Below are 229,675 nucleotides of genomic sequence, written 5' to 3'. Positions count from 1 at the left end.
GGGACGACCGGACGTACGGCGGTCCGCGCCGCCGGTACGGGCGCTCGCACCCGCCCTCCCGGGCGCAGTGCCGACCCTCCCCGCGAAGTGGCGTCCCTCCCAGTCCACTTGATCGATTCCGTGGCGAGATGCGTGCGTGAAGTGCAGGCAGTGTGGACGACGTCGACGACGGCGCTCCCACCACTGAAACGGTCAACTCCACCTACGACAGCGCCGACCGGCTGATCGCCCCCGGCACGGTCTACGACGCCTTCGGCCGCACCACCGCACAGGCCGGCGGCGCCCAGAACGCCTACTACGCCAACGACCTCGCCCGCCAGATCACCGCCAACTCCCGGCGGACGACCTGGAACCTCCTGGACGCGGCCGCGCGGCTGGCCTCCTGGACCACGGAGGAGCAGGCGGAGGACGACACCTGGAGCACCTCCGTCACCAGGACCAACCACTACGGGGCCGAGGGCGACAGCCCGGACTGGACCGCGACGGCCGACGGCACCATCAGCCGCAGCGTCGAAGACCTCGCCGGCAACCTGATCGCCACCACCGGCAAGACCGGCGACGTCGTCCTCCAATTGGCCGACCCGCACGGCGACATCGCCACGCAGCTGCCCCTCACCGACGACGCCACCCCGGTGGTCAACGCCTACGACGAGTACGGCACTCTCCTGCCCGGCACCGACGCCACCCGCTACGGCTGGCTCGGCGGCAAGCAGCGCTCCACGGAGACCCCCAGCGGCGTCACGCTGACGGGAGTCCGCCTCTGCGACGCGGCCACCGGACGCTTCCTGTCCGTGGACCCGATCGCGGGTGGCAACGCCAACGCCTACGAGTACTGCAACGCGGATCCCGTCAACTGCTACGACCTCGACGGCAAATGGAGCTGGAGGAAGTCCTGGCGCAAGACCAAGAGTTTCGTCAAGCGGCACCGGGTGGGACTGGCGGCCGGTGCGGCCGGAGTGGCCTGCGGCGTCTTCTCCTTCGGAACCGCGGCGGCGGTGTGCGCCGTGGTCGCGGGAGGAATAGCCGGAGGCGTGGCCAAGAAGGCGTTCAACCGCAAGGCGTCCTGGGGCAGTGTGGGCCGGGCCGCGATCTACGGAGCGGGGGTCGGCGGCGCGGGCGGCGCGAGCGGTTCGGGCGCGCGGGCCGGCTTCGTCGGATATGCCGCCAAGCGGTGGCCCGGTAGCGGTACACGTCGCTATGTGCGCAATTCCCATCGTAAGAGCTGGTGGCGCAGGTAGCGTGTAGAGGCCGACCGGTTCGAGGGGGGGGCGGCCTTCGTCGGTCCCCCTCGTCAGAGAGAAAGCTGATGATGAGGGACCAAGTGGAGAAGAACTCTCGCGCGTTCTTCGGTGCCGGGCTCGTCGTGCTGATCCTGGGCGTCGTGGCAGGTTTCCTATGGGGCGCCTTCGACGCCGCACGTCTCTTCTTCTGCTCCTCGGTGATCCTGGCCGTGTCCTGGGTGCTCGGCTCCATGAGCCACCGGAAACAGACGTCAGGGGCGGGCGAGGTCACGGAATCCGCCGAGTAGCGCCGGAGCCTCACCCCTGCCGTCGCTGACCGACGGCCCGCGGACGCGGACGTGCCTACCTGCTCGCATGTCAGGTAGGCATGTCGTCGTCAAGAGCTGCTGTTGTCGGGAGCTGTGCGGACCCGGAAGATCACGCCCGTCACCGGTCAGGTGCGGTAGGCGTAGTACGCCGCGTTCGGGTACGACGCGATGAGGCTGGCCACCGACCTGTTGTAGGTGTTGGTGGAGTGGTACGTGAGGTACGGCACGCCCTGCTGGGTGCGGTTCGTGACGATCATGGAGTGGTCCTTGGACCCGTCCTTGTCGAAGTCCAGCTGGAGCACGTCGCCGACGTCCATCTGGTAGACGTTGGCGAGACTGGTGGCCCGCTGGGACGACAGGGCGAACCAGGAGAACTCGTTGACGCCGATGAAGGAGTACGACTGGATCTCGGAGTTGCCGAACCACTTCTGGTAATCGTTCGTGTAACCGGGGACGTGCTTCCAGCCGCCCGCCTTCAGCGCCTGGCTGACGAAGTTGGTGCAGTCGCCACCGGCACCGGCGCCGTCGAAGCTGGGGTACTCCGGGTTGTACTTGCTCCAGTACGTGGTGGCGTAGGCCGCCATCGCCTGGTAGTCGTACCCGGAGGCGGTGAAGTTCTTCGGTTTGGCCGGCGCGGGCGTCGTGATGGCCGAACGGGTCGCCGAGGGCAGGTCGGCGGCGGCGGCCGTGGCCTGGGCGGGCACGGACGGCTCGGCGACCTGGTTGACCGCGAGGTAGCCGTCGTCGGTGTCCTGGACACCGGTGAGCTGCCAGTCGCCCTTGTGGCCGGCCTTGAAGGTCAGTTCGTGGTGCGCCTGGAACCCGGTGGTCCTGGGCTCGGCGCGCTTCGCCTTCGCGTAGGACAGCGTCGTGGTCTCCGTGACGGCGACCGTGGCGTGCCGGCCCTTCACCCGCGTGGCGTCCAGCGTGACCTTGGTGGTGGCTCCGCTGTACTTCTCGCCGAGCTCGGCCAGCCGGGACTTGCGGGTGGTCAGTTCGTCGAGGGTCGAACTCTCCTCGCGCGACTGCGTCCCGGACAGCCTCACCTTTCCGGTGAAGCCGGACGTACGCTGCTCGGTCCGCTTCTTGTGCCCGTCGCGGGCACCGCTCACCAGGGCCTGGGTACGGTCGGCGAAGACCGCGTCGGCCAGCTGCTGGAACGTCGCCCTGGTCGCCGTATCCACCGTCGGGTCGTCGACCACGGCCGCTCCGGCGCTCCAGCTGGGCAGCGCGAGACCGGCGACGACCGAGGCCGCCGCCACCGTGACTATGCCGACACGGTTCCGCTTACGGCTCATTCTTCTCGATTTCAATGATGTCCCCTTCTACGCCGGTACACAGACCGGGCGTTCGCATCTTCGCATGAGATGCCCGGAAGTTGTGAAGGGATGCACACAACTGGAACCGGTCCGTTTCCGGGCTCACTTGACCACCGTGGACCAGTCGGGCGACTGCGCCGGATCCAGGCCGCGCATACGCTGCAGGGTCTCGGGCTTCTGCACGTCGAGCCAGTCGGCCAGCTCCTTGAAGGACACGCACTTGACGCCCTTCTTGCCGCAGATGTTCTCGATCACCTGGTCGACGGCCTTCATATAGATGCCGCCGTTCCAGTCCTCGAAGTGGTTGCCGATGAACAGGGGTGCCCGGCTGCCGTAGTAGACGCGGTTGAAGCCCGACATGTAAGAGGCGACGGTCTCCTGCTCCCAGTCCGCGTACTTGGCCGGATCGCCCTCGACCTCGCCTTCGGACTGGTTGTAGAGGAAGTTGAAGTCCATCGACAGGCTCTGGTACTTGCCGCCGGGGTAGGGAAGCATCTGCAGCGGAAAGTCCCAGATGCCGTCCTTCTTGGACGGCCATATCTGGAAGTCGCCGGGCGAACTCGCGTCGTAGCGCCAGCCGTAGCTCTTCATGGCCTTCAGCAGATTCGGCTGGCCCTCCAGACAGGGGGCGCGGCCACCAGCGACCTCCTTGCGGATGTCGAAGGGCAGGGCGGGGAGGTCCTGGTAGCCGGTGTTGGTCTTCCACTTCTCCACGAAGTCGTAGAACTGATCGATCTCGCTCTTCCACTCCGGCACACTCCAGTCGCCGCCGCCCTTGGCTCCGCAGAAGTGGCCGTTGAAGTGGGTGCCGATCTCGTTGCCGGCCTGGTGGGCCGCGGCGAGCTGGGTGAGGGTCGTGCGGATGTGCTCGTCCGTGGGGTAGCTGATCGCGGCCGAGCCCGGCGGATGCTGAGGAGGCAGGTAGAGGTCCTTCTTGGCCTTGGGCAGCAGATAGATGCCCGTGAGGAAGAAGGTCATGTGGGCGTCGTACTCCTTGGCCAGCTCCCGGTAGTGGGAGAAGAGCCGGTCGTCGCCCTCCAGCGCTCCGTCCCAGGAGAAGACGACGAACTGCGGTGGTTTCTCGCCCGGTTTGAGCGGTACCGCACGCAGCTGGTCCTTCTGCGGGCCGGTGTAGGAGGTCGACCCGTCCCCGAGCACCTTGACCGTGCCGTCCCAGGCGGGTTCCTTCCTGGACTTCGTCGAACTCCGCTCGACCGATCTGTCCTGGCTGCCGGAGGCGGCGGAGGCGTCACCGCCGTTCTGGCCCAGCACCAGGTAGCCCGCCACGACCGAGCAGACGACGAGGAGCGACGCCGCGAGGATCAGGTAACGGGGACGGACGACGCGGCGGGGTGCGCGCGCCTTGCGGCGGCGACCGGGAGTCGGCTTCATGCGGGCTCAAATCTGCGAGGAAGGTTCCAGTCCGGGGGGTGGCGGGCGGTGCTCCGTCGGTCAGCCCAGTGGGCTCATGGCGCCCGCCCAAATGTCGTACGGAACGCTGTCGGTGTCCGATTCCGCGAGCCCCTTCAGCGGCAGTGGTTCGAGGCTCTTGGCCAGATCCATCCGGTAGACGACGACGGCCGTCGACACGTCGCGGGCGGTGCCGACGTACCAGGCCGCGGTGGAGTCGGCGGTGCTGCCGGCCTTGCCGGACACCGCGGCCCCGGCGGGAGCGGCGTCCGGGTGGGCCGACCGGAAGGAGTCGGTGAGCGCCCGCGTCACCTCCTCGGCGACCTTGGCGTCGACGGCACGCCGCTTGTCCGGGACGGTCAGCCGCGCGGTCGAGCCGTTCCGGGTGACACGGCTCACGGAGTACGGCTCGGTGTGCTGCCCGGCGGCGGCGAACGTGGCGTAGCCACTGGCCATGCGGATCGCGCTCGGCGTGGAACTGCCCAGGGACAGGGCGGGTATCTGCGGTCCCATGCTGGAGGGCAGCAGCCCGGCGGCCTGGGCCGTCTGCTTCACCTTGTCCAGGCCCGTGTCCATGCCCAGCTGCATGAACGGTGTGTTCACCGACTCGGCGAGCGCCTCGCGCAGTGTCAGCCGGCCCCACGACTTCCGGTCGTCGTTGTGGGCGGCGACCTTCTTGCCGCCGCGATCCCAGTAGGGGCCCTCCGGCGTACTGACGGGCACACCGTCGTCGCCGTTGTACACGGACTGCGGGGTGACCTGTTCGCGGGGCGCGTCGCGCTGCTTGACGACGCCGTGCTCCAGACCGGCCGCGTACACGAACGGCAGGAAGGCAGAACCGGCCGGTACGGTTGTGGCGTTGGACTCGTTGTAGCCCTGCTTGCGGTGGTCCGGTCCGCCGTAGACGGCGAGGATCCGGCCGTCGGTGGCCACCGACGCGGCGCCGTAGTGGGCGGTGGACGCCGCCTTCGGGTCGCTGCGCAGGGCCTTTTTGCGCTCTTCGGCGACCACGTCGTCGAGCGCCGCCTCCCGTGCGTGGTCGAAGGTCGTGTAGATCTGATAGCCGCCCAGGTCGAAGTCCCTGGCCGAGATCTGTCCGGCCTTCTTGGCGTACTGGGAGGCGAGTTCCACCAGGTAGTCGCTCTGCTGACCGGTGTCGTAGAGGGGGTTCTGCTTGAGTGGCTCGGGGAAGGTCCGGTATCCGGCCCGCTCGGACGCCGACAGCTTGCCGAACTTGACCATCCGGTCGAGGATCCAGCTCCAGCGTTCCTCGGCGCGTTTGTGGTTGGCGGCGCTCAACGTCGGGTCGTACAGGCCGGCGCCCTTGAGCAGCGAGGCGAGGACGGCGGCCTGGCTCGCGTCGAGTTCGCTGACGTCCTTGCCGTAATAGGCCTGCGCGGCCCGCTGGATCCCGTACGTTCCGCGCCCGAACCAGCTGGTGTTGAGGTATCCCTCCAGAATCGTGTCCTTGCTCATCCGGTTGTCGAGCTTGAGGGCGATCATCGCCTCGTCGAACTTCCGGCCGACGGTCCGGCTCTGGTTGAGATAGACGTTCTTCACGTACTGCTGGGTGATGGTCGAGCCACCCTGGGTGTCGCCCTTGCCGACCGTCCGCCACAGGGCGCGGGTCAGACCCTTGGGGGAGACACCGGGGTCGCTGTAGAAGCTCTCGTTCTCGGCCGCCAGCACGGCCCAGCGGACGTCCTCGGGTATGTCCTTCAGGGGCATCGCCTGCCGCTGCACCCAGCCGGTGCGCGCCATGGGTGTGCCGTCGGACCAGAAGTACACGTTGTCCTGCTGGGTGGCGTACGTGTTCAGGTCATGAGGTATGTCCGTGGTGGCGTAGGCGACGGTCAGGAACATGCCGCTCAGGGTGATGGCGACCGACGCGCCGCCCAGCCACTGCCGGCCGGAGGGCAGCCACCGGCGCCACCCGGTGTGGCCCGGCCGCGGATAGCGGGGCCTGAGCCGACGGGCGTACGGCGCCACCCGGGCGGCGAGGGAGGTCCGCAGCGCGCCGGCGCGGGTGAGGGGAGACGGCGGTCGCGCGGCTCTGCGCCGGTCGGCCCGGCCGCTGGACCGCTTCGGCCTCAGGATGCGCAGCGCCATGGTCTGGTCGACGGGCCCGGTCTGCTCGCCGGACGCGGGCGGCTCTACGGCCCTGGACCGGCCGACGGGCGGGGGCTGTTCGACGGGCGGGAGCTGGCCGACCTTGAGCTGCATCGTGCGTTCCGGGTCCATGGACGCGGCCGGCCGGTCGGCGTCCGTCCCGGTCACGGGGGGTTTCCGGGAGGTGGTCCGTCGGCTGTCCGGTGGTCCGTGGTCTTCTTCCGGACTGTCCGGTCCCCGCCCTGGCTCTGTCACTCCGTCTCCCCTTCGCACGACGTGTGGCTCAGACGGGTTGACACAGTTGCCGTAGTCACGACCGCCGCCCCCTATCCCCCAGCCGCCCCCGCGGTCTTCGCGAATATACAAAACTATCAGCGATCTTTTCGAAATCTCCGCATGAAGGAAGGGCGAAAAGAGCAAATCCGGTCACAATTGCTCGCCGTCGCTTCCGGTGGCGTGTGACCGGGTGGCTCGGTCGCCCCCTGTGGGGGAGGCGCCCTCTGTGCCGGGGCGGCTCCCCTGGCCGGGGCCTGGCGGGCCGAATGCCGAATTCGTCCCTCGCGACGCGCGATCACCGATGGGAAATGATGTGAAGAGCGCCGAATTCTCCGTTGGCGAGAGAGTCGGTCATCGTTCGGAGGTGGGGAACGTGGGCGAGGTGGTGGCGGTCCGTGTGTCCCGATGGCCCTTCAGACACTGGATATATGACGTCCAGTGGCGCCGCGGTGTGCTCCCGGTCCCGATGCGTGAAGGACTGTGGCGCGTTCGAGGAGGCAAGGGGAGCCGGACGGGCGAGGCGGATTCCTGAGCGGGCCACCGCGTGAAGAGGTCGCGGCCACAGCGCCCGTGTGGTGGCCGCCGCCGCCCTCATCATGGTCGGCGTATTCGCGGGCTTCACCCTCACCGACGACATCATCCTCAAAACCGTCGGGTTCGCCCTCGCCGTCGGCGTCCTCCTCGACGCCTTCCTGGTGCGCATGCTCCTCGTTCCCGCCGCCATGCTCATCATCGGCCGGCGCGTCTGGTGGATGCCCCCCGGGATGAACGGGCTCGTGCCCACCCTGGACATCGAGGGCGAGGCCCTCGCCACACGCCTCGCCACACGCCTCGCCTCACGCGCACCGACCGACCAGGGCTTCGGCGACCGCCGGACTGACGAACGAGGGCATCGTGCTTCACAAGACCACGTAAGGCGTCCGGCCTGCTGGCCGCGTGGCCAACTGCCGGACGGCTCTCGCAAGTTGTCCTGCTGACGGCGCGGGCCGCAGAGTCGGTTCACGGATGCGAACGTGAGTATGGATACTCATGTGACGGATGCCAGGTGACGGCATTGTTCAGGTCGTCAGCCAGACAATCACCGCACCGGGCATACCGGCATTTCCAGGAGACCCAACATGGCCAAGGCCTCGCGTTCGCTGCCGCAGACCCTCCGCCACTACCTGGCGAACCCGCTGGCTCTGGGCTACCTGGGCGTCGTACTCGCGGTGTGTCTGTGGGTCGCTGCGGATGCCTTCTACGCCTCCTCCTCTGGAGACGCCGGCTTCGCCGGAGTGTGGGCCGTCCTGGTGACCGCCCCCACCTCGCTGCTGTTCCCCTTCACCGGCCCCGTGGGCCTGATAGCGATCCCGATCGGTGCCATCGTTCAGGCCCTCGCGCTCGGTGCCCTGTACCGCTACGTCACCGAGCGGCGCGCCCACGGCACCGAGAACGGCGTCAGCGGCGCCTGAACCCCGCACCTTCCCCCAGTGCTGTCCAACGACTTCGTGGAGGCGGTCGGCAGGCCAGGCCGCCCGCGCCGGGAGGGCCGCTGACGTCGGCCGAGCGCTCGATCCCCGCCAGGGCCCAGGCCGTGCGTTTCCCCAGCTCGGAGCGTGGAAATGGGAGCGACGGCCGGGGTCGCCACCCCCCACAGGAGAGACCCCGGTCGTCGTCCGCCGGAGCCGCAACACGGCCCCGTACTCAACACAGCGCCGCGGACGCGTTTTCTGTCACACCCGAGGGGCCGGAAGAGGCCACGGAGGATGTTGCAGAGTGCACAGGACATGGACGCGGACCCGGGAAAGCCGTAGCGTTCGCAGGGCGCGGGGGGCGCGCGGCGGTGACCGGCCGCGATTTCAGGACAGCTTGGCGGGACAGGTTGTGAGAGTGCTGGGGGACGACGCGGAGCTGACCGCGGCGGTGCTCGCGGCACAGGACGGGGACGAGAACGCGTTCCGGACTGTGTACCGCGCGGTGCACCCGCGGCTGTTGGGCTACCTACGGACACTCGTCGGTGAGCCGGACGCCGAGGACGTGGCCTCCGAGGCATGGCTCCAGATCGCCCGCGACCTCGACCGCTTCACCGGCGACGCCGACCGCTTCCGGGGCTGGACCGCGCGGATAGCCCGTAACCGAGCCCTCGACCACATCCGGATGCGCGGCAGACGCCCGGCCGTCGGCGCGGACGAGACGGAACTCGCCTCGAAGGCCGCCGGGTCCGACACCGCCGACGAGGCCATGGAGGCGCTCGACACCGGCCGGACGATGGCGCTCATCGCCCGGCTGCCGCAGGACCAGGCCGAGGCCGTGGTGCTGCGGGTCGTGGTCGGACTCGACGCGAAGAGCGCCGCCGAGACGCTGGGCAAGCGGCCGGGCGCCGTGCGGACCGCCGCGCACCGGGGCCTCAAGCGGCTGGCGGAGCTGCTGGCCGCGGGCGACGAGGACCCCGACGGGGCGCGGGGCGGAACGAGCGGCGGAGACACCGGCAGTGGCGGTACGGACGCCCCGCTGAACCCGGCGGCGGACCGCGCCGGCGCTGCTCCGGCGCGCCCCGGACGCGCGGGCCCGGGGCTCGGTGCCGTACCTCCGCAGCGCAGCGTACGGTCTGTTTCCACGGCGCCGGCGGGTGTGACGCATTCGCGGCTGCGGACGCAGAGGGACATGTGATGGCCGACGAACGTGACGCGTGGCTCGACAAACACGCGGCGGAAAGACTGCTGCGCGGGGAGCCCGTCGCGGCCTCTGACGACGATGTCATGGCCCGGTCGGAGCTGCTCGGCAGAGCCCTGCGGGACATGAACGCCGTTACGTACGCGAACGGTACGGAACTGCCCGGCGAAGAGGCCGCCCTGGCCGCCTTCCGGCAGGCGCGCGCGACGGCCGGCCGCCCGCTGGGCCCGAGCACCGGCGAACTGCCCGGCACGGTACGGATCACCCGCGTGCCCCGCGCCCCGCGCCCCGTGCGCGCCGGCCGCCCCGCCCGCCCCGTGCGCGGCAGGCTGGTGGCGGCGGTGGCCGGCTGCGCGCTCGGCGGGATGGCCGTCGCCGCGGCGGCCGGAGTGCTGCCCTCGCTGTTCGACGGCGAGACCCTGCGGGCCCCCGCGAACTCCGTCTCGGCGGGGGCCTCCCAGGGGCCCGTCCCGTCCGGGGAGTCCGGCGGCACGGCCGTGGTCGTACCGCCGGACACCTCGCGTCGGAGCGGTACGGGAGAGCCCTCGGCCCCGGTGTCGTCGGCGGCGGGCGTCACCGGCAACGGCGGCCGTACGAGCAAGAGCGAGGCGGCCCCCGGGGCCACGGGCGACAGCGGGACGGCCGGAGGCGGCGAGGACGGGAAGGCCGCCGAGGCCGGCCCCGACCTGGCGATCGGACCGGACGGCGAGCACCGGGGCCGGCCGGGCCCCGGCGCCGACGCCGAGTCGACGCGCTGGTACGCCAGGACCGCCGCCGCCTGCCGCGACTACACGAGCGGTGACATCGACACGCGGCGCCGAAAGGCGCTGGAGTCGGCGGCCGAGGGCCCGGCGGGCGCCGAGCGGTACTGCGCCGATCTGCTCAAGGAGGCCGGAACCGGCCCCTTCAGGGGCGGCGGGGACCGGAACGGCCCGCGTGACGGAGACGGGGACGGCGGCGACGGATCGGGCGGCGGCGGCAACGGAGGCGGGGACGGGGACGGCGGCGGGGACGGGGACGGCGGCGGATCGGGCGGCGGAGCCGGATCCCCGGGCGTCCACCTGTCCCCGCACCCGGTCATGTCGGGTTCCCCGAAGCCGACCCCCACGTCCACGGCGCCCGCGAGCGGTCCGCCGTCCCGGAGCCCGGTCCCCTCGGTGACCCCGATCTCCTCGGCCCCCGCGACCGCCCCCGCGACCGCTCCCGCAACCGCCCCCGCGACGTCGCCCGTGCCCTACGCCGACGGCGCACCGTCCGCCGTACCTTCCTGACCTGCCGGTTCTCCTCGCTCCGTAATCAGGTGTGACGTTTCTTCCGGACATGGCGCAGTACAGAGTGAGCCGACTGGTCATCGGCCGCGCAATGAGCCGAGGTTCCCCCCGTACCTTCGGCTCGGCGCATCTGGCGCGGGCGGGACACGTTCCCCCGGTCCCGCCCGCGCCGCTCTACTCGCTCCTGAACCGGCACCGCTTTCGCGGATGTGGTCCGGCTGGTGGGGGCTGTTCCATTGATGGCCGCCGCAGTCACCAGTAGATGACTACTTTGTCGCCCGTCCTGACCTCGTCGAAGAGCGCGGCGACCTTCTTCTCGTCCCGGACGTTGACGCACCCGTGCGAGGCGCCCTCGTACCCCCGCGCCGCGAAGTCCGACGAATAGTGCACCGCCTGGCCGCCGCTGAAGAACATGGCGTACGGCATGGGGGAGTCGTACAGCGTCGAGACATGGTCCCGGGACTTCCACCCCACCGAGAAGACGCCCTCCCGGGTCGGCGTGTACTCCGAGCCGAAGCGCACGTCCATCGCCGACTTCACCTCGCCGTTCACCATCCACGCGAGCGTGCTGCTCTTCTTGCTGATGCACATCACCCGCCCCTTAAGACAGCGGGGATCGGGCTTGGCGACCGGCTTCTCGGTCGGCGGGCGCAGCTCGTCGCGGGTCGGCTGCTCCGTCATGCCGAGGAGGCGCTGCCAGGTGACGGTGTCGGTCGTACCGGTACGGGGAAGCCCGCGCTTGCCCTGGAAGGACGACACGGCGGAGGCGGTGACGCTGCCGTAGTAGCCGGTGGGGGACCGGTCGAAGTGGCCGATCTGCCGCAACCTGGCCTGAAGTTCCCGTACTTGGTCGCTCTGAACGCCCACCGCCATCAGCGTCGCGGGCTTCGGCGCGCTCGGGCTCGGGCGCGGAGCCGGCGGCGGGGCCGAGGTCCGGGGCGGCGTCGGGGCGGGCGCGGACGAGTACGTCCGGCCGGCGGCGGGCGAGGACGGCGTGGCCACCGGCTCCGGGGAGGAGGTGGCCGGGTCGGGCGCGGGACCGATGCTCACCCCCAGGGGGCTGACGCCGCCGGGCTTGGCGTCCGGCGGAGAACCGTCGACGCCCGGCTGAACGGTGCAGCCGACACTCACCGCCAGTACGGCGGTGGCGGTGAGTCCTCTGCACAGGGCGGATGTCCTGGGCATTTCGTCCCCCTCTTTTTCTTCCGTCTTCTTCTTCCGTGTCGCACGGCGTGCGCTGTCCGGCCTCCCCTGCCTGGCCGGCAGGTGAATTCTGGCGGGCGGTCCCGGGAAAGAGAAGCGGTTCCCGGGACGAGGGGCGGATATCGGCAACTCCTGATCCTCGTGAAGGTTCGCTGCTATGACGCCCCGGTACGAAGCCCGCACGGCAGCCGCTGACGGGTTCATGTGATCAGCTGTCCGATGGTCGGACGCGCCGCACGGCCGTGCCGGGACGTATGCCACACTCCGGCACATGCTGGGTGTCACTGATATGCCGACCTATCTGATCGGCCTCGCTCTGATCGTTCTGCTGCCGGGCCCGAACTCGCTCTATGTGCTCTCGGTCGCGGCCCGGCGCGGGATACGCGCCGGTTACGGCGCCGCCGCCGGTGTCTGGTGCGGCGACACGGTCCTGATGGTCCTCTCGGCCGCGGGCGTCGCCTCGCTGCTCCAGGGCAACGCGCTGCTGTTCGGCATCGTCAAGTACGCGGGCGCCGGCTATCTGACCTGGATGGCGATCGGGATGATGCGCGCGGCGTGGTCGCTGTGGCGGGAGCGCGACGGGCGCGAGCAGACGGCCGGAACCGCGGCCGGTGCCGGGCCCGGCACCGGCGCGACCGCCGCCCGGGAAGCGGTCGAACGGCCGTACCGCCGGGCCCTGGTGATAAGCCTCTGCAACCCGAAGGCGATCCTCTTCTTCATCTCGTTCTTCGTGCAGTTCGTGGACCCCGGCTACGCGCACCCGGCGCTGTCCTTCGTCGTGCTGGGCCTCCTGGCCAACCTCGCCAGCGCCCTCTACCTCTCCGCGCTGATCTTCGGCGGCACCCGCCTGGCCGCCGCCTTCCGCCGCCGCAAGCGCCTCTCGGCGGGCATGACGACGGCGGCGGGCGCCCTCTTCCTCGGCTTCGCGGTCAAGCTGTCGGTGAGCAGCGTCTAGGGCGGACCGCTCATCAACGCGTTCCCGCCGATTCGCCGACACCGGCACGCTGTCCCATCTCGTCGACACCGGCGCCAACGGGCTGCCGGCTGGTGTGTCGTGGGCCACTCGGGTCAGGGTCCTCCCTAGGATCTCGTGCGTGACAAATACCCGTTTACCTCGACTTCGTTCACGCGGCGCCCTGGCCGCAGGCGTCCTCGCCGCCACCACGGCCCTCCTGGGATTCCAGACGGCGCCCACCCAGGCACGCGCCCCCGAGCGGGTCCCCGTCCAACTCCTGGCCCTCAACGACCTGCACGGCAACCTCGAACCCGTGGACGGCGCGGCGGGCCGCATCACCCACCGCGGTACGACCCTTCAGGCGGGCGGCCTGGCGCAGATGGCGACGCTGCTGGACGAGGCCCGCGCCGGACAGACGAACACCCTGACCGTGGCCGGCGGTGACATGATCGGCGGCTCCCCGCTGCTGTCGGCGATCTTCCACGACGAGCCGACCGTCGCGGCCCTCGACGAACTCGGTGTCGTCGCCTCCTCCGTCGGCAACCACGAGTTCGACGAGGGCCCGCAGGAGCTGCGGCGCGTCATCGAGGGCGGCTGTCACGCGCAGGACGGGTGTGCCCCGGACGCGCCGTACGCCGGAGCCGGGTTCGCCTATCTCGGCGGCAATGTGACCGCGCGCGGCAGCGACACCCCGCTGCTTCGCCCCTACAAGGTCGAGACCCTCCCCACCGGACAGAAGATCGGCTTCATCGGGGTGGTGACCAAGAACGCCCCCACCGTCATCAACGCGTCGATGGTCAGGGAGCTGGAGTTCCACGACGAACTCCCGGCCATCGAGAAGTACTCGAAGGAGCTGACCAAGCAGGGCGTCAGGGCCCAGGTCCTGCTGATCCACGAGGGCGAGACCGTCAACGGCACCGCGGGCGCCGACTGCGACGAGGGCGGACCCGGCGCCAAGCTCAACGGCCGGATCAAGGAGATCTCCCAGAAGGCCCCGACCGCCATCGGCCTCGTCGTCAGCGGCCACTCGCACGACTCGTACGAGTGCGCGGTCCTGGACCCGGCCAACAAGCGCCGCGTGGTCACCCAGGCGGACTCCTTCGGCCGGTCCTTCACCGATCTGCGCTTCGACCTGAACGCCCGGGGCGAGATCCTGCGCAGCACGGTACGGGCCCAGCACCGCGCCGTCCCCGTCGCCACCACCCAGCAGCCGGCCATGTCGAAGCTCATCGGCACCTGGCGCGGCCGGTCGGAGGAGCAGGCCAACCGGGTCGTCGGCCATATCGCCGGTGACCTGCCGGGCCGCGGTTCCACCGACCCCGAGACCCCGCTCGGCAGCCTCATCACCGATGCCCAGGCCGCGGCGGGCCGCGGCTACGGCGCCGACTTCGCGCTGACCAATCCGGGCAGCATGCGGGCCGACATCATTTACCGGGACGGGGGCGTGGTCACCTACGCGGACGCCTACCGCGTCCAGCCCTTCGCGAACGCCCTGTGGGTGCTGCCCATCACCGGGCAGCAGCTCGTCACCGCGCTCAAGCAGCAGCTCGGCGGCGCCAACGAGGCGAGCCCGCGCTTCCTGCAACTGTCAAAGGAACTCAGCTACTCCGTCGACATGAGCAGGAGCGGCGCCGACCGGCTGCTCGTGGACACGATCCGGCTGAAGGGCCGGCCCCTCGACCCGGCGGCCACGTACAAGGTCACGGTCAACGACTTCCTCGCCAACGGCGGGAACGACTTCGACGTCTTCGGGGAGATCGCCACCCGCGAGGGCGGCGACATCACCGACCTCGACGCGCTCGTCACGTACCTGGAGGAGACCACCTCGGCCGGGAACCCGGCCCCGGTGCCGGCGCAGGGCCGGATCACCTTCGTCACGCCGTAACACCGTCACGCCGGCAGCACGTCGCCACACCGGCACGTCGTCACCACGCAGGGGCCGGGAGCCGCACACGCGGCACCCGGCCCCTGTCGGCTACTCCTTGTCCCGGTGCGGCCTCAGTACGCTGTCGGGCCCCGGTGACATGATCGTCTCGTGGCCCTCCGCCGTCCGTACCCGGAACGGCGGCGTCCCCTCCGGGCCCAGTACCTCGACGATCTCCACTTCCCGGTCGTGTTCGCCGACCACCCGGCCGTGCGTGACGAGACGGTCGCCCTTGTTCGCCTTCATGTCCGGCTCCTCCATCGACTCTGATGCTGGTGACGGAGAGTGTACGTACGGAAGTGTCTTGTTACCTTCCGTGGTTGGTGGTGTCGGGTGAGCGGACTCCGACCGACCGCAGCCACTCCCGCAGGCCCGTCGCGTCCTCGCCCGCCCAGCCCACGTAGCCGTCCGGCCGGATCAGGAAGAGACCCTTGCCGTACGGGTCGTACGCCCCGGCCTCGCGCACCCGTACCAACTCCTCGTCCAGCGGCGGGACGTCCGCGTCCGTGGCCACCGCCAGCAGGGTGAAGTGCGGGCCGCGCAGGGCGTCGAAGATCGTGGTGCCGTCCGGGAGGGGGCCCTCGGGGGCGCGGTCGCCCGCGGTCAGGGCGCCGGCCGCGCCCGTGGACAGCGGGCCGTGCCGGTAGTTCAGCCCCAGCTGGCGGGTGGCCGCGCCCCGGCGGGCCTCGCCGCGGTGGACGCGGGTCGAGAGGCCGAGCATCTCCGCCGCGACGGGCCGCCGCTCCGCCTCGTACGAGTCGAGCAGCGCGGGAGCCGCGCCGTGCCGCAGTACCTGGCCGAGCTTCCAGCCCAGGTTGTACGCGTCCTGGACGCTCGTGTTCAGCCCCTGGCCGCCCGCGGGGGAGTGGACGTGGGCCGCGTCGCCCGCGAGGAAGATCCGGCCGTCGCGGAACCGGTCGGCGAGCGCCGCGCGCGGCCGGAAGTCCGAGGACCAGCGCACCTCGGTGACGTCGTCCGCCGTGAGGTGGGTGAGGGCAGCGAGGAGCGCCCGCACGCCCTCGGGTGTGGTGTCCGGCTCCGCTCCGTCCTTGAGCCGGGCCACCAGCTGGAAGTCCGGGGTCCCCGGCAGCGGGCACAGACTCGCGAGCGAGCCGTCGTCGGCCGGGAAGATGTGCCAGTTCAGCCGGTCCAGCGCGGGGACGCGCACATCCGCGACCAGCATCGGCGCCGGGTCGACCGACTCGCCCTTCATGGCGATGCCGAGCAGCCGGCGCACCGTGCTGCGGCCCCCGTCGGCGGCCACGGCGTACCGCGCGCGGAACGCCGTGGGACCGGAGCCCGCCGCCGTGCCCTCGTCCGCCGTGCCCTCGTCCGCGCCGGTGTCCGTGCCCGCGACCGCCGCCGTGCCCGCGCCCGCGCCCGTCGTCAGCTCCGCCGTCACGCCGTCGGCGTCCTGCGCGAGGCCGCTGAGCGCCGTACCGAAGGTGACGCTCCCGCCCAGCTCCCGCAGCCGCGCGTACAGGATTTCCTGCATGCGCCACTGCGGCAGCAGCCAGGGGCCGGTGTACGGCTCGGCCACCGTCGGCTCCTGCTCGTCGAACATCCGGTGTTCGCCCCGCCGTACGCCGTCCTTCCAGATCATGCCGACCGGCGCCGGGCCGCCGCGCGCGTGGACCTCCCCGATGACGCCGAGATCGTCCAGCACCTCCTGGGTGCGCGGCTGGACGCCCTTGCCGCGCGAGCCGGGGAAGAGCCCGTCCGCCCGCTCCACCACCTGTACGGAGACCCCGCGCCGGAGCAGATCGCAGGCGAGCGCCAGGCCGGTCGGGCCCGCGCCCACGATCAGGACGTCGGAGTTCTCCCGGAGATTTTCCTTAACGTCGTTAAGTTGCATGGTTTCGAGCCTGCGCTTATCGCTGTTAAGTTGTCAAGGTGACCACCACACGACTGGACCGCGGGCTGGTCGCCCGCACCGCACTCGACGTACTGAACGAGGTCGGTCTCGACGGGCTGTCCCTGCGCGCCATCGCCGGCCGGCTGGACGTCAAGGCGCCCGCCCTCTACTGGCACTTCAAGGACAAGCAGGCGCTGCTCGACGAGATGGCGACCGAGATCCTCCGGCGCGTGACGGCCGCGGCGCCCGCCCCCGACCCCGACTGGCGCGTCGGGCTCGCGCACAGCATGCGCGCGCTCCGCGCCGAGCTGCTGCGCTACCGCGACGGCGCCAAGGTCTACAGCGGCACGCACTTCACGGACACCGCCTACGGCGCCTCCATGGACGCCTACCTGCGCACCTTCACCGACGCCGGGTTCACCACGCGCGCCGCCGCCCGCGCCTGGTTCACCGCGTACAGCTACACCATCGGGTACGTCACCGAGGAGCAGGCGATGGGGCCCGACCCGGCGGATCCCCCGGCGAATCTCCCGGTCGATCTCTCAGCAGATCCCGAGGCGGCGCGCTCTGGGGCGTACGACCTCGCCGCGCGCGCCGAACGGCTCGCGGCGTATCCCCTGGCGGCGGCGGCCGGGGAGGAGCTGTTCCTGGAACGCGAGGCGGGCTTCGAGGCGGGGCTCGCCGCCGTCGTCGCCGGAATCGGCCACACGCTCGCTCCAGGTGCTCCAGGTGCTCCAGGTGCTCCAGGTGTTCCCGGTGCTTCCGGGGCCTGAGCGGGCGCGTTTGCCCGCCCGATGAATCGGGTTCACCTCCAAGTCGTCTGCCTTTACTAGCGTTTTGCCCCCCGCCTACCGTCCGCGGGGCAGACGCTTGGAGAAGCATGACAATGGGCCGCAATCGATGGCCGGTGCCGCTCAACGGGGACAGCCCGGCCCTATCGCCCCAGTCCGGCGTGCCGGAGGTCCGGATCGATCCCGCCGGGCTCGACGCCTGCGTCCGCGCCTGCGCGGCACACAGCGGAAAGCTGGTCGGGAGCCTCGGCCGCCGGCGGATCGAGCTGGCCGAGAAGCTGCGGCAGCTGCTCGCCGTGCACGCCGTCACCGAGCGGCCCGCGGCGCCCGCGCGCACCGCCACCACCCTGCTGCGGCGCTCCGCCGGCCCCCGCTCCGCCGTGGACGGCGAGCTGCTCGACGCGCTGCTCGCGGTCGGCAACAAGGCGCTGGACTGCGGTTACGACGACGAGCTGAAGCTCGCCCTGCTCATCACCGACACCGTGCTGACGCACCGCAAGGGCTCCCGGGCCGGCTGGCGGCTGCGCGCCAGGACGCTGGAGGCGCTCGGCGACGAGTCCGGCACGATCGACGCCTACGACCGCTACCTCGCGCTCACCGACGACGACGGGTTCGGCGTCTCGTCGAAGAACGCCGGACTGCGCGTCGGCCGCGAGCGCGGCCGGCAGCTGCTGGCGCTGCTGGAGCGCGAGACCCCGCTCGCCGCGCGGTACGCCGGGGGACCGGCCACCGACGTCTGGGCCGAGGGCCTGGCGCTGCACGACCTCGGTGACACGGCCGGCGCCGAACCCCGGCTGGTCGGCGCGCTGCTGGCCATGGCCCGGGACACCGCCACCGCGCTGCCGGACCTCCAGGAGGCCATCGGCCACTACCTGGACCTGCGGATCGCGGCGCGCTCCGGCGACGCCTCCGAGCTGCGCGAACTCGTCGGCCTCTACGCCGAGCAGCGCAGGAACCGGATGCGCGGCCCCGTCCCCGACCCGACGTTCGGCGGCGTCGAATGGCTCACCCTCGGCGAGTTCCGCAACCAGATCGCCGGGAAGTCGATCTGTCTGATCGCCAACTCCCAGAGCGTGGGGAGCGGTTCGCTGGGGCCCGAGATCGACGCGTACGACCTGGTGGTCCGCTTCAACTCGTACCGCATCGACGCCCCGGCCACCGGCCGCCGCACCGACATCCACGCCTCCATCCACAAGCACGGCTTCAACTGGGACCAGCGCGTCACCACCCGGTTGGTCTTCGGCGGGCTCTCGGGCGACTGGAAGTACTCCCTGCGCAACCGGCTGGTGCCCGGGGCGCAGAAGTACCTGGGGGACGAGTCGCTGCGCTGGCCGCTGCGGAACATCGGCCAGATCGGCGCGTCCGTCTGGCCGTCCATCCCCACCAGCGGGTTCAACATGCTCTGGCTGCTGGACTTCCTGGATGTCAGCCCGACCCTCGACCTGATCGGCTTCGACTTCTACGAGAGCGGCGCCTACCGCCTCCAGGAGGCGATGAAGATGCCCATCACCTCCGTGCACGAATACACCAGCGAGAAGGCGTGGGTCATGGAACGCGCCCAGAGCGTGACCGACACGAGGATCTCACTGCGATGACCGTTGACACCCTGCCCGTTCATGCCGGAGCCGACGCCGCCCGGCCGTCCGCCGGTGCCTCCGCCCACGCGCTCACCGGCAAGCGGCGCATCGCCTTCGCCAGCTTCGTCGACGAGAACTACCTGCCCGGTTTCCTGGCCCTGCTGCGCAGCCTCGCCCTCTCCAACCCGAAGGTGTGCGAGGACTTCCTCGTCTTCCACGACGGTCTGCGGCCCGCCTCGGTGGCCCGGATACGCGCCCTGCACCCGCGCGTCGAGCTGCGCCGCGTCGACGCGGCGCGCTACGACACGTACGCCAAGGGCGACCAGGACAACTACCTGGTGCGCAAGGCGTACTTCATCCTCGACGTGTTCCGGATCCGCGACTACGACACCGTGATCACGCTCGACACCGACATGGTGGTCCTCGGCGATCTGGGCGAGCTGCTGAGGCTGCGCGAGGGGCTCGCCGCCGTACCGCAGTTCTTCTACGGTCAGCACAAGCTCAACAGCGGACTCCTGGTCATCCAGCGCGAGTATCTGACCGACGCGTTCTGCGCGCGGATCGACGCCACGGGCCGCTCCGGCGACTACGAGCTGGACAAGCACGACCAGGGCATCCTCAACGCCGTCCTCGACGGCGACTTCCGCCAGCTCGACAGCCGCTTCAACTTCGTCAAGCGGCGGCTCTCCGGTGATCTGCCCGTACCCGAGGACACCGCGATCCTGCACTTCACCGGGCGGCACAAGCCGTGGCTCGGCGGGGAGGCCGGGTACGGGCAGGCCGAGGAGCGCTGGCGCGAGTACGAGCTGTCCGACGCCGAGTTCCACGCCGCCTACCTGGCGCGGTCCGGGAGCGCCCACCACGATCTGCTCGTGCACTACGGCACCCCGCACGTCCGGCGCACCGGCGACGTGGACACCGCCCGCCGGGTGGCGCTCGCGCACATCGGCGCGGGCGAGTTCCAGGAGGCCGTCGACCTCCTCGGGTCGGTGCGGATCCCGGTCGACTCGGCGTGGCCGCACGAGGTGTACGGGCACGCGCTGATGAGCGTCTCCCGGTACGACGAGGCCGAGGCCCAGCTGCTGCTGGCCGCCGCCGCCCCCAACCGCGCCGCCACCGCCTTCTCCCGGCTCGCGCAGATCGCCTGGATCCACGGCGACGACACCGCCGCGCACGACTACGCGACGGACGGCCTCGCCGTCGACCCCACCCACCGCGCCAACCGGCTGATGCGGCTGCGCACCCAGGGCGCCACCGGCGGCGGAGTGCCGGGGCAGCGCGAGGGCTCGGCCGACGAGCAACTCGCCCATGTGGCCTTCTACATGCCCCAGCAGGGCAACGCGGGCGACAAGCTGCTGCCCGAGTCCGTACGGCTGACCTTCGGCCCCGACACCGGGCCGCGCCGCTGGCACTCCGTCCACGCGCACCGGCTGTTCGACGACGCCGCGCTGGAGCGCGTCAACGCCCGGCGCGGGCTCGTCATCGGCGGGGGCGGACTGTTCATCCCCGACACCGCGCCCAACGGCAACAGCGCCTGGCAGTGGAACGTCCCCGACGAGACGCTGAACCGGATCGACGTGCCCGTCATGGTCTACGCCGTCGGCTTCAACGCCTTCGACGGCCAGTCCTACCGGCGCGAGCGGTTCGACTCCAGCCTGCGTCAACTCGTCGAGCGGGCCTCCTTCTTCGGGCTGCGCAACCATGGCTCGATCGAGAAGGTCCGGGCGCTGCTGCCCGCCGGACTCCACGACAAGGTCCGCTTCCAGCCCTGCCCCACCACCGTCACCCGGCACCTGGTCGAGGGCTGGACCGACCCGGCGGAGCGCGCGGACACCGTCCTGGTCAACGCCGCGTACGACCGGGCCGGGCTGCGCTTCGGCCACGACTACGCGCACTTCCTGGCCGAGATGGCGAAGGCGGTGCGGGCGCTCGGCGCGCACGCCGAGGTCAAGTGCGCCGCGCACTCGCTGGACGACGAGAAGATCGCCTTCGACCTGCGGCGCGAGCACGGCATCTCGCTCCCGGTGATCCCGATGTACGACTTCGACAACGACGCGATCAGGGACACCTACGCCCGTACGAAGCTGGTCATCGGGATGCGCGGACACGCGGGCATGATCCCGTTCGGCTGCGGGACGCCGATCATCAGCCTGATCTCGCACCCGAAGATGGCGTACTTCCTGTCCGACATCGAACGCCCGGAGTGGGGCGTCTCCGTCCACGAGAAGGACCTCGGCGCGGTGCTCACCGAGCGCGCGGTGGGGCTGCTGGCCGACCACGCCGCGTCCGTCGCCGATGTGCACGGCCGGCAGCAGGAGCTGTGGAAGATCACCGAGGCGAACGCGGCGGACCTGCGGGTGATCCTGGGCTCGCCCGTCCGCTGACGGAGTCGCGCGGCAGGGCGGAAGGCGGAAGGGGGTGGACCGCGGCGCGGTCCACCCCCCTTCGAGCCACACGGGCTCTCAGGCGCCGGTCAGCGCGGACCGACCCGCAGCACCACCCGGCGCAGCTTGCGCGCCCGCCGCACCATCCGCCGAGCCGTCGCGTTGCGCGGGATGCCGGACAACTGCCCCGGCATCCCGCCGGGCAGCCCCAGCGTGGTGAGCCTGCGCCGCTTGAAGTAGCGCCGCACCCGCTCGTCCGGCAGCGCGGCGAGATACCCCTCGGCGGCCGCGCGCAGCCCGGGGTTGAGCTGCGGCTGCATCGCGAAGCCCACCGCCGTGACCAGCTGCCCGATCCGGGGATCCGGCACGTGGGACTCCCCGTCCGCCGGCGACGCGTCGTCCGGCGACGCCTGCTTCAGCGACGCGTTGTCCAGCGGTGGCAGCAGCGCGTCCACGATCGTCACCGGTACCCGGTTGCTGTTCTGGTACGGGGTCAGCCGCTCCAGCAGCAGTTCGGTCCCGGTGCGGCGCACCGGGATGCCGTAGAACGCCGACGCCGTGAACAGCGCCGTCGAGAAGCAGCCGATCACCAGCGCCGGCCTCAGCCGCCGGTAGAGCACCTCGGCGAGCACCGGCGTGTCCAGGACGGTCAGTTCGGCGCCGAGCCGCTCCGCCTCCTCCTCCAGCCGCGCCCACCGGACGGCGGGCGCCGCCGGATGCGGCTTGAACACCACCCGCGTGTGCCCGAGCGCGACCGCGCCCCGCACCATCCGCAGGTGCAGCTCCTCCTCCTCGTGCTCGGTCAGGATGGACAGCGCGGAGAGGTACTGGCCGAGCAGCAGCGCCGGGGGTACGGACGGAGCCGCGATCGCGATCCCGCTCGCGGCGTCGGAGAGCTGGTCCAGGACCCGGGTGAACGCCCGCGTGGGGATCACCTCGGGCCGTACCCCGAACTCGGCGAGCAGCAGCGGATCGAGACCCGGTACGAGATCGAGGTGCAGCACCCGGCGCACCCGCTCGCCGACCAGCGGATCGATCTTGGAGCGGGTGGGCCCGTAGCTCATCAGCCCGTCCGCGTACACCTCGACCGGCGCGCCGGTGAAGATCTGCGCGATCGCCAGCGCCGGGTTGACCTGGATCGACTCGACGATCAGCTCGACCCGGGCGTCGCCGAGGTGCCAGGCGAGCCGCAGATGGCGCTCCCAGAGCGGGATGTCGTCGGGCCTGGGCGACCAGGAACCCGGGTGGTACGGCTCGATCGTCTCGTTCCACGACACCAGGTCGTCGAACCGGCCGCGCAGCCGCTCGAACCCCGGCATCCCGTCGACGGGCGGGGTCAGTTCGGGTGTCCCGGTGTTGTTGCAGACGACCAGGACCCGCCGGTCGGCCGGGCCGAGGAGCCCGGCGTCGAGCGCGGCGGCGAGGGTGGCCGCCCCGTAGAGGGTGGAGACGCAGAGGATCTGCGTGGTGGAGCGCGCGGACCCGGCCGGCGCGTCCGGCGCTTCGGAGGACCCCATCAGGCCGCCGCCCTTCCGGCGGACGGCATCCGCCGGCGCAGTCGTCGCAGTTGGTCCGAGCGGTCCAGGTCCATCGAGTCCAGCGCTTCCTTCAGGAGATCCTGCGGCAGCCGCTTCAGCGCGGCGGCGCTCATGGCGCGCAACTGCCGTGCGACGGACGGCTCGAACCGGTCCCTCGCGGCCAGGTGGTGGGCGATGATCGCGCAGTACGTACGTACCGCCTTCGGCAGCAGACGGTCCGCTTCCGCGTCCTTCGACGTCTCCTCGATGATCTGGTCGAAGGCCCGGATGAAGTCCAGCTGGCGCACATCGCCGATCTGGGTGAGGGACGAGGCGACGCCCCGCCGGTAGAACACCCCGAGCAGACCGACCACGCCGAACGTCTCCGCCTCGCGGTGCAGCCGCCAGATCCACGGCCGGTCCTCGGCGGTCCGCAGACCGTCCGTGAAGTGCACCAGACCCCGGTCGACCAGCCGCCGGTGGTAGACGCCCGCCCAGGCGTACGCGTAGTCGACGGAGGTGGACCGCTCGGCGGGCAGGATCGCGTCCCGGGGCCGCAGCACCTCGTCGCGCCTGCCGACCGGGACGCGGTGGACCGTACGGGCCCTGGCGGTGAACTGGACATGATCGGTACGGACGAAGTCGCAGCCCAGCCCCTCGATGGAGGCGACCAGTCGCGCGTAGTACCCGGGGGCCGCCCAGTCGTCGCCGTCGAGGAAGGTGACGTACTCGCCGCGCGCCGCGTCCAGGCCCGTGTTGCGCGCGGTGGCCAGACCGCCGTTGTGCTCGTGTCTCAGCAGGACCGCACCCGGAAGGTCGCGCACGGCCCGGTCGAGGATGTCCGGGGTGGAGTCGGTCGAACAATCGTCGACCAGCAGGAATTCGAAGTCCTCGCGGCTGTTGGCGCGCAGACTTCTCAGGGTTTCGAGGGCATATGTCTGCACGTTGTAGAACGGCACGACAACAGAGAGCTTGACCACCCCGGCGACGTTAGGCGCCGGCCCGTCCCGCGGCCCGACATCCGGGCACCGGCCAGGTGAACGAAGAGTGGCGGAATGATGAATCCACCCGTTCCCCTTTCCGCGCGCTTCTCCTCCCTGCCCCCGGCGCGTCGCTTTTCATCCGCTTTCCGGGCCGCGACGCCATTCGTAGATGTGCTGTTAACCCTTTATTGCGGTTGAGTTGGGCCGACAAACGGAATCGCTTTCTAACGTCCGTGTCGTGTCCTCACGTACCAGCCAAGCTGTCCGGGTCGCCGTGCTCGCCGACTCCGACACCCGGTGGAAATGGGGCGCGCTCACCGCGCGCCGTATCGCCCCCGGTGGCCGCCCCGCCGAGCTGAGCGGCTTCCTGCTGCGCGGACGGGCCACGCCCACCGCCCGGCAGCTGGACGAGGTCGGCGCGACGTCGGCCGACGACGCGCCGCGGGAGGTGACCGGGGTCGCGTTCCTGCGGGAGCTGCGCGAGGAGCCGTACGACGTCGTCGTGCTGGCCCTGGTCGGCGGCGCCGTTCAGGCCCTGCTGCACGGCATCGCCGCGCTGGACCTCGCCCGCAGGCCCGTCGTCGTCACCGGCTATGTCGGGGTCGTCTACGAGAAGCTCTCGGACGGGCTGCTGCTGCGGCACGGCGCCGACCTGGTCCTCGCCAACTCCCGCCACGACGCGCAGCGGTTCCGCGCCGTGTACGAGGGAGTGGGCGCCGACGCCGCCTCGGTCACCGAAGCCGCGCTGCCCTTCCTCGGCGGCGAGCGCTACGTCCCCGAGACCGGCCGCGACACGCTCGTCTTCGCCGCCCAGCCGTCCGTGCCGGTCACCCGCGCCGACCGCGCGTATCTGCTGCGGCGCCTGGTCGAGCACGCCCGGCTGCACCCGCGCCGCGAGGTCCTGCTCAAGCTGCGCTCCAAGCCCGGCGAACACACCACGCACGTCGAGGAGTTCCCCTACCAGCGCCTCGCGGAGAAGCTCCCCGGCGGCCTGCCGCCCAACTTCCGCCTGGTGTACGGGAACATGGGCGAGGTCCTGGACCGTACGGACCTGCTGGTGACCGTCTCCTCGACGGCGGCCCTGGAATCCCTGCACCGGTCCATTCCGACCGCCGTCCTCACCGACTTCGGGATCCGCGAGCCGCTCGGCAACCACCACTTCATCGGCTCGGGCTGCCTGGCCTCCTGGGACCAGCTCGACGGCGGCGGACGCCCGGGCGCCGACCCCGTCTGGGCCGACCGGCAGGGCGTCGCCGCGGACGGCTCGTACGCCTCGGCCTTCGACGAGGCCCGCGCACGGCTCACGAAGCTGGTCGACACCGGCGCGCTCCCGGACATCAGCCCGTACTACACGGCGACGACCGCGCCCGGATACCTGCCGGGCCTGCTGGCCCGCTACCACCTGGCGGCGGACGGCACCCCGCTGCCGTCGTCCCGTACCGCGCGGGCCGAGACCGGCGGAGTGCGGCGCGTGGTGCGCGAGGCGGTACGCGGCGCGGCGCGCGGCGCCTACCGGCACGGCGTGCAGCGCGTGGCCCCGGTCATCCGCCGGATGGGCGAGCTGTGACCCGCCCCCGGACCGGCGGCCCCGGCACCGACCGCCCCGACGCCTGCCGCCCCGGCACCGACCGCGCCGGGACCGACCGCCCGGCATCCACTCATCAAGGAGAACTGATGACCGTCCTCGCGGTGATCCCCGCACGCGGCGGATCCAAGGGCGTCCCCGCCAAGAACCTCGCTCCCGTCGGCGGTGTCCCGCTGGTCGTCCGCGCGGTCCGCGCCTGCCTCGCGGCCCGCCGCGTCACCGATGTCGTCGTCTCCACCGACGACGCGGCCATCGCCGAGGCCGCCCGCGCCGCCGGCGCCGAGGTCGTGCTGCGCCCCGCCGCCATCGCGGGCGACACCGCGACCAGCGAGGCCGCCGTACTGCACGCGATGGACGCCCACGAGGCGATGCGCGGCGCGGTCGCCGAGGTCGTCCTGCTGGTCCAGGCCACCAGCCCCTTCCTCGCCGCCGACGACATCGACGGCGTCGTACGCGCCGTCACCGACGACGGCGCCGACACCGCCCTGACCGTCGCCCCCACCCACGGCTTCCTGTGGCGCCGCGACGGCGAGGGCAGCCCCGAGCACGTCGGCGACGCCTCGCTCCTGCTCGGCGGCTACGGCGTCAACCACGACCGGGCCAACCGCCCGCGCCGCCAGGACCGGCCCCAGGAGTACCTGGAGACCGGCGCCGCCTACGCGATGCGCGCCGGCGGATTCCGCGCCGCCAAGCACCGCTTCTTCGGCCGCACCGCGCTCGTCGAGACCGACGCCTCACGCGTCCTGGAGATCGACGACCCGCACGACCTGGCCCGCGCGCGGGCCCTGGCGCCGCTGCTCGAACCGCCGGTGCTCCCGGCCTACGACGACATCGACGCCGTCGTCCTCGACTTCGACGGGACCCAGACCGACGACAAGGTCCTCATCGACGCGGACGGCCGTGAAATCGTCGCCGTCCACCGGGGCGACGGCCTCGGCACCGCCGCGCTGCGCCGCTCCGGGCTCAAGCTGCTCATCCTCTCCACCGAGCGCAACCCGGTCGTCGCCGCCCGCGCCCGCAAACTCGACGTGCCGGTACTCCACGGCATCGACCGCAAGGACCTCGCACTGAAGCAGTGGTGCGACGAGCACGGGATCGCGCCCGAACGGGTGCTGTACGTCGGCAACGACGTCAACGATCTCCCGTGCTTCGGCCTCGTCGGCTGGCCGGTGGCCGTCGCGAGCGCCCATGACGCCGTACGCGCCGAAGCGCGTGCCGTCACCACGACACCCGGTGGGGAAGGGGCGATCCGCGAGATCGCCGGCTGGCTCCTGGGCCCGGCCCTCCAGCCCCCTCACCGCACGCCTCACCAGACCCCCCACCAGTCCCCTCACGACACCCTCACGTAAGGACCGACCCTTCATGAGCACCAACGCCACCTCCCGCCTGCGCACGCTCGGCACGCGGACCGCGGGCCCCGGCCGTCCTGTCTACGTGACGGGTGAGATCGGCATCAACCACAACGGCGAGCTGGACAACGCCCTCGCCCTGATCGACGTCGCCGCCGAGGCCGGCTGCGACGCGGTCAAGTTCCAGAAGCGCACCCCGGAGATCTGCACCCCGCGCGACCAGTGGGACATCGAGCGCGACACCCCCTGGGGCCGGATGACGTACATCGACTACCGTCACCGCGTCGAGTTCGGCGAGGACGAGTACCGCTCCATCGACGAGCACTGCCGCAAGCGCGGCATCGACTGGTTCGCCTCCCCGTGGGACACCGAGGCCGTCGCCTTCCTGGAGAAGTTCGACGTCCCCGCCCACAAGGTCGCCTCCGCCTCGCTCACCGACGACGAGCTGCTGCGCTCCCTGCGCGCGACCGGCCGCACCGTCATCCTCTCCACGGGCATGTCCACGCCGAAGCAGATCCGGCACGCCGTCGAGGTCCTGGGCAGCGACAACATCCTGCTCTGCCACGCCACTTCGACGTACCCGGCCAAGGCCGAGGAGCTGAACCTGCGCGTGATCAACACGCTCCAGGCCGAGTACCCGAACGTCCCGATCGGCTACAGCGGCCACGAGACCGGCCTCCAGACCACCCTCGCCGCCGTCGCCCTCGGCGCCGCGTTCGTCGAGCGCCACATCACCCTCGACCGCGCCATGTGGGGCTCCGACCAGGCCGCCTCCGTCGAGCCGCAGGGCCTCACGCGCCTCGTCCGCGACATCCGCACCATCGAGGCGTCCCTCGGTGACGGCGTCAAGAAGGTGTACGAGTCGGAGCTGGGCCCGATGAAGAAGCTCCGCCGCGTCGCGGGCGTCGTCGCCGAGTCCGCCGAGCCGGTGGCGGTCTGACGTCATGATGCTGACCGGTGCCCGCGGGGACGCCACCCCGCACCCCCGTGTGATCACTCCTGCGATCGCCTTCGTGGAGAGCCCGGTCCAGCTGCTCAATGTGCTGGAGTGGGCGAACGCGAGCGAGACGGGTCACGCCGAACTGACCCTCGTCGTCCTGTCGCCCACCGACCCCATGTCGCGCGGCCAGCTCCGCCGGATGGCCGAGCTGGCCCGCGACGCGGGATTCGCCGTGCGCTGGCAGGAGGCGCGCGGCGGCGCCGGCGCGCCGCTGAAGACGGTGCGCCAGCTCGCCCCGCTGCTGCGCGGGGCGGACCGGATCGTCATCGGCGATCCGTTCTCCCGCTACGTCCAGCTGCTGCTGACCCTGGTCGGCGGCAAGGAGCTGACCGTCGTCGACGACGGCACGGCGACCATGGAGTTCGTCGGCCAGCTCGCCCGCGGCGAGCGGCTGGTGCGCTGGCACCGGCGCGGCGGCGGCCGCTCGCCCCGGGAGCTGGTCCTCGCGCCCGTCACGGCGGTCGCGAGGCGCAGGCTGACGCCGTCGGCGGCCCGTACGGTCGAGGTCTTCACCTCGATGCCCGTCGAGGAGGTACCGGACGGCATCACGGTCCGCGCCAACCGCTTCGCGTGGACCCGCGCCACCTTCGGCCCGCCGCGGATCTCTGCGAGCGCCGACATGGTCGGTACGTCGCTGGTCGAGACCGGCGTCGTGGACGCCGACCAGTACACGGCGGCGGTCACCACCCTCGCCCGCACCCACGGCGCCACCCGGTACTTCGCCCACCGCAGGGAGAACCCCGACAAGCTGCACCGCCTGCACGCCGCCACCGGCCTGGAGATCGTCCGCCCCGACCTGCCCCTGGAACTGATCGCCAGGCGCGGCCCGATCGGCTCCACGATCCTGAGCTTCCCCTCCACCGTGGTCCACACCCTGCCGCTCGCCCTGGTGGGCACGGGCGTACGGGTCGCGGTCTGCGACATAGCCCCGGAGTGGCTGAAGGAAACGGCGTCCCCGCGCGCCCAGGGCTTCCTCTCCGGCGTCACCGGCACGGCCCGCGACGTCCACCGCCTCCCGAGACTGCCGTCGCCGGCGTGACGTGGGGGCCGCGTGAGGGGCCCGGGGCCTCCGGGTCACTCACCCTGTTCAACCGTTCGGACCCCGACCATCCGGAGGCCGGGAAGGTCGCGGACGGTTGCGCGCTGCTCGTCGTCGCGCCCCTTGCCCTGACCGAGGTGCACCAGGTCGCCACCATCCGCGCGGGCCGTACCGCTGCTGACGGAATCCTCCGCTCGCTGACGACGCGCACGCGCCAGACGCGGTTGGTCATGGCCCGGATCACTCCGGAGCTGCTCGACGCGGCCCTGGCCGTGCGTGCTCGCTACGACTCCCTGGAGCTCTATCTCGTCGATTTCCGTGAACGTGGCCCTTGCCGCCGAGTACGGGACGGACGCCGTGTTCACGCGGGACATCCGTGACTTCCGGGCCGTCAGGCCACTGGGCGGCAGGTTCACCCACTTCCGTGTCCTGCCGGACGATCTCTGAGCCGGGAAAATGGAGCGGTATACCCGCTGTGTCTGGGGGTCATGCATGCCCGCTCCGGATTTCTTCCCCTGACTGGCTGAAATTTTGTTGATCCATAGGTGGTTGATCACTGAAGGGGCCTACTCTTCAACAGGTGAGCCAGCTGATGTCCCGTGAGTCCGAAACCGACCGCTCCAGCGACGAGGCGTCTCCCGTGACGCCCTCCGCCGTACTGCCCGGCGCGCTGCCTCCGGAGCTGCGCGCCGAGCTGATCGCCTTCCGCCGGGACATGCACATGCATCCCGAGCTGGGCAATCAGGAGTTCCGCACCACCGCCGCGATCAAGAGCCGGCTGGAGCGGGCCGGGCTGGAGCCGCGCGTCCTCAACACCGGGACCGGGCTCTTCTGCGACATCGGCGTCCGCCGGACCTCCGGCGCCGACGCCGGGGAGCCGGATCCGGCCTCGGGGACCGCCCGGCCCATGCTGGCGCTGCGCGCCGACATCGACGCGCTGCCCATCCCGGACACCAAGACCGGCGTCCCGTACCGCTCCACCGTGCCCGACCGGGCGCACGCCTGCGGACACGACGTCCACACCACCGCCGTGCTCGGCGCCGGGCTCGTGCTGGCCGATCTGGACCGGCGCGGGCTGCTGCCCAACCCCGTACGGCTGATCTTCCAGCCCGCCGAGGAAGTGCTGCCGGGCGGCGCCGCCGACGCCATCAAATCCGGGGTGCTGGACGGCGTCGGCTCCATCATCGCCGTGCACTGCGACCCCCGGGTCGACGCCGGCAGCATCGGGCTGCGCCCCGGGCCGATCACCTCCGCCTGCGACCGGCTGGAGATCACCCTGGACGGGCCCGGCGGCCACACCGCGCGCCCGCATCTGACCACCGACCTGGTCACCGCCGTCGCCAAGGTGGCCACCGAGGTGCCCGCGCTGCTCGCCCGCCGGGTCGACGCCCGCTCCGGGCTGGCGGTCACCTGGGGCCGTATCGAGGCGGGCCACGCCTGCAACGTCATCCCGCAGCACGCCGAACTCTCCGGCACCGTCCGCTGCCTCGATCTGCCCGCCTGGCGCGACGCGCCCGACCTGGTGCACGCCGCCATCGACGAGATCGCCGCGCTCCACCACGCCAAGACCCAGATCGACTACGTCCGGGGCGTCCCGCCGGTCGTCAACGACCCGGACGTCACCGAGCTGCTGCGCTCCGCGCAGACCGCGCGGCGCGGGTCGTATGCAATCGAGGACACCGAGCAGAGCCTCGGCGGCGAGGACTTCTCCTGGTACCTGGAACAGGTGCCGGGAGCCATGGCCCGCCTCGGCGTGCGCAAGCCCGGCAGCCAGGAGCGCTATGACCTGCATCGTGGCGATTTCGATGTGGACGAGCGGGCGATCGAGGTCGGCGTGGAACTTTTCACCGCCGCCGCGTTGATCGATGGCAACCGTTTGTAATCGGCCAGGACACCTCGCGTTCGCGACGATCCGATAACGGCTTCCGTACAGGTCTTTAACTGACATCTACGCGCGTTACGATCGCCGCGAAACCAGCGCCGGAAGAGGCGCTTCGGTCAGGTTGAAGGAGCCTCTCTTGCGCCGGATCACCAGGATAGTCACCGTGAGCGCCACGACGGCCGCGCTCGCGCTGGCTGCCACCGCGTGTGGCAACAAATCGTCTTCGGACACGGCCTCGGGGGACTCCGCGGGAGCCAAGGCGGCCATCGCGTACGACGTCGGCGGCCGTGGCGACCAGTCGTTCAACGACGCCGCGTACGCGGGCCTGGAGAAGGCCCAGAAGGACCTGAAGATCAAGGGCAGCGCCGCCGAGCCCTCGGACGGCGAGGCGGACGCCGACAAGATCCAGCGGCTGACCGAGCTGGCCCGCGCCGGCAACAACCCGGTGATCGGTGTCGGCTTCGCCTACGCGCCCGCGATCAAGAAGGTCGCGGCGAAGTTCCCGAAGACGACCTTCGGCATCATCGACGACGCCTCGGTGACCGACAAGAACATCGCCAACATGGTGTTCAACGAGGAGCAGGGCTCCTACCTCGCCGGTGTCGCCGCCGCCAAGGTCTCCAAGAGCAAGACGGTCGGCTTCATCGGCGGTGTCGAGACCCCGCTGATCAAGAAGTTCGAGGCGGGCTTCGAGCAGGGCGTCGCGGACACCGACCCGAAGGTCAAGGTGCTCTCCCAGTACCTGACCCAGCCGCCGAACTTCGACGGCTTCTCCAAGCCCGACCTGGGCAAGGCCGCCGCGCAGGGCCAGCTCGACAAGAAGGCCGACGTCATCTACTCCGCCGCCGGTCTCGCGGGCTCCGGCTCCATCGAGGCCGCCGCCAAGGCCGGCAAGTGGGCCATCGGCGTCGACTCCGACCAGTACAACCAGAAGGGCCTGACCGAGTACAAGGACCAGATCCTGACCTCGGTCACCAAGGACGTCGCGGACTCCGTGTACAACCTGATCAAGTCGGTCCAGGACGGCAAGCCGCAGTCCGGTGAGATCCGCTACGGCCTGGACAAGGACGGCGTCGGCCTGGCCGACTCCAACCCGGCCTTCACCAAGATGACCGACGTGATCAGCGCGGTCGACAAGGCGAAGCAGGAAATCATCGACGGCAAGATCACCGTCAAGACCACCCCGTAACCGGTAGGCGGGGCAGCGCACCGTAACCCCTGAGCGCCGGACCGGCTGGAACCAGCCCGGTCCGGCGCTCACGGGAACCGCGTCCCGGCCGCCCGGCCGTGGCCCGGTGCATCGGAGCCCTTCCCCTCCCACCTTTACGATTCGGCAGCGCTACGCGTGTAGACGGCCCTCCGGCGCGATAGCTTCACCCCGCCCTGCCACTCACCCCGTCTCCACTCCTTTCCCGCCAAGGAGAGTGCGTCATCAACGCGTCCAGCAGTCCGACCAGCAGCCCTCCCGCACCCCCCGCGGTGGAACTGCGCGGCATCACCAAGCGCTTCCCCGGAGTCGTCGCCAACCACGACATCGACATCACCATCCACAAGGGCACGGTCCACGCCCTCGTCGGTGAGAACGGCGCGGGCAAGTCGACCCTGATGAAGATCCTCTACGGCATGCAGAAGCCGGACGAGGGAACCATCGCCATCGACGGCGCCGACGCCCACTTCGCCAGCCCCGCCGACGCGATCGGCCGCGGCATCGGCATGGTGCACCAGCACTTCATGCTCGCCGACAACTTCACCGTCCTGGAGAACGTCGTCCTCGGCGGCGAGCAGTTGTACGGCATCGGCGCGAAGGCCCGCAGGAAGATCAAGGAGATCTCCGACGCGTACGGCCTCGGCGTCCGCCCCGACGCCCTCGTCGAGGACCTCGGAGTCGCCGACCGCCAGCGCGTGGAGATCCTCAAGGTCCTCTACCGGGGCGCCCGCATCCTGATCCTCGACGAGCCCACCGCCGTCCTGGTCCCGCAGGAGGTCGAGGCGCTCTTCGACAACCTCCGCGAACTCAAGGCCGAGGGCCTCACCGTCATCTTCATCTCGCACAAGCTGGGCGAGGTCCTCTCGGTCGCCGACGACATCACCGTCATCCGCCGGGGCACGACCGTGGGCACCGCCGACCCCGCGCACACCACCCCCAAGCAGCTCGCCGAGCTGATGGTGGGCAGCGAACTCCCCTCGCCCGAGACCCGCGAGTCGACCGTCACCGACCTCCCCATGCTCACCGTCGAGGGGCTGCGGCTCACCGCCACCGACCCCGACGGCGTCGTGCGCGAGGTGCTGGACGGCATCACGTTCACCATCCACCAGGGCGAGGTCCTGGGCATCGCCGGCGTCGAGGGCAACGGCCAGACCGAGCTGATCGAGGCGCTGATGGGGATGCGCGACCCCGACGGCGGGGTGATCACCCTCGACAGCGCCGACATCTCGCACGCGCCCACCCGCAAGCGCCGCGAGGACGGCATCGGCTACATCCCCGAGGACCGGCACCGGCACGGCCTGCTGCTGGAGGCGCCCCTCTGGGAGAACCGCATCCTCGGCCACGTCACCGAGAAGCCCAACAGCCGCGGCGGACTGCTCGACCCGCGCGCCGCCCGCGCCGACACCGTACGGATCGTGCGCGAATACGACGTCCGTACGCCCGGCATCGAGGTCACCGCGGCCTCCCTGTCCGGCGGCAACCAGCAGAAGCTGATCGTCGGCCGCGAGATGAGCCACAGCCCCAAGCTGCTCATCGCCGCGCACCCGACCCGCGGCGTGGACGTCGGCGCCCAGGCCCAGATCTGGGACCAGATCCGCGAGGCCCGCCGCGAAGGACTCGCCGTCCTGCTGATCTCCGCCGACCTGGACGAGCTGATCGGGCTCTCCGACACCCTGCGGGTCATCTACCGCGGCCGGCTCGTCGCCGACGCGGACCCCGCCACCATCACTCCGGAGGAACTGGGCTCGGCGATGACCGGCGCCGCCACCGGTCATCTGGACGCGGCCCCGGCGGCAGACGCCGCGGACGCCGCAGAGGCATCCCCGGAGGACGACGCCCGATGAAGAAATTCGACAAGGACCGGCTGATCCTGGCCCTCGCGGGCCCGGTGCTCGCGCTGGTGGTCGCCATAGCCCTCACCACGGTGGTGCTGCTCGTCTCGGGCCGGAACCCGATCGAGCCGTACCAGATCATGTTCGACTCCGCCTCGTACGTCGACGTACAGGTGCTGATCATCAACCAGGCCGGCACGTACTACCTGGCCGCCCTCGCGGTCGCCGTCGGCTTCCGGATGAACCTCTTCAACATCGGTGTCGACGGCCAGTACCGGCTCGCCGCGATGATGGCCGCGCTCGTCGGCGCCAGCGTCGACCTGCCGGGGCCGCTCCAGATCGCGCTGATCGTGATCGTCGCGATGCTGGTCGGCGCCCTCTGGTCGGGCATCGCCGGGATCCTCAAGACCAGCCGGGGGGTGAGCGAGGTCGTCTCCACGATCATGCTCAACTCGATCGCCACCAGCCTGGTCGCCTGGCTCATCCTGCCCAAGAACTTCGGCGTCCAGCCGGCCGGCTCCAACAACCTGACCACCGGCGAGATCCCGGAGTCCGGCTGGTTCCCCGGACTGTCCCTGGGCCCGGAGGCCGGTGAGATCTACGGCTTCACCTTCGTCGCCGCCGCCTGCGGCCTCATCTACTGGTTCGTCCTCGGCCGCACCCGCTTCGGCTTCGACCTGCGCGCCACCGGCGCCAGCGAGAGCGCCGCGCAGGCGTCCGGCGTCGACGCCAAGAAGATGATCCTCACCTCGATGCTGATCTCCGGCGCCGTCGCCGGTCTCGCCGGGATGCCGACACTCCTCGGCGACTCCCACACGTACAGCCTCGACTTCCCGACCGGTATCGGCTTCACCGGCATCACCATCGCCCTGCTCGGCCGGAACAACCCGCTCGGCATCGCGTTCAGCGCCCTGCTGATCGCCTTCCTGGACAAGGCGTCCGCCTCCCTCGACCAGCACGGGTACGAGAAGGAGATCGCCACGATCATGCAGGGCCTGATCGTGATCTCGGTCGTCGTCAGCTACGAACTCGTCCGCCGTTACGGGCTCCGCCGCCAGCAGCAGAAGGTCGGCGAGGAACTCGCCGCCGGAGGCGCCCTCAAGACCGAGAAGGAGGAGGCCGCGCTGTGAGTACGAGCACGAGCACCGTCTCTGCCACGAGCGCCGCCCCCAAGAAGGGCGGCGGCCGCCGCACACTCTCCCTGCCCGTCATCCTGCTGATCGTCGCCGGGGCCCTGGCCCTCGTGTCGCTCGTCCGGCTGATCAGCGGCGCCGAGGACATCACCTCGGTCGGCCAGGTCGCCGGCGCGCTGGAACTGGCCGTACCGATCGGCCTCGCCGGACTCGGCGGCCTGTGGGCCGAGCGCGCGGGCGTCGTCAACATCGGCCTCGAAGGCATGATGATCCTCGGCACCTGGTTCGGCGCCTGGGCCGGCTTCCAATGGGGCCCCTGGGCCGGAGTCCTCTTCGGAATACTCGGCGGCTGCCTCGGCGGACTGCTGCACGCCGTCATCACCGTCACCTTCGGCGTGAACCACATCGTCTCCGGTGTGGCCATCAACATCCTCGCCGTCGGCGTCACCCGCTACCTGTCCAACTTCGCCTTCGACGGCGTGGACGGCGGCTCCTCCAAGCAGTCGCCGCGCATCGACCCGATCACCGACATCACCGTCCCGGGACTCGCCGACTGGATGCAGGACCTCCAGCAACGGCACTGGTTCCTGATCTCCGACATCGCCGGAGTCGTCGGCGGCCTGGTGACCAACCTGTCGCTGCTGACCGTCGTCGCGCTGCTGCTCATCCCCGCCACCTGGTGGATCCTGTGGCGCACGGCGTTCGGGCTGCGGCTGCGCTCCTGCGGCGAGAACCCGGTCGCCGCCGAGTCCCTCGGCGTCAACGTGTACAAGTACAAGTACATCGCCGTCACCGTCTCCGGCGGCCTGGCCGGACTCGCCGGCGCGTTCCTCGCGATCGTCGCCACCGGCATCTACCAGGAGGGCCAGACCGGCGGACGCGGCTACATCGGCCTCGCCGCCATGATCTTCGGCAACTGGATGCCGGGCGGCATGGCCCTCGGCGCCGGACTCTTCGGCTTCACCGACAGCCTCAAGCTGCGCGGCGGCGCGGAGAACGTCCACGCGATGCTGCTCCTGCTCGCGATCCTGCTCGTCCTGGTCGTGGCCTGGCAGCTCTACAAGAAGAAGTACACGGCCGCGCTGATCTCCGGTGCGGTGTCGGCACTGCTCTTCGTCTGGTACGCCTTGACCGACCAGGTGCCCAGCCAGTTCGTGGACGCGGCCCCCTACGTCACGACGCTCCTGGTCCTCGCGCTCTCCGCGCAACGGCTGCGCATGCCGAAGGCGGACGGCATGCCGTACCGGAAGGGGCAAGGCAAATGACCGGACCCGCGCCCACACCACCGGCGCCCGCGCCCGACATCGACTGGGCGGCCCTGCGCACGGCCGCGCGGCACGCCATGGCCCGCGCGTACGCCCCGTACTCGAAGTACCCGGTCGGCGTCGCCGCGCTGGTGGACGACGGCCGTACCGTCACCGGCTGCAACGTCGAGAACGCGTCGTACGGGATCGGGCTGTGCGCCGAATGCGGCCTGGTCTCCGCCCTGCAACTGAGCGGTGGCGGCCGGCTCACCCACTTCACCTGCGTCGACGGCGCGGGCGAGGTGCTGGTGCCGTGCGGGCGCTGCCGGCAGCTGCTGTACGAGTTCGGCGGCCCCGAACTGATCCTGGAGACCCCGGACGGGCTCCGAACGCTGAACGAGATGCTGCCGCAGGCCTTCGGGCCCGGGCACCTCAACTGAGACCGGGGCCCACCCGCCGAGGCGGGCCCTCACCCGACCAGGTCCCGGTGGCGCCGCGATCCGGCTCCACCGGGACCGCTGTATTACCCCGCACACGTACGTTCGTTGTTGGAAAGGAACGCCATGGACGTCATCTCCGTCATCCGCACCAAGCGCGACCGGGGCGAGCTGAGCCCGGAGCAGATCGACTGGGTGATCGACGCCTACACGCGCGGCGAGGTCGCCGCCGAGCAGATGTCGGCGCTCGCGATGGCGATCCTCCTCAACGGCATGAACCGCACGGAGATCGCCCGCTGGACCGCCGCCATGATCGCCTCCGGCGAGCGCATGGACTTCTCCGGGCTGTCGCGCCCCACGGCCGACAAGCACTCCACCGGCGGAGTCGGCGACAAGATCACCCTGCCGCTCGCCCCGCTGGTCGCCGCGTGCGGCGCGGCCGTACCGCAGCTCAGCGGCCGGGGGCTCGGCCACACCGGCGGGACGCTCGACAAGCTGGAGTCCATCCCCGGCTGGCGGGCGCTGCTCTCCAACGAGGAGATGCGACACGTCCTGGACACCACCGGCGCGGTCATCTGCGCGGCGGGCGACGGGCTGGCCCCGGCGGACAAGAAGCTGTACGCGCTGCGCGATGTCACCGGCACGGTCGAGGCCATCCCGCTGATCGCCTCCTCGATCATGTCGAAGAAGATCGCCGAGGGCACGGGCTCGCTGGTCCTGGACGTCAAGGTCGGCTCCGGCGCCTTCATGAAGACCATCGAGGACGCCCGCGAACTGGCCTCCACGATGGTCGGCCTGGGCACCGACCACGGTGTGAGGACGGTCGCGCTGCTCACCGACATGGCCACCCCGCTCGGCCTGACGGCCGGCAACGCCCTTGAGGTCCGCGAGTCGGTCGAGGTCCTCGCGGGCGGCGGCCCGGCCGACGTCGTCGAGCTGACCCTCGCCCTCGCCCGCGAGATGCTCGACGCGGCGGGCCTGCGCGACGCCGACCCGGCGAAGGCGCTGGCGGACGGCTCCGCGATGGACGTCTGGCGCCGCATGATCGCGGCCCAGGGCGGCGACCCGGACGCGGCCCTTCCGGTCGCCCGCGAGCGGCAGATCATCACGGCCCCCGCCTCCGGCGTCCTCACCCGCCTCGACGCGTACGGAGTAGGCGTGGCCGCCTGGCGCCTCGGCGCGGGCCGCGCCCGCAAGGAGGACCCGGTCCAGGCGGGCGCCGGCGTCGAGATCCACGCGAAGCCCGGCGACACGGTCACGGCGGGCCAGCCCCTCCTGACCCTGCACACGGACACCCCGGAGAAGTTCGCCTACGCGACGGAGGCCCTGGCGGGCACGTACGACATCGGCGCGGCGGGTACGGCGTACGAGGCCACGCCGGTGGTGCGGGAACGTATCGCCTGACGCGGGGCTGACCTGCTCGGATACCCATTCGGGTGAACGGGATCGGTGGACGGCCACCGGTCCCGTTCGGCATGCTGGGATCGGTGACACAACGAAGGAGACCGCCATGAGCGCACTCACTGTCGGACACGAGCCCGAGCAGGGCTGGGACGACCTTGTCCATACCTGGAAGGGGATGGACGCACGCGAGGGCCGCAAGGTGGAGATCATCGAGGGGATCATCACCGTGTCACCGTCGCCGTCCTGGGACCACAATTCCACCGCTTCCATGGTTCACCGCCGCCTGCTGGCGGTAATCCCGGAGGAGTGGCACATCTTCCACACGCAAGAAGCGGCGGTACCTGGTCGTAAGGGCCTCTACATCCCCGACCTGATGGTGGCTGCGGAGGTGGACCGGCCCGCGCCCGGGGAGCTGTTCCCCGCGAGTCGGGCGAAGCTGGTCGTCGAGATCACCTCACGCGGCAACGCCAACCACGACCGCATCGCCAAGGCGCGCGGCTACGCCCAGGCAGGCGTCCCGCTCTATCTGCTGCTGGACCCGTGGGTGTCGGATTCCCCGACCGCCACGCTCTACGGCGAGCCCGAGGCCGGTACGTACCGCATGCTTGAGACGGTCGAGTACGGGGGCAAGCTCACCCTCCCCGCCCCCTTCGACCTGGCCATCGACACCGCCGAGTTCCCCGTCAGCTGACCGCCCGCCCCGCCAGCAGCCCCGGCAGCTCGCGCATGTCCTCGAAGACCACCGTGCCCGGCCCGGCCAGCCGGTGCGCGGCGGTCAGGCCGCCCGCGTAGCCGAAGACGCGCATGCCCGCCGCGCGGGCCGCCGTCACGCCGTACGGGCTGTCCTCCACGACCACGCAGCGCGCCGGGGCCACGCCCATCGTGCGGGCGGCGTGCAGGAAGACGTCGGGTGCGGGCTTGCCCCGGTCGACGTCCTCGGCGCTGAAGATGTGGCCGTCGGCGAAGTGGTGCAGGAGACCGGTGGTCCGCAGATTCCGCCGGAGCGAGTGGTGGCCGCAGTTCGAGGCGATGCAGAACGGCAGGTCCAGGGCTTCCAGCGCGTCGGCGGCGCCGTCGATGGCGGTCAGCTCGGTCTCGAACGCCCGCTGGTAGAGATGGTCGTACGGCTTGTTCCAGCCCGGCTCCAGCGGCCGCCCGAGCCGCTCCTCCAGGGCCCTGTCGTAGATCTCGGCCGAGGATCCGACGAAGGTCTCGATCATTTCCTCTTCGGTGAAGTGACAGCCCAGCTCCGCGAAGACCTGCGTGTCCACCCGGAGACACAGCCGCTCGCTGTCCACCAGCACACCGTCGCAGTCGAAGATCACCAGTTCGACAGGTTCGTGGGTCATGCTCCGCAGCGTACGGGCCGTGCCCGCGCGGGTGCGATGAGTTCCGGCGGCTCGACCGGTCTCCTCCACGTGGATGACACGAAACCGATCGTTCTCGTGGTCGCCGGGCACATCACCCCGGCCGATGTGCCCCGCCTCGACGAGGAGTTGCGCGCCGGGCTGCCGGAGACCGCCGCCGAGGTGGTCTGTGACGTCGGCGGTCTCGTCCGGCCCACCCTGGCGGCCGTCGAGGTCCTGGCCCGGCTCCAGCTCACGGCCCGCAGGCGCGGCTGCCGGCTCGGGCTGCGCGGGGCAGGGCCGGAACTGCGGCTGCTGCTCGACCTGGTGGGGCTGGAAGCCCTGGCCCGGAAGTGAGGGCCAGGGCCGGGGCCACCCGCCCTACGCGTTCTCCAGCGTCGCCGGCAGATCGAACAGCGGGAACCAGCGGTCCGTGTCCAGGAAGCAGTTCATCGCCGAGATCCTGCCGTTCTCGATCTCGATGATCTGGAGCGCCCACGGCGCGAACCCGTCGCCCGACTCCGACGGCTTGTAGTGCGCGAAGGCCGGCGTCCCGTTGGCGACCGTCGGCACGAGCCGCGAGCCCCGGCAGCCGGCGCCGATGGTGAGCATGAAGCCGGTGATGTCGTCGTGGCCCTGGAGCCACAGATCGAACGGCGGCATCGTGAACTTCGCGTCGTCGTGGAGCAGCGCCGTCAGCGCCTTCATGTCGTACCCCTCGAAGGCCGCGACATAGCGCTCCAGCAGCCGCTGGTGCTCCTCGTCGAGCGGGTCGGCCGTCACCGTCCCGGCCGGCTCGGACTCGGCGATCGTCGCGCGGGCCCGCTGGAGGGCGCTGTTGACGGAGGCGACCGTCGTCTCCAGCAGCTCGGCGACCTCGCTCGCCTTCCAGGACAGCACCTCGCGCAGGATCAGCACCGCCCGCTGCTTCGGCGGCAGATGCTGGAGCGCCGCGACGAACGCCAGCCGGATCGTCTCGCGCGAGACGGCCGCCTCCGCCGGGTCCGTCACCGACGGCAGCACCCGGCCGTCAGGCACCGGCTCCAGCCAGGTGTTCTCCGGAAGCGCGGTGAGCTGCGCCTGCGCGACGGGCGTCGGCCCCGTCAGATCCATCGGACGGGCCCTGCGGTTGCCCGCGTTGAGCATGTCCAGGCAGACGTTGGTCGCGATGCGGTAGAGCCACGAGCGCAGCGAGGAGCGGCCCTCGAACTTGTCGAAGCTCTTCCAGGCCCGCACCATCGTGTCCTGGACGGCGTCCTCGGCCTCGAACGGGGAACCCAGCATCCGGTAGCAGTAACCGGTCAGCTCCGTACGGTGCTTCTCCAGCCGGGAATCCAGATCGGGCGCCGGTCCCGAGCCCTGTTCCGAGCCCGGTGCCGTTCCCGCCGCCGAATCCCGCGCCGATGCCACTTCACTCATCGCGTCACCCCAGTAGCCCCCGTGAAACCAGTACGGGTCCAGTCTCTCGGAAGCCGGCGCCCGGCGCAGACGATCGGCGGGTTCGGCTCAGGTTCCGGGCTTGCGTCCGTAGACGTAGACGTCGTCGCCGTTCTTCAGCATCGCCCAGTACTTCGCGGCGACGGTCTTGGTCATGTTCACGCAGCCGTGCGAGCCCGGCGGGTTCCACATGCTCAGATTCGCCGAGTGGAACGCCTGGCCGCCGTCGAAGAACTGGCTGTACGGCATGGGCACGTCGTAGATCGTCGACACATGGTCCTTGTGCCGCCAGTAGATCTTCGTCAGCCCGGTCCTGGTCGCGTACCCCTTGCGCCCGGTCCGCACGGGCACCGGCCCGTACGCCAGCTTCTTGCCGTCCTGGATCCAGCTCAGCTGCCGCGTGAGGTCGACGCAGGCGATCCGCCCCTTGTTCGTCGGGCACTTGCCCGCCTTGTTGGGGTTCTTGCCCGCCGCCTTCTGCTTGTTCATCAGGTCCATCACGCCCCAGGTGACCGGACCCGCGTAGCCGATGGCCGGGGTGATGCCGTGCTTCGACTGGAAGGCCCTGGTGGCCTTGCAGTCGGCCGTGGACTGCTTCCCGTCCACCGGCCGGCCGAGGAACTTCTCGACCTGCTTCTGGTACGGGCCCTTGCTCGCCGTACAGGAGGCCGCCTGCGCGGGCGCGGCGCCCACGACCGTCACGGCCAAGGGCACCACCAGCGCCACGATGCCGGCGGCCACGGTCCCTCCGCGGGATATGTGTCCCATCCGCCCCGTCCCCCTCCGTAGATGTACGGGTCGTTGTGCGGGGGTAGACGGCCGGGACCACCGCACAGTTGCACGGGCGCGGTGGTTTATTTCGGCCCGGGACCGGGACCTGGCTCTTCCGTGCGAGGGAGGTACGGGGGCGGGGCTTGGGACGGGGCCTGGGACGGGCCGGGAACGGCTCAAACGGCCGCCGCCGCGGCCCCCTTGCGCGCCGTCCGGGCGCAGCGCGACCCGTACAGCGTGATCGAGACGACCCCGAGGACAGCCGCCAGCCCCAGCAGCACCGTCCCGCCCCAGCCCGCCGCGTGGAAGGCGACCGCGCCGAGCGTGCCGCCCGCGCTGCTGCCCAGGTAGTACGCGGACTGGTAGAGCGCCGACGCCTGCGCGCGGCCCGACTTGGCCGTACGGCTCACCGACGACGAGGCGACCGAGTGGCCCGCGAAGAAGCCCGCCGTGATCAGCACCAGGCCGAGCAGCACCGCCGCCAGCGTGCCGGAGAGCGACAGCAGCAGCCCGGCGGCCGTCGTGCTCACGGCCAGATACAGCGCGCCGCGCCGCCCCAGCCGCTCGACCAGCCGGCCGGCCGCGGCGGAGGAGACCGTACCGACCAGATAGATCAGGAAGACCGAGCCGATGATCCCCTGCGGCAGGTGGAAGGGCGCCGCCACCAGCCGGTAGCCGATCACGGTGTAGACCGCGCCGAACACCACCATGAACAGCCCGCCGATCGCGTACAGCCGGCGCAGCAGCGGATCGGCCAGATGCCCGCCGACCGTCCCCGCCAGCGCGCGCGGGCTCAGCGAACGAGGGGTGAAGTTACGGGCCTTGGGGAGCATGAGGCGGAAGACCACCGCGCACGCCACCGCCAGCAGCCCGACCGCGCCCAGCGCCGCGCGCCAGCCCCACGCCTGGGCGACCCAGCCGGCGAGGACCCGGCCGCTCATCCCGCCGACGCTGTTGCCCGCGACGAACAGCCCGATCGCGGCGACCAGCGCCTTCGGCCGGACCTCCTCCGCGAGATACGCCATCGCCGACGCGGGCAGCCCGGCCAGCGCAGCGCCCTGGAGCGCGCGCAGCGCCACCAGCACCTCGATGTTCGGCGCGAACGGCACCAGCAGCCCGACCGCCACCGCCACCGCCAGCGAGACCGTCATCATCGTGCGCCGGCCGAACCGCTCGGACAGCGCGCTCAGCGGCAGGACGAACAGCGCCAGCGCGCCGGTCGCCGCCGACACCGTCCAGCTGGCCCGGCCCGCCGTCACGCCGAAGCCGGCGGAGATCGCGGGCAGCAGGGCCTGGGTGGAGTACAGCAGCGCGAAGGTCGCGACCCCGGCGGCGAACAGGGCGAAGCTCATCCGGCGGTAGCCGGGGCCACCGGGGACCAGCTGCTCGGGTGCGGAGCCGGTGGGAGCGGTGGCGGTGGGAGCGGACGGCGCGGCGGAGGCACCCGGGGTGGCGGGCGCCTCGGTACTGACTGAAGGCATGGTTCGAAGGTAAACAGCCGCTCTTCATGCGTCCAATGCACGGAATGGCGATAATCGTTCCCATGGTGCATGAGCAAAGCTCACAGCGGCGTCTGTCATGGAACAGCAACGAACACGACATGGATCACACCGGGCGCGGGGACCAGGCGGCCCCCGCCGCCGCGCTCGACGCCGAGTCCTGGCCCGCCCTCCTCGCGCCCCGGCTCGCGTACTTCGCCGGGGTGGCCCGCCACGAGCACGTGACCCGCGCCGCCCGGGACACCGGCGTCCCGCAGTCCACGCTCTCCCGGGCCATGGTCCGGCTCGAACAGGACCTGGGCGTCGCCCTGTTCGCCCGCAAGGGCCGTACGGTCTCGCTGACCCCCGCGGGCCGGACGTTCCTCGGCTCGGTGGAACGGGCCCTCGCCGAGGTCGAGCGCGCCGCCGAGTCCGTACGGGCCGACGCCGACCCGGCGTCCGGCAAGGTCGCCTTCGGGTTTCTGCACACCATGGGCTCGGAGACCGTACCCGGACTGATCAGGGCGTTCCGCGCCGACCATCCCCGGGTGCGGTTCCAGCTCGTGCAGAACTACGGCGAGGCGATGATCGAGCGGCTGCGCGCGGGCGAACTCGACCTCTGTCTCACCTCGCCCGTGCCGGACGCCCCCGACCTGGTCGCCCGCAGACTGGACGAGCAGCGGCTGCGGCTCGTCGTCCCCGACGACCACCGGCTCGCCGGCCGCCGCCGGGTGCGCCTCGCTGAGGCCGCCGACGAAACGTTCGTCACCCTCGAACCGGGGTACGGGCTGCGCCGGATCACCGACGACCTCTGCGCCGAGGCGGGGTTCCGGCCGCGCGTCGCCTTCGAGGGCGAGGAGGCCGAGACGCTGCGCGGCCTGGTCGCCGCGGGGCTGGGCGTCGCGCTGCTGCCGCCGCCGGCCGTGGCCCGCCCCGGGGTGGTCGAGCTGACGGTCACGGCGCCGCGCGCGGTGCGCGAGATCGGCGTCGCCTGGCTCGACGGCCACCCGGACACCCCGCCGGTGGCGGCCTTCAAGCGCTTCCTGCTCTCCCGCAAGGGCCAACTCCTGCCGGACTGACCGGGAAACCGGGGCTGCCGGGGATCGGGGACGGGGCGCACCCGCCGAGGGCTCAGTGCCGTAGCGACCGCCCGAACCCCGCGGCCAGCGGCATCCGCAGCCCCAGCGGCGGCGGCGCAGCCAGCGCGTCGGCGACCGGCCGGGAGTAGGCGCGCGACAGCAGCGCGCCCAGCACGAAGTCCGAGGCCAGCGCGAGGACTTCGGCGTGGTGCTGGCGCAGCGCGTGGCCGTCGGAGTGGACCTCGAAGCGGCAGGTGTCGCGGTTCGCCTTCTTGGCGCGCTCGGCCAGCCGGTAGGAGAGTTCGGGGTCGGTGCGGGCGTCGTCGGTGCCGTGCACGATGAGGACCTGACGCCCCACCAGCTGCCGTACGGGTTCGGGCTCTTGACTCGTACCGCCGCCGGTACCGCCGGAGCCGCTCGCGCTCCCCGCGCCGCCCGGCTCCCCGGCCGCCTCCGGCTCGCGGTCCCCGCCCCGCTCCCGTTCCGACTCCGGCAGCCAGGGCGCCATCGCCAGTACGGAGTTGACGGCCTGGTGCCCCGCGGCGCGCAGCGCGGCCCGGCCGCCCATGCCGTGGCCCGCCAGGCACACCGGCACGTCCCCGTACCGCCGTACGACCTCCCGCGCCGCCCACTCGGCGTCCGCCGCGAGCGAGGCGTCCGCGCCGTTCCAGCCGCGCGTGCCGTAGCGCACCGGGTGCACCAGCAGCCCCTCCGCCGCCCCGGCCCGCGCCAGTGAGCGGGCGAGCGGCAGCATCCGCAGCGCGGCGAGGCGCGAAGGACCCCTGGTGGAGACGGGTTCACCGGTGGGCAGCACCAGCACCACACCCGCCACCGCGGCCCCCTCCGCGAGCGGCAGTACGGCCCGCCCGAGCCTCGCCCCCGGCTCCTCGTGACGCGCGTGTGCTTCCCCGTCCCGGCCTGCCGTATGACCCCCCGGCCCGGGAACCGCCTGCTGTCCCATGGCAGAACAGTCTCAGAAGGACAGGTGTACGCCACCCGTCCGCGCGGTCACTGTTACGTATCGCCCAGACGTACTCTACGCGCGTAGGCGGAGAGGCGTTAGAGTGCTTGGATGACGAGCCAGACGTACCGTCCGCCCACCGCCGACCAGATCCGCCGCGCCCCCAAGGTCCTTCTCCACGACCATCTGGACGGCGGACTGCGCCCCGGCACGATCATCGATCTCGCCCGCGAGGCCTGCTACGGGGCCCTGCCCGAGCAGGAGTCCGACAAGCTCGGTCTCTGGTTCCGCGAGGCGGCCGACTCCGGCTCGCTGGAGCGTTATCTGGAGACCTTCGCCCACACCTGCGCCGTCATGCAGACCCGCGACGCGCTCGTCCGGGTCGCCGCCGAGTGCGCCGAGGACCTCGCCGAGGACGGGGTGGTCTACGCGGAGGTGCGCTACGCCCCCGAGCAGCACCTGGAGGCGGGCCTCACCCTCGAAGAGGTCGTCGAGGCCGTCAACGAGGGCTTCCGCGAGGGCGAGCGGCGCGCCCGCGAGAGCGGCCACCGGATCAGGGTCGGCGCGCTGCTCACCGCCATGCGCCACGCGGCCCGCGCGCTGGAGATCGCCGAACTCGCCAACCGCTACCGCGACACGGGCGTCGTCGGCTTCGACATCGCGGGCGCCGAGGCGGGCTTCCCGCCCACCCGCCACCTCGACGCGTTCGAGTACCTGAAGCGGGAGAACAACCACTTCACCATCCACGCCGGCGAGGCGTTCGGGCTGCCGTCGATCTGGCAGGCGCTCCAGTGGTGCGGCGCCGACCGGCTGGGTCACGGGGTGCGGATCATCGACGACATCGAGGTCGCCGAGGACGGCTCGGTGAAGCTGGGCCGGCTCGCCGCGTACGTACGGGACAAGCGCGTTCCGCTGGAGCTGTGCCCCAGCTCCAACCTCCAGACCGGAGCCGCCGCCTCGTACGCCGAGCACCCCATCGGGCTGCTCCGCACGCTCCACTTCCGCGCCACTGTAAATACCGATAACAGGCTTATGTCCGGTACGAGCATGAGCCGGGAATTCGAGCTGTTGGTCGACGCATTCGATTACACGCTCGATGACATGCAGTGGTTCACAGTCAATGCGATGAAATCAGCTTTCATTCCTTTCGATGAAAGACTGGCCATGATCAATGATGTCATCAAGCCCGGATACGCCGAGCTGAAATCCGAATGGCTGTTCAGGCAGTCGGCTGTGACCAGCGGATCTACCAGCTGAATACGTCCATCGTATAAATCGGGGAACGGCCCGGGACACGCGTGTCCCGGCCACTTCCGGGTGATTGCGGGCAGCGCGTCCGTCTGGCTAACTTGCGGAGCTGCCCATATTCCGCCTTCCCCAAGGACGAAACCCCAGATGAAGCAGTCCGCCGTCAAGACCATCGGTGCCGCCGCCCTCGGCGCCGCCTTCGCCGCCACCGCCGCGGGCAGCGCCTCCGCCGCGCCGGCCCTCCCCGACACCGGTGCGGCCCTGGACACCCTCGGTGTCGTCACGCAGACCCTGCCGCTGGAGACGGTCGCGGAGAAGCTCCCGGCGCCCACCTCCGAGGTCGTCACCACGGGCCGCTCCGTGCTCAACGGCGTGCAGAAGACCACCCAGGCCGCCCAGAAGGGCGGCGCCGCCAAGGCCGACCCCGTCTCGGGGCTGCTCGGCGGCCTGCCCATCAACGGCCTGGCCAAGGGCGGCAACGGCCTCAACGGGCTGCCGCTCGGCTGACCGAGCCGGCGCCCCGCACACGCGCGGTGGGGCGGCGGAACCCTCTTCGGGGTCTCCGCCGCCCCACCGCGCGTGCGTGTGCGCGCCCGTACCGGCATCTACGGCGTTACGGGCGCGCACACGTCCAGGGGGCGATCCACGAGCGCTGTCACCGGGGCCAGCAGGGCTGCCAGAGCTGCTAGGGCCGCCGGGGCACCGGGACCGCCGGGGCTACCAGGCGGTCGAGGCCGCCTTCTCACCCGGCAGCAGCAGCCACAGCGCCAGATAGACCAGGAACTGCGGCCCCGGCAGCAGACACGAGACCACGAAGATCACGCGCATCGTGTTGGCCGAGGTACCGAAGCGCCGTGCCAGCGCCGCGCACACCCCGCCGAGCATGCGTCCCTCACGGGGGCGGACCAGTCCGGGCATGGTGGGCTCCTTCGCGAGACCGTCGCGGGAGCCTCTCTTGCGTGCTCCCGACATCTCCCATGGTGGAGCGGGGACGGGCACAGAACATCGCTCTACGGGGCGATACCGACCCTGGGAATCGTCGGGGTCGCCCCCTGAGGGACGTCCTCCCGGGACACCGCGCGCGACACGCTCCGCGACTTCTCGCGCGCCCCCTCGCACAGGGCCTCCCGCGACACCCGCCCCCGGGGCCCGCTCCGCCCGGCGCCGCGCTTCAGACGGCGCGCGCCCCGAGCCGTACGGGGCCGGGTGCCGCGCCGGAGCCTGGCCCGGCCCGCCGGCACCACCGCCAGATGGGCCAGCGCCACGCCGACCGTGTTCAGCAGGAGCGAGTCCACGTCGACCACCCGGCCGGGCACCGCGGTCTGCAACAGCTCGATCCCGAGCGAGACCAGCGCACCGGCCGTGACCGTGCGGGCCAGGGAGGCCCAGCAGGAGACGGCGAGCCGGCCGTCCACCATCGGCAGCAGCACCCCGAGCGGCGCCAGCAGCACCAGTCCGCCGCCGATCCGGTGCAGGGCCTCCAGCGGGCCCAGCTCCAGGCTCGCTCTGATGCCCGCGAACGGCGTCAGATTGGCCGCGCTCACCCACATGACGTCCAGCGGACGGAGCGTCAGCCACCCCACCAGCAGCAGATGCATGAGGAGGAGGATGAATCCCGCCCTGCGGAAGCGGATGACGGCACTGCCGTCAGGACCTTGACGCACGATCCCAAAGACGCGGCGTCCGGCGGGAACGGTTCCGCCGGTGGCGGAAGAAGGGGTTCATGAGACGGGTGTCACCCGAACGGCGGCAACGGCCCGCCCCCGCGCACCCGCCCGGAGGACGACCGTCACCGCTGTACGGGCGTCACGACGCCGTCGGGGCAGGGGCCGGAGCGGTGGTCGGCACGTCGGCGTCCGGATGCGTCTTCGTCTCCTGGCCGCACGCGTAACCGCGCGCCGGATAGGCACCGGGACCGCCCAGCACCACGTTGCCGTCCGAGGACCCGTTCTCCGCGAGCGTGCACACGATCTGGGCGAGCGCCACCGTCGGCAGATCCTCCGGCTGGCGGTTGATCCGCAGCGTCCCGGCGGGGTCACCCTTACGGGCCCCGGAGACCACCAGCGGTCCCCGTACGGAGGTGGTGAAGCCCGCCTCCCGCTCGGCGGCCGACGGCTGCGCCTGAAGCTCGTCCAGCAGCGCCTGGGCGAGCTGCCTCCGTGAGTCGTCCGACCCGCCCGTGGGGATCCGGGCCGCGCGCTCCACCGATGCCAGACCGGAGGAGCACACCAGATAGACCCGCGCGGGGACGCCGGACTCGGCCTGCGTGACGACGTTCTCGCCGGAGACCTCGCACGGCATACGCGAGGGCGCCGCCCCGGCGTCCACCGGTATCGAGGTGGTCCTGATCCCGCACGCCGTGACGAGCGCGGCGAACGCCAGCACACCGGTGAGGCGTACGAGGCGGCCGAGGCGTACGCGACGCACCGAGCGCCGCACCGGGCCCCCGGTCCCCGCCGGGCGCGCGGCGGCCGGCCCGTCCGCACCCCGGAGCCGGCGTCTGCCCGTGCCTGCGCGCGTCACGACGCGTCGCCTCCCTCTCGCCGCTCCGAGCGCCGGCCGGGCTCCCCGCCCGTCGGTCCGTCCCTCCGCGTGTCCGGGTCCCGCTCGGGGTCCTCGCCACCGTCGCGCGGCAGCCGCAGCACGAACATCGCTCCGCCGTCCGGCACGTTCGCCGCCGTGATGTCCCCGCCGTGGATGTGCGCGTTCTCCATCGCGATCGACAGGCCGAGCCCGCTGCCCTCGGACCGGGGCCGCGACGCGCTCGCCTTGTAGAAACGGTCGAAGACGTGCGGCAGCACCTCCTCGGGGATGCCGGGGCCGTGGTCCCGTACCTCCACGACCAGCGTGTCGCCCTCCGTGCGCACCGCCACCCGCACCGGCGATCCGCCGTGCTTGAGCGCGTTGCCGATCAGATTCGCCATGATCACATCGAGCCGGCGCGGATCGAGCCGCGCCATGATGCCGCGCTCGGCGTCCAGATCCACCGCGTCCAGCCAGGCCCGCGCGTCGATGCACGCCGTCAGCTGGTCGGCCACGTCCACATCGTCCAGCACCAGCCGCGCCGTCCCCGCGTCGAAGCGGGTGACCTCCATCAGGTTCTCCACCAGGACGTTCAGCCGCCGGGTCTCGCTCACCACCAGGGTCACCGCGGGCGCGATCATCGGATCCAGGCTGTCCGCCTCGTCCTCCAGCACCTCGGTGACAGCCGTCAGCGCGGTCAGCGGGGTACGCAGCTCGTGCGACATGTCGGCGACGAAGCGGCGGCTGGACTCCTCCCGCGCGCTCATGTCCGCGACCTTCTTCTGGAGCGACTCGGCGGCGCTGTTGAACGTCCGTGACAGATCGGCCAGTTCGTCCGTCCCCGACACCCGCAGCCGGGTCTCGAACTGCCCCTCACCGAGCTGCCGCGCCGCCTCGCCCAGCCGCTGCACGGGCCGCAGCACGGTCGTCGCGGCCGCCTGGGCGAGCAGGGCCGAGCCGATCAGCGCGACGGCCGTGGCGATCCCCAGCGACCAGGCCAGCGAGTTCAGATCCGCGCGCTCCTGATCGAGGGACTTGAACAGATACCCCGTCGGCCCGCCGCCTATGATCCGGGTACCGGCCACCAGATAAGGGGTGTCGCCGCGCTCGGTGCGCTGCCAGAACACGTGGTACTGGTACTTGTTGGCCGAGGTGACCCGCTGCCGGTCGTTCACCGCGTTCTGGAGCGACTTCGGTACGTCGTCCAGGGTGAACGTGTCCGGATCGGAGGCGGCCACGATCGGCTTTCCGCGGTCCCGCTCCCCGAGCAGCAGCACGCTGTAGCCGGCGTTGTCGCCCGTCATCTGAGCGGCGGTGGTCCGCAGATCGGTCTGGTTCGGCCGCAACGGCAGCTCCGCGGCGCGGTTCTGCATCTCCTGCTTGAAGTCCTTGAGGGTCGCTTCCTGCGTACGCGTCAGTACGGCCTCACGGTTGAGCCAGTACGCGATCCCCGAAGCCGAGACGGCCGCGGTCAGCGCGACGGCGCCGAAGACGACCACCAGCCGCAGCCGCAGACTCGACCAGCGCAGCCCGGCGAGCACCGCCCGCTTCGCGGCACCGGTCCCGCCGCCCGCTCCCGCGTCCGCGCCGCCGTCTCCCATACCCTCGTCCCTGCTCGACCGGGTCCGCTCCGGCCCGTCCCCCGAGGTCGTATCCGTCACGAAGGCGCGTCCAGTCGGTAACCCACTCCGCGGACGGTACGGATCAGCGTCGGCGAGGACGGCACGTCCTCGACCTTCGCGCGCAGCCGCTGCACACACGCGTCCACCAGCCGTGAGTCGCCCAGATAGTCGTGCTCCCACACCAGCCGCAGCAACTGCTGCCGCGACAGCGCCTGGCCGGGACGCCGGCTCAGCTCCAGCAGCAGCCGCAGCTCGGTCGGGGTGAGCTGCATGTCCTCACCGTTCTTGGTGACCGTCATCGCGGACCGGTCGATCACCACGCTGCCGAACGTCGCGGAATCGGTGGACTCCCGCTCGCCGCGCCGCAGCACCGCGCGGATCCTGGCGTCCAGCACCCGGCCCTGCACGGGCTTCACCACATAGTCGTCGGCGCCCGACTCCAGACCGACCACCACGTCGATGTCGTCGCTGCGCGCCGTCAGCAGAATGATCGGCAGCTGGTCGGTCCGCCGGATCCGCCGGCACACCTCGAAGCCGTCGATCCCGGGCAGCATCACATCCAGCACGATCAGATCGGGCCGCTGCTCCCGCAGGAGTTTCAGGCCGTCCTCTCCCGTCGCCGCGGTGGCCACTCGGTGGCCCTGGCGTGACAGCGAGAGTTCGAGGGCCGTGCGGATGGCGTCGTCGTCCTCGATCAGCAACAGGAAAGGCACGAGGAGCATTCTGTCTCATGGGGGACCGTAGTTCGACTGCTGGAGCGCTCCCACCCATTCCCGCACCTCTTCCCCACGGAACGCGGTCCGCTGTGACAGGGCTGTGACAGTCGAAGGACAGGGTCATGAAACTGCCCCGGCAAGCTCATGGGCACAAGGAACGAAGCAACTCCAACCGACGGGGGGCGCGGGATGAACGCACTGCACGGCACGACCACGAGCGCGGCAGTGGTCACGCGTCTGCACGACGTCACGAGGAGCGGCGAGAAGTCCGGTGCCGTGAACGGACGGGGGTGCGTTCGCGGCACCGGGCGTCAGCACAAGCCGCCGTACATGACGGTCGTTGACGCCACCGCACTTCCCCAGTCACCGCGTGTGGCCGGCGGGGGAGCCGCGTACGGGGAGGTCTCGGGGGAGCGGACGCTCCGGACGGACATGGCGGACACGGGGGAAACGGGGGACGCCGAAGCGGCGTTCACCGCCTACGTCCAGGAGCGCCGCGCCTCCCTGTACGCGACGGCCTACCACCTGACCGGTGACCGTTTCGAGGCCGAGGACCTGCTCCAGAGCGCCCTGTTCTCCACCTACCGGGCGTGGGACAGGATCAGCGACAAGGCGGCGGTCGGGGGCTACCTCCGCCGCACGATGACCAATCTGCACATCAGCGCCTGGCGCAGGCGCAAGCTCAACGAGTATCCGACGGAGGAGCTGCCGGAGACGGCGGGCGACACCGACGCGATGCGCGGCACGGAACTGCGCGCGGTGCTCTGGCAGGCGCTCGCCCGCATTCCGGAACTCCAGCGCACGATGCTGGTACTGCGCTACTACGAGGGCCGCACCGATCCGGAGATCGCGGACATCCTCGACATCAGTGTCGGCACGGTGAAGTCGAGCATCTGGCGGTCGCTCCGCCGGCTGCGCGAGGACGAGGTCCTCAGCTTCGGCCGTGACGAGGAGGAGTCCTTCGGCGAGTTGGTCGCCTGAAGGGCGGTACAGGGGGCCCGACATCTCTGGGGGAGGCGTCGGGAGTACGGGGGAGAACAGAGAGAGGGGAACTCGGGGACCCGAGGGGAAACGGGGAACCGAGGAGCACGGGGGAACAGGGGAGCACGGGGGAACAGGGGAACACGGGGGAACACGGGGGAACACGGAAAAAGAGGCGGGACCGCACAGGCCGGGGGGCTTGTAGGGTCCCGCTTTTCGTGTGTCTCGCCGCGTCCCGCGCGTCCCGTCAGCCGCGTACGGTACGGGCGGCGCCGCTCGGGGACCGCTCCGTGCGCTGCCGCACGCACGGGCCCGCCGCCGCGGCGGTGATACGGCCCAGGGCTTCGGCCTTGTCGCACGGATACGCCCCGAGTGCCGTCTGCCGGTCGACGATCGCGCGCTCCGCCCGCATCAGCCGCCACCCGCGCCGCAGCAGGAACGGCACCGACTTGCGGCCCTCGCGCAGATCGCGCGTCAGCCGCCGCCGGAAGGTGGTCGAGGGACGGCCGCGCAGACAGATCGCGTCGGCCAGCACCCCCAGCTCCTGGCAGCGCGCCACGATGTCGGCGGCGAAGATGCCCTCCGCGAGGAACAGCGGGGTGCGGTCGATGTCGAGCGCCTCGGTGTCCACCCGTGAACTGGTCGCGATGGAGTAGACCGGAACGGTCGTGCTCCCCGTACGGCACAGCTCCACGACCGCCGCGACGGCGGCGTCCGCGTCCCAGGACCCGGCGGAGTCCCAGTCGATGTCCGTACTGTCCGGCACCAGCGGCAGCGTCGGGTCGTCGCCCTCTTTGTAGAAGTCGTCGAGGCGTAGTACGGGCAGGCCGGTACGCGCGGCGAGGGACGACTTTCCGGAACCGGAGGGGCCCGCGAGCAGGACGACACGGGTCGGAATGGTGGGAGCGGTCACGGGACACCAGTGTGCGGCATGCGAGAGGCAAGTGAACCCCCGGGGAACCTTTGGGCGGAATCCGCGGACCGGCTTCATCCGGTTTGGCGGGTTTGGTGGTACCGCACTCCCGCTTCAACTACGCTGCGTGTCATTCCGATTACGCACTCCACGGCCCAACGCTCCGGCCAGGCAGGAAATCCCATGGCACGTCACGCAGCTCCCACCTCCCCGCGCCGCACTCTGCTGCGCGCCGGTCTGACCATCACCGCGGCGGGCGCGGCCCTGGGCCTCGGCACGGCGGCGGCCCAGGCGGCTGCCCCGGCCGCGCCGCTGCCCCTGTCGGGCACGGACAAGCCGCTCCTCGACACGGCGGAACTCCCGATCGCCGGCCAGGCCGTCGGCACGGCCCTCGGCTACTCCACGGCCGGCGCCCTCGGCCCGGTCAAGAGCCTCCAGCTGGACCCCCTGGCGGGTACGGGCAGCGATCCGCTCGACAACGCCCTGGGCACCCAGATCGCCGACTTCAAGCCGATCTCCACGGCGGCGGTCACCGGCCCGGTGACGGACGGCGGCGCGCTGAAGGACCTGCCGCTGGTGGGGGACGTGGTGGGGCTGCTGCCGGGGTGAGCGTGGCAGGCGGTGCGGTGATGCTCTCCCGGGACACCTGCCGCGGGCCGGGCCCGCACTTCGGGGCCGGGCCCGGGGCGGGGCCCGGAGTGCGGCACTTCCGCATTCGGGGCAGTGCGAAAGCCCCGCCGCCCCTCTTGTGAGGGCCGGCGGGGCTGACTGCCGGTAGCCGACTGCCGGTGGCCGCCTGTCAGTACGCCGAGCCCGACGCTCCCAGGCTGCCCGTCGGGTGCCAGACCGTCTTGGTCTCCAGGAAGGCCGTCAGCCGCTGGGTGCCCTGGTCGGCCGTCCAGTCCTCGGGCTTCGGGCGCCGTACCCGCTTGAGGTTGTCGGCCGCCGCGATCTCCAGCTCCTTGGCGAGGGACTCGTCCGCGCCGGTGAGGTCGATCCCGTTGACGTCCTGGTGCGCGGCGAGGGGCGCCGCGATCTCGGCCGTCCTGCCGGACAGGATGTTGACGACGCCGCCCGGCAGGTCGGAGGTGGCCAGCACCTCGCCCAGGGAGAGCGCCGGCAGCGGGTGCCGCTCGCTCGCGACGACGACCGCCGTATTGCCCGTGGCGATCACCGGGGCGATCACCGAGACCAGCCCCAGGAGGGACGAGTCCTGCGGCGCGAGCACCGTGACGACACCGGCCGGCTCGGGGGTGGAGAGGTTGAAGAACGGCCCCGCGACGGGGTTCGCGCCGCCCGCGATCTGGGCGATCTTGTCCGTCCAGCCCGCGTACCAGACCCAGCGGTCGATCGCCGCGTCGACCACGGCCGCCGCCTTCGGCTTGGACAGGCCCTCGGCGTCCGCGACCTCCCGTACGAACTGGCTCCGGCGGCCCTCCAGCATCTCGGCGACGCGGTAGAGGACCTGGCCCCGGTTGTACGCGGTCGCGCCCGACCAGCCGCCGAACGCCTTGCGGGCCGCGACGACCGCGTCACGGGCGTCCTTGCGGGAGGACAGGGGGGCGTTGGCCAGCCAGCCGCCCTTGCCCGCCGCGGCAGCGGCTGATGTACCTGTCGTCACTTCGTACACCCGGCCGCTCTCGCTGCGGGGGAACTTGCCCCCGACGTACAGCTTGTAGGTCTTGAGGACGTTCAGACGGTCAGACATCGAGGTATGCCTCCAGGCCGTGACGGCCGCCTTCGCGGCCGTAGCCCGATTCCTTGTAGCCGCCGAAGGGCGAGGTCGGGTCGAACTTGTTGAACGTGTTGGCCCAGACGACGCCCGCCCGGAGCTTGTTCGCGACCGCGAGGATCCGCGAGCCCTTCTCCGTCCAGATGCCCGCCGACAGGCCGTACTGCGTGTTGTTGGCCTTCGCGACGGCCTCGTCCGGTGTGCGGAACGTCAGCACGGACAGCACGGGGCCGAAGATCTCGTCGCGCGCGATGGTGTGCGCCTGGGTGACGTTGGTGAAGACCGTCGGGGCGAACCAGTAGCCGGACGACGGCAGCTCGCACGCGGGCGACCAGCGCTCCGCGCCCTCCGCCTCGCCCGCGTCGGCCAGCGTCTTGATACGGGCCAGCTGCTCGGCGGAGTTGATCGCGCCCAGGTCCGTGTTCTTGTCCAGCGGGTCCCCGACCCGCAGTGTCGTCAGCCTGCGCTTCAGCGCGTCCAGCACCTCGTCGTGGACCGACTCCTGCACCAGCAGCCGGGAGCCCGCGCAGCAGACCTGGCCCTGGTTGAAGAAGATGCCGGTGACGATGCCCTCGACGGCCTGGTCGACGGGCGCGTCGTCGAAGACGATGTTCGCGCCCTTGCCGCCCAGCTCCAGGGTGGCCCGCTTCCCCGTCCCCGCGATCTGCCGCGCGATGGCCTTGCCCACGGCGGTGGAGCCGGTGAAGGCGACCTTGTCGATGCCCGGGTGGCCGACGAGCGCCGCGCCCGTCGAACCGTCACCCGTGACGATGTTGACGACGCCCCTGGGCAGCCCCGCCTGGCGGCAGATGTCCGCGAAGAACAGCGCGGAGAGCGGTGTCGTCTCGGCGGGCTTCAGGACGACCGTGTTGCCGGTGGCGAGCGCCGGGGCGATCTTCCAGGCGAGCATGAGGAGCGGGAAGTTCCACGGGATGACCTGGCCGGCGACCCCGAGCGGGCGCGGGTTGTTCCCATAGCCCGCGTGGTCGAGCTTGTCCGCCCAGCCCGCGTAGTAGAAGAAGTGCGCCGCGACGAGCGGGAGGTCCGCGTCGCGGGTCTCCTTGATCGGCTTGCCGTTGTCGAGCGTCTCCAGGACGGCCAGCTCGCGCGAGCGCTCCTGGATGATCCGGGCGATCCGGAACAGGTACTTCGCGCGCTCGGCGCCGGGCAGCACCGACCACTTCTCGAACGCCTTGCGGGCGGCCTTCACGGCCCGGTCGATGTCGTCCTCACCGCCCTGGGCGACCTCGGACAGCACCTCTTCGGTGGACGGGCTGATGCTCTTGAAGACCCTGCCGTCGGCCGCCTCGGCGAACTCGCCGTCGATGAACAGGCCGTAGCTCGGGGCGATGTCGACGACCGAGCGGGACTCGGGCGCGGGCGCGTAGGCGAACGGGTTCGCGGACGCGGTCTCGGGTGCGTTCTTGGATGCCATCTCTGCCTCAGTCCACCGTGACGTAATCGGGGCCGGAGTACCGGCCGGTGCTGAGCTTCTGACGCTGCATCAGCAGGTCGTTCAGCAGGCTGGAAGCGCCGAAGCGGAACCAGTGGTTGTCCAGCCAGTCCGCGCCCGCGGTCTCGTTGACCAGCACCAGGAACTTGATCGCGTCCTTGGTCGAGCGGATGCCGCCGGCCGGCTTCACACCGATCTGCACGCCGGTCTGCTGCCGGAAGTCGCGCACGGCCTCCAGCATGAGCAGCGTGTTGGCCGGGGTCGCGTTCACCCCGACCTTGCCGGTCGACGTCTTGATGAAGTCGGCCCCGGCGATCATGCCCAGCCAGGAGGCGCGGCGGATGTTGTCGTACGTGGACAGCTCGCCGGTCTCGAAGATGACCTTGAGACGGGCGGTCCCCGCGGCCTCCTTCACGGCGCGGATCTCCTCGTACACCTTGAGGTAGTGGCCCGCGAGGAAGGCGCCCCGATCGATGACCATGTCGATCTCGTCGGCCCCCGCCGCCACGGCGTCCCGGGTGTCGGCGAGCTTCACGCCCAGCGCGGCACGGCCCGCCGGGAACGCGGTCGCGACGGAGGCGACCTTCACTCCGGAGCCCGCCAGCGCGGCGACCGCGGTCCCGGCCATGTCCGGATAGACACAGACGGCGGCGGTGGCCGGGGTCGTGCGGTCGGTGGGATCGGGACGCACGGCCTTCGCGGAGAGCGCCCGGACCTTGCCGGCGGTGTCCGCGCCTTCCAGCGTCGTCAGGTCGATCATGGAGATGGCCAGATCGATGGCGTACGCCTTGGCCGTGGTCTTGATCGAGCGCGTGCCGAGCGACGCCGCGCGCGCCTCCAGGCCGACGGCGTCGACGCCGGGCAGCCCGTGCAGGAAACGGCGCAATGTGCTGTCGGACGCGGTCACGTCGGCGAATACGGGGGTGATGGTGGGCATGGTCACCAGAGGAGCATATCTACGCGCGTAGCGGCCTGTACAGGGGTGTGCGGTCACGGATGGGGTTCGGGAGGGGCCGGGCTCGGGTGGTGGCGGGGCCGCCGTCCTGCCGGGCGCCGTGGAGCGTTGTCGGAGGCGTACGGCAGAATCGAACCCATGACGAGTCCTGAGCCGCCCACCGAGCCGACCTACGCCGACCGCGTCTACCGGTCGGCCGGCGGGATCATGGGCGGTGGTCTGCTGCTCGTGATCGTCCTCTGGCTCGGCGGCGACGCGCTCTTCCGCGGCACCGGCCGCACGCCGTGGCTGGCGCTGGCCGGGCTGCTCTTCACCGTGCCGCTGATCATCGCCTTCACCCTGCGCCCGGCGGTCTTCGCGAGCGACGACCAGCTGCGCATCCGCAACCCGTTCCGGCTGATCACCCTGCCCTGGGCCGCCGTCTCGACCGTGCGCGCGCAGTTCTCCTGCGAGGCGCTCACCGAGGACGGCCGTAAGTTCCAGCTGTGGGCGGTCCCGGTCTCCCTGCGCCAGCGCAAGCGGGCGAACAGGCGCGGCGGCGCGGGCGATCCGCGCGGCGCGGAGAGCGGCTCCCGGACGGCGGACCAGCCCCGCCTCGCCGAGGCGGACCGCACCGTGGCCGAGCTGCGCGACCTGGCCGAGCGCTCGGCCGACCGCCCCGGCGCGCAGGGCGAGCCGGTGGTGCGCTGGGCGTACGAGGTGATGGCGCCGTCGGCGGCGGGCCTCGTCGTCCTGATCGTGCTGCTCCTGACCACGGGCTGAGGCGCCGGGCCGGGGCGCCGGGTCGACTGAGGCGCCGCCCGGCGCCTCAGATGCCCGCGGCCTCCGCCAGGTCCCGCTTCAGGGCCGTCAGCAGCTCCGCGCCACGCGCACGCGCCGCCGCGAGGGCCGTCGCGTCCTCGACCGGGACCACGACCTCCAGGTAGCACTTCAGCTTGGGCTCGGTGCCGCTGGGGCGCACGATCACGCGGGCCCGGTACGCGCCGTCCAGGTGGTAGCGCAGGCCGTCCGTCGGCGGGAGCGCCTCCGTTCCCCTGTTCAGATCCTCGGCCGAGGCGACGCGCAGGCCCGCCAGCGTGGTCGGCTGCCGCTCGCGCAGGCGGCGCATCGCGTCCGCGATCAGGGACAGGTCCTTGACCCGGACCGAGAGCTGGCCGGTGGCGTGCAGGCCGTGGGTGACGGCGAGGTCGTCCAGGAGGTCCGTCAGGGTCCGGCCCCGCTCCTTCAGCTCCGAGGCCAGCTCGGCCACCAGCAGCGCCGCCGTGATGCCGTCCTTGTCGCGCACGCCCTCGGGGTCGACGCAGTAGCCGAGGGCCTCCTCGTACCCGTACCGCAGCCCCTCGACGCGGGCGATCCACTTGAAGCCGGTCAGGGTCTCCTCGTACCCGAGTCCGGCCGCGCCGGCGATCCGGCCGAGGAGCGAGGACGAGACGATCGACTCGGCGAAGACGCCCGTCGCGCCCCTGGAGACCAGATGCGCGGCCAGCAGCGCGCCCACCTCGTCGCCGGTGAGCATCCGCCAGCCGGCCTCGGAACCGGCGTCGGGGACGGCCACCGCGCAGCGGTCCGCGTCCGGGTCGTTGGCGATGACCAGGTCGGGGTCCACGCGGCGGGCGGTCGCGAAGGCCAGGTCCATCGCGCCCGGCTCCTCCGGATTGGGGAAGGCGACCGTCGGGAACGCGGGATCGGGCTCGGCCTGCTCCGGTACGGGTACGGGCGCGGGGAACCCGGCGCGCGCGAAGGCGGCGAGGAGCGTCTGCGTACCGACGCCGTGCAGCGCGGTGTGCACGATCCGGGCGGTCCGCGCGGAGCCGGGGGTCAGCGCGGCGTCCGTACGGGCCAGATACGCGGCCGGCACGTCGTCCCCGAGGATCTCCCAGCCGTCGTCGGGGCGCGGCACCGTCTCCAGCGCGCCCACCGCCGCGATTTCGGCCGCGATGCCGGCGTCGGCGGGCGGCACGATCTGGGAGCCGTCGCCGAGATAGACCTTGTAGCCGTTGTCCCGGGGCGGGTTGTGGCTCGCGGTGACCTCCACACCGGCCACCGCGCCGAGGTGGCGTACGGCGAAGGCCAGCACCGGCGTCGGCAGCGGGCCCGGGAGCACGGCGGCGCGCAGGCCGGCGCCGGTCACCACGGCGGCGGTGTCCCGGGCGAAGTCCGCCGACTTGTAACGGGCGTCGTAGCCGATCACGACCAGTCCTTCGCCGTCCCCCCGAGCCCGGAGATACGCGGCGAGACCCGCGGCGGCCCGGATGACGACGGCGCGGTTCATCCGCATCGGCCCGGCGCCCAGTTCGCCGCGCAGTCCCGCCGTACCGAACTGGAGCGTGCCCGAGAACCGGTCGGCGAGGGCGTCCAGGTCCCCGGCGTCGATGAGCGCGCCGAGTTCCGCGCGGGTCTCGGCGTCGGGGTCCTCGGCCTGCCAGGCCCTGGCCCGTGCGATGAGGTCCGGCTGTGCCGTCGTCACGTCCTGCTGCACGATGGAGATACCTCCTTGCGGAGGGTCGCTCTCCGCGTGGGTTGCTCGGTTGGTGATGGTCGCCGGGATGGCAGGGGCGGTTGCCGTACCTGTACCCGTACGGGGGTGCGCGGACCGCTCGGATCAGACGCGTTCCAGCACCCGGGCCAGCAGCGAGCCCATCTGGGTCGCCGAGTCGCGGCCGGCCTGGAGGACCTCCTCGTGGTTGAGGGGCTCTCCCGAGATGCCCGCAGCGAGGTTCGTCACCAGCGAGATGCCGAGCACCTCGGCGCCCGCCTCGCGGGCCGCGATGGCCTCCAGCACGGTGGACATGCCGACCAGGTCGCCGCCCATCGCGCGGACCATGTTGATCTCGGCGGGGGTCTCGTAGTGCGGGCCGGGGAACTGGACGTACACCCCCTCTTCGAGGGCCGGGTCGATCTCCTTGCACAGCGTGCGCAGCCGGGGCGAGTAGAGGTCCGTGAGGTCCACGAAGTTCGCGCCGACGATCGGGGAGACGGCCGTCAGGTTGATGTGGTCGCTGATCAGCACGGGCTGGCCGGGGCGCATGCCCTCGCGCAGCCCGCCGCAGCCGTTGGTCAGCACGATGGTCTTGCAGCCGGCGGCGACGGCGGTACGGACGCCGTGCGCGACGGCGGCCACACCGCGGCCCTCGTAGTAGTGCGTACGGCCCAGGAAGACCAGGGCGCGCTTCTCGGCGATCTTGTACGAGCGGATCCTGCCGCCGTGACCGGCGACGGCCGGGGGTGGGAAGCCCGGCAGTTCGGTCACCGGGAAGTCAGCCTCGGGCTCGCCGAGGGCTTCTGAGGCGGGCGCCCAGCCGGAGCCCATCACCAGCGCGATGTCGTGTGTCTCGGCACCGGTCAGCTCGCGCAGTCGCGTGGCGGCGGCCTCGGCGGCGGCGAGAGGGTCGGCAGGTCCTTCGGCGTTGGCCGGGATAACAGATGCGTTCACGCGGATGAGGGTAACCGGTCCAGCCCTACGCGCGTAGATGATGGGCTGAATGGTCTGGACATCGTTGCGTTGTCGTTTCCGACGGGGAACGGCCGCGTAGGGGATGAAAGGGGACGGAAAGGGTGGCCGTCGGCCTTTCGTGCCGCTCGCGCCGCTCATGCCGTACGCGCTGGTCGTGCCGTGAGCGCCGCTGGTCAGCAGGGGCGCTTGCGCAGTTCCATCACGTAGTCGTGCGGGGCGCCGGCCGATTCCGCCGCGTCGGCCAGCTCGCCGAGGTAGCGGGCGGAGGGGAGGCCGCCCTCGTACCCGTTCAGGACGTACAGCCAGGTCGGCTCCTCGCCGTCCAGGGTGTGCACCCGCACCCGCATGCGGCGGTATATGTCGAGGCCGACGCCCTCCCAGCGGTCCATGGAGTCCTCGTCCATGGGGGCGATGTCGTACAGCGCGACGAACACCTGGGAACGCGGCGCCTCCACGATCGTGACCAGCGCTCCCTCCCAGCCCATCTGCTCGCCACCGAAGGTGAGCCGCCAGCCGTTGAGCCAGCCGGTGCCGCGCAACGGAGAGTGCGGGGCGCGGCGGGACATCAGCCGCGCGTCGAGGTTGCCGGCGTACGCGGCGTAGAGCGACATGGGATCGAGGGTACGGGAGGTACGGGCGTGACCGCCGATGCGCCCGCCGGGCCGACCGCAACGGAGGTCGGCCCGGACGTCCGTGCGGTCGGGGTGGCGGACCGGGGGCGGAAGCGGGCGGGCGGGCGGGCGGCGAACCGGGCGCCGAACCGGGCGGGGAGCGGCCCCGGCGGGCGGCGCGACCGGGGGCGGGCAGGTCAGGCGGCCGGTGCCCGGATGGAGGGCCCCGGGGAGAAGCTACTTGGCGCGTGCGGGACAATGGAGTACGTACTGCATCCCCCGGGGGACTTCCCCGGAACCCCGGCCGGGGTGGCAGACGGGCCGGGTTGACAACGCGAGGCGGACTTTTTCGTGACCCGGATCGTGATCATCGGCGGCGGACCCGGCGGCTACGAGGCGGCCCTGGTGGGCGCCCAGCTCGGCGCGGAGGTGACCGTCGTCGACTGCGACGGGCTCGGCGGCGCCTCGGTGCTCACCGACTGCGTACCGTCGAAGACCCTCATCGCGACGGCCGAGGTGATGACCACCTTCGACTCCTCGTACGAGGAACTGGGCATCATCGTCGCGGACGACACGCCTTCGGAGAAGGCCGCCCGCGTCGTCGGCGTCGACCTCGGCAAGGTCAACCGACGGGTCAAGCGCCTCGCGCTCGCCCAGTCCCACGACATCACCGCGTCCGTCACCCGGGCCGGCGCCCGGGTGCTGCGCGGCCGTGGCCGCCTCGACGGGCGGCAGGCCATGGACGGCTCGCGCCAGGTGATCGTGACCGCCGCCGACGGCAGCGAGGAGGCGCTCACCGCCGACGCCGTGCTGATCGCCACCGGCGGCCACCCGCGCGAGATCCCGGACGCGCAGCCGGACGGCGAGCGCATCCTGAACTGGACGCAGGTGTACGACCTGGACGAGCTGCCGGAAGAGCTGATCGTGGTCGGCTCCGGGGTCACCGGCGCCGAGTTCGCCGGCGCGTACCAGGCGCTGGGCTCCCGGGTCACGCTCGTCTCCTCCCGCGACCGGGTGCTGCCCGGTGAGGACCCGGACGCCGCCGCCGTCCTGGAGGACGTCTTCCGGCGCCGGGGCATGAACGTGATGTCCCGCTCCCGGGCCGAGGCGGCCAAGCGGGTGGGCGACCGCGTCGAGGTCACCCTCTCCGACGGCCGGACCATCTCGGGCACGCACTGCCTGATGGCGGTCGGCGCGATCCCCAACACGGCCGGCATGGGCCTGGAGGAGGCCGGAGTCCTCGTCAAGGACTCGGGCCACATCAAGACCGACCGGGTCTCCCGTACCTCCGCCCCCGGCGTCTACGCGGCGGGCGACGTCACGGGCGTCTTCGCGCTCGCCTCGGTCGCCGCGATGCAGGGCCGGATCGCGATGTACCACTTCCTGGGCGACGCGGTGGCTCCGCTCAACCTCAAGACCGTCTCGGCGAACGTCTTCACCGACCCGGAGATCGCCACCGTCGGTTACAGCCAGGCGGACGTCGACAGCGGCAGGATCGACGCCCGGGTCGTCAAGCTCCCGCTGCTGCGCAACCCGCGCGCCAAGATGCAGGGCATCCGGGACGGCTTCGTCAAGATCTTCGCCCGTCCCGGTACGGGAATCGTGGTCGGCGGCGTGGTCGTCGCACCGCGTGCGAGCGAGCTGATCCACCCCATCTCGCTCGCCGTCGACAACAACCTGACGGTCGAGCAGATCGCCAAGGCGTTCACGGTGTACCCGTCGCTGTCGGGTTCGATCGCCGAGGTGGCGCGGCAGCTGCACACCCGGAAGTCGACGGACGAGATCTGACAGTGCGGTGATCGCGGTCGTGGTCGTGGTCGCTGTCGCGACCGGCGGCCGCGTGTTCCGTCGGCTCGCGCCCGTTTCGGGCCCGTCCCCTGCCCGTTCCCGGGGTGAAAGCCCTTTCTTTCCGGGCGCGTTCGAGCGGATCGGATCGCTTCATACCATCCTGGGCGCTCGTCCGCGTACAACTTCTGTTATTCGCCGCAAACTGCTGAAAGCAGACGGTCATTGGGGTTACTGTCAGTTTCGTGTTCGCTGCAGAACGTCGCCAATTGATCCTCGAAATGGTGCGAGCCAACGGGGCCGTATCGCTCCGTGAGCTTGCCCGTGTCGTCCAGACCTCCGAAGTGACCGTACGGCGGGACGTGCGGGCGCTGGAGGCAGAAGGACTCCTCGACCGCCGGCACGGCGGTGCGGTACTGCCGGGTGGATTCACGCGAGAGTCCGGCTTCCCGCAAAAGTCCCATCTCGCAACGGCGGAGAAGACCGCCATCGCCGACCTCGCCGCGAGCTTCGTCGAAGAGGGCGAGGCCGTGGTCGTCGGCGCCGGTACGACCACGCAGGAGCTGGCCCGCCGGCTCGCGCGGATCCCGGGGCTGACCGTCGTCACCAACTCCCTGCTGGTCGCCCAGGCGCTGGCGCACGCCAACCGCGTCGAGGTCGTCATGACCGGCGGGACGCTGCGCGGCTCCAACTACGCGCTGGTCGGCAGCGGGGCGGAGCAGTCCCTCCAGGGCCTGCGGGTCACCCGCGCGTTCCTCTCGGGGAGCGGGCTGACGGCCGAACGGGGCCTGTCCACCTCCAACATGCTCTCGGCGAGCGTCGACCGGGCGCTGGTGCAGGCGGCGGCGGAGGTCGTCGTGCTCGCCGACCACACGAAGCTCGGCACCGACACGATGTTCCAGACCGTGCCGACGGATCTGATCAGCCGTCTCGTGACCGACGAGCCGCCGGCGCACGACGAACGCGCCGCGACGGAGCTTCAGGCGCTGGCCGACCAGGGCGTGCGGGTATCGGTGGCGGGCGCGGTGGCCGGCGTGGCCGGCGGAGCCGGCGGTGTGGGGGGCGCGGGCTCCCTCGGCACGGACGCGGTGCCGCCGGGATCCCGGGCCCGCCGCGATGTGCCGCTGCCGGGGCAGCGCCGTACGCACGCGCCGGGACCGGGATCCGGGCCGGGCGGCGCGCCCGGGGGCGGCCCCGGCGCAGGCCCCGGCTTGCGCAGCGCGCCGCCGCTGACGCAGCAGGAGCCGGGGGAGCGGGCGCGGGTGGCGGACTTACGGCGCCGCTGAGGCGGTGCGGGGGCCGGGGCACTCCGGAGGCGCATGTCCGGACGGCATGCTGTGCTTTTCCGGGGGACACCCCCGGCCCTCCGTACGCCGCGTGCGGGTCTGTTCTTCGGGTGCGGGCTGTCGAGCGGCACACATCACGCTTTATTGTCCGAACGCGCACCTCCTGCGACCCCGGCCCCCTCCCGCCGGTGGGGCCCGACGTACCGACACCCCGGGCCGGGCCCGGCGGGTCTGTGCGGGCGGGGAAGGGGGGCCCGCAGGGGGTGCGTCCGGGACAATAAAGCGTGATTTGTGGCGCACGTGGCCCGTAACGAAACCACCGGCCCGCACGCGCCGTAAATCATGCCGTCCCGGATGTGCCCCCGGAGGGACACCCGGCGACCACCCGCACACGACCACCGGCGCCCGCCAAAACGGACCCCGCCGTCACCCTCAGGCCTTCAGGCCCGTCAGCGTCAGTTTCAGGAGGCGGGGCGCCAAGTCCGGGTCCGTCGGGGACTGTTCCGCCGCCAGGGCGATCGCGTTGGTGAGCTGCATCAGGTCGTCGATGGAGACGCCCGCGCGTACGTGGCCGGACTCCTGCGCGCGGGCGAGCAGCCGCGCGCCCGCCTCGCGGAGCGGGACGCTGCACTGGGTGAGCGCCGAACTGGTGTCGTGGGAGGCGGACATGAGCGCGCCCGATACGCCCCGGTACTCACCCGCATGGGTGATGATGGCGCCCAGCCATTCGACCAGCGCACCGCACGGTTCGGCCGCCTCGGCCAGTTCCCGGGAACGTTCCAGCAGCGAAGCAAGCGCTTCCTGGAAGACGGCGTTCATGAGGGCGAGCCGGTTGGGGAAGTGGCGGTACAGCGTGCCGATGCCGACGCCGGCCCGGCGGGCGATGTCTTCGAGGGACGCGTCCGTGCCGTGTTCGGCGAAGCTCCGACGGGCCTGGGAGAGCAGCCGGTCGTAGTTGCGGCGGGCGTCGGCGCGCTTGGGCCGGGGGGTGGCCGGTGCGGTACTGCTCGCCATGGCTCGGTCCTCTCTGCTCCGCGTGGTGGGTGGCGTCAAGGATGCCACCCACCGGCCGCGCGAAGGCCCCGTCCGGCGGACCGGGCGGGGCCTTCGAAGTGGCGCGTACGTGCCGGACGCCGCCGGGACGTCAGTCCTTGATCTCGCAGATGGTGGCGCCCGACGTGAGCGAGGCACCCACCTCGGCGGCGAGGGCCTTGACCGTGCCGGAGCGGTGGGCGTTGAGGGGCTGCTCCATCTTCATGGCTTCGAGGACGACGATGAGGTCGCCCTCCTTGACCTCCTGGCCCTCCTCGACCGCGACCTTCACGATCGTGCCCTGCATGGGCGAGGCCAGGGTGTCGCCGGAGGCCGCCGAGGAGGACTTCTTCGCGGCGCGGCGCTTGGGCTTGGCGCCGGCGGCGAGGCCGGTGCGGGCCAGGGACATGCCGAGGCTGACCGGGAGGGAGACTTCGAGGCGCTTGCCGCCGACCTCGACCACGATGGTCTCGCGGCCGGACTCGTCCTCGTCCGCGTCGCCGGGGACGGTGAAGGGCGGGACGTCGTTGACGAACTCGGTCTCGATCCAGCGGGTGTGGATCGTGAACGGGTCGGAGGTGAAGGCGGGGTCGACGACGACCTTGCGGTGGAAGGGGATGGCCGTGGCCATGCCCTCGACCGTGAACTCGTCCAGGGCGCGGGACGCCCGCTGGAGGGCCTGTTCGCGGGTGGCGCCGGTGACGATCAGCTTGGCCAGCAGGGAGTCCCAGGCCGGGCCGATCACGGAGCCGGACTCGACGCCCGCGTCGAGGCGGACGCCGGGGCCGGACGGCGGGGCGAAGGTGGTGACCGTACCGGGGGCGGGCAGGAAGCCGCGGCCCGGGTCCTCGCCGTTGATGCGGAACTCGAAGGAGTGGCCGCGCACGACGGGGTCGCCGTATCCCAGCTCCTCGCCGTCGGCGATCCGGAACATCTCGCGCACCAGGTCGAGGCCGGTGACCTCTTCGGTGACCGGGTGTTCCACCTGGAGACGGGTGTTGACCTCCAGGAAGGAGATGGTGCCGTCGGTGCCGACGAGGAACTCGACGGTGCCGGCGCCGACGTAGCCCGCCTCGCGCAGGATCGCCTTCGAGGCGGCGTACAGCTCGGCGTTCTGCTCCGCGGAGAGGAACGGCGCTGGGGCCTCCTCGACCAGCTTCTGGTGGCGGCGCTGGAGGGAGCAGTCGCGGGTGGAGACGACCACGACATTGCCGTGGGAGTCGGCCAGGCACTGCGTCTCGACGTGCCGGGGCTTGTCGAGGTAGCGCTCCACGAAGCACTCGCCGCGCCCGAACGCGGCGACGGCCTCGCGGACGGCCGAGTCGTACAGCTCCGGGACCTCTTCGAGGGTACGGGCGACCTTCAGGCCGCGTCCGCCGCCGCCGAAGGCGGCCTTGATGGCGATCGGCAGGCCGTGCTCCCGGGCGAAGGCGACGACCTCGTCGGCGCCCGAGACCGGGTCGGGCGTGCCGGCCACCAGCGGGGCCCCGGCGCGCTGGGCGATGTGCCGGGCGGCGACCTTGTCGCCCAGGTCGCGGATGGCCTGCGGCGGCGGGCCGATCCAGGTCAGGTCCGCGTCCAGAACGGCCTGGGCGAATTCGGCGTTCTCGGACAGGAAGCCGTAGCCGGGGTGGATCGCGTCCGCCCCCGAGTCCTTGGCCGCCTGGAGCACCTTGGCCATGTCCAGATAGCTGGCTGCCGGGGTGTCACCGCCCAGGGCGAACGCCTCGTCCGCCGCGCGGACATGCAGGGCATCCCGGTCGGGTTCGGCGTAGACGGCTACGCTCATGATCCCGGCGTCCCGGCAGGCACGGGCAACGCGGACAGCGATTTCGCCACGGTTGGCGATGAGCACCTTGCGCACGATGGCTCCCTCCTTGAAACAAGCTGAGTTTAGGGACTGCCGACACGCCCTTTGGGCTCGTCCCTCATGGTGACTTCGACCGCATGGAGCGCGATGAGAGCCGCGCTCGCATCGTGAAATCCCTTGTGACACCACGGTACGCCGGGATCCTCCGTCGCACAGTAGCGCTCGAATGTGCTCCAGCTCTCTGTCCGAGTGCCCCTCGCCCGATCACGAATCTTTGTGGAGTCCCTACGAATGGCGGAATGATTCTTTGCCCCGCCCCCGGCCCTTGTCGCGCCGTTTACCGATGAGTAGCGTGCCCGATGTCGTTCGTACTGGGAGTAACAGGGGAAGTGGGTGGGCGCCGTGGGGCGCAGACCGCTGGCATGGGTGGCCGCGATCGTGCTGCTGCTGGAGGGGGTTGGCGCGGTCTTCGTCAACGGGGTGCTGGCCACCGTCGCCGGTAATCAGCGCATGTCGCTGGCGGGTCTCGACCCCGACGCCATGGTCGTCGGTACGTGGGTGACGGGCGGCGTCCTCGGTCTCTACCTCGCCCTGTGCGCCGGGCTTCTGGTGCGTACGGCGCTGAGGGACCGGGCCCCGGGCCTCTTCGGCCGGATCCTGCTCATCACCTGCGCGGTCGCCCACGGCGTGCTGGCCGCGCTGGCGGTGGGGCTGGTGGGGTGGGACGCCTTCGCGTTCATGATGGTCGTGGCGGGGCTGCTGGTGCTGATACTGCTCGGGTACGGGAGCGAGCCCGGCCGGCGGCCCGCCGCGCCGGCCTGAGCCCAAGCCGCCACGCGGTGAGGGGGGTTCAGACCCACAGGTCGGTGATGGCGACGCCGTGCTCCCCGAGGAGCCTGCGCAGCAGCGGCAGCGACAGGCCGATGACGTTGCCGTGGTCGCCCTCGATGGAGTCCACGAAGGGCGCCGAGCGGCCGTCCAGGGTGAAGGCGCCCGCGACGTTGAGCGGTTCGCCGGAGGCGACGTACGCGGCGATCTCGGCGTCCGTCGGCTCGCCGAAGTGGACGGTGGTCGAGGCGGTCTCGCCCGCGCCGCGGCCGGTGGTGGTGTCGATCACGCAGTGGCCGGTGCGCAGGACGCCCGTACGCCCGCGCATCGACTTCCAGCGGGCGGTGGCCTCCTCGGCGTCGGCGGGCTTGCCGAGCGCCTCGCCGTCGAGTTCGAGCACGGAGTCGCAGCCGATGACGAGGGCGCCCGCGGTCTCGGGGCGCGCGGCCACGGCGGCGGCCTTGGCCTCGGCGAGCACGAGGGCGAGTGCGGAGGGGGTGGCGGCGCTCAGCGCGTCCTCGTCGACCCCGCTGACGATCACCTCGGGGGCGAGCCCGGCGTGTTCGAGCAGGCCCAGACGGGCGGGGGAGGCGGAGGCGAGGACGAGGCGGCGGCGCTGATCGGTCATGCGGGCCATCGTAGGTCGCGGCGCCGCGACCGCGCCGGGCGCCCGTACCCGCGGGACCCGTGGCTGCCGCGGCGCGGTGGGCCCTGGCGGGAACCCCTAGGGGAAGCCGAGCATGATCATCGCCAGGATCACGGCGAGGGCCAGCAGCACGCCGACGCGCCGCATCATGAACTGCGCGTCGCGCATGTCCTTGGGGGGCTCGTCTTCCGGGTCGGACCACAACATGTCATCGATCCTCCGGCCGAGGGGCCGTCGGCGCCTGAGTACGTGTACTCATCCCGTACCCGCCGTCGCGAACGGACGCCGGCGCTGGCGGCCGGGGAAACCGCCGGTGCGGCGCGGCGAGACGGACTGGAGGCGGACGACGGCGTCGAGGCCGCCGCCCGGCGCGGGCAGCAGCAGCGCCTCGCCGCCACTGGCCAGGGTCAGCCGCTGCACGAGGGCGAGGCCGAGGCCGGTGCCGCCCTTCGGCGCGTCGGGGGCGCGCCAGAAGCGGTCGAAGGCGCGGCCGCGCTGCTCGGCGGTCATGCCGGGGCCCTGGTCGATGACGCGCAGTTCGGTGACCGCGGCGCGCGTCTCCCGGAGGACGGTCACACAGCTGCCCGGCGGCGAGACCCGCAGGGAGTTGGAGAGCAGGTTGTCCAGGATCTGTTCGACCGCGCCGGGGACGGCGAGGGCGGTGCCCACCGGGTCGCCGACGAGGAGGAGACGCACGCCGTGCCGCGCGTACAGGTCGTGCCAGGCGAGGACGCGTTCCTCCGCGAGCCGGTCCAGGCCGGTCTGTTCCGGGGTGAGCGCGCTCTCCTCCATCCTGGCCAGGGCGAGCAGGCCCTCGACCATCCGGGCCAGCCGGTCGGTCTCGGTCATCGCCGCGTTCAGATGGGGGCGCAGATGGGGCGGGACGTCGATCTCCAGGTTGTCCAGCCGTAGCCGCAGCGCCGCGAGCGGGGTCTTGAGCTGGTGGGACGCCTCGCCGGCGAACGCGCTCTGGGCGGCGAGGAGCTGCTCCAGCAGGGCGCCCGTACGGTTGAACGTGGCGGCCAGGCTGCGTACTTCGGGCGGCCCCGCGGTGACGGAGGCGGGCGTGGTGAGCCGGCCGCCCGCCAGGGTGTGGGCGGCGCGTTCCAGCGCGAGGATGGGGTGGCCGATCCAGCGGGCCAGCGCGAAGGCCACGGTCGCGACGGCGACGAGCACCCCGAGCCCGGCGAGGGCGAGCCCCAGCCACGTCCGGTGGACGTCGCTCGCGACGGCGTCGGTGGGGACGCTGAGGCGCACGGCGCCCTGGAGGGTGCCGTCGTGCTGGACCGGGACGGCGACGGAGAGCCAGCTGACGCCCCCGATGCCGGAGCCGCGTACGTCGGATCCGTCGCCGCCGAGCAGCGCGGCCGAGATCTCCGCCCGCTGGTCCAGCCCCGCCCGTTCGTCGGGGCTGAGCGGATGCGAGGAGACGATGAGTTTCCCGGTGCCGTCGACGACCAGGATCTCGCCGCCGACGCGGTCGGCGCAGGCCGTGATCTGGGCGGTGAGTTCGTCGGGCCGCCCGTAGGCGAGGGAGAGCGCGGCGAAGTCGGCCACCGATTCGGCCTCCTGGTGGGCCGCGTTGGTGGCGCGGTCCCGTTCGGCGCGGCTGTAGACGTAGCCGAGCGGCAGCTCCAGGCAGATCAGCACGAGGGTGGCCAGGGTCAGATAGCTGAACAGCAGCCGGCGCGTCATCGGGACACGGAGGGGGAGGCGCCGGTGCGGACGGCGAGCCGCAGGCCCACGCCGCGCAGCGTCTGGATCCACGCCGGGTCGCCGAGCTTGCGCCGCAGGGTGGCGACATGGACGTCGAGGGTCTTGGTGGGGCCGTGGAAGTGCGGGTCCCAGACCCGGTCCAGGATCTGCTGGCGGGAGTAGACCGCCCCGGGGTCCTCGGTGAGCAGGGCCAGCAGGTCGAATTCCTTGGGGGTGAGGGCGACCGGCCGCTCGCCGATCCAGACCTGCCGGGTGCGGCGGTCGACGATCAGCGCGCCGGGCAGCGGAGGCGCCGCCTCCGGCGCGGGAGCGGGTGGAGGCGTGGGCACGGGCGGGTCCTGCCAGGCAGGCTGCTCCGGGTACGTCGGCGGCGCGTGTGCCGGAGTCGGGGGCGCCGGGGTCATGGGGACGGGGTACGGGAAGGCCCCGGCTCCCACCGGGCCGTGGGTGACCTCCACGCCGAGGGGGCCGGGCACACCGCCGAGGCCGCCCGCGGCCCCCGGGCCGCCGCCCGCCCAGGCGCCGCTGCGCCGGGTCACGGCGCGGATCCGGGCGATCAGCTCCCGGATGCTGAAGGGCTTCGCCAGGTAGTCGTCGGCGCCCAGCTCCAGCCCCAGCACCCGGTCGGCCTCCGTGCCGCGGGCCGTGAGCATGATCACCGGTACGGCCGAGAGCTGCCGGATGCCCCGGCAGACGTCGATGCCGTCCATGTCCGGCAGCCCCAGGTCGAGCAGCACGATGTCGCCGTACGGACCGTGCAGCCCGGCCGCTCCCGTGGTCACATGACGCACCGTCAGGCCGTAGCGGCCGAGACCCTCGACCAGGGGGTCGGCGATGGTCTCGTCGTCCTCGATGAGCAGAGCCCGAAGCGTCATCAATTTCCGTTTCTCCGCGTATCAGGGCAACACGAATTCCCGGAATTCCGGTATCCGGGACGCACACCGTACATTGAATGGGGGGAGGGCATCCGGTTTTCCCGGCATTGGGAGCCAGGTCACAGCGGTTCGTCGAATTCTTGCTGCGGCTTAGCGTTCTTCTAACCTTCTTCTTGCCTGCCGCTCCCTACGGTATTGAGGCAGGTAGATGGGTACGACCACCCGCTGGGGAGGCACCATGAAGGCTCTGCTCGAACGCGCCCGCTCGTTCCGGCGCCGCGTAGATTTCGAAAGCGACAGCTACCGGAAACTCGCCGACGGACAATTCCCGGAGGCGCTCTTCGTGGCCTGTTCGGATTCCCGTGTCATACCCGCATTGATCACCGGCGCGCGCCCCGGAGAGGTCTTCGAAATGCGCAACGCGGGCAATATCGTGCCGCCGCACCGGGCCCAGCTGGTCTCCGGTGAGGCCGCCACCATCGAGTACGCACTGGAGGTGCTCGACGTTCAGGACATCGTCGTCTGCGGCCACTCGCACTGCGGCGCGATGGGCGCGCTCGCCTCCGGTCAGGACCTCTCCGCCCTGCCCGGCGTGGGCGCCTGGCTGGAGGTCGCGCGGCCCGGGCTCGCCTCCGTACTGGACCGGGAGGCCGCACCCGACCGCGACCGCGACCCCGACCCGGACGGGCGGGACGCGCGGGCGCTCGTCACCGAGCTGGCGCAGCTCAACGTACGGGCGCAGCTCGCGGCCCTGCGCGAGTACCCGGCGGCCCGGCGGCGGCTGGCGGAGGGCCGGCTGCGGCTGCACGGCTGGTACTACGAGGTGGACACCGGCGAGCTGTGGGAGCTGGACCGGAGCGGCAACGACTTTCTGGTGCACGCGTGCTGAGCCCGGGGCAGGGCCGGGACCACGGGTACTGGCAGAACCAGGGCCAGGGGCAGAACCAGGGCCAGGGACAGGGCCAGGGACATCGTCAGGGCCAGGACCCGGGGTACGGCGACGAGTTCGGCCCGCCGGGCTACGTCGGCCTCGGGCACGTCGGCGAGGGACATCCGGGCCCCGTCGGCGGCGGCCGCCACCGGGCCCGGGGCGCCGGGCGCGGACCGGGCCGCACGCATCCGGCACATCCGCCGCAGGCCGCCCCGGCCGCGCCTGCTTTCGGGGGAGCGCCGTCGTACGACACCTACGGCGCGCCCCCGCGCCCCTTGTGGCCGCCGCCCCCGGCCCGACCGCCCGGCGGCGGCCCGCCGCCCGGGCCCGCCGCTCCGCGCAAGCCCGCCGCCGCGCGGAAGACCGGCCTCGCCACCGAGATCACCGCCTCCTTCGTGGTCTTCCTCGTCGCCCTTCCCCTCTGCATCGGGGTGGCCGTGGCCTCGGGCACCCCGCCCGAGCTGGGCATCATCTCCGGGGTCGTCGGCGGTCTGGTCGTCGGTATGGCCCGCGGCTCCACGCTCCAGGTCAGCGGCCCCGCGGCCGGTCTCGCCGCGCTGGTCGCCGAGGCGGTGCTGGAGTTCGGGCTCGCCACGCTCGGGGTGATCGTGCTGATGTCCGGGCTGCTCCAGATCGGACTCGGGCTGATCAAGCTCGGCCGGATGTTCCAGGCGATCTCCATCGCGGTGGTGCAGGGGATGCTGGCGGGGATCGGGCTGCCCCTGATGTTCAGCCAGATCTATCCGATGGCCGACGCCAAGGCCGTCGGCAAGCCGATCGAGAACATGCTCGGCGTCCCCGAGCTGATCGGAGGCACCCTCGCCGATCCGCAGAAGGCCGTCGCCGCCGCGCTCGGCACGGCCACCGTCGTGCTGAGCTTCCTGTGGAAGAAGGTGCCGGGACCGGCCAGGAAGGTGCCGGCCGCGCTGGTGGCGGTGGCCGGCGGGATGGCGGTGGCCGCGCTGCCCGGTGTGGAGATCACCACCCTGCGGGTCGGCAACCTGCTGGCCTCCGTACAGGTGCCGGGACCCGCGCAGTTCGCCGCGCTCGCCAACGGCGCGGTGCTGACCACGGTGCTCACCTTCACCGTCATCGCCTCGGCGGAGAGCCTGTTCACCGCCGCGGCCGTGGACCGTATGCACAACGGCGAGCGCACCCGCTACAACTCCGAACTCATCGCCCAGGGAGCCGGGAACACCCTCTGCGGCCTCCTCGGCGCGCTGCCGATGACCGCCGTCGTCGCGCGCAGCTCCGCCAATGTCCAGGCGGGCGCCAAGACCCGGCTCTCCCGGACCCTGCACGGCCTGTGGCTGCTCGCCTTCGCACTGCTGCTGCCGAACGTGCTCGCGCTCATCCCGATCTCCGTGCTGGCCGGAGTGCTCGTCCACAGCGGCTGGAAGCTGTTCGCGCCGGGCGAGTTCCCGAAGATGTGGCGCCAGGACCGGGGCGAGTTCGCGGTGATGACCCTCACCACGGTCGTGATCGTCGCCACCGCCCTGCTCGAAGGGGTGCTGGTCGGCCTGGCGGCGGGCATCGTGCTGGCGGCGCTGCGGATGTCGCAGACGTCCGTACGCACCGAGGTCGACGGGGACACGGCCAAGCTGGTCATGACCGGCAACGTCACCTTCCTGCGGCTGCCGAAGCTCATCGACGCGCTGGAGGCGGTCGCCGCCGCCGGGATGCCGAGGATCCGGCTCGACCTGACCGGGGTGACGCACTGGGACCACGCCTGCCGCAGCCAGGTGGACGAGTTCGTCGCGCAGCGGCGCGCCTCGGGGGAGGTACGGGTGGAACTCCTCCGCCCGAACACCGCGAACGCCCCGGCCCCGCCGTCCGCGCCGCCGTCCGCGCCGGGGCCCACGGCGGAGTGGTTCTACCTCGACCCGACGCCGCCGGCCGACGGTCTGCCGGGCGGGCCGCCGGACGGATCACTGGCCGGCCCGGCCGGGGCCTACGAGGCGCGGACCCGCGTCCGGTGACGCGCGTCCGGTGAGCCGCCGGGCCGTGGGGCACGGACTACCCGGGCCAGTACGTACGGGCCCACGCGCGCGGTCCCGGGCTCGGCAGGCCGCGCCGGGCGATGCGGGCCGGGGCTGACCACGGGGCCGCCGGCTCCGGCGGCCCGGCGGGCGCGTCCGCCGCCGCCGCGCGGGCCGCCCTGACCACGGCCAGGGCGGCGGCCAGTTCCTCGGGGGTCGGGTTGCCCCGTACGACCTTGATCATGAGCTGCTCCTTTCCGGGGGCCTGCCCGTCCAGGTCCGGACAGGTCCTAGAGGGGGATGTTGCCGTGCTTCTTCGGAGGAAGGCTTTCCCGCTTCGTCCGCAGCTGACGCAGCCCCCGCACCACGTGGGCCCGGGTGTCCGACGGCATGATCACCGCGTCGACGTAGCCGCGCTCGGCCGCCACGTACGGGTTGAGCAGGGTGTCCTCGTACTCCTGGATCAGCTCGGCGCGCGTGGTCTCCCGCTCCGCGTCGTCCCCGGCGGCGGCGATCGTGCGGCGGTGCAGGATGTTCACCGCGCCCTGCGCCCCCATCACGGCGATCTGGGCCGTCGGCCAGGCCAGGTTGAGGTCCGCGCCCAGGTGCTTGGAGCCCATCACGTCGTAGGCGCCGCCGAACGCCTTGCGGGTGATCACCGTGATCAGTGGGACCGTGGCCTCGGCGTACGCGTAGATCAGCTTGGCGCCGCGCCGGATGATCCCGCCGTACTCCTGGTCCACCCCCGGCAGGAAGCCCGGCACGTCCACGAAGGTCAGCACCGGCACGTTGAAGGCGTCGCAGGTGCGGACGAACCGCGCGGCCTTCTCCGAGGCGTCGATGTCCAGACAGCCGGCGAACTGCATCGGCTGATTGGCGACGATCCCCACCGGGAAGCCCTCGACCCGGCCGAAGCCGGTGAGGATGTTCGGCGCGAACAGCGCCTGCGTCTCCAGGAATTCGCCGTCGTCCAGGACATGCTCGATCGCCGTGTGCATGTCGTACGGCTGGTTCGCGGAGTCCGGGATCAGCGTGTCCAGCTCCCGGTCCTCGGCGCTCGGCGCGAGGTCGGCCTCCTCGGGGAAGGCGGGCGGCTCGGAGAGGTTGTTCGAAGGCAGGTAGGAGAGCAGCGACTTGACGTACTCGACGGCGTCCTTCTCGTCGCCCGCCATGTGATGCGCCACGCCCGACGTCGTGTTGTGCGTGCGCGCTCCGCCCAGCTCCTCGAAGCCCACGTCCTCGCCCGTCACCGTCTTGATGACATCGGGACCCGTGATGAACATGTGCGAGGTCTGATCGACCATCACCGTGAAGTCGGTGATCGCGGGGGAGTACACCGCGCCGCCCGCGCACGGGCCGACGATCAGGCTGATCTGCGGGACGACGCCCGAGGCGTGCACGTTGCGGCGGAAGATCTCCGCGAAGAGACCGAGCGCGGCCACGCCCTCCTGGATCCGCGCGCCCCCGCCGTCGTTGATCCCGACGATCGGACAGCCGGTCTTCAGCGCGAAGTCCATGACCTTGACGATCTTCTCGCCGTAGACCTCGCCCAGCGAGCCGCCGAAGATGGTGAAGTCCTGTGAGTACACACAGACCGGCCGGCCGTCGACGGTGCCGTAACCGGTGACGACACCGTCCCCGTACGGCCGGTTCCGCTCGATGCCGAAATTGGTGGAGCGGTGCCGCGCGAACTCGTCCAGTTCGACGAAGGAGCCCTCGTCGAGCAGCAGATCGACCCGCTCGCGGGCGGTCAGTTTGCCCTTGGCGTGCTGCTTCTCCACGGCGCGCGCGGAGCCGGCGTGCGTGGCCTCCTCGACGCGGCGCCGGAGATCCGCGATCTTCCCGGCGGTGGTGTGCGGTGCGGCTGCTTCGGCTGAGGCCGAGGCTGAGGTTGCGGTTCCGTGTGTGCTTTCCGGCTCGGACATCGGGATGCGGCTCCCTGCGGGGTCACGGATGCGGGTGCGGTAGATCGGAGTGCGGCGGTGGGTCGGGTGCGGGCGGATCGGGGTGCGGGGACGGTTGCGGGCGCGGATGCTACTGATCCGTAGGGTATCTGCGCGGATACCGATCGGCAGTGCGGTGTTTCCCACACTTAGGGTGGCTTGCATGATGGAGCCCGATGCCCCCGCCGGCCGCTGGTCCGACCTCGAACGCCCCCCGCTGAACGCGCGCGCGCTGCGCCGCGGGCTCGTGGTGCCGGGCGGGCTGTGGACCTCGCTCGACGTGGTCACCGCGACCGGATCCACCAACTCCGATCTCGCGGCGCTCGCCGCCGGGGACGGGGCCGAGGGCACGGTACTCGTCGCCGAGGAGCAGACCGCGGGGCGCGGCCGGCTCGACCGGCGGTGGTCGGCCCCGGCGCGCTCCGGGATCTTCTTCTCCGTACTCCTGCGGCCGGGCCCGGACGTCCCGGTCGAGCGCCTCGGCTGGCTGCCGCTGCTCACCGGTGTCGCCGTCGCGACCGCTCTGGCGCGCGCCGCCGGGGTGGACACGGCCCTCAAGTGGCCCAACGACCTGCTCGTCACCGTGGACGGCGAGGAGCGCAAGGCCGGCGGGATCCTCGCCGAACGGGCCGGGGACGACGCGGTGGTGGTGGGCGTCGGCGTCAATGTCTCGCTGCGCGCCGACGAACTGCCCGTACCCACCGCCGGTTCGCTCGGCCTCGCCGACGCGGTCTCCCTCGACCGCGACACCCTGCTGCGGGCGGTGCTCCGCTCGCTGGAGCGGTGGTACGGCGAGTGGCGCGCCGCGGGCGGCGACCCGGCGCTGTCCGGGCTCCAGGAGGCGTACGCGGCGGGGTGCGCGACGCTCGGGCGGACGGTACGGGCGGAGCTGCCCGGGGACCGCGCGCTGACCGGCGAGGCGGTCGCGGTCGACGGGGACGGCCGGCTGATCCTGCGGACGGCGGACGGGACGCGCCACCCGGTGGGCGCGGGCGACGTCGTGCATGTGCGGGGCGCGGGCTGAGGGCGGTGACCGCGCACGGACCGGGGACGGTGACCGCGCACGGACCGGGGACGGTGACCGCGCACGGACCGGGGGCGGTGACCGGAGCGGGGCGCTCCGGTGGCCGGGGGCGCGGCCGCGCGTACGCCCGTACCGCTGACCGGGACGGACGGGCGATACGTGAGCCAGCGCACATCTGCCGTATCGTTGAGGCGGTCCACGACAGATCGGTAGGGCAGTGCGCAGGGAACGGGCAGGAGGCGGCTGGTGACCGTCGATGATTCGGCTTCCGGCGAGGACGCGTCGCCGCCGCCGGACCCCTCGGTTCACCCGAGCCCGCACCACATCGTCGACCACACGGCCGAGCCGACCGACGACCCGCTGGCCATCCGGCTCGAACAGCTGATCCTCGGGGCCGAGCGCCGCTACACGCCCTTCCAGGCCGCCCGTACGGCCGGTGTCTCGATGGACCTGGCGTCCCGCTTCTGGCGGGCGATGGGCTTCGCCGACGTCGGCCAGGCCAGGGCGTTCACCGAGGCCGACGTGCTGGCGCTGCGGCGGCTGTCCGGTCTGGTGGAGGCGGGGCTGCTGAGCGAGCCGATGGCGATCCAGGTGGCCAGGTCGACCGGCCAGACCACCGCCCGGCTGGCGGAGTGGCAGATCGATTCCTTCCTCTCCGGGCTCATCGAGCCGCCCGAGCCGGGGATGACGCGTACCGAGGTCACCTATCCGCTGGTGGAGCTGCTCCTGCCGGAGCTGGAGGAGTTCCTCGTCTACGTGTGGCGGCGCCAGCTCGCCGCCGCCACCGGACGGGTCGTCCAGGCGGCGGACGACGACGAGATGGTCGACCGCAGGCTCGCCGTCGGCTTCGCCGATCTCGTCGGCTTCACCCGGCTGACCCGCCGGCTGGAGGAGGAGGAGCTGGGCGAGCTGGTCGAGGCGTTCGAGACGACCTGCGCCGACCTCGTCGCCGCGCACGGCGGCCGGCTCATCAAGACCCTCGGCGACGAGGTGCTGTACGCGGCGGACGACGCCGGTACGGCGGCGGAGATCGCGCTGCGGCTGATAGAGACCATGACGCACGACGAGACGATGCCGGCGCTGCGCGTCGGTATCGCGTTCGGCACGGTCACCACGCGCATGGGCGACGTCTTCGGCACGACGGTGAACCTCGCGAGCCGGCTGACGTCGATAGCCCCCAAGGACACGGTCCTGGTCGACGGCGCGTTCGCCGAGGAGCTGATCCGCACCGGCGACGTTCCGGCCTCGGAGTCGCAGGCCGCCGAGGCCGCGGCGCAGGCCGAGAAGGAGGGCGCGGCGCCGCCCCCGTACCGCTTCGGTCTCCAGCCGATGTGGCAGCGGCCGGTGCGCGGACTCGGTGTGGTCGAGCCATGGCTCCTGGGGCGGCGCACCGCATAGGATCCCTCCCGGTGAACCGTCGTTAACCACGTCAACCGGGAGGGTGCGGTCATGACCGAGGCCGAGCAGCGGTTCGGGGAGTACGTCGTCGTACGGCGGCACGGCGCGGGCGGCCGGGTCGCTGAGCTGGTCCTCGACCGGCCCAAGGCGATGAACGCGGTGTCCTCGGAGATGGCCCGTTCCATCGCCGCCGCGTGCGCGGAGCTGGCGGCGGACCGGGAGGCGCGGGTGGCGGTGCTGACCTCCACCCACGCGCGGGCCTTCTGCGTCGGCGCGGACCTCAAGGAGCGGAACTCCCTCAGCGACGCCGAGCTGGTGCGCCAGCGGCCGGTCGCGCGCGGCGCGTACGCCGGGGTGCTGGAGCTGCCGATGCCCACGATCGCCGCCGTGCACGGCTACGCGCTGGGCGGCGGCTACGAGCTGGCGCTCGCCTGCGACCTGATCGTGGCCGACCCCACGGCCGTGGTCGGGCTGCCCGAGGTGTCGGTCGGCGTGATTCCCGGCGGTGGCGGTACGCAGCTGCTGCCGCGCCGGGTCGGGGCCGCGCGCGCCGCCGAACTGGTCTTCACCGCGCGGCGCGTGGCGGCGGCCGAGGCGGCCGGTCTCGGCCTGGTCGATCTGCTGGTGGCCGAGGGGGACGACCGCGACGAGGCGCTCGCGCTGGCGGGGCGTATCGCCGCGAACTCGCCCGTCGGCCTGCGCGCCGCCAAGCGCGCGCTGCGGCTCGGGCACGGCCTGGACCTGCGGGCCGGTCTGGAGGTGGAGGACGCGGCGTGGTGGTCCGTCGCCTTCTCGGGCGACCGCGCCGAGGGCGTCGCGGCGTTCAACGAGAAGCGCTCGCCGGAGTGGCCGGGCGAGTAGGGCCGGTTCCGGGTCGCCCCTGAGCCCCGTCGCCACCCCTTGAATCGTCACCCGTTGAACCAACTCACGGTGACCGTCGTTCGCTCCAAGTGATCAAATCACCCCAAACCGTCTTAAGGTGGAGTGATGGGAGTGGATGGGCGACTGCGCGCCATAGTGGCACTTTCCCAGGCGATGGCCGCGGCTCCGGCCGCGCGCGACGCCTGGCTGGCGGCGGCGCTGGGGGCGTGCGAGGCGCTCGGGGGGAGTTTCGCGGCGCTGTCGCTGTGGGAGCGGGACCTCGGGCGGCTCAAGGTGCTGGTGAACGCGGGGGAGCGGGTCGAGGACGAGGAGGAGTTCCCCGAGGACGAGTCGTACCCCGTGCATCAGTTCCCCGAGATCGCCGAGTTCCTGCACGAGCGGTGGACGGGCGGCGGCGGGGCGCACGCGTGGGTGGAGACGGCGGACGCCGGTCCCGTCGGCGGCGGGGCGGGCACGGGGGCCGCGCCCGGCTACTGCCACCAGCGCGTCGCCGCGCTGCGGCGGCGCGGCCGGGGCTGCTGCGTGGTCGCCCCGATCGTGCTGCACGGGCGGGCCTGGGGCGAGCTGTACGTGGCCCGGCCGCGCGGCGCCCCGCTGTTCGACGCGGACGACGCGGACTTCGCCACCGTCATCGCGTCGGTCGTCGCGGCCGGGATCGCCCAGACGGAGCGGCTCGAAGAGGTCCGCAGGCTCGCCTTCACCGACCCGCTGACCGGGCTGGCGAACCGGCGCGCCGTCGATGCGCGGCTGGACGAGGCGATCGGCAGCCACCGGGACGAAGGGGCGGTCGTCAGCCTGGTCGTCTGCGACCTCAACGGCCTCAAGAAGGTCAACGACACCCATGGGCACGCTGTCGGCGACCGGCTGCTGGAACGATTCGGCTCGCTCCTGTCGGTCTGCGGCGCGCGACTGCCGGGCGCGCTGGCGGCCCGCCTCGGCGGCGACGAGTTCTGTCTGCTGACGGTCGGCCCCGAGGCGGACGAGGTGATCGCGGTGGCCGGTGAACTCTGTCTGCGCGCCGCCGAACTGGAGCTGGGCGAGGGGGTGGCGTGCGGGATCGCGTCCACCGGCGACCCGATCGGCGAGGTCCGCTCGGCCCGCCGGCTGTTCCGGCTGGCGGACGCGGCGCAGTACCGCGCGAAGGCCGCCCGGTCGCGGGAGCCGGTGGTGGCGGGCCGCGACGGCGCGGTGATCAGGCTGGCGGACGCGCCCGCGCCGCCGTCGGGCGACCGGCGCCGCTTCCGCGACGCGCCGCCGCCCGCGCCGCCCTCCCCGCCGCCGTCCCCGTCCGCTCCGTAGCGCTCGCCCGAGCGGTGACTTCTCCGGCTAGTGACACTTGGCGATACAGTCCGTACGCTCCTGAATATGGATATGCATACAGTCGTGGTGGGGACGTCGGGGACGACGGCCGAGGACGTCATCGCCGTGGCCCGGGGGCAGGCCCGGGTGGAGCTCTCCGCCGAGGCCCTCGCCGCGCTCGCCGCCGCGCGTGAGGTCGTCGAGGCGCTGGCGGCCAAGCCGGAGCCGGTGTACGGCGTCTCCACCGGGTTCGGCGCTCTCGCCACCCGGCACATCGGCCCCGATCTGCGGGGGCGGCTCCAGCGCAACATCGTGCGGTCGCACGCCGCCGGGATGGGGCCGCGGGTGGAGCGCGAGGTGGTGCGGGCGCTGATGTTCCTGCGCCTCAAGACCCTGGCGTCGGGGCACACCGGGGTACGGCCCGGCGTCGCGCGGACCATGGCGGACGTCCTGAACGCAGGGATCACCCCGGTCGTCCACGAGTTCGGCTCGCTCGGCTGCTCCGGGGACCTCGCGCCGCTCTCGCACTGCGCGCTGACCCTCATGGGCGAGGGCGACGCCGAGGGGCCCGACGGCGTGACCGCGCCCGCCGGCGAGCTGCTCGCCGCGCACGGCATCGAGCCGGTGGAGCTGCGCGAGAAGGAGGGCCTGGCCCTGCTCAACGGCACGGACGGCATGCTCGGCATGCTGGTCATGGCCCTCGCCGACCTGCACCGGCTCTACACCTCCGCCGACATCACCGCCGCGCTCACCCTGGAGGCCCTGCTCGGCACGGACAAGGTCCTGGCGCCCGAGCTGCACGCGATCCGGCCGCACCCCGGCCAGGGCGCCAGCGCCGACAACATGCTGCGGGTGCTCGCCGGGTCCGGGCTGACCGGCCACTTCCAGGCCGACGCCGCGCCCCGGGTGCAGGACGCGTACTCGGTGCGCTGCGCCCCGCAGGTCGCGGGCGCGGGCCGGGACACGCTGGCGTACGCCCGGCTCGTGGCCGACCGGGAGCTGGCCTCGGCGGTCGACAACCCGGTGGTGCTGGCCGACGGCCGGGTGGAGTCCAACGGCAACTTCCACGGCGCCCCGGTGGCGTACGTCCTGGACTTCCTCGCCATCGTCGCAGCCGACCTCGGATCCATCGCCGAGCGCCGTACCGACCGGCTGCTGGACAAGAACCGCTCGCACGGGCTGCCGCCGTTCCTCGCGGACGACGCCGGTGTGGACTCGGGCCTGATGATCGCCCAGTACACCCAGGCCGCGCTGGTCAGCGAGATGAAGCGGCTCGCCGCCCCGGCCTCGGTCGACTCGATCCCGTCCTCCGCGATGCAGGAGGACCATGTCTCGATGGGCTGGTCCGCCGCGCGCAAGCTCCGCACCACCGTCGACAACCTGACCCGTATCGTCGCCGTCGAGCTGTACGCGGCGACGCGCGCGATCGAGCTGCGCGAGGGGCTGACGCCCGCGCCCGCCTCCCGGGCGGTCATCGACGCGCTGCGCGCCACGGGCGTGGCGGGGCCGGGGCCCGACCGGTTCCTGGCCCCCGACCTCGCGGGGGCGGACGCCTTCGTGCGGACCGGAGCGCTGGTCGCGGCCGTGGAGCCGGTCACCGGACCGCTCGCGTAGGGCCCCGGCCGCCCGGAGCCGCGGCTCCGGGCGGCCGGGCGCTCGGGTCGTACGGCCGCTCAGACCGTACGGCCGCCCCTGCGCACCGAGTACGCGACGAAGCCGGCGCCGATGCCCAGACAGACCGTCCCGCCGACGACGTACGGCGTGGTGTCCACGCTGCCCGTGTCGGCGAGGAGCGGCTCGTCCCGGCTCGCGCCGTCGGCGGCGCCGGGTGTTCCGGACTCCTCGTAGCTTTCGAGGGTGAGTCTGCGCTGACCCTCCGTGTGCTGCTGACCCTGCGCCGCTGGTGCGGACTGCTCCTGCCCGCCGGTCCGCCCGCTCGTGTCGCTCGTGGCTTTCGCGGAAGGCACGAACCACAGCGCGCAGAGCAGGGTTCCGGCGGCGGTCGCCGTCAGCAGCGGCCGGCGTGCGACGGACACGTGATCGATCCCCTTTGGACAACGCCGAATTGGCTGAGTGCGCTGATGCTAGTGAAAGCAGCGGGTCGTGGGAAAGTCACGGGGGTCAGGAGCCATACGCTCCGTCGTATGAGCACTTCAGAGACATCACGGTATGTACGGCTGCGCGTGGAATTGGTGCTGGAGGTGGCCGACGCCGAGCGGCTGAGCGCCGCCGCCCTCGACCGCGTGGCCGCCGACGAGACCCTTCCCGACGACGAGCGGGCGCATGCCAGGGCGGCGGTACGGGACGACGGGGCGGAGGCCCTCGCGTATCTGGTGGAGCCGCTCGACCTGGTCAAGGAGGTTCCCGGGATCGATCTCGCCCAGGCGTCCTGGACCAGCGAGCTGATCGACTACGACCCCGACGCGGTGGAGTGGGACCTCGACGACGACGGTGACGACGAGGACGGCGACGGCGACGGCGGCGACGAGACCGGAATCGACGGATCCGCGCAGGTCACAGCCGTGGCCGACGGCGGCGGGGTGGGTGCTGGTCGGGGGTAGCGCCCCGGCATGACACTCTGGTAGGACCGACCCGACCGGTACCTGTGCCGGTCGGTTCGAGCCCCGGACCGCGGCAGCCGACGGGCCGGGGCCCGCCCGTGCCCTCGCGATATTCCGTACGGCATTCCCCGGGGCGAGTGGTGTTCACCACACAATCGGTTGATGTGGAACCGGACGAACCGCCACGGGTGTTCTTAAAGGTTATCGGCAGGGTAAGCGGCGATGATGGAGAAGCGTGTGATGACGGACAGCAAGCGGCGCAAGAGCCTGATGGCCGCGTCCGCAGTGCTCGGTGGCGTTCTGGTGCTCTCGGCGTGCAGTGACGGCGGCGACAAGGCGAGCGCCGGCAGCTCGTCGTCCTCGCAGGCGCAGGCCGACGCGGCCGCCGCCAAGCAGACGTCCGAGGCCCAGATAGCCATCGCGCCGAAGAACGGCGCGACCAACGTCGGGATCAACAACGACGCCAAGGTCACCGTCACCAAGGGCACCCTCACCGAGGTGAAGATGACCACCGCCGACGGCACCGCCGTCAAGGGCACCCTCTCCGACGACGCGAAGAGCTGGCAGCCCGACGCCCAGCTCGAACGCTCCACCGTCTACAAGATCGCCGCCACGGCGAAGGACGCCAAGAACCTCAAGGCGTTCGCGAACTCGTCCTTCACCACGGTCTCGCCCGAGAACAGCTTCATCGGGAACTTCACCCCCGAGGACGGCTCCACGGTCGGCGTCGGCATGCCGGTCTCGATCAACTTCAACAAGGCGATCACCGACAAGAAGGCCGTCGAGGACGGCATCACCGTCACCTCCAGCAGCGGCCAGGAAGTCGTCGGCCACTGGTTCAACGGCCAGCGCCTCGACCTGCGCCCCGACCAGTACTGGCAGGCCGGCTCCACGGTCACCCTCAAGCTCGCCCTGGACGGCGTCGAGGGCGCCAAGGGCGTCTTCGGCGTCCAGGAGAAGACGGTCACCTTCAAGATAGGCCGCGCCCAGGTCAGCACGGTGGACGCCAAGGCCCACACCATGACCGTCACCCGGGACGGCAAGACGGTCAAGACCATCCCGATCTCCGCCGGTTCCCCCGAGAACACGACCTACAACGGCCAGATGGTGATCTCCGAGAAGTTCAAGGAGACCCGGATGAACGGCGCGACGGTCGGCTTCACGGACAGCGACGGCAAGGGCGAGTACGACATCAAGGACGTCCCGCACGCCATGCGGCTGTCGAACTCCGGCACCTTCCTGCACGGCAACTACTGGGGCGCCAAGTCCATCTTCGGTTCCGTCAACACCAGCCACGGCTGTGTGGGCCTCTCGGACACCAAGGGTGCCAACGACCCCAACACCCCCGCCGCGTGGTTCTACAACAGCTCGATGGTCGGTGACGTCGTCATCGTCAAGAACTCCGACGACAAGACCATCCAGCCGGACAACGGCCTCAACGGCTGGAACCTGAGCTGGGCCGACTGGAAGGCCGGCTCGGAAGCCTGACACCCGCGGAACGTAACGTCCGGCGGCGGCACCCCTCGCGGTGCCGCCGCCGTTCGCGTTCTCATCCAGCTCTCACCCCGGCCTTAACTCCTCATCACAACGGGCGCCTAATTTCACGCCCATGTTCTTCACCTATCTCAGGCGCGAGCTGCGCCGTCGCAGAAAGGCGGCGCTCGTCGTCGCCTCGGGGCTCGCCCTGGGAATCGCCCTCGTCATCATCGTCAGCTCGGTCTCCTCCGGCATGAGCCGGGCCCAGGACAAGGTCCTCCAGTCGCTGTACGGCCTCGGCACCGACCTGACCGTCACCAAGGCCGCGACCCCGCCCGGTGAAGGCGGTACGACGGGCCGGCCCCGCTTCGAGTTCGACGCCAAGGGCGACGACGACTCCGACGCCGAGCAGAGCAGCGACCGCGTCATGGTCCAGGGCTTCCAGACCCTGGCCTCCTCCACCGTCACCGAGGTCGCCGGCCAGGACGGCGTCTCCGACGCCGTCGGCGGACTGAGCCTGACCGTCCTCAAGGTCGACGGCGAGTTCAAGCGCGGCGAGTTCACCCAGGACGAGGGCGGGCAGCAGGGCGGCGGCCGGGGCGGCGCGCCCGGCGGCTCCGGCGGTACGGGCGGCTCCGGCGGCGAAGTCCGGGGCGGCGGAGCCTCGTTCGACGTCAACTCGTACACCGTCTACGGCACGGACGTCACCGCGCCCGCCCTCGGCCCGCTGACCTCCTCCAAGCTCACCAAGGGCCGTACGTTCAAGACCACCGAGACCGACGCGGCGGTCGCGGTCGTCGACAGCGCGTACGCCAAGGAGAAGAACCTCGCGGTCGGCAAGACCGTGACCATCTCCAAGACGAAGTTCACCCTCATCGGGATCGCCACCGCCGACAGCGGTGACGCGGCGGCCAACCTCTACATCCCGCTCAAGAAGGCCCAGACGCTGGCCGACTCCAAGAACAAGGTCACCACCGTCTACGTCAAGGCCGCCGACTCGCAGCGGATCGACAGCGTCAAGGCCACCATCCAGAAGAACATCTCGGGCACCACCGTCACCACCTCGGCCGATCTCGCCGACACCGTCTCCGGCTCCCTGTCCACCGCGTCCAACCTCGCCGCGAACGTGGGCAAGTGGCTCTCCATCGCCGTACTCGTCGCGGCCTTCCTGGTGGCGGGGCTGCTCACCTCCTCGGCGGTCAGCCGCCGGGTACGGGAGTTCGGCACGCTCAAGGCGCTCGGCTGGACGAGCGGCCGGGTCACCCGGCAGGTCGTCGGCGAGGCGCTCGTCAACGGGCTGCTCGGCGGGGTGCTCGGGATCGCGCTCGGCCTCGGCGGCGCGTATCTCGTCACGGCCGTCAGCCCGACCCTCACCGCGCAGCTCGGCTCCTCCGGAGGAGGCGGCGGTGGCGGTGGCTTCGGCGGTGGCGGCGGCCCCATGGGCGGCGGTGGCGCCGGCCGGCAGAGCGCGGCCAAGGCCCTCGACATCGCCCTCACCGCGCCCGTCTCGCTCACCACGATCGGCGTCGCCGTCGCGCTCGCCGTGGCCGGTGGCCTGATCGCGGGCGGCTTCGGCGGCTGGCGGGCCTCGCGGCTGCGCCCGGCGGACGCGCTGCGCCGCGTCGAGTGAACGCACGGGCCCACGTCGTCCCGTACAGCCTTTCGCACCATAGGAGTTGAACCGTGTACCAGCTCAGAGGCGTCACCAAGCGCTACACGCGCGGCAAGAAGACCGTCGACGCCCTCGCCGGGGTCGACCTGACCATCGAGGACGGCGGCCGGCTCGTCATCCAGGGGCCCACCGGCGGCGGCAAGTCCACCCTTCTCCAGATGCTCGGCGGACTCGACCGGCCGACCAGCGGCACCATCGAGTTCGACGGGGTGAACCTCGCCGACCTGCCCGAGGCGAAGCTCACCAAGGTACGGGCGGAGTCCATCGGCTTCGTCTTCCAGAGCTTCAACCTCATCCCCACGCTGACCGCTCAGGAGAACGTCGAGACCGCGCTCGTACCCCTCGGCCTCAAGGGCGCCGCCCGGCGCGAACAGGCCGAGCGGGCGCTGGAGTCCGTCGGCCTCGGCGAACGGGCCGGGCATCTGCCGAGCGAACTGTCCGGCGGTCAGCAGCAGCGCGTGGCGATCGCCCGCGCGCTGGTCAAGCGGCCGAAGGTACTGCTCGCCGACGAACCCACCGGAAACCTTGACGAGTCGACACGCGACGACATCATGGAACTGCTGGAAGGACTCTGGAAAGAGCACGGTCTGACCTTCATCATGGTCACGCACGACAGCTCGATAGCCCGGCGCGCGCCCCGGCTCGCGACCATCCGCAAGGGCCGGGTCACGATCACCGAGAACGCCGCCGCCTAGGTCCTGTCCGGGGCCGGTCCAGGACCGGCCCCGGACAGGACCCGGACCCCCAAGTCTGGACGTCCCCGCAACCCGGGGGCGTCACCCCTCTCGTACGCGTAGGTTCGAAGCCATGCTGATCACTCTGGGAAGCCCGCCCTCGGCCGCCGAGACAGCCGCCTGGCACACGGTGGTCGTCGCCGCGCACGACCTGGACCTGCCCGCTTCCGTTCCCGAGCCCAGCACCACGGAGACGGCGGGCAAACTGCGGGTGCACCCGATCGGCGGCCGGACCGTGCACCTGGCGACGACGGCGCCCGACGGGTCGTACGAGGGGGTCGCCTCGCTGCTGCTCTTCACCGAGGCGGAGAACCGTCATACGGCTTTCCTCAACGCCCTGGTGGTCCGGCCCGACGCCCGGCGGCACGGCGTCGGCGCCGCGCTCTGGTCGGCGGTACGGGCCGAACTCGCCTCCGCCGGGCGGGGATCGGTCTCGACGGTGCTCGAAGTCGGCGGCGCGGGAGAGGCGTTCGTGGACAGCCTCGGCTTCACGAACGTGCTGCCGCTCGGCTGGTACGTACAGCGGGTACGGCGGACGCTGGAGGAGATACCGTCGCCGGTGCTCCCCGCCGGTCTGCGCTTCGCGGACTGGACGGGGGTCGTCCCCGACGCGTACGCCGCGTCGTTCGCCCTGGCCCACGACGCGATGCGCGACGCGCCGGCCGGAGCGCTGGACGAGCGGGCCCGCCGCTGGGACGCCGAGCGGGTACGGGCCGCCGCGCGCGTGGTCGAGGAGCGGGGCGGGGTCATCCACACCTCGGCGGTGCTCGACGCCGGGCGGGGCGACGCGGTCGTGGCGTACACCGAGGTGGTCCTCGCCGACCCGGCCGACACCCGCGCGCTCCAGTACGACACGGTGGTCGTCCCGGGCAGCAGGGGGCTTGGGCTGGGGCACGCGGTCAAGCGCCATCTGCTGGACGCCCTGTGCGCGGTGCGCCCCGGCGTACGGGAGATCACCACCACCGTCGCCGACGACAACACCGCGATGCTCGCGGTGAACGAGTCGCTGGGCTACCGGCGCGAGCGCTCGGCGGGCGTCTTCCAGACGAAACTGTAGGGGCCGTTTCCCCGTTCTCGCCGGACCTGGTCGGCGGACTGAGGGGGCCAGCCGCACCGGACCTGGGGCAGCCGCACCGGACCGGGGTCAGCCGCAGCCGTTGTCGCGCGGCAGCCGGTACGCCGAGCCCAGCCGGTAGTCGCCCGGCGCGGTGACCGTCAGCCGCGTCCAGTCGCCCGCGCGCTCCACGCACGCGCCCGGGGCCCTGAGCCACGGCGAGTACGCGATCCGTACGGTCACGGAACCGGCCGCCTCCACGCGTACGGTCAGCTCCGCGCCGTCGGAGCGCACGACGGTGGCGGGCGGCGAGACCAGCGGGACCGCGTCCCGTACCCGGTAGACCGTCCACCAGCGGTCCCCCCACACCCGCTCCAGCCACGCGGGGCCGTCCTCGACGAGCGCGGCCTCGGCGGCGGCGGGACTGTCGGGCTTCGCGTGCGGCACCACGACGAGACCGACCGCCCAGCGGTCCAGCCAGGCGCGGTAGACGGCCGGGTCGAGGACGGCGGTGCCGCCGTGGCCGTCGTAGAAGAGGCGCCCGCGCACCACGTCGAGCTGCCGGTTCCAGCCGCGCGCCATATTGACGTGCGGGGAGAGGACGTCCGCCTCCCGGTGGTTGCGGGCGGGCACCACCTCCACCCGGGTGCGGTCGGCGCCCAGCCGGTCCAGGGCGGCGGCCACCCCGTCGGTGTGCGCGGCCCAGGCGGGCACGGTGGTGGACACCACGAGGTCGTCCTCCGTCTTGCTGAGGAGCCAGTACGTGTTGACGGTGACGGCGACGGCGAGGAGGAGGGCGGGCAGGGCGTGCGCGCGTACCTGTGTGCCGCGGAACGCTGTCCTCCGGAACGTGCGCCTTCGCCACACCGTCCTCCGGAACGCGGTGCGCGGGCCGCTGGCCAGCAGCGCGGCGAGCAGCACCGGTGGCCCCGCGAGCCCCACCAGCCGCTCCACGTTCGTGCCGATCGGCGAGGAGACGAGGAAGGTCAGCACCACCCCGAGCGCGTACACCGCCGCGCCGTACCGCACCACCCGCCACGCGCGCGGCGCCGCGCACCACAGCACCGCGCAGGTCACCAGCGGCATCGACAGCTTGGCCGGACTCATCGGCTGCTCGCCCTGGAACGGGAAGAGCAGCGTCGTCGCCACGACCACCAGCGCGGGCGGCACGATCAGCGAGGCCCCCGTCACCCAGCGCCGGTCGAGCGCGTACGCCGTGCCCGCCACGACGAGGAACAGCCCGGCGACCGGGCTGGCCAGGGTGGCGAGCCCGGCGAGGACCACGGTGAGGATCACGGCCAGGGCCCCGCGCCCCACGCGGAGCAGAGCGAACAGCCCGATGGCGGCCCCCAGCGCGAACGTCGTCCGCCCCGAGGCCACATTGCACCAGAGGGCCACCGCTCCCAGCAGCGCGGGCCACTGGGGCCGCCGTATCCCGGACCGTACGAACAGGGCGCTCATGGCCCAGGTCCCGGCGAGCCCCGCCGCGACCGACACCGTTCTGACGCCCAGGAACGCCATCAACGGCGGCGCCAGCACGCTGTAGTTGGCGGTGTGCGTACCGCCGTACCAGGAGAGGTTGTACGCCGAGCCCGGATGGCGCGCCATGAACCCGGCCCACGCGAACTGCGCCGCGAGATCACCGCCGCCGGTCGCGAGCAGCACGACCCACAGGGCGTAGAGCGGGACGGCGGCGGCGGTCGCCAGCAGCGGCACCCGCCATGCCTGCCGCCGGGGTCCCCGCGTCCCGGCGGTCCCGGCCGCCTCGGCGCTCTGCGCTGCCCCGCCTGTCTCCGCCGCCTCACGGTCCACCACGTCGGCGGCCCGCGTCCGCCCGGCCACGCCCTCGCTGATCCACACGCGGGTCAGCCTACGGGGACGCGTCGGCGGCGCGGGCCGCTGTGGTGGACCGGGCCGGGAGGAAGGGGCGTTACGGGTTGCCGACCAGCTGGACGGGGCCCTTCAGGGCGTTCGGGGTGCAGCCGGGGCCCGACAGGGTCAGCCGTTCCTTCGTACCGACCACGGAGAGCGGTCCCGTGAGCGCGGTGCCGCAGATCTGGACCGTACGGGCGCCGACCGCCTGGACCGGCCCGGTGATCTCGGCGCCCTTCGCGACCAGGCTCGCGCCCGCGCCGACCACGACGGGGCCGGTCAGCTTCGTACCGTTCAGGCAGGTGACGCCGGAGGAGACGACCAGCGGTCCCGTGTGCCTGCCGGTCACCGTCTTCGTGCAGGCGGGGGCGGCGGGGACCCGGGCGCGGAAGTCGAGGGCGTACGCGAGCTTGCCGGGCTTGGCGTCGGAGATCGGGGCGCTGAGCTTCCCGAACTCGCCGCCGGTCGCCTTCTTGCCGTTGTTCCACTCCTTCATCCGGCCGAGTTCGTCGGCGGTGCGGCCGTCGGCGACGACCGTGTCGCCGGGCGTGGCCGACATCGTCTCGGAGGCGGTGCGGATCGCGGAGAGGTACGAGGCGGGGGCGGACAGGTCGTACGCGCCGAGGTCGACGCGCTCACGCAGCCAGGTGCCCCACTGGAACTCCAGGAACTCGGCCGCGTCGGAGGGCGCCTGGTAGCCGATGTCGCGGGTGAAGTAGACGAGGCTGCGGTAGCGGTCGTCGTGGAAGTGGGCGAGGCCGAGGTGCTGCGGAAGCTGGTCGGTGGTGATGGGGCGGTTGTTCTCGTCGCGCAGCCAGACCCGCTTCTTCTCCCGCATGGTCTGCCAGAACGCGGCGCTGGACAGCCCGCTCAGGTTGTCCACGACGCGCAGCCTGATGTGGGTCTTCGGGCCGCCGTCGGGCGTCTCCAGGAAGGAGGTCAGGGTGTGGTGTCCGTCGGTGAGGTAGAGGACTCCGCCGGGGCCGACGACGACCGTCTTCATCGCGGCGCGGGTCTCGTCCGTCTCCTTGCCGACGGGGACGGCGCAGGTGAAGCTCGACGCGTCGGAGAGCTTGGCGCCGGGCTTGACGGTGGCTGCCTTCTCCTGGCCGTTGGTCTCGCACCAGTCGTCGAAGCGCTTGTTGAGGTCGCCGTTCGCCTCGTCCTTGGTGGAGGTGTAGCGGCCGAGCTTGTAGTAGATCTGGTCGAAGCCGATGGCGGGCTGGGTGGGGCGCAGCTGGTCGAGGGTGACATCGAGCAGGTCGCCGGCCTTGGCGCGGGAGGCGGCGGGCGCCTGGGCCGTCGCGGTCGTCGCGGTCGTCGCGACGGCCGGGGTGGCCGGGGTGGCCGCTCCGGCCGTGCCGCTGTTCGCGAGCACACATCCCAGCGCCAGCGCGCCCACGGCGAGGCCCGCCACCGGGCGGCGCGCGCGCCGGGGCCGGTGGCGGAGGTGCTGCGTACGGGCTGAGGCGGGCATACGGTCTCCACGGGGTGGCGGGGGCGGGAGCGCTGCGTGGGGGCATGGGGCGTGGGGCGCGCTGGGTGTCGCGTACATCCACTCATCCGTACCCGTCCCGGGCGGTGGCCACGGGTCGTCGGGTGGGTGGCGGCGGGGTGAACGACCGGCGGTCGGGCGGCTGTCGCGCCGCTGGGGCGGTCACTGACCTGAGCGGGCGCCCTCCTCCGGCGGTGCGGGGAGGACCGGGGGGAGGACCGGGGGCAGGGGGAGGGTCAGGGGTACGGAGTTCGTGTACGTGACCCGGCCGAAGGACGCCACCTTGGCCAGCGCCCACCACGCGCCCGGCGGGCCCCAGGTGCCGTACGGGCTGATCAGGTGCGCGCCCCGCCGCGTGCCTCGCAGGCGGCGGGGCTGGTCAGCAGCGGCGTGAGACGGCCGGGGGCGGTCCGGGTCGGCCGGGCGTCCAGGCCGAGTGCGGACGCGGGGTCCACGGGCGTGAACGGGACGGCGTCCTCCAGCAGTTGCCCCTGGGCGTCGCGGATACGGGCCGCCACGGCGTACGCACCGGGCGCGGTGGCCTCCTCCTGGCGGACGCGGATCTCACCTCGATGGTGATCTTCCTCGCCGGTCCCAAACAGCTGCCCAAGGACGTGTACGAGGCCGCGGGAGTCGACGGTGCCGGGCCGTTCACCCGGTTCCGCCGGATCGCCCTGCCGCTGACGCCGATCGTCTTCTTCAACGTCATCCTTCAGACCGTCGGTTCGGTCCAGACGCTCACCCCCGCCCATGTCGTCAGCAACGGCAGCGGCGGCCCGATCGGGTCGACCATGCTCTGCTCGGCGCTGATGGACGAGCGGCAGCCGGATCCGGAGCTGACACTCACGGAGACGACGCTTACGGCGCCGACGCAGGCGCCGTGGCCGGGGCCGGCGCCGGAGTCGGCCCCGGAGTCGGCCGGAGCCGATGGATCCGCTCCAGGCGGCCGTTGAGCAGATCGTCGTGGTGGAGGGCGAAGTCCCCGTTGGGCAGAGGGATCCCGTCGAAGTGCGAGCCCATCACGGTGCGGGGAAGGAACTGCCGCAATTCATGCCCCATCCCCGCCGGATAGTCGACGGGCGCTCCCCACCCGTCCGGGGCCTCGTCCGTCCCGTACAGCACGAAGTGGTCCGTGGGGACAACGGCGGCGAGGTCGGGCGCCCCGCCGGTGTGGCAGTCGAGGGCCGGCAGGATCAGCAGGTCGGGGGAGAGCGGCGAGTACCACATCAGCAGCGGCTTGGCGCGCGCCGCCTCGGCGTTGTCGAAGCAGCACACCGCGAGGGAGTGCCCAGGGTAGTGGGCGGCGTAGAACTCCAGCAGCTCCGGATCGAGCCTCGGCCGCTTGCGCGGGGGCACCTGATCGAGGGCGGCGGGCAGGAGAGTGGGATCGTCGGCGAGCAGCACGGTGTAGATGTCGTGCTCGAACACCTCGACCTGCGGCTCGTCGTCCGCCCCCATCCAGTCCATGGCGCCGACAGGGGCCACGGCCACGGGCCACGCGGCGTCGACCATCCGGCTGAGCACATCGTCCGCGTGCCCCACCGGGAGGAAGTTCCCCTTCCTCATGCGCCGACGTGCGGGCAGATGCAGGAGCATGGCGTTGCCGTGGGCGTCGCCGGCGAGGTTGACGGCGGTGTTCTGGTACCCGAGGACATGGACCAGCCCATGCGTGGGATGCCGTAGGCGACCTGCGTAGAGAGTGGTCCCCGAGAACGCGGCCCGGTCCATGGAAATGCACATGGCCTCAAGGTAGTTGACGCCGCTCGCCGTGCCCCGGCCGTGCCCCGGCCCGCCTCGTCGCCGGTCAGGCGGCCACGCCGTCCTGCTCGGAGGACAGCCAACTCCGGATGTCCCGGGGGCAACCCGCACCACCCGAGCGCTGCCCCGCAGGGGACGTGGCGGCCGCCAGCCGGGGGGCGGCTGGCCGCGCGTTCCTCCGGCCCGCGCTCACCTCACAGCCAGTCATGCTCCGGAGCCGCCGCCCGCAGCACCTCGCTCGCGCCCTCCAGCACCGGCTCGCCGTGCGGCACGCACAGCGCTTCCCACCTCCAGCGAGGCCAGCCGCCGGAAGGAGGCGACGGCCTGCTGCCTGTCCACGGTGAACGGGCCGAGGCCCCCGGCGTTCCCCGTTCTCCGGTCAGCCCTCGCTCGGCTCCGGCGCCGGGGCGATGCCCGTCGGGCAGGAGCGGCCCCAGTTGGTCTCCGAGGGGGCGTCCAGGTCGACGCCTGTGCCGCCGATGCCGCAGTAGCCGTCCGGGTTCTTGTCCAGGTACTGCTGGTGGTACGGCTCCGCCGGGTAGAAGGTGCGGCCTTCGGCCGGGAGGATCTCCGTGGTGATCTGCTGGTATCCGGCGGCGGTCAGGACCTGCTGGTACGCGTCGCGGGAGGCCGTGGCGGCCTCCGCGTGGGCGGGGGTGTGCGGGTAGAGGGTGGAGCGGTACTGGGTGCCGACGTCGTTGCCCTGGCGGAAGCCCTGGGTGGGGTTGTGGGACTCCCAGAAGACCTTCAGGAGATCGGCGTACGAGACGATCTCGGGGTCGTAGACCACCCGGACCGCCTCCGTGTGCCCGGTCAGGCCCGAGCAGACCTCCTCGTACGTCGGGTTCGGCGTGAAGCCGCCCTGGTAGCCGACCAGGGTCGTCCAGACGCCCTTCGTCTGCCAGAACTTGCGCTCCGCGCCCCAGAAACAGCCCAGGCCGAAGTCCGCGACCTCCAGCCCGCGCGGGTACGGGCCCGTCAGGGGGTTGCCCAGGACCGTGTGGGGCGCGTCCACCGTGAACTCGGGTTCCGGCCGGCCGCGCAGCGCCTGCTCGGGCGTGGGCAGCTCGGGGGTGCGGCGGGACAGGAACATGGTCGGCTCTCCTCGGCTGTGGTGACTGCCCGTACAACGCGGAAGCGGCCCGCGGCATTCCGCCGCCGCGCCGGGGTGCCGCTGTCAGCGCGACAGCGTCGCCGGGCTGCCGCCGTTCGACTCGTATCCGGCGACCGCCAGCGCCCGGTACACCGCGTACTCCGCCGCCGGGTCGCCGTTCAGCGTCCAGGGCAGCGCCCCGACGTGGCCGTCGATCCGTACGAGCTGGTTCATCGCGTCCGACCAGCGCTCGCACCGTACGAGGAAGAGCACCAGCAGATGTCGTACGTGCGAGAGCATCGGGTCGTCCTGGCGGGCGGAGTGGACCGCGTAGAGGGCGCCGTCCACCGCCTTCGTGACCACCGCGCTCTGGTAGAAGCCGCGTACGAGATTGACCTCGGGCAGATGCTCGTGCACCGCGAACAGCGGCAGCGCGGCGAGCAGCGACCCCTGCGGGGCGCGCGCGGCGGCCGTGGTGGCGAACTCGTCCGCCTCCTTGCGCGAGCCGTGCCACTTCTCGCACCAGTAGTGCAGCGCCGCCAGATGCGCGCCCATGTGCGCCGGCGCACGGTCGATGATCTTCGCCCAGAGCTGGTCGAACTGCTCGGGCGAGTAGCCGAGCCCGCGCGCCACCGCCAGCTCCGTGATGTACGGCACCGGATCGCCCGGTGCGAACAGACCGGCCTGGGCGCAGACCGTACGGGCCTCCTCCAGGATGATCCGGAAGTCGTCGCTCCCGGCGGCCGACGACCGCCACGCCTGCTGCACCAGGAACTCCGCGTGCACCGCGGCCCCGCCCGGGTCCTTCGGCGCCTCCGAACGCCACGCCCGCAGCCACGCGCCCCCGATGCCCGGCTTCTGCCGCAGCTCCAGCGAGGCCGCCCCGGCGAACGCCTGGACGCGCTGCCAGCGCACCTCGCCCTCCTTGTCCGTACCGGCGAGCAGCTGCGCGGCGGCCCGCCAGTCCTGGGTGCGCTGGACGACATCGAGCACGTCGAGGAGGTCCTGGTCCGGCCCCGGCAGCCGGATGTCCAGCTCCTCCTGCCGGACGAATCCGTAGGCGGCGGGGTCGGCGGCGTCGGGCGATCCGGGCGCGACCTGGCGGATGCCGCCACCGCGGCGCCTCACGAACGTGACGATGACCGCGCTCAGCATGCACATCGCGATCAGGAACCAGAGAATCTCCATGCGTCCCATTGTCCCGGACGCCGGGGAACTCCTTCCTCCCGGACAGCTGCCCGGCGTCTCACCGCCGCAGGGACGCCACCGGACCGCCGCCGGACCGCTCTGCGCGAGTACGGACACGGCACAGGTCCTTCCGGCACTACGCTCGTCATCCATGAGCCACCAGCACACCAGCGAGCAGCACCACTTCGAGACCCTCGCCATCCACGCGGGCAATACCGCGGACCCCCTCACCGGCGCGGTCGTCCCCCCGATCTACCAGGTGTCCACCTACAAGCAGGACGGTGTCGGCGGCCTGCGCGGCGGATACGAGTACAGCCGCAGCGCCAACCCCACCCGTACCGCTCTGGAGGAGAACCTCGCGGCCCTGGAGGGCGGCCGGCGCGGACTGGCCTTCGCCTCCGGGCTTGCCGCCGAGGACTGCCTGCTGCGTACGCTGCTGGCCCCCGGCGACCACGTCGTGATCCCGAACGACGCGTACGGCGGCACGTTCCGCCTCTTCGCCAAGGTCATCTCCCGCTGGGGCGTGGACTTCTCGGTCGCCGACACCTCCGACCCGGCGGCGGTACGGGCCGCGCTCACGCCGCGCACGAAGATCATCTGGGTCGAGACGCCGTCCAACCCGCTCCTCGGCATCACGGACATCGCCGCCCTCTCCGGGATCGCGCGCTCCGCCGGGGTGCGGCTCGTGGTCGACAACACCTTCGCCAGCCCCTACCTCCAGCAGCCGCTGGCACTGGGCGCCGATGTCGTCGTGCACTCCACCACGAAGTACATGGGCGGTCACTCGGACGTCGTCGGCGGCGCGCTGATCACCGGCGACGCCGAACTGGCGGAGGAACTCGCCTACCACCAGAACGCGATGGGCGCGGTCGCCGGGCCGTTCGACGCCTGGCTGGTGCTGCGCGGCATCAAGACCCTGGCCGTACGGATGGACCGGCACAGCGAGAACGCGACGCGCCTCGCCGAGATGCTCACCCGCCACCCCCGGGTCTCCCAGGTCCTCTACCCGGGCCTGCCCGAGCACCCGGGCCACGAGGTCGCGGCCAAGCAGATGAAGGCGTTCGGCGGGATGATCTCCTTCCGGGTCGCGGACGGCGAGGAGGCGGCGGTCGCGGTCTGCGACCGCACGAAGCTCTTCACGCTGGGCGAGTCCCTGGGCGGCGTCGAGTCCCTGATCGAGCACCCCGGCCGCATGACCCACGCCTCGGCGGCGGGCTCGCCGCTGGAGGTGCCCGCCGATCTGGTGCGGCTGTCGGTCGGCATCGAGTCGGGCGACGACCTGATGGCGGACCTGAAGCAGGCGCTGGGATAGCGGGTACCGGGAGAGCAGGGGGCTGCCGGCGGGAAGGCGGCGGCGATTCCCCACGTACGGTCCCGTATCCGTACGGCCCACGTACCGCCCGCCCGTCCGCTACCACCCCTCCAGCGGTGGCGTCGTCTCGGCGGGCGGTACGTACCAGGGATGTGCCGTCCACGCCCAGACGGTGAACACCAGCACGGCGGCGACGAGCACGGCCCAGAGCAGCCCGTGCGCCGCGCGGCGCAGCCGCAGGAGGCGCGCGCCGCGCCCGGCGGCCCGGGAGACGAGACCGGCGGGCACCTCGGGCCGTTCGCGGTCCAGGATCCGCCGTACCTCGTCCTCCTTGCGAGGGGAGCGGCCCGGGATGTTCCCGCTACTCATGGGCCGCTCGCGGCGGCCGGTGGACCGGTCGCCGGCGGGGCGTCCCGGCCTCGTGCGTCCCCTGTCCCCGACCGGCCCCCTTCCTGCGCATCGTCGTCACCGCCCGTGCGCACAGGACGCGTACCCGCTCGTCCGGAAGGCCGATCAGGGCCGCGGTCTGTTCGGCGGTGAGCCCCTCGTACAGACGCAGTACGAGCACCAGACGCTCCTGCGGGCCGAGCACCGCGAGCACTCCGTCGGCGGGCCGCCCGCTCAGCCGCCGCACGTGGACGCGCCACGCCTCGCGGATGAAGCACTGGGCCAGCGCCTGGCGGGCCCGGTCGTACGGGTCGTCGCCGCGGCGCGGATCCCACTCCACGTACGTACGTGCCAGGGCGGCGATCAGCAGCCGCTGGGCGCGGGGCGCGGCGACGGGCGGTTCGGCCGTCAGCAGCGCGGCGGCGTGCAGCAGCCGGCCGGCCGCGCCCGCGGCGAACGCCTCGAACTCCCGGGCACGACGGCGATCCAGGGCCGCCCGCCGCTCTCGCACGATCTCATCTGAGGCCCGCGACGGGCCGTGGTCAAGAGGGCGTCGGTGTACCGCGCCCGCCGTCCCTCCGCCGTCCCTCAGCCGGTGCCCGCCGCGCGGCTGTGCTCCTCGGCGCCGCCGGTGTCCTGGTCCGCGGCCGGGATCCTGGCCGCGCGGGCCGCCAGCGCCCCGTTGAACCGGGTGAGCAGAGCCGTGAAGGAGTCCCGTTCCTCTTCCGTCCAGCCGTCCGTGACCTGCGCCATCAGCTCGCGCCGCGACGAACGCACCTCCTCCAGCCTGGCCAGCCCGCGCGCCGACAGCTGGAGGACGACCGCGCGCCCGTCCTCCGGGTGCGAGGTGCGCTTGACCAGGCCGGTGTCGACGAGCGGCGCGACCTGCCTGGTCACCGTCGAGGAGTCGATGCCCATACCGGCGGCCAGGGCCTTGACACCCATGGGACCCTCCCGGTCGAGCCGGTTGAGCAGCAGATACGCGGCGCGGTCCATCGAATTGCGGACCTGGCCGACACCGCCGAGCCGGGTCTGTTCGGCCCGCCGGGCGAAGACGGCCACCTGGTGCTGGAGGGCATCGAGGAGTACGGCGTCGTCCGAGGGGTCGGCCGGCCGCTCCCGGGAGGCCGACGCAGCGGAAGTCATGTCCTGAATGGGGGGCATGGCTGGGGGCTCTCTGGTGCGGGGGTCGGATGGTTGTGGAAAGGGTACGCGGCCAGGGCCCGGACCGTACCTGTCCCGTACAAACCACTGGACACCGCCGGTTACCCCTCCGGGCACCCACAGGCCGCCCGCCGGGCACCCGCGGGCCGGTACCGCTCGCGTGTCCGCCCACGCGGTGGACGCCGAAGGCCCTCCCGCCGCTGAACTGCGAGACTGACAGACATGAGCTCCAGTACGTCCCGCACCTCCCGCACCTCCGGCACCTCCCGCCCCCTCATCCTCGATGACATCCGCGGGGCGCAGAAGATGCTCTCCGGTGTGGCGCGGGCGACCGCGATGGAGGGCAGCCGCTATCTGACGCAGCTCGTCGGCGCCCCCGTGCACCTCAAATGCGAGAACCTCCAGCGGACCGGATCGTTCAAGCTGCGCGGCGCGTACGTACGGATCGCCGGACTCTCCCCGGAGGAGCGCGCGGCCGGTGTCGTCGCGGCCAGCGCGGGCAACCACGCGCAGGGCGTCGCCCTCGCCTCCACCCTGCTCGGTGTGCGGTCCACCGTCTTCATGCCGGTCGGAGCCCCGCTGCCGAAGGTCGCCGCGACCCGCGACTACGGCGCGGAGGTACGGCTGCACGGCCAGGTCGTGGACGAGACCCTGGCCGCCGCGCAGGAGTACGCGCACAGCACCGGCGCGGTCTTCATCCACCCCTTCGACCACCCGGACATCATCGCCGGCCAGGGCACGGTCGGCCTGGAGATCCTGGAGCAGTGCCCCGAGGTGCGGACGATCATCGTCGGGATGGGCGGCGGAGGTCTCGCCGCCGGGATCGCCCTCGCCGTGAAGTCGCTGCGCCCGGACGTCCAGGTGATCGGGGTGCAGGCGGCGGGCGCCGCCGCGTATCCGCCCTCGCTGCGGGCGGGCCGCCCCATGGTGGTGGACGCGTTGCAGACGATGGCGGACGGCATCAAGGTGGGGCGCCCGGGGGACATCCCGTTCCAGCTGGTCCAGGAGCTGGTGGACGAGGTGGTCACCGTCTCCGAGGACGAGCTGTCCAGCGCGCTGCTGCTCTGTCTGGAGCGGGCGAAGATGGTGGTGGAACCGGCGGGGGCGAGCCCGGTGGCCGCGCTGCTGAGCGACCCCGGGGCGTTTCGCGGCCCGGTCGTCGCGGTGCTGTCGGGCGGCAACGTCGACCCCGTACTGATGCAGCGCATCCTCCGGCACGGCATGGCCGCTGCGGGCCGCTATCTGAGCCTGCGGCTGCGGGTCACGGACCGGCCGGGCGCGCTGGCGACGATGCTCGGGGTGCTGTCGGTGGCCGACGCCAATGTGCTGGACGTGAGCCATGTACGGACGGATCCCCGGCTCGGCCTGACGGAGGCGGACGTCGAGGTGCACCTGGAGACGAAGGGCCCCGCGCACTGCACGGAGGTCGCGGCGGCGCTCCGGGCGGCCGGCTACACGATTCTGGGCTGAGACGGGCCGACGCGGGCCGATGCGGGCCGAGACGGGCCGAGGCGCTTCGCGCCGCACCCGCGCCCGGCACACGGGAGGTCCCGGCACACGGAGGTCCCGGCACACGGAAGGACCGGCACCACGGCCGGCGGACACTGTCCCGTCGGCCGGTGGTCCCGGCCCTTCGTCTGTTCGTGGGCACACACGGACGCCGCGTGCGCGGCCGTCCCGGCGCTCTAGCCCTGGTAGGGCTTGGCGGCGAGGATCTTGACGGAGGCGCTCTTGCCGTTCGGCAGCTCGTACTCCGCGTTGTCGCCGACCTTCTTGCCGTTCACACCGCGGCCCAGCGGGGACTGCGGCGAGTAGGTCTCGATGTCCGAGCTGGCGTACTCGCGCGACGCCAGCAGGAAGTTCAGGGTGTCGTCCTCGTCGCCGTCGAAGGCGATGGTGACGACCATGCCGGGCTCGACGATGCCGTCGTCCGCCGGGGCCTCGCCGACCTTGGCGTTCTGGAGCAGCTGGGTGAGCTGGCGCACGCGCAGCTCCTGCTTGCCCTGCTCCTCCTTGGCCGCGTGGTACCCGCCGTTCTCCTTCAGGTCACCCTCATCACGGGCCGCCGAGATCTTGACAGCGATCTCCGTGCGGGCGGGACCAGACAGGTAGTCCAGCTCGGCCTTGAGCTGGTTGTACGCCTCCTGGGTGAGCCAGGTGACGTTCTCGCTGGTCTGGGTCACAGGTGCTCCTCGTAGGTACCGGGAATACAAAGCAACGCCCTACCCAGAAGGATGTGCCTTCTCGGGTGGGCGAAACCACGAGCCTAACAATTTCGTGGCGCGAGGGGGAGGACAATTGCCGTCAGAAATGCGTCGGCGCAGGTCAGCGCCGATGTGTACGGCGGGGCGCTGTGCGGGCACTCAGCGTGCCCGTAGGCCGAGGACCGGACGGCGCCCCGGAGACCGGCGCGGACCTCAGTCCGACGTACAGCCGATCAGCTCGGTGGCCGTCGCGCTCTCCGTCGTACGGATCGTGACGACCGTGTCGATCCTGGTCTCGCCCCCGCCGAAGCGGACGTCCTTGCGGCCGACCTCGGCGCCGCTCTCCGCGAGGGAGCGCAACGTACAGCTTCCGGTGGCGTCCAGGTCCTTGCGGACCTCCAGGTGCGCCTCGACCTCGGTGGCGGAAATCCGTTTGAATTTGATCAGCTCGCCGGAGACACTCCGGTCGACCACGTAGTGGTAGCCGAACCAGCCGACGAGAGCGATCAGGAGGGCGCCGAGCAGAGCGCCCAGACGCCGCAGCCGTTGGTCCGCGCGCTGGTCCGCCGAGCGGCCGTAGCGGCCCTGGGGAAGGTCCTCGCGCACCGCGGCCATGATCGGTTCCTCTCGGATTCAGACAGCCGGAATTTCCGTCCCCCGATATCCGTCACTATAGAAGCCGACCGATGCGACACATCACTGAGGACCGAGTCTTGACTGACCAGCTGCGACTGATGGCCGTCCATGCCCACCCCGACGACGAGTCGAGCAAGGGCGCGGCCACGATGGCCAAGTACGTGTCCGAGGGGGTGGACGTGCTGGTCGTGACCTGCACGGGAGGCGAGCGCGGCTCCATCCTCAACCCCAAACTTCAAGGTGACGCCTTTATCGAGGCGAACATCCACGAGGTGCGCAGGAAAGAGATGGACGAGGCGCGGGAGATCCTCGGCGTCGGCCAGGAATGGCTGGGGTACGTGGACTCCGGGCTGCCGGAGGGCGACCCGCTGCCGCCGCTGCCCGAGGGCTGCTTCGCCCTTGAGGACACCGACGAGGCGGCCGGCCGGCTCGTCCGCTCGATCCGCTCCTTCCGGCCGCAGGTGATCACCACCTACGACGAGAACGGCGGGTACCCGCACCCCGACCACATCATGACCCACAAGATCTCCATGGTGGCCTTCGAGGGCGCCGCGGACGCCGTGAAGTACCCCGAGGACGAGTTCGGTCCCGTCTGGCAGCCCATGAAGCTCTACTACAACCAGGGCTTCAACCGGCCGCGTACGGTCGCGCTGCACGAGGCGCTGCTGGCGCGCGGCCTGGAGTCCCCGTACGGCGACTGGCTGAAGCGGTGGGACGAGTTCGGGCGCGACGAGCGGACGCTCACGACGTACGTCCCGTGCGACGACTTCTTCGAGATCCGGGACAAGGCGCTGATCGCGCACGCCACCCAGATCGACCCCGACGGCGGCTGGTTCCGTATCCCGCTCGACCTCCAGCGGGAGATCTGGCCGACGGAGGAGTACGAGCTGGCGAAGGCGCTCGTCGGTACGTCCCTCCCCGAGAGCGACCTCTTCGCGGGCATCCGCGACAATGCCTGATATGTATGCGACCCAGGCATTGACGCAGGTGGTTCCTCTCGCCCAGGACCTCGACCAGAACAAGGTGACGCCCGGCGTGCTCGGGTTCATCGTGTTCGCGGTGATGGCGGGCGGTGTGTGGCTGCTGATGAAGTCCATGAACCGGCACATGAACATGGTCAACTTCGAGGAGCCGGCGCAGCAGTCGCAGCCGACGGCCGGGACGGCGCGGACCGCGACGCCCGCCGAGCCCGCCACGGCCTCCGAGCCGCGCGGCGAGTAGGCGACCGGGAACGTCGGCGCGTCCTCCGGACCGCCCCCGGACCGCCCCCACCGGGCGGGCGGTCCGGAGTGCCGCCGTACCCGGTCGGGCCGAAGTGCCGACGGGCGGGCCTGTCGGGCGGGGGCGACCCGCGCCCGTCAGTCGGGGGGTGCACCGCACCCGTCGCGCCCGTCAGGCGGGGGCGACCTCCACCGGTACGCCCATCACCTCGCGGGCGTTCCGGTTCGGGACCATCCCCAGGTTCCACGCCTGCCAGCCGTCCTCCAGCCGGACCCCGCGGCCGAGCATCACCGTGAAGGTCGCGGCGGACTCGGCGAGCTTGCCGTCGCGCGCCGGGTGACCGGCGGCGACCAGCTCCCTCAGATCCTGTTCGGCGACGACCGAACCGACCTCTGTGCCGCCCGCCGAGGCGTACGGCAGCAGCGTGCAGCGCAGGAAGCGCGCCCAGTCGGCGCCGCGATGATCGTCGTACGAGGTGAAGAGGGCGGCCGCGTCGTCGCACAGGTGCAGCGCCTGGCCCGGCCGGTTGTTGCCCGCGTCGATCACGGCCAGCTCCAGGCAGGTCCACGCCTCGCCGTGGGCCACGCCGATGCGGTGGAAGTCAGCGCGCGCGTCGACCAGCAGCTGACGGGCGAAGCCCGAGTTGCGCAGGTTGCCGGTCTGCGCGGCCCGCTGGTCCCGGGTGACCCGGCCCGAATGGTGCCGGGCGCACGCCAGACCGTACACATCGCGCATCCGCGAGAACATCGTGCGCGCCCGCTCCAGCTCCCGTACCGCCTGGTCGCGCTCGCCGCTCTCCTCCAGCGCCTGCCCCAGGTAGTACAGCGTCCACGCCTCGCCGCGCGCGTCCTCGTTCTCGCGATGGCGGGCCAGCGCCTCGCGCAGCTGGTCCACCGCCTCGCCCTGCTCGCCCTCCGCCAGCCGCGCGCGGGCCAGCTGGGTCGTCGCCCACGCCTCGCCGCGCCCGTCGTGCGTCCTGCCGTACAGGTCGAGCGCCGCGCGCAGCTCGCCCTCGGCGCGGGCCGTGTCGCCCAGGCGCAGGAACAGCTGCCCCAGCTGGTAGTGCGACCACGCCTCACCGTGCACGGACTCGCTCTCGCGGTGCAGCGCCAGCGCCGTCGTCAGCAGCGTCAGCGCCTCGGCGACCCGGCCCCGGTCGCGCTCGACCGCCGCCAGGGCGTGCAGGGTCCAGCCCCGGTCCCCGGCCAGTGACGGCTCGTCCTGGAGCGCCAGCGCCTCGCGCAGCTTCGCCGACGCCTCGGTCAGATTGCCCTGGTGGTGCAGGGTGATCCCCAGCGAACACAGCGCGCGGGCCGCCCCCGCGTCGTGCTGCGCCTCCCGGTAGAGGCCGACGACCGAGGTCAGGGTCGTCCGCGCCTTGTCCAGCTCGCCGAGCTGCCGGGCCGCGATGCCCGTACGCCACTGGACCGAGCGCACCAGCAGCCCCTGGTCCACGGCCTGGGTCAGCTCGCTGATCTCACCGAGCCGGTAGAGGTCGCCGCGCAGCAGGCAGTAGTCGCAGAGCGCCCCCAGCAGATTGAGCACGGCCTCCTGGTCGACGCCCTCCGCGTGCCGCAGGGTGGCCGTGATGAAGCTCGACTCGTCGTCCAGCCAGCGCAGCGCCGCGTCCAGCGAGGAGAAGCCGTGGCCGCCCGCCGCGCTCTTGAAGAGGTCGGCGCGGGTGGAGGTCTTGCCGTCGACCAGCCGGATCACCGAGTCGGCCAGCTCGCCGTAGTTACGGATCAGCCGCTCCTGCGCCGCCGTACGCTCCTCCGCCGGCTCCTCCTCGCGCAGCCGCGCGTGCACGAAGGTACGGACGACATCGTGCAGCCGGTAGCGGCTGCCGCGCACATGGTCGATCAGCCCGGCCCGCGACAGCTCGGTCAGCAACTGCCCGGCCTCCTGCTCGTCCGTCGCCAGCAGCGCCGCCGCCGCCGCCGCGCCCAGCGAGGCGCGGCCGGCCAGCGCGAGCCGCCGCAGCAGCCTGCGGGCCTGGTCGTTCTGGTCGGTGTAGCGCAGCCACAAGGCCCGCTCCACCGGCTCGACCGGACCGTACGCGGACAGATCGGCGGCCAGCTGGAGTTCGGTGCGCTCGCCGAGCGAGGAGCCCGCGATGCGCAGCGCGAGCGGCAGCCCGCCGCACAGTTCGCGCACGCTGTCGGCGGACTGGAAGTCGTAGGGACCGGCGGCCTCGCGGGCCGCCTCGCCCGCCGCGATCCGCAACAGCTCCTCGGCGCCCGCGCCGTCCAGCGCCTCCACCGGCAGCTGGTGCACCCAGGCCGGCACATCGGCCGCCAGCTCCAGCGGAGCGCGCGCCGTCACCAGCACCAGGCTGTCCGAACGCTCCGGCACCAGGGTCCGTACCTGCTCGGGGTCGGAGGCGTCGTCCAGCACCACCGTCACCGGAAGGCCCGTCAGATGCTTGTGGTACAGCTCGCTCAGCCGCCGTACCTGCTGTCCGGGCGAGGCCCCCTCGCGGAACAGCAACTGCTCGCGCGGCGCGCCCAGCCGGTTCAGCAGATGCAGCAGCGCGTCCCGGGTCGACAGCGGCGACTCCAGGGTGCCGCCGCCGCGCAGATCGACCACGCACGCCCCGCGGAACTGGTCCCTCAGCTGGTGTGCCGCCCGGACGGCCAGCTCGGTGCGGCCCGAGCCCGGCGCGCCGTACAGCACCACCACGGTCGGCTTCGTCTCCGTCGACGCGCGGGCCGCGTGCACCCACTGCGCGATCTGCGCCATCTCCGTGCGCCGCCCCGCGAACGGCCCGTCGGGCTCGGGGAGATGACCGAAGGACTGCTCCAGTACGGTGCGACGGCGGGCCGCCGCGCTGCGGTCGCCGCCGCGCAACTGCGGCACGACCACGGACTTCTTGGCGGTGCGCTGCGTCGCTGAGACCAGCACCCGCTGCTGCTCCAGGAACGGGCGGATGCCCCGTACCTCCAGCGCCGTCAGCCACTGGAGCCGCAGCTGCTCCGTCCCGCCCGGCTGCCCGGCGGCCCCGGCCCTGCGGTGCGCGGCCGGCCAGTGCGAGGCGGTCACCTTGGCGACGGTCGTCGCCGCCCCGGCCACGGCGACGGCGGCCCCGGCGCTGAGCGCGATGCCCGCGGCCGTACCGAGCGCGACATCGGCGCCGACGGCGGCGATGGCGGCAACGGAGGTGACCAGCACGGGCGTTCCGATGGACTGTTTGCTGAACCGCTGCGACAACGGCGGCCGTTCGGCCGCGTCCGCGTCGAGCGCCCGCACATACGCGGTGTACTCCTCGTCGGCGCCCGCCGACATCGCGTCCAGCGCGCTGCGCCCACGCGACAGCAGCGCGTTCCCCTCGCTCCGCCCGCCGGAGCGCCGGACTTCTTCCTCCACGGCGCGCACCAACAGCCTCTCGGCCTCGGCCCGGTGGCTTTCCCGCATCTGCGTCCCCCTCCGAGAGCATGAGTGAGAGGACATTGTCCTGTGTCCGGCGCGAGAGCGCGAGTGCGGCCGGTACGACAAGTCAGTCCCGGACATGGGTTTCCGCTCCGGGCGCCCCGGGAGCGAACCCCCGGTCGGCTACGGACGCGATGCGATCGCATACGGTGGGTCGCCGGTGCCGCCGCGCGTCACCACATGAGTGACCATCCGCCGCCGAGGCGGCCGGCGCGCGAACACGAGGGGGACGCATGTCATTTGAAGCTGAATGGTCGGCCCTGGTCGCGGGAGCGGCCGAGCGGTCCCGTACCCGGCTGAACAGCGCGGGGCCCTCGCCCGCGCGGGGCGGTGATGCCGATCTCGTGGTCAGCCGCGACGACTTGGGCGCGATCGGTCATGACGCGTACGTACTGCACAGCAAGCTGTCGCGCGACGGCGACCACGCCCGGCCGTCCACCTTCAACGTCGCGATCTCGCTCACCAACGACGGTTTCACGAGCGGGCCGGCCCTGCTCAAGCTCCACGACCGGTGGAGCACCCAGCACCGCACGCTGCTGGACGCCTGCGCGCAGATCTCCAACCACCTCGACTACAGCAAGGCGTCGCACAAGAAGGACGACGACCGGATCGCGGGAGATCTGACGCGCGTCTCCGTACTCAACGAGTACATCAAGTGACGCACGACCGGGAGCACAGAATGTGGGGCAGCGCGTGCTGACGTACGAGGACATCGTCAACACACCGCTGGGAAAGCTCAAGTCGGCGGCCGACGACTGGTCGGAGATGACCACCAAGCTGGAGAGGCTCACCGACGAGGCACGCGACGGCATGAAGGCGCGGACGGCGAAAGCCGACTGGGAGGGCGTCAACGCCGCGGTCACCAAGCCGTTCATCGGGAAGACCGCGAAGGAGTTCGGCGACGCGGCCCAGGAGGCGAAGGGCGTCGGCCTGCTCCTCGACGACGCCTACAAGGCGTTCAAGAGCGCTCAGGACGAACTGACGGCCATCAGGGACGAGGAAGCCCCCAAGGCGGGAATCCACGTCGACCCCAGGGGAAAGGCGACACCGCGGAACCCGGTCGCCCAGGACGTCAGCGCGCGCACCGATTCCAGCTACCCCGATCTGCTGCGCCAGGAGGCGGCGTCCGTCAGGAGCTGGCAGCAGCGGATCGACCGGATCGTCGGGGTCTGCGGCGTCGCCGACGACTCGCTGGAGCGCGCTCTCACCGTCAACGTCTCCGACGACCACAACTTCACGGCACCGAAGTTCCGGAGCCTGGACCAGGTGGCGGCGGACCGCGCCGTCACGATGGCACGAAAGGGCCGCGACCTCACGCACGCCGAGTTGCGGGAGCTGAACGAGCTGCTGGGCTACAAGGCCGACTCACGGGAGTTCGCCACCGCCTTCTACGAGGGGCTCGGCCCCAAGAAGTCACTCGAATTCTTCGGCCTGCTCGCGACCGACGTGTACGAGGGCACAGAGCTCGACAAGCAGCGCCTCAAGGACGTCCAGGCTCTCCAGCAGAACCTCGGGCTCACTCTCGCCGGAGCGTCGCAGGATCCGAACTTCACCGGCACATGGGCTCCCGAGCTGCGCAAGCTCGGCACCCAGCGGATACCGCTCGGGCCGTACGAGACGAGCGGGGTGCCGTACGGCTACCAGCTGTTGGGCGGCATCATGCGGTACGGGAACTACAACGAGAGGTTCCTCAACCCGATCGCCGAGCACGTGGCCCAGCTGCATCAGAAGGACCCGTACCGGTTCGCCGAATCGAAGATGGTGAACGGCCCGTTCGCCAACCGGTTCAACCCGTCGGGGATCAACGGCGCCGGGTATGACCCGATGGTGTCGATGCTGGAGGCTCTGGGGCACAGCCCGGAGGCTTCGAAGAAGTTCTTCTCGGCCGAGCCGACGGGGTACAACGAGGACGGGAGCTTGGGGGAGGGGGTTGCCGATCTTGGTAAGGACGGGGACGGCTACCCTGTCGGGAACTATCTCGACTTCTTCACGAAGAGTGATTACAAGTTTTTCCCGGACACGGAGACCACTTATCCCGGGCAAGTTGAGAAGAGTTCCAACTTCCTGCCCGACGCATTGGGGCATGCGCTGGAGTCCGCGACACTTGGATATGCGTGGGATGACCCGAATCCGACGCCATCTCGTGACGCGGAAAGCTCGACAATCATGAAGTCTGTTGTTGAAAGGTATGGGGGTGATGCGTCGTTGCTCAAGCGTCAAGAATCCCTGTCGGACAGCTTGGGGCGCATGGGGGCAGGGTATATTGATGACTTGGATTGGGCGCTCGGGAAGGCTGGAAACGACAGTCTCTTTGCTCCTAATGTGAATCCCGACAAGCATGTGACTCTGGAGCGTTCCCAAGTCACTGATTTCCTTACCGCGCTAGGACAGCATCCGGATGCGTACGCCACGCTCGGCACGGCTCAGCAGATATACAGCACGAGCATGTTGGAAGCTCAGGTGGATGATACCGGTGTTGTTCACGAGGGGCCCGCACGTGCTGTGGTGAAGACCGGTGCCGAGTTCCAGGGAATCCTGGATCAGTCGCGTGCGGATCAGGTGAAGGCCGAGGGGCTGAAGAGACACGAGGATTATGTCTCTGCTCAGGAGGAAAAGGCGTCGTGGATCTCCTACGGAACGAGCACGGCGATCGGGGGAGGAGTGGTGGCAGCCGCTGCTTTCATTCCACCGGCGGCGGTCGCCGCCGGTGCGGCTGCGGTCTTGGTTCCGCTGGCTACTGACGTGGCGTCAAGCTTGCTCCAGCAGGTAGCGTCGAATTCCATTGATGACTGGTCGGCCGGTGTCATCAAAGAAGAGACCAATAAAATTGAGGAGCTGACCGGGGAACAGCAGAAGCGGATCTATTCTGCGGGCAGGGAGAACATCGAAGTGCCAGTGGATAAATTCCTGGCCCATCACGGTATCGGGCGCGAGAGTGAATTCGGGCAAGATTTGGATGATTCTCTGTTGGTGGGTTATCTGAATGGTAATTCCCGGGCGAGTCAGCAGGGTAACGGCCCAGAAGTCGGATGATTCGGAAGGTGTGACGTCGTGCGATTCGGGCAGAAGGCTGTGGTCGGAATTTCTCTGCTGGCTATGGGTCTGGGTATTTCTGGGTGCGCAGGTGGTGAGGAAGATGAGGCCGGCCCCTTTTCTGCGACTGAGGTCTGTGACGGAGTGCTCTCCGGTGGCAGTGCAGAGGCTGCCGTTTCCCTCGTGGGTTCGAATAACTTCTCTGGTCGCGGACCTGGTGCACTGGATAAGGTCGCCAAGAATCTTGAGCGTTCCTACGGGGAGCCGAGAGGGAAATACGGTGCAGCTTATCTCTGTACCCTTTCATCGCCTGATGGAGCGTATAATCAGATCAAGGTGAAGTTTGCTACGTATCCCCCCGGGGAAGCGGATTCCGACAGGTGGTCAGAACGCGACCACCTGTATGGAATTGGTGAGCGATCATTTGCCAGCTCGGATGGGGCTTCTCTTTTCTTCGAGTGTGTGAGTCCTCGCGTCTCCGGTTCGGACAAAGACCCTCTCCGTGTTCTCGGCAGCATGGTCTACTTCAAAAAGCCCGACACCGACTCCCGCGACCGCCGCGAGAACAATCTGACCGTCCTGCACGCCGCCTCCCTCGCCGTGGCCAAGAAGATGGAGTGCGTGGACGACGCAGGGCTCCCGGCGAAGGCCGATCTCCGCGAGCGGAAGCCATCCACCGCCCCCGCGCCGTAAGGCGCGAGTCGGCGGTTCGGGGGGCGGCGGGGTTGCTGGGGCAGGATGGGGTGCATGGCGAACCGACTGGCCCATGAGACCTCTCCGTACCTGCTCCAGCATGCCGACAACCCCGTCGACTGGTGGCCCTGGTCGCCCGAGGCGTTCGCGGAGGCCCGGCGGCGGGATGTGCCGGTGTTGCTGAGCGTGGGGTACAGCAGCTGTCACTGGTGTCATGTGATGGCGGGCGAGAGCTTCGAGGACCTCACCACCGCCAAGTACATGAACGCCCACTTCGTCAGCGTCAAGGTGGACCGCGAGGAGCGGCCCGATGTCGACGCGGTGTACATGGAGGCCGTGCAGGCGGCGACCGGGCAGGGCGGGTGGCCCATGACGGTGTTTCTGACGCCGGACGCCGAGCCGTTCTACTTCGGTACGTACTTCCCGCCCGCGCCCCGGCACGGTATGGCGTCCTTCCCGCAGGTGCTGGAGGGGGTCAGTGCCGCCTGGACCGACCGGCGGGAGGAGGTCGCCGAGGTGGGGGCGCGGATCGTGGGGGAGCTGGCCGGGCGGTCGCTCGCGCACGGCGGGGACGGGGTGCCGGGGGAGGAGGAGGCGACGCAGGCGTTGCTGGGGCTGACGCGGGAGTACGACGCGGGGCACGGCGGGTTCGGCGGGGCGCCGAAGTTCCCGCCGTCCATGGTGGTCGAGTTCCTGTTGCGCCACCACGCCCGTACCGGCTCCGAAGGCGCGCTCCAGATGGCGGCGCACACGTGCGAGGCGATGGCGCGCGGCGGGATCTACGACCAGCTGGGGGGCGGGTTCGCCCGCTACTCGGTCGACCGGGAGTGGGTTGTGCCCCATTTTGAGAAAATGCTGTACGACAACGCCCTTTTGTGCCGCACGTATGCGCATCTGTGGCGTTCCACCGGCTCTGATCTCGCCCGCCGGGTGGCCCTGGAGACCGCCGACTTCCTGGTGCGTGAACTGCGCACGCCCGAGGGCGGGTTCGCCTCCGCGCTCGACGCGGACAGTGACGACGGCAGTGGGAAGCACGCCGAGGGCGCCTTCTACGTATGGACACCGGAGCAGTTGCGCGAGGTGCTGGGGGACGCGGACGCCGCATTCGCCGGCCAGTACTACGGGGTGACGGAGGACGGGACGTTCGAGGAGGGCGCCTCCGTGCTGCAACTCCCCCTCGGCGAGGGGCTGGTGGACGCGGAGCGCGTCGAGTCCGTACGGAGGCGGCTGCTCGCCGCGCGCGAGGAGCGCCCCCGTCCCGGCCGGGACGACAAGGTCGTGGCCGCCTGGAACGGGCTGGCGATCGCCGCGCTGGCCGAGACCGGGGCGTACTTCGACCGGCCCGATCTGGTCGAGCGCGCCACCGAGGCCGCCGATCTGCTCGTACGGGTGCACCTGGACGACTCGGCCCGCCTCGCCCGTACCTCGAAGGACGGCAGGACCGGGGCGAACGCGGGGGTTCTGGAGGACTACGGCGATGTCGCCGAGGGGTTCCTCGCGCTCGCGGCGGTCACCGGGGAAGGGGCTTGGCTGGAATTCGCCGGGTTCCTGCTGGACATTGTGCTCGACAAGTTCGTGGCGGAGAGCGGTGGAGCGCTGTTCGATACGGCTGATGACGCCGAACAGTTGATCCGGCGGCCGCAGGATCCGATGGACAACGCCACCCCGTCCGGCTGGACCGCCGCCGCCGGAGCGCTGCTCTCGTACGCCGCGCACACCGGCTCCGAGGCGCATCGAAACGCCGCCGAAGGAGCCCTCGGAGTGGTGAAGGCGCTCGGTCCGCGCGCGCCGCGCTTCATCGGCTGGGGGCTCGCCGTGGCCGAGGCGCTGCTCGACGGACCGCGCGAGATCGCCGTCGTGGGCCCGGCGGGCGACGAGCGTACGGCGGAGCTGCACCGTACGGCGCTGCTCGCCACCGCGCCCGGCGCGGTCGTCGCTGCCGGGGTGCCCGGAGGCGCTCCCGGTGGGGCTTCCGGCGAGGTCCCCGGTGGCGACGAGTTCCCGTTGCTGACGGGCCGTCCGCTGGTCGACGGAGCGGCCGCCGCCTACGTCTGCCGGCGTTTCGTCTGCTCCGCGCCGACCACTGAAGTAAGCGAACTAAAGAACGAGTTGAACGTGTTCGAGTAGAACGTGGCCCGTTTCCGACCAGTCGGGAATCGGACTGAAACGTGGTATTCACCCAATCGGCCCCCCGCTCGTCACAGGTCCCCCTTATTGTCTTCACGGGATACACAGTGGTGCGCCAGGGCGGGGGCCTCGCGCACCGGTGCGTCCATCAGCACCAGGGGGATTCGGCGGGTGAGCCGGCGGCCAGGGGGGCCTTGCCGCGGTCCACCCGGCCCCCGGACGGCCGAGGGGGGCCATTTGTTCACGTCCGTGCTCATAGCTGCCATTTCACTGGCGCTCTTCTGGATGGCCGCGTTCACGCTCTGGTGGCAGATGCATGCCTGGCGTACACCGGAGACGCTGGCCGCGACCAGTTTCGACCCGCCCGACGGCGGTCTGGAGGGCTCGTTCTCGCTGCTCCTGCCCGCCCGGCACGAGCAGGCCGTACTGGAACACACCATTGAGCGGCTGCTGGAATCCAGCCACAGCAGATTCGAGATCATCGTCATCGTCGGGCACGACGACCCGGAGACCACCGAGGTCGCCGAGCGGGCGGCGGCCCGCGACCCCGGCCGGGTCAGGGTCGTGGTCGACACCCACGAGGCGAAGAACAAACCCAAGGCGCTCAACACCGCGCTGCCGCACTGCACGGGCGAGGTCGTCGGCGTCTTCGACGCGGAGGACCAGGTCCACCCGGAGCTGCTGACCCATGTCGACCACGCCTTCCGCTCCACCGGCGCCGATGTGGTCCAGGGCGGCGTCCAGCTGATCAACTTCCACTCCAGCTGGTACAGCCTGCGCAACTGCCTGGAGTACTTCTTCTGGTTCCGCAGCAGGCTCCATCTGCACGCGCAGAAAGGCTTCATCCCGCTCGGCGGCAACACCGTCTTCGTACGGACCGAGGTGCTGCGCGAGGCCGGCGGCTGGGACCAGAACTGCCTGGCCGAGGACTGCGACCTGGGCGTACGGCTCTCCAGCGTCGGCAAGAAGGTCGTCGTCGCGTACGACTCCGACATGGTGACCCGGGAGGAGACGCCCGACACACTGATGTCCCTGCTCAAGCAGCGGACCCGGTGGAACCAGGGCTTCCTTCAGGTCTACCGCAAGAACGACTGGCGCCAACTGGCCACGCCGGGGCAGCGGATGCTCGCGCGCTACACCCTGATGACGCCGTTCCTCCAGGCGTTCACCGGCGTGGTCATTCCGCTGAACGTATGTATCGCGCTGTTCCTCGACGTACCGGTCGCGGTCGCGTTCGTGACCTTCCTGCCCCTGGTCACCGCCCTGGTCACCTTCGTCTTCGAAGTCGTCGGACTCCACGACTTCGGCCGGCAGTACGGACTTCGCGTCCGCCTCTCCCACTACCTCAAGCTCATCGTCGGCGGCCCCTTCTACCAGGTGCTTCTCGCCGGAGCGGCGATCCGCGCCGTCTGGCGCGAGCACCGGGGACGCAGCGACTGGGAGCTGACCAGCCATGTCGGCGCGCATCTCCGAGAGGACGTCCACGCGTGACCTCCACCCTTCCCGCGGTGCCGCCGGACCAGCACAGACCGGCCGTCCCCGCGCAGCGGAGCCATGCCCCCGCCCGAGAGCCGGGCGTGGCAGAGGACAGTGGTGTGACGAGCCATGGCCCGGGCGATCCGGGTCACGGTCCGGGCGATCCGAGCCATGGCCAGGGTGCTCCGGGTGACGGTCCGGGCGGTGGCCAGGGTGATTCCGGCAACGGCCGGGCCGAGCAGCGGGTCGAACAGCGGCCCGCGGCCCGGGCCGCGGCCCGGGCCGCGGCCCGCCCCGGAACCCGGCCCGTCGTACGCTTCCGCCGCTCCCGCGCCGATCTGATCCTCTGCGGCGTGCTCCTCGTCGCGATCCTCGCCGTCCAGGGCTGGAACATCCAGCACTACCCCACCCTCAGCGACGACGAGGGCACCTACCTCGCCCAGGCGTGGGCCGTCCAGGAGGGCAAGGGGCTCGCCCACTACACGTACTGGTACGACCATCCGCCGCTCGGCTGGCTCCAGATAGCCTTTCTGACCTGGCTGCCCTCCCTCCTCGCGCCCGACTCGATGACCGTCGCCACCATGCGTGTCGCGATGCTGCTGGTCAGCGCCGCCAGCGCGGTCCTCCTCTACGTACTGGCCCGGCGGCTGTGGCTGCCGCGCTGGGCCGCCGGGCTCGCGATGGCCCTCTTCGGGCTCTCACCGCTCTCCGTCGTGCTCCAGCGGGAGATCTTCCTCGACAACATCGCCGTCATGTGGACGCTGCTCGCGTTCTGCCTCGCGGCCTCGCCGAGCAGACATCTGTGGCACCACTTCGCGTCCGGCGTCGCCGCCGCCGTCGGGGTGCTCACCAAGGAGACGATGCTCGTCGTACTGCCCGCGCTGCTGGTCACGATGTGGCGCCACAGCCACCGCGACACCCGCAAGTTCGCGCTGACCGGCGCGGTCACCGCGTGCGTGCTGATCGGGCTCTCGTATCCGCTGTTCGCCCTGCTCAAGGGCGAGTTGCTGCCCGGCGGCGGCCATGTCTCCCTCTGGGACGGCGTGACGTACCAGATGAGCCGCCCCGGCTCCGGCTTCGTCCTCGACCCGGGCAGCGGCTCGTACGGGGTGCTCCAGTCCTGGCTGTACTACGACCGGGTCCTGCCCCTGGGCGGGATAGCCGCCGCCGTCCTGCTGGTCGCGACGCTGCGCTGGTCGGTCACCGCGCGGGCGCTGGCCGGGCCCGCGCTCGCGGTGGTGATCCTCACCGCCGTGGCGCTGCGCCCGTCCGGCTATCTGCCCGCGATGTACGTCATCCAGGGGCTGCCGTTCCTGGCGCTGGTCCTGGCGGGCGGCGCGGCCTCCGTCACCCATGCCGTCCTGCGCAAGGGGCGCCGGACCGAGGCGATCGGGAAGGGTGGGAAGGGCGAGGAAGGCAAGGAGGGTGAGACGGGCGAGACGGGCGAGACGGGCGAGATGCGCGCGAGGGGCCGTACGACGGCCGTCGTACGGTGGACGGCCCTGGTCGCGCTGGTCGCGACGGCGGCGGTCGTCGTCGTACCGCGCTGGTACGACGGCAATCACACCGCGCTGACCACCGACGACAACGCCTCGTACCGCGCGGCGGCCTCCTGGATGGCGCGGGAGGTGGCGGATCCGTCACGGGCGCGGGTGCTGGTGGACGACGCGCTCTGGCTCGACCTCGTCCACGCGGGATACGAGCCGGGGCTCGGCGCCATCTGGTTCTACAAGGCGGACCTCGACCCGGCCGTCACCAAGACCATGCCGGACGGCTGGCGCGACCTGGACTACGTCGTCGCCTCTCCGACCGTACGGCGCGACGCGCGCGACCTGCCCAATGTGCGGGCCGCGCTGGACCACTCGACCGCAGTCGCCGTCTTCGGGAACGGCGAGGACCGGATCGAGATCCGGCGGATCGCGCGGAGCGACCGGAGTACGGGCGGCAGCGACCGGAGTACGGGCGGCAGCGACCGGAGTACGGGCGGCAGCGACGGGACCACGGGCAGCGACCGGATCGCGGGAGGCGACGGACGATGAGCATTCTTCCCCCCATCGGGACCGGCGGGCACGGCACGCACGGCGAGCGCGGCGAACCGGGGCCGGAGACCGGACGGGACCTGGAAGCGGCGGCCGTCGCCGAGCCCGGAGCCGTCACCGTCATCATCCCGACCTACAACGAGTCGGGAAACATAAGGGAGTTGCTCCGGCAGCTGACCGACGCCGTACCGGCCAGGCTGCCCTGCGAGGTCCTCTTCGTGGACGACTCGACGGACGACACCCCGGCCGTCATCGCCTCCGCCGCGCAGGACTGCCCGTTCCCCGTCGACGTGCTGCACCGGGACGAGCCGCGGGGCGGCCTCGGCGGCGCCGTCGTCGAGGGACTCAAGGCCGCCGGGTCCGACTGGATCGTCGTCATGGACGCCGACCTCCAGCACCCGCCCGCGCTCGTGCCCGACCTCGTCGCGGCGGGTGAGCGCGCCTCCGCCGATCTCGTCGTCGCCAGCCGCTACATCGACGGCGGCAGCCGGGCCGGTCTGGCGGGCGGCTACCGGATCGCCGTCTCGCGCTCAGCGACCTGGCTGACCAAATCCCTCTTCCCGCGCCGGCTGCGCGGGATCAGCGACCCGATGAGCGGCTTCTTCGCGATCCGGCGGTCCGCCGTTGCCACCGCGACGGGGGCAGGGGCGGGGGCAGATGCAGGGAAGGGCACCGAGGCCCTGCGTCCGCTCGGCTACAAGATCCTGCTGGAGCTGGCGGTACGCTGCCGGCCCGAGCGCCCGGCCGAGGTCCCGTTCGTCTTCCGCGACCGGTTCGCGGGCGAGTCGAAGTCCACGGCGAAGGAGGGACTGCGCTTCCTGCGCCACCTGGTGGAGCTGCGCACCGCCGCGCCCGCCGCCCGGATGGCCGTCTTCGGACTGATCGGGCTGACCGGCTTCGTACCGAACCTGCTCGCGCTGTACGGGCTGACGGCGGCCGGGATGCACTACCTGCCGGCCGAGGTGCTGGCCAACCAGTCCGGGGTGCTCTGGAACTTCCTGCTGATCGAGACGCTCCTCTTCCGCAACCGCCGGACCCACCGGCACTGGGCGGACCGGGTGGGCCGGTTCGCGCTGCTCGCCAACGCCGATCTGCTGCTGCGGATTCCGCTGATCGCGCTGTTCGTGTCGCGGCTCGGGATGGGAGTGCTGCCCGCGACGGTGTGCGGGCTGCTGGCGACGTTCGTGCTGCGGTTCGTGGGGACGGAGGCGCTGGTGTATCTGCCGAAGCGGCAGCGTGCGGGGCGCGGAACGGTGGTGCGCGAGGGGAAGCCCGGGGCGGGCGCCGACCGGGTGGAGAGCGTGCGCGAGGCGAGCCGATGAGACGCACCCGCACCGGACGGCGCACCTCATCTCGTTTCGCACTTCGCACCCTCCGCCGTACTTCACTCCGTAATTCCCGCCGCACCTCCCGCCGCACCTCCCGCCGCACCTCCCGTCGTACCGCCCTGCTCGCCGTCGCCGCGCTCACCGGCGGGCTGCTGCTCGGCGCGCAGCACCCGGCCGCCGCCGGTCCGAACCTGATCAAGAACCCGGGCTTCGAGACCGCGGGCACGGGCGCCGACGGGATGCCGTACTGCTGGGAGCGGTCGGGCTGGGGCGACAACGACTTCACCTTCAGCACCGTCCCCGACGCCCACACCGGCACGAAGGCGCTCAGGGTCGAGCTGACCCGCCGCGTCTACGGCGACCGCAAGGCGCTGATCACGGAGTCCGCCGCGTGCGCGCCGACGGTCGCTGAGGGGCTCCAGTACGACCTGTCCCTCTGGTACAAGTCCACCACCCCCGACGCCGCGATCACCCTGTTCCGCCACGACACCACGACCGGCTGGCAATACTGGACGGACCTCAGAACCCTTGACCTGAGCGCCGGTTACCAGCAGACGTCGGTCCGTACCCCCGCCGTGCCGCCGGGCACCGACCGGATCAGCTGGGGCGTCTCGGTGTACGGGACGGGCAGTGTGACCACCGACGACTACGCGATGGAGAAGGCCGCAGCGCCGCCCGTCGCACCGGAGTGCACCGGCACGGTGGAGGAGTGCGCCGACGGGAAGTGGGAGGTGCTGCCGACGCGGAACCCCGTGCGGTCGATGCACTCGGTGGTGCTCAACAACGGCAAGGTGCTGCTCATCGCCGGGTCGGGCAACGACACCGACATGTTCGAGGCCGGTACGTTCACCTCCGCCGTGTACGACCCGCAGGACGGCTCGTACCGGACGATCCCCACCCCCGACGACATGTTCTGCTCGGGCCACGTCCAACTGTCCGACGGCCGGGTGCTGGTGATGAGCGGCAACAAGGGCTACCCGTCGGCGGACGGCACGGTCGGCTACCAGGGATACAAGGACAGCTACGTCTTCGACCCGGACACCGAGACGTACAGCAGGACCAACGACATGAACGACGGCCACTGGTACCCGTCGGCGACGGTCATGGGCAACGGCGACGTGATGTCCTTCGGCGGGCTGCGCGAGGACTCCAGCGGCTCGGTGACCGCCGAGCGCTGGTCGGCGGCGCAGGACAAGTGGCTGCCGATGACGCAGGTCAACCAGACCTGGTCGTACTGGGGGCTGTACCCGTCGATGATCCTCATGCAGGACGGCCGGCTGTTCTACTCCGGCAGCCATGTCTTCGGCAACGGCACCCCGGGCACGGGCTCCTCGGTCTACGACTACGACGCCAACACCGTGACGGACGTACCGGGGCTCCAGAACAAGGACGAACGCGACCAGTCGGCGAGCGTGCTGCTGCCGCCCGCGCAGGACCAGCGGGTGCTGACCATCGGCGGCGGCAACATCGACTCGAACCCGGAGGCGAACCGCCTCACGGACCTGATCGACCTCAAGCAGCCCAACCCCGCCTACACGCAGGGCCCGTTGCTGCCCCAGGGCACGGTGGACCTGGGCGCGGGACCGCGGCCGCAGACCGGGAACCAGGGCAAGATGTACGGCTCGGCGGTACTGCTGCCGGACGGCAAAGTGCTGGAGACGGGCGGCGCGCTGCACAACCGGGCCAACCCGGTCTACGAGACGTCCCTCTTCGACCCGGTGCTGAACACCTTCACCCCGGTGGCCGTGGACCCCGAGGCGCGCGGCTACCACTCCTCGGCGTTCCTGCTGCCGGACGGCCGCGTGATGACGACCGGCGACAACCCGGGCAACGGCTCCTGGAACCACAACGTCTCGCTGTACACACCGCCGTACCTCCTCAAGGGCGAACGGCCGAGGATCACCTCGCTCGCGGGGGACCAGTGGCTGTACGGCGACACCCGGCGCATCACCGTCGACCGCCCCATCGCGAAGGCCGAACTGATCCGCCCGGCCGCCGTCACCCACTCCTCCGACCCCAACCAGCGGTTCGTGGACCTGCCCCTCTCGGTGGACCCCGACGACGACCACACCATCGACCTCAACGTCACCGCCAACCCCAACCTGGCGCCGCCCGGCTGGTACATGCTCTTCGCGGTCGACGCCAACGGCGTTCCCTCGGTGGCGGAATGGATCCACCTGGGCGGGCCGCCCGCGCTCGCCGACAGGGCGATGACCTCGGCCCACGTCCACGACTTCGCGGGCGACCTGGAAAAGCCCGCCAAGAAGCCTGCCAGGAAACGGACTTCGGCCCCGGTGACCGCCCAGGTCGCGGGCTGCGACCGCCACTACGGCACGGCCGGGGTCTGCGTACCGACGGCCTTCCCGGACACAGTACGAGGCGACACCCCGACAGCCACCACCAAGGCCCGCTGCACCTGGCTCGCCGCCCACGACTACGGACGCCTGAAGGTCAACGGCAAGGACGACCCACTGCGCCTGGACCCGGACGGGGACGGGGTGGCGTGCGGGAAGGGGGACGCGCCGGGGGCGCCGCACCACTGAGGGCCTGAGGGCGTACCGGATGGGGCCGTATCTCTCCCCGAAACGACGGAGAGAGACGGCCCTTCCCCACGTTCAGGGGTCAGCTGAGCGCCTTCTCGATCGCTTCGAAGATGTCCGCGTCGGTCTCCTGCTGCCAGGACGGAAGGTCGGGCCAGTCGGCCACGTATCCCGGCTTCGGGTCCTCGAAGTGCTTGAACATCTGGGCCGTCCAGCACGTCGCGACGAACCGGCTCTTCTGCTCGCGGGACAGCCTCGACGCGTGACCACCGCTGATCTCGACGAACTGCCGGACCTGGTCGTAGACGGACCCGGCGGCCTCGCGCTCCCACTACGGGGTGTCGTCCCACGGGGTGACGTACCCGGCCTTCGGCGTCCCGGGGAAGTGCTGCCGCACTCCTGCAATCCAGGTCTCCCGGAACACTCGTGCACCTTCGGTCTGCGACATGCCTGCCTCTCTCGTCACGGCGTGCTCAGCGCGGCGATCTCCGCCCCGAGATCCGTCACGCGGTGGTCGTGGCTCAGGGGACCGAACTCGTCGCACAGGGCTCGGAGTCTACGGGCGACGTACCCGGACCTGGAGGCTCGGGCAAGGCCGATGGCCTCCCTGCCGTACGCCACGACTTGTTCGACGTCCCGCCGCTTCGCACCGATTGCGGCCAGGTCGGTGAGCACTGCTCCACGTCGCCGGTATGACTGCCCGGATGCCAGGGCTGTCTGCTCCAGAGCGTCCTTCAGAGCGCTCTCTGCCAGGTCGAGTCGGCCAAGCCGCACGTAGCGTGATCCCCGTTCCTCTGCCAGACGCTCTCCGTCGAACCGGAGCCATCCACTGCTGGTGCCGTCCGGGGCGAGGTCGTGAACGGCTTCCGCCCGGTCCATCGCGCGCTCGCACTCGTCCAGGTCGCCGAGACCGGCGTATGCCTCGGCTTGGACGGAAGCGACCCAATGCCGAGTCGAGAGGTTGCTGTCCCCCGGTCGGCCAGTCGCTCGGCCGCACCAAGCATCTGCCCGGCCTGCCGGTGGCTCACGGACACCACCGGCACCTCCTGGGACAACCAGTGCTACACGTACGACGCGCTGGGTGAGCTGGTGCACGCCTGGACGTCCAACATCACTCCCGACCAGGGCGGCACCGGCTGCCGCTCCTCGGGCGGCACCAACTGGGGTTACACCAAGGACGGCAAGCTTTCGGGCGGGCCGGTCGCCGAAGCCCCCACCGTGACCACGGACGCCGCGAGCCCCAGCTCGAAACTGACCACCGCGCTGGGCGCTGCGGCTCCGCTCGCCTCGACGGTCTCGACCGGTACCACGGCCCACCGGCAGGCGTTCACGTACGACTGGCTCGGAAACCGCGCCACGCTGACGGAACACGACACCGCCGATGCCACGAAGAACGTCACCTTCAAGTACGGCTACGGCCGCACCACCACCAGCCAGACCCACCCCCAGCCGCATGCCCTCGCCTCGGTCACCTCCACACCGGCGGGCCAGGGCAGCGTCTATACGAATGACGACGTCGGCAACACCACGGTCCGCGACCTCGCCAAGACCACCCAGGCACTGGTGTGGAACGCGGAGGACCAGCTCGAAACGATCACCGACGACGGCGTCAAGACCCGCTACGTCTACGACGCCGACGGCAACCGTCTCCTGGAGAACTCGCCCACCGGCTCCACCCTGTACCTGGGCGAGACCGAGCTGACGACCGACTCCACCGGCAAGATCATCCGCGCCTCCCGCGCCTACGCCCAGGATGGCGCGCCCAGTGTCGTACGCACCACGGCCAACGGCGCGACCACGGGCCACCAACTGAACGTCCTGATCTCGGACCAGGTCGGCACCGCCAACACGACGGTCGGCCTCACCGCGGGCCAGACGGTCACGCGCCGCGCCTTCAAGCCGTTCGGCGAGACCCGCGGCCCCAAGCCGACCGCCTGGCCGAACAAGCGCGGCTATCTCGGCACGGGCATCGACGATTCCGCCACCGGCCTCACTCATCTCGGGGCCCGCGAATACGACCAGGCGTCGGGCCGCTTCCTGACGGCCGACCCGGTCGTCGACATCACCGACCCGCTCCAGATGAACGGGTACGCGTACAGCAACAACAGCCCCATCAGCAGCAGCGACCCGACGGGACTGTGCCCGGCGGACATCTGCGGCCACGGGCCGGGGAACCCTTCGCAGCACTACGGGGGCGGGCCGAAGTCGAAGCCGACGCCGACCGGTACCGGGAACGGTGGTGGTGGCGGTGGCGGTGGCAGCGGAAATTCGGCCTCCCCGGGCACCGGGAGCACGGTCACCTACACCCAGACCAAGACCGTGACGGTGACCAAGTCCGAGCCCTGCAACCTGTGGTGCAAGGGCGGGAGATGGCTCAGCAAGCACAAGACGGAGCTCATCACCATCACCGTCGAGGTCACGGTCGGCGTCACGTGTGGCGCCGTGGCGGTCGGCGCGGGCGCGGTCACCGCAGGCGTGGGAGCCGTCGCCGTAGGAGCGGGCTGCGGCGCCCTGGCCGGCGCGGCGGCGGCCGCTGTCGGCAACGCGATGGACTCCTCGGCCGACAAGAGCATCGGCGGCTACGGATCCGCCATCGGCAAGGGCGCGGCCATCGGGGGTGTCAGCGGAGCGGTCGGCGGAGCGATCGGCGGCGTACTGGCCAAGGGCGTCAAGGCCGTCGCCTCCAAGGTCGTCGGCAGAGCGGGCAAAGCGGTCGGAGCCAAGGCGGGAACGAAGGTCGCCGCCAAGCCGGCCGCCGCGGCGGGCAAGGCCCAGTGCTTCCTCGCGGGCACCTTGGTCCTTCTCGCCGACGGCAGCTCGAAGAAGATCGAAAAAATCAAGGTCGGCGACAAGGTCCTCGCCACCAACCCGGCGACCGGCGAGACGAGCGCCCAGCCCGTCACCCAACTGCTGCCGAGTGAGGGCGAAAAGGAGCTGAACAAGCTCACCATCGCCACTCCCGACGGCAAGAAGAAGCTCACGGCCACAGCGGAACACCCCTTCTGGGTGCCCAAGGAAAATGCCTGGATCAACGCCGCTGACCTCACACCGGGCACCGTCCTGAGCACCCCGGACGGCACTACCGCGCGGGTCGTCCGCAACGATGCCTACACGGATCATGTCCGCACATACAACTTCACCGTCGCGAGCTTCCACACGTACTATGTACTGGCGGGCAAGACGCCGGTATTGGTGCACAATACGTGCCCGAATCACACCGCAGAGGTTTCTGTCCTTGACTCGAACGGAAACGTGCGTGGTGCCGGGTCGGGTGAAGAAGGATCGGCGAGCTATTGGAGCGGCAGAACATCTGATGCCGAGAAAGCCCAGGGTAAGTTCAAGGGCGGCATGATGTCTCACACCGAGGCCCGGGCGACACGAGTTGCAGGATCGCCGCACCCCTACTGGAAGGCGGGAGATGATCCACTCCTCGGTCGCGCCCCTGCTGTAGCGGGAGATACGTACTATGTAGAGGGGCAATTGCCGCCATGTTCCTGGTGCGCATCCGCCATGGAGGAAGCTGCCACGAACACGGGGACCAATTGGGTCTACACGTGGATGGATAGTGCGGGTACGCGTCAGTTCTGGTGGCGTGGCCCTAACAGTTAGGAGCTGGTCCGAGTGGTCGTGCTGGAGATCCGTGAAGTTGGCGTGGAGGATGAATCTCCGCTGCTGATGGTGGGGCTAGCCGAGTCCGCAGAAGACGAAGGACGAGACTTCGTCTTCCAGTGCGATCTTCGCAGGAATGAATATCGCTCGGATAGTAACTGGCCTGAGGGTGATTCTTACTGCGTCACCAATCAAGCTGGAATGACGAATTATGGCGCCGTTCGTGAAATTGAACTTCGAGGCGACGTGTTGCGTGTATTTTTCACGGCGAGTGCTGTCCAGGATCTACATCTTGAAGATTCCGAGTTTGAATTTCGGATTGATTCAGATGGGTTCGATCGAGAAGAGTTCCGGCGTTGTTTGCGTAGCATTCTGACGTGTGGCCGACCTGAATATCATCCGACCCTGGTTGGGTTGTAGGTGGGTTCACGCAGCTCTCGATCTCGTCTATTGGCAAAGAGGCGTGAGTTGTTTAGGAGGTCTACTGTCTCCGGACGGTAGAAATGCCTCGGGGCCCGCTGATATCAGCGGGCCCCGAGGCATTTGACGGCAGTAGTTGACGGCAACGTCAGCGGACGGCGGCTCCGACGAGGGGTGGTTCATCGCTGTCGTCGGGCCCGCTGGTGAGCTCCGCGGGGTTGCGGAGGGCGTGGCCGAGGAGGTCGATGGCGTCGCGTTGGAGGCGGAGCCGGACGTGGGCGTACACCGTCGCGGTCACGCCGATGTGGGCATGGCCCAACAGTTCCTTGATCACCACGAGTTCGACGCCCTGCTCCAGGAGGAGGGTCGCCGCCGAGTGCCGGAGATCGTGGAAACGGATGCGGCGCAACTGGGCGCGGCGGAGCAGGGTGTTGAAGTGCCTGGTGAGGGTGGCGCCCTCGATCGGGGAGCCGTCGGGCCGGGTGAAGACGTAGCCGCTCGCTTTCCAGCGGGTTCCCGCGGCTTCGCGTTCCTGACGCTGCCGTTCGCGGTGCTGGTCGAGGGAGCGCAGGCACTCGGTCGGCAGTGCGATCCGCCGCTCCGAGCTCTGGGTCTTGGTCGGGAGGGCGGTCAGGCCGCCGGAGTTGGTGCGCTGGAGGGTGCGTCGGATGCTGGCGGTTCCGCCGGCCAGGTCGAGGTCTTCCCAGCGCAGGCCGAGGAGTTCGCCCTTGCGGAGGCCGGTGTGGAGAGCGAGTTCGAACAGGGCGTGCAGCCGGTGTCCCCGCGCGGCGGCAAGGAACTGGCGGGCTTCTTCAGCAGTGAGGGGTTCGAAGCGGCGGGGCCGAGGCGTGCCGGTGCGGACGTTGCGGGCGACGTTGCGCGGGATCTCCTCCTCACGTACCGCGTGCTCCAGGGCCGACTTGAGCACGGAGTGCACGTAGGCCAGCGTCAGCGGCGAGAGCCGTCTGGCGCAGCACTGCCCAGCGGCGCAGCAACGCGGCTGGTCGCGGGTGGTGTCGAGGCCGCGGGTGCAGCACTGGCAGGCGGTGCGGAGCTGGTTGAGCCAGGTGCGGACGTCCTTGGCGGTGAGCTTTGCGAGCTTCTTCCGTCCGAGGCCGGGGATGAGGTAGAGCCGGGCGACGGCGGCGTAGCGGGTGTGCGTGTTTTCGCGGAGTTGGTGGACCGCGACAGCGTCGAGCCAGTACGTCAGGTATGTGGCCAGGCCGCCCTGCGCGGAGGGGGCGGGGAGGCCGCGGTTGCTGGCGGCGATCTTCTCGGTGAGTTTGGCGAGGGCTTCCTTGCGGGTGGTGCCGTAGACGCGGATGCGCTTGCGGGTGTTGCCGGGGGCGAGGACGTATCCGGCAGCCTCCCAGCGGCTGTCCTTGCGCTGGTAGACGGTGCCGTCGCCGTTGGCGCGGACGCGGCGGGAGGCAGGGGTGTCGCGGGGCGTGGTCATCAGGCGGCGGCGGGCGGGGCCACTGACCCACCGTGCCGGAGCGCTGGTCAGGGCGGTGCGTTCAGATTTTCTCTACGAGGATCAAGGCGGCGCCCGCCCGTCTGAACCGGCCGAACATCGCCGACCGACCCACCGTTGGGCAAGCAGCAGACGCCCGTGCCGAGTGTCGGCGGGCGGCCGGACCCAGGCGCGAGCGGTGCTCAACCTGGCACCGCCAGGAGCAAGTTGTGGGCGTGAGCCCTTGCATGTCGCGCAGCAAGTTGTCGCCTACGACCGTCCTACGGTCGGATCGCAGGCACAGGGCCGACCAGGGGGCCGACCCTTCACGTGCGTCGCGCAGCCACCGAGGGCGGTGGCCGGCACCGCCTCCGGCGGGGAGCGAAGCTCCCGGCCGCCCGTCGCAGGCCGCCCCCTCCCGCCCCGGTCCCCGCGCCGCCAGACTGGGCGACGCACCGGCCCGGCCGCATGCTGTCTCTCCCGCTCGGGCCCGATCCTGCCGAAAGAAGCCGGCCCTGCGCCGCCTCGGTCGGTTGCCGCTGGTTTGCGGCGGCGCCGTGGCATCGGGACGAAGGGGGGAGTATTGGGGTGTGCGACGCTGGAGTGGCTGCGGTCGAGGCGACGGCACACAACCTGAGCTACGAAGTCGCGCACTCGCACCCCGTGCCATATATCATCGGTGCTATGGACAGCGGGCGGTACTCGATCGAGATCGAGCCGGAGGTGCGACTGTGGCTGGAGAACATTCCCGCCCATCACTACAAGCAGGCCGAACGCGTCGCCGACCTGCTCGCCGAGCAGCCCACCACGCTCGACGAACCGCACTCCCGTCACCTGGGCGGCAAGCTCCGCGAGCTGCGCTTCCGCCTCGGCGATGCTCACCAGCGCATTACCTACTGGCTCGCACCCGACCGTCGCGTCGTGCTGCTCACCGTGTTCCGCAAGACCAAGATGCGCGAGCAGGCCGAAGTGGACCGCGCGCACGCCGCTCAACGGCTGTGCGAAGCCGAGCACCAGGCAGCCGCCGAACACGACCTCTACAGCCGCGACCTCAAGGAGAACCGATGAACCACAGCGAATGGAGGACCCGCCGCCACCGCCAGCTGGTCGGTGAACACCTCGACGCCGACCTCGAGTATGACCGCGTTTACGACGAAACCAGCCTGGCCATGACGCTGGGCAAAGCCGTCTACGACCGGCGCAAGCAACTCGGGCTGAGCGAGGCCGACCTGGCCGAGCGCCTGCACACCACCACCGACGAGATCGAAGGCATCGAGACCGCCACCGAACTGCCGCCCATCGCTGTCATCATGCGCCTGGCCCGAGCCTTGGACCTCACCGTCGACATGCACCTCGCCCCTGGGGATGAGCCCACCGTCACAATCGTCACCCCGGCCGCCTGAACCCGGGAGGAGCCATGCATGACGCCTCCACAGCACTTGCCCGCGAGCTGGGCAGACTCGTCCACGACCGGCGCACCTACCTCGGGCTGTCCCAGGCCGAGCTCGCTGAGCGGTGCGGGATGAAACAGCCGCAGATCTCCCGCTTCGAAGCCGGCGGAACGGTGCCCACCCTCCCGATGCTGCGCCGCCTGGCCCGTGCCCTTGGAGCCGACTTGAGTATCAGTCTCACTCCGCACGACGAGGCCGCTTGACATGGATCTCAAATCCACAGAATTCCCTGAGCGGTCCAGACCATCGACGGCAGTAGTGACGGCAACACCGGCGGACTTCAGTGCACGTGCACGGACGTGGAACGGCTGTCAAATCGGCGCCTGACCAGCGAAATTGCAGCTGACGGCGACCCCGCGAGCACACGTACTATGTGCTGGCGGGGACCACGCCGGTGCTGGTACACAACACCTGCGATGAAGGAGTCGCAACATTGCATTTCCATGGTGAGGGAAACCACTTCAGTATTGAAGTGACGGATGGTGAAATCGTGAAACACGCGCATCTGATGCCTCACAATGGGGAAGCCATAGTTGCACCGTATTCCGGGCTGCGTAGTATCGTGAATCGCGATATTGATCTTCCGAATGTTAAGCGCGCTCTAGAATTTCAGAGTGACACTCAGGGTAACTGGGGGGCTTATCATCCTCTGGGTAATAGTTGCCTGACTTGTTGCGCCCATGTCCTGCGTGCGGGCGGCGCTGATGTTCCGGAGGGTGAGGCAGCCATTCCGTGGGCGAGGGAAATTTCTCTCCGGGAGTGAGTAGGTTCGGTGTTGTTGGTCTAGTGTTGAAAATCGTGATCCTTTGTCTCGATTGCAAGGAATGTGAATGGTTGCGAGAAATTCAGAAGCCCTTGATGTCCTCCTCAAGGTGGCGGGAGATTCACGGGTTTCCTGGCGAGCGGTCGAACTTGCGGGTCGAGGTATATCTGCAGATGCGGCGAGTGCGAACTGGGTTATTTCCGAAGGTAAGAATCTGCTGAACGGGAAGGATCTGGCTGTTTTCCTCATTGAGCAGAGCGATTTGACTGATGAACTCGTTGCAGCTTGGTATTTGTTCGCACGCGAAGAGATTTCTGTCACCGAGCTTGAGCTGCGTCTAGAAGAATTCGTCCGGGCGATTGAGGGGGGATTCGACAGGTTTCGCGAGAATGGGTGATTTCTTCGATTGGGGGCGTGGTCGAGATTCGTTCGATATGATTCTGGAACGGTCAGGTGCCGGGTTTCTCTTTCAGGGCCGACCGGGACGGGGCGCGCGAGCTGGGGTCCCGGAGGAGTTTCTGCGGTTCATCGACGCCGGGCAGTTCGCCCACTACCTCGTCGGCGACGCGCACACCTCACCCGAGCGGCCGTCCAGCGCCACGTTCAAGCTGGGTGTCGTCGGGCCGGGCAGCGCGTTCACGCCGCACGCGCACGGCGGCGAGCACATCGTGCTCAGCCTCGGGCACGCCGTGCGGGCTGTACGACGTGCCTCGTGGGGGCGCCTCAACGCGGGCGAGACGTGGCTCAACTGCCGCCCCTTCCGGACGGCGGAGCTGCCGCACGGCGGCCGGGGCGTCTCCGGGCACGGCACTGCACGGACCTGAGCGTACTGGCGCTGCACGAGTACCAGCGCGCGAAGACGGTCACGGCGCGGCTGCGGCAGGCGCCGGGGGTGGAGTAGTGCGGAGGTGGGGGCGGAGTGGTGACGGGCCGCCCGCCTTATCCGCCGTGTGTGTCACACCGCCGTTGTCACGCCGCTCCCACCGTGCTGATCAGTGCGAACGCGCCCCACAGCACCGGTGAGTGGTCGACCGTACGCAGCTCCCGCCATGCGGCCAGCCGGTCCCGCTGCCAGGCGCCGTGGGCCGCTACCGCGTCGTCCGCCTCGTGTGTCGCGTCGATGGCGCGGATCGCCTCCTGGAGCGGCCGGGAGGTCGGGGCGGCGCCCGCGAGGTGGTGGAAGGCGAGGTCCGTGGGGAGGGTCCAGCGGCCCGCTGTGACGGTCTCCGCGCCGCCGTGGATCATCGCGGTGGCCAGCCCGAGCGCCTCGACGAACCGCAGGTCACCGCCGCTCTCGCAGGCGATGAGGGCCACCCGGCTGGGGATGGGCCAGCACTCCGCGCCCGATCGGGCGCGCACCTCGCCGTGGGCGGCGTCGAGTCCGTACGTTCCGAGCAGCAGGTCCTTCGCGGACAGCGGACGGTGGGAGCGCAGCGGCGGCGCGAAGCCGGTCGTTGCGGCCGTGCAGGACAAGTGCAGTTGGGCGTTCTCGCTGAGCCCCGAGGTGGGCGCGGCGGCCGTCACATGGCCCACGTACAGCAGCCGGCTCGCGCCCTCCCGCAGTGCCGTGCCGAGCCATTCGCGGTCGAGGTCGGTGCGGCGGAACGCGTCGACCGGATCGGCTACGGCGGGCCGCCAGCGGTTCTCGGCCGTGTACGCCGAGACCAGCCGCGCGACCGGCGCCTCGGGCCCGATCCGTCCCAGCACCGAGCCGAGGGCGGAGTCCGCCCGGAATCCCGGCACGCGCGGATCGAGGACGCCGACCACCGGCAGCCGCCTGGTCGCGGCCCACGGGCGCGACGGCCTGCCGGGGGCGTGGGCGATGCTCGCCTGCGCCAGCAGGCTGAGGTCCGCGATCTCCACCAGCCGCACGCCGGGGTCGGGCGCCAGCAGTTCCCACGGGACCTGCGCGGTACGGGGCGACGGCTGGATGCGCAGATGGGGACGGACGCCGCGCTGGTACAGCTCGTACAGCTGCTTGGCGAGGCCGTACGGGAGGAGGGTGCGCGACAGCAGCTCGGCGAGGGCGAGTTCGCTCTCGTAGGAGGCGAGGGCCCCGGTGGTCAGCGCCTGGCCGAGCGCGGGCGAGGGGCCGGGGAGCGCGGCGCCCAACGCAGCCAGCGCGCGGTCGAGTTGGTCGCGCGGGACGCGTCCGACGCCCGTCGCCGCGAGGTCGTGGGTCCAGCGCCAGGAGATGTAGAGGTCTCCGGCGTCGGCCATTCTGACCAGGGCCGTGGGAACGTCGCTCACCAGGTCCGCACCTTCCGTGCGTCGCGTATCCGGCCGCCGTACCTGGTCTCGGCCTCGGCGATGTACGGCTCCAGCGCCACCGCGCCCGTCCGGTCCAGGACCAGCCGGGGCGGCGGGGCGACCAGCAGACCCGCGTCGGCCGCGACATCGGCGAGGGCCGCGCCGAGCCGGAAGGTGTCGGTGGAGGGGGCGTCCGGTGCGGAGTTCGGTGCGGGGGCCGGTGCGGGGTCCGGGGCGCGGTTCGGGAAAGTCAACGGCTCCAGGAAGCGCGGCGGTTCGAGCGCCGCGCCGTCTTCCGCCGGGCCGTCTCCTCCCGCCGGGCCGCCCACGAGGGGGGTGCCCGCGCACTGCGACTCGATCAGCTGACTGACGAGCGCGCCCGCCCCCGCCCGCGCGGCGAGCCGGAACGCCAGCCGCATCGCGGGCGCCGCGATCTCCTGGTGCCACCGCTCGCGCTGGGAGCCGTTGGCGAGCGTGAACCGTACGGCGTCGATCGCGAGCGCGGCGGGTACGGCCAGCGCGACGGCCCTCCCCAGCAGGGCGGCGGCGGAGTCAGGGCCGGGGGCGGGCGCGCTCAGCAGCCGGTTCTCCAGCAGCGCGGCGTGGAAGTAGTCGGTCTGGGCCCGCCGCAGCCCGAGCCCGCTCGCGGCGAACGCGGCTTGTGCGAGCGCCAGTTGGCCTTCGCTCTCCCCGTGCAGCCCGGCCGCGTGCAGCGCGGCGGCCAGCCGTACCCGTACCTCCGCCGCCGCGACCGGGGCGCCGGACTTCTCGAACCGGTCCAGCCCCCGTACGTACAGCTCGGCGGCGCGCGCGTGGTCGGCTTCCAGCGCGGCCAGCAGTCCGAGCAGATCCAGACCGATGCCGCACTGGTGACTCATGCCCGCCCGCTCGAAGAAGGCTTGGGCGGCGTCGAGCAGGGAGCGCGCCTCGTCCGTCCGGCCGGAGCGCAGATACAGCTGGGCCAGGGCCTGTTGGGCCTCGGCGGTTCCGGCGGGCGTGCCGGATTCCTGGAAGGCGGTGAGCGCCTGGTGGGCGAAGTCCTCCGCCAGCGCGAGCCGTCCGGTGGCCAGCGCGATGGCGGACAGATTCATCAGCGGGCGCCCGGCCAGCTCCGGACGGTGCCGAAGCACGACATCGAGCGACTCGGTCGCCAACTCATATGCCCGTGACCATCTTTCGCGCTGGACCGTCAGCTCGGTGAGGGCGACGAGGCAGCCGATCAGCAGATCGGCGGTGTCGGAACCCGGCGGCGGGGCTCCGCCGTCCGGCGCGATGAGCAGCGCGCGGGCCTCCTCCAGGGCGCCCCGGCCGCCGTCGAAGTCGCCTGTGTGGAGCAGGGCTTGGGAGAGATTGACCAGGGCGGAGGCGCGCAGGACCGGGCCGGCCGGTTCGGGCAGCGGCTCGCACAGGGCGAGCGCCGCGCGGAACGACGCGACCGCCGCCGGGTGGTCGCCCATCCGGTCGGCGGTGGTCGCCCGGTTGATCAGGGCCTGGGCTCGTACGGCGAGTACGTCGGGGTGATGCGGCGGCGCTTCGATATGGTCCGCCGCTGTCACCGCCTGGTCGAACAGCCCTTGTGCGGACGGGAATTCACCTCGGAGAAAAGCTTCGCAGCCCGCGTCCACGAGGGCGGAGACCCGCGCGATCGCCTCGTCCACCAGAAGCTCGTCCATCAGATGCTCGTCCATCAGAAGTCCGATTCGTCGTCGGCCGCCGCCACGATCTCGGCGCGCAGCAGCGGGGCGGAGGTGGGCGCTCCGGCGAGCCGGTTCCGTACGAAGTCCCGTACCCGGGCCCGTACGGCCTGCTGCGCCGACCGGTCCTCGTGCGGCGTCCGTGGCGGTGTGCCGAAGCCGGGGAGGTGGATGTCGACGGTCAGTTCCCCGGTCCGTACGTCCGGCAGCCCGGCGCTGCCGAGCCACAGGTCGTCCACCAGCCGCAGGCCGACGTCCAGGGGGTCGGCGGCTCCGCCGACCGTCGCCCGGGGTGTCAGTCCCGGGTCGAGGGAGGCCGGTCCCGGGGCGGCGACGGCCCGGACCGTGACGGTGGTGCGCGCCGCCGCCCGTACGACCTCCCAGGACACGGCATGCTCGGAGGCGTCGATCAGTCCCGGCGGGTAGCGGCGCCAGTCGGAGCCGCCCGTACCGCGCGCGAGTGTCAGCGCGTCCGCCTCGGCCGTCGCCCCCGCCCCCGCCTCCGAACTCGTCCCCGAACCCGTTCCCGTTGCCGTCGATGGACCGGCGGCGAGCGCGTAGTCGGTGGCGCGGGGCGCGGTGTGCGGGCGGTGGTGGGAGGGGGCGGCGCCCTCCCCGTACTCGTACCCCTCCCCGTGCCCGTCCTCGTCCCATGTGTCGGCGCCGAGGAGCAGGTCGCACTCCTCGGTCAGTTCGCCGGTCTCCTCCTCCAACACGCCTTCGTCCAGCGGCGGTACGGCATCGATCAACGACGCCGGCCACCACCGCGCCGCCCAGTGCGCGAACGCCAGCCGCCGCGCGCTCGAAAGCAGTTGGGGCAGGGCGGGGGAGGAACCCACGACGAGGCGGTCCGTGGAGTCCGTACCGGAGACAAGGCCGGCCAGGGCGATCGCGACGTCTTCGCCGTACACGGCCCACAGCCAGTCCTGCGCCCGCGCCGGGTCGTCGAGCACCGCCACCGGCGCGGCCTCCAGCGCCAGCACGCTCCAGGCCAGATGGCCGCCCGCCACCTCCAGCACGGCTACGTCCACACCCGGCGCCGCGTCCAGGACGCTCGGGCCCGTACCGCCCGTACCGCCCGTACCGCCCGTACCGCCCGTACCGCCCGTACCGCCCGTACCGCCGGTACCGCCCGTGCCTCCCGCAAGCGTGTCGAGGGGAGTGACGGCGTAGAGGAGGTGACCGTCCTCCACGCGCTCGATCCGTACGGTGCCGTTCATGAGCCCGTCCCCCCACCGACGGGCAGCGCGCTGAGCGCCTGCCGCACTCGGCCCCGGTGGTCCAGGATCACCGAGCGGGCCACCCCGTCCAGCACGTCCCACAGCTCGTCGACGCGCCCTATCGGCGCCTCCCGTACGTCGCGCCCGTGCAGCCGCACCCACAGCCGCCGCAGATACGCCCGCCACGGGGTCCGCAGATCCTCGGCGATCCGCGCGAGCGGCCCCTCGCGCACGCCGCCCGGATCCACCGCCAGACGCCGCGCCCGCAGCACGTAAGCCTCGCGCCGCCAGCGGCTGTTGACCGTACGGTGTGCCTCCGTCCCCGCCGCCGACTCCTCCTCGTACGCCGCGCCCAACGGGCTGACCTCCAACGGCCCGCCCCCCAACGGGCTCAGCCCCAACGCGAGTCGCGCGCCCACCGTGGCGGCGACGCGCAGCGACTCGTCCGCGAGCGCCCAGGGCGCGCAGCTCCGCCCGATCTCCCGGAGGACCAGTTCCGGGACGGGGGCGAGCGCGGCCCGGTCGTTCGAGGTCTGCAACACGGTGAAGATCCGCTCGTGCACCGTACGGTCGAACGGCGCCCCGAGCGCCGACGTGGAGACGGCCCCGCCGCCCAGCCGGGGCCCGGCCGGCACGGGACGCTCCGTCAGTCCCAGCTCCCGGGCCGACGGCAGGCCGGGTCCAGGCAAGCCGGGCGTCGTCCCGGTGGCCGCCGGCCCGCCGTCCCACAGGGCCAGCCCGGCCGCCGTACCGGCACCGTCCACGACCAGCCGCCCGAGCGCCCGCTCGCCGTCGTCCCGGCGGCCCCCACCGGCGCGCGGTGCGCACGCGTCCAGCACCTCCCGCACGAGAGCCCCGCCCGCCGCGCCTCTGTTGGCCGCGTTGCCCGTGTCCGCCGCGCCCCCGTTGGCGGCCGTGCCCGCCGCGTCCCCGGCCGCCTCCCGCACCCGCCGGTCAGCCCAGGCCGCAGCGAGCGCCTCGGTGAGCCCCGCCGCGTGCGCGGGGTCCGTCACGTACTCCCTCAGCGCCTGGGTGGTACGGCCCCGGGCGGCGTCGTGTACCTGCCGCACCGCCTCCTCGGCGGTCGCCCGGCCGGTCGCGGGGTCGGGCGGTCCGAGGGTGGTGGCCAGTTCGAAGCAGAGCTGGAAGTACAGGTCCTGCGGATGGCCCTCGGTGATCCGCAGCCCCCGGCGCACCTGCTTGAGCAGCGTGAACCAGGCGGCCGTCGCGCGCAGCGTGTCCCCCGCCGCCGTCATCAGCGTGGCCAGCAGCGCCGCGCCGTCCGCCGTCACGAGCGGGCCCGCGCACTGCGGGTGGAGGACGGGCCGGATCACCAGCGGGTCGAGGACGAGCTTGACCGTACGGCTGAGCGGGCCGCCCTGGGGGCCGCTCAGCGGGCCGACCCCGTCGAGCCGCCGCCACACCTCGTCCATCACCATGGCGCGCGGCCGGACGGCGCGCGGCGGCGCGCCCGCCCCGGAGGTCCGCGCTTCTGTCCCGGTCCCGGTCCGCATGGGCCTCAGGTTATAGCCGGGCCCCGTGGCTGTAGCCGGGCCCCGTAGTCATAGCCGGGCCTCGGGGGCAAAGCCGGACCCCGGGGCGCCGAACCTGGGACTGGTAGGCGGTACGGCGCTCGTACTGTCCCCGTATCGGCCGGTCGGCAACGGCGAAGGCCCCCTCGGGAAGGACGGAAAAGGAACATGAAGAAGCTCATCCGCGTCGCTGCCCTGCTCTTCCTCTTCGGCTCGGTCGGCCACTACCTCTGGTACGGGCTCACCACTCCGGTGGACGACGGCTTCGAGTTCCTCGCCTGGGTCGGTCCGCAGATGATCGCGCCGATCCTCGCGTTCACCCTGGTCCCGATCGCGCTCGCGTTCACCCGCGACAGCGTGATGTCGGCGCTCTCCGGCCGCAACACGGCGGCGTTCCGCTCCGCCCCGTTGGGCGTGGGGACCGTCACCGGCAGCCGTGCCACCGGGATGACGCTCAACGACCAGCCCGAGCTGCGGGTGGAGCTGATGGTGCAGCGCGCGGACGGCACCTCCTTCGCCTCGTACGCCAGGATGGTCGTCCCGGTGACCGACCTGCCCCTGGTGCGCCCCGGCGCCGTGTTCCCGGTGCGCTACCTCCCGGGCCGTACGGACAAGGTCGAGCTGGACCTGTCCGGTGACGTCGTCGGCGCCCAGGGGGCGCTGAACGAGGCGATGGTCCGGCAGGGCGTCACGACGAGGGAGAACCTGGAGATCGCCGAGCGCGGTGTGGCCGCCCAGGCGGTGGTGCGCTCCCTCGATGTCCAGGGCGAGATGCGCGGCGGCAACCCGAAGCTGGTGATCGGCCTGGCCGTCACCCGTCCCGACGGCTCCATGTACACCACCGGCGTCGAGAAGTACCTGCCGCCGCGCTTCGTGCGGCAGGTGCAGGTGGGGTGTGTCGTGAGCGTGCGGTACCTCCCGGAGAACGAGTCCGCTCTCGTACTCGCCCTCCCCGCCAACGCGTGACGGGCGTGCGTGGGTGTGCGTGGGCGTGCCCGGGCTTTGCGCCCCCGTACGTCCCGATGTGCCCTCCCGCACGAGGACGCCCTCTTGATTTGCGCGCACGACATGTGACGATGTGTGGTCAAGGGGCGGACAATCCGTGAAGGCGCGCCCGTGCGGAGGGAGGCCGGGATGGGGAATGTCATCCACGCGCTGGTCGTGGCCGTGGCGGCGCTGTGCGTCGCGGGATTCCTGCTGGGGGGTGAGCCGGCGGTCGGGGCCGTGGTCGTCATGGTGGTCGCGGTCGGGACCTGGCGGGTGACCCTGGCGTCGCGGCCACGAACGAGGCCGCGGCTGCGCTCGCCTGACTGGCGAGGCAACCGCGGCCGGGGGAGCGGTGGGAGCCGTGGGAACGGCGGGAACGGCGGGGACGAAGTGGAGCAAGGGGCCGGAGCGGACCACGGGGTCGATCCGGCCCGTGACGGCCGTAGGGACCCCGGTACATCGGACCCCGGTCCCGCGGACCCTCGCGCTTCAGACCCCCGTGCCTCAGGAGTGCTGATAGGCCACCAGCGAAATACCGACGAAGTGCACGACGAAGGCGGCCAGGGTGAAGGAGTGGAACACCTCGTGGAAACCGAACCACCGAGGTGACGGGTTGGGGCGCTTGAGGCCGTAGATCACACCGCCCGCGCTGTAGAGCAGCCCGCCGACGATCACGAGCACGAGCACGGCGATCCCGCCGGTGCGCATGAAGTCGGGCAGGAAGAAGACGGCCGCCCAGCCCATCGCGATGTAGCAGGGCGTGTAGAGCCAGCGCGGCGCGCCGACCCAGAAGACCCGGAAGGCGATCCCCGCCGCTGCCGCCGCCCACACGGCCCACAGCAGCGTGCGGCCGGTCGAGGCGGGGAGCAGCAGCATGGTCAGCGGGGTGTAGGTGCCCGCGATGATCAGGAAGATATTGGCGTGATCCAGTCGGCGCAGCACGGCCTCGCCGCGCGGGCCCCAGTTCCCGCGGTGGTAGACGGCGCTGACGCCGAAGAGCAGGCAGGCCGTCAGGACGTAGATCCCGCAGGCGATCCGGGCGCGGGTGGAGTCCGTCAGGATGATCAGGGCCACCCCCGCGATCAGTACGGCGGGGAACATGCCCGCGTGCAGCCAGCCGCGCAGTTTCGGCTTGACCGGGCTCGGCAGCTGGATCTCGACCGGCCCCCCTTCGGACTGCGGGGCGTTCGCGGGCGGATCGGACGCGGCAGGGTTCATGCGCTCATGCTACCTACGGGTCCGTAGGTTACGTCTCGGTACGGCCGGTTGTAGCGCTACGCCCGGCGAAGTCGCGGCGCCACGCCATGTAGATGAGCCACGCCACACCATGCGGATGAGCCACGCCACGTCATGTGAATGAGCGGCGCCGTGCCCGGCGGACGAGCCGCGCCACGCCCGGCGGACGAGTGGCGATGCTCACGTGTGCGGCCCTCTGGACAGATGGGCGCTACCGTCGGATGATCAAATGAGTGCGGTCGGCACCGGATGAGCGGCTACGAAGCATCCGGGTCGCAGCCCCCAAGGGGCAGACAACCTCAAAACCCTCATCAAGGAGCAATCGTGGCGCGCGAAAACGCGGCTCCCACCAGCATGTTCAGCCCCCTCCCCACCGATCATCAGGAGCTGATCTCCTGGGTGGACGAGATCGTCGCCCTCACGCAGCCGGACAGGGTGGTCTGGTGCGACGGGTCCGAGAGCGAGTACGAGCGCCTGTGCGGGGAGCTCGTCGCCAAGGGCACGTTCCGCAAACTCGATCCGGTCAAGCGGCCGAACTCGTACTACGCAGCCTCCGACCCCTCCGACGTGGCGCGCGTCGAGGACCGGACCTTCATCTGCTCCGAGAAGGAGGAGGACGCGGGCCCCACCAACCACTGGAAGGCCCCGGCCGAGATGCGCGACATCTTCGCCGGTGACCAGGGCATTTTCCGCGGCGCGATGCGCGGCCGGACCATGTACGTGGTCCCGTTCTGCATGGGCCCGCTGGGCTCGCCGCTCTCCGCGATCGGCGTCGAGATCACCGACTCCGCGTACGTCGCCGCCTCCATGCGCACCATGACCCGCATGGGACAGCCGGTCCTCGACGAACTGGGCTCCGACGGCTTCTTCGTGAAGGCCGTGCACACCCTGGGCGCGCCGCTCGCGCCCGGCGAGGCCGACGTGCCGTGGCCCTGCAACTCCACCAAGTACATCTCGCACTTCCCCGAGTCGCGCGAGATCTGGTCGTACGGCTCCGGCTACGGCGGCAACGCGCTGCTGGGCAAGAAGTGCTACGCGCTGCGCATCGCCTCCGTCATGGCGCGCGACGAGGGCTGGCTCGCCGAGCACATGCTGATCCTCAAGCTCACCCCGCCCCGCGGGGAGGCGAAGTACGTCGCGGCGGCCTTCCCCTCCGCCTGCGGCAAGACCAACCTCGCCATGCTGGAGCCGACGATCTCCGGCTGGACCGTGGAGACCATCGGGGACGACATCGCCTGGATGCGGTTCGGCGCGGACGGCCGGCTGTACGCGATCAACCCGGAGGCGGGCTTCTTCGGCGTCGCGCCCGGCACCGGCGAGCACACCAACGCCAACGCGATGAAGACCATGTGGGGCAACTCGGTCTTCACCAACGTGGCGCTCACCGACGACGGCGACGTCTGGTGGGAGGGCATGACCGAGGAGCCGCCCGCGCACCTCACCGACTGGAAGGGCAACGACTGGACCCCGGAGTCCGGCACGCCCGCCGCCCACCCCAACGCCCGCTTCACCGTGCCCGCCGGGCAGTGCCCGATCATCGCACCCGAGTGGGAGGACCCCAAGGGCGTCCCGATCTCGGCGATCCTCTTCGGTGGCCGCCGCGCCTCCGCCGTACCGCTGGTCACCGAGTCCTTCGACTGGCAGCACGGTGTCTTCCTCGGCGCCAACGTCGCCTCCGAGAAGACGGCGGCGGCCGAGGGCAAGGTCGGTGAGCTGCGCCGCGACCCGTTCGCCATGCTGCCCTTCTGCGGCTACAACATGGGCGACTACATGGCGCACTGGGTCAAGGTCGGCGCCGACAAGCAGCAGTCGAAGCTGCCGAAGATCTACTACGTCAACTGGTTCCGCAAGGACGGGGCGGGCGACTTCGTCTGGCCCGGCTTCGGCGAGAACGGCCGCGTCCTGAAGTGGATCGTGGAGCGGCTGGACGGCACGGCGGACGGCGTCGAGACCCCGATCGGCATCCTGCCGACGAAGGAGTCCCTGGACACGAACGGCCTGGCGCTGTCCGACTCCGCACTCGACCTCCTGCTCTCCGTCGACAAGGAGGTCTGGCGCGAGGAGGCGGCGCTCGTGCCCGCGCACCTCAACACCTTCGGCGACCACACGCCGAAGGAGCTGTGGGACGAGTACCACGCGCTGGTCGAGCGCCTGGGCTGACGACCCCTCCACCACGAAACAGCGTGCCCCCGGAGCCTGTTGAGGCTCCGGGGGCACCGCCGCTGACGGCGGGTCGGTCCGGGGAGTCAGCGCCCGGTAGCTCGGCACTCGGCAGCTCAGCGCCCGGTAGCCCGACGCCCGGGGATCAGCGCCCGGGGTCCATCGGGAAGGCGCTGTCCAGAACGGATCGCACTTCCCCGATCTCCTGTTTCCAGCCGTCACTCTTCAAGATCGCGGAATCCCAGGCGACCACGGGATCGCCCCCCGGAACGCGGTACCCGTAAATCTGGTCCGCGACATCTTCCGTGAAGAGATGATCGAAATGGAACGCCCCCTCGAACGCCAGCCAGGCGATTCCCTCCGCGTGCGCGGACGCTTTACGCAAGCACGTCCGCAAGTAGGGCGCGAAATCCTGGTCGGCGTCCTGGAAGGTGAGATCGTACTCCCGGACGACCGCCTGACGGCCGCCCTCCTCGGCGGAGACGGGGAAGCGTTCGACCTCGTCCGGGCGCATGCCGGGCGTCTCGAATTCGCTCTCCAGCAGGGAGGATTCGGCCCGCCCGAGCGTGAAGAGAATGACGACAGCGGGACCACTCCAGCAGATGGCTTCCTTGAGAGAACTCACCAGAGGCCCCACTTCGTCATGTTCTTGGCTCCGGGCATCATCGAAGAAAGGATCTTACCCTGATACGGTCCTTCCTTCGCCACGAACAGCACGACCACCTTGCCGTCGACTTTCTTGGCGAATCCCTTGGCCTGAGTGCCGCCGATCTTCCAGTCGAACGTCTTTTCCGGCGACGTCAGCACCTTGGAGAAGTTCTCCTGGAAGTACTTGACCTGGGTGGCGACGCTTCCCTTGTTGGGGATCAGCCCGTCCTTGATCAGGTGCCGGACGGCGTGGCCTCCCCCCTTGTTCATCCCCGTGAAGGCGTCCGCGACCGTGTCGTCCGTGAAACCGATGGGGCAACCCGCGCGGCGAACCAGCGCGAAGCCGCTCTTCACGCATGTCTTCTTGAGGATCTTGAGCTTGAGAGCGTTGAGCGCGAGGCCCGCGAGGCACGAGGGCTTCTTGTTCTGAAGGCAGTCCTCGATCTCGTCGGCGCCCACGTACCAGGCGATCAGGCGGTCGAGATAGGTGCTGGTGATGCACGCCATGCCGCCGGCCCCGTCACCACCGCAGACCAGCAGCGTCTCACCCGGCTTGAGGTTCCCGTCCTGTAGGAGATTCTGCCGGTACGTGACCAGCCGCTTCTCCAGCGCTTTACGGAGCTCAGCGTCGGAGAGCGGCTTGCTGGTCTCCTTGGCCTCCTCCTGGATCTGCGCCTTCAGCTCCGCGACCAGTCTGTCGGCGGCGATCTTCAGGGCCTCGGTCGACGCCTTGGCGGCCGCGGCCGCGTCCTCGCCCGCCGCCTGGGCGGAAACACTCGCCTGGAAGGCCGAGTTGTTCGCCGCGACGGAATAGTTGAAGGCGACGGCGGCGGAGTGCTGGGCGCGTTCCGCCGAGCGGGCCGCCGACTGCGCGTCCTGCCGCGCCGACGCCGCCGCGTTCCGGGCCGTCCGCGCGGACTCGGCGGCCTTCGCCGCGGACTCGGCCGCCTGGTCGGCGGACTTGTCGGCCTGCACGGCGTACGTGTTCGCCTGGTCGGCCGACGCCTTGGCCTTGTTCGCCCACTCGACGGCCGCGGCGGCGTTCTTGCCCGCCTCCGCCGCCACCTTCTGCGCCTCGGCCGCGTTCTTGCGGGCCAGCGCCGCCGACTTGTAGGCGGCCTGGATCAGGACGCTGATCTCGGCGACATGGGCGGCCGCGTTGGCATCACGCTGACGCGCCCTGTGCAGACCGATCTCCAGGAAGGGGCGCAGTCCGGCCGGCGGACCCGAGAGCGCGGCCTGCGCCGCGGCCTGGACCTCGGGACCCCCGCGGGCGAGAGCCTCGGCGACCGCCACGCGATCGTCGTCCTCGCGCGCCTCGCCCTGCCCGACCTCCAGGAAGTACGCCAGGTCGGCCGCCGTACCGTCCAGCGCCTTCCCGGCGGCGGCCCGTACGCCCGGACCGCCCGTGGTCGCGATCCTGGCGACGGCGATCCGGTCGTCGTCCGCCTTGCCCGGGTAGGCCCGGGTGCGCAGCCACTCGCGTACCTGGCCGATCGGCTGGTCCAGTACGTCCAGGGCGGCCTGCTGCTGCGCGGGGATCTCGGTGGTCGCGGCGATGTGCGCCACACTGGCCCGGTCGTCCTGCTCCATGGCCAGCGTCAGCCTGGTGCGCGCGAACTCGCCCACGTCGGCGGACGTGCCCGTCAGAGCGTCCTCGGCGGCCTCCCGTACCCATGTCCCGCCGCTTCGCAGCAGGTTGACCGCGGCCTGCCGCCCCTTGGCGGTCGTGACCGCCGGGTCGGACGCCTCCGCCGCCTCCTTCACCAGTCGCAGTGTCTCGGAGCTGAGCCGCTGGAGGCGGCCGATCTCCCACTGGGCGGTGGCCACCTGGGCCGTGTGGGCCCGGTCCGCTTCCTCCGCCGCCAGAACCGCCTCGTCCTGCTGCTGGGTCAGCCGCTCGGCGTCGGCCTTGCGGGCCAGTTCCGCCACGTCCGACGCCCGCTCGGCCGCCGTCAGCGCGCTGTTCGCGGCGTCGGTGGCCGCGTTCGCCGCGAGGGCCGACTCCTTGGCGGCGTCCACCGCCTTGCCCGCCTCGTCGGCGGCCTTGTCCGCCGCGGTCGCCGCTGCCTCGGCGTGCTTGGCGGCGTCGTTGGCCGCGTCGCGCGACTGCCGGGCTGCCGTGCCGGCCTGCTTGGCGTTGGACTGCGCGACGCCCGCCGCCCGCGTGGCCTGATCGGCGAGGCGCTTCGCCCGGGCCGCCGCCGCGGCGGCCTCGTCACCCTTGGCACCCGCCTGGCCGGCCCAGCGACTCGCGTCGGCCGCCGCAGACGCCGCCGCCGCCGCGTTGACACCCGCGCTGGCCGCGGCGCTGGCCGCCTTCGCGGCTCCGTCGGCGGCGATGCCCGCCTGGTCGGCGGCGTCCGCCGCCTTCCGCGCGCCCTTGGCCGCGTCGCGGGCCTTCTGCGCGGCCTCCCGGGCCTGCTTGGCCCGCGAGGCGTCGCCGGCCGCGGCGCCGGCCGCCGACCTGGCCGCGGCCGCCGCGTTCCCCGCCCGGCTCGCGGCGTAGGCCGCCTGGGCCGCCGCGGTAGCGGCAGCCCGTGCCGTCGCGTTCGCGGCCGCTGCCGCGGACACCGCCGTACGGGCCGCCTGGGCCGCCCGGTCGGCGGCGGCCGCCGCACGGGACGCGGCCGCCCCCGCCCTGCCCGCCGACTCCTTGGCAGCCAGGGCCTCCTGGGCCGCGACCTGCGCCGCCTTCTTGGCCGCCTGGGTGGCCTTCTCCGCCTTCGCCGCCTCTTCCTTGGCGGTCTCGGTCAGCTCGGCCGCCTGCTTCTGCGCCTGGTCGGCGAGTTGGGCCAGCTCGGTGATGGTGAGCGTCTCCTGGTCACGCGCGGCGGCGACCTGCCACCCGTGGTCCAGGAACTCCTGGATGTCCTCGGCCGTGCCGTCCAGGGCCTGGCCCGCCAGCTTCTTCACATTCGGGCCGCCCGAGACCAACAACTGGCCGACCTGCACCCGGTTGTCGTCGTCCCGCGCCGCGTGCTGGCCCTTCGTGACGAACGCCTTCCAGTCGGCCGCCGTGCCGTCCAGCGCCTTGCCGGCCGCCTTCTTCACGCCCGGACCACCGAAGGCCAGGATCTGCGCCACCTGAACGCGCAGATCCTCCTCGTACGCCGGGAGGAAGGCGCTGTCCAGGAAGTCGTGCAGCTGCTCCTCACCCCCGCCCAGGGCGACGTTCGCCGCGTCCCGCACGCCCGGACCGCCCGCGGCCATGAGCTGCGCCACCTCGACCCGCAGGTCCTCCACCTGGATGGCCGGCAGCTCCTCATCCATGAACGTCTGGATGTCGTCGTCCGACCCCAGCAGGGCCGCCTCGGCCGCCCGCTGTACCCCCGGGCCACCGTATTCCCATTCCAGGAGAACGTCGGATCTTTCGTATTCCGGCGGATCGTCGGCTGCCGACGCAGGGCGCGGATCGATTCCCAGAACCATCACCAGGGCTATCAGTGTGGCCACCAGGCCACGCCATCCCGGCAAGCCTCGCAAACTGACTTTCAATGCATTACTCCCTTGAATGCGCGTGTCGCCACGCCGCCGGAAATCGCGCCCGTCGAAGGGGCGCGGGCGATGTCAGAGGGAAAGAGTGCGGAAAGAACGCGGGGAAGAGCACGGAAAGAACGCGGAAAGAACGCGGGAATGCGTCGCGTCGAGTCCAGCCATGTTCGACGGCGGTCGGAGCGAGGCGTACGGAGGTGTTTCCGTATCGGCCGCCTCCCGACCGGCCGGGAGGCCGGTCACCGAGCCCCCGACCACTCGGCTACGGGACGGACAAGCTCATCGCGCGCCGGGAACGCGCCGCGAACGTGCCGGGAACGTGCCGGGAACGACGTGTCCCGGAAGAAGAATCACCGTGTCCCGGGAACGTGCCCCCGCGCGTTGCCGGCCGCAGTCACCGCTGCCGCCCACGCGGGCTCATCACACCGCCTCATCTGCATGTTTCCCCCGTTTTTCACTGCCGATCAGACCCTGTGGCCGCACGGGGCGATCACGCACCCGTGCCATGTCCCGCCGATCGGGAGACCGGCGGGAGAAGCCCCGATCCTTGCTCGCGGTGCACGAATTTCACAGTCGCTTCATGGCCAATCCGTGACCCCTGTTGGCTTGTTCTGATCGGTCGATGTTGCCCGGCCGGGGTAATCCGGGCGGACCTTCTCCGTGGTTCGTTATCGCTTCTTCATCGAATTCCGTACAACCTTCGGCCGAAGTGATCGAGGTCACGTGCGCAATCCGGCGCCCGCCCTATTTGTAAGAGTTCACGAAGTGGACAGGGTCGGGTGCGCGGGGTTACATAAAAAGGATTCGAGCAGTTTTCCGGCAAGTGGGCGTCTATTCCATTGCCGGAAACGGGGGACTGTGCGATCATTTCGGCTGCCCTCGCGTCTGCGTGTAAATGTGCTCCGGCTCGCCCGCCCGGAGCCGAGAAGTGAGGAACGCAGTGAAGGCACGCGTCGTAACGCAGGCAAGGTCTCATCGGAAAAGACTCGTGGGCACCACTCTGGCGGCGGTGACCGCGGGGGCCCTGGCGTGGTTCGGGGTGGCGAGCGCCGTGCCCGGCGCGCAGGCCGCCGGGCCGGGGGCGGGGCCCGGGACGGTCGCGTCCGTGGCGGACGAGGCTCCCGGCTACGCGGTGGAGGACTTCAGCTACCCCGGCGCCGACAAGATCCTGGCGGAGCGGAACATCCTCCTCAAGCGCGGTGACGGCCACATCACGCTCGCCGACTGCGCGAGCGGCACCGGCCTGCTGGAGATCTGGGCCCGGAGCAAGGAGAAGATCTGCTTCCAGGTCGTCGGCAACTCGGGCTGGCTGACCCTGGAGATCCCGTCCGTCTACGCGGTGCGGGGCAACGACTACAAGACCGAGGTCGACATGACGGTCGATGCCGAGAAGAAGACCTTCGACGTCGACAAGAACGCCTGGACTCCCGTCGGCGAGAGCGCGGACGACCAGGGCCGTGCGTACATGCTCGTGGAGATCAGGTCGTCCAAGTAGCGACGGGCCGGCGTTCGCGGGCCCGCGTTCCGCCCGGTGCCGTCCCGTAGCGGCCGGTGCCGTTCGGCCCGTCCGGACTGTCAGGTCCCGCCTGGTCCCGCCCCAGGTCCTGCCTGCTCCCGCCCGGTCCCGCCCGGTCCCGCCCGGTCCCGCAGGTCTCTGACCGAGGCTCAGTTCTCTTCCCCTTGTATACCTTCACCTCCTTTTTCGAAGTCGATTTTGACGAGGATGACACGTGTCTTTGAGACCTTCCCGAAGGGCGCGCGGAATATCGCTGCTGGCCGCCATGGCCGCCGCCTGCACGCTCACGATCGCGCCCGCCCAGGCGATCGCCGGTGATCCGGTGGCGAACAGCGCCTACGCCTTCACCGCGAAGATCGACATCGGTGGCGTACGGGCCTGCTCGGGCGCGCTTCTCAACAACCAGTGGCTGATCACCGCCGCGAGCTGCTTCGTGGACGATCCCGCCAAGGCGGGGACCCTCGCCGCCGGAGCCCCGGCCCGCAAGAGCACCGCGACCATCGGCCGCACCGACCTCACCGGTACGACCGGGGAGGTACGGGAGATCACGTACCTGGTGCCCCGCCAGGACCGCGACCTCGTGGTGGCCAAGCTCGCCACCCCGGTGCACGGTGTCCCCCTGCTGCACCCCGCGACCACCGCGCCCGTCGAGGGCGAGGCCCTCAAGGGCGCCGGATACGGCCGTACCAAGGACACCTGGGTGCCCGACCGCCTGCACGGCGCGTCCTTCACCGCCGGTACGGTCCAGGAGACCACCGTCGGCATCGACGGCACCCCGGTCTGCAAGGGCGACACCGGAGCGCCCACGTTCCGGGAGAACGACGGCCGGCTGGAGCTGGTCGCCGTCGCCAGCAGGTCGTGGCAGGGCGGGTGCCTCGGCTCGGACGAGACGCGGACCGGCGCGGTGGCCGGCCGTGTCGACGACATCCGTACGTGGATCAAGGACTCCACCGCCTCCACCCTCACCGCCTGGAAGCTCCAGATGGTGACCAGGACCAGCAGCGGGATCTACCACTCGATCCGCGACAGCAACGGGGACTGGACGGGCTTCGGCGACGTGCAGAAGGTCGCCGGTACGGTCACGGACGTGTCGTACGCCGCCGACGCCGCCATCTCGGGCAAGAACTACGTGTTCGCCCTCGGCGGGGACGGACGGATCTACCAGGCCAACCGCCGCGCCACCGGCGGCTGGGAGGCGTTCCGGGACATCACGAAGGAGATCGGCGTGCTCCCCGGGGTGACATCGCGGATCGCGGTCACCTCGACGGGCAAGGGGCTGGCCCTGGTCGCCCTGTCGGGCGGCAACGTCTACCACGCCACCCAGGACGCGGACGAGAAGTGGAGCATCTGGGGCAATGTGACCACGAAGCTCGGCGCCCTCGGCAACGCCACGGAGGTCACCGTCTCGGGGACCTCGGGCGGCCTGACCCATATCGGTGTCGTCGCCGACAAGAAGGCGTACCACGGCCTCCGGAACGCGGACGGCACCTGGACCGGCTGGGGCCGGGTGAGCAATCTGCCCACCGGGCTGGACTCCGTCAACGGTATGGCCTTCGCCGGTATCGGCGGCGATCTCCAGATCGTTCTCTCCAGCCCCACGGGTGAGATCAAGCACGCGATCCGTGCTGACAGCGGCAGTTGGAGTGCTTTCGGCAGCCTCAGCGGCAAGCTGGGCGCCCACCAGCCCGCCGTCAGCGTGGACGCGGCTGCCGTGGAGGGCGAGTTCCAGGCCGCCGTCCTCACGGCGGACGGACGGATCAAGCACACACTGCGCCACGCCAACGGCAAGTGGGACGCCACCGAGGAGCCCACCGGCTACCCGGGGACGGCCACCATGGTGGCGGTGACCGGCAGCACCAGCTGACGATCGCGCCCGGAGCGGCACCACCCCACGCGCCGGTCGAGCACCCGGTCCGTGCCGACCCCGCACACCGCGCCCCCGGAGCCCCGGCTCGGCTCCGGGGGCGCGGGCGCGTCACGGCGCGAACCGTACGCACGCCCCCGCGCGAGCCGCCGCCACCGCGGCCTCGGCCGCCCGGTCCGCCATGTCGGGGCCGAGCGGAGGCGGCCCGCCGCCTGTGGACGGAATCGGCCGAGCTGACCGGAGTCGGGTTCTCCGGGCCGGACACGGCGGCTCGTTGACGGCTGCGGCGGCGGGAGCGGCTGCGGCGGTGACGGGGACTGTCGCGTCGCCAAGTGGCGGACGGCTGCGCCACCGCCGCCGCGTGGAACTGCACCACCGTGCAGTTCGAGGCGGGTACCCGGAAGCACATCGAGGCGACCGGTTACGACATCATCGGCAGCTTCGGCGACCAGTACTCCGACCTGGACGGCGGGGTACGCCGAGAAGACCTACAAGCTCCCCAACCCCACTTACTTCGTCTCCTGGAAGGCGTGGCCGGCCGGTCCGCGCGTGTCCGAGGCGCGCGGGCCGGGGCCGTCAGTGGGCGCCGACGAGCGGCGGTCCGGCCAGGGCGGCCGTGTGCGCGTCCATGCGTTCCGCCGCGAGGATCGCGACCGCCGTGTCGGCGCGGGAGGCGGCGACGACCAGGGCGCGGCCCGCCAGCGCGAGGGCGCGGCGGTGCAGGGCGTCGGGGGCGGCGCCGGTGAGTCCCGCGTGGCGGGCCGGCGGGGCGCCGCGGAGCCGGGCGACCTGGGTGGCGATGGACTCGGCCGCCGGGTCGAGACCCAGTTCGTCGGTGACGGCGAGGAGCGCGGCGAGATGGCCCGCGAGCTGGATGTCCAGCTCCTCCTCGCGGCTGCGGTGCGGGAAGTCGGCATCGACGTCGGCCATCGCGTGGACCGACTTCGTACGGATCGGCTCATACATGGGATGGCCTCCTGGCGTCGTCTCAGGAGACCATCCTACCTTGGAATCAGTCTAAAGTTGAGCGTATTCCTGAGGTTGCCGAGAGTGACCTGGGGGGCCGGACGTCACGCGACCTCCCCGGCACGGAAATCGGCTATCCACCGCGACGTGGCCCCGATCCCGCCGAAGGTGTAGAAGTGCAGCTTGAGTGTCCCGTGGCGCTCCGTGTCGTAGCCCTCGGCCAGGGCGCGGATGAAACGGTCCGGGCCCGCCGTGCCCATCAGGTTGGTGATCGAGAATCCGTATTTCCTCGCGATGGACGTGCTCGTGCCGACACCGAAGCGCGACGCGTACGTCATCAGCCGCTTGATACCGGCGGGGCCGGGCACCCCGATGCGCACCGGCGTGTCGATGCCCCGCTTCCGCAGTGCCTCGACCCAGGTCAGGACCGGGTCGGCGGCGAAGCCGAACTGGGTGATGACGTCCCCCGCGAGCCCGTGCCGCGCCAGGGCCGCGGTCTTGTCCTCGATCGCCGACCAGAGCGCCGGGCCGGCGATGGCCGGGTGCCCTTCCGGGTAGCCGCTGACGCCGACGTGCCGTACGCCGTACTCCTGGAGGAGCCCGGACCGGATGAGCGTGAGGGCGTCGTCGTAGGGGCCGTGGGGCGTGGCGGGGTCGCCGCCGATGACGAAGACGTGGTCCGCCGCGCCGTCCTGGCGCAGTGCGGCCAGGACGTCCGCCAGCTCCGCGCGGGAACGCAGCCGGCGGGCCGACAGATGCGGGACGGGGGTGAACCCGAACCGCCGGACGGCGCCGGCCGCCGCCAGCCGCATGCCCGGGTCCTCGTTGCCCAGGAAGGTGACGTTGATCCGGGTCCCGGCCGGAATGCGGTCACGGGCCTCTTCGAGTCCGGGCACGTCCTTGCCCGTCATCTCCAGGGAGAAGTCCTCCAGCAGGGCGACGGGCGAGAGCGGGTCCCTGGAGACAGAGGCCGTGGAGACGTGATCCATGGTGTTCCTCGGTGCTCCTTGTTCGCGTGGTGTTCTCTCCGGCAACGGAGCGCTGCCCGTACGAGATTCCCGCACCGCGAAGGCCGGCGTCAGCGCTGGGTGTACCCGTCCAGGAACGTGCCGATCCGGGTCACCGCGTCCGTAAGGTCCTGCACCGAGGGCAGCGTCACGATCCGGAAGTGATCCGGCTCCGGCCAGTTGAACCCCGTGCCGTGCACCACCATGATCTTCTCGGCCCGCAGCAGGTCGAGCACCAGCTGCCGGTCGTCCTTGACCTTGTATACGGCGGGATCCAGCCGGGGGAACAGATAGAGCGCGCCCTTGGGCTTCACGCAGGTCACGCCTGGGATCCGGGTGAGCAGGTCGTACGCGACGTCGCGCTGTTCCAGGATCCGGCCGCCGGGCAGCACCAGGTCCTCGATGGACTGGCGCCCGTTGAGCGCGGTGGCCACCGCGTGCTGCGACGGCATGTTGGCGCACAGCCGCATGTTGGCCAGGATCGTCAGCCCCTCGATGTACGAGGAGGCGTGCGCCTTGGGACCGCAGACCGCGAGCCAGCCCGAGCGGAACCCGGCCACCCGGTAGTTCTTGGAGAGCCCGTTGAACGTCAGCGTCAGCAGATCGGGCGCGATGGCGGCGGTCGGGGTGTGGGTGGCGCCGTCGTACAGGATCCGGTCGTAGATCTCGTCCGAGCAGACGACCAGGTTGTGGCGGCGGGCGATCTCGGTGAGCGAGGCGAGCATCGCGTCGTCGTACACGGCGCCCGTCGGATTGTTCGGGTTGATGATCACGATCGCCTTGGTCCGATCGGTGATCTTCCGCTCGATGTCGGCGAGGTCCGGCATCCACTCGGCCTGCTCGTCGCAGCGGTAGTGCACGGCCGTCCCGCCCGCGAGCGACACCGAGGCCGTCCACAGCGGATAGTCGGGGGCGGGGACGAGGACCTCGTCCCCGTCGTCCAGCAGCGCCTGCATCGACATCTGGATCAGCTCGGAGACGCCGTTGCCGAGGTAGATGTCCTCGACGTCCAGCTCGATGCCCTTGGTCTGGTAGTGCTGCATGACCGCGCGGCGGGCGGAGAGCAGCCCCTTCGCGTCGCCGTAGCCGTGCGCGTCCCCGAGGTTGCGGAGCATGTCCTCAAGGATCTCCGGGGGGCACTCGAAGCCGAAGGCCGCCGGGTTGCCGGTGTTCAGCTTGAGGACGCGCTGGCCCGCTGCTTCCAGCCGCATCGCCTCGTCGAGCACCGGGCCCCGGATCTCGTAACAGACGTTGGCGAGCTTCGTTGACTGGATCACCTGCATGTCGGCCACCTTACGGCCGCGTAACGGAGGCCGCCTGGTGTTTTTCCCCACGTTGCTCCGTTCGGACGACCGTCCGATCGTACGACCGGAGCAACGGCGCGGGCCGGGCCTGCCGCCCCCTTGCTCCGATCGTACGACCGGAGCAACGGCGCGGGCCGGGCCTGCCGCCCCCTCCCCGAACCGCCCCTACCGGACCGGGAAGCTGAACGCGTACCCCTGCTCGTGCAGCCACGGCACCAGTTCCCGCAGCGCCGTCTCCGTCTGCGACCTGTCGCCCCCGCCGTCGTGGAAGAGGAGCGTGGGCCCGTTGGGCAGCTCGTTCCTGACCGTGCTCAGGATGGCCGCGGACCCCGGCTGTTCGAAGTCCTTGGAGTCCACGTTCCAGCCCACCGGCCGCATCCCGGCCGCCGCCGCGATCTGCCGGCTGTACGGGGTGAACGCGCCGCCCGGCGCCCGGTAGTACTGCGGCTTGACGCCGCCCGACGCCTTCTCGATCTGCCGGGCCGCCTTGAGGATCTGCTCCTTCTGGTACGCCTTCGGCTTGTGGTCCATTCCGGTGTCGTGCGCGACGGAGTGGTCGCACAGCCGGTGCCCGTCGGCCACCACGCGCTTGACGAGGTCGGGGTGGGCCTCCGCCTGCGGGCCGACCATGCAGAAGACCGCCTTGGCGCCGTTGTCCCGGAGGATCTTGAGGATCTTCGGGGTCCAGACGGGGTCCGGGCCGTCGTCGATGGTCAGGTTGACGGCCTTGCCGCCGCTCTCCGCCGCGTGCGCGATGTCCATGCTGACCAGGGGCGGCGGCAGCTTCGCTTCGGGCACGGAGGTCTGGTCCGGCAGCTCGGGCGGGCGCGGCGCCGCGAGGGGCTTCTCGTTCACGGCGGGCGCGTGGGGGGTGGTGCTGCCCCCAGGCCGGGGAGCGCCCCCCTTCCCGTCCGCCGTCCGGTCCGTCGGGTCCGCCTGCTGCTGTCCGCACCCGGCGAGCAGCGCCGCCCCGGCGAGCGCGACGACGGCCGTCAGCGTGCCCGCTCGCGTGGCCCCGCGCCTCGTGGCGCGCGCCGTCCCCCGTACCTTCTGCTGCCGCATGTCCCCCACCGCTCCTCGACTACGCTCCGCCGTGTCCGGGAAGAGAGACGGGAGAAGTGGCGCCGAGGATCCGTTTTTCGCGACTCGATCATAAGTTTGTGGAGCCACCCGGGCGCGATCCCCGCAGCTCAGAGCCGCGACAGACGCTCAGCCCGCCACCGCGCGCAGCGCGCCGGGCCGGCGGCCGGTGAGGGAGTCGAGCGCGGCGGCCGTCGCGTCGTCGGCCGGGAGGTGGATCAGCAGGCGTTGTCCCGGCGCAGCCCCGGCGTACGGCGCCTGCTGCCCACCGGGAGGCCGATGTCGGCGGGGGACGTGGCCTCGCGTCGCGCGCGCAGGAAGAGGCCCAGATCGTTGTCGCTCACCGGGGCAATGTACCGGCCGTCGTCGACCTGGCGCCGGGCGATACGATCATTTGTTCGCATCGTCTGTTCGCGTCGTCGCGGGATCGCCCGCAGCATGGCCCTGCCGCTACTAGCCTCCGCCCGGTCTTCCTCCGCACCGCCGTTACCCGCACGCTGGCACGGTCCCGCGCGCACCGTGCTCGTACCCGTACCCGTACCGATGTCCGTAGCAGCGCGCATTTTTCCGAGAGGTCAACCGTGTTCATCGCCTTCGCCGTCGTCGGCATTCTGCTCGCCCTCGCCCTGACGGCCTCCGCCTTCGCCGACATCACCCGCGCGGAACAGGTCGTCGCCTCGCTGTCCAAGCTCGGGGTGCCGGACTCCTGGTTCCTCCCCCTCGGCCTCGTCAAGATCGCGGGCGCGCTGGGGCTGGTGATCGGGCTCTGGGTGCCGTTCCTGGGCGTGGCGGCGGCGATCGGCGTGGTCCTGTACTTCATCGGCGCGCTCATCACGCACCTGCGGGTGAAGGACTACGCCGTCGCCCCGGTCGTCGGGCTCATGCTGACCGGTGTCGCGGCGCTGGTGCTGCGGCTCGCGTTCGCCTGATCCGCCCCACTCCGGACATTCGCCCTACTCCGGACATCCGCCCCGCTCCGGACATCCGGCCGGTCCCGCGTCAGGCGGTCCTCCGCACGGACCGGCCCGCCAGTACGTCCGTACGGCGCCCGTCCTCGATCACGAACCGCCCGTCGATCAGCACGTGCGGGATGCCCACCGGCAGGGTGCGCGGCGCCTCGAAGGTGGAGCCCGCCGCCACCGTGTCCGGGTCGAAGAGGACCAGATCGGCGCGGTGGCCCTCGCGCACGAGCCCCCGGTCGGGCAGCCGCAGCCGGGCCGCCGGGCGGGAGGTGAGATGGGCGACGCACTCTTCCAGCGTCAGAATGCCCAGCTCACGGGCGTACCGGCCCAGATAGTGCGGGAAGGTGCCATAGGCGCGCGGATGCGGCTTGGCGCCCTGGAGGATGCCGTCGCTGCCGCCCGTGTGGACGCGGTGGCGCATGATCCGCCGGACGTTCTCCTCGTGGCCGACGTGCTGGAGGATCGTGGTGCCGAGCCGGTCCTCGGTCAGCAGCCGGCGCGCCGTGGTCCACGGCGGCTCGCCCGCCGAGGCGGCCGACTCCGCGACCGTACGGCCCACGTACCGCGCGAGCGCCGGGTCCGAGACGCCGGAGATCTCGATGGTGTCCCACTCGATGGGCACCCCGTGACAGCCGTCCGCGCCGACGACCTCCAGGTGGTGCCGGATCTTCTCGGCGGTCGCCGGGTCCCGCAGCCGCTCCATGATCGCGTCGGGGCCGCCCTCGCCGGCCCAGCTGGGCAGCATCGCGACGAGCGTGGTGCAGCCGGGGGTGTACGGATAGGTGTCGAGCGAGATGTCGGCGCCCGCCGCCAGTGCCCCGTCCAGCAGTGCCAGCAGATCCGGCGCCCGGCCCTCGTTGACCGCGAAGTTCATGGTGGCGTGGGCGAGATGCAGCGCGCACCCGGCCCTGCCGGTGAGCGTCACCATCTCCTCGTATGCTTCGAGCGCCCCGGCGCCGTACGAGCGGTGGTGCGGGCAGTAGTAGCCGCCGTACCGCGCCACGACCCGGCACAGCTCGGTCAGCTCGGCGTCGTCCGCGTACATCCCCGGGGTGTAGGTCAGCCCCGAGGACATGCCGACCGCGCCCTGCTCCATGGAGTCGGCCACCAGCCGCTTCATGCGCGTCAGTTCGGCGTCGGTCGCCGGCCGGTCGTCCCAGCCGACGGCGAGCATACGGACGGTGCCCTGCGGGATCAGATAGGCCGCGTTGACCGCGATGCCCCGCCCGTCGAAGCCCTGGCCCTCGAAGGCGCGGTCGAGCCGGTCCAGATACTCGCCGACCGTGCGCCAGTCGAAGTCGACGGAGGTGTCCCCCTCCCCGCCGCCGTTCCAGCCGTTGATCGCCCGCCGGACGTGCGCGAGGGTCCGGTCGTCGACCGGCGCGTACGAAAGACCGTCCTGGCCGATCACCTCCAGGGTCACGCCCTGCGCGGCCTTCGCGGTGTGCTCGGGGTCGCGCAGCAGCGCCAGATCGCTGTGCGCGTGCATGTCGATGAAACCGGGGGAGAGGGCGAGCCCGGCGGCGTCGAGGACGCGCGCTGCGGTCGGGCGCCGGCCCTCGCCCTCCCGCCGTATCTCGGCGATCCGGCCGTCGGTGACGCCGACATCGGCGCGGTACGACGGACCGCCGGTGCCGTCGATGACGCGTGCGTCGCGCAGGACGAGATCCACAGCGGGCCCTCTCAGAAGAACGTACGGATGAGGTCGGTGACCGTGCCGTCCGCCTCCACCAGCGGGATCAGCTGCCATTTGTCGAACGAGGTGCAGGGGTGCGACAGCCCCATCCCGACCCAGTCGCCGACCTCCAGACGCGCCCCGGGCCCGGTGGCCAGCCAGCCGTGCTGGTCGGACAGGCCGGTCACCGCGATGCCGTCGGCCGGGCGGATCTCGCCGGTGCGTCCGTCCCGTACGACCTGCGCCTCGGGCAGGTCCAGGTCGTAGGCCGCGTCCCGCTTGCCCGCGTTGACGAACGCCTGACCGGGGGAGGGGCGGGAGACGACCTGGGCCCAGAGGCGGAAGGCGGGCTGGAGGGCGCCCTCCTCCGGCACCCGGTTGAAGGGCGTGAGGTGCCGGTAGTGGCCGTCGTCGTGCGAGACGTACGCGCCGGAGCGCAGCAGCTTCAGAACGGGACGCGAGAGGGCCGGGATGTCCGCGAAGACGTCCGCCACCGCGTCGAACCAGGCGCTGCCGCCCGCGCTGATGACGATCTCCTCGGCCCGCGCGAACCGTCCCGCCGCGTCGAACTCCCCGGCCAGGGCGGTCAGCCGGCGCAGCCAGGCGCGGACGCGCTCGCCGTCGGCCTCCGGCACCTCGCCCTCGTAACCGGCCACGCCGGTCAGGCGCAGCGTGGGTGCGGCGGCCACCGCGTCCGCGACGGCGGCGCACTCCGCCTCCGTACGCGCGCCGGTCCGGGCGCCCTCGCCCGCGCCCAGCTCGACCACGACCTCCACGGGACGGGTGGCGCCCACAGCGGCGAGCGCCTCGTCCATCAGCTCGACGCCGCGCACGGAGTCGACGTAGCAGACGAAGCGGAAGCCGGGGTCCCGGTCCAGCTCGGCGGCGAGCCAGCGCAGCGCCGCCGCGTCGACCAACTCGTTGGCGAGGAAGATCCGCCCGATGCCGAACGCCCGGTAGACCCGCGCCTGGTGCGGGACGGCGGCGGTGATGCCCCAGGCCCCGTACTCCAGTTGGCGCGCGAAGAGCCGCGGGGACATGGAGGTCTTGCCGTGCGGCGCGAAGGCGAGGCCATGGCGCTCGGAGTACGTCTCCAGCAGGGCGAGGTTGTGCTCGACCGACTCGGCGGAGAGGGCGAGGACGGGGGTGGTGAAGCCGCCGGTGAACAGGGAGCGGCGCTCGGCGGCGAGCGCGCCGACGGTCAGCCCTTCGGCGTCCGGCGGCAGCCCCTTGAAACGGTGGTCGACCCGCTCCGCGCTCAGATCCTCGGCGGCGGCCATGGGGCCCCTCCTCTTCGTCGAGTTCATCGGGTTCATCGAGTTCACGTGCATCGAGTTCATTTTCGTTGCATTCCATGCAACGCCCATTGCGTATATCGCTCAACGCTGTCTAACATCCGAGCCGACAGCGGGTCAATGGTGACCCCGCGATCCGGCGAACCGCGAGGAGCCCCAGAGTGACCGCAACCGCAGACACGGCCGTCCACCCCGGCGTGGACGCCGTCTGCCTCGGTGAGTCCATGGTCACCTTCCTGCCCTCCCGCCCCGGCCGCCTCGCGGACGTCCCGTCCTTCGACCGCACGATCGGCGGCGCCGAGTCCAATGTCGCCTGCGCGCTGGCCGGCGCGGGACACCGCGTCCGGTGGGTCAGCAGGGTCGGTGCCGACGGCTTCGGCGACCACCTGACCGAGGCGATCGCCGCGTACGGCGTCGACACCTCGGGCGTACGCCGGGACCCGGACCGCCCCACCGGCATCTACTTCCGTACGGCCACGGACCGCGCCACCGACGCCCACGAGGTCGCCTACTACCGGGCCGGCTCGGCGGCGAGCGCCATGGCGCCGGGAAACCCGCCCCGGGACGACCTGTGGGCCGGCCGCGTGCTGCACCTGTCCGGCATCACGGCCGCCCTCTCCGACGGCTGCCTCGCCCTGATGCGCGAGCTGACCGCCAGGGCCCCGGGCCGCCCGCCGGTCTCCTTCGACGTCAACCACCGCCCCGGCCTGTGGCGCCGGCCCTCAGACGCCCATGTCCTGCTGGAGCTGGCCAGGGGCGCCGACCTGGTCCTCGTCGGCGAGGACGAGGCGGCGGAGGCGTGGGACCTGCACGGCGCCGACGCGATCAGGGCCGCGCTGCCCGAGCCGGAGACGGTGGTCGTCAAGCGCGGCGCCGCCGGCGCCACCCTGTACACACGCACGCCGGACGCTGCGGGTACGCCCGGCGACACCGTCATCTCCGTCCCCGCGCCGCGCGTCGATGTCGTCGCGCCCGTCGGCGCCGGGGACGCGTTCGCCGCCGGCTTCCTCTCCGCCACCCTGCGCGGCCTGCCCGCCGCCGCCCGGCTGCGCCACGGCCACCTCATGGCCGCCGCCGCCCTCACGGTCCCCGGCGACCTGGGCGCGCCGCCCTCCCGCGACCACGCCGACCGGCTGGCCGCCCTCGACGAGACGGCCTGGGGGACACTTCGCCTGGGCCCCGGCTGGACCACGGCCGGAGCCACGGAGAAGGAGGTACGTACCCCATGAGCCAGACCGTCGACCGGGCGCTGAGCATCCTCCCGCTGCTCGCGCGGGGCCCCGCCGACCTGGGGCAGGTGGCGGACGCGCTCGGCGTCCACAAGTCGACCGCGCTGCGGCTGCTGCGTACGCTCCACGAGCACGGCCTCGTCTACCGCCAGCAGGACGGCCGCCACCGGCTGGGCGCGCGCCTCTTCGCGCTGGCGGCAGAGGCCGTGGAGAACCTCGACGTACGCGAGATCGCGCACTCCCACCTCCTCGCGCTCAACGAGGAGTGCGGCCACACCGTGCACCTCGCGGTGCACGAGGAGAACGAAGTCCTCTACATCGACAAGGTCGAGAGCCGCTATCCGGTACGGATGTACTCGCGCGTCGGCAAACCCGTCGCGATCACCGTCGCCGCCGTGGCCAAACTGCTGCTGGCCGATCTGCCCGAGGGCGAGCGGCGCGCGGTGGCCGAGCGTCTCGACTACCCCCTCTACACGGCCCGTTCCACGCCCCACGCCGCCGCCTTCCTCAAGGAGCTGGCGACCGTACGGGAACAGGGCTGGGCCACCGACCTCGGCGGCCACGAGGAGTCCATCAACTGTGTCGCCGCGCCCATCAGGGGAGCGGACGGCCGGGTCGTCGCCGCCATGTCGGTCTCCGCGCCGAATGTCGTCGTCACCGCCGAGGAACTCCTCACCCTGCTCCCGCTGGTGCGCCGCACGGCCGACGCGATCAGCGGGGAGTACTCGGGGACCACCACCCCGTCCCAGCGGACAGAGCAAGCACAGAACGAGAAGAAGGACGCCTCATGACCGACAAGACCGCGCTCACCCCCGCCACGCACACCACCCCGCCCGCGAAGTTCTCGCACGGCGTCCGCAAGGGGAACGTCCTCCAGGTCGCGGGCCAGGTCGGCTTCCTCCCGGCGGTCGAGGGCCAGGCGCCCACCGTGGCGGGCCCGACCCTGCGCGAGCAGACGCTCCAGACCTTCGCCAACGTCAAGGCGATCCTGGAGGAGGGCGGCGCGAGCTGGGACGACGTCATGATGATGCGCGTCTACCTCACCGACGTCGACCACTTCGCCGAGATGAACGACATCTACAACACGTACTTCGGCGAGCAGGGGCTCAAGGAGGCGCCCGCCGCCCGCACCACGGTCTATGTGGGCCTGCCCAAGGGGCTGTTGATCGAGATCGACGCGCTGGCCGTCCTCGGCTGAGACGCAGCCGAGGGGTAGCCGGCCGAGGGGCAGCCGACCGGGTACGGGCCGCACGCGCGGCCCTGCCCGCACGCGTCACCTGCCCCGTGCCCGCCCGGCAGTACCCCCCGGCCCCCACAGTCGTACCGTTCCCCGTTCTCCGTACCCCTCCACCAGCGGCACCCCCCCACTCCCCGCACCCGGGCCGTGCCGTGATCCCCCCATGCCCACGGACAGAGGTGCCTTCCATGCTGCTCGCCGCTGACACGCCAACCGAGGCCCCACCCCGCACGGGTGGCCTGCTGCTCCTCATCGACGGGACCGCCGGTCTGCTGACGGTCGCCGCCCTCGGGATCGTGCTGCTGCTGGTCCTGATCATCAAGGTCAGGCTCCAGCCCTTCGTCGCCCTCCTCGGCGTCTCCATAGCCGTCGGCCTCGCCGCCGGTCTCTCGGTCACCGAACTCTTCGGCACGGTCCAGAAGTCCGCCGCCGTCTCGATGATCGAATCGGGGATGGGCGGCATCCTCGGCCATGTCGCGATCATCATCGGACTCGGCACGATGCTCGGGGCGATCCTCGAAGTCTCCGGCGGCGCCGAGGTGCTGAGCAGCCGGCTGCTGAACCTCTTCGGCGAGAAGCGCGCGCCCCTCGCGATGGGGCTCACCGGTCTGATCTTCGGGATCCCGGTCTTCTTCGACGTCGGCATCTTCGTCCTCGCCCCGATCGTCTACGCGGCGGCCAAGCGGTCCGGCAAATCGATCCTGCTGTACGCGATGCCGCTGCTCGCCGGTCTCTCGATGACCCACGCCTTCCTGCCTCCGCACCCGGGCCCGGTGGCCGCCGCCGGACTCTTCAAGGTGGATCTGGGCTGGGTCATCCTCATGGGCGTCCTGGTCGGCGTCCCGGCCGTACTCGCCGCGTGGGCCTACGCCGCCTGGATCGGAAAGCGTCTCTTCGTGGACGTCCCGCAGGACATGGTGGAGGCCGCGGAGGAGGCGAAGGCCGCGGTCGCCGCCGAACAGCGCGCCTCGGGGGTCACCCCGCGCGAGACACCCGTGGCGCTGGGCACGGTGCTCGCGATCATCGGCACCCCGTTGCTCCTGATCCTGCTGGCCACCTTCTCGTCCATCGCGCTGGACCCGTCGACGGTCCGGTCGGTCATCGAGTTCTTCGGCCACCCCTTCGTGGCGCTGACGATCGCGCTGCTGCTCGCGTACTACCTGCTCGGCATCCGGCGCGGCTGGTCGCGCCAGTCGCTGGAGACGGTCTCCACCTCGTCCCTCAAGCCGGTCGGCAACATCCTGCTCGTGGTGGGCGCGGGCGGGGTCTTCGGCGCGGTCCTCAAGGGCAGCGGTATCGCGGACGCGCTCGCCGACACCTTCAACGACGTCGGACTGCCGGTGATCCTGCTGGCCTGGCTGATCTCGGTGGTGCTGCGGGTGGCCCAGGGGTCGGCGACGGTCGCGATCGTCACCACCGCGGGCATCGTCGTCCCGCTGGTCGAGGGGCAGGGTCTCTCGCAGGCGCATCTCGCGCTGATCATCATGGCGATCTCGGCGGGCTCGATCTTCGCCTCGCACGTCAACGACGGCGGATTCTGGATGGTGGCCAAGTACTTCGGCATCTCCGAGCGGGACACCTTGAAGTCCTGGACGGTCCTGGAATCGGTGCTGTCGGTGGCTGGCTTCGCGGTGGCGGCGCTGCTGAGTCTGGTGATCTAGGGCCTCTCGTTTGGATCAGGCCGGGCTCGCGAGCCCTGGCACCGCGCCTCGCCGCGTTGTCGTCAGTCATCCCCAAGGTCTCGGCTTCGCTCGACCAGGGGAGACCCCATCCGCTCCGCGTGGGCTCCCTCCTCCGCCTTGCGATCCACGGCACCAGACCCCGCTCCCTCATCCGGCCTGATCCGAACGAAAGACCCTAGCCCAACTCGCCCCCGTTCAGGGCGTATACCTGGCGGGCCGGGACCGGTAGCCCCGCTCCCCGCGCGGTCGCCCCGAGGTGGCGACGCCCTCTTGCGCGATCACCCCTGCCCCCCTTTAAGTGACGTGGGTCACTTAAAGGGGGGCGAGTGGGAGGCGTCGATACGTATGGCAGACACCGTGGACACCGGCGCGGGTGACACCATCTCCCGGCCGCGCAAGTCGAGCTGGACCTATATCGGACCGGGCATCGTCGTCGCGGCGACGGGGGTCGGCGCGGGCGATCTGGTCGCCACGCTCATCGCGGGCAGCAAGTTCGGCTACACGCTCATGTGGGCCGCCGTCATCGGCTGCGTGGTCAAGATCTCGCTGGCCGAGGCGGCCGGCCGCTGGCACCTGGCCACCGGCCGCACCCTCTTCGACGGCTGGCGCAGCCTGGGCAGTTGGACCACCGCGTACTTCTCCGTGTACGTCGTGGTGTGGGGCTTCGTCTACGGCGCCACGGCCATGTCGTCCAGCGCGCTCCCGATCGTCGCCCTCTTCCCGGACGGCCCGGGGCTCAGGGTCTGGGCGGTCGTCACCGGACTCATCGGCCTGGTCTTCGTCTGGTTCAACCAGTACGCCGTCTTCGAGAAGGTCATGACGGCCCTGATCGGGATCATGTTCGTGGTCGTGATGTACGTCGCGATCCGCGTCGCCCCCGACCTCGGCGCGAGCTTCGCGGGCCTGGCCCCGGTCCTCCCGGACGGCTCGCTGCTCTACACGCTCGGGCTGATCGGCGGGGTCGGCGGCACGATCACCATGGCCGCGTACGGCTACTGGATCAACGCCAAGGGCTGGACCAACTCCACCTGGATGAAGGTGATGCGGCTGGACAACCGGGCCGCGTACATCACCACGGGACTCTTCGTCGTCGCCATGCTCGTCATCGGCGCCGAGCTGCTCCACTCCACCCAGATCGCCCTGACCTCCGGCGACCGGGGCCTGATCGACCTCGGCACGGTGCTGGAGGACCGCTTCGGCGCGACGACGGCGAAGCTCTTCCTGGTCGGCTTCTTCGCGACGTCGTTCTCGTCGCTGATCGGGGTCTGGCACGGCGTGAGCCTGATGTTCGCCGACTTCGTGGAACGGATGAGGAAGGACCGGGCGGGCGGCGGTACGGAGCCGGCCGGCATGGCCGAGGAGGTGGCGACGGGCTCCCGCGAGCGCTCGGTCCCGTTCCGCGCCTATCTGCTCTGGCTGACCTTCCCGCCCATCGCCCTGCTCTTCCTCGACGAGCCCTTCGGCCTGGTCGTCGCCTACGGCGTACTGGGCGCGTTCTTCATGCCGTTCCTCGCGCTGACCCTGATCTGGCTGCTCAACTCGGAGCGCACGCCAGCGGAGTGGCGCAACGGGGCGCTGAGCAACGTGATGCTGGCGGCGGCGGGGCTGCTGTTCGTGGTGCTGTGCGTGCAGCAGGTGCAGGAGATTCCCTGGTAGGGGCGTGCCGGGCCTCGCGGTTCGCGCCGCACGCGCGGCAGCGCCGTCGGGTGGGGTGTCGACGGCGCTGCCGGCCCTGTGGGGGCTCGCGGGGGTGTTGCGGAGGCTACGGAAGGCCGTGCACGTGCGGGCCGACCGTGTTGGACCAGGCGTTGCCCGCCGTCGCGTCCCAGTTGGTGGACCAGGTCATGGCGCCCCGGATGCCGGGGTAGGTCCTGGCGGGCTTGAAGGAGCCGCAGTTGGTGCCCCGGGCCAGGCAGTCCAGCGCGTTGTTCACCACGGACGGATCGACGTAGCCGCTGCCAGCGCCCCTGGCGGAGGCCGGGACGCCCAGGCCGACCTGGGACGGGTCGAGGCCGCCCTCCAGCTGGATGCAGGCGAGGGCGGTGAGGAAGTCGACCGAGCCCTGCGAGTAGACCTTGCCGTCACAGCCCAGCATCGAACCGCTGTTGTAGTACTGCATGTTGACGACCGTGAGGATGTCCTTCACGTTGAGCGCCGTCTTGAAGTACTCACCGGACGTGGACTGCATGTCGATCGTCTGCGGCGCCATCGTGATCACCAGCCCGCTGCCCGCCTGCGCGGAGAGCTGGCGCAGCGCCTTGGTGAGGTAGGTGGAGTTGATGCCGTGTTCGAGGTCGATGTCGACGCCGCTGAAGCCGTACTCCCGCATCAGCCCGTAGGCGGAGTCGGCGAAGGCGGCCGCCGAGGCGTCACTGTTGATGGTGACGTTGCCCAGCTCGCCGCCGATCGAGATGATCACGGACTTGCCCGCGGCCTTCTTCGCGGCGATGTCCGCCTTGAAGTCGGCGGCCGAGGCGTAGCCGACGGCCGGGTCGAGGTTGAAGGTGATCTGTCCGGGCGTGGCCGTCGCGTCGGCGAAGGAGACCGCGATGATGTCGTACTGCGACGGGACGTCCCGCAGCTTCTGGACGGTCGCCCCGTTGTTGAAGTTCTGCCAGTAGCCGGTCAGGGCGTGCTTGGGCACGGCCGGGTTGTCCGGGCCGGGGCCCGGGTCGCCGCCGCTCTGCGCGGTCCTCGCGGTGACGGTGGCGGACTTCGCGGACTCGCCCGCCGCGTTGGTCGCGGTGATCTGGAAGTCGTACGAGGTGTCTGCGGCGAGCCCGGTCACGGTCGACGACGTACCGCTCGACGACTGGACCTTCGTGCCCGAGCGGTAGACGTTGTAGCCGCTCGCCCCGGACACGGCGTTCCAGTTGAGCGCCACCGACGAGGCGGTGACGGAGCCGGCCGCGACCCCGGCGGGCGCCGCGGGGATCTGGGGCGCGGGGTCGCCGCCCCCGCCGCCGTCGGGGCCGAAGACGGAGATGTCGTCGGCGTAGTAGGGGCTCTGCCCGTACCAGCCGTGGGTGTAGACGGTGACCGACCGGGTCGAAGCACCGGTCGTGAAGGTGGTGGTGAGCTGCTTCCAGCCGGAGCTGTCGGGGGTCCAGGCCGACACGTCGGCCGTACCGGTGCCCTCGGCGCCGAGGTAGGCGTAGCCGCCCTGGACCCAGGCGCTCAGTGTGTAGGTCGCGCCCGGCTGGACGGCCACGGTCTGCGTGCACTTGGCGTTGTCCTGCCCGGCGGGCGTGGCCTTGAGGGCGGCGGCGCCCCCGTGCACGGGTGATCCGACGGTGGCGCCGCTGCCCGCCGAACAGGTCCACTCGGCGAGCCCCGACTCGAAGCCCGCGTTCTTGGCGACATTGATGTCGGCGGCCTGCGCGGTCCCGGCGAGCCCGGTCACGCTCAGCGCTCCGGCGGCCAGCAGGGCCACCGCACCGCCGATCCAGCTCCTCGTACGTCTCGTGCCGCTGCCGGCCGAGCCTGGTGCGCGTTCCACTTGCTGCCTCCGTGGGGGTCGGGGGGAGGAGGTGTGTCGAGAGGGGGAACGGTGGCCACCGTTGGGCGTAAAGCTGGTCCAGACCAATTGAGTTGTCAAGACCTGTGGCAGCGGTTCGTATACGAAGGCGGGGACGGCCGGCTGCCGGCCCGGCCCCGGTGCCGGGCCCGGCACTGCCTCGTACCGGCCCCCGTGCCCGGCCCCGTACCGTCCCCGTACCGGCCGCCCCCGTCAGTCCTCCTGGAGCCGCTCCACCGCGTAGCCCGTCACGCAGCCCACCACCAGCACCGCGTTGGACATCAGCACGCCCTCCATGACCAAGTGGTCCCACTGGAGCGCCATGTTGATCGCCTGTGCCACCACCGGGACCGTGAAGACCGCCGGCAGATGCTGCCTGGCGTAGTCGCGGTACGGGTCGGCGTGGACACGGCCCGCCGCCCAGGTGGCGAGGGCGATGCACACGGCGTTCGGCAGATGGATGAGCATCAGCCGGCCGCCGAAGCTCTCCAGGCTGTCCTCGGAGGCGAGGTAGTCGTAGACCAGGGTCGCCTGGAGGTACTCCGTGAAGAGCAGGACGACGATGCCGGCCGCCCAGGCGCGTACGAGGGCGAACACCGGCGCGCCGGGCCCGTCGCCCTGCCGCGCGGGCGCTCCCGGGTAGTCGTACCGCGTCATCGCTCCTCGCTTCCGAACAGTTCGCCGTGCATCGGGTCCCCCGTAGTTCGCTCGCCGGTTCGTACGCGGTGGTCATCCGCGCAGGTCAGGTGGTGCTGGTGCGCAGGCCGTGCGCGTCGTGCCGGGTGCGCGTGGGCGCGCACGCCTCATAACACCGTGAGGAGGAACACCGCCGCGAAACCGGCCGCCGCGAGCCCGCACCCCGTCACCAGCAGCGCGTACTGCGCGATCGGCGACCAGCTGCCGTGCCCAGCGACGGTCGCGGTGCGTGCCGGGGCGGCCGGGTCGTAGGCCACCGTGACGCGCGTGCCCACCTGCGTGGAGCGGGTCACCAGGTCCTCGAACTCGATCTCCCGCCCGTCCGGTCCGCCCTCCGGTGCGCCGTCCGATTCCCCGTCCGATTCCCTGTCCGGTCCGCCGGACGGGCGGAACGTGAAGAAGTACCGCTGCGCGTCCGAGCGGTTGTACGGCTCGGTCTCGATCCGTACGCACACCCCCGGCGCCCGGCCGCCGGCCCGCAGGGCCCGCACCACCGCGGCGAGCCTGCGGGCGTAGTGTGCCGCGAGCCAGCCGAACAGCAGGATCATGCCCACGAAGAAGACGTACTCACCGCCCGGGATGTCCATGGCCGCCCGCTACTTGAGGGTGAGGGAGTCGAGGATCCGCCGCAGGTCGCCGTCGCCGAGCTTCCCCTTGACCGCGTCGATCCGTACCGCGTACGCCTTCTTCGCCGTATCGATACCCGCGACGATCACGCCCTTGACCCGGGACCCCTTCCGGGTGAACTCGAAGTCGACGCGCCGCGCCTCCTCCTTCTCGCCACCGGGGCCCGCGACCTCGATCTCGGACTGCTTCCCCAGCGTCGAACCGAGCGCGATGCCCGCCTCGGCGCCGATCGCCGCCTCCTCCGCCGAGTCCGCGTCGGTGAAGTCGAGCTGCACGGTGATCATCCCGACGTCCTCGCCGCCCTCGGAGAGCGTCGCGGCCGCCGCGTTGTACTTGCTGCGCTCGGTGGCGCTCTGCGGGGTGAAGCCGGGCGGGTGGGCGACGGTGAGGGCGGAGGTGCGCAGCGTTCCCCAGCCCTCGGGCAGCGTGCCGCCCGCTCCCGTACCGCCACCCGTCCCGGCGGTGCCGGTGTCCGCTCCGCAGCCCGCCGTCAGGGTGACGAGGGCGGTGCAGGCGGCGGCCGTGGCCAGCCGTCGGACGATCTTTCTGCTGTTCATCGCGTATGCGCTCCTGTCGCCGGCGGGGTCAGTTCGCACAGTAGCTGTACGGCACATAGGTGCGGCTGTCTCCGTGCGGGGCACCCAGGAACTGTGCCTTGTCGAGTGTCTCCTCCTTCTTCTCGGTGGAGACGGAGAAGCCCAGACTCAGTCCGAGATTCAGCTCGAAGCCGTACTCCGCCGCCTCCGTCTCGCCGGTGTAGTTCGTCCGGCTGGAGAGGCCCTCGTCGAAGAGGAGTCGCCCGAACGGGTCGTCCGCGCCGGGGCGCTTGGTCGGGGCGTGGTCGTCGAACATGTAGCTGAAGGGCGCGGCGTTGTCGCCGTGGCCGTCGAGCCAGGTCTGGGCGATCGCGCGCTGCCGGTCGCCGTCGGAGCCGGGCGGGATGACCACGGAGTTGGTGACGACCTCGATGCCGCTCGATCCGTCGCCGTCCGTGATGCTCCCGCTGCCGCCGCGCTTGTCGCCACCGCTCTTGCCGTTGTCGCCGCCGACCTTGCCGCCGTCCTTGGTGGAGCCCTTCTCGACGGTGCGGGTCATGTCGATCCGCAGCAGCTCGCCGGACTTCTTGTCGTACGTGACGGTGATGGTGCCGGTCTGGGTGGTGGCGGCCGAGAACGTTCCGCTGAGCGGGCCCGCCTCGTACCCGGCCTTGGTGCCGTACTCGATGGCCGCGCTGTACGTGTACGCCTTGGTGCCCTTGAAGTCGTTGTCGGTCCAGGTCACCTCGGGCGCGAACCTGAAGTTGCCGCCGAGCGAGGCGCTCAGTTTCTTCTCGTCGCCCGCCGACAGCTTCATCCCGGCCGCCGCGCTGGCCTCCAGGCCGATCTTGCCATAGGTGATGTGGCGGTCGCCGAGCTGCTCGTCGATGTGGTCGCGCAGCTTCTCCTCCTCGGCCATCGGGCCCTTGCCGAAGAAGTAGAGGATGCTGTTGCCGAGCCCGCCGCCCTGCGCGTTGGAGTTCCGGTTGGCCAACTCGTACGTCTTGAGCTTTTCGAGATCGTCACGGAAGGCGGCGGCGTCCGCCTCGCTGTCGAAGACCCACGTATCGCCGTTGGTGACCTTGATACCGGCACCGAGTTCCACCTTGTCGGCCCCGAACTTGCCTATTTTCGCGCCCGGTTTCCAGTCCTTCTTGGCGGCGACGGAGGCGGCGTCGGTGAACGTCAGCATCACCTGCTGGTCGTTCTCGTCGATCTTCCCGTCCCCGTTGATGTCCTTGTTCGACTGGTACGTCGTCTGCTGGAAGCCGTACTCCTGGCCCCACTCGAAGAACAGCACCTTCGCCTTCGCGCCGGCCTTGTCGGTGAACGACGTGATCTGGCAGAGCGGCGGTTCGTAGTCGGCGTCGGTCTTCGGCTCCGGTTCCCGCTCGGCCGGGCGCTCCGGGTCGCACGGACCGTTGAACGTGACGAGACACCGCAGTTGAGAGGCGATGGCCGCGTCCACTCCCGTGCCCACCATCGCGCCTCCGATGGCCGCCACGACCACCACGACACCCACGTACTCGGTGGCCGTGGCGCCCCGGTCGCGGCGCCGTCCTCGTCTCGCTCGCAGTCCCATCCGACGTCCCCCGTACCTGACCGCGCACCTTTTCGCACGCGGAATCGGAATCGGAGCGTACGGATGGGGGCAGGAGGGTTGCGTGGGCCCGTGGGCCCAACCTGGGCCCAAAGTCGGAGCGGGTGGTCGCGAATTCGGCCGTGAGCGTTTCTCCTTGAAACGGAAGTGGCTGCTGACTGCTTCGCCCGACTTTGCCGGAGGTCGCTGCCCGGATGACCGATGACGGACATCCGGTAGGTGTTCTCCGTACCCCGGGACGTGGATAAAGTGCTCAGCCAGAAGCCCAGCCAGAAGCACGGAGCAGGTAGAGAACTGCGGGCGCCGGAACTCCGGTGTCCGGAGCCGAACGGGGAACCAGCGTGCCCACCGCGATCGCAGTCACCAGTCCTGATCTGGTGCTGCCACCAACGGACCACCAGACGCCCACCGCGGCGCTGCTACAGTCGCCCGAAGCTCAGCCGCTGGACGCCGCGCTCGCCGATATGCAGGTCCTGGTGGAGCAGCACGGCTATGTCGTCGCCCTCTACCCCGCCTCCATTCCGGTCGCCCACGAACGGCGGCTGCACACCGTCAGGGCGATGCTGGAGAGCGACCGGATCGCGCTGCTGAAGCTCGATCTGCCGCCCCTCGGCATCGCCGTGCTCGTCCGTCAGCTGCGGCAGTTGTCGATCTGCGACTTCAGCGCGGGGGTGGTCGCCTCGGCGGCCCGGCTGCTGTCGCACTACATCTACGCCGGAGCGATGCTCCACACCGTCGCCAAGCTGGACCGGGTGCCGGTGAGCCTCAAGGCCCACGCCAAGTCATGGGTGCCGGGCTCCCAGTTCGGGGTGGTCGCCGCACCGTCGCCCCAGCTGATCAAGATCGGTTCCGGGAAACTCACGGGCCCGGAGTTCGCCACGCAAATGATCATTGGAAAGGGCCAGTCCCAGTCGGACTGGGTCACCGCGACCCTGGCTCCTGCCTGGAAGGTCCAGGGAATCGAGGAAAGCGCGCTTCCGGCCGATTCGAGAGGCTGGTGGGGAACTTCCAAGATGGTCGAATTCGCCGCTTTCCTGCCTGATATCTCGGTCCTTTACCAACTTGTTTCCTCGGTCCGCCGCGAAATCTGCACCTGGTGCGGTATCGAACTCATAGGTGACCGCTGCGGATTCTGTTCGGCCTCGCTCCTGCCCGCCGCTTCCTCGGCGACGGCTCGGCCGGCCGCGTCCTCCGCACCGGCCGCTCCACCGTCTTCCTCCGCCTCCGCGCCGGTGGAGAACCAAACGCGATCGACCGGTGTCCTGAAACAGGGAGCGCCCACGCAGCGCGGGTCCTGACCCGCCCGCGCCGGCTCTCTCCTCCGCTCCCCGCAGCCCTCCCTCTCCACCCAGTCCCTCCAGCTCACGGCTCCCACGCCCAGGCTCTACGTCCCACGTCAGCGAACGAGGTTGTCCCGCTCATGAATTCACGGCAACGCCGCGGCGTCATACTGCTTCTTCTCTCGGTCCTCTGCGCCTTCGGTGCCTTTGCCGGTGTCCTCTCGGTGATCAGCGACGTGAACTCGAAAGTCGGCCCCGAAGTGGCCGCGTACCGGCTGAAGGAGGACGTGGCGCCGTACACGCAGCTCTCTCCTGACCAGTTCGAGAAGATCACGATGCCCAGGCGCTGGCTCTCCAAGAACGCCGTGACGGACCTGTCCGTCGTCAGCGGGAAGATCGCCGTCACCCAGCTGAAGCAGGGCTCGCTGCTCCAGGACGACATGATCATCAAGCGGCCCGCGCTCGCCAACGACGAGCAGGAGATCGCCATCATGATCGACGCCGCGACCGGCGTGGCGGGCAAGATCTCCCCCGGTGACCTGGTCAACATCTTCGCCACCTTCGCCGGTGACAGCCAGGCGGGCACCAAGTCCGAGTCCCGCATCATCGTCCCCAACGCGAAGGTCATCGACGTCGGCAAGCTCACCGCCCTGGAGCCCGACGAGGATGGCAAGAGCCGCGGCGCGGTCAAGCAGGCCGTGCCGATCACCTTCGCGCTGAAGACGAAGGACACCCAGCGCATCGCGTACGCGGAATCCTTCGCTCAGCATGTACGGCTCGCGCTTCTCGCCGACGGCAGCCCGACGACGCTGCGGCCCGGCGAGAACATCTACACCCTCGAAGGGGACAAGTGAGGGACGCATGACCACTCGCATCCTCCCGGTCGTCGGCGAAGCCGACGCCGCCCGGTCCATCACCACCCTGCTCAGCCAGCTGCCCGAAGCGGAGCCGGCCGCGCCGATCGGTGACTCGACCACCCTGATCGACACCCTGGGGCGGCTCGCCGCCGAGTCGATCGACGAGCTGCCCGAGGTCGTACTGGTCCATGAGCGGATCGGTCCGGTGCCGGCGCTGGAACTGATCCGCGAAGTGTCCCTCCGCTTCCCCGCGGTGGGCGTCGTCCTGGTCACCACGGACCCGAGTCCAGGTCTCTTCTCGGCCGCGATGGACTCGGGCGCCCGCGGCCTGGTCGGGCTGCCGCTCTCGTACGAGGAACTGGCCCAGCGCGTCCAGGCGGCGGCGGGCTGGTCCGTGGGCGTACGGCGCCACCTCGGCCAGGGCAGCGATGTCTTCACCGGCCCCGGCGGCACCGTCGTCACCGTCAGCGGCGCGAAGGGCGGCGTCGGCACGACGCTGACCGCCGTACAGCTGGCGCTGGCGGCGAAGGCGTCGGGCATGAACACGGCGCTCGCCGACCTGGACCTCCAGGCCGGGGACGTCGCCTCCTATCTGGACGTGCAGTTCCGCCGGTCGATCGTGGACCTCGCCTCCATCCAGGACGTCACCCCCCGGGTGCTCCAGGACGCGGTCTTCATCCACCCGACCGGCATCGGACTGCTGCTGGCGCCGGGGGAGGGGGAGCGGGGCGAGGAGATCAACGAACGGTCCGTACGGCAGATCATCAGCGCCCTGCGCCACCGTTACGACGTCGTGGTCATCGACTGCGGCACCCAGATGAACAGCGCGAACGCCGCCGCCATCGAGATGGCCGACACCACGCTGCTGGTGACCACACCCGACGTGGTGTCGGTCCGCGCGGCCAAGCGCATGGTGCGGCTGTGGGACCGGCTCCAGATCCGCAAGGCGGAGGAGACCGTGACCGTGGTCAACCGCCATACGCGCAGCACCGAGATCCAGCCGCCGCTGATCGAACGGATCACCGGCACCCGGGTCTCGCGGGTGACCGTCCCCGCCAACTTCAAGGAGCTCCAGGCGGCGGTGGACGCGGGGCGGATGCAGGACCTGGAGTCCAAGTCCACCGTGAAGCAGGCGATGTGGGGGCTGGCGGGGGAGCTGGGACTGGTGAAGGTCCCGGATCCGGTGGAGAAGGGCGGCAGATCCAAGGCGGCGCAGGGCCCGTTCAAGGGAGACCGTGGCTCGATCGGCGTCCGCCGAGGACGATCCAAGCCGTAGACCGAGACTGATGAGGTTGAGGGGACACGTTGCGCCATGAGTGTTCACAGCAGTGCGAGAGCCGGCGCGCGGTACGGGCCGACCCCGGCCGCGCGACAGCGTGAGGGACGTATGCCCGGTCGCCTGAGGGCGGCCGGGTCAAGGGCGGTTCGCGGACTGTCGGTCCGCGGGCGGTCGGTCCGCGGCGCCCTCGGCGACCGGGGACAGGCCGCCGTCGAGTTCGTCGGCGTGATGCCGGTCATCCTGGCGACGGCCGTCCTGCTCTGGGAGGCCGCGCTGGTCGGCTACACCTTCTCGCTGGCGGGGAACGCGGCGGACCAGGCGGTACGGGCCGGCGCGGTGGCCGACGGGTCGCGCACCGCGGCCTGCCGGGAGGCGGCGGAGGAACATCTCCCCGGCGCCTGGAACGTACGGGACGTCAGCTGTGTGACGTCCTCGTCCGGGGAAGAGGTCAAGGCGGAGCTCAAGGTCGAGCTGCCCCTGTTGTTCCCCGGCGTCAACATTCCGATCGGTGTCCCCGCGCACGCGTCCGCCGTAAGGGAGAGCTGATCTATGTGGAAGCGTCCACGCGGTGGCGACCGTGACCGGGGCCGCGACCGGGGCCAGGCCGCCATCGAGTTCGCCGGACTGATCACCCTGCTGCTCCTGGTGGCCCTGGCGGCGATCCAGCTCGGGATCGCGGCCTACGCCGTGCAGCAGGCGGGTACGGCCGCACGCGCGGCGGCCCGCGCGGAGACCTACCGTGAGTCCCACCTGACGCCGCAGCAGGCCGCCAAGGCCGCGACGAGCAGCTGGCTGACGGTGAACGTGTCGCCGCCGAGCGGATCCGGTTCCGCGGTGGAGGTCGAGGCGCGCGTCGAGATCCCCTCGATCCTGCCCGTCTTCGACTTCCCCGAAGCCCGCAGGAGCGTCACGATGCCTCGCGACTGACCGTTCCGTTCCTTCCGTACCGTCCCGTACCCAGCCGTACGGGACACCACCGGTTGCCAGCACCGCACCACGCAGAACCAGGGAGTTGAGGACGATGAGCCTCAGGGCGCGCATCAGCAGCCCGGAGCCGACGAGCGGCCAGAGCGAGGAGAGCCTTCTCGTCGGGGTCTACCGCGCCAAGCTCCTGGAGGAGATCGACCTCGCGGAGATGTCCACGCTCGCGGCGGCCGAGCGCAGGGCCCGCCTTGAGCGGGTTCTGGGTCATATCATCAGCCGCGAGGGGCCGGTCCTCTCCACCATCGAGCGCAGCCAGCTCATCCGCCGGGTCGTCGACGAGGCACTCGGGCTCGGCATTCTGGAGCCCCTGCTCGAAGACGCCTCCATCAGCGAGATCATGGTGAACGGCGCGGACCAGGTCTTCGTCGAGCGCAACGGGCGGCTGGAGATGCTGCCCATGCGCTTCACCTCCAACGAGCAGCTCATGCAGACCATCGAGCGCATCGTCTCCACGGTCAACCGCCGGGTGGACGAGGCGAACCCGATGGTCGACGCCCGCCTGCCCTCGGGCGAGCGAGTCAACGTGATCATTCCACCGCTCTCGCTCACCGGCCCCATCCTCACCATCCGCCGCTTCCCCCGCGCCTTCACCCTGCAAGAGATGATCGGCCTGGGCTCGCTGGACGAGCAGATGATGGTCCTGCTGGCCGGTCTGGTGCGCGCGAAGTTCAACGTGATCGTCTCCGGGGCCACCGGTACCGGGAAGACGACCCTGCTCAACTCCCTCTCCGGACTGATCCCCGACGGCGAGCGCATCGTCACCATCGAGGACTCGGCGGAGCTTCAGCTCCAGCAGTCCCATGTGATCACTCTGGAGAGCCGCCCCTCGAACGTCGAGGGCAAGGGCCAGATCACCATCCGTGACCTCGTGCGCAACTCCCTGCGTATGCGACCCGACCGGATCATCGTCGGTGAGGTCCGAGGCGGCGAGACGCTCGACATGCTCCAGGCGATGTCGACCGGTCACGACGGGTCGCTCGCCACCGTGCACGCCAACAACGCCGAGGACGCGTTGATGCGACTCCAGACCCTGGCCTCGATGTCGGAGGTCGAGATCCCGTTCGTGGCGATCAAGGACCAGATCAACAGCGCCGTCGACGTCATCGTCCAGCTGACCCGGCACGCCGACGGCTCCCGCCGGATCACCGAGATCGCCATCGTCGACTCCCACGGCCGTGAGGAGTACCGGATCGTCTCCGTCTGCCGCTACCTCGCCCAGCCGATGGGCGCGGACGGACGCGTCCACGGCAAGTTCGAGTACTACCCGCTGCCGCGCCGGATCGCGGAGCGGCTCTACCTGAAGAGCGAACCCGTACCGGCGGCCTTCGGCGTCGCGGTCTCCGAGGAGGATCTGGCCGTACGCAGGACGGCGGCCTGACGGGGCGGGGCTCCGAGCCCCGCCCGCCCCGCTGCCGCCCGCGGACTTCCCCGCCGCCCGGCCTCCCCACCCCCGTCCCCGTCCATCGAGAAGGTCCAGCACGACATGGATAACCTCCCACTCCTGACGATCGGCGTCACACTGCTGACCTGTGTGTTCGCGGTCATCGGCGGGCATGTGTACTCGTCGGGCAAATCGCAGCAGCAACTGCTCGTCGACCGCATGTCCCAGACGGGACAGACGGCGATGCTGAACGGCCGGCGCCGTCGCTTCGCCGCCCTCGACCGGCGGCTGCGCAAGACCAAGCTCGGCAAGCGCATCGAGCACAAGATCGCGGCGACGGGACTCGACCTGACGGTCGGTGAGTACGCGGTGTACGTGGTGCTCGGGCTGCTCGGGCTCTACTTCGTCGTCGGAGCGATCTTCGCGCCCTTCTTCGGCGTCCTGGCCGCGCTGATCGGTGTCTGGGGCGGCAACGCCTTCCTGAACTGGCAACGGGTGAAGCGTACGGAGGCATTCATCAACCAGCTCCCGGAGCTGACCCGGGTGCTCGCCAACGCCACCCACGCCGGGCTCGCGATGCGGACGGCGCTGGCGATGGCCGCCGAGGAGCTGGAGAACCCGGCGGGCGAGGAGCTGCAACAGGTCGCCGACCAGCTCGCCATCGGCCACTCCCTGGACGACGCCCTCGGCGAACTCGCCGACCGGCTGCCCTCCCGCGAACTGGTCGTCCTCGTCACCACGCTGGTGCTCTCCAGCCGGGCCGGCGGCCAGGTGGTCAGCTCGCTGCGCAACCTCACGGAGACGCTGGAGGAGCGCAAGGAGACCCGCCGTGAGGTGACGACGATGCTGTCGCAGGTCAAGGTCACCGCGCTGGCGGTGCCCCTGCTGGGGCTCGGATTCATGCTCATGATCAACGCCACCACACCGGACGCGCTGCAGAAGATGACGGGCTCGTTCGTCGGACAGGTCGGAACGATCGTCGCGTTCGCCCTGTACGCCGCCGGCTATCTGCTGATCCGGCGTCTGTCACGGGTTCAGGTCTGAGAGAGGAGGAACGGTCACATGATGGGACTTCTGCTCGCCGTCGGCGTGGGAATCGCCGTGTTCGGCATCTTCCACGGACTGCGTATCTACCGCGCTGACGCCCGGTTGCCGGGAGACCTGGCCATCGCCCTGGAGGTCGGCTCGACCCGTACCACCGCGGTGGGGTCGGGGATCGACCGGCTCGGTATCCGCTGGGCCCCCAGCGTGCTCAGGATGATGGGCCCCAAGCGGGTGGACGCGCTGCGTCGCCGGCTGGACATGGCGGGAAATCCGGGCGGTATGACGGTGGACCGGTTCGCCGCCCGCCGCGCCGTGTACGGCGCCCTGGGCGCGGGGGCCGCCCTGGCCATGATGGCGCGGGGACAGACGGTCATCGCGCTGGTCGCGCTCGCCTACGGTCTGGTCTGGCCCGACGTGATCATCCGGGCGGCGATCCGCCGGCGCAAGGCGGACATCGAACGCACTCTGCCGGACTTCCTCGACGTGCTCGCCGTCGTCGTCTCGGCGGGCCTGGGCTTCCGGCAGGCGCTGGAGCGCGTGGCCAACAAGTACTCCGGTCCCTGGTCGGACGAGCTGAGCGTGACCCTGCGCCAGATGGACATGGGCGTCAGCCGCCGCGAAGCGTTCGACCAGCTGCGCAAGCGCAACTCCTCCGAGCAGGTGTCGATGTTCGTGACCGCCCTCCAGCAGGGTGAGGAGCTGGGCGCGCCCATCGTCGACACGCTGATCCAGATCGCCAACGACATGCGCAGGGCCGACGCTCAGAACGCCCGTCGAAGCGCCGCGCAGGCGGTACCCAAGAGCACACTTGTCGTGACCATGGTGATGCTGCCCGCCACCATGATTCTCATCGTGCTCAGTTTCTACTACGGATCCGGCGTCGACTTCGGAGACATCCTCTCCGGATGAGGCGTCCCTCTCGGAGGGACCCCGAACCCGGGGAACCCGCCCCGCTCCCCCCATCCGCAGACAGCCGACCTACGGGAGGTGACCCCCCATGGCCCCCAAGACCCTCACGCTCACCGGCGGAAACTCCGGCGGTGTCACCGGCTCGGCATCGGCCGCACGCGACCGCGTGCCCTCGCTGCCCATCCAGGTCAACGCCCTTCAGGCGCTGTGCCGGCAGACTTTCGGGTTCCGCCTGGCGATGATCGCGCTCGCCGCGCCCTTCGCGTTCGCGCGCACCTCGTCGCATCTGGGTACCTGGCTGGTCGGCTCGTCCGTCCTCGTCACCTTCATGGTCTCCTACGTACTGCTGCGCGACTGGGAGCGGTTCGGCCCCATCCTGCTGCGCCATCCCGCCCTGCTCGCCGCCGACATGTTCTTCGGCGCGCTGCTGCTGGTGACGGCGTCCCCGGACTCGACGCTCGCCTACGTCACCATCTGCACCCCGCTGCTCGCCGGGCTCGTGTACGGCTGGCGCGGGGCGGCCTTCTTCGCCGTACTCCAGTCGTTGATCATCGCCGGCGCGTACGGCGTCAACCCCGACGCCGAGGCCGGATTCACCGCACTGCTCCTGCCCGGACTCTGCGTCATCGCGGGCGCCATAGGCAGTACGCTGCGCAACCTCATGCTCGGCTTCGGCGCCGCCAGCCAGGCCCTCACCGAGGCGAGGGCCCGGCTCGCGGTCAGCGGCGCCGTCGAGGAGGAACGCGCGCGTCTCGCTCGCGAGATGCACGATTCCGTGGCCAAGACCCTGCACGGTCTCGCGATGGCGGCCGACGGGCTCGCCGGTTCCGCCGACCGGCTGGACCCGCGGACCGTCAAGCACCAGGCGGAGCTGGTGGCGCGCTCGGCGCGCCGCGCCGCCGCCGAGTCCCGTGAGCTGCTCTCCGACCTGCGCCGCGAGTCCGGGCTGGACGGCGGCATCGACGTACTGGCCGAACTCGCCTCCCGTACGGAGGACTTCGGCCGCCGTCACAGCGTGCCGGTGTCCTTTCGGCAGTTCGGCGAAGCCCCGGTGCCGCCCGTACCGCACGCGGTGGCGCGGCACGCGCTGACGATCGCCACCGAGGCGATGGAGAACGCGCAGCGCCACGCCCACCCCACGTACGTGAACGTCGCGGCCGGAATCGTGGGCGATGTGCTGCGTATCAGCGTGTACGACGACGGTCCCGGCCTCCCGCCCGGTACGACCCTCAACGACCTCCGGCGCGCCGGACACTTCGGCCTCGTCGGCATGGTCGAGCGGGCGGCCTCCATCGGGGCCCGCATCCGGATAGGCCGGGGCAGGGCCGAGAAGGGCACCGAGGTACGGCTGGAGCTGCCGGCCGTGGTGCTGCGCGCACCGCACCGTCCCGACCGGCCGGGCGACCCGCCGCCGGCCTCCCCGCCACCACCGGCGCGGCCCTCCGCGCCGCTGCTGAACTGACCGAACCGGACCTGAACCGGATCTGATCCGGACCCCGTTCCCACTCACCCCGAGAGGAGGCCGCAGCCATGCCGGACGACATCCCCAGAACCTCACCGCTCGTACCTTCGGCGCACTCTGTGGCACCCGCGAGCCCCGTACCCTCCATGCCCCCCGCCGTCCCCGTGCCCCCCGCGGCCCCGGGAGGGTTCCCCGACCTCCCGCACGCGATGCCCGCCCAGCCGCCGATGCGTGTGGTGGTCGCCGACGACAACCCGGTGGTACGCGCCGGGCTCACCGTGCTGCTCTCCGGCCGTGACGACATCGAGGTCGTCGCGGAGGCGTCGGACGGCCGGCAGGCCTACGAACTGGCCCTGCAGACCCGCCCGGACGTCATCCTGCTGGACGTACGCATGCCGGGCGTCGACGGCATATCCGCGCTGCCGCACCTGGTACGGCTGGCGCCGGTGCTGATGATGACGTACAGCCGGGAGAGCCGGATCGTCCACGAGGCGCTGAGACTGGGCGCGGGCGGCTACCTCGTCCACGGCGAGTTCACCGCCGACCAACTGGTGTACGCGGTCAGGGACATCAAGCAGGGCCGGGCCCACTTCACCTACTCCGCCTCCAGCGCCCTGCTGGCGACGGTGCGGGGCGGGAGCCAGGGGGACGGGCAGGATCCCCTGCCGGAAGGGCTGGGTACGGCCTTCACCGGGCCCGGCTACACCCCCGTCGTCCCGGATCACGCATCTGCATCCGCACACGCGGCACCTCCCGGCCATCCACCCTATTTTCCGCCGATGCCGGCAACGAACTCGCAGGCCAGGCAAGTTGACCAAGGGTTGAACGGGCAACGATTTGCTCAAGATGCTTCGCTTTCGCAAGCGAATATGGCACATTCATTGCAGGGGCGGCAGCAGACCGCGCCCCCCGGGCTCGCCGCGTCCCGCGCGAATCCGTACGCGGACCTGAGCCAGCGGGAGGTGGAGATCATGGACCTGATCGCGTCCGGCATGACCAATCAGCAGATCGCCGCCACCTGCTTCATCAGCCAGAAGACGGTCAAGAACCACATCAACCGCATCTTCGCCAAGCTGAACGCCGCCAGTCGCGGCGAGGCCATCGCGCTCTGGAACGGGAACGCGCGGGGGAGGGCGGCCGACCATGGCTGAGCACATATCCGCCCCCGCCGGCGCCGAGGCCCCCGACAGGGCCCAATCCCCCGCTTGGGCCCGCAGTTGGGCCCACAGGCCCATGGCGACGACCCCCTCCCCGGCGTACGTTTCTCATGTCGCCAGCGAGACCGGCCAGGAGGAAGCCGGAATCGCGAGTGACACCACAGACTCGTACGAGTCGGCCGGAATGCGGCCGGCCGACACCGGAGGAGAACACCATGTCGAACATCACGCTGAAGGCCACGACCGCCACCAAGGTCTACGTCGGCACCTGGGCGAACACGGCCATCACGGCGATGAAGAGCCGTCGGGACAAGGGCCAGGGCGCCGTCGAGTACGTCGGTGTGATCGTCCTGGTTGCGCTGATCATCGTGGCGATCGTCGGCACGGGCGTCGCGGACGACATCGCGAACGGCCTGACGGACAAGGTCAGCGAGATCCTCGACGCCGGCTGAGCATGAACTCATCCCGCGAGTCAGGGCAGGCCGCTCCCATCTACATCACGATGGTGGCGGGCCTGCTCTTTCTCGCGCTCGCGTTCTTCGCGGTCGGTCAGGCCGGTGCGACACGCAATGGTGCCCAGTCCGCGGCCGATGCCGCGGCCCTGGCGGCAGCCCAGGAGTCCCGCGATCTGTTCAGCGAGGATTTCCTGGGCGGTTTGCTGAACCCGGGGTTCCTGGAAGACATCTTCAACGGTGACCGGATCGGCACCGCCGACGGCTGCTCAGCCGCAGCCCGGTTCGCGGACGAGAACAAGGCCGATCTGGACAACACCGCTGGTCGTCGTGGCTGCTCCTTCACCGGCAACCGGTGGGGCTTCACAGTGAACGTCGTCACTCAGAAGCCGATGGGCGCCAACATCCTGCCGGGCACCGAGAAAAAGCACGCCAAGGCGCATGCCACGGCGATTGTCGAGCCCCGGTGCACCTTCAAACCTGCCGAAAAGGAAGAGGAAGAGGAGCCTCCCGCGGATGGGGAAGACCCGGAAGACGTTAAACCGGCGTCACCGGGCCTGCTCACATGCGGTGGCAAGGACTGGGAGATCGATCCTGATCATCTCGACCTCCTCCCCGACATGGCCGATCTGTTCCTGGTCCGGTTGGCCAGGGACTGACAGCGAGCGAACGCAAAGGAATGACAATGAGCGTGTGGCACGGAGCGCAGGCACGGAGGAGGACCGCCGTCGCCCTGGCCGCGGTCGCGCTGACCGTCTCCCTGACGGCATGCGGTGGCACCGATGACGACGGGAAGTCGGGTGCCGACCCGTCGTCGTCGGCGCCCGCCGCCGAGAAGTCCAAGGGCGAGGACCAGGGGAAGGACGACGGCCCCACGGTCCCCGACACCAGCAAGACCCTGGCGACGATCAATGGAAGCAACGGCCTCCAGCTCGTCATTCACACTGCGGCCCGCGACGACGGTGGTTTCCTCACGGTGACGGGGACCATCAAGAACACGTCAAGCAGCGGCCAGTCTGTGCCCATCCAGTGGAATGGGTCGGAGACACAGGTGAGGCAGACCGGACGGTCGCTCGCCGGCATGACTCTGGTCGACAAAGCGGAGAAGAAGCGTTATTACGTCCTGCGCGACACCGATGGGTATCCGCTGACCACCACCGGAATCAGTCGGGTGGACGGGAAGGGAAACGAGTCCTTCTTCGCTCAGTTCCCGGCTCCTCCGTCATCCACGTCCCAGGTGGACCTCCAGCTACCGCTGATGCCCACCGCCACGATTGAGATCTCCTGATGGCTGCCACGACGCCCCGCGACCACCGGGCGGCCAGGCGCCCGGCGGCGACGGCTCTCGCCGCGGCCGTGCTCCTCGCGGGCGTGCAGTTCACCCTGGCCCCCGGCGCCCGCGCCGACGAGTCGCCCAGCACACCGCCCGGCACCGGCTCCACCTCACCGCCGCCCCAGGTCGACGGCAACGCCCCCGGTCTCAAGCTCCGCGACGGTGCCACCCTCGCCCCGGCGAAGGTGTTCGACATCATCTCGGTCATCGAGTCCGAGGGCGGTGAGGAGCGCCGTGAGGACACCAACGAGAACGTGAAGTTCGCGCTCCAGGCCGAGGTCCTCTTCGGCAAGGACAGCGCGGAACTCAGCAGCCGGGCCGACAGCCGTATCGCCGCCATCGCCAACGAGATCAAGAAGCAGGGCGCGACGAAGGTCCGGGTCTTCGGCTTCACCGACAACCTGGGCTCCTACGCGCACGGCAAGGTGCTCTCCAAGCAGCGCGCGGACGCGGTGCAGAAGGTGCTCAACCAGCAGCTCAACAGCGCCGGCATCACCTACGAGGTCCGCGGCTACAGCGAGGACTACCCGATCGCGGACAACAGCACCGAAGAGGGCCGCAAGAAGAACCGTCGCGTGGAGGTCTCCTTCCCGCGCGGCGAGAGCGGCGGCTCGCGGAGCTGACCCTGAACTGCCCCGGAGCCGACCCGGATCCAGCGGTCGGCACGACCGGTATGCGGGTGAAGGGGGCCCGGTTCACGGCCAGTTCTGCCGTGAACCGGGCCCCCTTCACCCGTGCCCGGCCGGATTTGAGCCCGCTCTTGGGCCCCCGGACCCACGACCGGGCCCGTCCGGGCCCCTAGCCTCGTGATATGTCGCCACTGGGGGTAGTGCGTCGTATTGGCCGTTGTGTGCGCGGGCTCGTGCCGCGCACGGATGTCCGTCTGCTGGGGCTGCGCACGGCGCAGCGGGGGCAAGGGGCCGTCGAGTACGTCGGCCTGGTGGCCGTCGTCGCGGCGATCGTCGGCGCTCTGGTGATGACCGGGGTGGGGCCGACTCTCGCCGACGGGATCAGAACGCAGGTCTGCCGTATCACCGGCGGCGCCGACTGCGGCGGCGGTGCGTACGAGGGCGAGGACCGGGCCGGGGGACCCGAAGACCCGTTATCCGATACGCCGGGCGCAAGCGAAGGCGTAAGTGGCGGCACCGGCGAAGACACCGGCGGGGGCCCCGGCGCGAACGAGAACGCGAGCGAGAACGCGAACGAGAACGCGAACGAGAACGCGAGCGACGGGCAGCAGGCCGCCGCGCCCGGGAGCCAGGCCCGGATCGACTACGAATCCGCCCTGAAAGAGCTTCAGGACGCCCAGGCCGACGAGAAATCCGACTCCGACAAGGCCGCGGAGGCCGCGAAGGAGCTGGCCAAGATCCTCGCCGACGAGCTGGGGATCACCGACGCCTTGGACTGCGTCACCAAGGGCGACATGGGTGCCTGCACCGAGACGCTCATCAATGTCCTGCTCAATCTCGTCGGTGGCGCCGCCGGCAAACTCGCCGCCAAGTACGGTGCGCCCTGGAAGTGGAAGAAGGCCGTATCCCTCGTACGGGCGCTGAAGAAGCACGGCGGCGATCTGTACGACGGCATCAAGGGCCTGATCAAGAACCGCAAGCGCGTCGGAAAGGCCGAGGACCGACTCGCCGACGCCCGCAAGCGACTCGACGCGGAGAACCCGAAGAAGCCCGACGGGAGAAGCGACGGGAAGTCCGACGGAAAGGCCGACGGAAAAGCCGACGACAGACCGGACGGCAAGCCGAATGACAAGCCCCCCACCTGTCCCGTAGCCCACAGCTTCCTGCCCGGCACCCCCGTGCTCCTCGCCGACGGGACGCGCCTGGCGATCGAGAAGGTACGGGTCGACGACGTCGTCAGGGCCACCGACCCGGTCACCGGACGCACCCTGGCCCGGCGGGTGACCCGTACGTTCACCACCCACGCCGACAAGGAGTTCACTCGGCTGACGGTGCGCACGGACACCGGCACCGCGGTCGTCACCGCCACCGACACGCACCCCTTCTACCTCACCGACCTGCGACGCTGGCGCGCCGCCGGGGACATCAGGCCGGGCGCGCTCCTGCTGGCCGAGCGGGGTGCGTCGCTGAAGGTCCTCAGCACCCGCCACTATGTGCGGCAGCGCACGACCCACGACCTGACCGTCCAGGGCCTCCACACCTACTACGTAGGAGTGGGCACAGCCGCCGCGCTCGTGCACAACAACACCTGCGAGTGGCCCGTCGCCGACGGGGTGGCCGGTCCCGCCGCGGGCAAGACGCTGAAGCGGCCGCACCGCCGGCACACCATCAAGGGTTCCGCGGGCAGTGAGGTCAAGGAGTCCAACACCGTCATCCTCGACGGAATGCAGAAGAGGATCGACGACGACATCAAGGGAATCTCCCAGGGGAAGGCGTCCCTGGACCCGGACGGAAACACCTATCGCATCAACGGGCGCGGCTACGAGGTGAAGTCGAACGGCACGGTCTTCCCGAAGGAAGGCCCCGGACTCGTCAAACTGGACCGGGTCGAATACTCGGCACTCCAGCTGATGGCCAAGGGAGACGCCAAATCGCTCAAACAGCTGGAAATGAACCCGAAGTTCAAGGAAAACCCCCAGGCCGTCGAAAAGGCCCGGCGCATCATTGAGGGAACCTACTCGTGATCCTGCTCTGCAATTTCCTGATCAGCCAGTCGCTGGAGCCGGCCGAACTGGCCGCCGGTCTCGCGGACGCCGTACGGCTGGCTCCCGGGCACGTCGATGTCCGCCACACCGACAGCGACCAGACCGACCGCGACTGGGAAGCGGCCGTGCTGTGCACCTACCACCCGGTGCGCGGTGACGTGGCGCTGAGCCTGGACCTCCAGCTGCGTCCGGAGGCCCTCGCGCCCGGCGCGCCCGCGAGCGAGCCCGCGCTGGCCGCCGAGTTCGCCCGTACGACGGGCGCGGCGGTGCTCTTTCCCGACGACCGGATCGACCCGGAGACCTACTGGCTGGCCGACCCCGGCGCGCCGGACCCGCTCGCCGCCTCGGCGGTACGGGCCAGGCTGGTCGCCTCGGACGAGGACCCGCCGGTGTACACCGTCGACGCCGTGGAGGCGCCGGTCGCGGCCTTCCCGCGCGCCGAGGTGGGCCCGCTCGCCGAGATCCTCCGGTCGGAGCCCGTGCCCACCCCCGTCGCCGCGGCCATCGGCTCGGGCAGCCCGGCCGCCGTGTCGCTGCACATCTGGGAGCGGCTGGGCCGGCGGATGGCGGCCGGCTGGCCACCGGAGGGGCGCTACACGCCCGAGCTGTACGCGCAGGACCTGGCCGCGCGCGACCTGTTCGACGGGCAACTGGCGCACTGCGCGCCGCCCGAGCGCGAGGCGCTGCTCAGCGCCGTCGCTGAGCTGGACGAGCTGTTCCGTACGTACACGGTGGAGGACGCCGGGGCCGCGCTGCGCGCCGCAGGCGTACGCGGCGAGGGGCCGCGCTGGCTGCGCGCGCCCGTACGGCTGCCGTGGCCGGCCACCGGCTGACCGACCGACACGAGAGGGAGGGGAGACCGTTGGACATGAACCGGACCAGGATGCACGGCCCGGCGGCGCCGGGACTGGCGCGCCGCGTCGCGCTGGCCGCCGTGGCCGCCGCGCTCGCGCTGGGGCTCGCGGGCGCCTGCGGAGGAACAGGGGAGGGCGACGGAGACGGGGCGGGAGCGTCGGCGTCCCCGACCGCCCGCGCGTCCTCCCCGCCACCGTCCGCCGGGAGCCCGTCGTCCCCGGGCGCGTCGTCCCCGGCGGCCGCCTCCGGCTCCGACGGGCGGCCCGCGCCCGGCCTCACGGGCATCGGCGCGAGCGACGGAAGGGTCCTCGGCCAGGGCGAGCTGGACCGGGCCGTCCTCGCCGACGGCGACGTCACGGGCTTCCGGGTCGGGCCGATGGACGGTCCGCCGCCCGGGGGCGAGAGCGCGGACACGAGCCGGTGCGAGCCCCTCACCGCCGTGATCAACGGCAGACCGGAGCCGCGCGCGAAGGCCGTCGCGTACCGGCAGATCGTCGGCGCGCGGGACGGCACCCCCGCCGTCTCCGAGTTCCTCACCGCCCACGGCACCCAGGACGCGACCTCCCTCGTCAACCGGCTGCGCGCCGCCGTCGAGAACTGCGCGGACGGCTTCACGGCGAGCGGCGGCGACGGCCCCTCGACCTATCAGGGGGTGAAGCGGCTGACGGCGGCCGACGCGGGCGACGACACGCTCGCCTACCAGGTGACGGGGGACTTCGAGGGCACGCCCGTACCGCTGGTGTTCCAGGTCCTGCGGGTGGGCGGCACGGTCGCCACCTTCTACACCGCCGACTTCGAGGGCACCGCGACCCCCGGGATGCCCGCGGCGCTGCTCACCGCGCAGGCCGCCAAGCTCAGGTAGCGTTCTGGACGTCCACCGTGATCCGGGCGCCGGGGCGCAGCCCCCAGCGCTCCATCGCGCCCGCCTCGGCCTCCAGCACATGGCGGGCCTTCCACCTCGGCAGCGGAAGCCGGCCCGGCTTGAGGGTGTGGACGTCGACGACCCGCAACTCCTTGTCGAGATAGGCCACATCGATCGCGAAGCGCATCCGGAAGGTGTGCACGCTGTTGCACGGTGTGATCAGCAGTGCGCCCTCGATGCCGTCCCGCCCGAGCAGCCCGCGCCGCCGCGTCCCGTACGAGGCGGCGATCTCCACGGCCACCGTTTCCGCGGCCGCCGCTTCCGCGCCGGATCCGTCCGGTTCCTCGACTGTCAGCCGTCCGCTGCCGTTGCGCCATGTGCCCATGGCCGTAGACGGTAGCGCCCGGCGTCCTCCCCGCGTCCACCGCGGGGAGCTTCTGGGTCCTGGATTGCGGGGAGTTGGGCCCCTGGACCCACGACCGGGCCCGGCGGGCGGCTCTAGGGTCGGTGCTGTGTACGCCACGCTGATCGTCGTCGCCGCCCTCTGGGGGACCGCCACCGGACTCCTGCTGCCGCGCGCCGCGTACCGGCTCTCCGTCGAGCCGGCGGACCCCTGGCGGGACGGCTGCCCGGCGGGCCACCGGTTCACCGGGCCCGCCCGGGGATGGCTGGGGCTCCCGGGGTGCGCGGCCTGCGCCGCCGCCGTACCCGTCCCCGTCCGTACGGCACCCGGCCCCGCGGCCGACGTGGCCCACGACAGCGGCCCCGGCACCGAGCCCGCCGTCGGCCCCGCCTCGGACACCCCGGACGCCGATCCGTCCGAAGCCCCCGATGACGCGCCTGACGACACGTCTGACGCCAGCCCAGACGGCCCCGACGCGACGGCCGGCACCCCCGGGTCCGCCGCAGCGCGCTTCGGCGGATTCGTCGCCGTACCGCTGCTCACCGCCCTCGTCTGCGCGGCCCTCGCCGCCGCCACCGGGCCCCGTCCCGAACTCGCCGTATGGCTGCTGGTCACACCGTTCGCCGTGCTCCTCGCGCTGGTCGACAGCCGGGTGCACCGCCTCCCCGACCAGCTGACGCTGCCGCTCGCCGCCGCTGCCGCCGTACTGCTCGGCGTGGCCGCCCTGATCCCCGGCGGCGCGGGGTCCTGGCCGACGGCGCTGCTCGGCGGGCTCGTGCTCGGCTTCACCTACGCCGTCCTGTTCCTGATCAACCCGAACGGCATGGGCTTCGGCGATGTGAAGCTCGCGCTCTCGCTCGGGGTCGTGCTCGGCTGGTACGGCTGGCTGGTCCTGTTCGCCGGGGCCTTCGCCGGGTTCCTGCTCGGCGCGGTGTACGGATTCGGGCTGATCCTGCTGCGCCGGGCGAACCGCAAGTCCGCCATCCCGTTCGGGCCCTTCATGATCGTCGGCGCGCTGCTCGCCGTGCTCCTGGGCGCGCTCGCCGCCGTCTGACGCCGCCCGAAAACCTCTCGCGGCCCCCGCGTACCCCCTGCCACCATCGCCGCATGGATTCCAGCGCCGGGCCCGCGCGCCCCAGTCGTCCCCGACCCCGGACCCGTACTCGTCCCCGTCCCCGTCCCCGTACCTTCGACGAGCTGATCGCCGAGGCCGAGGCGGTGCCGGTCGACGGCTGGAACTTCTCCTGGCTGGACGGACGGGCCACCGAGGAGCGGCCCGCGTGGGGGTACGCCCGCGCGATGGGGGAGCGGATGGCCCGCGCCACCGCCGCCCTGGACCTCCAGACCGGCGGCGGCGAGACGCTCGCCTCCGTACCGGAGCGGCCCCCGCTCACCGTGGCCACCGAGGGCTGGCCGCCCAACGTCGCCCGCGCCACCGCGCTGCTCCATCCGAGGGGTGTCGCGGTCGTCGCGGCCCCGGACGAGCCGCCGCTGCCGTTCGGGGACGGCGCCTTCGACCTGGTGGTCAGCCGCCATCCGGTGAGGGCGTGGTGGGAGGAGATCGCCCGGGTGCTGCGCCCGGGCGGCACCTACTTCTCCCAGGAGGTCGGGCCGGCCAGCGTCTTCGAACTGGTCGAGTTCTTCCTCGGGCCGCGGTCCGCGGAGGAGCGCTCCGCCCGCGACCCCGAACGGGCCGCGCGAGCCGCCGAGCGCGCCGGGCTCCGGGTCGTCGATCTGCGGACGGCCGCGCTGCGCACCGAGTTCCGTGACATCGGGGCCGTCGTCTATTTCCTGCGCAAGGTCGTCTGGATGGTGCCCGGCTTCACGGTCGAGCGGTACCGCGACCGGCTGGCCGAGCTGCACCGCCGGATCGAGGCCGACGGGCCTTTCGTGGCGACCACCACACGCTTCCTGATCGAGGCGGTCAAGCCGGAGCGCGCCACTCCCGAGCCCGGGCCGCGTCACTCCTGACCCCGATCCGCATCCCTCCCGAACCGGATCGCCATCATTCCTGAGCGTGACGACGCAGAATGGCGACTACTCGCCACATCGTCGTCCGGAACCGTGAAAAGCCCGTTCTTACTGGGCTTATCCGATACGCGGAAGTGTGCGCGGGGCCGGGGAACACCGTCCTGGCGCGTCGAGACTCCCCACAACGCTCACAAAGGGTTATGGTGGAAGCCCCCCCTCGGGCCGGTCCGTATCCCCCCCACGGACCGGCCCGTTTTCTGTCCCGGGGTCCACGCCCCCCACCGGACCTCGTGGCCGTCAGCCCCGGTCGGCCCAGATGTTCGTGCCCTTCGTGTCCACCGCGAACGTGTCGATCTCCGTCAGTTCCTCCGCCGAGAGGCCCGGTCCGGCCAGCGCCGCGACGTTCGCCTCCAGCTGCCTCACGCTGGACGCGCCGATCAGCGCCGAGGTCATCCGGGGATCGCGCAGCACCCACGTCAGCGCCAGCTGCGCCAGCGACTGCCCGCGCCGCCCCGCGATGTCGTTCAGCCCGCGCAGCCGCCGTACCACCTCGTCCGAGAGCAGACCCGGGTCGAGGGACTTGCCCTGCGCGGCCCGGGATCCCTCGGGGATGCCCGACAGGTACTTGTCCGTCAGCAGACCCTGCGCGAGCGGCGCGAAGGAGATGCAGCCCATACCGGCCGTCTCCAGGGTGTCCAGCAGCCCGTCGTCCTCGGTCCAGCGGTTGATCATCGAGTACGACGGCTGGTGGATGAGCGCGGGAACCCCCATCTGCCGCAGCAGCCTCGCCGCCTCGGCCGTCTGCTCCGCGTTGTACGAGGACACCCCCGCGTACAGCGCTTTGCCGCTCCGCACGGCGGAGGCCAGCGCCCCCATCGTCTCCTCCAGCGGAGTGTGGGGATCGAAGCGGTGGGAGTAGAAGATGTCGACGTGGTCGAGCCCCATCCGCTTCAGGGACGCGTCCAGGGACGACAGCAGATACTTGCGGGAGCCCCATTCGCCATAAGGGCCCGAATGCATCAAATAACCAGCCTTGGTCGAAATGATGAGTTCATCACGGTAGGCCGAGAAGTCCTGGGCGAAGATCTTGCCGAAATTCAGCTCGGCCGATCCGGGCGGCGGTCCGTAGTTGTTCGCCAGATCGAAGTGCGTCACCCCGAGATCGAAGGCGCGGCGCAGGATCGCGCGCTGGGAATCGAGGGTCCGGTCGTCGCCGAAGTTGTGCCAGAGGCCCAGCGAGATCGCGGGCAGTTTCAGGCCACTGCGACCGGTACGGCGGTACTCCATGGAGTCGTACCGTTCATCGGCCGCGAGGTAGGAGGGGGAATTGCTCATGCTTCCCTCCTTATCACGGACTTGTGACAGACCGGGTTGGGTGGCAGTGGCGGGCGCGCAGTAATGTGACGGCTTCGGGGTCCCTGGGCCGGCCCCAGGATCCCGCCAGCGGACGCGCCGGTCCCCATGGAATCGAGAGGTGGACTCAGTGAACTTGCGCGACCTGGTGTATGGGCTCTACGCACGCCGGGTGGAACGGCGCCTCGATCTCGCCCAGGCGCCCAAGCACATCGGCGTCATCCTCGACGGCAACCGTCGCTGGGCGCGGGCATCGGGCGGCACGGCCGAGCAGGGACACAAGGCCGGCGCCAGCAAGATCCAGGAGCTGCTGGGCTGGTGCTCCGAGACCAATGTCGAGGTCGTCACGCTCTGGATGCTCTCCACGGACAATCTCAGCCGCCCCGAGAAGCAGCTCATGCCGCTCGTCTCCATCATCGAGAACGCGGTCACCGATCTGGCGGCCGACGGCCGCTGGCGCGTGCACCACGTCGGCACGCTCGATCTGCTGCCCGCCCATACCCAGACCGTGCTGAAGGAGGCCGAGGAGGCCACCGCCGGCAACAAGGGAATACTCGTCAATGTCGCCGTGGGGTACGGCGGCCGCCAGGAGATCGCCGACGCCGTCAGCTCCCTGCTGATGGAGCACGCGAGCAAGGGGACCTCCTTCGAGGACCTCGCCGGCATCGTCGACGTCGACCTGATCTCCTCCCATCTCTACACCCGGGGCCAGCCCGACCCGGATCTGGTCATCAGGACCAGCGGGGAGCAGCGGCTCTCCGGATTCATGCTCTGGCAGAGCGCCCATTCGGAGTACTACTTCTGCGAAGTCTTCTGGCCGGCTTTCCGCAAGGTCGACTTCCTGCGCGCCCTGCGCGACTACGCCGCGCGCCACCGCCGCTACGGAACCTGACCTCGGCCTTCTCCCCTCGGACCGGCCCCGCTCCGCCCTCCCCGGGCCGGGCGGCGCGCCGGCCGGGACGGCCCCGCGGCGCGGACCCTTCACCCTCGGTTCACCCACCGTCCGCCGTACGCCCTGGCATGGCGGCGCGTGTTCGAGGGAATACCTCCTCCAGGTCGATGTCCGAAAAGAACAGTCGGAGGACATCGCATCTCAGCGGACGGCATGGGGCCGTCCGCCCGGGAGGCCCTTTGCACCAGGACGACCGTGCGTCACATCGCGCGGGCGACGTGGAGGGCCGGAGCCACGGCCCGCGCATGGGGCCGCAGCCCGGCCATCCGCCCGCGACGCCGTCGCACCCCGACCTCATCCGAGGGGGTACGTCCTTCCGTGGTGACCAGCACAAAGCGCCGCATGCCCGACAGGCGCACCTACGTTCTCGACACCAGCGTCCTGCTGGCCGATCCCAAAGCCATGTCCCGCTTCGAGGAGCACGAAGTGGTGCTCCCGATCGTGGTGATCACGGAGCTGGAGGCCAAGAGGCACCATCCGGAGCTCGGCTACTTCGCCCGGCAGGCCCTGCGCCTGCTCGACGACTTCCGTATCCGGTTCGGCCGTCTCGACGCCCCCATCCCCCTGGGCGACCTGGGAGGCACGCTGCGCGTCGAGCTCAACCACTCTGATCCCGGCATCCTGCCCGCCGGCTTCCGATTGGGGGACAACGACTCACGGATCCTCGCCGTCGCGCGCAATCTCCAGGCCGAGGGGTACGACGTCACCGTCGTCTCCAAGGACCTGCCGCTGCGCATCAAGGCGTCGTCGGTCGGACTTCTCGCCGAGGAGTACCGCGCCGAACTCGCCATCACCGATGCCTCCAGCTCCTCCGGCTGGACGGGCATGAGCGAGCTGACGCTCGCCGCCGATCAGGTGGACCTCCTCTTCACCGAGGAGTCGCTCTATGTGCCCGAGGCGGCCGATCTGCCCGTGCACACCGGTCTGGTGCTCCAGTCCGAGCGCGGCAAGGCGCTCGGCCGGGTCACCCCGGAGGGCAATGTACGGATCGTCAGGGGCGACCGTGAGGCGTTCGGGATCCACGGGCGCAGCGCCGAGCAGCGCATCGCCCTCGATCTCCTCCTCGACCCGGACATCGGCATCGTCTCCATGGGGGGCCGGGCCGGTACGGGCAAGTCGGCGCTGGCGCTCTGCGCGGGCCTGGAAGCCGTCCTGGAGCGCAGGCAGCACCAGAAGGTGATGGTCTTCCGGCCGCTGTACGCGGTCGGCGGACAGGAGCTGGGCTACCTGCCCGGCACCGAGGCCGAGAAGATGAGCCCCTGGGCGCAGGCGGTCTTCGACACGCTCTCCGCGGTCGCGGGCCGGGAGGTGATCGAGGAGGTGCTGGGGCGCGGCATGCTCGAAGTGCTGCCGCTCACCCATATCCGCGGCCGTTCGCTGCACGACGCGTTCGTGATCGTGGACGAGGCCCAGTCCCTGGAGCGGAACGTTCTGCTGACCGTTCTCTCCAGGATCGGGGCCAACTCCCGCGTGGTGCTCACCCATGACGTGGCGCAGCGGGACAACTTGCGGGTGGGCCGGTACGACGGGATCGTCGCCGTCGTCGAGAAGCTCAAGGGCCATCCGTTGTTCGCGCATGTCACGCTGACCCGCTCCGAGCGTTCGCAGATCGCCGCGCTCGTGACCGAAATGCTGGAGGACGGCCAGATCTGACCGCGTATCACCCCAGATGGCGCCGTCCGGCGCGAGCGCAGTAGCTTAGCCGGACGGCGCCGTGCTGCGCGGGTATTTCCGGCGAACCGTTGCGGCAAACGAGGTGTGAGCTTTCCCACGCAACGAAGAATTGCCTCGCGCCGCAACCTTCCGGCAGAGTCTTGCTTCCGTCAGGCCCCGCATGCGGCACACGCGCACCTCCAGAGGTGCGGCACCACACAACTCAACAGCTGCCGCCGTATGCCGCCCGCGCACCACGTGGCACTTCCCGTAAGGGGATTGCCCACCGGGCCCGTGTCTCCCCGTGACCCAGTAGTGCGGAGGCCAGTGCCAGGGGCACGATCGCGCCCGTGAGGTCACGTAGGCGGGCGATGCTGGAAGGACACCGTGTGAGCCGGATCTCGGTCCGGGGATTTGCCGTGGCATCTGCCACTGCGGTCACCACCGTCGGCGCTGTCGTGGGTGTTGCCTCGGGCGACCCCCAGACGACCTCGAACGACAATTTCGAGGCGACCGCAGCCGACATGACGCTTCTCGCAGACATCCCCGCGGGCCAGCAGGCCCAGGTGCAGACCGCGTCGCTGACGCAGCAGGCCGACGCGCAGGCCGCCGCCGCCGACTCCTCCGCGAGGAAGTCGGCCGAGGAATCGGCTCGTATCCAGGCCGCGAAGGACGCCACGGCGAAGAAGCAGGCCGCCGAGGACGAGGTCAAGCGGAAGGCCGAGGAGGCGGAGCAGAAGAAGAAGGACGCCGAGGAGCGCGCGAGCCGCAGCGAGGTGCGGTCCACCGCGACCGCCGGTTCCTTCCCCCAGCAGGCTTCGTACACGGTGGCCGAGGTCCAGGCCATGGCCCGGCAGCTCGTGCCGGCCGACCAGTTCCAGTGCTTCAGCAACATCGTGAACCACGAGTCGACCTGGAACTACAAGGCGCAGAACCCGTCTTCCGGCGCGTACGGTCTCGTCCAGGCGCTGCCCGCGTCGAAGATGTCCTCGGCGGGCGCCGACTGGCAGACCAACCCGGCCACCCAGATCAAGTGGGGTCTGGGCTACATGAACGACCGTTACCAGAGCCCGTGCGGTGCCTGGTCGTTCTGGCAGGCCAACCACTACTACTAGGCCGTACCTGTCCGCACCACCAGGACGTACGACCTCCAGCTTCGGCCGCGGGCCGTGTCTCCCACCCGGAGACACGGCCCGCGGCCGTATCCGTGTCCGGGGCCGGGGCCTCTCGCGGACCGCCCGTGTACCGTTCGAGGCGAACCACTCCGGGGGGAGTGCGAGTGGGGAGACTGCCGGGGGGAAGAGGAAGATTCATGTCAAGAGTGCCATCGTGGCTCGGTCAAGTGGGTGCGGAGCTCACCCGCATGGGAGAGCGCCTGGACCAGCGCCGCGCCGAAGCCGAAGCCGAAGCCGAGGACGGCCCTCTCAGGGTCGCCACGCGGGACAGCGTCCCCCCGCCCCCCGCCCACGCGCCCGCCGCGGCGCCCGAACCCGATCCGTCCGCCGCCATTCCGTGGGGGATGCGGGTCGCGGGTGAGGCGGCCTGGCGGCTGCTCGTCCTCGCGGGCACGCTCTGGGTGCTGATGCGCGTCATCGGCGCCGTACAACTGGTCGTGCTGGCCTTCGTCCTCGGGCTGCTCATCACGGCGCTGCTCCAGCCGACCGTCGCCTGGCTCAAGCGCTACGGGGTGCCGCGCGGGCTCGCCACCGCCCTCACCGCGATCGCCGGCTTCGTCATCATGGGGCTGGTCGGCTGGTTCGTGGTGTGGCAGGTCATGGAGAACATCGACGATGTCTCCAACCGGGTCACCCAGGGCATCAACGAGCTGAAGGCATGGCTGCTCAACAGCCCGTTCCATGTCACCGAGGCGCAGATCAACGACATCGCGAAGACGCTGAGCGATGCCGTCGGCTCCAACACCGAGAAGATCACCTCCGCCGGGCTCCAGGGCCTGACGGTGCTGCTCGAGGTGCTGACCGGCATGTTCCTGGCGATGTTCTCGACGCTCTTCCTGCTGTACGACGGCAGCAAGATCTGGAACTGGTCGCTCAAGTTCGTGCCCGCCCAGGCCCGCGAGGGCGTCGCCGGGGCCGGGCCGCGCGCCTGGCACACGCTCACCGCCTATGTGCGCGGGACCGTGCTGGTGGCCCTGATCGACGCGGTGTTCATCGGTCTTGGGCTCTACTTCCTCGATGTCCCGCTGGCCGTGCCGCTCGCCGTCTTCATCTTCCTCGGCGCGTTCGTCCCGCTGGTCGGCGCGCTGTTCTCCGGGGCGCTGGCCGTCGTCGTGGCGCTGGTCACCCAGGACGTGTTCACCGCGCTGATGGTGCTGCTGGTCGTGCTCGGCGTCCAGCAGATCGAGGGTCATGTGCTCCAGCCCTTCATCCTGGGCCGTGCCGTACGGGTGCATCCGCTGGCCGTGATCCTCTCCGTCGCGGCCGGGAGCCTGGTGGCTGGCATCGCCGGGGCGGTGGTGGCGGTGCCGCTGGTGGCGGTCACCAACACCGTCGTCGGCTATCTGCGCGCGTACAGCCAGGAACAGAGCCTGCGGGACTCGCCCCCGCCGCACGGCGCGACAGCGCACGCCACGGCGCCGACGCCGCCGCCCGGCCCGGTGACCCCCGCCACGGTCGCCGCTCCCGACGTCTCCGGCGCCTCGCCGGCCCCCGAGCCCGATCCCGGACCGGCGCCCGCGCCGGGTCCCGCCGCGCCGCCCGCGCCGTCCGTACGTCCCGCCACGGCGGAGGCCGGGGACGGCACGGCGTGATCTCGGAGCCGGAGCTGGAGGGCGGCGGGCCGGACGACGGCCGGGCCGAGCGGCCCGCCGTACCCGGCCCCCGTACGGAGAGCGGCGCGCCGCCCGCGTACGACGGTGAGGGGCCGGAGCGCGGCGAGACGATCGCCGCCGGCGCCCCGCCCTCCGCCCCGGCGCGCCCCCGGCCCTGGCTCTGGGCGCTCGGCGGCGCGGTCGCCGCCTCCGCGGTCTGGGCGGGCGGGCTGTACGCGTACGACAGGATCGGCCCCGATCTGCGCGGCTACGCGGTCAGCCGCAACCTCTGCCTCGAAGCCGAACTGCCCGCCCTCACCGACCGGCTCGGCAGGAAGACGGACAGTACGGCCGGGGTGGACGAGACGCCGGCCGTCGACCGGGCGGTCTGCCGGCTCACGCTGATGCCGGGAGGACGGCGCCCCGTCCGGCAGGACGCCGAGCCGACCGCGTACACCGTCGTCAACGTCGGCTACACCCTGCACAAGAAGACCGATCCGGAGCCCGAGTTCGACGCGACCGTGACCCCGCTCATGCCCTTCGGGTACACGCGGGGTGACGCCAAGGCGCTGCCGGGGCTGGGCGACCGTGCCTACCTGGTGGCCTTCCCGTCGGGCGACGCGGCGCAGCTCAAGGTCCTCGACGGCAGGGCCGAGTTCACCATCGACGTCATGGGCGTCAGGGGATCGGTCGTGGATCCGCGGACCGGTGAGGGGCGCGACTCGGGACCTCTCGACCTGTCCGACGCCGAACCCGATCTGGTCGCCGACATGAAGGACCTGATGGCCGCGCTCAAGAAATGACCGCGACACGCACAGGCCCCGCGCGCCCGGTTCGTATCCGCCGGGTGCGCGGGGCCTGTGCGTGCCGGATCGGCAGGTCAGACGGAGACGGCCTCGGCCAGGACCGCCTCGGCGTCCAGCGTCGTGCCGACCGCCGTGACCACCGCGGCGATCTTGAAGGCTTCCTGGATCGTCTCGCGGTCCACTCCGGCCCCGCGCAGCACCTGCTCGTGCGAGTCGAGGCACTGGCCGCAGCCGTTGGCGGCGGAGACGGCGAGCGACCACAGCTCGAAGTCGACCTTCTCCACACCCGGCTTGCCGATGACGTTCATCCGCAGACCGGCCCGCAGCGTCCCGTACTCGGGGTCCGACAGCAGGTGCCGGGTCCGGTAGAAGACGTTGTTCATGGCCATGATCGCGGCGGCCGACTTGGCGGCCGTGTACGCCTCGGGGGTCAGGTTCTCCCTGGCCTGCGGCTCCAGCTCGCGCAGCACCCGCGGCGAGCGGGAGGCGATCGCGCAGGCCAGCACCGTGCCCCAGAGCTGCTGCTTGGGCAGCTCGCTGTTGCCGATGACCGAACCGAGGTTCAGCTTCAGGTCCTTGGCGTAGTCCGGCAGCGCGGACTTCAGCTCATCGAGTGACATCGGAGATCACTCGCCCGACAGGAGCTTGACGGGGTCGAGGGTCGTCTCGCCCTTGGTCCAGTTGCACGGGCACAGCTCGTCCGTCTGGAGAGCGTCCAGCACCCGCAGGACCTCCTTGGGGTTACGGCCCACGGAACCGGCGGTCACCATCGTGAACTGGATCTCGTTGTTGGGGTCGACGATGAAGACGGCGCGCTGCGCGAAGCCGTCCTCGCCCTCGATGCCGAGGTCGCGCATCAGCTCGTGCTTCGAGTCGGCGAGCATCGGGAACGGCAGGTCGGTCAGGTCGGGGTGGTCCTTGCGCCAGGCGTGGTGCACGAACTCGGAGTCACCGGAGAAGCCGAGGATCTGGGCGTCACGGTCGGCGAAGTCGTCGTTGAGCCGGCCGAAGGCCGCGATCTCCGTCGGGCACACGAAAGTGAAGTCCTTGGGCCAAGCGAAGATGACCTTCCACTTGCCCTCGTAGGTCTTGTGGTCGATCTGCGAGAACTCCTTGCCGCTCTCCAGCGAGACACAGGCGGTCAGATCGAACGAGGGGAACTTGTCACCAACAGTGAGCACGCGCGCTCCTTGCGAGGGGAGGGAAATCCCTTTTGGGGTCTTCCGGGGGGTTGGGCAGGTTACTGATGGTGGCACAGACAGCATTGATCATAGAAATAGCTAGACTCGGTCGCCGTGATCGGAGGTACCTATCAGTGAGGGTGACGCAGTGGTGGTAAGACGATGGTCGTAAGGCAGCAGCACCCCGGCCGCCCCCCGGCGCCGCACCCGGGGCAGTCCGTGGCGCGCGCCAAGCAGCCCAGCCTCTCCCAGCTGCGCGCCTTCGCCGCCGTGGCCGAGCATCTGCACTTCCGGGACGCGGCCGCCGCGATCGGCATGAGCCAGCCCGCGCTGTCCGGGGCGCTCTCCGCGCTGGAGGAGGTGCTCGGCGTGCAGCTCGTGGAGCGTACGACGCGCCGGGTGCTGCTCTCCCCGGCCGGTGAACGCCTCGCGGTCCGCGCCAAGGCGGTGCTGTACGCGGTGGGGGCGCTGCTGGACGAGGCCGAGGCCGTACGGGCGCCCTTCACCGGGGTGCTCAGGTTCGGCGTGATCCCGACCGTGGCGCCGTACCTGCTGCCCTCGGTGCTGCGGCTGGTGCAGGAGCGCTATCCGGTGCTCGACCTCCAGGTCCACGAGGAGCAGACGTCGTCGCTGCTGGAGGGGCTGCTCGCAGGGCGGCTGGACCTGCTGCTGCTCGCCGTGCCGCTCGGTCAGCCGGCCGTCACCGAACTGCCGCTGTTCGAGGAGGACTTCGTCCTGATCACCCCCGACGGACACGAGTTCGGCGGACGCCGTGACCTGCCGCGCGAGGCGCTGCGCGAGCTGCCGCTGCTGCTGCTCGACGAGGGGCACTGCCTGCGCGACCAGGCCCTCGACATCTGCCGGGAGGCGGGCCGCGCGGACGGGGTGCCCGTGACCACCACCGCGGCGGGGCTGTCCACCCTCGTCCAGCTGGTCGCGGGCGGACTCGGCGTCACGCTGCTGCCGCGTACGGCGGTACGGGTCGAGACCGGCCGCAGCGACCGGCTCGCGACCGGGTACTTCGCCGACCCCGCGCCCGCCCGCCGGATCGCGCTGGCGATGCGGACGGGCGCGGCGCGGGCCGCGGAGTTCGAGGAGTTCGCCGCCGCGCTGCGCGAGGCGCTGCGGGAGCTGCCGGTACGGGTGGCGCCCCAGCCGTCCGGCGTCACTCCGAGCGCAGGCCGTCGGGCCGCATCATCCGCCACAGCGGTGGCATGGAGACCAGCGTCACCAGCGTGACCACCGCCATGCCCGTGCCGGCGAAGGGGAGGAAGACCCATCCGTCGGCGAGCGGCTTGCCGAGCATGTCCAGGATGAGGGCCCCGAGCGTCAGCCCGCCGGCGATCGCCAGCGCCGTACCGAGCACCACCGGTACGGCGGTCTGCCACAGCACCGACCAGGCGAGCGTCGAGCGGGGCGTGCCGAGGGCGACCAGCACCGACAGCGCCCTTCTGCGCTCGCGCAGTTGCTCGATCTGGGAGATGAGCAGGCTCGCGGCGATCAGCGCCATCGTGGCGGTGCCCCCGGCCAGCAGTCCGGTCTGGAGGCTGGCGTACCGCTTGTCGCGTTCCACGGACCTGAACGTGGTCACCCGCAGTGTGGGATCGATCCGGGCCGCGGCGTTGCGCAGATGCTCCTCGGCGTCCGGGACCCCGGGATCGAGCCGCAGCGCGGCGCCGGTGCTGCCCACTGCGAGCCGGCCCGGATCGAGGGCGCCGGGGGTGGCGAGGATGCCGTGGGCCTCGCGGCCGAGCGAGTCCTTCCTGGCCTCCACCGTCGGGGTCGACGCGGGCAGCGTCCACAGCACCGGCTTCGAACCGTCGTTCACCGAGGAGGTGTTGAGGTCGACGGGCTTGCCCGGCCGGGCCGTCCGGTCGGTCCAGTCGTTCTGCTCCTTGTCGTGCGGGAGGTGCGAGACGAAGGTGTCCCCGTCCGCGCAGGACGGCAGCCGGGCGAGTTCCCGCAGGGTGGCGCAGTCGCCGACGGTCACACTGGTGGTGGGCTGGACGCCCTCGCTCACGGCGCCGGGCCGGATGACGTAGTCCTCGGCCGTGGCGATGACCCGGGTGACCCCCTCGGTGGAGCGGAAGTCCTCGGCCATCCGCCGGGTGAGTCCGGCGCTGCTGTAGTCCGCGCGGACGGAGATGTCCGCCCGCGTCGGATTCCGGCCGGTGACCTCGACGAACTCCGCGTGCATTCCGCCGAACACCATCTGGAGCGCGATGGCCCCGGCGACGGCCACGGTGATCCCGCTGACCGCCCGCGCCGCCGAGCCGCTGTCCAGCTGGAGCCGGCGCGTGGCGAGCTGCCAGGGCACCGGCCCGCGGCTCAGCCCGCGTACCACCGCCTCGACCAGCCAGGGCAGCAGCGTGGCCAGTCCGACCAGCATCAGGGTCGCGCCGAGTGCGAGGGGGTACGGATCGGCGCCGTGCCCCACGTCGCCGACCGAGCCGATCAGCTGGAGCAGCCCGACCCCCGCCGCGGGCATCAGCAGCCGCCACCACAGTCGGCGGCGCGGGGCGAGGGACTCCCGTACCACCCCGAGCGGTTCGATGGTCACCGAGCGCAGCGCGACCAGGGTCACCACGACGGCGGCCACCGGTACGGCGACCACGATCAGCGCGGCCAGCGCGGGTGCGGGCACCAGATCGCCGGGGAAGGCGCTGACGCCCCACAGCCGTACCCCGCCGGCCAGTGGCCGGGCGGCCAGGAACAGGCCGAGCCCGGTCAGCAGCCCGAGACCGGAGCCGAACAGGGCCTCTCCGGCGGCGATCCGCCGGGTCATCCGGATGTCCGCGCCGACCAGCCGCAGCGCGGCCAGCCCGCGGTCCCTGCGCTCACCGCCGAAGCGGACGGCGGTGGCGATGAAGATGGCCACCGGCACCAGCAGCACCACGCAGACCATGGTGATCAGCGGCACCAGCAGCGGATCCGCCGGGTCGTCGGGGGAGGGGGCGCCGAAGCCGTCGGCCCGCCAACCGCCCGTGGCCTCGGTGAGGGTGTCGCTGCCCGCGTAGTAGTACAGCTCCCCGGGGTCCACGAGTCCGGCGGCGCCGATGGTGCCGACGATCCGCCGGTCCAGCCGCTCCTTGAGCAGCTCGCCCCGGGGCGAGTCCAGCAGCGCGCGCAGGGCGGGGGAGACCATGATCTCCCCGGGCCCCGGCAGCCGGGAGAGCCCCGGCGGCAGCGGCGGACGCGCCCCGTCCGGGCGCAGCAGCCGGCCGTTGACCGTGTCGCCCCGGTACTCGGTCGTCGCGTCGCCCAGGACGAGGGTGGTGTCCGAGCGCCCCACCGTCGCGCCGGGCGCGTCCGCGGGGGCGAACAGCGCGTGCGTGCCGGCGAACCGCGCGTCCGCGCGCCGGGCGCGCTCGTCGATCAGATGCGGTACGGACGAGGCGATGAAGAGCAGGGCCACCCCGAGTCCGACTCCCAGGGCGACCAGCGCGGTGCGGGTCCATCCCTCCCGGCCGCCCGTGACGGCGAACCGTACTCCGAGCCGGAGGTCGCGCCCCCAGGCGCGCGGGCCACCGCCGGCCGCGACCGGCGGCAGAGGAGCCGGGGGAGCGGGAGAGGAAACGGCAGGGGGCGCGGAAGGGGGAGTGTCAGGAGGAGCGGAAGGGTGCGCGGGGGTCTCGCCGGGGCCGTCGGGCGGCGTCATACGGCGTACTCCCGCTCGCCGCACTTCCCGTCGCGCACGATGACCTCGCGGTCGGAGTAGGCGGCGACCCGCGCCTCGTGGGTGACCAGGACGACCGCCGCGTTGGTGGACCGCGCGGCCTCGGTCAGCAGCTCCATCACCCGCTCGCCGTTGAGGGAGTCGAGTGCGCCGGTCGGCTCGTCCGCGAAGAGCACGCGCGGGGCGGTGGCGAGCGCGCGGGCGACCGCCACCCGCTGGCCCTGACCGCCGGAGACCTCACCGGGCCGCCTGGCGGCCACGGTGTCGACCTCCAGGCGCTCCAGCCACTCCAGCGCGGTGCGCTCGGCGGCGCGGCGCTTGGCACCGGCGAGGCGCAGCGGCAGCGCCACGTTCTCCACACACGTCAACTCGGGTACGAGGCGGCCGAACTGGAAGACGAAGCCGAACTCCGTACGGCGCAGGGCGGAGCGCTCAGCGTCCGGCAGGCCGGTCAGCTCGTGGCCCCGGTAGGTGACGGTGCCCGAGTCGGGGCCGACGATCCCGGCCAGACAGTGCAGCAGGGTCGACTTGCCGGAGCCCGAGGGGCCCATGACGGCGACGACCTCACCGGGGTGGACGGAGAACGTCGCGCCGTCGAGCGCGGGGGTCGGCCCGTACGCCTTGCGCAGCTCATGCGCCACGAGCAGGGAGCCGGCGGGCGTCACGGGGTCACCTCCGCCGCGAGCCGGTCCAGCCGCGCGGCGGTCAGCTCCAGCCAGCGCAGGTCCGCCTCCAGGTGGAACAGCGCGTGATCGCAGATCAGCTGGTCGGCGAGGTCGCCGCCGCGCTTGCGCGCGGTCAGCTCGCGCATCCTGCGCAGGTGTTCGGTCCGCTGGGTGTCCAGCAGTTCGGCGGCGCCCCGGCCGGTGAGCAGCGCGATGACGACCTTGGTGTAGAGCGTCGACTGGAGATAGGAGTCCGGGCTCTCCGGCTGCGCGAGCCACTGTTCGACATCGGTGATCCCGGCGTCGGTGATGGCGTACCGCTTGCGCTCGGGGCCGCCGCCGGACTCGACTCCGTCCACGACGACGAGGCCGTTCCTGAGCAGCCGGGACATGGTCGAGTAGACCTGTCCGTAGTGGAGGGGGCGGTCGTGGCCGAACTGGTCGTCGAAGGCGCGCTTCAGGTCGTAGCCGTGGCGCGGTCCCGACTCCAGGAGCCCGAGGAGGGTGTGACCGATTGACATACCGGGCACCCTACACGTCTTCTATACACTCGATGTATAGAGAGTGGACGCCTCCCGGGTCCGCCCGGCTCAGGGCTGTTCGCGGCCCGGCTCCCCGCCGCCCGGCGGCTGCGGCGGGGCGTCCGCGGCAGGCTCTCCCGTGGCCTTCTTCGGCGGCCGGCCCCGGCGCGGGATCGGCGCCGCGTTCGACGGCAGCCGGCCCGTCTCCGCCAGGGCCCGGCGGAGTACGAACTCGATCTGCGCGTTGGCGCTGCGCAGTTCGTCCGAGGCCCAGCGGGCCAGCGCGTCGTACACCGCCGGGTCCAGTCGCAGGAGAACCTGCTTGCGTTCGCTCACTGGTAGAGCGTGCCAGTGTTCACGACCGGCTGTGCCGCCCGGTCCCCGCAGAGCACGACCAGCAGATTGCTGACCATCGCCGCCTTGCGCTCGGAGTCCAGCTCGACGATGTCCTCCTCGGTCAGCCGGGTCAGCGCGGCCTCGACCATGCCGACCGCGCCGTCCACGATCTGCCGGCGGGCCGCGACGACCGCGCCCGCCTGCTGGCGCTGGAGCATCGCCGAGGCGATCTCCGGGGCGTACGCGAGGTGCGTGAAGCGGGACTCGATGATGTGGACCCCGGCCGCCTCCACCCGGGCGCGCAGCTCGACCGCCAGCTTCTCGGTGATCTCCTCGGCGTTGCCGCGCAGCGAGAGGCCGTCCTCGTCATGGGCGTCGTACGGGTACTCGATGGCGATGTGGCGCACGGCGGCCTCGGTCTGGGTGGAGACGAACTCCAGGAAGTCGTCCACCTCGAACATGGCCTGCGCGGTGTCCTCGACCTTCCAGACCACGACCGCCGCCAGCTCGATCGGGTTGCCGTAGGCGTCGTTGACCTTGAGGACCGCCGTCTCGTGGTTCCGTACCCGGGTGGAGATCTTGGTGCGGGAGGTGAGCGGGTTGACCCAGCGCAGCCCGTCGGCGCGGATCGTGCCCCGGTAGCGGCCGAAGAGCTGCACGACCCGCGCCTCGCCCGGCGCCACCGTGTTCAGCCCGCACATCGCGAAGAAGGCGGCGATCCCCGTCGCCACGCCGAGCGCGATCAGGATCCCCTTCGGTGCGGCGGAGGTCATCGTGGAGCCCGCCGCGATCAGGGCGGCGGCCACGCCGAGCCCCGCCAGCCCGAGCAGCAGGGCGAGTCCGCCGCCGACGCTGTGGGCGGGGACCTCGCGCACCCGCGGCGTTGGCATCTCGGGTGCCTCGTCGGCCGCTGCGGCCGTGGACGTACTGGTGGAAGACATCTGCGTACCCCGTTTCCTTGCCTGTGACGCCCCTCGGCGGTGCCGGCGGAGGAGCTATCAATGTGATTCCACATTAACGCATCCCGCAACCCTCCCGCCCTCTCGTGAGTCGGTTCCAGTGAGGTGGGTGCTGATTGTCACGTCCCAAAAGATCGGATCAGTAGCCCTTTGTCACAGCGGGCGGTGTTAGCTTTCTGAGCTGATTCCGGTGGGTGAGAGCGGCGCACGAGACCTGACGACCAGAAACTGAGAGCGGAGCGACACGGCGATGGGCCGAGCGGAAGCCAGACGGGCGGGGCAGCACGCTGCGCCCCGCGCGGCCAGGAAGGGGGGCGGCATACGCCGCCTCTTCACGTGGAAGAAGATGCTCGGGACGTTCTTCGTCCTGTCCCTGCTCACCATGGGCGGGCTGTTCGTGGTCTACCTGATGGTCCCGGTGCCGAACGCCAACGCCCAGGCCGAGATGCAGAGCAACGTCTACAAGTACAGCGACGGCACGATCCTGGCCCGTACCGGCCAGGTCAACCGCGAGATAGTCGGCCTGGACAAGATACCCGCCAAGGTCCAGCGCACCTTCGTCGCCGCCGAGAACAAGAGCTTCTACAACGACAACGGCGTGGACTTCAAGGGCACGGCGCGCGGCGTGTTCAACACCCTCTCGGGCAAGGGCAAGCAGGGCGGCTCGACCATCACCCAGCAGTACGTCAAGAACTACTTCCTGACCCAGGACCAGACGGTCACCCGCAAGCTCAAGGAGCTGGTGATCTCCCTCAAGGTCGACCGGAAGATGACCAAGAGCGAGATCCTCGCCGGCTACATCAACACCAGCTACTACGGCCGCGGCGCCTACGGCATCCAGGCCGCCGCGCAGGCGTACTACGGCGTCGACGCCGTCGACCTCGACGTCTCGCAGGGCGCGTACCTCGCCGCGCTGCTCCAGGCACCCAGCCAGTACGACTGGGCCACCGCCACCCCGGCCGCCAAGAAGCTCGTCACCCAGCGCTGGAACTACGTCCTCGACAACATGGTCGAGAAGAAGTGGCTGAGCGCCCCGGAGCGCGCGGGCCTGAAGTTCCCCGTACCGCACGAGCCCAAGGCCGCTCCCGGCATGGAGGGCCAGACCGGCTATCTCGTCGAGGCCGCCAACGACGAACTGGCCGCGCAGGGCGTCGACAAGGCGCAGATCGCCAAGGGCGGCTGGACCATCACGCTCAACGTCGACAAGAAGAAGCAGAGGGAACTGGTCAAGGCCGTCGACGAGCAGCTCGAAAGCAAGATCGACCGCAAGAAGAACAAGACGGACGCGACCGTCCAGGCCGGCGCCACCTCCGTCGACCCCAGGACGGGCCATGTGGTCGCGCTGTACGGCGGAGTCAGCGCCACCGAGCACTGGATATCCAACGCCACCCGCTCCGACTACCAGCCCGCCTCCACCTTCAAGCCGCTCGTGCTCACCTCCGCCCTGGAGAACGGCTCCGAGACCCAGGACGGCCGGAAGATCGGCACGGCCACGAAGTACGACGGCACCAGCAAGCGGCCCGTCGTGGGCAGCGACACCCCCTTCGCCCCGCAGAACGAGGACGACCGCGACTACGGCTCCGTCGACGTCCAGAAGGCGATGAACCTCTCCATCAACTCCGTCTTCGCGCAGATGGTCGTGGACGTCGGCCCCGCGAAGGTCAAGCGGACCGCCCTGGAGCTGGGGATGCCCGACAAGGGCTTCCCCGAACGGCCCGCGATCACCCTCGGCACGATGAACGCCTCCACCTGGGACATGGCGGGGGTGTACGCGACCCTCGACAACCACGGCAAGAAGGTCACCCCGGTCATCGTGAAGTCCGCCGAGCACCGGGACCGCGAGACGCTCACCACGCCCGACGTGGTCGGCAAGCAGGTGGTCAGCCGCGAGACCGCCGACACCGTCACCCATGTCCTCCAGGGCGTCGTGAAGAACGGCTCGGGCCAGGAGGCCAACACCTCGGACTACCAGGCGGCGGGCAAGACCGGCACCTCGGAGTCCAACAAGTCCGCGTGGTTCGCCGCCTACACCCCCCAGCTCACCACGGTCGTGGCGCTGTTCGGCGAGTCCGCCAAGGAGGGCGGCGGGCAGGTCACCCTGACCGGCACCGCCAACTCCGGCCGGGCGAACGGCGGTGGCTTTCCCGCCAGGATCTGGGCGGACTACACCCTCGGCGCGCTGAACGGCGGCTCGGACGCGAAGTTCGACCTCGACATCGCGCGTCCCGAGAAGATCGTCCCGTCGGTCACGCCGAGCACCTCGGCGCCGGTGACGTCGCCGACGCCCACTCCCAGCCGGAGCGAGACCACCGAGCCGGAGCCGGACCCGACCCCGACGACGAGCACCCCGACCACCTCCCCGCCGGTGTCCACCTCCCCGCCGGCGCCTCCCGAGCCCGACCCGGGGCAGACGAGCGAGACCACCGAACCGGGCGGCGGCGAGGCGGACGGTGGCGCGGACGGCGGCGGGGACGGCACCGGCCAGGACCGGTTGCCGAACCTGCTGTGACACGCACGGCGGCGGGCCCCGCGCACGAGAGGTGCGCGGGGCCCGCCGCCGTATCCGGCCGTCCGCCGCTCAGCCGCCGTTGACCTTCGCGGCGATCCGGTCGCCGACGGTCTTGTCGATGTTGCGCCAGTACTGGAGCGCCCGGTCCAGCACCGGCCGCGACACGCCCTGCTTCAGATGGCCGCTGACGTTCGAGACCAGCCGGTCGCGCTGCGCGTCGTCCAGCACCTGCCTGACCTGGGTGCCCGCCTGGCCCCAGTCGTCGTCCTCGCGGTGCGGCTCGTACGCCGCGCGCACCATCTCGCCCGCCGACGCCCACCCGGCCGGCTCGCCGAACCGCTCGGTGTCCGCCGCCGGGCCGCCGTACGAGTTCGGCGCGTACGGCATCGCCGCACTCGACGCCTCGTACCGCATCGGCCCGTCCTTCGCGTACGAATTCACCTGCGAGCGCGCCCGGTTGGGCGGCAGCTGGGTGTAGTTCGGACCGATCCGGTAGCGGTGCGTGTCCGGGTACGAGAAGAGGCGGCCCAGCAGCATCTTGTCCGGCGAGGGGCCGATGCCCGGCACCAGATTCGAGGGCTCGAAGGCGGCCTGCTCGATATGGACGAAGAAGTTGTCCGGATTCTTGTTGAGCGTCATCCGGCCGACATCGATCAGCGGGTAGTCGCCGTGCGGCCACACCTTGGTCAGATCGAACGGATTGAACCGGTAGTCGGCCGCCGCCTCGAACGGCATGATCTGGACCTTCAGGCTCCAGGTCGGCGCGTTCCCCGACTCGATCGACTCGTACAGATCGCGGCGGTGGTGGTCGCCGTCCGAACCGGCCATCTCGTCGGCGTCCGCCTGGGTGAGGCATTCGATGCCCTGGTCGGTCTTGAAGTGGTACTTCACCCAGAACCGCTCGCCCGCGCCGTTCACCCACATATAGGTGTGCGAGCTGTAGCCGTTCATGTGGCGGAAGGACTTCGGGATGCCCCGGTCGCCCATCAGCCACGTCACCTGGTGCGCGGACTCGGGCGACAGCGTCCAGAAGTCCCACTGCATGTCGTTGTTGCGCAGCCCGGTGGCCGGATGGCGCTTCTGCGAGCGGATGAAGTCCTGGAACTTGATCGGGTCGCGCACGAAGAAGACCGGCGTGTTGTTGCCGACCATGTCGTAGTTGCCGTGCTCCGTGTAGAACTTCAGAGCGAAGCCGCGGGGGTCGCGCCAGGTGTCGGGCGAGCCGAGTTCACCGGCGACCGTGGAGAAGCGGGCCAGCATCTCGGTGCGCCTGCCCGGCTGGAAGAGGTCCGCCTTGGTGAACTGGCTGACGTCGTTGGTCACTTCGAAGACGCCGTAGGCCCCGGCGCCCTTCGCGTGGACGACGCGCTCCGGGACCCGCTCCCGGTTGAACTGGGCCATCTTCTCGATGAGGTAGTGGTCCTGGAGCAGGATGGGGCCGTCGGGGCTGACGGTGAGCGAGTGCTCGTCGCTCTCCACCGGGATGCCGACGTTGTTGGTCGTGTAGGGCGTCTGTGCGTTCTGGGGGGATGGCGCGGTCACGAGTGTCCTCCCGTCGTGAGAGGCCCGGGCCTGGACCCGGGCCGGGACAGCGGTCACTACGGCCGCCTGCCCCAGCTAACCTCTCCGACACCGCGTCGGCAACATATGTACGGCTCTGTGCCGCTTGCCGCTACTTGTGACCGCTTGTCCGGTACGGGCCCCGGGAATCCGGCCGTCCGGCTACGTCGGTGACGGCGGCCTGGTCGTGAGTTCGAACCAGACCACCTTGCCGCTGGACAGCCGGGTCGCACCCCAGCGCCGCGCCAGCCGGTTGACCAGGAACAGGCCCCGGCCGCCCTCGTCGGTGTCGCGGGCCCGCCGCTGCCTGGGCAGCTGCGGCGAATCGTCCCCGACCTCGCAGCGCAGTACGTCCGTACGGAGCAGCCGCAGCGTCACGGGACGCTCCGCGTACCGCACCGCGTTGGTCACCACCTCGCTGATCAGCAGCTCGACCGAGTCGCTCAGCTCCTCCAGGTCCCAGCGCGCCAGCGCCCGCCTGGCGAGCCGCCTGGCCCGGCCAGGAGCCGCGTCCTCCGGGTCCAGCGACCAGTACGCCACGTCGCTCGGCGCGATCCCGTCGAAACGGGCGGCGAGCAGCGCGATGTCGTCGTCCCGGTCCCCGGGGCCCAGCACATCGAGCACGTCGTCGCAGAGCGCCTCCAGCGGCGGCGCGTGGTCGGGGCCGGTCAGCTGGGCGGTCGCGGCGAGCCGCTCCCGCAGCTGCTCGATCCCCGTCCAGACGTCCCGCAGCCGGGACTCGACCAGCCCGTCCGTGTAGAGCAGCAGCGTCGCCCCGGCGGGCGCGTCCAGCTCGACCGCCTCGAAGTCCACCCCGCCGACCCCGATCGGCGCCCCCGGCGGCACCCGGAGCACCTCCGCCCGGCCGCCCAGATGCAGCAGTATGGGCGGCGGGTGACCGGCGTTGGCGATGGTGATCCGGTGCGCGACCGGGTCGTACACCGCGTAGAGGCAGGTCGCCATCCGGTCCGTACCGAGCCGCTGCGCCTGCTCGTCCAGATGGTGCAGGACCTCCTGCGGCGGCAGATCGAGTCCGGCCAGGGTCTGCGCGGTGGTCCGCAGCTGGCCCATGATCGCCGCCGAGGTCATGGAGTGGCCCATGACGTCCCCCACGACCAGCGCGACCCGGCTGCCCGGCAGCGGGATCGCGTCGTACCAGTCGCCGCCGACCCGGGCGGTCTCGGCGGCCGGCAGATAGCGCGAGGCCAGCCGCACCCCCGTCGGCTGCGGCAGGTTCTCCGGCAGCATCGTGCGCTGGAGTTCGTCGGCGATGTACGCCTCGCGGCCGTACAGCACCGCCTTGTCGATGCCCAGGGCCGTGTGCGTCGCCAGCTGCGCCGCGACCAGCAGGTCGTTCGCCTCGAAGGCCGAGCGGTCCGGCCTGCGCAGGAAGACGGCCGCGCCGATGACCCGGCGCCGGCCGCGCAGCGGCGCGAGGATCGCGCGGTGCCCGCTGGGTACGGTGCGGTCGACGCCCAGCAGCTCGGGCAGCGCGGCCCGCGCCGCCGCCGAGTCGCCGAAGACCGGCCGCACCCCGCGCAGCACCTCGGAGAGCGCGCCGCCCGACTGCACCTCGCACAGCTCGGCGGCCGGCAGCACGTCCGACTGCGGGTCCAGGAGCGGCAGCCTGACCCCCTCGGCGATCTGGAGCGGCAGCCCGCCCGCGCCCAGCGCGTTCTCGGGGTCGTCGTCGGTCAGCCGCAGCCGGTCGGTGCGGCGCAGCCGCAGCACGAACGGCGAGACGGGACGGTCGTCGCCCACCGGCAGCGGATCGCGCAGATAGACGAGTATGGCGTCCGAGAACGTCGGCACGGTCGCCCGGCACAGCCCCAGCACGATCTCGTCCAGGTCTATGCCCCGGGCGATCCGCCGCGTGGCGGCTCCCACGAAGCGCAGCCGGTCGCCCTCGCGCCGCGCCGCCCCGGCGGGGTCGGGTGCCTGGGCCGGCACCGCGGGCTGCGGCGCGGAAGCGGGCGAGGGCACCGCCTCCTGCCGCGGCCGGGTGCGTTCCTGGGACCGGGCAGCCAGGGGCTGCCGGCCTTCGTGGGAGGGGGGGTGCTCCGTCACGCGTGGGATTCCGTCCGTCCGGGCCGGGGCTGCGAGGCGGTCGCTTCGACTGGCGACACGGTGGACGGGGGACCGTACCGGCAGCGGCAGGTGCCGCTCCCTCCCCGTTCACCAGGTGAAACTACCCCTCGGCAGGCGGCGTCGACAGGGTGGTGGCCGAAACCCACGGCTCCACCCCCTCGTAGTGACTCACGGTCGTTGTGTTGTGCGGTCGTTGTGCTCTGCGGTCGTACCGGTCAACAGTGTGACGTGTGGTGTGAAAAGCGCTGTGACCATGGGTCAGTCCGGTTACGGCGCGCACCAGTTGTCCCGCTGCGATGTTCCGGAGGACGATCCTACGGTTGCACCCTGGGGGCTTATCAAGGGTCTCATGGCAGCCGTGGCCGTGCCGTGCGATCACGGCGTTGGTCAGCCCTCATCGGGGAGGAACCGGTTTCCGTACCGATCGGTGTGGACCGGTCCCCCGGCCGTACCGGCGCCCGGGACCAGCCCTTGGGCAGCTCCGGCACCGGCCACGCCGGGTCGGGGCGCCAGTGCTCCCAGCCGTCGTCGAACGGGGCGCCCCACGCGTTGATCGTCTCGATCGCCGCCCGGCCCGCCGCCTCCACCCGCCGCGCCTGGGCCGCCTCCATCAGGCCGTCCCGCTGCGCCTGCGCGAACTCGTCCTCGTCGCGCCAGCGCCAACTGCGGTCCGGATAGACGTCGATGTCGAGGAAGTGGTCCTCGGAGTCGACCCCGCCCGACCAGCGGGTCAGCGGCTCCTCCAGATTCACGTACCAGTGCTGGAAGCGCCAGCCGCGCTCCCACCACAGCCAGACCGACCACGGCTCGCCGGGGCGCGCGAGCTTCAGCACGCCCATGCCGTACCACCGGTCGCGCACCACGGTGCGGGGCTTGGTGTAGCGGGTGGCGAGCGGCTCGTGGTGGACCGGCGTGCCGTCCGCGAGCACCGGCCGCACGCACGGCGTGTCCGGCGCCAGCCAGGCGGCGAGCAACTCGTCCGTGTCCTGCACGACCGTGACCGGACGGCAGATGTGGACCCGGTCACCGGCGTTCTCCCGGTACCGCCACAGGATCTGCTCCCCGGGCACCCAGCGCCCGCCCTCCGCCTGCCCGCTCGCCGTTCTCACCGTCGCTGTCATGGGCAGATCCTAGGCGGTGCGCGGGCGCCGCCCGGGGCACACCCCGGCGCCCGCCCCGGCGTTCGCCGGGGTTTTACGGGTGCGTCATACGCAGCACATCCAGCGCCGCGTCGAGCTGCTCCAGGGTGAGGTCCCCGCGCTCCACATGGCCGAGGGCCAGCACCGTCTCGCGGATCGTCGTCCCGTCGGCGAGGGACTTCTTGGCCACCTTGGCGGCCTCCTCGTATCCGATGTACTTGTTCAGCGGGGTGACGACGGACGGCGACGACTCCGCGTACTGACGGGCCCGTTCGACATGGGCGACGACGCCGTCCACCGTACGGTCGGCGAACAGCCGCGAGACGTTGGTGAGCAGCCGCACGGACTCCAGGAGATTCTTGGCGATCACCGGGAGCATCACGTTCAGCTCGAAGTTCCCGGCGGCGCCGGCCGCGGCGACCGTCGCGTCATTGCCGGTGACCTGGGCGGCGACCATCAGGACCGCCTCCGGGATCACCGGGTTGACCTTGCCGGGCATGATCGAGGAGCCGGGCTGGAGATCGGGGAGGCTGATCTCGGCCAGTCCGGTGCGCGGCCCCGAGGCCATCCAGCGCAGATCGTTGGCGATCTTGGTGAGCGAGACGGCGAGGGTACGGAGCTGACCCGACGTCTCCACCAGCCCGTCCCGCGCGCCCTGGGCCTCGAAGTGGTTGCGGGCCTCGGTCAGCGGCAGCCCGGTCTCGCCGGCCACCTCGGCGATGACGGCGGCCGAGAAGCCGGGCGGCGTGTTGATGCCGGTGCCCACCGCCGTACCGCCGAGGGGCAGCTCGGCGAGCCGGGGCAGCGAGGCCGTGAGCCGCTCCACGGCGTACCTCACCTGCGCGGCGTAGCCACCGAACTCCTGGCCGAGCGTGACGGGCGTGGCGTCCATCAGATGCGTACGGCCCGACTTGACGACCTCGGCGAACTCGACGGACTTGCGCTCCAGCGCGGCGGCGAGATGGTCCAGCGCCGGGATCAGCTCGCCGGTGACGGCGGCGGTCGCGGCGATGTGGATGCTGGACGGGAAGACGTCGTTGGAGCTCTGCGAGGCGTTGACGTGGTCGTTCGGATGCACGGCCCGGCCGAGGCGCTCGGTGGCGAGGGTCGCGAGCACCTCGTTGGTGTTCATGTTGGACGAGGTGCCCGAACCGGTCTGGAAGACGTCCACCGGGAAGTGCTCGTCCCAGCGGCCCTCCGCCACCTCGGCGGCGGCGGCCCTGATGGCGTCCGCGATGTCCTGGTCGATCACGCCGAGGTCGGCGTTGACCTTCGCGGCTGCGGACTTGATCCGGGCCAGCGCCTCGATGTGGGCGCGCTCCAGACGCTGCCCGGACACGGGGAAGTTCTCCACCGCGCGCTGCGTCTGGGCGCGCCACTTGGCGTACGCGGGGACCCGTACCTCGCCCATGGAGTCGTGCTCGGTCCGGTACTGGGTCTCGTCGGTCGTCATCGTGGTCGTACCTCCTGCTGGGGAGAGCGTCCGGGAGATCGATTGTGTTCCCATGGTGCCCGCCCGGACGCCCACGCTCCTGCTGACGACCCGATGGCGCGACAGGGAGCGGATCGGGTCGTTACGGGAGATCCGCCCCCGAAGGGTGCCGCCCGGCCGGGTCAGGCGAGTCCGGGGCCGCGTACCGGGATGCTGGTGAAGGTCGGCGCCGGGGCGGGCTCGGTGAAGAAGTCGTTGCCCTTGGCTCTTTTCCCGATGGCTGCCCTCGCATTGCTCGGCCCTTGGGGGCCTCTCAAGCTTCGGGCAGCCGCGCCGGACTCCGTCCGTCGGTCGGGTGTCGCATGCGTGGTCAGGCGAGTCCGGGGCCGCGTACCGGGATGCTGGTGAAGGTCGGCGCCGGGGCGGGCTCGGTGAAGAAGTCGTTGCCCTTGGCTCTTTTCCCGATGGCTGCCCTCGCATTGCTCGGCCCTTGGGGGCCTCTCAAGCTTCGGGCAGCCGCGCCGGACTCCGTCCGTCGGTCGGGTGTCGCATGCGTGGTCAGGCGAGTCCGGGGCCGCGTACCGGGATGCTGGTGAAGGTCGGCGCCGGGGCGGGCTCGGTGAAGAAGTCGTTGCCCTTGGCTCTTTTCCCGATGGCTGCCCTCGCATTGCTCGGCCCTTGGGGGCCTCTCAAGCTTCGGGCAGCCGCGCCGGACTCCGTCCGTCGGTCGGGTGTCGCATGCGTGGTCAGGCGAGTCCGGGGCCGCGTACCGGGATGCTGGTGAAGGTCGGCGCCGGAGCGGGCTCGGTGAAGAAGTCGTTGCCCTTGTCGTCCACGACGATGAACGCGGGGAAGTCCTCCACCTCGATCCTCCAGACCGCCTCCATGCCCAGCTCCTCGTACTCGACGACCTCGACCTTCTTGATGCAGTCCTGCGCCAGCCGGGCCGCCGGGCCGCCGATCGAGCCGAGGTAGAAGCCGCCGTGCGCGCCGCAGGCGTCGGTCACCTGTTTCGAGCGGTTGCCCTTGGCGAGCATCACCTTCGAGCCGCCCGCCGCCTGGAACTGCTCCACGTACGAGTCCATCCGGCCGGCCGTCGTCGGCCCGAAGGACCCCGAGGCGTATCCCTCGGGGGTCTTCGCCGGGCCCGCGTAGTAGACCGGGTGGTCCTTCAGGTACTGGGGCATCTCCTCGCCCGCGTCCAGCCGCTCCTTGATCTTGGCGTGCGCGATGTCACGGGCCACGACCAGCGGTCCGGAGAGCGAGAGCCGCGTCTTGACCGGGTACTTCGTCAGCTCGGCCAGGACGTCGTCCATCGGCCGGTTGAGGTCGATCCGCACCACGCTGTCGTCCGTGCCGAGGTGCTCGTCGGTGGTGTCGGGGAGGAAGCGCGCCGGGTCCTTCTCCAGCTGCTCCAGGAAGACGCCCTCCGCGGTGATCTTCGCGACGGCCTGGCGGTCGGCCGAGCAGGAGACGGCGATCGCGACCGGCAGCGACGCCCCGTGGCGCGGCAGCCGCACCACCCGTACGTCGTGGCAGAAGTACTTGCCGCCGAACTGGGCGCCGATCCCGATCTTCTGCGTCAGCTCGAAGACCTTCTCCTCCAGCTCCTTGTCACGGAAGCCGTGGCCGGTGGGGGAGCCCTCGGCGGGCAGCTCGTCCAGGTAGTGCGCCGAGGCATACTTCGCGGTCTTGAGCGCGAACTCGGCCGAGGTGCCGCCCACGACGATCGCCAGGTGGTAGGGCGGGCACGCCGCCGTACCCAGCGAACGGATCTTCTCCTCCAGGAATTTCATCATGGAGGCTTCGTTCAGGACCGCCTTGGTCTCCTGGTACAGGAACGACTTGTTCGCCGAGCCGCCGCCCTTCGCCATGAAGAGGAACTTGTAGGCGCCGCCGTCGGTCGCGTACAGCTCGATCTGCGCGGGCAGGTTCGAGCCGGTGTTCTTCTCCTCCCACATGGTGAGCGGAGCCATCTGCGAATAGCGCAGATTGAGCTTGGTGTACGCGTCGAAGATTCCGTGCGAAAGGGCTTCCTCGTCGCCGCCCTCGGTCAGCACGTTCTGCCCGCGCTTGCCCATCACGATCGCCGTACCGGTGTCCTGGCACATGGGGAGAACCCCCGCCGCCGCGATATTCGCGTTCTTCAGGAGGTCGAGCGCCACGAACTTGTCGTTCGAGGACGCCTCGGGGTCGTCCACGATCCTGCGCAGCTGGGTGAGGTGCGCAGGGCGCAGATAGTGCGAGATGTCGTGCATCGCCTCCGCGGCGAGCGCGCGCAGTGCCGCCGGCTCCACCTTGAGGAACGTACGACCGTCGGCCTCGAACGTCGAGACACCCTCGGCGGTCACCAGCCGGTACGGCGTGGTGTCCTCTCCCAGCGGGAGCAGATCGGAGTACGCAAACTCTGGCATTACGGCCATTCCTCACTCGACAGACGGCGACGCGGCCTCCATTGGCGGCGGCGTCCACCAGCCTAGGCCGCCGCTCCGGCGGCCCCCGGGTGAGGTAGGGCTCAGTGGCCGGGTTCGCGGGGGTGTCCGGACGCCGCGCCGGGATGTCGCGACCGTGCACTAGTCGCGATCTATCGCGTTTCGCTACTCTGGTGCGGTGGACCTCGAAAAGCAGCCCCAGAAGCCGGTCGCGCCGGCGGAGCCCCCGGCCATCCGGGCCTCCGACGCCGACCGGGACAGGATCGCGGACATCCTCCGGGAGGCCCTGGCGGAGGGACGCCTCGACGCCGATGAGCATGCCGAGCGGATCGACTCCGTCTACCGGGCGAAGACCGTCGGTGAACTGGAGCCCCTGGTGAGCGACTTGCCGGCGGCCGGTGCCCAGGCCCGCCCGGCCGCCGCGCAGGCGCCATGGGCGTACGGGTACGGGCCGCAGGACGCCGCGGCCCCGGAGCGGCTGGTCGCGGTCTTCAGCAGCTCGACCCGCAAGGGGCGCTGGCGCATCGGCCGCAGGACCCAGGCCTTCGCGCTCTTCGGCAACGTCGAGATCGATCTGACCGAGGCGCTGTTCAGTCAGCGGATCACGGTGATCGACGCGACGTCCATTTTCGGCAATGTCGAGGTGCGGGTCCCCGAGAACATCTCCCTGCGCGGCAACGGCAGTGGCGTCTTCGGCAATTTCGAGGTGGACACCCTGGAGGCCGATGATCCGGACGCGCCGACCGTCGTCGTGAACGGCTTCTCGGTGTTCGGCAATGTCGAGGCCAAGCCGAAGCGCGGCAAGCGGATCGCGAATCTTCATGACCGTTTCCGCAAGGGCCAGGGCTGAGGGCGGCGCTCCGTAGGGCCCTGATGAAGAGGCCCCGACTATGACCTTTCGATTTCAACTTCTTTTGCCACGGTAAGCGGGCCGGTGTGTTTTCGGCTGTTTCAGGCCAACAGCGCCCTTGGGGGCGGCGCTTCGCAATTCTGTACCGCGTTCCGGACGCCGGATGTGGGTACCACTCAGTGCATAGGAGTGCGTACAGCGGGTAGGGAAAGCCTCATCGTCTCTCGCTCGCGAAGCCGTCGTCAGGAGTAGACCGTGCTGCAACTGCCGCATCAGCCCTTGCAGGTCGCCGCCGTTCCGCCGCAGCGGAGTCCCGCTCGGGAGGATCAGGCCGGCCCCTGGCACTCGGAGGCTGTGTGCCGCCGGGACGAAGCCGGACTGTTCTTCGCCCCCTCCAAGGAGCCGACAGCCGCGAGGCTGGCGCGGGAGGAGGCCGCCAAGCGGGTCTGTGCCCGGTGTCCGGTAATGGTCGAATGCCGCGAGCACGCGCTGCTCCAGCCCGAGCCGTACGGGGTGTGGGGCGGGCTGACGGCCGCGGAGCGCCGGGTGGCGCTGGCGCGCCGCAGGCGGCGCGAGGTGGAGCTGAGGAAGGCGGCCTCGGCGGGCGAGAGGATCGCCGCCGCCGGCTGAGCCGCCGGTGGACCGGCGGCACAGGGAGGGGCGCCCCGCCGCACAACGGGGGTGCCCCTTCCCTGTGCCTGTGCTCCGTCGGCCGTGCGGCGGCCACGTCCGTTGTGTCTGACTACTTGGCGCGGTCGAAGTCGATCGTGCTGTAGGCGCGCAGCTTCGACAGTCGGTGGGTCGAGTCGATCTGCCGGATCGTGCCCGACTTGGAGCGCATCACCAGGGACTGGGTGGTGGCGGTCTCCGAGCGGTAGCGCACCCCGCGCAGCAGCTCGCCGTCGGTGATGCCGGTCGCCACGAAGAACACGTTGTCGCCGCTGACCAGGTCCTCGGTCGACAGCACGCGGTCCAGATCGTGCCCCGCGTCGATCGCGCGCTGACGTTCCTTGTCGTCCTTGGGCCAGAGCTTGCCCTGAATGACGCCGCCGAGGCACTTGATCGCACACGCCGAGATGATGCCCTCGGGGGTGCCGCCGATGCCCAACAGCAGGTCGACGCCGGTGCCTTCGCGCGCGGCCATGATCGAACCGGCGACATCGCCGTCCGAGATGAACTTGATCCGGGCGCCCGTCTCCCGGATCTCCTTGACCATGCTGTCGTGGCGGGGGCGGTCGAGCACGACGACCGTCACATCGTCGGGGGCGCAGCGCTTGGCCTTGGCGACCCGGCGGATATTGACCGAGACGGGCGCGTTGATGTCGACGTAGTCGGCGGCCTCGGGGCCCGTGACCAGCTTGTCCATGTAGAAGACGGCGGACGGGTCGAACATGGCGTGCCGGTCGGCGGCGGCCAGGACAGCGATCGCGTTGGGCATGCCCTTGGCGTTCAGGGTGGTGCCGTCGACGGGGTCCACGGCGATGTCGACCTCGGCGCCGGTGCCGTCGCCGACGTGCTCGCCGTTGAACAGCATCGGGGCTTCGTCCTTCTCGCCCTCACCGATGACGACGACACCGTTCATCGACACGGTGGAGACGAGCGTGCGCATGGCGTTCACGGCGGCGCCGTCCGCGCCGTTCTTGTCGCCGCGCCCCACCCACCGGCCGGCCGCCATCGCGGCGGCCTCGGTGACCCTGACCAGCTCCAGGGCGAGGTTGCGGTCGGGTGCCTCGGGAGACACCTCAAGGGGGGAAGGCAGTTGATGCTCGGTCATCGAGCGCACCTTTCTGTACGGCGACGGCCGGAAAAGAGGGTGATACGACTGTATCCGCACCGCGCCAAATTGAGCAGAGGGGCCCACGGATGAGCGCGACGGCGTGATGGGACGATGGGGCCGTGGCAGGCAAGCGAGGTACGCAGAGGGTGCGGGACATGTTCCTGTCGATGGCGGTCATCGGACTCGTCGTCGCCGGCATCTACATGATGTTCATTCCGCATGACGACAAGGCCGACCCGGTGAAGGCGGTCGACTACCGGGTGGAGCTGGCGACCGCCCGGCGTGCGGCGCCGTATCCGGTGGTGGCGCCGGCGGGTCTGGCCGAGACGTGGAAGCCGACGTCCGTCTCGTACAAGAGGCAGAGCGCCGACGCCTGGCATCTCGGCTATCTGGACCCGGACGGCCAGTACGTCGCGGTCGAGCAGTCCACGGCGCCCGCCGCGAAGTACGTGACCGAGGTCACCCAGCAGGCCGAGGACACCGGCCGGACGCAGCAGGTGGCGGGCGAGACCTGGCAGCGCTGGAAGGGGCCGAAGTACGACGCCCTGGTCCGCGCGGACGGGGACACGACGACGGTGGTGACCGGGACGGCCTCGTACGAGCGGCTGGCGGAGATGGCCGCCGCGCTGGAGGCCGGGAAGTCCTGAGGCCGCGGGCCCGGGACCGTCGCCCTTGACGCGGTCGTACCGGTGAGGCCCGGCTGAGACGCGGACGAGGCCGCCGCCCCTCCTGAGTGGAGGGTGCGGCGGCCTCGTCGTGCCGTGGGTCCCGCCGGCCGGCGGTCCGGTGGTCCCGCGGCACGGTGGTCCGGTGGGTCCGGCGTCACGGTGGGTCCGGCGGCTCTGTCGCCGCCCGGCCGCGCGGCTCAGACGGTGGTGATGACCTCGTCGAAGGAGAGGCGCGGGGAGCGCGGGTAGTACGCGTCGTCGCCCGGCTTGCCGATGTTCACGACGGCCAGCGGCGTGTGGTCGCCGTCCAGGAACTCCTTCTGGACGCCGGCCGGGTCGAAGCCGGTCATCGGGCCCGCGGCGAGACCGGCGGCGCGGATGCCGACGATGAAGTAGCCGGCCTGGAGGGACGCGTTCAGCGTGGCGGCCGACTCGCGGGAGGTGCGCTCGCTGAAGAAGGCGTCCTTCGCCTGCGGGAAGGCGGGGAAGAGGCGGGGGAGCTCCTCGTGGAACTCGTTGTCCGCGGCGAGGATCGCGACGAGCGGCGCGGCGGCGGTCTTGGCCTGGTTGCCCTCGGCCATGTGGGCGACGAGGCGCTCGCGGGCCTCGGGGGAGCGGACCAGGACGACGCGCAGCGGCGACTGGTTGAAGGCGGTGGGGCCGAACTTGACCAGGTCGTAGATCGCCTGGACCTGCTCCTCGGTCACCGGCTCGTCCGAGAACGTGTTGGCGGTGTGGGCCTCGCGGAAGAGGAGGTCCTGAGCTGTGGCGTCGAGTACGAGGGACATCGTGGGAAGTACCTTCCGGAGGCGCGTGGGGGATCAGTTGATCAGCTTCACCTTACAAGTAAGTATGTGAAGCTTCAACAAAAACAGGATGGGGTGATCCTCTTCACAGGCCCCCGGCGCCCGTACGCCGCCCCGGCTTCACAGGCCCCGGCGCCGTACGCCCCGGCGCCCGCCCGCCCCCGGGCTCCGCCCGCCCGCGCGGCTCACGCCTCCGGTGCCGCGTCCCCCTCCGGGGTCTCGCCGGTCAGCGAGGCGTCCAGCCGGGCGCGCGCGCCCTCCAGCCAGCGGCGGCACACCTTCGCCAGCTCCTCGCCCCGCTCCCACAGCGCGAGCGAGTCCTCCAGCGACGTCCCGCCCGCCTCCAGCCGGCGTACGACCTCGATCAGCTCGTCCCGCGCCTGCTCATAACCGAGCGTCGCGGCTCCGTCTTCCGTACCGGCCACTGTCCGAACCATTCCTTTACCTCGGCTGCGCCGACCGCGACTGCGACAGCCGCTTCAGCGCGTGTACGCGTGAGCACGCGCCCACACGGAAACAAACAGAAGAGCAACGCTCCCGCCGGCGCCCCCGGCCCGCGGCGGGACCGCCGCTCACCCGGTGACCCGCACCGTGAACTCGCCCTCCGCCACCCGGGCGCGCAGCTCCTCGGCCGCGCCGACCTCCGCCGGGGACCGCACGACCGTGCCGTCCGGCCGCTGGAGCACCGCGTACCCCCGCTCCAGCGTCGCCGCCGGGGACAGCGCGACCACCCGCGCCCGGGTGTGCGACAGCTCCGAGTCCGCCCGGTCCAGCTGATGCCGCAGCACCCGCCGGCTCCGGTCGGTCAGCGCTGCCACCTCCGCCTCGCGGTCCTCCACCATCCGGTGCGGCCGCTCCATCACGGGGCGGGCCAGCGCGTGCGCGAGGCCGCGCTCCTCCCGGTCGAGCAGCCCCCGGACCGTCCGCAGCGCCCGGTCCCGCAGCGCCTGGACGCGCTCCAGCTCCTCCCCGACGTCCGGCACGGTCCGCTTCGCCGCGTCGGTCGGGGTCGAGGCCCGGACATCCGCGACGAGATCCAGCAGCGGCGCGTCCGGCTCGTGCCCGATGGCCGACACCACCGGCGTACGGCACGCGGCCACCGCCCGTACCAGCTCCTCGTCCGAGAACGGCAGCAGATCCTCCACGCTGCCGCCGCCGCGCGCCACGATGATGACGTCCACCTCCGGCAGCGCGTCCAGCTCCTCCACCGCCTGGACGACCTGCGACACGGCGTTGACCCCCTGCACCGCCGTGTTGCGCACCTCGAAGCGCACGGCCGGCCAGCGGCGGCGCGCGTTCTCCAGCACATCGCGCTCGGCCGCCGACGCGCGCCCGCAGACCAGCCCGATCAGCTGCGGCAGGAACGGCAGCGGCTTCTTGCGGTCGGCGGCGAACAGCCCCTCCGCGCCCAGCGACTTCTTCAGCCGCTCCAGCCGCACCAGCAGCTCGCCGATACCGACCGGCCGTATCTCCGTGGCCCGCAGCGAGAGCTGCCCGCGCGGCGCGTACCACTCGGGCTTGGCCCGCACCACGACCCGGGCGCCCTCGGAGACCACGTCGGCGATCGCGTCGAAGACCTGCCGGTAGCAGGTGACGCTCACCGAGATGTCGTGCGACGGGTCGCGCAGCGTCAGGAAGACGACCCCCGCGCCGGGCCTGCGCGAGAGCTGGGTGATCTGCCCCTCGACCCAGATGCCGCCGAGCCGGTCGATCCACCCACCGATGAGCCGCGACACCTCGCCCACGGGCAGCGGGGCTTCGGCTGACGTTTGGAGAGCCATGGGAAAGAGCGTATCGGCCGCCTGTGACATCGCCCCGGAAAGCCGCTACCGGCTGCCGAGCCGGCCGCGCCGCCACTGAACCAGGAGCACCACCAGCCCCACCGCCAGCCAGATCGCGCCCACCAACTGCGCCGAGCCCGCCGCCTCCACGATCACCGCGATCAGGATCCCCGCCCCGATCACCGGCAGCACCACATGGATGAACCAGCGCGGCGGCCCGGCCATGCGCCGTACCGCGAACCACCCCACCACCGACGCGTGCAGCAGCACGAACGCCGTCAGCGCCCCGATGTCCACCACCGAGACCAGCCGGTCGAGCCCGTCGTCGCGCCGTGCCGCCCACACCGCCGCCACCAGCGTCACCACCGCCGCCAGCAGGAGCGCCACCCGCGGCACGCCCGAGTCCGTGCGCGCCAGCGCGCGCGGCAGCCGCCGCTCCCGGCCCATCGCGAAGAGCAGCCGCCCCGCCGCCGCCTGCCCGGCCAGCGCCGCGAACGCCGCGCCGATCGCCTTGCTGACCGCCACCAGATCGTGCAGCCAGGTACCGACCGAGGTGTTCACCGCGTCGTAGAAGGCCGACCCCTGCTTCGCGGGGTCGGCGGCCAGCTCGGCCGAGGTCGACGGCTCCAGCAGCGCCACCAGATAGGTCTGCGCGATGAACAGCGCGCCCGCCAGCACCAGACAGAACAGCACCGCCCGCGCCACCTGCCGCGACCCCCCGGTCACCTCCTCGGCGAACGAGGCGATCGCGTCGAAGCCCAGATACGACAGCACCGCGACCGAGACCGCGCCCAGCACCGCCGCCACCGAGAACCCCGTATCGCCGGTGAACGGCGACGACCAGCCGCGCGTCGCGCCGTCGCGCGCCAGGACGACCAGCGCCGACACCACGAACACCAGCAGCACCACGATCTCCATCGCGAGCACCGCGAACCCGACCCGGGCCGCGGCCCGTACGCCCCAGAGGTTGAGCAGCGTGGTGATCACGACGGCGATGGTCGTCCACACCCACCGGTTGACGGACGGCACCAGCGCCTCCATCGCGATCCCGGAGAAGAGGTAGGCGACCGCGGGGATCAGCAGATAGTCGAGCATCGCCATCCACCCGGCGATGAACCCGGGCCCCTCGCCGAGCCCCTTGCGGGCGTACGCGAAGACCGAACCGGCCTGCGGGGCGACCCGTACCATCTGGGCGTAGCTGAAGGCGGTGAAGGCCATCGCGACGGTCGCCACCACATAGACCAGGGCCACCGCCCCGTGCGACTTGGCGTCGAGGGTGCCGTACACGCCCACGGGGGCCATGGGCGCGATGAACAGCAGCCCGTAGACGACGAGGTCGCGGAAGCCCAGCGTCCGCCGCAGCTCGCCCCCGCCGGCTCCGCCGCCACCCCCGCCGCCGCTCGCTCCGGCGCCGATATCGGTGTCGGTGTGGGCCATCGCGTTCCTCCGTTGATCGCGTAGGCCCAGTCTCGGCAGCCGGGCGGACTTCCGCCTGTTGTGGACGGCCTTACGGTCGGCTCCGCGCGCGGCCTTACGATGGGAGGCATGACTGCAACGTCCCGCCCGTCGCCCGCCGCCACCCCCAGTGGAGACGCCGCGCGCCGCGCCGGCAAACGCGTCCTCCTCGCCGCCCCCCGCGGTTACTGCGCGGGCGTGGACCGTGCCGTGATCGCCGTGGAGAAGGCCCTTGAGCAGTACGGGGCGCCGATCTACGTCCGCCACGAGATCGTCCACAACAAATACGTCGTCAAAACCCTGGAGAACAAGGGCGCCATCTTCGTGGACAGGACGGCGGAGGTCCCCGAGGGATCGATCGTCATGTTCTCGGCGCACGGCGTCGCGCCGGTCGTCCACGAGGAGGCGGCCGAGCGCAGGCTCGCCACCATCGACGCGACCTGCCCGCTGGTCACCAAGGTCCACAAGGAGGCCGTGCGTTTCGCCTCCGAGGACTACGACATCCTCCTGATCGGCCACGACGGCCACGAAGAGGTCATCGGCACCTCGGGCGAGGCCCCGGACCACATCACGCTGGTCGACGGCCCCGAGGACGTCGCCAACGTTGAGGTCCGGGACGAGTCGAAGGTCGTCTGGCTCTCCCAGACCACGCTCTCCGTCGACGAGACGATGGAGACGGTCGACGCCCTCAAGGAGAAGTTCCCGCAGCTGATCGCGCCGCCGAGCGACGACATCTGCTATGCCACGCAGAACCGCCAGATCGCCGTCAAGCAGATGGGCGCCGACGCCGATCTGGTGATCGTGGTCGGCTCCAAGAACTCCTCCAACTCGGTACGGCTGGTCGAGGTCGCCCTCGGCGCCGGCGCGAGCACGTCCCACCTGGTCGACGGCGCGGACGAGATCGACGAGGCATGGCTCGACGGGGTCTCCACCGTCGGCGTCACCTCGGGCGCCTCCGTCCCCGAGGTCCTGGTCGAAGGCGTCCTGGAGTGGCTCTCGCAGCGCGGCTTCGAGGACGTCGAGATCGTCAAGGCGGCCGAGGAGTCGATCACCTTCTCGCTCCCCAAGGAGCTGCGCCGCGACCTGCGCGCCGAGGCGGCGGCCCTCTCGGAGAAGTAAGAGGTCCGGGAGAGACCAGAAGTACGGGTACGGACCGGCCGGCGGCCGCACCGTACCCGTACGCGCTCCCCGATCCGATCACGCCGCCGATCACGTAGCCGACCGCGTCCGGTACCCCGTCCGCCCGCACCGGGAGTCGCTGTCAGCGGCTGGCCGTAACGTTGGGTCCATGAACGTCTTCGGAGTGGACATCGGTGGTACGGGCATCAAGGGCGCGCCCGTGGACCTGGACCGCGGCGACCTGGTCGAACCGCGCTACAAAGTACTCACCCCGCACCCGGCGACGCCCGAGGCCGTGGCCGACGGCGTGGTCGAGGTCGTCCGGCACTTCGGCTGGTCCGGCCCGGTCGGCATCACCTTTCCCGGGGTGGTCACCGGTTCCGTGATCCGTACCGCCGCCAATGTCGACAAGGCGTGGATCGGCACCGACGCGGGACAGGTCCTGGGCGACCGGCTGAACCTCCGGGCGACGGTCCTCAACGACGCGGACGCGGCGGGCGTGGCCGAGATGGCGTTCGGCGCGGGCCGGGGCCGCAAGGGCGCCGTATTCCTGCTCACCTTCGGTACGGGCATCGGCAGCGCGCTCTTCATGGACGGCAAGCTGGTGCCCAACACCGAGCTGGGCCATCTGGAGCTGCACGGCCACGAGGCGGAGAAGCACGCCTCCACGAAGGCCAAGGAGGACGAGGACCTGAGCTGGCAGCACTGGGCGCACCGGGTGCGGAAGTACCTGGCCCATGTGGAGATGCTGTTCTCGCCCGAGCTGTTCATCATCGGCGGCGGCGTGAGCCGCAAGGCCGACAAGTTCCTTCCGCTGATCGAGGGGATCAGAGCCGAGATCGTCCCGGCGGAGCTTCAGAACAACGCGGGCATCGTGGGCGCGGCCATGGCGGCGGCGGGCCGCTGAGGCCGCTGACGAGCCGGGTCGGGTCGGTTCTCAGACTCGCCGGGAGCCGGCGGCTCCGGTCCGGGGGACGCGGGGCGCGCGGGGGAGGCCTCCGGCAGCCGCGGCCGCGGCTCCGGCACCCCGGCCCGTACCGGCCCGGCCCGCACCGCCCCGGGCGGCGGCGTCCCGCGCGATCTGCCGCCGGCCCATCTGCCGCACCTTGCGTACGGAGGCGATGACCCCGGCGACGAGCGTCCCGCCGTACAGCCAGCCGGCATGCACCGCCAGCGTGGTGACGAGCCCCATGAACTGCCCGCCGAACCCCTCGGTGCCCCCGGCGATCGGCAGCACGCCGACGGCGAAGGCGATCGGCACGGCGATTGGCGCCGTCACCAGGTCGGCCGTACGGACCCAGAGCGCCGTCACCGCGCTGACCGGCAGGAACAGCAGCCCGTAGACGACTGGCGCGCCGTCGAAGAGCAGTTGGTCGAGGAAGGCGAAGAAGAGCATGGTGGCGGTCGCGAACAGACCGGCGCCGAGCCCGGTGAACCGGGGATTGGGCAGCCTGCGCAGACGCAGCACCACCGGCGCGACCCGCCGTCGCCGCGCCGACGGCACCTGGGGCACACCGGCGCCCCCGGCGACGGCGCTCTGCGCCGCGAGAGGGCGCTGCTGCCGGTGACGGCGCGGGGGCTGATACGTCCTTTGCTGCTCCACCTGACCAACGTAGGCGGCCGAGGGGGACGAATCAGGTGCGGGACACGCCCTTTGGATGACCTTCACGTCCAGTTCGAGGCGTACGGGCGGCCGGCGGGCGCGGCGCCACGCTCCACGACGGGCTCCGGATGCCCGTCGTGGAGCGTGGCGCCGCGCCCGTAAACTGGGGGATCGGTCCTCGCCCAGGGGCCGGGGCCCACGGCCCACCGGCCGGCCCTCCAGCCCCGTACTCCAGCAGCCCTTACTTCAGGAAGTCGCCAACGTGTCGCTCACGATCGGAATCGTCGGTCTGCCGAATGTCGGCAAGTCGACCCTGTTCAACGCCCTGACCAAGAACGACGTGCTGGCGGCCAACTACCCGTTCGCCACCATCGAGCCCAACGTCGGTGTCGTCGGCGTCCCCGACCCCCGGCTGAACAAGCTCGCGGAGATCTTCGGCTCCCAGAAGATCCTCCCGGCCACGGTCGACTTCGTCGACATCGCGGGCATCGTGCGCGGCGCCTCCGAGGGGGAGGGCCTGGGCAACAAGTTCCTGGCGAACATCCGCGAGTCGGACGCGATCTGCCAGGTCATCCGGGCCTTCAAGGACGAGAACGTCGTGCACGTCGACGGCAAGGTCTCGCCCAAGGACGACATCGAGACGATCAACACCGAGCTGATCCTCGCCGACCTCCAGACCATCGAGAAGGTCCTGCCGCGCCTCCAGCGCGAGTCGCGCATCAAGAAGGACGTGGTGGCGCAGGTCAAGGCCATCGAGGAGGCCCAGGCCATCCTGGAGACCGGCGAGACGCTCTTCTCGGCCGGCATCGTCCAGGGCACGGAGAAGTCCGAGCCGCTCCGCGAGATGCACCTGCTCACGACCAAGCCGTTCCTCTACGTCTTCAACGTGGACGAGGACGAGCTGACGGACGACTCCTTCAAGGACGAACAGCGCGCCCTGGTCGCCCCCGCCGAGGCGATCTTCCTCAACGCCAAGCTGGAGTCCGACCTCGCCGAGCTGGACGACGAGGAGGCCCTGGAACTCCTCCAGTCCGTGGGCCAGGAAGAACCCGGCCTCGCCACCCTCGCCCACGTGGGCTTCCGCACCCTCGGCCTCCAGACGTACCTCACGGCCGGCCCCAAGGAATCCCGCGCCTGGACGATCAAGCAGGGCGCCACGGCCCCCGAGGCGGCCGGTGTGATCCACACCGACTTCCAGAAGGGCTTCATCAAGGCCGAGGTCATCTCCTTCGCCGACCTGGTCGAAACGGGCTCGGTAGCCGACGCCCGCTCGGCCGGCAAGGCGCGCATGGAGGGCAAGGAGTACGTGATGCAGGACGGCGACGTGGTGGAGTTCCGCTTCAATGTGTAGCGGGTGACTTAGCGCCACTTCGATGATCTGGCAAACGTGCAGGTCAGAGAGGGTCCGACTCTTTAGAGTCGGGCCCTTGGCGTATTCCCGTGCTGGGATGGGATGAGGAAGCCCGTGCTGAGATTTGTGCGGGCAGGGCGCTGGCCGAGTGTGAAGGTAGTGCGGGCGTGGCGCTTTTCCTACTCGTTTGACACAATCGGGGGCATGGCTGAGACGACGTACAGCATCGGGGAAGGCCCGTCGACGCGGGTGAGCCTGTCGCTGCCGGAGGGGACTGCGGAGGCGATCCGGGCGCGGGTGGGGAAGCGGGAGTTCTCCGCGTTCATCGCCGAGGCGGTCGAGCGTGAGCTGCGCGGGCAGGTCCTGGACGAGTACCTGGCGGACTACGAGAGCCGGAAGGGGCCGGTCTCCGAGCCGGCTCGTCAGCGGGCGCGGAAGGTCTTCGACGAGGTGTTCGCCGAGGAGGCCGAGTGGCCCGCCGCAGGCTGAGTCATGAGGGAACGCTGGTCCTCGACGGCGAAGGGCTCTCGAAGCTGCTTGCCGACGACGAGCAGGTGGTGGCTCTGGTCGCTGAGGCGCGCTCGCGCGGCATGGAGGTCGTGATCAGTGCGCTCACCATCATCGAGGCCGTCCATGCCCGTACGAACAAGTCCCGCCTGAACTGGGTGCTTTCCGGGCTGCGGGTCGTCCCGGTCGGTGACGAAGAGGCGAGGGCGGCCTCGAAGCTGCTGATGAATGCCGGGTTGCACGGACACAAGTACGCGATCGATGCGGCCGTCGCCGAGGCCGCGCTGCGACAGCACCGCCCCGTGGTCATGCTGACCTCCGATATCGACGACATGACCAAGCTCTGCGGCGATCGGGTCCGGCTCGTGGCGGTGTGAGTTCCCAGGTCCGCTTTCTGCCTTTCGACGGTTGGGACGGAGCCATCAGTATTCGGCGGATCGCCGGTTTCCGTAACCGGCGATCCGCCGCTATGTTGCCGCTCTTCCGTCTCTCGGTGATTCCGTAGGTTGCGGGTGGAGCCAAGGCTCAGTAGGAGCGGGGCCCGTAGGGGCTCCAGTGGCCGAGAAAGGGCTTGAGGTCGTCGCCGCTGGGCTTCGGCGGCGTGGGCAGTTTCGGCGCTGAGACCGATTCGGTGAGGCGTTGGAGGTGCGTGTCCGTGAACGCGAGCCACGTCTCGATCTCGGTCTGCTCCTGCCCGGGCGGCAGTGATGTGGCGTGGTGGCGTACTGCTGGTCAGTCGGCTGGCCTGGTGCCAGGCGGCTGCCTGTTCTCCAAGGTGTTTGACGCGGTAGGCGTGGGCGTAGGCGGCGTGGGCTTCCTGCATGGCGGCTTCCCAGCGCTGGTGCTGTATCTCTCTGGCTTGCTGGTCTGCAAGGCGTTTACGCTCCGCGGCTTCGCCGCGGAGGCCGACCTCTTGCACGATCTCGACGAGTTGTTCTTCCAGAGGCCGGTCGGGGAGGTCGGTCCATTCGCCGGCGCGGTGCGGGCTGCCGCCGCGGAGAATGAATCGCAGGCGGCTGGAGGGGGTGTAGTCGAAGCGGGCGATGCGCATCCATGAGTACTTCTTGGCGTCGGCGAGTTCCTTGTCGGTGGGGACGTGTTCGCTGCGATCTTGTTCTTGAAGGACGAGGAATCCGACGCTTTCGCCTTGGGCAGTGATGGAGAAGTGCGGTGGAGCCTTGCGGCGCCGATGGGGTGGGGGAGCGCCCTGTGTGGTTCCGTGCGCTGCCTTGTGGCCTTGTGCTTCGGTGGTGGTGATGAGGGCTTGGGTGATGCGCAGGGCTCGGCTCTGCAGGGGTTTGGTGAGCCTGGCCGGCACATGGAGCGGGGTGAGTTCCGCGAGGCGCCAGGCAGGGATGTCGACCAGCTTGATTTCGTAGCCGCGGTGGGTGCGGTATCCGTGGAGTTCCTGCGTGTGTGGGATCTTGCCGGACTTGCGGGCGGCGTTGACCCGTGACGCCCAATTCACCGCATGCGGGCCGGATTCGATGGGCTTGATGAGACAGCCATCGTTTGCGGCCAGTTCTTCGCGTAGTTGGTCCGCGTAGTTCGTGCGGGCCTTCGGGGCGGCTCTGGGGTGTGGCGGCGCCGGTTTTCGAGCGGGCCGTTCCGGTGGTCGGGTGCTTTGCTCGACGGGTTGAATGCCGCGCTCGGTGAGACGCAGCCGCCCTTTCTCGGTGAGGTGGGCGCTCCAATGCCCGCGGCGTCTGGTGACTTTGATGAACCCTCGGTTCTGCAGGGCCTGTCCGCTGGTCTTGTACGTGCTGTCCGGCCAGACCCCGTTGGGACACCCTGGCCCACCCAGTCGAGCACGGCCTGTTGCCGCTCATTGAGGGCCTGTTCCATGTAGCCTCCCGCCGTTCCCCGGGCACGCTGCCCTCGGCGACAATGCCCTCTGCCCCTGCGGTAATTCGCGGCTGCTGAGAGGACCCCTCGTTCGGATGAGAGGTACCGGAAGGCGCGCTAACGGCGAGAACTGTTCTTTTGGGACTGATGCGACCGTCTCCCGCGTCAGGAAGACTCGATAGAGGAACCCGGGGTCAGCTATCGGCCGACCGGTCTGTCGTCGGCCGCCCTCGCACGGCCCACAGACGGCCCGATCGAACCTCTTCCATGGGGCTCTGAGCGTGTTTCCCCATGGCCATGGCCGTGCGGCATCATCACCTGTCATGGATCCCGCCGTCACAGCCGCGCTCATCACCACCCCCACCGCCATTTTGGCCGCCGCAGCGGCCTACGCCGCGGGGAGCGCCCAGGGGCGCGGGAGCGTGGACGCTGTCCGCCGCCAGCAACAGCGCGAGGTCTACGCCGCATTTCTCGCAGCTTCCCTGCGGCACAAGGCGGACATTGCGGAGGCTCTCGCTCACGCCACGGAGATACAACTGGCGCGCGCTGCCGGCGAGCCGCTTAGCCCTGCAGAGGAGGAGCAGCGGCGCGAGGCGATCGCAGCCACCGCCCGAGCTAATCCTTTGGACGAACCAGCCGCCTTGGTGTTTCTTGAAGGACCTGACGAGCTCGCCTATGCCGCCCTCCTCATCGACCAACACGCCAAATCGACGCGCGTGCTCCTGACAGCGACGCCGGAACATCAAGGCACGATGTCTCGAATCCATGGGCGGCCGATGGCAGTTCACGACGAGTGTCGTCGGCTTGAGGGCGCCATCCACAGGTTCACGCTCGAAGCCCAAGCGCACCTGAACGGCACCGCATTACGGCATCGTCGACACCAGAGGCGGTTGATGCGCCGCCTCTGGCCTGTCGAACCTTGACCACGGAGATCACTGCGGCAGGAAGCCGGGTTTCTCCTGCCCAAGCGCATGGAGGCGCCCGAGGTAGTCCCGTGCCCCTGGTTCCGGCTGGATCGGCGCCTCATTTCGGCAGTGAGTTCGCGGCTGGTCATGATGAGCGGCACCGATTTCCGGTCGCCTTGGAGTGCAGGCACTCCCATGGTGAGGGCCTGTCCAAGTCGCTCTCACCCGCTGCCGCCAATCCGAGGGCGACGCGGGCTTCTGCGTTGCGCATCGGCGAGCGCTCGCTCCCGTCGAATCCGTACCCGCCTGCGGACCTCCTCGGCGAGCGTGCGCGAGCTGGTCCTCACCGACCACCCGGTAGTAGTCCATCGAGTGGAAATCGAACTTGGCGGGGTCAACAGAAATGATGCGCGGCCCGCATCGGCGCGTTGGCTGATGTGTAATTTTGGCGCCCCTGGATCTTCTTGTACTTCGTCGCGCATCCGGTGCTGGGATGGTGCTGGGATACGCCCATATTTCTGCAGGTCAAGGGCTTGTGGTGGAGTTCCGCTTCAACGTGTGACGGGCGGCCTGGCGTCATCTTGCTGATCTGGGAAACACGCAGGTCGGATGGGGTCCACCTCCTCGGGGGTGGGCCCTGAGTTCTTCCGTACCGGGAGGAGACGGGGGGGGGGAGACGGGGGGCGGCGCAGGGCGAACGGTGGACGGGATTTCTACGTCTCGTAGACCGTGGAGCGGTGTCCGACATGAATGGCCCGTACGACCAGCTCACCGTTGTCGATGGTGTAGATGACGCGGTAGTCGCCGACCCGGAGGCGGCGGCGGTCGGGTTGGGACACGAGCGCCGTGGTGCTGAATCCGAGCGGGGCACTCTCCAGTTCCGTGAGCATGGCCAGGATGCGCAGCGCCACGTCGCGGGGGACTTTCGGGAGCTCGTCCCGCGCCTCGGGCCGGAAGACGGTGAGGTACTCACTCACTGCGCGCCAGGGTCTCCTTCATGACGTCCTCGATGGGGACGCCGGTCGAGCGGTTGGCCATCCGCTCGTCGATGATGCGATTGATCTCGCGCTCTTCCCACTGCTGGTATTTGCGCAGGACACCGATCGAGACGACGGCGGCGACTTCTCTTCCTCGTCGCGTGATCACGGTGGGCTGGTCGTCGCGGTCGGCCCGCTCGACGGCTTCGGCAAGGTGCGCGCGGACGTCGCGGATGGACTCTATGGGCATCTGCGTCATGCGCACAAAGGTGCCGGATGTTCCATGTGTACACAATGGTGATGTGGTGCCATCTCGCTGGGCCTTCCGGAACCGCCTCGTCGTCCCCCCGCGTCCCTCGGGGTATGGAGACGCGTGGGTGGGCCGCTGTTTTCGCCGTGCTGGGCGGCGCCACTGTGGGGTTTGTGGTGTGGGGGCTGGGGGCGGCGCCGGGGTTGCGTGGTGATTTTGAGGGGGAGGGGAAGGATTTCAGCCTGCTCTGGATCGAGCTGCCCCTGATGCTGTTCGGGATGCCCGCGCTCGCCCTGGCGGTCTGGGCGCTCGTCGCCGGGGTGCTGCGGTGGCGCGAAGGTGTCGCGGCGCTGGCGGTGGTGGGGGTGCTGGTCCTCGGCGCTTGGGGCAGTACGCAGTGGCTGGAGTCCCGGACCGCGACGGTCCCCCGCCAGGAGGGGCCGTTGTGAGCCGGTTCTCCTTCCACGCGGTCGGTCTCCGCCCGGTCATTCTTCTTTCCGTACCGTCAGTTCGCTGATCCCCGAGCGCTGCCGGCCTTCCGGCGCGCGGACCGTCACCCGTACCAGGCGGGCGTCAGCGCCCGGCTTGAAGGGGTGCCAGTGCGCCGCGTCCGTGGAGGTCTCGATCTCGTACGACGCCGGGCGCGGGTCCGTCCAGCGGGGGGTGACCGAGGCGACCCGGGTCGTGGGGCCCAGGTCGACCGTGAGGGCGGCCGTGGCGTCCGAGGGGGTCCAGGCCGTCGCCGGGCTGCCGTCCACCGCGGCGGACGCGTACAGGCCGGGCTCCTCCGAGGTGGCGCTCGCCGGGCGGCAGCGGGCCGCGTCGTCCGTCGGGGTGAGGTCGGGGCGGCGGGTGGGGAGCGTGAGGGTGGAGGTCAGGAGCTGCGCGCCGCTCGGGGTGTGCACCGTGAAGGGGTCGCCCGCGGTGAGCCGTACCGTCGTCTCCCGCGCGCCGATCGCGACGTCGTACGTGCGCCCCTGCCAGCGCAGCCCCCGCAGCGTCACCCCACGCGCCAGCTGGGGCGGCAGCGTGGGATCGAGCCGTACGCCGTCCTCCCGCGGCCGCAGGCCCGTCAGGCCGTGCGTGAAGACCTGGAGGAAGCCGCCCTTCCCGGTCAGGAAGTCCTGCGCGGGCGAGCCGGACAGGGGGTCGTCCGCGCCCGCCTTGTCGCCGCGCGCCTCGGAGAAGAGCGCGAACGGCCCGCGCGCGAAGGGCCGGACGGCCCGCTGGAGATACGTGTACGTCGAGCAGCCCGGTTCCCCGATGGCCGCCGCGTCGATCGCGTGGATCGCGTCGGTCATCGCGGGCCCGTCCGGGTCGGTGCGCTCCGCGTAGTAGTCGAGCGTCGCGGCGGCCGCGCCCTCGGGCATCGGCCACTCCAGCGGATAGGTCAGCAGGACGGTGTCCGCCTGCTTGATCCGTGAGCCGTCGTATCCCGCGTACTGGAGATAGGTCTTGCGCCGCGCGTCGTAGGGGATACGGAGGTGGTCGGCGATCCGTGTCCACGCGGCGGGCGCCGGTTCGCCGACGAGCGCGGCGGCGCGCACCGCGTCGCGCAGGACGGTCGCGGCGCCCGCGTTGGTGAAGACCGCGTCGGTGACGCCGTTGCTGTACTCGTCGGGGCCCGCCACCTCCTTGACCGAGTAGCTGCCGTCCGCGTTGGCGGTCACCCGGGAGGTCCAGAACTCCGCGATCCCGCGCATCAGCGGCCAGCCGCGCTCGCGCAGCCAGTCGCGGTCGCCGGTGGCCAGGTAGTACTGCCAGGCGGCGAGCGCGATATCGCTCTGGAGATGGTTCTGCGTGACGCAGTGCGGCGGGTTCCAGCTCTGGCACTCCGGCCAGAGGTAGCCCTCGCCGCCGCTGGTCCACGGATAGAACAGCCCCTTGAAGCCGAGCTTGGCGGCGTTCTCGGCCGCCGCCCCGCGGGTGCGGTAGCGGTACTCGACGACACCGCGCGCCAGTTCCGGCCGGGTGGCCAGCAGCCCGGGGAACATGAAGATCTCGGCGTCCCAGAAGATCAGCCCCGCGTAGTTGTCGCTGCTCAGCCCGGTCGGCGCGATGCTGTCGGCGCTGCCGGGGCGGGCGGCGGTCAGCAGCCCGTACCGCGTGGAGCGCAGCCACGCACGCAGCTCGGTCTGCTCCCGCTCCTGGCCCGCCACCTCGACATCGGCGTCCCAGAGGGGCGCCCAGGCGGCCGCGTTGGCCGCGAACACGTTCCGCCAGCCGCGCGCGGCGGCGCGCCGGGACGCGTCGAGGGCGGCGGCGCGGGGGTCGGGGGAGGTGAGGGCGGTGTCGACACCGACGTACTTCTCGAAGGTGTACGTACGGTCCGCGCGGACCGCGAACGCGCCGCCCGCGCTCCTCGGGGACGGCCGCAGGACGGAGGCGATGGCGCCGGCCGTCGCCGTACCTTCGGTACGGAAGGTGGCGACGCCGCCCCCGCCGTCCGCACTTGTCCCGCCGGTCCGGGTGATACGGCGTGCCCCGCGCCAGTCGAGCTCCCCCGTCACGGCCGCCTCGCCGCTCCAGCGTGGGGTGAGGCGCAGCCGTACGGCGCCGGTGTGCGGGTCGGAGCGGTCGGTGAGGACCTCGTACGTCAGATCGGTGACGCGGCCGTCGGCCGTGGTCCAGCGCAGGCTGGTGACGACCACTCCGCAGCGCAGCAGCAGGCTCTGGCGGTAGCGGGAGATCCGGCCGCCGTCGCCCAACCTCTCGTCGCCCACCCGCACATCCAGGGCCGTCCAGCCGGGCAGCGCGGCGATGACCTGGCGGTCGGCGGTCGTCCGCGGCTCGTGCGCGTACAGGCCGGCCGCGAAGGCGCCGTCGTAGCGCGGGGTGAACAGCGGCCAGCCGGTGGCGGCGCCGCTCTCCGCGTAACCGGCGCCGGTGGGCGGGACGCGGGTGCCGAGATAGCCGTTGCCGGTGTACGCGTGGTAGCTGTCGGCGGGGTCGATCCGGGTCGCGGCGGGCGCCCAGCCGGGGCCGGACTCCGTTCCGCAGGCGGGTTCGGGTGCGGGTTCGGGTGCGGGTTCGGACACGAGGGCGGGCGCGTCGGTGCGGGCCTGCGCGTGGGCGGGCTCCGGCGTCCGGCTTCCGGCGTACGAGAGCGGTGGCACCACGGTGATCAGCGTGCCGGCGACGAGTGGGGCGAGAAGGCGCGTACGCGAGAGGCTCACGCACAGGACCGTACGAACGGAGCCATGGCGGGTCAGCCAGGGCGCGCGTGGTGAACGGCTGATTCCGGCGGCCCGCGCGACGCGCCTCCCGCTCCCCGCCTACGCGCTCAGCCCCGCCTACGCGCTCAGCCCCGCCTACGCGCTCAGCCCCGTCTTCGCGCCCGCGCCGCACAGCGGTACCACCGCGGAGCCGTCCGTCCAGTCGCGCACGGCCGCCCAGCAGGCGACGCCCGTCGACTCCACGAAGAGACCGCGGGCGGCCAGGTCCCGCTGCGCCGCGCGCAGTTGGTCCTCGGTCACGGTCAGGAAGGTGCCGCCGGACGCGCGGACCGCGCGCAGGATCTGCCGCGCCCGCGGCGGGTTCGGGATGGCGATGCCCTCGGCGAGGGTGGGCGCGGGCGCGGCTCCCCGCGCCGGGAGAAGCCCGTCGGCGCCCGCGTGGAAGGCCGTTGCCAGGGGCGAGACGGCCTCGGTCTGGACGGCCACCAGCGCGGGGCGTTCCGTGATGAGGCCGTTCCCGTACAGCTCGGCCACGGCGAGGGCGGCGCCGAGCAGCAGGGTGCCATTGCCGACCGGTACGACGATCGTCCCGGGGAGGCGGCCTCCGTACTCCTCCCACAGCTCGTAGACGTAGGTCTTCGTGCCGTGCAGGAAGTACGGGTTGTGGACATGGCTCGCGTAGAAGGTGTGCGGTTCGCCGGCGGCGGCGCGGGCGGCCAGGGCGGTGGCCTCGCGATCGCCCGCGACGCGTTCCAGGCGGGCGCCGTGGGCGCGGATCTGCTCGGTCTTCTTGGGGGAGGTGGCCTCCGGTACGTACACGGTGCAGGGCAGCCCGGCCCGCGCGCAGTACGCGGCGACGGCCGTGCCCGCGT

Annotated in this window: 201 protein-coding genes and 7 pseudogenes (1 of these 208 cut by a window edge); 115 read left to right on the top strand and 93 right to left on the bottom strand. The window is 71.2% G+C overall.

Going from position 1 to position 229,675, the window contains the following annotated elements; translation table 11 throughout:
- The first annotated feature begins 152 nt into the window (after positions 1–152).
- Together OG627_RS12100 and OG627_RS12095 are read left to right on the top strand one after the other, a co-directional pair.
- Positions 153–1,238, top strand: coding sequence for an RHS repeat-associated core domain-containing protein (locus OG627_RS12100; protein ID WP_329064282.1), 1,086 nt, complete (start codon positions 153–155; stop codon positions 1,236–1,238).
- Between the two features lie 83 nt (positions 1,239–1,321).
- On the top strand, positions 1,322–1,528 hold the full coding sequence (locus tag OG627_RS12095; protein WP_329064280.1) for a hypothetical protein: 207 nt from the start codon (positions 1,322–1,324) through the stop codon (positions 1,526–1,528).
- 146 nt (positions 1,529–1,674) lie between these two features.
- Here OG627_RS12095 and OG627_RS12090 read toward each other — a convergent pair whose 3' ends face one another.
- The 3 genes from OG627_RS12090 to OG627_RS12080 form a co-directional block, all read right to left on the bottom strand.
- Positions 1,675–2,847 (bottom strand): amidase domain-containing protein, encoded by a 1,173-nt coding sequence (locus OG627_RS12090; protein WP_329064278.1) that lies wholly within the window; start codon positions 2,845–2,847, stop codon positions 1,675–1,677.
- A gap of 123 nt (positions 2,848–2,970) precedes the next feature.
- Positions 2,971–4,260 (bottom strand): hypothetical protein, encoded by a 1,290-nt coding sequence (locus tag OG627_RS12085; RefSeq protein ID WP_329064276.1) that lies wholly within the window; start codon positions 4,258–4,260, stop codon positions 2,971–2,973.
- A 60-nt stretch (positions 4,261–4,320) separates the two neighbouring features.
- Positions 4,321–6,501 (bottom strand): transglycosylase domain-containing protein, encoded by a 2,181-nt coding sequence (locus tag OG627_RS12080; protein ID WP_443073617.1) that lies wholly within the window; start codon positions 6,499–6,501, stop codon positions 4,321–4,323.
- Between the two features lie 734 nt (positions 6,502–7,235).
- On the opposite strand from OG627_RS12080, the gene OG627_RS12075 reads away from it, so the two are divergent.
- The 4 genes from OG627_RS12075 to OG627_RS12060 all read left to right on the top strand — a co-directional run bounded on the left by OG627_RS12075 (position 7,236) and on the right by OG627_RS12060 (position 10,586).
- Positions 7,236–7,640 carry an MMPL family transporter gene (locus tag OG627_RS12075; RefSeq protein ID WP_329064273.1) on the top strand — a complete coding sequence of 135 codons (405 nt, stop codon included), beginning with the start codon at positions 7,236–7,238 and terminating at the stop codon, positions 7,638–7,640.
- 141 nt (positions 7,641–7,781) lie between these two features.
- On the top strand, positions 7,782–8,114 hold the full coding sequence (locus OG627_RS12070) for an SCO4225 family membrane protein (protein ID WP_329064271.1): 333 nt from the start codon (positions 7,782–7,784) through the stop codon (positions 8,112–8,114).
- A 418-nt stretch (positions 8,115–8,532) separates the two neighbouring features.
- Positions 8,533–9,312 (top strand): RNA polymerase sigma factor, encoded by a 780-nt coding sequence (locus OG627_RS12065; protein WP_329064269.1) that lies wholly within the window; start codon positions 8,533–8,535, stop codon positions 9,310–9,312.
- Positions 9,312–10,586, top strand: coding sequence for a hypothetical protein (locus tag OG627_RS12060; RefSeq protein WP_329064268.1), 1,275 nt, complete (start codon positions 9,312–9,314; stop codon positions 10,584–10,586). The genes OG627_RS12065 and OG627_RS12060 overlap by 1 nt, the downstream gene beginning before the upstream one ends.
- Positions 10,587–10,838: 252 nt before the next feature.
- Here the strand turns inward: OG627_RS12060 and OG627_RS12055 are convergent, their stop codons facing one another.
- Complete coding sequence (locus OG627_RS12055) at positions 10,839–11,771, bottom strand: L,D-transpeptidase family protein (protein WP_329064266.1); 933 nt, start codon at positions 11,769–11,771, stop codon at positions 10,839–10,841.
- A 289-nt stretch (positions 11,772–12,060) separates the two neighbouring features.
- Here OG627_RS12055 and leuE point away from each other — a divergent pair, with 289 nt between their 5' ends.
- Both leuE and OG627_RS12045 read left to right on the top strand, forming a co-directional pair.
- Complete coding sequence (leuE, locus tag OG627_RS12050) at positions 12,061–12,744, top strand: leucine efflux protein LeuE (protein WP_329064264.1); 684 nt, start codon at positions 12,061–12,063, stop codon at positions 12,742–12,744.
- A 139-nt stretch (positions 12,745–12,883) separates the two neighbouring features.
- Entirely contained in the window at positions 12,884–14,629 is a 1,746-nt protein-coding gene (locus tag OG627_RS12045) for a bifunctional metallophosphatase/5'-nucleotidase (protein WP_329064262.1), read from the top strand.
- 90 nt (positions 14,630–14,719) lie between these two features.
- On the opposite strand, the gene OG627_RS12040 is transcribed toward OG627_RS12045, so the two are convergent.
- Both OG627_RS12040 and OG627_RS12035 read right to left on the bottom strand, forming a co-directional pair.
- Positions 14,720–14,914, bottom strand: coding sequence for a DUF1918 domain-containing protein (locus OG627_RS12040; protein ID WP_329064260.1), 195 nt, complete (start codon positions 14,912–14,914; stop codon positions 14,720–14,722).
- A 61-nt stretch (positions 14,915–14,975) separates the two neighbouring features.
- Positions 14,976–16,523: an FAD-dependent monooxygenase gene (locus OG627_RS12035; RefSeq protein WP_329064258.1), complete on the bottom strand. Its 1,548-nt coding sequence runs from the start codon at positions 16,521–16,523 to the stop codon at positions 14,976–14,978.
- A gap of 38 nt (positions 16,524–16,561) precedes the next feature.
- Between OG627_RS12035 and OG627_RS12030 the strand changes: the two genes are divergently transcribed.
- The 3 genes from OG627_RS12030 to OG627_RS12020 all read left to right on the top strand — a co-directional run bounded on the left by OG627_RS12030 (position 16,562) and on the right by OG627_RS12020 (position 21,275).
- The gene (locus OG627_RS12030; protein WP_329064256.1) at positions 16,562–17,296 is read left to right on the top strand and encodes a TetR/AcrR family transcriptional regulator C-terminal domain-containing protein; all 735 of its coding nucleotides are present in this window, start codon (positions 16,562–16,564) and stop codon (positions 17,294–17,296) included.
- A gap of 113 nt (positions 17,297–17,409) precedes the next feature.
- Complete coding sequence (locus tag OG627_RS12025; RefSeq protein ID WP_329064255.1) at positions 17,410–18,909, top strand: hypothetical protein; 1,500 nt, start codon at positions 17,410–17,412, stop codon at positions 18,907–18,909.
- Positions 18,906–21,275, top strand: a complete 2,370-nt coding sequence (locus OG627_RS12020) for a glycosyltransferase (protein WP_329064253.1) — start codon at positions 18,906–18,908, stop codon at positions 21,273–21,275. Before OG627_RS12025 ends, OG627_RS12020 begins: the two co-directional genes overlap by 4 nt.
- An 89-nt stretch (positions 21,276–21,364) precedes the next feature.
- On the opposite strand, the gene OG627_RS12015 is transcribed toward OG627_RS12020, so the two are convergent.
- Both OG627_RS12015 and OG627_RS12010 read right to left on the bottom strand, forming a co-directional pair.
- Positions 21,365–22,792, bottom strand: a complete 1,428-nt coding sequence (locus OG627_RS12015; RefSeq protein ID WP_329064250.1) for a polysialyltransferase family glycosyltransferase — start codon at positions 22,790–22,792, stop codon at positions 21,365–21,367.
- Positions 22,792–23,772 carry a glycosyltransferase family 2 protein gene (locus OG627_RS12010; protein ID WP_329064248.1) on the bottom strand — a complete coding sequence of 327 codons (981 nt, stop codon included), beginning with the start codon at positions 23,770–23,772 and terminating at the stop codon, positions 22,792–22,794. The genes OG627_RS12015 and OG627_RS12010 overlap by 1 nt, the downstream gene beginning before the upstream one ends.
- Positions 23,773–24,013: 241 nt before the next feature.
- Between OG627_RS12010 and OG627_RS12005 the strand changes: the two genes are divergently transcribed.
- From OG627_RS12005 to OG627_RS11945, 13 genes and pseudogenes are all read left to right on the top strand, one after another.
- Positions 24,014–25,342, top strand: coding sequence for a DUF6716 putative glycosyltransferase (locus OG627_RS12005; RefSeq protein ID WP_329064246.1), 1,329 nt, complete (start codon positions 24,014–24,016; stop codon positions 25,340–25,342).
- Between the two features lie 107 nt (positions 25,343–25,449).
- A complete protein-coding gene (locus OG627_RS12000) occupies positions 25,450–26,709 on the top strand; it encodes an acylneuraminate cytidylyltransferase (RefSeq protein WP_329064244.1) in 1,260 nt (419 codons plus the stop codon).
- 13 nt (positions 26,710–26,722) lie between these two features.
- Entirely contained in the window at positions 26,723–27,649 is a 927-nt protein-coding gene (locus OG627_RS11995) for an N-acetylneuraminate synthase family protein (RefSeq protein WP_329064242.1), read from the top strand.
- Between the two features lie 4 nt (positions 27,650–27,653).
- Complete coding sequence (locus tag OG627_RS11990) at positions 27,654–28,748, top strand: hypothetical protein (protein WP_329064241.1); 1,095 nt, start codon at positions 27,654–27,656, stop codon at positions 28,746–28,748.
- Positions 28,749–28,792: 44 nt separating this feature from the next.
- Positions 28,793–29,195 (top strand): annotated as a pseudogene (locus OG627_RS11985) (PIN domain-containing protein).
- 145 nt (positions 29,196–29,340) lie between these two features.
- Complete coding sequence (locus OG627_RS11980) at positions 29,341–30,630, top strand: amidohydrolase (protein ID WP_329072597.1); 1,290 nt, start codon at positions 29,341–29,343, stop codon at positions 30,628–30,630.
- A 136-nt stretch (positions 30,631–30,766) separates the two neighbouring features.
- On the top strand, positions 30,767–31,819 hold the full coding sequence (locus OG627_RS11975) for a BMP family lipoprotein (RefSeq protein ID WP_329064237.1): 1,053 nt from the start codon (positions 30,767–30,769) through the stop codon (positions 31,817–31,819).
- Between the two features lie 242 nt (positions 31,820–32,061).
- Entirely contained in the window at positions 32,062–33,681 is a 1,620-nt protein-coding gene (locus OG627_RS11970) for an ABC transporter ATP-binding protein (RefSeq protein ID WP_329072595.1), read from the top strand.
- A complete protein-coding gene (locus OG627_RS11965; protein WP_329064235.1) occupies positions 33,678–34,799 on the top strand; it encodes an ABC transporter permease in 1,122 nt (373 codons plus the stop codon). The genes OG627_RS11970 and OG627_RS11965 overlap by 4 nt, the downstream gene beginning before the upstream one ends.
- Positions 34,796–36,067 carry an ABC transporter permease gene (locus tag OG627_RS11960; RefSeq protein ID WP_329064233.1) on the top strand — a complete coding sequence of 424 codons (1,272 nt, stop codon included), beginning with the start codon at positions 34,796–34,798 and terminating at the stop codon, positions 36,065–36,067. The genes OG627_RS11965 and OG627_RS11960 overlap by 4 nt, the downstream gene beginning before the upstream one ends.
- Positions 36,064–36,486: a cytidine deaminase gene (locus OG627_RS11955; protein WP_329064231.1), complete on the top strand. Its 423-nt coding sequence runs from the start codon at positions 36,064–36,066 to the stop codon at positions 36,484–36,486. Before OG627_RS11960 ends, OG627_RS11955 begins: the two co-directional genes overlap by 4 nt.
- A 123-nt stretch (positions 36,487–36,609) precedes the next feature.
- Positions 36,610–37,887, top strand: a complete 1,278-nt coding sequence (locus tag OG627_RS11950) for a thymidine phosphorylase (protein WP_329064229.1) — start codon at positions 36,610–36,612, stop codon at positions 37,885–37,887.
- A 106-nt stretch (positions 37,888–37,993) separates the two neighbouring features.
- A complete protein-coding gene (locus OG627_RS11945; RefSeq protein WP_329064227.1) occupies positions 37,994–38,578 on the top strand; it encodes a Uma2 family endonuclease in 585 nt (194 codons plus the stop codon).
- On the opposite strand, the gene OG627_RS11940 is transcribed toward OG627_RS11945, so the two are convergent.
- A complete protein-coding gene (locus tag OG627_RS11940; protein ID WP_329064225.1) occupies positions 38,571–39,236 on the bottom strand; it encodes an HAD family hydrolase in 666 nt (221 codons plus the stop codon). The genes OG627_RS11945 and OG627_RS11940 overlap by 8 nt on opposite strands.
- Before the next feature lie 69 nt (positions 39,237–39,305).
- On the opposite strand from OG627_RS11940, the gene OG627_RS11935 reads away from it, so the two are divergent.
- Positions 39,306–39,590 carry an STAS domain-containing protein gene (locus OG627_RS11935; RefSeq protein WP_329064223.1) on the top strand — a complete coding sequence of 95 codons (285 nt, stop codon included), beginning with the start codon at positions 39,306–39,308 and terminating at the stop codon, positions 39,588–39,590.
- 24 nt (positions 39,591–39,614) lie between these two features.
- Here OG627_RS11935 and OG627_RS11930 read toward each other — a convergent pair whose 3' ends face one another.
- The 3 genes from OG627_RS11930 to OG627_RS11920 form a co-directional block, all read right to left on the bottom strand.
- The gene (locus OG627_RS11930) at positions 39,615–40,652 is read right to left on the bottom strand and encodes a sigma-70 family RNA polymerase sigma factor (protein ID WP_329064221.1); all 1,038 of its coding nucleotides are present in this window, start codon (positions 40,650–40,652) and stop codon (positions 39,615–39,617) included.
- A gap of 87 nt (positions 40,653–40,739) precedes the next feature.
- Positions 40,740–41,438 carry a L,D-transpeptidase family protein gene (locus OG627_RS11925; RefSeq protein WP_329064219.1) on the bottom strand — a complete coding sequence of 233 codons (699 nt, stop codon included), beginning with the start codon at positions 41,436–41,438 and terminating at the stop codon, positions 40,740–40,742.
- Between the two features lie 179 nt (positions 41,439–41,617).
- Positions 41,618–42,922, bottom strand: coding sequence for an MFS transporter (locus OG627_RS11920; RefSeq protein ID WP_329064217.1), 1,305 nt, complete (start codon positions 42,920–42,922; stop codon positions 41,618–41,620).
- 62 nt (positions 42,923–42,984) lie between these two features.
- Between OG627_RS11920 and OG627_RS11915 the strand changes: the two genes are divergently transcribed.
- Complete coding sequence (locus OG627_RS11915) at positions 42,985–43,998, top strand: LysR family transcriptional regulator (RefSeq protein WP_329064215.1); 1,014 nt, start codon at positions 42,985–42,987, stop codon at positions 43,996–43,998.
- A 52-nt stretch (positions 43,999–44,050) separates the two neighbouring features.
- Here the strand turns inward: OG627_RS11915 and OG627_RS11910 are convergent, their stop codons facing one another.
- A complete protein-coding gene (locus tag OG627_RS11910; protein ID WP_329064214.1) occupies positions 44,051–44,959 on the bottom strand; it encodes an alpha/beta hydrolase family protein in 909 nt (302 codons plus the stop codon).
- A gap of 111 nt (positions 44,960–45,070) precedes the next feature.
- Here OG627_RS11910 and OG627_RS11905 point away from each other — a divergent pair, with 111 nt between their 5' ends.
- Positions 45,071–46,216: an adenosine deaminase gene (locus tag OG627_RS11905; protein ID WP_329064212.1), complete on the top strand. Its 1,146-nt coding sequence runs from the start codon at positions 45,071–45,073 to the stop codon at positions 46,214–46,216.
- Between the two features lie 138 nt (positions 46,217–46,354).
- Positions 46,355–46,714 (top strand): ATP-binding protein, encoded by a 360-nt coding sequence (locus OG627_RS11900; protein ID WP_329064210.1) that lies wholly within the window; start codon positions 46,355–46,357, stop codon positions 46,712–46,714.
- 210 nt (positions 46,715–46,924) lie between these two features.
- Here the strand turns inward: OG627_RS11900 and OG627_RS11895 are convergent, their stop codons facing one another.
- From OG627_RS11895 to afsQ1, 5 genes are all read right to left on the bottom strand, one after another.
- Positions 46,925–47,125: a PspC domain-containing protein gene (locus tag OG627_RS11895; RefSeq protein WP_329064208.1), complete on the bottom strand. Its 201-nt coding sequence runs from the start codon at positions 47,123–47,125 to the stop codon at positions 46,925–46,927.
- A gap of 92 nt (positions 47,126–47,217) precedes the next feature.
- Complete coding sequence (locus tag OG627_RS11890) at positions 47,218–47,871, bottom strand: VanZ family protein (protein ID WP_443073459.1); 654 nt, start codon at positions 47,869–47,871, stop codon at positions 47,218–47,220.
- A gap of 142 nt (positions 47,872–48,013) precedes the next feature.
- The gene (locus OG627_RS11885; RefSeq protein WP_329064206.1) at positions 48,014–48,730 is read right to left on the bottom strand and encodes a hypothetical protein; all 717 of its coding nucleotides are present in this window, start codon (positions 48,728–48,730) and stop codon (positions 48,014–48,016) included.
- On the bottom strand, positions 48,727–50,331 hold the full coding sequence (locus OG627_RS11880; RefSeq protein ID WP_329072591.1) for a HAMP domain-containing sensor histidine kinase: 1,605 nt from the start codon (positions 50,329–50,331) through the stop codon (positions 48,727–48,729). Before OG627_RS11880 ends, OG627_RS11885 begins: the two co-directional genes overlap by 4 nt.
- A gap of 56 nt (positions 50,332–50,387) precedes the next feature.
- On the bottom strand, positions 50,388–51,065 hold the full coding sequence (gene afsQ1 / locus OG627_RS11875; RefSeq protein ID WP_329064204.1) for a two-component system response regulator AfsQ1: 678 nt from the start codon (positions 51,063–51,065) through the stop codon (positions 50,388–50,390).
- Positions 51,066–51,257: 192 nt separating this feature from the next.
- On the opposite strand from afsQ1, the gene OG627_RS11870 reads away from it, so the two are divergent.
- A complete protein-coding gene (locus tag OG627_RS11870; protein WP_329064201.1) occupies positions 51,258–52,049 on the top strand; it encodes a SigE family RNA polymerase sigma factor in 792 nt (263 codons plus the stop codon).
- Between the two features lie 247 nt (positions 52,050–52,296).
- Here the strand turns inward: OG627_RS11870 and OG627_RS11865 are convergent, their stop codons facing one another.
- Positions 52,297–52,962 carry a uridine kinase gene (locus OG627_RS11865; RefSeq protein ID WP_329064199.1) on the bottom strand — a complete coding sequence of 222 codons (666 nt, stop codon included), beginning with the start codon at positions 52,960–52,962 and terminating at the stop codon, positions 52,297–52,299.
- A 183-nt stretch (positions 52,963–53,145) separates the two neighbouring features.
- Here OG627_RS11865 and OG627_RS11860 point away from each other — a divergent pair, with 183 nt between their 5' ends.
- Positions 53,146–53,571: a hypothetical protein gene (locus OG627_RS11860; RefSeq protein ID WP_329064197.1), complete on the top strand. Its 426-nt coding sequence runs from the start codon at positions 53,146–53,148 to the stop codon at positions 53,569–53,571.
- Positions 53,572–53,761: 190 nt separating this feature from the next.
- On the opposite strand, the gene OG627_RS11855 is transcribed toward OG627_RS11860, so the two are convergent.
- Genes OG627_RS11855 through deoC form a run of 3 tightly spaced genes read right to left on the bottom strand, consistent with a single transcriptional unit; the run spans position 53,762 to position 57,084 of the window.
- Positions 53,762–54,670, bottom strand: coding sequence for an aldehyde dehydrogenase family protein (locus tag OG627_RS11855; RefSeq protein ID WP_329064195.1), 909 nt, complete (start codon positions 54,668–54,670; stop codon positions 53,762–53,764).
- The gene (locus OG627_RS11850) at positions 54,663–56,129 is read right to left on the bottom strand and encodes an aldehyde dehydrogenase family protein (RefSeq protein ID WP_329064193.1); all 1,467 of its coding nucleotides are present in this window, start codon (positions 56,127–56,129) and stop codon (positions 54,663–54,665) included. The genes OG627_RS11855 and OG627_RS11850 overlap by 8 nt, the downstream gene beginning before the upstream one ends.
- Before the next feature lie 7 nt (positions 56,130–56,136).
- Positions 56,137–57,084 carry a deoxyribose-phosphate aldolase gene (gene deoC, locus OG627_RS11845; protein WP_329072590.1) on the bottom strand — a complete coding sequence of 316 codons (948 nt, stop codon included), beginning with the start codon at positions 57,082–57,084 and terminating at the stop codon, positions 56,137–56,139.
- Between the two features lie 156 nt (positions 57,085–57,240).
- Between deoC and OG627_RS11840 the strand changes: the two genes are divergently transcribed.
- A complete protein-coding gene (locus tag OG627_RS11840; RefSeq protein ID WP_329064190.1) occupies positions 57,241–57,864 on the top strand; it encodes a PH domain-containing protein in 624 nt (207 codons plus the stop codon).
- A 46-nt stretch (positions 57,865–57,910) separates the two neighbouring features.
- Here OG627_RS11840 and OG627_RS11835 read toward each other — a convergent pair whose 3' ends face one another.
- The 3 genes from OG627_RS11835 to OG627_RS11825 all read right to left on the bottom strand — a co-directional run bounded on the left by OG627_RS11835 (position 57,911) and on the right by OG627_RS11825 (position 61,167).
- A complete protein-coding gene (locus tag OG627_RS11835; RefSeq protein ID WP_329064187.1) occupies positions 57,911–59,581 on the bottom strand; it encodes a phospho-sugar mutase in 1,671 nt (556 codons plus the stop codon).
- A gap of 123 nt (positions 59,582–59,704) precedes the next feature.
- Positions 59,705–60,535, bottom strand: coding sequence for a purine-nucleoside phosphorylase (locus OG627_RS11830; protein ID WP_329064185.1), 831 nt, complete (start codon positions 60,533–60,535; stop codon positions 59,705–59,707).
- A 194-nt stretch (positions 60,536–60,729) separates the two neighbouring features.
- The gene (locus OG627_RS11825; protein WP_114621718.1) at positions 60,730–61,167 is read right to left on the bottom strand and encodes a gamma-glutamylcyclotransferase; all 438 of its coding nucleotides are present in this window, start codon (positions 61,165–61,167) and stop codon (positions 60,730–60,732) included.
- 351 nt (positions 61,168–61,518) lie between these two features.
- On the opposite strand from OG627_RS11825, the gene OG627_RS11820 reads away from it, so the two are divergent.
- Entirely contained in the window at positions 61,519–62,955 is a 1,437-nt protein-coding gene (locus OG627_RS11820; RefSeq protein ID WP_329064181.1) for an NAD(P)H-quinone dehydrogenase, read from the top strand.
- 242 nt (positions 62,956–63,197) lie between these two features.
- Positions 63,198–64,238 (top strand): DeoR/GlpR family DNA-binding transcription regulator, encoded by a 1,041-nt coding sequence (locus OG627_RS11815; RefSeq protein WP_329064179.1) that lies wholly within the window; start codon positions 63,198–63,200, stop codon positions 64,236–64,238.
- Between the two features lie 432 nt (positions 64,239–64,670).
- On the opposite strand, the gene OG627_RS11810 is transcribed toward OG627_RS11815, so the two are convergent.
- Together OG627_RS11810 and OG627_RS11805 are read right to left on the bottom strand one after the other, a co-directional pair.
- Complete coding sequence (locus OG627_RS11810) at positions 64,671–65,252, bottom strand: TetR/AcrR family transcriptional regulator (protein WP_329064177.1); 582 nt, start codon at positions 65,250–65,252, stop codon at positions 64,671–64,673.
- 130 nt (positions 65,253–65,382) lie between these two features.
- Positions 65,383–67,134, bottom strand: coding sequence for an acetyl/propionyl/methylcrotonyl-CoA carboxylase subunit alpha (locus tag OG627_RS11805; RefSeq protein ID WP_329064175.1), 1,752 nt, complete (start codon positions 67,132–67,134; stop codon positions 65,383–65,385).
- A gap of 348 nt (positions 67,135–67,482) precedes the next feature.
- On the opposite strand from OG627_RS11805, the gene OG627_RS11800 reads away from it, so the two are divergent.
- Positions 67,483–67,902: a hypothetical protein gene (locus OG627_RS11800; protein ID WP_443073458.1), complete on the top strand. Its 420-nt coding sequence runs from the start codon at positions 67,483–67,485 to the stop codon at positions 67,900–67,902.
- Positions 67,903–67,930: 28 nt separating this feature from the next.
- Here the strand turns inward: OG627_RS11800 and OG627_RS11795 are convergent, their stop codons facing one another.
- From OG627_RS11795 to OG627_RS11780, 4 genes are all read right to left on the bottom strand, one after another.
- Complete coding sequence (locus tag OG627_RS11795) at positions 67,931–68,545, bottom strand: Maf family protein (RefSeq protein ID WP_329064172.1); 615 nt, start codon at positions 68,543–68,545, stop codon at positions 67,931–67,933.
- 87 nt (positions 68,546–68,632) lie between these two features.
- Positions 68,633–68,761, bottom strand: coding sequence for a morphogenic membrane protein MmpB (gene mmpB, locus OG627_RS11790; protein ID WP_329064170.1), 129 nt, complete (start codon positions 68,759–68,761; stop codon positions 68,633–68,635).
- A 48-nt stretch (positions 68,762–68,809) separates the two neighbouring features.
- Positions 68,810–70,249: a sensor histidine kinase gene (locus OG627_RS11785; RefSeq protein WP_329064168.1), complete on the bottom strand. Its 1,440-nt coding sequence runs from the start codon at positions 70,247–70,249 to the stop codon at positions 68,810–68,812.
- On the bottom strand, positions 70,246–71,145 hold the full coding sequence (locus tag OG627_RS11780; RefSeq protein ID WP_329064166.1) for a response regulator transcription factor: 900 nt from the start codon (positions 71,143–71,145) through the stop codon (positions 70,246–70,248). Before OG627_RS11780 ends, OG627_RS11785 begins: the two co-directional genes overlap by 4 nt.
- A gap of 238 nt (positions 71,146–71,383) precedes the next feature.
- Between OG627_RS11780 and OG627_RS11775 the strand changes: the two genes are divergently transcribed.
- Together OG627_RS11775 and OG627_RS11770 are read left to right on the top strand one after the other, a co-directional pair.
- Positions 71,384–72,034 (top strand): carbonic anhydrase, encoded by a 651-nt coding sequence (locus tag OG627_RS11775; RefSeq protein ID WP_329072588.1) that lies wholly within the window; start codon positions 71,384–71,386, stop codon positions 72,032–72,034.
- Between the two features lie 317 nt (positions 72,035–72,351).
- Positions 72,352–74,055: a SulP family inorganic anion transporter gene (locus OG627_RS11770; RefSeq protein ID WP_443073616.1), complete on the top strand. Its 1,704-nt coding sequence runs from the start codon at positions 72,352–72,354 to the stop codon at positions 74,053–74,055.
- 37 nt (positions 74,056–74,092) lie between these two features.
- Here the strand turns inward: OG627_RS11770 and OG627_RS11765 are convergent, their stop codons facing one another.
- Entirely contained in the window at positions 74,093–74,299 is a 207-nt protein-coding gene (locus tag OG627_RS11765; RefSeq protein WP_329064164.1) for an acyl-CoA carboxylase epsilon subunit, read from the bottom strand.
- A gap of 46 nt (positions 74,300–74,345) precedes the next feature.
- Complete coding sequence (locus OG627_RS11760; protein WP_443073615.1) at positions 74,346–75,893, bottom strand: acyl-CoA carboxylase subunit beta; 1,548 nt, start codon at positions 75,891–75,893, stop codon at positions 74,346–74,348.
- A gap of 268 nt (positions 75,894–76,161) precedes the next feature.
- Here OG627_RS11760 and OG627_RS11755 point away from each other — a divergent pair, with 268 nt between their 5' ends.
- The 5 genes from OG627_RS11755 (at position 76,162) to hutH (ending at position 82,215) form a co-directional block, all read left to right on the top strand.
- Entirely contained in the window at positions 76,162–77,022 is an 861-nt protein-coding gene (locus OG627_RS11755; RefSeq protein WP_329064160.1) for a biotin--[acetyl-CoA-carboxylase] ligase, read from the top strand.
- A gap of 246 nt (positions 77,023–77,268) precedes the next feature.
- A complete protein-coding gene (locus OG627_RS11750; protein ID WP_329064158.1) occupies positions 77,269–78,420 on the top strand; it encodes an adenylate/guanylate cyclase domain-containing protein in 1,152 nt (383 codons plus the stop codon).
- Positions 78,421–78,471: 51 nt separating this feature from the next.
- Positions 78,472–79,281, top strand: coding sequence for an enoyl-CoA hydratase/isomerase family protein (locus tag OG627_RS11745; RefSeq protein WP_329064156.1), 810 nt, complete (start codon positions 78,472–78,474; stop codon positions 79,279–79,281).
- 123 nt (positions 79,282–79,404) lie between these two features.
- The gene (locus OG627_RS11740; protein WP_329064154.1) at positions 79,405–80,601 is read left to right on the top strand and encodes a GGDEF domain-containing protein; all 1,197 of its coding nucleotides are present in this window, start codon (positions 79,405–79,407) and stop codon (positions 80,599–80,601) included.
- Between the two features lie 72 nt (positions 80,602–80,673).
- The gene (hutH, locus tag OG627_RS11735; protein WP_329072585.1) at positions 80,674–82,215 is read left to right on the top strand and encodes a histidine ammonia-lyase; all 1,542 of its coding nucleotides are present in this window, start codon (positions 80,674–80,676) and stop codon (positions 82,213–82,215) included.
- Between the two features lie 59 nt (positions 82,216–82,274).
- Here hutH and OG627_RS11730 read toward each other — a convergent pair whose 3' ends face one another.
- Positions 82,275–82,637 (bottom strand): hypothetical protein, encoded by a 363-nt coding sequence (locus tag OG627_RS11730; RefSeq protein ID WP_329064152.1) that lies wholly within the window; start codon positions 82,635–82,637, stop codon positions 82,275–82,277.
- Between the two features lie 108 nt (positions 82,638–82,745).
- Here OG627_RS11730 and OG627_RS11725 point away from each other — a divergent pair, with 108 nt between their 5' ends.
- The 5 genes from OG627_RS11725 to OG627_RS11705 all read left to right on the top strand — a co-directional run bounded on the left by OG627_RS11725 (position 82,746) and on the right by OG627_RS11705 (position 88,101).
- Positions 82,746–83,162: a hypothetical protein gene (locus OG627_RS11725; RefSeq protein WP_329064150.1), complete on the top strand. Its 417-nt coding sequence runs from the start codon at positions 82,746–82,748 to the stop codon at positions 83,160–83,162.
- Positions 83,163–83,387: 225 nt separating this feature from the next.
- On the top strand, positions 83,388–84,650 hold the full coding sequence (locus tag OG627_RS11720) for a L,D-transpeptidase (RefSeq protein ID WP_329072583.1): 1,263 nt from the start codon (positions 83,388–83,390) through the stop codon (positions 84,648–84,650).
- Positions 84,651–84,771: 121 nt separating this feature from the next.
- Positions 84,772–86,268: an ABC transporter permease gene (locus OG627_RS11715; RefSeq protein WP_329064148.1), complete on the top strand. Its 1,497-nt coding sequence runs from the start codon at positions 84,772–84,774 to the stop codon at positions 86,266–86,268.
- A 53-nt stretch (positions 86,269–86,321) separates the two neighbouring features.
- The gene (locus OG627_RS11710) at positions 86,322–87,005 is read left to right on the top strand and encodes an ABC transporter ATP-binding protein (protein ID WP_329064146.1); all 684 of its coding nucleotides are present in this window, start codon (positions 86,322–86,324) and stop codon (positions 87,003–87,005) included.
- 112 nt (positions 87,006–87,117) lie between these two features.
- On the top strand, positions 87,118–88,101 hold the full coding sequence (locus tag OG627_RS11705) for a GNAT family N-acetyltransferase (protein ID WP_329064144.1): 984 nt from the start codon (positions 87,118–87,120) through the stop codon (positions 88,099–88,101).
- Positions 88,102–88,188: 87 nt separating this feature from the next.
- Here OG627_RS11705 and OG627_RS11700 read toward each other — a convergent pair whose 3' ends face one another.
- From OG627_RS11700 to OG627_RS11690, 3 genes are all read right to left on the bottom strand, one after another.
- Positions 88,189–89,814: a hypothetical protein gene (locus OG627_RS11700; protein ID WP_329072581.1), complete on the bottom strand. Its 1,626-nt coding sequence runs from the start codon at positions 89,812–89,814 to the stop codon at positions 88,189–88,191.
- Positions 89,815–90,028: 214 nt separating this feature from the next.
- Positions 90,029–91,447 (bottom strand): ParB/Srx family N-terminal domain-containing protein, encoded by a 1,419-nt coding sequence (locus OG627_RS11695; protein ID WP_329064143.1) that lies wholly within the window; start codon positions 91,445–91,447, stop codon positions 90,029–90,031.
- Between the two features lie 353 nt (positions 91,448–91,800).
- Positions 91,801–91,983 carry a hypothetical protein gene (locus tag OG627_RS11690; protein WP_329064141.1) on the bottom strand — a complete coding sequence of 61 codons (183 nt, stop codon included), beginning with the start codon at positions 91,981–91,983 and terminating at the stop codon, positions 91,801–91,803.
- A 54-nt stretch (positions 91,984–92,037) separates the two neighbouring features.
- Between OG627_RS11690 and OG627_RS11685 the strand changes: the two genes are divergently transcribed.
- A complete protein-coding gene (locus OG627_RS11685) occupies positions 92,038–92,418 on the top strand; it encodes a carbohydrate ABC transporter permease (protein ID WP_329064139.1) in 381 nt (126 codons plus the stop codon).
- On the opposite strand, the gene OG627_RS11680 is transcribed toward OG627_RS11685, so the two are convergent.
- The 3 genes from OG627_RS11680 to OG627_RS11670 all read right to left on the bottom strand — a co-directional run bounded on the left by OG627_RS11680 (position 92,324) and on the right by OG627_RS11670 (position 95,504).
- A complete protein-coding gene (locus OG627_RS11680) occupies positions 92,324–93,205 on the bottom strand; it encodes a hypothetical protein (protein WP_329064137.1) in 882 nt (293 codons plus the stop codon). The two genes, OG627_RS11685 and OG627_RS11680, sit on opposite strands and share 95 nt — an antisense overlap.
- Positions 93,206–93,602: 397 nt before the next feature.
- Positions 93,603–94,316: a peptide-methionine (S)-S-oxide reductase MsrA gene (msrA, locus tag OG627_RS11675; RefSeq protein ID WP_329064135.1), complete on the bottom strand. Its 714-nt coding sequence runs from the start codon at positions 94,314–94,316 to the stop codon at positions 93,603–93,605.
- A gap of 84 nt (positions 94,317–94,400) precedes the next feature.
- Complete coding sequence (locus OG627_RS11670; RefSeq protein ID WP_329064134.1) at positions 94,401–95,504, bottom strand: hypothetical protein; 1,104 nt, start codon at positions 95,502–95,504, stop codon at positions 94,401–94,403.
- Positions 95,505–95,655: 151 nt separating this feature from the next.
- On the opposite strand from OG627_RS11670, the gene OG627_RS11665 reads away from it, so the two are divergent.
- Complete coding sequence (locus tag OG627_RS11665; RefSeq protein WP_329064132.1) at positions 95,656–96,816, top strand: cystathionine gamma-synthase; 1,161 nt, start codon at positions 95,656–95,658, stop codon at positions 96,814–96,816.
- A 99-nt stretch (positions 96,817–96,915) separates the two neighbouring features.
- On the opposite strand, the gene OG627_RS11660 is transcribed toward OG627_RS11665, so the two are convergent.
- The 3 genes from OG627_RS11660 to OG627_RS11650 all read right to left on the bottom strand — a co-directional run bounded on the left by OG627_RS11660 (position 96,916) and on the right by OG627_RS11650 (position 98,367).
- Positions 96,916–97,185: a hypothetical protein gene (locus OG627_RS11660; RefSeq protein ID WP_329064131.1), complete on the bottom strand. Its 270-nt coding sequence runs from the start codon at positions 97,183–97,185 to the stop codon at positions 96,916–96,918.
- Entirely contained in the window at positions 97,178–97,714 is a 537-nt protein-coding gene (locus OG627_RS11655; protein ID WP_329064129.1) for a sigma factor-like helix-turn-helix DNA-binding protein, read from the bottom strand. Before OG627_RS11655 ends, OG627_RS11660 begins: the two co-directional genes overlap by 8 nt.
- Before the next feature lie 77 nt (positions 97,715–97,791).
- Positions 97,792–98,367, bottom strand: coding sequence for a MarR family winged helix-turn-helix transcriptional regulator (locus OG627_RS11650; protein WP_443073457.1), 576 nt, complete (start codon positions 98,365–98,367; stop codon positions 97,792–97,794).
- A gap of 222 nt (positions 98,368–98,589) precedes the next feature.
- Between OG627_RS11650 and ilvA the strand changes: the two genes are divergently transcribed.
- Complete coding sequence (ilvA, locus tag OG627_RS11645) at positions 98,590–99,837, top strand: threonine ammonia-lyase (protein ID WP_329064125.1); 1,248 nt, start codon at positions 98,590–98,592, stop codon at positions 99,835–99,837.
- Between the two features lie 215 nt (positions 99,838–100,052).
- Here ilvA and greA read toward each other — a convergent pair whose 3' ends face one another.
- Positions 100,053–100,550, bottom strand: coding sequence for a transcription elongation factor GreA (gene greA / locus OG627_RS11640; RefSeq protein WP_329064123.1), 498 nt, complete (start codon positions 100,548–100,550; stop codon positions 100,053–100,055).
- Positions 100,551–100,784: 234 nt separating this feature from the next.
- Positions 100,785–101,186: a DUF4307 domain-containing protein gene (locus tag OG627_RS11635; protein WP_329064120.1), complete on the bottom strand. Its 402-nt coding sequence runs from the start codon at positions 101,184–101,186 to the stop codon at positions 100,785–100,787.
- Positions 101,187–101,284: 98 nt separating this feature from the next.
- Here OG627_RS11635 and mca point away from each other — a divergent pair, with 98 nt between their 5' ends.
- Positions 101,285–102,166, top strand: a complete 882-nt coding sequence (gene mca / locus OG627_RS11630) for a mycothiol conjugate amidase Mca (RefSeq protein WP_329064118.1) — start codon at positions 101,285–101,287, stop codon at positions 102,164–102,166.
- A 1-nt stretch (position 102,167) separates the two neighbouring features.
- Positions 102,168–102,428: a hypothetical protein gene (locus tag OG627_RS11625; protein WP_329064116.1), complete on the top strand. Its 261-nt coding sequence runs from the start codon at positions 102,168–102,170 to the stop codon at positions 102,426–102,428.
- 171 nt (positions 102,429–102,599) lie between these two features.
- Here OG627_RS11625 and OG627_RS11620 read toward each other — a convergent pair whose 3' ends face one another.
- Positions 102,600–105,839 carry a tetratricopeptide repeat protein gene (locus OG627_RS11620; protein WP_329064114.1) on the bottom strand — a complete coding sequence of 1,080 codons (3,240 nt, stop codon included), beginning with the start codon at positions 105,837–105,839 and terminating at the stop codon, positions 102,600–102,602.
- A gap of 248 nt (positions 105,840–106,087) precedes the next feature.
- Here OG627_RS11620 and OG627_RS11615 point away from each other — a divergent pair, with 248 nt between their 5' ends.
- From OG627_RS11615 to OG627_RS11580, 8 genes are all read left to right on the top strand, one after another.
- A complete protein-coding gene (locus tag OG627_RS11615) occupies positions 106,088–106,513 on the top strand; it encodes a hypothetical protein (protein WP_329064112.1) in 426 nt (141 codons plus the stop codon).
- A gap of 34 nt (positions 106,514–106,547) precedes the next feature.
- Positions 106,548–108,887 (top strand): hypothetical protein, encoded by a 2,340-nt coding sequence (locus OG627_RS11610; RefSeq protein ID WP_329064110.1) that lies wholly within the window; start codon positions 106,548–106,550, stop codon positions 108,885–108,887.
- A 516-nt stretch (positions 108,888–109,403) separates the two neighbouring features.
- Positions 109,404–109,580 (top strand): hypothetical protein, encoded by a 177-nt coding sequence (locus OG627_RS11605; protein WP_329064108.1) that lies wholly within the window; start codon positions 109,404–109,406, stop codon positions 109,578–109,580.
- 54 nt (positions 109,581–109,634) lie between these two features.
- Positions 109,635–111,707 (top strand): thioredoxin domain-containing protein, encoded by a 2,073-nt coding sequence (locus OG627_RS11600; RefSeq protein WP_329064106.1) that lies wholly within the window; start codon positions 109,635–109,637, stop codon positions 111,705–111,707.
- A gap of 237 nt (positions 111,708–111,944) precedes the next feature.
- Positions 111,945–113,198 (top strand): glycosyltransferase, encoded by a 1,254-nt coding sequence (locus tag OG627_RS11595; protein WP_329064104.1) that lies wholly within the window; start codon positions 111,945–111,947, stop codon positions 113,196–113,198.
- Between the two features lie 338 nt (positions 113,199–113,536).
- Positions 113,537–115,222, top strand: a complete 1,686-nt coding sequence (locus OG627_RS11590; protein ID WP_443073614.1) for an ArnT family glycosyltransferase — start codon at positions 113,537–113,539, stop codon at positions 115,220–115,222.
- Positions 115,219–116,544 (top strand): glycosyltransferase family 2 protein, encoded by a 1,326-nt coding sequence (locus OG627_RS11585; protein ID WP_329064102.1) that lies wholly within the window; start codon positions 115,219–115,221, stop codon positions 116,542–116,544. The genes OG627_RS11590 and OG627_RS11585 overlap by 4 nt, the downstream gene beginning before the upstream one ends.
- On the top strand, positions 116,541–119,093 hold the full coding sequence (locus OG627_RS11580) for a galactose oxidase early set domain-containing protein (protein ID WP_329064100.1): 2,553 nt from the start codon (positions 116,541–116,543) through the stop codon (positions 119,091–119,093). Before OG627_RS11585 ends, OG627_RS11580 begins: the two co-directional genes overlap by 4 nt.
- Positions 119,094–119,172: 79 nt before the next feature.
- Here OG627_RS11580 and OG627_RS11575 read toward each other — a convergent pair.
- Together OG627_RS11575 and OG627_RS11570 are read right to left on the bottom strand one after the other, a co-directional pair.
- Positions 119,173–119,538, bottom strand: a pseudogene (locus OG627_RS11575) (hypothetical protein).
- A gap of 14 nt (positions 119,539–119,552) precedes the next feature.
- A pseudogene (locus OG627_RS11570) lies at positions 119,553–120,112 on the bottom strand (transcriptional regulator); the annotation flags it as partial.
- Here OG627_RS11570 and OG627_RS11565 point away from each other — a divergent pair.
- Positions 120,072–122,699 (top strand): annotated as a pseudogene (locus tag OG627_RS11565) (polymorphic toxin-type HINT domain-containing protein); the annotation flags it as partial. The pseudogenes OG627_RS11570 and OG627_RS11565 sit on opposite strands and share 41 nt — an antisense overlap.
- A 12-nt stretch (positions 122,700–122,711) precedes the next feature.
- Positions 122,712–123,119 carry an Imm10 family immunity protein gene (locus tag OG627_RS11560; protein WP_329064093.1) on the top strand — a complete coding sequence of 136 codons (408 nt, stop codon included), beginning with the start codon at positions 122,712–122,714 and terminating at the stop codon, positions 123,117–123,119.
- Positions 123,120–123,267: 148 nt separating this feature from the next.
- Here OG627_RS11560 and OG627_RS11555 read toward each other — a convergent pair whose 3' ends face one another.
- Positions 123,268–124,575: a tyrosine-type recombinase/integrase gene (locus OG627_RS11555; protein ID WP_329064091.1), complete on the bottom strand. Its 1,308-nt coding sequence runs from the start codon at positions 124,573–124,575 to the stop codon at positions 123,268–123,270.
- Positions 124,576–125,256: 681 nt separating this feature from the next.
- Here OG627_RS11555 and OG627_RS11550 point away from each other — a divergent pair.
- The 5 genes and pseudogenes from OG627_RS11550 (at position 125,257) to OG627_RS11530 (ending at position 127,610) form a co-directional block, all read left to right on the top strand.
- Positions 125,257–125,640, top strand: a complete 384-nt coding sequence (locus OG627_RS11550) for a type II toxin-antitoxin system RelE/ParE family toxin (RefSeq protein WP_215034078.1) — start codon at positions 125,257–125,259, stop codon at positions 125,638–125,640.
- Entirely contained in the window at positions 125,637–125,975 is a 339-nt protein-coding gene (locus OG627_RS11545; protein ID WP_329064087.1) for a helix-turn-helix domain-containing protein, read from the top strand. Before OG627_RS11550 ends, OG627_RS11545 begins: the two co-directional genes overlap by 4 nt.
- 35 nt (positions 125,976–126,010) lie before the next feature.
- A pseudogene (locus tag OG627_RS11540) lies at positions 126,011–126,226 on the top strand (helix-turn-helix domain-containing protein); the annotation flags it as partial.
- 627 nt (positions 126,227–126,853) lie between these two features.
- Positions 126,854–127,183 (top strand): hypothetical protein, encoded by a 330-nt coding sequence (locus OG627_RS11535; protein WP_329064084.1) that lies wholly within the window; start codon positions 126,854–126,856, stop codon positions 127,181–127,183.
- Positions 127,184–127,220: 37 nt separating this feature from the next.
- On the top strand, positions 127,221–127,610 hold the full coding sequence (locus OG627_RS11530; protein WP_329064082.1) for a hypothetical protein: 390 nt from the start codon (positions 127,221–127,223) through the stop codon (positions 127,608–127,610).
- Positions 127,611–127,755: 145 nt separating this feature from the next.
- Here OG627_RS11530 and OG627_RS11525 read toward each other — a convergent pair whose 3' ends face one another.
- The 4 genes from OG627_RS11525 to OG627_RS11510 are packed head-to-tail and all read right to left on the bottom strand — an operon-like array spanning position 127,756 to position 133,464.
- Entirely contained in the window at positions 127,756–129,036 is a 1,281-nt protein-coding gene (locus OG627_RS11525) for a CHAT domain-containing protein (RefSeq protein ID WP_329064080.1), read from the bottom strand.
- Positions 129,033–130,724 carry a tetratricopeptide repeat protein gene (locus tag OG627_RS11520; RefSeq protein ID WP_329064079.1) on the bottom strand — a complete coding sequence of 564 codons (1,692 nt, stop codon included), beginning with the start codon at positions 130,722–130,724 and terminating at the stop codon, positions 129,033–129,035. The genes OG627_RS11525 and OG627_RS11520 overlap by 4 nt, the downstream gene beginning before the upstream one ends.
- Entirely contained in the window at positions 130,724–131,950 is a 1,227-nt protein-coding gene (locus OG627_RS11515) for a hypothetical protein (RefSeq protein ID WP_329064076.1), read from the bottom strand. Before OG627_RS11515 ends, OG627_RS11520 begins: the two co-directional genes overlap by 1 nt.
- Positions 131,947–133,464: a hypothetical protein gene (locus tag OG627_RS11510; protein ID WP_329064074.1), complete on the bottom strand. Its 1,518-nt coding sequence runs from the start codon at positions 133,462–133,464 to the stop codon at positions 131,947–131,949. The genes OG627_RS11515 and OG627_RS11510 overlap by 4 nt, the downstream gene beginning before the upstream one ends.
- A gap of 186 nt (positions 133,465–133,650) precedes the next feature.
- Between OG627_RS11510 and OG627_RS11505 the strand changes: the two genes are divergently transcribed.
- A complete protein-coding gene (locus OG627_RS11505; protein WP_329064072.1) occupies positions 133,651–134,448 on the top strand; it encodes a hypothetical protein in 798 nt (265 codons plus the stop codon).
- A gap of 525 nt (positions 134,449–134,973) precedes the next feature.
- Here the strand turns inward: OG627_RS11505 and trhA are convergent.
- Positions 134,974–135,687, bottom strand: a complete 714-nt coding sequence (trhA, locus tag OG627_RS11500) for a PAQR family membrane homeostasis protein TrhA (protein WP_329064071.1) — start codon at positions 135,685–135,687, stop codon at positions 134,974–134,976.
- Between the two features lie 342 nt (positions 135,688–136,029).
- On the opposite strand from trhA, the gene OG627_RS11495 reads away from it, so the two are divergent.
- Positions 136,030–137,865 (top strand): phosphoenolpyruvate carboxykinase (GTP), encoded by a 1,836-nt coding sequence (locus tag OG627_RS11495; RefSeq protein ID WP_329064069.1) that lies wholly within the window; start codon positions 136,030–136,032, stop codon positions 137,863–137,865.
- Positions 137,866–138,010: 145 nt separating this feature from the next.
- On the opposite strand, the gene OG627_RS11490 is transcribed toward OG627_RS11495, so the two are convergent.
- A complete protein-coding gene (locus OG627_RS11490) occupies positions 138,011–138,490 on the bottom strand; it encodes a hypothetical protein (protein WP_329064067.1) in 480 nt (159 codons plus the stop codon).
- Positions 138,487–141,969, bottom strand: coding sequence for a chemotaxis protein (locus tag OG627_RS11485; RefSeq protein WP_329064065.1), 3,483 nt, complete (start codon positions 141,967–141,969; stop codon positions 138,487–138,489). The genes OG627_RS11490 and OG627_RS11485 overlap by 4 nt, the downstream gene beginning before the upstream one ends.
- 1,027 nt (positions 141,970–142,996) lie before the next feature.
- Between OG627_RS11485 and OG627_RS11480 the strand changes: the two genes are divergently transcribed.
- The 3 genes and pseudogenes from OG627_RS11480 to OG627_RS11470 all read left to right on the top strand — a co-directional run.
- The gene (locus OG627_RS11480) at positions 142,997–143,503 is read left to right on the top strand and encodes a hypothetical protein (protein ID WP_443073456.1); all 507 of its coding nucleotides are present in this window, start codon (positions 142,997–142,999) and stop codon (positions 143,501–143,503) included.
- Positions 143,504–143,744: 241 nt separating this feature from the next.
- The gene (locus OG627_RS11475) at positions 143,745–145,388 is read left to right on the top strand and encodes a trypsin-like serine protease (RefSeq protein ID WP_329064064.1); all 1,644 of its coding nucleotides are present in this window, start codon (positions 143,745–143,747) and stop codon (positions 145,386–145,388) included.
- A 344-nt stretch (positions 145,389–145,732) separates the two neighbouring features.
- Positions 145,733–145,910, top strand: a pseudogene (locus OG627_RS11470) (HAD family acid phosphatase); the annotation flags it as partial.
- Positions 145,911–145,964: 54 nt separating this feature from the next.
- Here OG627_RS11470 and OG627_RS11465 read toward each other — a convergent pair.
- The 6 genes and pseudogenes from OG627_RS11465 to OG627_RS11445 all read right to left on the bottom strand — a co-directional run bounded on the left by OG627_RS11465 (position 145,965) and on the right by OG627_RS11445 (position 150,089).
- The gene (locus OG627_RS11465; RefSeq protein ID WP_329064061.1) at positions 145,965–146,354 is read right to left on the bottom strand and encodes an SCO4983 family protein; all 390 of its coding nucleotides are present in this window, start codon (positions 146,352–146,354) and stop codon (positions 145,965–145,967) included.
- Positions 146,355–146,458: 104 nt separating this feature from the next.
- Entirely contained in the window at positions 146,459–147,343 is an 885-nt protein-coding gene (locus OG627_RS11460; protein WP_329064059.1) for a methylenetetrahydrofolate reductase, read from the bottom strand.
- A gap of 89 nt (positions 147,344–147,432) precedes the next feature.
- Positions 147,433–148,644, bottom strand: coding sequence for a pyridoxal phosphate-dependent aminotransferase (locus tag OG627_RS11455; protein ID WP_329064057.1), 1,212 nt, complete (start codon positions 148,642–148,644; stop codon positions 147,433–147,435).
- 186 nt (positions 148,645–148,830) lie between these two features.
- Entirely contained in the window at positions 148,831–149,727 is an 897-nt protein-coding gene (locus tag OG627_RS11450) for a polysaccharide deacetylase family protein (protein ID WP_329064055.1), read from the bottom strand.
- Between the two features lie 147 nt (positions 149,728–149,874).
- Positions 149,875–149,976: pseudogene (locus OG627_RS35470) on the bottom strand (transcriptional regulator); the annotation flags it as partial.
- Positions 149,964–150,089: a hypothetical protein gene (locus OG627_RS11445; RefSeq protein WP_443073455.1), complete on the bottom strand. Its 126-nt coding sequence runs from the start codon at positions 150,087–150,089 to the stop codon at positions 149,964–149,966. The gene OG627_RS11445 and the pseudogene OG627_RS35470, both read right to left, overlap by 13 nt.
- A 237-nt stretch (positions 150,090–150,326) precedes the next feature.
- Between OG627_RS11445 and OG627_RS11440 the strand changes: the two genes are divergently transcribed.
- Positions 150,327–150,674, top strand: coding sequence for a DoxX family protein (locus OG627_RS11440; protein WP_329064053.1), 348 nt, complete (start codon positions 150,327–150,329; stop codon positions 150,672–150,674).
- Positions 150,675–150,744: 70 nt separating this feature from the next.
- Here OG627_RS11440 and OG627_RS11435 read toward each other — a convergent pair whose 3' ends face one another.
- Positions 150,745–152,379, bottom strand: a complete 1,635-nt coding sequence (locus OG627_RS11435; RefSeq protein ID WP_329064052.1) for an N-acyl-D-amino-acid deacylase family protein — start codon at positions 152,377–152,379, stop codon at positions 150,745–150,747.
- A gap of 11 nt (positions 152,380–152,390) precedes the next feature.
- Entirely contained in the window at positions 152,391–153,662 is a 1,272-nt protein-coding gene (locus OG627_RS11430) for an alanine racemase (RefSeq protein WP_329064050.1), read from the bottom strand.
- A gap of 176 nt (positions 153,663–153,838) precedes the next feature.
- Between OG627_RS11430 and OG627_RS11425 the strand changes: the two genes are divergently transcribed.
- From OG627_RS11425 to OG627_RS11405, 5 genes are all read left to right on the top strand, one after another.
- On the top strand, positions 153,839–154,906 hold the full coding sequence (locus OG627_RS11425; RefSeq protein ID WP_329064048.1) for a sugar kinase: 1,068 nt from the start codon (positions 153,839–153,841) through the stop codon (positions 154,904–154,906).
- Complete coding sequence (locus OG627_RS11420) at positions 154,903–155,697, top strand: IclR family transcriptional regulator (RefSeq protein ID WP_329064046.1); 795 nt, start codon at positions 154,903–154,905, stop codon at positions 155,695–155,697. Before OG627_RS11425 ends, OG627_RS11420 begins: the two co-directional genes overlap by 4 nt.
- Positions 155,694–156,104 carry a RidA family protein gene (locus OG627_RS11415; protein WP_329064044.1) on the top strand — a complete coding sequence of 137 codons (411 nt, stop codon included), beginning with the start codon at positions 155,694–155,696 and terminating at the stop codon, positions 156,102–156,104. The genes OG627_RS11420 and OG627_RS11415 overlap by 4 nt, the downstream gene beginning before the upstream one ends.
- A gap of 227 nt (positions 156,105–156,331) precedes the next feature.
- The gene (locus tag OG627_RS11410) at positions 156,332–157,804 is read left to right on the top strand and encodes a GntP family permease (protein ID WP_329064043.1); all 1,473 of its coding nucleotides are present in this window, start codon (positions 156,332–156,334) and stop codon (positions 157,802–157,804) included.
- Between the two features lie 366 nt (positions 157,805–158,170).
- Positions 158,171–159,481 (top strand): Nramp family divalent metal transporter, encoded by a 1,311-nt coding sequence (locus OG627_RS11405; RefSeq protein ID WP_329064041.1) that lies wholly within the window; start codon positions 158,171–158,173, stop codon positions 159,479–159,481.
- A 106-nt stretch (positions 159,482–159,587) separates the two neighbouring features.
- Here OG627_RS11405 and OG627_RS11400 read toward each other — a convergent pair whose 3' ends face one another.
- The 5 genes from OG627_RS11400 to OG627_RS11380 all read right to left on the bottom strand — a co-directional run bounded on the left by OG627_RS11400 (position 159,588) and on the right by OG627_RS11380 (position 164,783).
- Positions 159,588–161,324: a chitinase gene (locus OG627_RS11400; RefSeq protein WP_329064039.1), complete on the bottom strand. Its 1,737-nt coding sequence runs from the start codon at positions 161,322–161,324 to the stop codon at positions 159,588–159,590.
- Between the two features lie 231 nt (positions 161,325–161,555).
- Entirely contained in the window at positions 161,556–161,999 is a 444-nt protein-coding gene (locus OG627_RS11395; RefSeq protein ID WP_329064037.1) for a hypothetical protein, read from the bottom strand.
- Positions 162,000–162,145: 146 nt separating this feature from the next.
- Entirely contained in the window at positions 162,146–162,625 is a 480-nt protein-coding gene (locus tag OG627_RS11390) for a DUF3592 domain-containing protein (protein WP_329064035.1), read from the bottom strand.
- A gap of 9 nt (positions 162,626–162,634) precedes the next feature.
- Complete coding sequence (locus tag OG627_RS11385; RefSeq protein WP_329064033.1) at positions 162,635–163,222, bottom strand: hypothetical protein; 588 nt, start codon at positions 163,220–163,222, stop codon at positions 162,635–162,637.
- A 28-nt stretch (positions 163,223–163,250) separates the two neighbouring features.
- Positions 163,251–164,783, bottom strand: a complete 1,533-nt coding sequence (locus tag OG627_RS11380; RefSeq protein WP_329064031.1) for a hypothetical protein — start codon at positions 164,781–164,783, stop codon at positions 163,251–163,253.
- 359 nt (positions 164,784–165,142) lie between these two features.
- Between OG627_RS11380 and OG627_RS11375 the strand changes: the two genes are divergently transcribed.
- The 17 genes from OG627_RS11375 to OG627_RS11295 all read left to right on the top strand — a co-directional run bounded on the left by OG627_RS11375 (position 165,143) and on the right by OG627_RS11295 (position 181,330).
- Positions 165,143–166,099 carry a hypothetical protein gene (locus tag OG627_RS11375; RefSeq protein ID WP_329064029.1) on the top strand — a complete coding sequence of 319 codons (957 nt, stop codon included), beginning with the start codon at positions 165,143–165,145 and terminating at the stop codon, positions 166,097–166,099.
- 122 nt (positions 166,100–166,221) lie between these two features.
- The gene (cpaB, locus tag OG627_RS11370; protein WP_329064027.1) at positions 166,222–166,935 is read left to right on the top strand and encodes a Flp pilus assembly protein CpaB; all 714 of its coding nucleotides are present in this window, start codon (positions 166,222–166,224) and stop codon (positions 166,933–166,935) included.
- 7 nt (positions 166,936–166,942) lie between these two features.
- A complete protein-coding gene (locus OG627_RS11365) occupies positions 166,943–168,214 on the top strand; it encodes an AAA family ATPase (RefSeq protein ID WP_329064025.1) in 1,272 nt (423 codons plus the stop codon).
- Between the two features lie 111 nt (positions 168,215–168,325).
- Entirely contained in the window at positions 168,326–168,763 is a 438-nt protein-coding gene (locus OG627_RS11360; RefSeq protein ID WP_329064023.1) for a TadE family protein, read from the top strand.
- Positions 168,764–168,766: 3 nt separating this feature from the next.
- Complete coding sequence (locus tag OG627_RS11355) at positions 168,767–169,144, top strand: TadE/TadG family type IV pilus assembly protein (protein WP_329064021.1); 378 nt, start codon at positions 168,767–168,769, stop codon at positions 169,142–169,144.
- Positions 169,145–169,238: 94 nt separating this feature from the next.
- Positions 169,239–170,579 carry a CpaF family protein gene (locus OG627_RS11350; protein WP_329064019.1) on the top strand — a complete coding sequence of 447 codons (1,341 nt, stop codon included), beginning with the start codon at positions 169,239–169,241 and terminating at the stop codon, positions 170,577–170,579.
- Between the two features lie 105 nt (positions 170,580–170,684).
- Positions 170,685–171,626: a type II secretion system F family protein gene (locus OG627_RS11345; protein WP_329064017.1), complete on the top strand. Its 942-nt coding sequence runs from the start codon at positions 170,685–170,687 to the stop codon at positions 171,624–171,626.
- Between the two features lie 21 nt (positions 171,627–171,647).
- Positions 171,648–172,535, top strand: coding sequence for a DUF5936 domain-containing protein (locus OG627_RS11340; RefSeq protein WP_329072576.1), 888 nt, complete (start codon positions 171,648–171,650; stop codon positions 172,533–172,535).
- A gap of 88 nt (positions 172,536–172,623) precedes the next feature.
- Positions 172,624–173,997 carry a sensor histidine kinase gene (locus OG627_RS11335; protein WP_329064015.1) on the top strand — a complete coding sequence of 458 codons (1,374 nt, stop codon included), beginning with the start codon at positions 172,624–172,626 and terminating at the stop codon, positions 173,995–173,997.
- A 68-nt stretch (positions 173,998–174,065) separates the two neighbouring features.
- On the top strand, positions 174,066–175,148 hold the full coding sequence (locus tag OG627_RS11330; RefSeq protein ID WP_443073454.1) for a response regulator: 1,083 nt from the start codon (positions 174,066–174,068) through the stop codon (positions 175,146–175,148).
- Between the two features lie 221 nt (positions 175,149–175,369).
- Positions 175,370–175,606 carry a hypothetical protein gene (locus OG627_RS11325; RefSeq protein WP_329064013.1) on the top strand — a complete coding sequence of 79 codons (237 nt, stop codon included), beginning with the start codon at positions 175,370–175,372 and terminating at the stop codon, positions 175,604–175,606.
- Between the two features lie 2 nt (positions 175,607–175,608).
- Positions 175,609–176,265, top strand: coding sequence for a pilus assembly protein TadG-related protein (locus OG627_RS11320; RefSeq protein ID WP_329064011.1), 657 nt, complete (start codon positions 175,609–175,611; stop codon positions 176,263–176,265).
- A gap of 26 nt (positions 176,266–176,291) precedes the next feature.
- On the top strand, positions 176,292–176,894 hold the full coding sequence (locus OG627_RS11315; RefSeq protein ID WP_329064009.1) for a hypothetical protein: 603 nt from the start codon (positions 176,292–176,294) through the stop codon (positions 176,892–176,894).
- Positions 176,894–177,562, top strand: coding sequence for an OmpA family protein (locus OG627_RS11310; protein ID WP_329064007.1), 669 nt, complete (start codon positions 176,894–176,896; stop codon positions 177,560–177,562). Before OG627_RS11315 ends, OG627_RS11310 begins: the two co-directional genes overlap by 1 nt.
- A 227-nt stretch (positions 177,563–177,789) precedes the next feature.
- Positions 177,790–179,592: a Hint domain-containing protein gene (locus OG627_RS11305; protein ID WP_329064005.1), complete on the top strand. Its 1,803-nt coding sequence runs from the start codon at positions 177,790–177,792 to the stop codon at positions 179,590–179,592.
- The gene (locus OG627_RS11300; RefSeq protein WP_329064004.1) at positions 179,589–180,446 is read left to right on the top strand and encodes a hypothetical protein; all 858 of its coding nucleotides are present in this window, start codon (positions 179,589–179,591) and stop codon (positions 180,444–180,446) included. Before OG627_RS11305 ends, OG627_RS11300 begins: the two co-directional genes overlap by 4 nt.
- Positions 180,447–180,481: 35 nt before the next feature.
- A complete protein-coding gene (locus OG627_RS11295) occupies positions 180,482–181,330 on the top strand; it encodes a hypothetical protein (protein ID WP_329064001.1) in 849 nt (282 codons plus the stop codon).
- Here the strand turns inward: OG627_RS11295 and OG627_RS11290 are convergent.
- Positions 181,323–181,715, bottom strand: coding sequence for a DUF192 domain-containing protein (locus OG627_RS11290; RefSeq protein WP_329063999.1), 393 nt, complete (start codon positions 181,713–181,715; stop codon positions 181,323–181,325). The genes OG627_RS11295 and OG627_RS11290 overlap by 8 nt on opposite strands.
- A 127-nt stretch (positions 181,716–181,842) precedes the next feature.
- Here OG627_RS11290 and OG627_RS11285 point away from each other — a divergent pair, with 127 nt between their 5' ends.
- Together OG627_RS11285 and OG627_RS11280 are read left to right on the top strand one after the other, a co-directional pair.
- Positions 181,843–182,787: an A24 family peptidase gene (locus tag OG627_RS11285; RefSeq protein WP_329063997.1), complete on the top strand. Its 945-nt coding sequence runs from the start codon at positions 181,843–181,845 to the stop codon at positions 182,785–182,787.
- A 53-nt stretch (positions 182,788–182,840) separates the two neighbouring features.
- Positions 182,841–183,704: a class I SAM-dependent methyltransferase gene (locus OG627_RS11280; RefSeq protein WP_329063995.1), complete on the top strand. Its 864-nt coding sequence runs from the start codon at positions 182,841–182,843 to the stop codon at positions 183,702–183,704.
- 297 nt (positions 183,705–184,001) lie between these two features.
- Here the strand turns inward: OG627_RS11280 and mgrA are convergent, their stop codons facing one another.
- Entirely contained in the window at positions 184,002–185,039 is a 1,038-nt protein-coding gene (gene mgrA, locus OG627_RS11275) for an L-glyceraldehyde 3-phosphate reductase (RefSeq protein ID WP_329063993.1), read from the bottom strand.
- Between the two features lie 148 nt (positions 185,040–185,187).
- Between mgrA and OG627_RS11270 the strand changes: the two genes are divergently transcribed.
- From OG627_RS11270 to OG627_RS11250, 5 genes are all read left to right on the top strand, one after another.
- Complete coding sequence (locus OG627_RS11270; RefSeq protein WP_329063989.1) at positions 185,188–185,949, top strand: isoprenyl transferase; 762 nt, start codon at positions 185,188–185,190, stop codon at positions 185,947–185,949.
- A 378-nt stretch (positions 185,950–186,327) separates the two neighbouring features.
- The gene (locus OG627_RS11265) at positions 186,328–187,662 is read left to right on the top strand and encodes a PhoH family protein (protein WP_329063987.1); all 1,335 of its coding nucleotides are present in this window, start codon (positions 186,328–186,330) and stop codon (positions 187,660–187,662) included.
- A 389-nt stretch (positions 187,663–188,051) separates the two neighbouring features.
- Entirely contained in the window at positions 188,052–188,777 is a 726-nt protein-coding gene (locus OG627_RS11260) for a transglycosylase SLT domain-containing protein (protein WP_443073453.1), read from the top strand.
- A 197-nt stretch (positions 188,778–188,974) separates the two neighbouring features.
- Positions 188,975–190,429: an AI-2E family transporter gene (locus OG627_RS11255; RefSeq protein WP_329063985.1), complete on the top strand. Its 1,455-nt coding sequence runs from the start codon at positions 188,975–188,977 to the stop codon at positions 190,427–190,429.
- Entirely contained in the window at positions 190,426–191,232 is an 807-nt protein-coding gene (locus tag OG627_RS11250) for a hypothetical protein (RefSeq protein ID WP_329063984.1), read from the top strand. The genes OG627_RS11255 and OG627_RS11250 overlap by 4 nt, the downstream gene beginning before the upstream one ends.
- Positions 191,233–191,309: 77 nt before the next feature.
- Here the strand turns inward: OG627_RS11250 and OG627_RS11245 are convergent, their stop codons facing one another.
- Both OG627_RS11245 and OG627_RS11240 read right to left on the bottom strand, forming a co-directional pair.
- The gene (locus OG627_RS11245) at positions 191,310–191,855 is read right to left on the bottom strand and encodes an alkyl hydroperoxide reductase (protein WP_329063983.1); all 546 of its coding nucleotides are present in this window, start codon (positions 191,853–191,855) and stop codon (positions 191,310–191,312) included.
- A gap of 6 nt (positions 191,856–191,861) precedes the next feature.
- On the bottom strand, positions 191,862–192,416 hold the full coding sequence (locus OG627_RS11240; RefSeq protein ID WP_329063982.1) for a peroxiredoxin: 555 nt from the start codon (positions 192,414–192,416) through the stop codon (positions 191,862–191,864).
- Positions 192,417–192,578: 162 nt separating this feature from the next.
- Here OG627_RS11240 and OG627_RS11235 point away from each other — a divergent pair, with 162 nt between their 5' ends.
- The gene (locus tag OG627_RS11235; RefSeq protein ID WP_329063980.1) at positions 192,579–193,655 is read left to right on the top strand and encodes a hydrogen peroxide-inducible genes activator; all 1,077 of its coding nucleotides are present in this window, start codon (positions 192,579–192,581) and stop codon (positions 193,653–193,655) included.
- On the opposite strand, the gene OG627_RS11230 is transcribed toward OG627_RS11235, so the two are convergent.
- The 5 genes from OG627_RS11230 to OG627_RS11210 form a co-directional block, all read right to left on the bottom strand.
- The gene (locus OG627_RS11230) at positions 193,582–196,074 is read right to left on the bottom strand and encodes an FtsX-like permease family protein (RefSeq protein WP_329063978.1); all 2,493 of its coding nucleotides are present in this window, start codon (positions 196,072–196,074) and stop codon (positions 193,582–193,584) included. The two genes, OG627_RS11235 and OG627_RS11230, sit on opposite strands and share 74 nt — an antisense overlap.
- Positions 196,071–196,757, bottom strand: coding sequence for an ABC transporter ATP-binding protein (locus tag OG627_RS11225; RefSeq protein ID WP_329063976.1), 687 nt, complete (start codon positions 196,755–196,757; stop codon positions 196,071–196,073). Before OG627_RS11225 ends, OG627_RS11230 begins: the two co-directional genes overlap by 4 nt.
- On the bottom strand, positions 196,754–197,278 hold the full coding sequence (locus OG627_RS11220; RefSeq protein WP_329063974.1) for a PadR family transcriptional regulator: 525 nt from the start codon (positions 197,276–197,278) through the stop codon (positions 196,754–196,756). Before OG627_RS11220 ends, OG627_RS11225 begins: the two co-directional genes overlap by 4 nt.
- 69 nt (positions 197,279–197,347) lie before the next feature.
- Complete coding sequence (locus OG627_RS11215) at positions 197,348–197,665, bottom strand: hypothetical protein (RefSeq protein ID WP_329072570.1); 318 nt, start codon at positions 197,663–197,665, stop codon at positions 197,348–197,350.
- Positions 197,611–198,555: an SPFH domain-containing protein gene (locus OG627_RS11210; protein WP_329063972.1), complete on the bottom strand. Its 945-nt coding sequence runs from the start codon at positions 198,553–198,555 to the stop codon at positions 197,611–197,613. Before OG627_RS11210 ends, OG627_RS11215 begins: the two co-directional genes overlap by 55 nt.
- 268 nt (positions 198,556–198,823) lie before the next feature.
- Here OG627_RS11210 and OG627_RS11205 point away from each other — a divergent pair, with 268 nt between their 5' ends.
- Complete coding sequence (locus OG627_RS11205; protein ID WP_329063970.1) at positions 198,824–201,082, top strand: transglycosylase domain-containing protein; 2,259 nt, start codon at positions 198,824–198,826, stop codon at positions 201,080–201,082.
- Between the two features lie 69 nt (positions 201,083–201,151).
- On the opposite strand, the gene OG627_RS11200 is transcribed toward OG627_RS11205, so the two are convergent.
- The 5 genes from OG627_RS11200 to OG627_RS11180 all read right to left on the bottom strand — a co-directional run bounded on the left by OG627_RS11200 (position 201,152) and on the right by OG627_RS11180 (position 209,715).
- On the bottom strand, positions 201,152–202,624 hold the full coding sequence (locus OG627_RS11200; RefSeq protein WP_329063968.1) for a catalase: 1,473 nt from the start codon (positions 202,622–202,624) through the stop codon (positions 201,152–201,154).
- Positions 202,625–202,804: 180 nt separating this feature from the next.
- Positions 202,805–204,709 carry a SpoIIE family protein phosphatase gene (locus OG627_RS11195; RefSeq protein WP_329063966.1) on the bottom strand — a complete coding sequence of 635 codons (1,905 nt, stop codon included), beginning with the start codon at positions 204,707–204,709 and terminating at the stop codon, positions 202,805–202,807.
- A gap of 368 nt (positions 204,710–205,077) precedes the next feature.
- Entirely contained in the window at positions 205,078–205,851 is a 774-nt protein-coding gene (gene fomD / locus OG627_RS11190; protein ID WP_329063964.1) for a cytidylyl-2-hydroxypropylphosphonate hydrolase, read from the bottom strand.
- A 73-nt stretch (positions 205,852–205,924) separates the two neighbouring features.
- Positions 205,925–207,322 carry a class II fumarate hydratase gene (locus OG627_RS11185; RefSeq protein WP_329063962.1) on the bottom strand — a complete coding sequence of 466 codons (1,398 nt, stop codon included), beginning with the start codon at positions 207,320–207,322 and terminating at the stop codon, positions 205,925–205,927.
- A 725-nt stretch (positions 207,323–208,047) separates the two neighbouring features.
- Positions 208,048–209,715 (bottom strand): fumarate hydratase, encoded by a 1,668-nt coding sequence (locus tag OG627_RS11180; protein WP_329063960.1) that lies wholly within the window; start codon positions 209,713–209,715, stop codon positions 208,048–208,050.
- A 196-nt stretch (positions 209,716–209,911) separates the two neighbouring features.
- On the opposite strand from OG627_RS11180, the gene OG627_RS11175 reads away from it, so the two are divergent.
- Positions 209,912–210,583 carry a DUF1707 SHOCT-like domain-containing protein gene (locus OG627_RS11175; protein ID WP_329063958.1) on the top strand — a complete coding sequence of 224 codons (672 nt, stop codon included), beginning with the start codon at positions 209,912–209,914 and terminating at the stop codon, positions 210,581–210,583.
- 255 nt (positions 210,584–210,838) lie between these two features.
- A complete protein-coding gene (locus OG627_RS11170) occupies positions 210,839–211,213 on the top strand; it encodes a WhiB family transcriptional regulator (RefSeq protein ID WP_114621584.1) in 375 nt (124 codons plus the stop codon).
- A gap of 112 nt (positions 211,214–211,325) precedes the next feature.
- On the opposite strand, the gene glpX is transcribed toward OG627_RS11170, so the two are convergent.
- Complete coding sequence (gene glpX, locus OG627_RS11165; RefSeq protein ID WP_329063954.1) at positions 211,326–212,357, bottom strand: class II fructose-bisphosphatase; 1,032 nt, start codon at positions 212,355–212,357, stop codon at positions 211,326–211,328.
- 122 nt (positions 212,358–212,479) lie between these two features.
- On the opposite strand from glpX, the gene OG627_RS11160 reads away from it, so the two are divergent.
- The gene (locus tag OG627_RS11160) at positions 212,480–213,007 is read left to right on the top strand and encodes a DUF4245 domain-containing protein (protein ID WP_329063952.1); all 528 of its coding nucleotides are present in this window, start codon (positions 212,480–212,482) and stop codon (positions 213,005–213,007) included.
- Between the two features lie 218 nt (positions 213,008–213,225).
- Here the strand turns inward: OG627_RS11160 and OG627_RS11155 are convergent, their stop codons facing one another.
- The 4 genes from OG627_RS11155 to OG627_RS11140 all read right to left on the bottom strand — a co-directional run bounded on the left by OG627_RS11155 (position 213,226) and on the right by OG627_RS11140 (position 217,052).
- A complete protein-coding gene (locus tag OG627_RS11155) occupies positions 213,226–213,816 on the bottom strand; it encodes a malonic semialdehyde reductase (protein WP_329063950.1) in 591 nt (196 codons plus the stop codon).
- A gap of 203 nt (positions 213,817–214,019) precedes the next feature.
- Positions 214,020–214,271, bottom strand: a complete 252-nt coding sequence (locus OG627_RS11150) for an exodeoxyribonuclease VII small subunit (RefSeq protein WP_443073452.1) — start codon at positions 214,269–214,271, stop codon at positions 214,020–214,022.
- Between the two features lie 135 nt (positions 214,272–214,406).
- Positions 214,407–215,615, bottom strand: a complete 1,209-nt coding sequence (gene xseA, locus OG627_RS11145; protein ID WP_329063947.1) for an exodeoxyribonuclease VII large subunit — start codon at positions 215,613–215,615, stop codon at positions 214,407–214,409.
- Positions 215,616–215,660: 45 nt separating this feature from the next.
- Positions 215,661–217,052, bottom strand: coding sequence for an APC family permease (locus OG627_RS11140; protein WP_329063944.1), 1,392 nt, complete (start codon positions 217,050–217,052; stop codon positions 215,661–215,663).
- Positions 217,053–217,160: 108 nt separating this feature from the next.
- Between OG627_RS11140 and OG627_RS11135 the strand changes: the two genes are divergently transcribed.
- Together OG627_RS11135 and ppgK are read left to right on the top strand one after the other, a co-directional pair.
- Positions 217,161–218,189 (top strand): 4-hydroxy-3-methylbut-2-enyl diphosphate reductase, encoded by a 1,029-nt coding sequence (locus OG627_RS11135; protein WP_329063942.1) that lies wholly within the window; start codon positions 217,161–217,163, stop codon positions 218,187–218,189.
- A 169-nt stretch (positions 218,190–218,358) separates the two neighbouring features.
- The gene (gene ppgK / locus OG627_RS11130) at positions 218,359–219,096 is read left to right on the top strand and encodes a polyphosphate--glucose phosphotransferase (RefSeq protein WP_329063940.1); all 738 of its coding nucleotides are present in this window, start codon (positions 218,359–218,361) and stop codon (positions 219,094–219,096) included.
- 30 nt (positions 219,097–219,126) lie between these two features.
- On the opposite strand, the gene OG627_RS11125 is transcribed toward ppgK, so the two are convergent.
- Entirely contained in the window at positions 219,127–219,693 is a 567-nt protein-coding gene (locus tag OG627_RS11125; protein WP_329072568.1) for a DUF6542 domain-containing protein, read from the bottom strand.
- 361 nt (positions 219,694–220,054) lie between these two features.
- Here OG627_RS11125 and ychF point away from each other — a divergent pair, with 361 nt between their 5' ends.
- The 6 genes from ychF (at position 220,055) to OG627_RS11095 (ending at position 224,418) form a co-directional block, all read left to right on the top strand.
- Positions 220,055–221,143: a redox-regulated ATPase YchF gene (gene ychF / locus OG627_RS11120; RefSeq protein WP_329063939.1), complete on the top strand. Its 1,089-nt coding sequence runs from the start codon at positions 220,055–220,057 to the stop codon at positions 221,141–221,143.
- Between the two features lie 204 nt (positions 221,144–221,347).
- Positions 221,348–221,632, top strand: coding sequence for a hypothetical protein (locus OG627_RS11115; protein WP_329063937.1), 285 nt, complete (start codon positions 221,348–221,350; stop codon positions 221,630–221,632).
- Positions 221,614–222,027, top strand: a complete 414-nt coding sequence (locus OG627_RS11110; protein ID WP_329063934.1) for a DNA-binding protein — start codon at positions 221,614–221,616, stop codon at positions 222,025–222,027. The genes OG627_RS11115 and OG627_RS11110 overlap by 19 nt, the downstream gene beginning before the upstream one ends.
- 278 nt (positions 222,028–222,305) lie before the next feature.
- On the top strand, positions 222,306–222,707 hold the full coding sequence (locus tag OG627_RS11105) for a hypothetical protein (RefSeq protein ID WP_329063932.1): 402 nt from the start codon (positions 222,306–222,308) through the stop codon (positions 222,705–222,707).
- Between the two features lie 39 nt (positions 222,708–222,746).
- Positions 222,747–223,106: a hypothetical protein gene (locus OG627_RS11100; protein WP_329063930.1), complete on the top strand. Its 360-nt coding sequence runs from the start codon at positions 222,747–222,749 to the stop codon at positions 223,104–223,106.
- Positions 223,107–223,818: 712 nt separating this feature from the next.
- Entirely contained in the window at positions 223,819–224,418 is a 600-nt protein-coding gene (locus OG627_RS11095; protein WP_329063928.1) for a hypothetical protein, read from the top strand.
- 695 nt (positions 224,419–225,113) lie between these two features.
- Here OG627_RS11095 and OG627_RS11090 read toward each other — a convergent pair.
- On the bottom strand, positions 225,114–225,377 hold the full coding sequence (locus OG627_RS11090) for a type II toxin-antitoxin system RelE family toxin (RefSeq protein ID WP_329063926.1): 264 nt from the start codon (positions 225,375–225,377) through the stop codon (positions 225,114–225,116).
- Positions 225,370–225,636 (bottom strand): type II toxin-antitoxin system Phd/YefM family antitoxin, encoded by a 267-nt coding sequence (locus OG627_RS11085; protein ID WP_329063924.1) that lies wholly within the window; start codon positions 225,634–225,636, stop codon positions 225,370–225,372. Before OG627_RS11085 ends, OG627_RS11090 begins: the two co-directional genes overlap by 8 nt.
- A 104-nt stretch (positions 225,637–225,740) precedes the next feature.
- On the opposite strand from OG627_RS11085, the gene OG627_RS11080 reads away from it, so the two are divergent.
- Positions 225,741–226,076, top strand: a complete 336-nt coding sequence (locus OG627_RS11080) for a hypothetical protein (protein WP_329063922.1) — start codon at positions 225,741–225,743, stop codon at positions 226,074–226,076.
- Between the two features lie 36 nt (positions 226,077–226,112).
- Here OG627_RS11080 and OG627_RS11075 read toward each other — a convergent pair whose 3' ends face one another.
- Both OG627_RS11075 and OG627_RS11070 read right to left on the bottom strand, forming a co-directional pair.
- The gene (locus tag OG627_RS11075) at positions 226,113–228,803 is read right to left on the bottom strand and encodes a discoidin domain-containing protein (protein WP_329063920.1); all 2,691 of its coding nucleotides are present in this window, start codon (positions 228,801–228,803) and stop codon (positions 226,113–226,115) included.
- Between the two features lie 135 nt (positions 228,804–228,938).
- A protein-coding gene (locus OG627_RS11070) for a threonine synthase (RefSeq protein ID WP_443073451.1) crosses the window boundary here: on the bottom strand, positions 228,939–229,675 show its 3' portion. The gene runs 370 nt beyond the window's last position; only the last 737 of its 1,107 coding nucleotides appear in the window; the start codon falls outside the window, past its right edge; it ends in the stop codon at positions 228,939–228,941.

The sequence above is a fragment of the Streptomyces sp. NBC_01429 genome (assembly GCF_036231945.1).
Taxonomy (GTDB): Bacteria; Actinomycetota; Actinomycetes; order Streptomycetales; family Streptomycetaceae; genus Streptomyces.
The sequence above is the reverse complement of the archived record's forward strand: the minus strand, read 5'-3'. Positions and strand labels throughout refer to the sequence as shown.

What these genes read in the sequence shown, in the direction of transcription:
- OG627_RS11965 (WP_329064235.1), top strand. Translation starts at nt 33,678, where the DNA reads ATGAAGAAATTCGACAAGGACCGGCTGATCCTGGCCCTCGCGGGCCCG.
- OG627_RS11695 (WP_329064143.1), bottom strand. Translation starts at nt 91,447, where the DNA reads ATGCCCGCCTCAGCCCGTACGCAGCACCTCCGCCACCGGCCCCGGCGC.
- OG627_RS11775 (WP_329072588.1), top strand. Translation starts at nt 71,384, where the DNA reads ATGAAGGCTCTGCTCGAACGCGCCCGCTCGTTCCGGCGCCGCGTAGAT.
- OG627_RS12085 (WP_329064276.1), bottom strand. Translation starts at nt 4,260, where the DNA reads ATGAAGCCGACTCCCGGTCGCCGCCGCAAGGCGCGCGCACCCCGCCGC.
- OG627_RS11715 (WP_329064148.1), top strand. Translation starts at nt 84,772, where the DNA reads ATGTTCTTCACCTATCTCAGGCGCGAGCTGCGCCGTCGCAGAAAGGCG.
- OG627_RS11115 (WP_329063937.1), top strand. Translation starts at nt 221,348, where the DNA reads ATGGCTGAGACGACGTACAGCATCGGGGAAGGCCCGTCGACGCGGGTG.
- OG627_RS11150 (WP_443073452.1), bottom strand. Translation starts at nt 214,271, where the DNA reads ATGGTTCGGACAGTGGCCGGTACGGAAGACGGAGCCGCGACGCTCGGT.
- OG627_RS11670 (WP_329064134.1), bottom strand. Translation starts at nt 95,504, where the DNA reads ATGGAGATTCTCTGGTTCCTGATCGCGATGTGCATGCTGAGCGCGGTC.
- OG627_RS11405 (WP_329064041.1), top strand. Translation starts at nt 158,171, where the DNA reads ATGGCAGACACCGTGGACACCGGCGCGGGTGACACCATCTCCCGGCCG.
- OG627_RS11180 (WP_329063960.1), bottom strand. Translation starts at nt 209,715, where the DNA reads ATGCCAGAGTTTGCGTACTCCGATCTGCTCCCGCTGGGAGAGGACACC.
- OG627_RS11210 (WP_329063972.1), bottom strand. Translation starts at nt 198,555, where the DNA reads ATGTCTTCCACCAGTACGTCCACGGCCGCAGCGGCCGACGAGGCACCC.
- mmpB (WP_329064170.1), bottom strand. Translation starts at nt 68,761, where the DNA reads ATGTTGTGGTCCGACCCGGAAGACGAGCCCCCCAAGGACATGCGCGAC.
- OG627_RS11840 (WP_329064190.1), top strand. Translation starts at nt 57,241, where the DNA reads ATGACGAGTCCTGAGCCGCCCACCGAGCCGACCTACGCCGACCGCGTC.
- OG627_RS11310 (WP_329064007.1), top strand. Translation starts at nt 176,894, where the DNA reads ATGGCTGCCACGACGCCCCGCGACCACCGGGCGGCCAGGCGCCCGGCG.
- OG627_RS11705 (WP_329064144.1), top strand. Translation starts at nt 87,118, where the DNA reads ATGCTGATCACTCTGGGAAGCCCGCCCTCGGCCGCCGAGACAGCCGCC.
- OG627_RS11245 (WP_329063983.1), bottom strand. Translation starts at nt 191,855, where the DNA reads ATGTCACTCGATGAGCTGAAGTCCGCGCTGCCGGACTACGCCAAGGAC.
- OG627_RS11415 (WP_329064044.1), top strand. Translation starts at nt 155,694, where the DNA reads ATGACCGACAAGACCGCGCTCACCCCCGCCACGCACACCACCCCGCCC.
- OG627_RS11765 (WP_329064164.1), bottom strand. Translation starts at nt 74,299, where the DNA reads ATGATCAAGGTCGTACGGGGCAACCCGACCCCCGAGGAACTGGCCGCC.
- OG627_RS11685 (WP_329064139.1), top strand. Translation starts at nt 92,038, where the DNA reads ATGGTGATCTTCCTCGCCGGTCCCAAACAGCTGCCCAAGGACGTGTAC.
- OG627_RS11255 (WP_329063985.1), top strand. Translation starts at nt 188,975, where the DNA reads ATGTCAAGAGTGCCATCGTGGCTCGGTCAAGTGGGTGCGGAGCTCACC.
- OG627_RS11320 (WP_329064011.1), top strand. Translation starts at nt 175,609, where the DNA reads ATGAACTCATCCCGCGAGTCAGGGCAGGCCGCTCCCATCTACATCACG.
- OG627_RS11905 (WP_329064212.1), top strand. Translation starts at nt 45,071, where the DNA reads ATGACGAGCCAGACGTACCGTCCGCCCACCGCCGACCAGATCCGCCGC.
- OG627_RS11940 (WP_329064225.1), bottom strand. Translation starts at nt 39,236, where the DNA reads ATGACCCACGAACCTGTCGAACTGGTGATCTTCGACTGCGACGGTGTG.
- OG627_RS11625 (WP_329064116.1), top strand. Translation starts at nt 102,168, where the DNA reads ATGTATGCGACCCAGGCATTGACGCAGGTGGTTCCTCTCGCCCAGGAC.
- OG627_RS12090 (WP_329064278.1), bottom strand. Translation starts at nt 2,847, where the DNA reads ATGAGCCGTAAGCGGAACCGTGTCGGCATAGTCACGGTGGCGGCGGCC.
- mgrA (WP_329063993.1), bottom strand. Translation starts at nt 185,039, where the DNA reads ATGAGCAATTCCCCCTCCTACCTCGCGGCCGATGAACGGTACGACTCC.
- xseA (WP_329063947.1), bottom strand. Translation starts at nt 215,615, where the DNA reads ATGGCTCTCCAAACGTCAGCCGAAGCCCCGCTGCCCGTGGGCGAGGTG.
- OG627_RS11725 (WP_329064150.1), top strand. Translation starts at nt 82,746, where the DNA reads ATGAGCACTTCAGAGACATCACGGTATGTACGGCTGCGCGTGGAATTG.
- OG627_RS12035 (WP_329064258.1), bottom strand. Translation starts at nt 16,523, where the DNA reads ATGCAACTTAACGACGTTAAGGAAAATCTCCGGGAGAACTCCGACGTC.
- OG627_RS11325 (WP_329064013.1), top strand. Translation starts at nt 175,370, where the DNA reads ATGTCGAACATCACGCTGAAGGCCACGACCGCCACCAAGGTCTACGTC.
- OG627_RS12055 (WP_329064266.1), bottom strand. Translation starts at nt 11,771, where the DNA reads ATGCCCAGGACATCCGCCCTGTGCAGAGGACTCACCGCCACCGCCGTA.
- OG627_RS11085 (WP_329063924.1), bottom strand. Translation starts at nt 225,636, where the DNA reads ATGACGCAGATGCCCATAGAGTCCATCCGCGACGTCCGCGCGCACCTT.
- OG627_RS12040 (WP_329064260.1), bottom strand. Translation starts at nt 14,914, where the DNA reads ATGAAGGCGAACAAGGGCGACCGTCTCGTCACGCACGGCCGGGTGGTC.
- OG627_RS11355 (WP_329064021.1), top strand. Translation starts at nt 168,767, where the DNA reads ATGTGGAAGCGTCCACGCGGTGGCGACCGTGACCGGGGCCGCGACCGG.
- OG627_RS11620 (WP_329064114.1), bottom strand. Translation starts at nt 105,839, where the DNA reads ATGCGGGAAAGCCACCGGGCCGAGGCCGAGAGGCTGTTGGTGCGCGCC.
- OG627_RS11535 (WP_329064084.1), top strand. Translation starts at nt 126,854, where the DNA reads ATGGTTGCGAGAAATTCAGAAGCCCTTGATGTCCTCCTCAAGGTGGCG.
- OG627_RS11870 (WP_329064201.1), top strand. Translation starts at nt 51,258, where the DNA reads ATGAACGCACTGCACGGCACGACCACGAGCGCGGCAGTGGTCACGCGT.
- OG627_RS11650 (WP_443073457.1), bottom strand. Translation starts at nt 98,367, where the DNA reads ATGCCCCCCATTCAGGACATGACTTCCGCTGCGTCGGCCTCCCGGGAG.
- OG627_RS11555 (WP_329064091.1), bottom strand. Translation starts at nt 124,575, where the DNA reads ATGACCACGCCCCGCGACACCCCTGCCTCCCGCCGCGTCCGCGCCAAC.
- OG627_RS11080 (WP_329063922.1), top strand. Translation starts at nt 225,741, where the DNA reads ATGGAGACGCGTGGGTGGGCCGCTGTTTTCGCCGTGCTGGGCGGCGCC.
- OG627_RS11585 (WP_329064102.1), top strand. Translation starts at nt 115,219, where the DNA reads ATGAGCATTCTTCCCCCCATCGGGACCGGCGGGCACGGCACGCACGGC.
- OG627_RS11615 (WP_329064112.1), top strand. Translation starts at nt 106,088, where the DNA reads ATGTCATTTGAAGCTGAATGGTCGGCCCTGGTCGCGGGAGCGGCCGAG.
- deoC (WP_329072590.1), bottom strand. Translation starts at nt 57,084, where the DNA reads ATGCCCACCATCACCCCCGTATTCGCCGACGTGACCGCGTCCGACAGC.
- OG627_RS12025 (WP_329064255.1), top strand. Translation starts at nt 17,410, where the DNA reads ATGGGCCGCAATCGATGGCCGGTGCCGCTCAACGGGGACAGCCCGGCC.
- OG627_RS11945 (WP_329064227.1), top strand. Translation starts at nt 37,994, where the DNA reads ATGAGCGCACTCACTGTCGGACACGAGCCCGAGCAGGGCTGGGACGAC.
- OG627_RS11925 (WP_329064219.1), bottom strand. Translation starts at nt 41,438, where the DNA reads ATGGGACACATATCCCGCGGAGGGACCGTGGCCGCCGGCATCGTGGCG.
- OG627_RS11140 (WP_329063944.1), bottom strand. Translation starts at nt 217,052, where the DNA reads ATGGCCCACACCGACACCGATATCGGCGCCGGAGCGAGCGGCGGCGGG.
- OG627_RS11660 (WP_329064131.1), bottom strand. Translation starts at nt 97,185, where the DNA reads ATGAGTAGCGGGAACATCCCGGGCCGCTCCCCTCGCAAGGAGGACGAG.
- OG627_RS11860 (WP_329064197.1), top strand. Translation starts at nt 53,146, where the DNA reads ATGGCACGTCACGCAGCTCCCACCTCCCCGCGCCGCACTCTGCTGCGC.
- OG627_RS11920 (WP_329064217.1), bottom strand. Translation starts at nt 42,922, where the DNA reads ATGCCTTCAGTCAGTACCGAGGCGCCCGCCACCCCGGGTGCCTCCGCC.
- OG627_RS11335 (WP_329064015.1), top strand. Translation starts at nt 172,624, where the DNA reads ATGGCCCCCAAGACCCTCACGCTCACCGGCGGAAACTCCGGCGGTGTC.
- OG627_RS11235 (WP_329063980.1), top strand. Translation starts at nt 192,579, where the DNA reads ATGGTCGTAAGGCAGCAGCACCCCGGCCGCCCCCCGGCGCCGCACCCG.
- OG627_RS11430 (WP_329064050.1), bottom strand. Translation starts at nt 153,662, where the DNA reads ATGGCCGCCGCCGAGGATCTGAGCGCGGAGCGGGTCGACCACCGTTTC.
- OG627_RS11930 (WP_329064221.1), bottom strand. Translation starts at nt 40,652, where the DNA reads ATGAGTGAAGTGGCATCGGCGCGGGATTCGGCGGCGGGAACGGCACCG.
- OG627_RS11315 (WP_329064009.1), top strand. Translation starts at nt 176,292, where the DNA reads ATGAGCGTGTGGCACGGAGCGCAGGCACGGAGGAGGACCGCCGTCGCC.
- OG627_RS11545 (WP_329064087.1), top strand. Translation starts at nt 125,637, where the DNA reads ATGAACCACAGCGAATGGAGGACCCGCCGCCACCGCCAGCTGGTCGGT.
- OG627_RS11745 (WP_329064156.1), top strand. Translation starts at nt 78,472, where the DNA reads ATGACCGAGGCCGAGCAGCGGTTCGGGGAGTACGTCGTCGTACGGCGG.
- OG627_RS11880 (WP_329072591.1), bottom strand. Translation starts at nt 50,331, where the DNA reads ATGGGAGACGGCGGCGCGGACGCGGGAGCGGGCGGCGGGACCGGTGCC.
- OG627_RS11955 (WP_329064231.1), top strand. Translation starts at nt 36,064, where the DNA reads ATGACCGGACCCGCGCCCACACCACCGGCGCCCGCGCCCGACATCGAC.
- OG627_RS11780 (WP_329064166.1), bottom strand. Translation starts at nt 71,145, where the DNA reads ATGACGCTTCGGGCTCTGCTCATCGAGGACGACGAGACCATCGCCGAC.
- OG627_RS11330 (WP_443073454.1), top strand. Translation starts at nt 174,066, where the DNA reads ATGCCGGACGACATCCCCAGAACCTCACCGCTCGTACCTTCGGCGCAC.
- OG627_RS12000 (WP_329064244.1), top strand. Translation starts at nt 25,450, where the DNA reads ATGACCGTCCTCGCGGTGATCCCCGCACGCGGCGGATCCAAGGGCGTC.
- msrA (WP_329064135.1), bottom strand. Translation starts at nt 94,316, where the DNA reads ATGTTCCTGTCCCGCCGCACCCCCGAGCTGCCCACGCCCGAGCAGGCG.
- OG627_RS11340 (WP_329072576.1), top strand. Translation starts at nt 171,648, where the DNA reads ATGGGACTTCTGCTCGCCGTCGGCGTGGGAATCGCCGTGTTCGGCATC.
- OG627_RS11385 (WP_329064033.1), bottom strand. Translation starts at nt 163,222, where the DNA reads ATGAACAGCAGAAAGATCGTCCGACGGCTGGCCACGGCCGCCGCCTGC.
- OG627_RS11550 (WP_215034078.1), top strand. Translation starts at nt 125,257, where the DNA reads ATGGACAGCGGGCGGTACTCGATCGAGATCGAGCCGGAGGTGCGACTG.
- cpaB (WP_329064027.1), top strand. Translation starts at nt 166,222, where the DNA reads ATGAATTCACGGCAACGCCGCGGCGTCATACTGCTTCTTCTCTCGGTC.
- OG627_RS11680 (WP_329064137.1), bottom strand. Translation starts at nt 93,205, where the DNA reads ATGTGCATTTCCATGGACCGGGCCGCGTTCTCGGGGACCACTCTCTAC.
- OG627_RS11095 (WP_329063928.1), top strand. Translation starts at nt 223,819, where the DNA reads ATGGATCCCGCCGTCACAGCCGCGCTCATCACCACCCCCACCGCCATT.
- OG627_RS11185 (WP_329063962.1), bottom strand. Translation starts at nt 207,322, where the DNA reads ATGACGACCGACGAGACCCAGTACCGGACCGAGCACGACTCCATGGGC.
- OG627_RS11350 (WP_329064019.1), top strand. Translation starts at nt 169,239, where the DNA reads ATGAGCCTCAGGGCGCGCATCAGCAGCCCGGAGCCGACGAGCGGCCAG.
- OG627_RS11900 (WP_329064210.1), top strand. Translation starts at nt 46,355, where the DNA reads ATGAAGCAGTCCGCCGTCAAGACCATCGGTGCCGCCGCCCTCGGCGCC.
- OG627_RS12080 (WP_443073617.1), bottom strand. Translation starts at nt 6,501, where the DNA reads ATGCAGCTCAAGGTCGGCCAGCTCCCGCCCGTCGAACAGCCCCCGCCC.
- OG627_RS11850 (WP_329064193.1), bottom strand. Translation starts at nt 56,129, where the DNA reads ATGGCATCCAAGAACGCACCCGAGACCGCGTCCGCGAACCCGTTCGCC.
- OG627_RS11990 (WP_329064241.1), top strand. Translation starts at nt 27,654, where the DNA reads ATGATGCTGACCGGTGCCCGCGGGGACGCCACCCCGCACCCCCGTGTG.
- OG627_RS11520 (WP_329064079.1), bottom strand. Translation starts at nt 130,724, where the DNA reads ATGGACGAGCATCTGATGGACGAGCTTCTGGTGGACGAGGCGATCGCG.
- OG627_RS11420 (WP_329064046.1), top strand. Translation starts at nt 154,903, where the DNA reads ATGAGCCAGACCGTCGACCGGGCGCTGAGCATCCTCCCGCTGCTCGCG.
- OG627_RS11290 (WP_329063999.1), bottom strand. Translation starts at nt 181,715, where the DNA reads ATGGGCACATGGCGCAACGGCAGCGGACGGCTGACAGTCGAGGAACCG.
- OG627_RS11665 (WP_329064132.1), top strand. Translation starts at nt 95,656, where the DNA reads ATGAGCCACCAGCACACCAGCGAGCAGCACCACTTCGAGACCCTCGCC.
- OG627_RS11720 (WP_329072583.1), top strand. Translation starts at nt 83,388, where the DNA reads ATGGAGAAGCGTGTGATGACGGACAGCAAGCGGCGCAAGAGCCTGATG.
- ilvA (WP_329064125.1), top strand. Translation starts at nt 98,590, where the DNA reads ATGAGCTCCAGTACGTCCCGCACCTCCCGCACCTCCGGCACCTCCCGC.
- OG627_RS11395 (WP_329064037.1), bottom strand. Translation starts at nt 161,999, where the DNA reads ATGACGCGGTACGACTACCCGGGAGCGCCCGCGCGGCAGGGCGACGGG.
- OG627_RS11280 (WP_329063995.1), top strand. Translation starts at nt 182,841, where the DNA reads ATGGATTCCAGCGCCGGGCCCGCGCGCCCCAGTCGTCCCCGACCCCGG.
- OG627_RS11220 (WP_329063974.1), bottom strand. Translation starts at nt 197,278, where the DNA reads ATGTCAATCGGTCACACCCTCCTCGGGCTCCTGGAGTCGGGACCGCGC.
- OG627_RS11635 (WP_329064120.1), bottom strand. Translation starts at nt 101,186, where the DNA reads ATGGCCGCGGTGCGCGAGGACCTTCCCCAGGGCCGCTACGGCCGCTCG.
- OG627_RS11995 (WP_329064242.1), top strand. Translation starts at nt 26,723, where the DNA reads ATGAGCACCAACGCCACCTCCCGCCTGCGCACGCTCGGCACGCGGACC.
- OG627_RS11605 (WP_329064108.1), top strand. Translation starts at nt 109,404, where the DNA reads ATGGTCTACTTCAAAAAGCCCGACACCGACTCCCGCGACCGCCGCGAG.
- OG627_RS11460 (WP_329064059.1), bottom strand. Translation starts at nt 147,343, where the DNA reads ATGGATCACGTCTCCACGGCCTCTGTCTCCAGGGACCCGCTCTCGCCC.
- OG627_RS11365 (WP_329064025.1), top strand. Translation starts at nt 166,943, where the DNA reads ATGACCACTCGCATCCTCCCGGTCGTCGGCGAAGCCGACGCCGCCCGG.
- OG627_RS11785 (WP_329064168.1), bottom strand. Translation starts at nt 70,249, where the DNA reads ATGACGCGCCGGCTGCTGTTCAGCTATCTGACCCTGGCCACCCTCGTG.
- OG627_RS12070 (WP_329064271.1), top strand. Translation starts at nt 7,782, where the DNA reads ATGGCCAAGGCCTCGCGTTCGCTGCCGCAGACCCTCCGCCACTACCTG.
- OG627_RS11230 (WP_329063978.1), bottom strand. Translation starts at nt 196,074, where the DNA reads ATGACGCCGCCCGACGGCCCCGGCGAGACCCCCGCGCACCCTTCCGCT.
- OG627_RS11510 (WP_329064074.1), bottom strand. Translation starts at nt 133,464, where the DNA reads ATGCGGACCGGGACCGGGACAGAAGCGCGGACCTCCGGGGCGGGCGCG.
- OG627_RS12015 (WP_329064250.1), bottom strand. Translation starts at nt 22,792, where the DNA reads ATGGGGTCCTCCGAAGCGCCGGACGCGCCGGCCGGGTCCGCGCGCTCC.
- OG627_RS11390 (WP_329064035.1), bottom strand. Translation starts at nt 162,625, where the DNA reads ATGGACATCCCGGGCGGTGAGTACGTCTTCTTCGTGGGCATGATCCTG.
- OG627_RS11980 (WP_329072597.1), top strand. Translation starts at nt 29,341, where the DNA reads ATGTCCCGTGAGTCCGAAACCGACCGCTCCAGCGACGAGGCGTCTCCC.
- fomD (WP_329063964.1), bottom strand. Translation starts at nt 205,851, where the DNA reads ATGACAGCGACGGTGAGAACGGCGAGCGGGCAGGCGGAGGGCGGGCGC.
- OG627_RS11505 (WP_329064072.1), top strand. Translation starts at nt 133,651, where the DNA reads ATGAAGAAGCTCATCCGCGTCGCTGCCCTGCTCTTCCTCTTCGGCTCG.
- OG627_RS11450 (WP_329064055.1), bottom strand. Translation starts at nt 149,727, where the DNA reads ATGCGGCAGCAGAAGGTACGGGGGACGGCGCGCGCCACGAGGCGCGGG.
- ppgK (WP_329063940.1), top strand. Translation starts at nt 218,359, where the DNA reads ATGAACGTCTTCGGAGTGGACATCGGTGGTACGGGCATCAAGGGCGCG.
- OG627_RS11855 (WP_329064195.1), bottom strand. Translation starts at nt 54,670, where the DNA reads ATGTCTGACCGTCTGAACGTCCTCAAGACCTACAAGCTGTACGTCGGG.
- OG627_RS11345 (WP_329064017.1), top strand. Translation starts at nt 170,685, where the DNA reads ATGGATAACCTCCCACTCCTGACGATCGGCGTCACACTGCTGACCTGT.
- OG627_RS11530 (WP_329064082.1), top strand. Translation starts at nt 127,221, where the DNA reads ATGATTCTGGAACGGTCAGGTGCCGGGTTTCTCTTTCAGGGCCGACCG.
- OG627_RS11795 (WP_329064172.1), bottom strand. Translation starts at nt 68,545, where the DNA reads ATGGCCCGCATGACCGATCAGCGCCGCCGCCTCGTCCTCGCCTCCGCC.
- OG627_RS11580 (WP_329064100.1), top strand. Translation starts at nt 116,541, where the DNA reads ATGAGACGCACCCGCACCGGACGGCGCACCTCATCTCGTTTCGCACTT.
- OG627_RS11950 (WP_329064229.1), top strand. Translation starts at nt 36,610, where the DNA reads ATGGACGTCATCTCCGTCATCCGCACCAAGCGCGACCGGGGCGAGCTG.
- trhA (WP_329064071.1), bottom strand. Translation starts at nt 135,687, where the DNA reads ATGAACCCTGCCGCGTCCGATCCGCCCGCGAACGCCCCGCAGTCCGAA.
- OG627_RS11910 (WP_329064214.1), bottom strand. Translation starts at nt 44,959, where the DNA reads ATGGGACAGCAGGCGGTTCCCGGGCCGGGGGGTCATACGGCAGGCCGG.
- OG627_RS11295 (WP_329064001.1), top strand. Translation starts at nt 180,482, where the DNA reads ATGAACCGGACCAGGATGCACGGCCCGGCGGCGCCGGGACTGGCGCGC.
- OG627_RS11915 (WP_329064215.1), top strand. Translation starts at nt 42,985, where the DNA reads ATGGTGCATGAGCAAAGCTCACAGCGGCGTCTGTCATGGAACAGCAAC.
- OG627_RS11135 (WP_329063942.1), top strand. Translation starts at nt 217,161, where the DNA reads ATGACTGCAACGTCCCGCCCGTCGCCCGCCGCCACCCCCAGTGGAGAC.
- OG627_RS12020 (WP_329064253.1), top strand. Translation starts at nt 18,906, where the DNA reads ATGACCGTTGACACCCTGCCCGTTCATGCCGGAGCCGACGCCGCCCGG.
- OG627_RS11205 (WP_329063970.1), top strand. Translation starts at nt 198,824, where the DNA reads ATGGGCCGAGCGGAAGCCAGACGGGCGGGGCAGCACGCTGCGCCCCGC.
- OG627_RS11410 (WP_329064043.1), top strand. Translation starts at nt 156,332, where the DNA reads ATGCTGCTCGCCGCTGACACGCCAACCGAGGCCCCACCCCGCACGGGT.
- OG627_RS11515 (WP_329064076.1), bottom strand. Translation starts at nt 131,950, where the DNA reads ATGAACGGCACCGTACGGATCGAGCGCGTGGAGGACGGTCACCTCCTC.
- glpX (WP_329063954.1), bottom strand. Translation starts at nt 212,357, where the DNA reads ATGACCGAGCATCAACTGCCTTCCCCCCTTGAGGTGTCTCCCGAGGCA.
- OG627_RS11810 (WP_329064177.1), bottom strand. Translation starts at nt 65,252, where the DNA reads ATGGCGAGCAGTACCGCACCGGCCACCCCCCGGCCCAAGCGCGCCGAC.
- OG627_RS11155 (WP_329063950.1), bottom strand. Translation starts at nt 213,816, where the DNA reads ATGTCCCTCGTACTCGACGCCACAGCTCAGGACCTCCTCTTCCGCGAG.
- OG627_RS11825 (WP_114621718.1), bottom strand. Translation starts at nt 61,167, where the DNA reads ATGTCGCTCTACGCCGCGTACGCCGGCAACCTCGACGCGCGGCTGATG.
- leuE (WP_329064264.1), top strand. Translation starts at nt 12,061, where the DNA reads ATGCTGGGTGTCACTGATATGCCGACCTATCTGATCGGCCTCGCTCTG.
- OG627_RS11380 (WP_329064031.1), bottom strand. Translation starts at nt 164,783, where the DNA reads ATGGGACTGCGAGCGAGACGAGGACGGCGCCGCGACCGGGGCGCCACG.
- OG627_RS11755 (WP_329064160.1), top strand. Translation starts at nt 76,162, where the DNA reads ATGATGGAGCCCGATGCCCCCGCCGGCCGCTGGTCCGACCTCGAACGC.
- OG627_RS11600 (WP_329064106.1), top strand. Translation starts at nt 109,635, where the DNA reads ATGGCGAACCGACTGGCCCATGAGACCTCTCCGTACCTGCTCCAGCAT.
- OG627_RS11895 (WP_329064208.1), bottom strand. Translation starts at nt 47,125, where the DNA reads ATGCCCGGACTGGTCCGCCCCCGTGAGGGACGCATGCTCGGCGGGGTG.
- hutH (WP_329072585.1), top strand. Translation starts at nt 80,674, where the DNA reads ATGCATACAGTCGTGGTGGGGACGTCGGGGACGACGGCCGAGGACGTC.
- OG627_RS11360 (WP_329064023.1), top strand. Translation starts at nt 168,326, where the DNA reads ATGCCCGGTCGCCTGAGGGCGGCCGGGTCAAGGGCGGTTCGCGGACTG.
- OG627_RS11465 (WP_329064061.1), bottom strand. Translation starts at nt 146,354, where the DNA reads ATGTATGAGCCGATCCGTACGAAGTCGGTCCACGCGATGGCCGACGTC.
- OG627_RS12060 (WP_329064268.1), top strand. Translation starts at nt 9,312, where the DNA reads ATGGCCGACGAACGTGACGCGTGGCTCGACAAACACGCGGCGGAAAGA.
- OG627_RS11455 (WP_329064057.1), bottom strand. Translation starts at nt 148,644, where the DNA reads ATGCAGGTGATCCAGTCAACGAAGCTCGCCAACGTCTGTTACGAGATC.